The 230,686-nt window shown below is 62.2% G+C and carries 188 protein-coding genes, 16 tRNA genes, 3 pseudogenes and 3 riboswitches (2 of these 210 only partly in view); of the genes and pseudogenes, 79 read left to right on the top strand and 128 right to left on the bottom strand.

All coding sequences use genetic code 11. The annotated features are described in order from the left end of the window. Positions 1–415, bottom strand: partial view of an extracellular solute-binding protein gene (locus MJ205_RS06450; protein ID WP_239811700.1) — the start only. 1,424 nt of this gene lie to the left of the window's left edge; the window shows 415 of its 1,839 coding nt (coding positions 1–415); it begins with the start codon at positions 413–415; its stop codon lies beyond the left edge, outside the window. Positions 416–535: 120 nt separating this feature from the next. Here MJ205_RS06450 and fabI point away from each other — a divergent pair, with 120 nt between their 5' ends. Then, entirely contained in the window at positions 536–1,336 is an 801-nt protein-coding gene (gene fabI / locus MJ205_RS06445) for an enoyl-ACP reductase FabI (RefSeq protein WP_239811699.1), read from the top strand. Between the two features lie 70 nt (positions 1,337–1,406). Here fabI and MJ205_RS06440 read toward each other — a convergent pair whose 3' ends face one another. The 13 genes from MJ205_RS06440 to MJ205_RS06380 all read right to left on the bottom strand — a co-directional run bounded on the left by MJ205_RS06440 (position 1,407) and on the right by MJ205_RS06380 (position 15,913). Continuing rightward, complete coding sequence (locus MJ205_RS06440; protein WP_239811698.1) at positions 1,407–3,905, bottom strand: heavy metal translocating P-type ATPase; 2,499 nt, start codon at positions 3,903–3,905, stop codon at positions 1,407–1,409. A gap of 120 nt (positions 3,906–4,025) precedes the next feature. Continuing rightward, on the bottom strand, positions 4,026–4,832 hold the full coding sequence (locus MJ205_RS06435; RefSeq protein ID WP_239811697.1) for an ankyrin repeat domain-containing protein: 807 nt from the start codon (positions 4,830–4,832) through the stop codon (positions 4,026–4,028). Beyond that, positions 4,829–5,635, bottom strand: coding sequence for a TatD family hydrolase (locus MJ205_RS06430; protein WP_239811696.1), 807 nt, complete (start codon positions 5,633–5,635; stop codon positions 4,829–4,831). Before MJ205_RS06430 ends, MJ205_RS06435 begins: the two co-directional genes overlap by 4 nt. Before the next feature lie 156 nt (positions 5,636–5,791). Further along, entirely contained in the window at positions 5,792–6,166 is a 375-nt protein-coding gene (locus MJ205_RS06425; protein ID WP_239811695.1) for a PilZ domain-containing protein, read from the bottom strand. A 96-nt stretch (positions 6,167–6,262) separates the two neighbouring features. Next, complete coding sequence (locus tag MJ205_RS06420; RefSeq protein WP_239811694.1) at positions 6,263–7,306, bottom strand: DNA polymerase III subunit delta'; 1,044 nt, start codon at positions 7,304–7,306, stop codon at positions 6,263–6,265. A gap of 1 nt (position 7,307) precedes the next feature. Continuing rightward, entirely contained in the window at positions 7,308–8,003 is a 696-nt protein-coding gene (gene tmk, locus MJ205_RS06415) for a dTMP kinase (RefSeq protein WP_239811693.1), read from the bottom strand. A gap of 42 nt (positions 8,004–8,045) precedes the next feature. After that, the gene (locus MJ205_RS06410) at positions 8,046–8,396 is read right to left on the bottom strand and encodes a single-stranded DNA-binding protein (protein WP_312408835.1); all 351 of its coding nucleotides are present in this window, start codon (positions 8,394–8,396) and stop codon (positions 8,046–8,048) included. A 75-nt stretch (positions 8,397–8,471) separates the two neighbouring features. Next, complete coding sequence (locus tag MJ205_RS06405; RefSeq protein ID WP_239811691.1) at positions 8,472–9,734, bottom strand: MFS transporter; 1,263 nt, start codon at positions 9,732–9,734, stop codon at positions 8,472–8,474. 53 nt (positions 9,735–9,787) lie between these two features. After that, a complete protein-coding gene (gene rmuC, locus MJ205_RS06400) occupies positions 9,788–11,293 on the bottom strand; it encodes a DNA recombination protein RmuC (protein ID WP_446715076.1) in 1,506 nt (501 codons plus the stop codon). A 158-nt stretch (positions 11,294–11,451) separates the two neighbouring features. Further along, positions 11,452–12,447, bottom strand: a complete 996-nt coding sequence (locus MJ205_RS06395) for a 2-hydroxyacid dehydrogenase (protein ID WP_239811689.1) — start codon at positions 12,445–12,447, stop codon at positions 11,452–11,454. Between the two features lie 18 nt (positions 12,448–12,465). Further along, the gene (locus MJ205_RS06390; protein WP_239811688.1) at positions 12,466–13,896 is read right to left on the bottom strand and encodes a sodium:proton antiporter; all 1,431 of its coding nucleotides are present in this window, start codon (positions 13,894–13,896) and stop codon (positions 12,466–12,468) included. Positions 13,897–14,023: 127 nt separating this feature from the next. Next, positions 14,024–15,277: a nicotinate phosphoribosyltransferase gene (gene pncB, locus MJ205_RS06385; RefSeq protein WP_239811687.1), complete on the bottom strand. Its 1,254-nt coding sequence runs from the start codon at positions 15,275–15,277 to the stop codon at positions 14,024–14,026. A 177-nt stretch (positions 15,278–15,454) separates the two neighbouring features. Then, positions 15,455–15,913, bottom strand: a complete 459-nt coding sequence (locus MJ205_RS06380) for an acyl-CoA thioesterase (protein WP_239811686.1) — start codon at positions 15,911–15,913, stop codon at positions 15,455–15,457. Positions 15,914–16,657: 744 nt separating this feature from the next. Here MJ205_RS06380 and MJ205_RS06375 point away from each other — a divergent pair. From MJ205_RS06375 to MJ205_RS06365, 3 genes are all read left to right on the top strand, one after another. After that, positions 16,658–17,215: a phasin family protein gene (locus MJ205_RS06375; protein WP_239811685.1), complete on the top strand. Its 558-nt coding sequence runs from the start codon at positions 16,658–16,660 to the stop codon at positions 17,213–17,215. A gap of 343 nt (positions 17,216–17,558) precedes the next feature. Beyond that, complete coding sequence (locus tag MJ205_RS06370; RefSeq protein ID WP_239811684.1) at positions 17,559–18,602, top strand: extracellular solute-binding protein; 1,044 nt, start codon at positions 17,559–17,561, stop codon at positions 18,600–18,602. Positions 18,603–18,708: 106 nt separating this feature from the next. Then, positions 18,709–19,467 carry a 3-hydroxyacyl-CoA dehydrogenase gene (locus MJ205_RS06365; protein WP_239811683.1) on the top strand — a complete coding sequence of 253 codons (759 nt, stop codon included), beginning with the start codon at positions 18,709–18,711 and terminating at the stop codon, positions 19,465–19,467. Between the two features lie 142 nt (positions 19,468–19,609). On the opposite strand, the gene MJ205_RS06360 is transcribed toward MJ205_RS06365, so the two are convergent. The 17 genes from MJ205_RS06360 to folC all read right to left on the bottom strand — a co-directional run bounded on the left by MJ205_RS06360 (position 19,610) and on the right by folC (position 28,308). Then, positions 19,610–19,686, bottom strand: a tRNA-Asp gene (locus MJ205_RS06360). Positions 19,687–19,732: 46 nt separating this feature from the next. Further along, positions 19,733–19,808 (bottom strand) — tRNA-Glu (locus tag MJ205_RS06355). Positions 19,809–19,865: 57 nt separating this feature from the next. Beyond that, positions 19,866–19,941, bottom strand: a tRNA-Ala gene (locus tag MJ205_RS06350). 108 nt (positions 19,942–20,049) lie between these two features. Further along, positions 20,050–20,126: transfer RNA gene (locus MJ205_RS06345), tRNA-Asp, on the bottom strand. Positions 20,127–20,174: 48 nt separating this feature from the next. Then, positions 20,175–20,250, bottom strand: a tRNA-Glu gene (locus MJ205_RS06340). A 57-nt stretch (positions 20,251–20,307) separates the two neighbouring features. Further along, positions 20,308–20,383: transfer RNA gene (locus tag MJ205_RS06335), tRNA-Ala, on the bottom strand. A 108-nt stretch (positions 20,384–20,491) separates the two neighbouring features. After that, positions 20,492–20,568 (bottom strand) — tRNA-Asp (locus tag MJ205_RS06330). Positions 20,569–20,616: 48 nt separating this feature from the next. Beyond that, a tRNA-Glu gene (locus MJ205_RS06325) sits at positions 20,617–20,692 on the bottom strand. Positions 20,693–20,775: 83 nt separating this feature from the next. Then, positions 20,776–20,852, bottom strand: a tRNA-Asp gene (locus MJ205_RS06320). Between the two features lie 48 nt (positions 20,853–20,900). Then, a tRNA-Glu gene (locus MJ205_RS06315) sits at positions 20,901–20,976 on the bottom strand. Between the two features lie 37 nt (positions 20,977–21,013). After that, a tRNA-Ala gene (locus MJ205_RS06310) sits at positions 21,014–21,089 on the bottom strand. A 63-nt stretch (positions 21,090–21,152) separates the two neighbouring features. Beyond that, positions 21,153–22,553 carry a glutamate--tRNA ligase gene (gene gltX / locus MJ205_RS06305; protein ID WP_239811682.1) on the bottom strand — a complete coding sequence of 467 codons (1,401 nt, stop codon included), beginning with the start codon at positions 22,551–22,553 and terminating at the stop codon, positions 21,153–21,155. Beyond that, a complete protein-coding gene (locus MJ205_RS06300; RefSeq protein ID WP_239811681.1) occupies positions 22,550–23,764 on the bottom strand; it encodes an O-succinylhomoserine sulfhydrylase in 1,215 nt (404 codons plus the stop codon). Before MJ205_RS06300 ends, gltX begins: the two co-directional genes overlap by 4 nt. Positions 23,765–23,794: 30 nt before the next feature. Continuing rightward, positions 23,795–25,306: an amidophosphoribosyltransferase gene (purF, locus tag MJ205_RS06295; RefSeq protein ID WP_239811680.1), complete on the bottom strand. Its 1,512-nt coding sequence runs from the start codon at positions 25,304–25,306 to the stop codon at positions 23,795–23,797. A gap of 19 nt (positions 25,307–25,325) precedes the next feature. Continuing rightward, positions 25,326–25,865, bottom strand: a complete 540-nt coding sequence (locus MJ205_RS06290; protein WP_239811679.1) for a CvpA family protein — start codon at positions 25,863–25,865, stop codon at positions 25,326–25,328. A 127-nt stretch (positions 25,866–25,992) separates the two neighbouring features. After that, the gene (locus MJ205_RS06285) at positions 25,993–26,928 is read right to left on the bottom strand and encodes an SPOR domain-containing protein (RefSeq protein WP_239811678.1); all 936 of its coding nucleotides are present in this window, start codon (positions 26,926–26,928) and stop codon (positions 25,993–25,995) included. Positions 26,929–26,988: 60 nt separating this feature from the next. Next, positions 26,989–28,308, bottom strand: coding sequence for a bifunctional tetrahydrofolate synthase/dihydrofolate synthase (gene folC / locus MJ205_RS06280; RefSeq protein ID WP_239811677.1), 1,320 nt, complete (start codon positions 28,306–28,308; stop codon positions 26,989–26,991). A gap of 46 nt (positions 28,309–28,354) precedes the next feature. Here folC and MJ205_RS06275 point away from each other — a divergent pair, with 46 nt between their 5' ends. From MJ205_RS06275 to argG, 4 genes are all read left to right on the top strand, one after another. Further along, the gene (locus MJ205_RS06275; protein WP_239811676.1) at positions 28,355–28,717 is read left to right on the top strand and encodes an ArsC family reductase; all 363 of its coding nucleotides are present in this window, start codon (positions 28,355–28,357) and stop codon (positions 28,715–28,717) included. A 209-nt stretch (positions 28,718–28,926) separates the two neighbouring features. After that, positions 28,927–29,712, top strand: a complete 786-nt coding sequence (locus MJ205_RS06270; RefSeq protein WP_239811675.1) for a glycine zipper 2TM domain-containing protein — start codon at positions 28,927–28,929, stop codon at positions 29,710–29,712. A gap of 177 nt (positions 29,713–29,889) precedes the next feature. Next, positions 29,890–30,207, top strand: coding sequence for a pyrimidine/purine nucleoside phosphorylase (gene ppnP, locus MJ205_RS06265; protein WP_239811674.1), 318 nt, complete (start codon positions 29,890–29,892; stop codon positions 30,205–30,207). A 130-nt stretch (positions 30,208–30,337) separates the two neighbouring features. Next, entirely contained in the window at positions 30,338–31,675 is a 1,338-nt protein-coding gene (gene argG / locus MJ205_RS06260; protein ID WP_239811673.1) for an argininosuccinate synthase, read from the top strand. Positions 31,676–31,773: 98 nt separating this feature from the next. On the opposite strand, the gene MJ205_RS06255 is transcribed toward argG, so the two are convergent. Then, positions 31,774–32,151, bottom strand: a complete 378-nt coding sequence (locus tag MJ205_RS06255) for a cupin domain-containing protein (protein ID WP_239811672.1) — start codon at positions 32,149–32,151, stop codon at positions 31,774–31,776. 176 nt (positions 32,152–32,327) lie between these two features. After that, the gene (gene aceA / locus MJ205_RS06250; RefSeq protein ID WP_116924135.1) at positions 32,328–33,659 is read right to left on the bottom strand and encodes an isocitrate lyase; all 1,332 of its coding nucleotides are present in this window, start codon (positions 33,657–33,659) and stop codon (positions 32,328–32,330) included. A 406-nt stretch (positions 33,660–34,065) separates the two neighbouring features. Between aceA and MJ205_RS06245 the strand changes: the two genes are divergently transcribed. From MJ205_RS06245 to hemP, 8 genes are all read left to right on the top strand, one after another. Beyond that, positions 34,066–35,022 (top strand): DMT family transporter, encoded by a 957-nt coding sequence (locus MJ205_RS06245; RefSeq protein ID WP_239811671.1) that lies wholly within the window; start codon positions 34,066–34,068, stop codon positions 35,020–35,022. Between the two features lie 249 nt (positions 35,023–35,271). Next, positions 35,272–35,559 carry an SWIB/MDM2 domain-containing protein gene (locus MJ205_RS06240; protein ID WP_133855525.1) on the top strand — a complete coding sequence of 96 codons (288 nt, stop codon included), beginning with the start codon at positions 35,272–35,274 and terminating at the stop codon, positions 35,557–35,559. A gap of 503 nt (positions 35,560–36,062) precedes the next feature. Next, positions 36,063–36,335, top strand: a complete 273-nt coding sequence (locus tag MJ205_RS06235) for a (2Fe-2S)-binding protein (protein ID WP_239811670.1) — start codon at positions 36,063–36,065, stop codon at positions 36,333–36,335. Between the two features lie 102 nt (positions 36,336–36,437). Then, a complete protein-coding gene (locus tag MJ205_RS06230) occupies positions 36,438–37,166 on the top strand; it encodes an energy transducer TonB (protein ID WP_239811669.1) in 729 nt (242 codons plus the stop codon). 23 nt (positions 37,167–37,189) lie between these two features. Continuing rightward, on the top strand, positions 37,190–37,915 hold the full coding sequence (locus MJ205_RS06225) for a MotA/TolQ/ExbB proton channel family protein (protein WP_239811668.1): 726 nt from the start codon (positions 37,190–37,192) through the stop codon (positions 37,913–37,915). Between the two features lie 2 nt (positions 37,916–37,917). Continuing rightward, on the top strand, positions 37,918–38,331 hold the full coding sequence (locus tag MJ205_RS06220) for an ExbD/TolR family protein (protein WP_239811667.1): 414 nt from the start codon (positions 37,918–37,920) through the stop codon (positions 38,329–38,331). 244 nt (positions 38,332–38,575) lie between these two features. Beyond that, entirely contained in the window at positions 38,576–39,616 is a 1,041-nt protein-coding gene (locus MJ205_RS06215; protein ID WP_239811666.1) for a Bug family tripartite tricarboxylate transporter substrate binding protein, read from the top strand. Positions 39,617–39,783: 167 nt separating this feature from the next. Then, on the top strand, positions 39,784–39,984 hold the full coding sequence (gene hemP / locus MJ205_RS06210; RefSeq protein WP_239811665.1) for a hemin uptake protein HemP: 201 nt from the start codon (positions 39,784–39,786) through the stop codon (positions 39,982–39,984). 131 nt (positions 39,985–40,115) lie between these two features. On the opposite strand, the gene MJ205_RS06205 is transcribed toward hemP, so the two are convergent. Next, a complete protein-coding gene (locus tag MJ205_RS06205; RefSeq protein WP_043341700.1) occupies positions 40,116–40,577 on the bottom strand; it encodes an Lrp/AsnC family transcriptional regulator in 462 nt (153 codons plus the stop codon). Between the two features lie 383 nt (positions 40,578–40,960). Between MJ205_RS06205 and MJ205_RS06200 the strand changes: the two genes are divergently transcribed. From MJ205_RS06200 to MJ205_RS06155, 10 genes are all read left to right on the top strand, one after another. Continuing rightward, on the top strand, positions 40,961–42,085 hold the full coding sequence (locus MJ205_RS06200; protein ID WP_239811664.1) for a sterol desaturase family protein: 1,125 nt from the start codon (positions 40,961–40,963) through the stop codon (positions 42,083–42,085). Between the two features lie 48 nt (positions 42,086–42,133). Beyond that, positions 42,134–42,889: a nucleotidyltransferase family protein gene (locus tag MJ205_RS06195; protein ID WP_239811663.1), complete on the top strand. Its 756-nt coding sequence runs from the start codon at positions 42,134–42,136 to the stop codon at positions 42,887–42,889. Between the two features lie 311 nt (positions 42,890–43,200). Further along, complete coding sequence (locus MJ205_RS06190) at positions 43,201–44,178, top strand: TRAP transporter substrate-binding protein (RefSeq protein ID WP_239811662.1); 978 nt, start codon at positions 43,201–43,203, stop codon at positions 44,176–44,178. Between the two features lie 160 nt (positions 44,179–44,338). Continuing rightward, complete coding sequence (locus MJ205_RS06185; protein ID WP_239811661.1) at positions 44,339–44,833, top strand: TRAP transporter small permease; 495 nt, start codon at positions 44,339–44,341, stop codon at positions 44,831–44,833. Further along, positions 44,830–46,104: a TRAP transporter large permease gene (locus MJ205_RS06180; RefSeq protein ID WP_239811660.1), complete on the top strand. Its 1,275-nt coding sequence runs from the start codon at positions 44,830–44,832 to the stop codon at positions 46,102–46,104. The genes MJ205_RS06185 and MJ205_RS06180 overlap by 4 nt, the downstream gene beginning before the upstream one ends. A 102-nt stretch (positions 46,105–46,206) precedes the next feature. Beyond that, a riboswitch (glycine riboswitch) is annotated at positions 46,207–46,326 on the top strand. Positions 46,327–46,343: 17 nt separating this feature from the next. Then, positions 46,344–46,455: riboswitch (glycine riboswitch) on the top strand. A gap of 51 nt (positions 46,456–46,506) precedes the next feature. Continuing rightward, complete coding sequence (gene gcvT / locus MJ205_RS06175; protein ID WP_239811659.1) at positions 46,507–47,640, top strand: glycine cleavage system aminomethyltransferase GcvT; 1,134 nt, start codon at positions 46,507–46,509, stop codon at positions 47,638–47,640. Between the two features lie 70 nt (positions 47,641–47,710). After that, positions 47,711–48,085 carry a glycine cleavage system protein GcvH gene (gene gcvH / locus MJ205_RS06170; RefSeq protein WP_239811658.1) on the top strand — a complete coding sequence of 125 codons (375 nt, stop codon included), beginning with the start codon at positions 47,711–47,713 and terminating at the stop codon, positions 48,083–48,085. 165 nt (positions 48,086–48,250) lie between these two features. Further along, positions 48,251–51,151 carry an aminomethyl-transferring glycine dehydrogenase gene (gene gcvP, locus MJ205_RS06165; RefSeq protein ID WP_239811657.1) on the top strand — a complete coding sequence of 967 codons (2,901 nt, stop codon included), beginning with the start codon at positions 48,251–48,253 and terminating at the stop codon, positions 51,149–51,151. 118 nt (positions 51,152–51,269) lie between these two features. Continuing rightward, the gene (locus tag MJ205_RS06160) at positions 51,270–52,040 is read left to right on the top strand and encodes a sulfite exporter TauE/SafE family protein (RefSeq protein WP_239811656.1); all 771 of its coding nucleotides are present in this window, start codon (positions 51,270–51,272) and stop codon (positions 52,038–52,040) included. 184 nt (positions 52,041–52,224) lie between these two features. Next, positions 52,225–54,243 (top strand): diguanylate cyclase domain-containing protein, encoded by a 2,019-nt coding sequence (locus MJ205_RS06155; RefSeq protein WP_239811655.1) that lies wholly within the window; start codon positions 52,225–52,227, stop codon positions 54,241–54,243. Positions 54,244–54,315: 72 nt separating this feature from the next. On the opposite strand, the gene mltG is transcribed toward MJ205_RS06155, so the two are convergent. Then, complete coding sequence (mltG, locus tag MJ205_RS06150; RefSeq protein ID WP_239811654.1) at positions 54,316–55,341, bottom strand: endolytic transglycosylase MltG; 1,026 nt, start codon at positions 55,339–55,341, stop codon at positions 54,316–54,318. Positions 55,342–55,351: 10 nt separating this feature from the next. Here mltG and ygfZ point away from each other — a divergent pair, with 10 nt between their 5' ends. Continuing rightward, positions 55,352–56,272: a CAF17-like 4Fe-4S cluster assembly/insertion protein YgfZ gene (gene ygfZ / locus MJ205_RS06145; RefSeq protein WP_239811653.1), complete on the top strand. Its 921-nt coding sequence runs from the start codon at positions 55,352–55,354 to the stop codon at positions 56,270–56,272. Between the two features lie 3 nt (positions 56,273–56,275). Further along, positions 56,276–56,545, top strand: a complete 270-nt coding sequence (locus MJ205_RS06140; protein ID WP_239811652.1) for a hypothetical protein — start codon at positions 56,276–56,278, stop codon at positions 56,543–56,545. Positions 56,546–56,575: 30 nt separating this feature from the next. On the opposite strand, the gene MJ205_RS06135 is transcribed toward MJ205_RS06140, so the two are convergent. The 3 genes from MJ205_RS06135 to MJ205_RS06125 form a co-directional block, all read right to left on the bottom strand. Beyond that, complete coding sequence (locus MJ205_RS06135) at positions 56,576–57,487, bottom strand: YbgC/FadM family acyl-CoA thioesterase (protein WP_239811651.1); 912 nt, start codon at positions 57,485–57,487, stop codon at positions 56,576–56,578. 57 nt (positions 57,488–57,544) lie between these two features. Continuing rightward, positions 57,545–58,495, bottom strand: coding sequence for an alpha/beta hydrolase (locus tag MJ205_RS06130; RefSeq protein WP_446715075.1), 951 nt, complete (start codon positions 58,493–58,495; stop codon positions 57,545–57,547). A 211-nt stretch (positions 58,496–58,706) separates the two neighbouring features. Then, a complete protein-coding gene (locus MJ205_RS06125) occupies positions 58,707–59,591 on the bottom strand; it encodes a 2-keto-4-pentenoate hydratase (RefSeq protein ID WP_239811650.1) in 885 nt (294 codons plus the stop codon). Between the two features lie 226 nt (positions 59,592–59,817). On the opposite strand from MJ205_RS06125, the gene MJ205_RS06120 reads away from it, so the two are divergent. Both MJ205_RS06120 and MJ205_RS06115 read left to right on the top strand, forming a co-directional pair. Further along, complete coding sequence (locus MJ205_RS06120) at positions 59,818–60,387, top strand: putative signal transducing protein (protein ID WP_239811649.1); 570 nt, start codon at positions 59,818–59,820, stop codon at positions 60,385–60,387. 246 nt (positions 60,388–60,633) lie between these two features. Then, positions 60,634–62,490: an AMP-dependent synthetase/ligase gene (locus MJ205_RS06115; RefSeq protein WP_239811648.1), complete on the top strand. Its 1,857-nt coding sequence runs from the start codon at positions 60,634–60,636 to the stop codon at positions 62,488–62,490. Positions 62,491–62,600: 110 nt separating this feature from the next. Here MJ205_RS06115 and MJ205_RS06110 read toward each other — a convergent pair whose 3' ends face one another. After that, positions 62,601–63,638 carry a TRAP transporter substrate-binding protein gene (locus tag MJ205_RS06110; RefSeq protein WP_239811647.1) on the bottom strand — a complete coding sequence of 346 codons (1,038 nt, stop codon included), beginning with the start codon at positions 63,636–63,638 and terminating at the stop codon, positions 62,601–62,603. 500 nt (positions 63,639–64,138) lie between these two features. Beyond that, on the bottom strand, positions 64,139–65,290 hold the full coding sequence (locus tag MJ205_RS06105; RefSeq protein WP_239811646.1) for a saccharopine dehydrogenase family protein: 1,152 nt from the start codon (positions 65,288–65,290) through the stop codon (positions 64,139–64,141). A gap of 245 nt (positions 65,291–65,535) precedes the next feature. Here MJ205_RS06105 and MJ205_RS06100 point away from each other — a divergent pair, with 245 nt between their 5' ends. Beyond that, a complete protein-coding gene (locus MJ205_RS06100; RefSeq protein ID WP_239811645.1) occupies positions 65,536–65,895 on the top strand; it encodes a hypothetical protein in 360 nt (119 codons plus the stop codon). 307 nt (positions 65,896–66,202) lie between these two features. Further along, on the top strand, positions 66,203–68,644 hold the full coding sequence (locus MJ205_RS06095) for a membrane-bound PQQ-dependent dehydrogenase, glucose/quinate/shikimate family (protein WP_239811644.1): 2,442 nt from the start codon (positions 66,203–66,205) through the stop codon (positions 68,642–68,644). A 212-nt stretch (positions 68,645–68,856) separates the two neighbouring features. On the opposite strand, the gene MJ205_RS06090 is transcribed toward MJ205_RS06095, so the two are convergent. After that, complete coding sequence (locus tag MJ205_RS06090; protein WP_342395178.1) at positions 68,857–69,210, bottom strand: acyl-CoA thioesterase; 354 nt, start codon at positions 69,208–69,210, stop codon at positions 68,857–68,859. A gap of 312 nt (positions 69,211–69,522) precedes the next feature. Here MJ205_RS06090 and MJ205_RS06085 point away from each other — a divergent pair, with 312 nt between their 5' ends. The 5 genes from MJ205_RS06085 (at position 69,523) to MJ205_RS06065 (ending at position 75,201) form a co-directional block, all read left to right on the top strand. After that, positions 69,523–71,229, top strand: coding sequence for an electron transfer flavoprotein-ubiquinone oxidoreductase (locus tag MJ205_RS06085; protein ID WP_239811643.1), 1,707 nt, complete (start codon positions 69,523–69,525; stop codon positions 71,227–71,229). Between the two features lie 354 nt (positions 71,230–71,583). After that, positions 71,584–72,081, top strand: coding sequence for a lipocalin family protein (locus MJ205_RS06080; RefSeq protein ID WP_239811642.1), 498 nt, complete (start codon positions 71,584–71,586; stop codon positions 72,079–72,081). Between the two features lie 342 nt (positions 72,082–72,423). Continuing rightward, the gene (locus MJ205_RS06075; RefSeq protein ID WP_239811641.1) at positions 72,424–73,392 is read left to right on the top strand and encodes an ABC transporter substrate-binding protein; all 969 of its coding nucleotides are present in this window, start codon (positions 72,424–72,426) and stop codon (positions 73,390–73,392) included. A gap of 116 nt (positions 73,393–73,508) precedes the next feature. Continuing rightward, positions 73,509–74,393, top strand: a complete 885-nt coding sequence (locus MJ205_RS06070; protein WP_239811640.1) for an ABC transporter permease — start codon at positions 73,509–73,511, stop codon at positions 74,391–74,393. 13 nt (positions 74,394–74,406) lie between these two features. After that, positions 74,407–75,201, top strand: a complete 795-nt coding sequence (locus MJ205_RS06065; protein ID WP_239811639.1) for an ABC transporter ATP-binding protein — start codon at positions 74,407–74,409, stop codon at positions 75,199–75,201. A 74-nt stretch (positions 75,202–75,275) separates the two neighbouring features. Here the strand turns inward: MJ205_RS06065 and MJ205_RS06060 are convergent, their stop codons facing one another. After that, the gene (locus MJ205_RS06060) at positions 75,276–76,718 is read right to left on the bottom strand and encodes an MFS transporter (RefSeq protein WP_239811638.1); all 1,443 of its coding nucleotides are present in this window, start codon (positions 76,716–76,718) and stop codon (positions 75,276–75,278) included. An 88-nt stretch (positions 76,719–76,806) separates the two neighbouring features. On the opposite strand from MJ205_RS06060, the gene MJ205_RS06055 reads away from it, so the two are divergent. Continuing rightward, on the top strand, positions 76,807–77,445 hold the full coding sequence (locus tag MJ205_RS06055) for a helix-turn-helix transcriptional regulator (protein WP_239811637.1): 639 nt from the start codon (positions 76,807–76,809) through the stop codon (positions 77,443–77,445). A gap of 15 nt (positions 77,446–77,460) precedes the next feature. Here MJ205_RS06055 and MJ205_RS06050 read toward each other — a convergent pair whose 3' ends face one another. Beyond that, positions 77,461–78,939 (bottom strand): MFS transporter, encoded by a 1,479-nt coding sequence (locus tag MJ205_RS06050; RefSeq protein WP_239811636.1) that lies wholly within the window; start codon positions 78,937–78,939, stop codon positions 77,461–77,463. A 163-nt stretch (positions 78,940–79,102) separates the two neighbouring features. Here MJ205_RS06050 and MJ205_RS06045 point away from each other — a divergent pair, with 163 nt between their 5' ends. Both MJ205_RS06045 and wrbA read left to right on the top strand, forming a co-directional pair. Beyond that, positions 79,103–79,993 (top strand): LysR family transcriptional regulator, encoded by an 891-nt coding sequence (locus MJ205_RS06045; RefSeq protein ID WP_239811635.1) that lies wholly within the window; start codon positions 79,103–79,105, stop codon positions 79,991–79,993. Between the two features lie 209 nt (positions 79,994–80,202). Beyond that, positions 80,203–80,802 (top strand): NAD(P)H:quinone oxidoreductase, encoded by a 600-nt coding sequence (wrbA, locus tag MJ205_RS06040; RefSeq protein WP_116924166.1) that lies wholly within the window; start codon positions 80,203–80,205, stop codon positions 80,800–80,802. Positions 80,803–80,938: 136 nt separating this feature from the next. Here wrbA and ppsA read toward each other — a convergent pair whose 3' ends face one another. Next, positions 80,939–83,332 carry a phosphoenolpyruvate synthase gene (gene ppsA, locus MJ205_RS06035; RefSeq protein ID WP_239811634.1) on the bottom strand — a complete coding sequence of 798 codons (2,394 nt, stop codon included), beginning with the start codon at positions 83,330–83,332 and terminating at the stop codon, positions 80,939–80,941. A 290-nt stretch (positions 83,333–83,622) separates the two neighbouring features. Here ppsA and ppsR point away from each other — a divergent pair, with 290 nt between their 5' ends. Both ppsR and MJ205_RS06025 read left to right on the top strand, forming a co-directional pair. Then, a complete protein-coding gene (gene ppsR, locus MJ205_RS06030) occupies positions 83,623–84,435 on the top strand; it encodes a posphoenolpyruvate synthetase regulatory kinase/phosphorylase PpsR (RefSeq protein ID WP_239811633.1) in 813 nt (270 codons plus the stop codon). A gap of 150 nt (positions 84,436–84,585) precedes the next feature. After that, on the top strand, positions 84,586–85,041 hold the full coding sequence (locus MJ205_RS06025; RefSeq protein ID WP_239811632.1) for a hypothetical protein: 456 nt from the start codon (positions 84,586–84,588) through the stop codon (positions 85,039–85,041). 116 nt (positions 85,042–85,157) lie between these two features. Here the strand turns inward: MJ205_RS06025 and MJ205_RS06020 are convergent, their stop codons facing one another. From MJ205_RS06020 to MJ205_RS06005, 4 genes are all read right to left on the bottom strand, one after another. Beyond that, complete coding sequence (locus MJ205_RS06020) at positions 85,158–85,946, bottom strand: transporter substrate-binding domain-containing protein (RefSeq protein ID WP_239811631.1); 789 nt, start codon at positions 85,944–85,946, stop codon at positions 85,158–85,160. Positions 85,947–86,106: 160 nt separating this feature from the next. After that, entirely contained in the window at positions 86,107–86,655 is a 549-nt protein-coding gene (locus MJ205_RS06015; protein ID WP_239811630.1) for a glycine zipper 2TM domain-containing protein, read from the bottom strand. A gap of 80 nt (positions 86,656–86,735) precedes the next feature. Further along, complete coding sequence (gene dut, locus MJ205_RS06010) at positions 86,736–87,185, bottom strand: dUTP diphosphatase (protein ID WP_239811629.1); 450 nt, start codon at positions 87,183–87,185, stop codon at positions 86,736–86,738. 183 nt (positions 87,186–87,368) lie between these two features. Then, the gene (locus tag MJ205_RS06005) at positions 87,369–87,866 is read right to left on the bottom strand and encodes a hypothetical protein (RefSeq protein ID WP_239811628.1); all 498 of its coding nucleotides are present in this window, start codon (positions 87,864–87,866) and stop codon (positions 87,369–87,371) included. Between the two features lie 257 nt (positions 87,867–88,123). Between MJ205_RS06005 and trxA the strand changes: the two genes are divergently transcribed. Both trxA and rho read left to right on the top strand, forming a co-directional pair. Beyond that, entirely contained in the window at positions 88,124–88,456 is a 333-nt protein-coding gene (gene trxA / locus MJ205_RS06000) for a thioredoxin TrxA (protein ID WP_027010832.1), read from the top strand. Positions 88,457–88,810: 354 nt separating this feature from the next. Then, complete coding sequence (gene rho / locus MJ205_RS05995) at positions 88,811–90,073, top strand: transcription termination factor Rho (RefSeq protein ID WP_239811627.1); 1,263 nt, start codon at positions 88,811–88,813, stop codon at positions 90,071–90,073. A 53-nt stretch (positions 90,074–90,126) separates the two neighbouring features. Here the strand turns inward: rho and MJ205_RS05990 are convergent, their stop codons facing one another. The 3 genes from MJ205_RS05990 to MJ205_RS05980 are packed head-to-tail and all read right to left on the bottom strand — an operon-like array spanning position 90,127 to position 94,558. Further along, positions 90,127–91,530, bottom strand: coding sequence for an efflux transporter outer membrane subunit (locus tag MJ205_RS05990; RefSeq protein WP_239811626.1), 1,404 nt, complete (start codon positions 91,528–91,530; stop codon positions 90,127–90,129). Positions 91,531–91,533: 3 nt separating this feature from the next. Further along, positions 91,534–93,483 carry a MacB family efflux pump subunit gene (locus MJ205_RS05985; protein ID WP_239811625.1) on the bottom strand — a complete coding sequence of 650 codons (1,950 nt, stop codon included), beginning with the start codon at positions 93,481–93,483 and terminating at the stop codon, positions 91,534–91,536. Between the two features lies 1 nt (position 93,484). Continuing rightward, positions 93,485–94,558 carry an efflux RND transporter periplasmic adaptor subunit gene (locus MJ205_RS05980; protein WP_239811624.1) on the bottom strand — a complete coding sequence of 358 codons (1,074 nt, stop codon included), beginning with the start codon at positions 94,556–94,558 and terminating at the stop codon, positions 93,485–93,487. An 841-nt stretch (positions 94,559–95,399) separates the two neighbouring features. On the opposite strand from MJ205_RS05980, the gene MJ205_RS05975 reads away from it, so the two are divergent. From MJ205_RS05975 to MJ205_RS05965, 3 genes are all read left to right on the top strand, one after another. Next, positions 95,400–95,645, top strand: a complete 246-nt coding sequence (locus MJ205_RS05975; protein ID WP_021026595.1) for a type B 50S ribosomal protein L31 — start codon at positions 95,400–95,402, stop codon at positions 95,643–95,645. A gap of 191 nt (positions 95,646–95,836) precedes the next feature. Then, on the top strand, positions 95,837–97,549 hold the full coding sequence (locus MJ205_RS05970) for a hypothetical protein (RefSeq protein ID WP_239811623.1): 1,713 nt from the start codon (positions 95,837–95,839) through the stop codon (positions 97,547–97,549). An 8-nt stretch (positions 97,550–97,557) separates the two neighbouring features. Continuing rightward, positions 97,558–98,937 (top strand): MATE family efflux transporter, encoded by a 1,380-nt coding sequence (locus MJ205_RS05965; RefSeq protein WP_239811622.1) that lies wholly within the window; start codon positions 97,558–97,560, stop codon positions 98,935–98,937. On the opposite strand, the gene phoR is transcribed toward MJ205_RS05965, so the two are convergent. The 7 genes from phoR to pstS form a co-directional block, all read right to left on the bottom strand. After that, a complete protein-coding gene (phoR, locus tag MJ205_RS05960) occupies positions 98,934–100,283 on the bottom strand; it encodes a phosphate regulon sensor histidine kinase PhoR (RefSeq protein WP_239811621.1) in 1,350 nt (449 codons plus the stop codon). The genes MJ205_RS05965 and phoR overlap by 4 nt on opposite strands. A 105-nt stretch (positions 100,284–100,388) precedes the next feature. Beyond that, positions 100,389–101,096, bottom strand: coding sequence for a phosphate regulon transcriptional regulator PhoB (gene phoB, locus MJ205_RS05955; RefSeq protein ID WP_021026591.1), 708 nt, complete (start codon positions 101,094–101,096; stop codon positions 100,389–100,391). Between the two features lie 10 nt (positions 101,097–101,106). Then, a complete protein-coding gene (gene phoU / locus MJ205_RS05950) occupies positions 101,107–101,808 on the bottom strand; it encodes a phosphate signaling complex protein PhoU (RefSeq protein ID WP_239811620.1) in 702 nt (233 codons plus the stop codon). 43 nt (positions 101,809–101,851) lie between these two features. Further along, a complete protein-coding gene (gene pstB, locus MJ205_RS05945) occupies positions 101,852–102,643 on the bottom strand; it encodes a phosphate ABC transporter ATP-binding protein PstB (protein WP_239811619.1) in 792 nt (263 codons plus the stop codon). A 19-nt stretch (positions 102,644–102,662) separates the two neighbouring features. Further along, the gene (gene pstA, locus MJ205_RS05940) at positions 102,663–103,544 is read right to left on the bottom strand and encodes a phosphate ABC transporter permease PstA (RefSeq protein ID WP_239811618.1); all 882 of its coding nucleotides are present in this window, start codon (positions 103,542–103,544) and stop codon (positions 102,663–102,665) included. Continuing rightward, the gene (pstC, locus tag MJ205_RS05935; protein WP_239811617.1) at positions 103,541–104,512 is read right to left on the bottom strand and encodes a phosphate ABC transporter permease PstC; all 972 of its coding nucleotides are present in this window, start codon (positions 104,510–104,512) and stop codon (positions 103,541–103,543) included. Before pstC ends, pstA begins: the two co-directional genes overlap by 4 nt. 114 nt (positions 104,513–104,626) lie before the next feature. After that, entirely contained in the window at positions 104,627–105,664 is a 1,038-nt protein-coding gene (gene pstS / locus MJ205_RS05930) for a phosphate ABC transporter substrate-binding protein PstS (RefSeq protein WP_239811616.1), read from the bottom strand. Between the two features lie 416 nt (positions 105,665–106,080). Here pstS and MJ205_RS05925 point away from each other — a divergent pair, with 416 nt between their 5' ends. Continuing rightward, a complete protein-coding gene (locus MJ205_RS05925) occupies positions 106,081–107,589 on the top strand; it encodes a Ppx/GppA phosphatase family protein (RefSeq protein ID WP_239812675.1) in 1,509 nt (502 codons plus the stop codon). A 47-nt stretch (positions 107,590–107,636) separates the two neighbouring features. Here MJ205_RS05925 and MJ205_RS05920 read toward each other — a convergent pair whose 3' ends face one another. The 6 genes from MJ205_RS05920 to MJ205_RS05895 all read right to left on the bottom strand — a co-directional run bounded on the left by MJ205_RS05920 (position 107,637) and on the right by MJ205_RS05895 (position 114,971). Next, positions 107,637–108,611, bottom strand: coding sequence for a 2-hydroxyacid dehydrogenase (locus tag MJ205_RS05920; protein ID WP_256460966.1), 975 nt, complete (start codon positions 108,609–108,611; stop codon positions 107,637–107,639). 195 nt (positions 108,612–108,806) lie between these two features. After that, the gene (locus MJ205_RS05915; protein ID WP_239812674.1) at positions 108,807–109,559 is read right to left on the bottom strand and encodes a GNAT family N-acetyltransferase; all 753 of its coding nucleotides are present in this window, start codon (positions 109,557–109,559) and stop codon (positions 108,807–108,809) included. A gap of 265 nt (positions 109,560–109,824) precedes the next feature. Further along, entirely contained in the window at positions 109,825–111,159 is a 1,335-nt protein-coding gene (gene glmM, locus MJ205_RS05910) for a phosphoglucosamine mutase (protein ID WP_239811614.1), read from the bottom strand. A gap of 107 nt (positions 111,160–111,266) precedes the next feature. Continuing rightward, positions 111,267–112,124: a dihydropteroate synthase gene (gene folP, locus MJ205_RS05905; protein WP_446715061.1), complete on the bottom strand. Its 858-nt coding sequence runs from the start codon at positions 112,122–112,124 to the stop codon at positions 111,267–111,269. Between the two features lie 66 nt (positions 112,125–112,190). Continuing rightward, positions 112,191–114,113 (bottom strand): ATP-dependent zinc metalloprotease FtsH, encoded by a 1,923-nt coding sequence (gene ftsH, locus MJ205_RS05900; RefSeq protein WP_239811613.1) that lies wholly within the window; start codon positions 114,111–114,113, stop codon positions 112,191–112,193. A gap of 189 nt (positions 114,114–114,302) precedes the next feature. Continuing rightward, positions 114,303–114,971 carry an RlmE family RNA methyltransferase gene (locus tag MJ205_RS05895; RefSeq protein ID WP_239811612.1) on the bottom strand — a complete coding sequence of 223 codons (669 nt, stop codon included), beginning with the start codon at positions 114,969–114,971 and terminating at the stop codon, positions 114,303–114,305. 32 nt (positions 114,972–115,003) lie between these two features. Here MJ205_RS05895 and MJ205_RS05890 point away from each other — a divergent pair, with 32 nt between their 5' ends. Both MJ205_RS05890 and MJ205_RS05885 read left to right on the top strand, forming a co-directional pair. Further along, on the top strand, positions 115,004–115,477 hold the full coding sequence (locus MJ205_RS05890; protein ID WP_021026578.1) for a YhbY family RNA-binding protein: 474 nt from the start codon (positions 115,004–115,006) through the stop codon (positions 115,475–115,477). A gap of 25 nt (positions 115,478–115,502) precedes the next feature. Next, entirely contained in the window at positions 115,503–116,222 is a 720-nt protein-coding gene (locus tag MJ205_RS05885) for a glycosyltransferase (RefSeq protein ID WP_239811611.1), read from the top strand. Between the two features lie 87 nt (positions 116,223–116,309). Here the strand turns inward: MJ205_RS05885 and MJ205_RS05880 are convergent, their stop codons facing one another. From MJ205_RS05880 to rpsB, 22 genes are all read right to left on the bottom strand, one after another. Then, the gene (locus MJ205_RS05880; protein ID WP_239811610.1) at positions 116,310–117,194 is read right to left on the bottom strand and encodes a Kdo hydroxylase family protein; all 885 of its coding nucleotides are present in this window, start codon (positions 117,192–117,194) and stop codon (positions 116,310–116,312) included. Between the two features lie 46 nt (positions 117,195–117,240). Continuing rightward, positions 117,241–117,660: a DUF4149 domain-containing protein gene (locus MJ205_RS05875; protein WP_239811609.1), complete on the bottom strand. Its 420-nt coding sequence runs from the start codon at positions 117,658–117,660 to the stop codon at positions 117,241–117,243. A gap of 30 nt (positions 117,661–117,690) precedes the next feature. After that, positions 117,691–118,167: a transcription elongation factor GreA gene (greA, locus tag MJ205_RS05870; protein WP_027010824.1), complete on the bottom strand. Its 477-nt coding sequence runs from the start codon at positions 118,165–118,167 to the stop codon at positions 117,691–117,693. A gap of 180 nt (positions 118,168–118,347) precedes the next feature. Further along, positions 118,348–121,596, bottom strand: a complete 3,249-nt coding sequence (carB, locus tag MJ205_RS05865) for a carbamoyl-phosphate synthase large subunit (RefSeq protein ID WP_239811608.1) — start codon at positions 121,594–121,596, stop codon at positions 118,348–118,350. A 64-nt stretch (positions 121,597–121,660) separates the two neighbouring features. Next, on the bottom strand, positions 121,661–122,020 hold the full coding sequence (locus tag MJ205_RS05860) for a hypothetical protein (RefSeq protein WP_239811607.1): 360 nt from the start codon (positions 122,018–122,020) through the stop codon (positions 121,661–121,663). Between the two features lie 61 nt (positions 122,021–122,081). After that, complete coding sequence (gene carA, locus MJ205_RS05855) at positions 122,082–123,269, bottom strand: glutamine-hydrolyzing carbamoyl-phosphate synthase small subunit (RefSeq protein ID WP_239811606.1); 1,188 nt, start codon at positions 123,267–123,269, stop codon at positions 122,082–122,084. 308 nt (positions 123,270–123,577) lie between these two features. Continuing rightward, positions 123,578–124,366 (bottom strand): TrmH family RNA methyltransferase, encoded by a 789-nt coding sequence (locus MJ205_RS05850; RefSeq protein WP_239811605.1) that lies wholly within the window; start codon positions 124,364–124,366, stop codon positions 123,578–123,580. A 45-nt stretch (positions 124,367–124,411) separates the two neighbouring features. Then, positions 124,412–125,047, bottom strand: a complete 636-nt coding sequence (gene rnhB / locus MJ205_RS05845) for a ribonuclease HII (protein WP_239811604.1) — start codon at positions 125,045–125,047, stop codon at positions 124,412–124,414. Beyond that, positions 125,019–126,200, bottom strand: a complete 1,182-nt coding sequence (lpxB, locus tag MJ205_RS05840; RefSeq protein ID WP_239811603.1) for a lipid-A-disaccharide synthase — start codon at positions 126,198–126,200, stop codon at positions 125,019–125,021. The genes rnhB and lpxB overlap by 29 nt, the downstream gene beginning before the upstream one ends. After that, positions 126,200–127,000, bottom strand: coding sequence for an acyl-ACP--UDP-N-acetylglucosamine O-acyltransferase (gene lpxA / locus MJ205_RS05835; RefSeq protein ID WP_239811602.1), 801 nt, complete (start codon positions 126,998–127,000; stop codon positions 126,200–126,202). The genes lpxB and lpxA overlap by 1 nt, the downstream gene beginning before the upstream one ends. A gap of 6 nt (positions 127,001–127,006) precedes the next feature. Continuing rightward, complete coding sequence (fabZ, locus tag MJ205_RS05830; protein ID WP_021026566.1) at positions 127,007–127,447, bottom strand: 3-hydroxyacyl-ACP dehydratase FabZ; 441 nt, start codon at positions 127,445–127,447, stop codon at positions 127,007–127,009. Positions 127,448–127,459: 12 nt separating this feature from the next. Then, complete coding sequence (gene lpxD / locus MJ205_RS05825) at positions 127,460–128,446, bottom strand: UDP-3-O-(3-hydroxymyristoyl)glucosamine N-acyltransferase (RefSeq protein WP_239811601.1); 987 nt, start codon at positions 128,444–128,446, stop codon at positions 127,460–127,462. Positions 128,447–128,459: 13 nt separating this feature from the next. Next, positions 128,460–128,981 carry an OmpH family outer membrane protein gene (locus MJ205_RS05820; RefSeq protein ID WP_021026564.1) on the bottom strand — a complete coding sequence of 174 codons (522 nt, stop codon included), beginning with the start codon at positions 128,979–128,981 and terminating at the stop codon, positions 128,460–128,462. After that, entirely contained in the window at positions 128,981–131,221 is a 2,241-nt protein-coding gene (gene bamA / locus MJ205_RS05815) for an outer membrane protein assembly factor BamA (RefSeq protein WP_373450593.1), read from the bottom strand. The genes MJ205_RS05820 and bamA overlap by 1 nt, the downstream gene beginning before the upstream one ends. Before the next feature lie 104 nt (positions 131,222–131,325). After that, positions 131,326–132,687 (bottom strand): RIP metalloprotease RseP, encoded by a 1,362-nt coding sequence (gene rseP / locus MJ205_RS05810; RefSeq protein ID WP_239811599.1) that lies wholly within the window; start codon positions 132,685–132,687, stop codon positions 131,326–131,328. 55 nt (positions 132,688–132,742) lie between these two features. Then, positions 132,743–133,921, bottom strand: coding sequence for a 1-deoxy-D-xylulose-5-phosphate reductoisomerase (ispC, locus tag MJ205_RS05805; RefSeq protein ID WP_239811598.1), 1,179 nt, complete (start codon positions 133,919–133,921; stop codon positions 132,743–132,745). 8 nt (positions 133,922–133,929) lie between these two features. Then, the gene (locus MJ205_RS05800) at positions 133,930–134,784 is read right to left on the bottom strand and encodes a phosphatidate cytidylyltransferase (RefSeq protein WP_239811597.1); all 855 of its coding nucleotides are present in this window, start codon (positions 134,782–134,784) and stop codon (positions 133,930–133,932) included. A gap of 61 nt (positions 134,785–134,845) precedes the next feature. Beyond that, the gene (uppS, locus tag MJ205_RS05795; RefSeq protein WP_239811596.1) at positions 134,846–135,559 is read right to left on the bottom strand and encodes a polyprenyl diphosphate synthase; all 714 of its coding nucleotides are present in this window, start codon (positions 135,557–135,559) and stop codon (positions 134,846–134,848) included. Positions 135,560–135,586: 27 nt separating this feature from the next. Next, positions 135,587–136,147 (bottom strand): ribosome recycling factor, encoded by a 561-nt coding sequence (gene frr, locus MJ205_RS05790; RefSeq protein ID WP_021026558.1) that lies wholly within the window; start codon positions 136,145–136,147, stop codon positions 135,587–135,589. Between the two features lie 49 nt (positions 136,148–136,196). After that, the gene (gene pyrH, locus MJ205_RS05785; protein WP_239811595.1) at positions 136,197–136,916 is read right to left on the bottom strand and encodes a UMP kinase; all 720 of its coding nucleotides are present in this window, start codon (positions 136,914–136,916) and stop codon (positions 136,197–136,199) included. A gap of 78 nt (positions 136,917–136,994) precedes the next feature. Then, the gene (gene tsf / locus MJ205_RS05780; RefSeq protein ID WP_239811594.1) at positions 136,995–137,885 is read right to left on the bottom strand and encodes a translation elongation factor Ts; all 891 of its coding nucleotides are present in this window, start codon (positions 137,883–137,885) and stop codon (positions 136,995–136,997) included. A 113-nt stretch (positions 137,886–137,998) separates the two neighbouring features. Then, entirely contained in the window at positions 137,999–138,751 is a 753-nt protein-coding gene (rpsB, locus tag MJ205_RS05775) for a 30S ribosomal protein S2 (protein ID WP_239811593.1), read from the bottom strand. A 414-nt stretch (positions 138,752–139,165) separates the two neighbouring features. On the opposite strand from rpsB, the gene MJ205_RS05770 reads away from it, so the two are divergent. Continuing rightward, entirely contained in the window at positions 139,166–140,422 is a 1,257-nt protein-coding gene (locus tag MJ205_RS05770) for an NAD(P)/FAD-dependent oxidoreductase (RefSeq protein WP_239811592.1), read from the top strand. 59 nt (positions 140,423–140,481) lie between these two features. Next, the gene (locus MJ205_RS05765) at positions 140,482–142,068 is read left to right on the top strand and encodes an NAD(P)H-hydrate dehydratase (protein WP_239811591.1); all 1,587 of its coding nucleotides are present in this window, start codon (positions 140,482–140,484) and stop codon (positions 142,066–142,068) included. 16 nt (positions 142,069–142,084) lie between these two features. Here MJ205_RS05765 and MJ205_RS05760 read toward each other — a convergent pair whose 3' ends face one another. Continuing rightward, positions 142,085–142,843, bottom strand: coding sequence for an SDR family oxidoreductase (locus MJ205_RS05760; RefSeq protein WP_239811590.1), 759 nt, complete (start codon positions 142,841–142,843; stop codon positions 142,085–142,087). Between the two features lie 93 nt (positions 142,844–142,936). Then, positions 142,937–145,246: a ribonuclease R gene (gene rnr / locus MJ205_RS05755; protein WP_239811589.1), complete on the bottom strand. Its 2,310-nt coding sequence runs from the start codon at positions 145,244–145,246 to the stop codon at positions 142,937–142,939. A 19-nt stretch (positions 145,247–145,265) separates the two neighbouring features. Here rnr and MJ205_RS05750 point away from each other — a divergent pair. From MJ205_RS05750 to MJ205_RS05730, 5 genes are all read left to right on the top strand, one after another. Next, a tRNA-Leu gene (locus tag MJ205_RS05750) sits at positions 145,266–145,350 on the top strand. Positions 145,351–145,465: 115 nt separating this feature from the next. After that, positions 145,466–145,550 (top strand) — tRNA-Leu (locus MJ205_RS05745). A 115-nt stretch (positions 145,551–145,665) separates the two neighbouring features. After that, positions 145,666–145,750 (top strand) — tRNA-Leu (locus tag MJ205_RS05740). A 375-nt stretch (positions 145,751–146,125) separates the two neighbouring features. Beyond that, a tRNA-Leu gene (locus tag MJ205_RS05735) sits at positions 146,126–146,210 on the top strand. 172 nt (positions 146,211–146,382) lie between these two features. Next, positions 146,383–146,467, top strand: a tRNA-Leu gene (locus MJ205_RS05730). 188 nt (positions 146,468–146,655) lie between these two features. Here MJ205_RS05730 and MJ205_RS05725 read toward each other — a convergent pair. Both MJ205_RS05725 and MJ205_RS05720 read right to left on the bottom strand, forming a co-directional pair. Then, a complete protein-coding gene (locus MJ205_RS05725; protein ID WP_239811588.1) occupies positions 146,656–149,409 on the bottom strand; it encodes a DUF349 domain-containing protein in 2,754 nt (917 codons plus the stop codon). Between the two features lie 389 nt (positions 149,410–149,798). Beyond that, complete coding sequence (locus MJ205_RS05720; protein WP_239811587.1) at positions 149,799–153,767, bottom strand: DUF748 domain-containing protein; 3,969 nt, start codon at positions 153,765–153,767, stop codon at positions 149,799–149,801. 1,191 nt (positions 153,768–154,958) lie between these two features. Between MJ205_RS05720 and MJ205_RS05715 the strand changes: the two genes are divergently transcribed. The 3 genes from MJ205_RS05715 (at position 154,959) to nrdR (ending at position 158,036) form a co-directional block, all read left to right on the top strand. Then, positions 154,959–155,930, top strand: a complete 972-nt coding sequence (locus MJ205_RS05715; RefSeq protein ID WP_239811586.1) for a lytic transglycosylase domain-containing protein — start codon at positions 154,959–154,961, stop codon at positions 155,928–155,930. A gap of 126 nt (positions 155,931–156,056) precedes the next feature. Further along, a riboswitch (ZMP/ZTP riboswitch) is annotated at positions 156,057–156,219 on the top strand. A 57-nt stretch (positions 156,220–156,276) separates the two neighbouring features. Beyond that, positions 156,277–157,521: a serine hydroxymethyltransferase gene (gene glyA / locus MJ205_RS05710; RefSeq protein WP_239811585.1), complete on the top strand. Its 1,245-nt coding sequence runs from the start codon at positions 156,277–156,279 to the stop codon at positions 157,519–157,521. A gap of 20 nt (positions 157,522–157,541) precedes the next feature. Further along, positions 157,542–158,036, top strand: a complete 495-nt coding sequence (gene nrdR, locus MJ205_RS05705; protein ID WP_239811584.1) for a transcriptional regulator NrdR — start codon at positions 157,542–157,544, stop codon at positions 158,034–158,036. A gap of 77 nt (positions 158,037–158,113) precedes the next feature. Here the strand turns inward: nrdR and aroC are convergent, their stop codons facing one another. Both aroC and MJ205_RS05695 read right to left on the bottom strand, forming a co-directional pair. Then, a complete protein-coding gene (gene aroC, locus MJ205_RS05700; RefSeq protein WP_239811583.1) occupies positions 158,114–159,217 on the bottom strand; it encodes a chorismate synthase in 1,104 nt (367 codons plus the stop codon). A 48-nt stretch (positions 159,218–159,265) separates the two neighbouring features. Beyond that, complete coding sequence (locus tag MJ205_RS05695; RefSeq protein ID WP_239811582.1) at positions 159,266–160,741, bottom strand: CoA transferase; 1,476 nt, start codon at positions 160,739–160,741, stop codon at positions 159,266–159,268. Between the two features lie 204 nt (positions 160,742–160,945). On the opposite strand from MJ205_RS05695, the gene MJ205_RS05690 reads away from it, so the two are divergent. Then, positions 160,946–162,280 (top strand): citrate synthase family protein, encoded by a 1,335-nt coding sequence (locus MJ205_RS05690; RefSeq protein ID WP_239811581.1) that lies wholly within the window; start codon positions 160,946–160,948, stop codon positions 162,278–162,280. Between the two features lie 99 nt (positions 162,281–162,379). Here MJ205_RS05690 and MJ205_RS05685 read toward each other — a convergent pair whose 3' ends face one another. Then, positions 162,380–162,832, bottom strand: coding sequence for a CBS domain-containing protein (locus tag MJ205_RS05685; protein ID WP_230771119.1), 453 nt, complete (start codon positions 162,830–162,832; stop codon positions 162,380–162,382). Between the two features lie 139 nt (positions 162,833–162,971). On the opposite strand from MJ205_RS05685, the gene MJ205_RS05680 reads away from it, so the two are divergent. The 4 genes from MJ205_RS05680 (at position 162,972) to MJ205_RS05665 (ending at position 166,638) form a co-directional block, all read left to right on the top strand. Next, positions 162,972–164,270: an O-acetylhomoserine aminocarboxypropyltransferase gene (locus MJ205_RS05680; protein WP_239811580.1), complete on the top strand. Its 1,299-nt coding sequence runs from the start codon at positions 162,972–162,974 to the stop codon at positions 164,268–164,270. Next, positions 164,270–164,692: a GNAT family acetyltransferase gene (locus tag MJ205_RS05675; RefSeq protein ID WP_239812672.1), complete on the top strand. Its 423-nt coding sequence runs from the start codon at positions 164,270–164,272 to the stop codon at positions 164,690–164,692. Before MJ205_RS05680 ends, MJ205_RS05675 begins: the two co-directional genes overlap by 1 nt. A gap of 17 nt (positions 164,693–164,709) precedes the next feature. Further along, positions 164,710–165,543: an alpha/beta fold hydrolase gene (locus tag MJ205_RS05670; RefSeq protein WP_239811579.1), complete on the top strand. Its 834-nt coding sequence runs from the start codon at positions 164,710–164,712 to the stop codon at positions 165,541–165,543. A 231-nt stretch (positions 165,544–165,774) separates the two neighbouring features. After that, the gene (locus MJ205_RS05665) at positions 165,775–166,638 is read left to right on the top strand and encodes a PoNe immunity protein domain-containing protein (RefSeq protein ID WP_239811578.1); all 864 of its coding nucleotides are present in this window, start codon (positions 165,775–165,777) and stop codon (positions 166,636–166,638) included. Positions 166,639–166,744: 106 nt separating this feature from the next. Here MJ205_RS05665 and MJ205_RS05660 read toward each other — a convergent pair whose 3' ends face one another. Then, positions 166,745–168,142 (bottom strand): YihY family inner membrane protein, encoded by a 1,398-nt coding sequence (locus tag MJ205_RS05660; RefSeq protein WP_239811577.1) that lies wholly within the window; start codon positions 168,140–168,142, stop codon positions 166,745–166,747. Positions 168,143–168,162: 20 nt separating this feature from the next. Between MJ205_RS05660 and MJ205_RS05655 the strand changes: the two genes are divergently transcribed. Both MJ205_RS05655 and MJ205_RS05650 read left to right on the top strand, forming a co-directional pair. Next, the gene (locus MJ205_RS05655; RefSeq protein ID WP_239811576.1) at positions 168,163–168,606 is read left to right on the top strand and encodes a DUF2069 domain-containing protein; all 444 of its coding nucleotides are present in this window, start codon (positions 168,163–168,165) and stop codon (positions 168,604–168,606) included. Between the two features lie 32 nt (positions 168,607–168,638). Then, complete coding sequence (locus tag MJ205_RS05650) at positions 168,639–170,060, top strand: FAD-binding oxidoreductase (protein ID WP_239811575.1); 1,422 nt, start codon at positions 168,639–168,641, stop codon at positions 170,058–170,060. Positions 170,061–170,129: 69 nt separating this feature from the next. On the opposite strand, the gene MJ205_RS05645 is transcribed toward MJ205_RS05650, so the two are convergent. Then, a complete protein-coding gene (locus MJ205_RS05645; RefSeq protein WP_239811574.1) occupies positions 170,130–170,603 on the bottom strand; it encodes a hypothetical protein in 474 nt (157 codons plus the stop codon). A gap of 342 nt (positions 170,604–170,945) precedes the next feature. On the opposite strand from MJ205_RS05645, the pseudogene MJ205_RS05640 reads away from it, so the two are divergent. The 6 genes and pseudogenes from MJ205_RS05640 to MJ205_RS05615 all read left to right on the top strand — a co-directional run. Beyond that, a pseudogene (locus MJ205_RS05640) lies at positions 170,946–171,626 on the top strand (thymidylate synthase); the annotation flags it as partial. A gap of 147 nt (positions 171,627–171,773) precedes the next feature. Next, positions 171,774–172,610 (top strand): thymidylate synthase, encoded by an 837-nt coding sequence (locus MJ205_RS05635; RefSeq protein ID WP_239811573.1) that lies wholly within the window; start codon positions 171,774–171,776, stop codon positions 172,608–172,610. A 188-nt stretch (positions 172,611–172,798) separates the two neighbouring features. Further along, a complete protein-coding gene (locus tag MJ205_RS05630) occupies positions 172,799–175,186 on the top strand; it encodes a hypothetical protein (RefSeq protein ID WP_239811572.1) in 2,388 nt (795 codons plus the stop codon). 3 nt (positions 175,187–175,189) lie between these two features. Continuing rightward, positions 175,190–177,424 carry a hypothetical protein gene (locus MJ205_RS05625; RefSeq protein ID WP_239811571.1) on the top strand — a complete coding sequence of 745 codons (2,235 nt, stop codon included), beginning with the start codon at positions 175,190–175,192 and terminating at the stop codon, positions 177,422–177,424. Further along, entirely contained in the window at positions 177,421–177,939 is a 519-nt protein-coding gene (locus tag MJ205_RS05620; protein ID WP_239811570.1) for a hypothetical protein, read from the top strand. The genes MJ205_RS05625 and MJ205_RS05620 overlap by 4 nt, the downstream gene beginning before the upstream one ends. Positions 177,940–178,021: 82 nt before the next feature. Next, positions 178,022–179,317: a tyrosine-type recombinase/integrase gene (locus MJ205_RS05615; RefSeq protein ID WP_239811569.1), complete on the top strand. Its 1,296-nt coding sequence runs from the start codon at positions 178,022–178,024 to the stop codon at positions 179,315–179,317. Between the two features lie 39 nt (positions 179,318–179,356). On the opposite strand, the gene MJ205_RS05610 is transcribed toward MJ205_RS05615, so the two are convergent. The 21 genes and pseudogenes from MJ205_RS05610 to MJ205_RS05510 form a co-directional block, all read right to left on the bottom strand. Next, a complete protein-coding gene (locus tag MJ205_RS05610) occupies positions 179,357–179,599 on the bottom strand; it encodes a hypothetical protein (protein WP_239811568.1) in 243 nt (80 codons plus the stop codon). A 229-nt stretch (positions 179,600–179,828) separates the two neighbouring features. Then, complete coding sequence (locus tag MJ205_RS05605; RefSeq protein ID WP_239811567.1) at positions 179,829–180,134, bottom strand: helix-turn-helix transcriptional regulator; 306 nt, start codon at positions 180,132–180,134, stop codon at positions 179,829–179,831. Between the two features lie 3 nt (positions 180,135–180,137). After that, positions 180,138–181,217 carry a hypothetical protein gene (locus MJ205_RS05600; protein ID WP_239811566.1) on the bottom strand — a complete coding sequence of 360 codons (1,080 nt, stop codon included), beginning with the start codon at positions 181,215–181,217 and terminating at the stop codon, positions 180,138–180,140. Positions 181,218–181,383: 166 nt separating this feature from the next. Continuing rightward, the gene (locus MJ205_RS05595; protein WP_239811565.1) at positions 181,384–181,980 is read right to left on the bottom strand and encodes a hypothetical protein; all 597 of its coding nucleotides are present in this window, start codon (positions 181,978–181,980) and stop codon (positions 181,384–181,386) included. Positions 181,981–182,380: 400 nt separating this feature from the next. Beyond that, the gene (locus MJ205_RS05590) at positions 182,381–186,142 is read right to left on the bottom strand and encodes an SNF2-related protein (RefSeq protein WP_239811564.1); all 3,762 of its coding nucleotides are present in this window, start codon (positions 186,140–186,142) and stop codon (positions 182,381–182,383) included. A 9-nt stretch (positions 186,143–186,151) separates the two neighbouring features. Beyond that, the gene (locus MJ205_RS05585) at positions 186,152–187,843 is read right to left on the bottom strand and encodes an EH signature domain-containing protein (protein WP_239811563.1); all 1,692 of its coding nucleotides are present in this window, start codon (positions 187,841–187,843) and stop codon (positions 186,152–186,154) included. Further along, the gene (locus MJ205_RS05580; RefSeq protein ID WP_239811562.1) at positions 187,840–188,550 is read right to left on the bottom strand and encodes an OmpA/MotB family protein; all 711 of its coding nucleotides are present in this window, start codon (positions 188,548–188,550) and stop codon (positions 187,840–187,842) included. The genes MJ205_RS05585 and MJ205_RS05580 overlap by 4 nt, the downstream gene beginning before the upstream one ends. Positions 188,551–188,553: 3 nt before the next feature. Beyond that, complete coding sequence (zorA, locus tag MJ205_RS05575) at positions 188,554–190,611, bottom strand: anti-phage ZorAB system protein ZorA (RefSeq protein WP_239811561.1); 2,058 nt, start codon at positions 190,609–190,611, stop codon at positions 188,554–188,556. 200 nt (positions 190,612–190,811) lie between these two features. Further along, a pseudogene (locus MJ205_RS05570) lies at positions 190,812–191,743 on the bottom strand (IS5 family transposase). Positions 191,744–191,789: 46 nt separating this feature from the next. After that, entirely contained in the window at positions 191,790–193,880 is a 2,091-nt protein-coding gene (locus MJ205_RS05565; protein WP_239811560.1) for a UvrD-helicase domain-containing protein, read from the bottom strand. Then, positions 193,877–199,162, bottom strand: coding sequence for a Zn-binding domain-containing protein (locus MJ205_RS05560; RefSeq protein ID WP_239811559.1), 5,286 nt, complete (start codon positions 199,160–199,162; stop codon positions 193,877–193,879). Before MJ205_RS05560 ends, MJ205_RS05565 begins: the two co-directional genes overlap by 4 nt. Then, positions 199,159–200,289 (bottom strand): DEAD/DEAH box helicase, encoded by a 1,131-nt coding sequence (locus MJ205_RS05555; protein WP_239811558.1) that lies wholly within the window; start codon positions 200,287–200,289, stop codon positions 199,159–199,161. The genes MJ205_RS05560 and MJ205_RS05555 overlap by 4 nt, the downstream gene beginning before the upstream one ends. A gap of 137 nt (positions 200,290–200,426) precedes the next feature. Then, positions 200,427–201,572 (bottom strand): HNH endonuclease family protein, encoded by a 1,146-nt coding sequence (locus MJ205_RS05550; RefSeq protein WP_239811557.1) that lies wholly within the window; start codon positions 201,570–201,572, stop codon positions 200,427–200,429. Positions 201,573–201,775: 203 nt separating this feature from the next. Continuing rightward, positions 201,776–202,189 (bottom strand): DUF262 domain-containing protein, encoded by a 414-nt coding sequence (locus MJ205_RS05545; protein ID WP_239811556.1) that lies wholly within the window; start codon positions 202,187–202,189, stop codon positions 201,776–201,778. 67 nt (positions 202,190–202,256) lie between these two features. Beyond that, a complete protein-coding gene (locus tag MJ205_RS05540; RefSeq protein ID WP_239811555.1) occupies positions 202,257–207,431 on the bottom strand; it encodes an Eco57I restriction-modification methylase domain-containing protein in 5,175 nt (1,724 codons plus the stop codon). Between the two features lie 6 nt (positions 207,432–207,437). After that, positions 207,438–210,398: a DEAD/DEAH box helicase gene (locus MJ205_RS05535; protein ID WP_239811554.1), complete on the bottom strand. Its 2,961-nt coding sequence runs from the start codon at positions 210,396–210,398 to the stop codon at positions 207,438–207,440. 88 nt (positions 210,399–210,486) lie between these two features. Beyond that, entirely contained in the window at positions 210,487–210,813 is a 327-nt protein-coding gene (locus MJ205_RS05530) for a helix-turn-helix domain-containing protein (RefSeq protein ID WP_239811553.1), read from the bottom strand. 134 nt (positions 210,814–210,947) lie between these two features. Continuing rightward, positions 210,948–211,439 (bottom strand): HAD domain-containing protein, encoded by a 492-nt coding sequence (locus tag MJ205_RS05525; RefSeq protein ID WP_239811552.1) that lies wholly within the window; start codon positions 211,437–211,439, stop codon positions 210,948–210,950. A 25-nt stretch (positions 211,440–211,464) separates the two neighbouring features. Further along, positions 211,465–212,037, bottom strand: a complete 573-nt coding sequence (locus tag MJ205_RS05520; protein ID WP_239811551.1) for an HAD domain-containing protein — start codon at positions 212,035–212,037, stop codon at positions 211,465–211,467. Between the two features lie 12 nt (positions 212,038–212,049). Beyond that, positions 212,050–212,565, bottom strand: a complete 516-nt coding sequence (locus MJ205_RS05515) for an HAD domain-containing protein (RefSeq protein WP_239811550.1) — start codon at positions 212,563–212,565, stop codon at positions 212,050–212,052. After that, positions 212,558–212,935, bottom strand: a complete 378-nt coding sequence (locus tag MJ205_RS05510) for a hypothetical protein (RefSeq protein ID WP_239811549.1) — start codon at positions 212,933–212,935, stop codon at positions 212,558–212,560. Before MJ205_RS05510 ends, MJ205_RS05515 begins: the two co-directional genes overlap by 8 nt. Before the next feature lie 480 nt (positions 212,936–213,415). On the opposite strand from MJ205_RS05510, the gene MJ205_RS05505 reads away from it, so the two are divergent. The 3 genes and pseudogenes from MJ205_RS05505 to MJ205_RS05495 all read left to right on the top strand — a co-directional run. After that, positions 213,416–213,670 (top strand): helix-turn-helix domain-containing protein, encoded by a 255-nt coding sequence (locus MJ205_RS05505; RefSeq protein ID WP_239811548.1) that lies wholly within the window; start codon positions 213,416–213,418, stop codon positions 213,668–213,670. 281 nt (positions 213,671–213,951) lie between these two features. Continuing rightward, the gene (locus MJ205_RS05500; RefSeq protein WP_342395183.1) at positions 213,952–214,359 is read left to right on the top strand and encodes a DNA/RNA non-specific endonuclease; all 408 of its coding nucleotides are present in this window, start codon (positions 213,952–213,954) and stop codon (positions 214,357–214,359) included. 545 nt (positions 214,360–214,904) lie between these two features. Next, a pseudogene (locus tag MJ205_RS05495) lies at positions 214,905–215,210 on the top strand (thymidylate synthase); the annotation flags it as partial. 52 nt (positions 215,211–215,262) lie between these two features. Here MJ205_RS05495 and MJ205_RS05490 read toward each other — a convergent pair. The 11 genes from MJ205_RS05490 to MJ205_RS05440 form a co-directional block, all read right to left on the bottom strand. After that, the gene (locus tag MJ205_RS05490) at positions 215,263–215,679 is read right to left on the bottom strand and encodes a DUF4124 domain-containing protein (protein ID WP_239811547.1); all 417 of its coding nucleotides are present in this window, start codon (positions 215,677–215,679) and stop codon (positions 215,263–215,265) included. Positions 215,680–215,741: 62 nt separating this feature from the next. After that, entirely contained in the window at positions 215,742–216,728 is a 987-nt protein-coding gene (locus MJ205_RS05485; protein ID WP_239811546.1) for a Bug family tripartite tricarboxylate transporter substrate binding protein, read from the bottom strand. A gap of 133 nt (positions 216,729–216,861) precedes the next feature. Continuing rightward, a complete protein-coding gene (locus MJ205_RS05480) occupies positions 216,862–217,851 on the bottom strand; it encodes a Bug family tripartite tricarboxylate transporter substrate binding protein (protein WP_239811545.1) in 990 nt (329 codons plus the stop codon). A gap of 119 nt (positions 217,852–217,970) precedes the next feature. Then, positions 217,971–218,963 (bottom strand): Bug family tripartite tricarboxylate transporter substrate binding protein, encoded by a 993-nt coding sequence (locus tag MJ205_RS05475; RefSeq protein WP_239811544.1) that lies wholly within the window; start codon positions 218,961–218,963, stop codon positions 217,971–217,973. A 23-nt stretch (positions 218,964–218,986) separates the two neighbouring features. Beyond that, positions 218,987–219,685, bottom strand: coding sequence for a carboxymuconolactone decarboxylase family protein (locus tag MJ205_RS05470; RefSeq protein WP_239811543.1), 699 nt, complete (start codon positions 219,683–219,685; stop codon positions 218,987–218,989). Further along, entirely contained in the window at positions 219,678–220,958 is a 1,281-nt protein-coding gene (locus MJ205_RS05465; protein ID WP_239811542.1) for an SDR family oxidoreductase, read from the bottom strand. The genes MJ205_RS05470 and MJ205_RS05465 overlap by 8 nt, the downstream gene beginning before the upstream one ends. A 12-nt stretch (positions 220,959–220,970) precedes the next feature. Beyond that, positions 220,971–221,741 (bottom strand): SDR family NAD(P)-dependent oxidoreductase, encoded by a 771-nt coding sequence (locus MJ205_RS05460; protein ID WP_239811541.1) that lies wholly within the window; start codon positions 221,739–221,741, stop codon positions 220,971–220,973. Further along, complete coding sequence (locus tag MJ205_RS05455) at positions 221,738–222,709, bottom strand: acyl-CoA dehydrogenase family protein (RefSeq protein ID WP_239811540.1); 972 nt, start codon at positions 222,707–222,709, stop codon at positions 221,738–221,740. Before MJ205_RS05455 ends, MJ205_RS05460 begins: the two co-directional genes overlap by 4 nt. Positions 222,710–222,713: 4 nt before the next feature. Then, positions 222,714–223,913, bottom strand: a complete 1,200-nt coding sequence (locus tag MJ205_RS05450) for an acyl-CoA dehydrogenase family protein (protein ID WP_239811539.1) — start codon at positions 223,911–223,913, stop codon at positions 222,714–222,716. 37 nt (positions 223,914–223,950) lie between these two features. Then, positions 223,951–226,086 carry an acetate--CoA ligase family protein gene (locus MJ205_RS05445; protein ID WP_239811538.1) on the bottom strand — a complete coding sequence of 712 codons (2,136 nt, stop codon included), beginning with the start codon at positions 226,084–226,086 and terminating at the stop codon, positions 223,951–223,953. A 2-nt stretch (positions 226,087–226,088) separates the two neighbouring features. Further along, positions 226,089–226,859, bottom strand: a complete 771-nt coding sequence (locus MJ205_RS05440; protein ID WP_239811537.1) for an enoyl-CoA hydratase/isomerase family protein — start codon at positions 226,857–226,859, stop codon at positions 226,089–226,091. Between the two features lie 305 nt (positions 226,860–227,164). Between MJ205_RS05440 and MJ205_RS05435 the strand changes: the two genes are divergently transcribed. After that, complete coding sequence (locus MJ205_RS05435) at positions 227,165–228,043, top strand: SMP-30/gluconolactonase/LRE family protein (protein ID WP_239811536.1); 879 nt, start codon at positions 227,165–227,167, stop codon at positions 228,041–228,043. Between the two features lie 9 nt (positions 228,044–228,052). Here MJ205_RS05435 and MJ205_RS05430 read toward each other — a convergent pair whose 3' ends face one another. Next, positions 228,053–228,976 carry a LysR family transcriptional regulator gene (locus MJ205_RS05430; protein ID WP_239811535.1) on the bottom strand — a complete coding sequence of 308 codons (924 nt, stop codon included), beginning with the start codon at positions 228,974–228,976 and terminating at the stop codon, positions 228,053–228,055. A gap of 104 nt (positions 228,977–229,080) precedes the next feature. Here MJ205_RS05430 and MJ205_RS05425 point away from each other — a divergent pair, with 104 nt between their 5' ends. Together MJ205_RS05425 and MJ205_RS05420 are read left to right on the top strand one after the other, a co-directional pair. Continuing rightward, a complete protein-coding gene (locus tag MJ205_RS05425) occupies positions 229,081–230,145 on the top strand; it encodes an LLM class flavin-dependent oxidoreductase (RefSeq protein ID WP_239811534.1) in 1,065 nt (354 codons plus the stop codon). 12 nt (positions 230,146–230,157) lie between these two features. After that, positions 230,158–230,686, top strand: the 5' portion of a protein-coding gene (locus tag MJ205_RS05420) for a flavin reductase family protein (RefSeq protein ID WP_239811533.1). It continues 266 nt past the right edge of the window; 529 of the gene's 795 nt are visible here — the first part of the coding sequence; the start codon lies at positions 230,158–230,160; the stop codon falls past the right edge of the window.

Here is a 230,686-nt window from a genome sequence, read left to right as displayed (position 1 = left end):
AGCTGTGCTTCACGTCCTGCGCCAGCACCGGTTTGCCATCGTGAAAGCGCGCCGCCTTGCGCATCTTGAACGTGGCGGACAGGCCATCGGCTGCCACATCGATGTCCTCGGCCAGCAGCCCGTAGCCGGTCGTCGTCTCGTCCAGGCTGGCGATCAGCAGGCTGTCAAACAGCATCTCGGTCAGATAGGCCGGGGGCGAACCTTTGATCGTGAAGGGGTTGTACTTGTCAAACGTGGAGTAGCGCAACGCGCTGACCAGCCGCAACTCTCCGCCCTTGGGCGCATCAGGATTGGCATAGGCAAAATGCTTGAAATCCGCCCCGTAGCGCGGCTCGCCCCAGAGGGCGTAGGCATGGTTGGCCCAGGCAGGTGCTGCCGCAGCAGCCCACAAAATCAGCGGAAGGCAGAATCGCATGCGACAATTCTGCCCTAGCTGGCCACCTGTGCAAGCGTTTACCCCCGAGAAACGCTCTGCCCCGGTGCCAGGTCTTTTTTGGCCATGCCTCATGGCCTGGAACTCATCAGGAGAAGAACAATGGGATTTCTGACCGGCAAGAAACTGCTGATCACGGGCGTGCTGTCCAACCGCTCCATCGCTTACGGCATCGCCAAGGCCTGCCACCAGCAAGGCGCCGAGCTGGCTTTCAGCTACGTGGGTGAACGCTTCAAGGACCGTATCAGCGAATTCGCTGCCGAGTTCGACTCCACGCTGGTGTTCGACTGCGATGTGGCCGATGACGCCCAGATCGAGAAGATGTTTGCCGACCTGGCGGGCACCTGGGGCAAGTTCGACGGCTTTGTGCACTCGATCGGCTTTGCACCGCGCGAAGCGATTGCCGGCAACTTCCTGGAGGGCCTGTCGCGCGAAGGCTTCCGCATTGCGCATGACATCAGCGCCTACAGCTTCCCGGCGCTGGCCAAGGCCGCCCTGCCCTACCTGAACGACAAGTCGTCGCTGCTGACCCTGTCCTACCTGGGTGCCCTGCGCTCCATCCCGAACTACAACACCATGGGCCTGGCCAAGGCGTCGCTCGAAGCCTCCGTGCGCTACCTGGCCGAGGCCGTGGGCCGCACCGAAGACGGCCGCGCGATCCGCGCCAACGGCATCTCCGCCGGCCCGATCAAGACCTTGGCCGCTTCGGGCATCAAGGACTTCGGCAAGCTGCTGGGCCGTGTGGCTGATGCCTCCCCGCTGCGCCGCAACGTGACCATCGAAGATGTGGGCAATGTCGCCGCCTTCCTGCTGAGCGATCTGGCCTCGGGCGTGACTGCCGAGATCACCTATGTGGACGGAGGCTTCAGCCAGACGGCAGGCCTGTCGGCCGACCAGGTCTAAGCCCTTCCGCTTGAACAAAAGCCCTGCAGGCTGGGAGCCTGCAGGGCTTTTTCATGTCCAGCCGCATTGTCTAGACGCTAAAACGGCGCAGCCGCAACGCATTGGCCAGCACAAACACACTCGACAGCGCCATCGCCCCCGCCGCAAACACCGGCGACAGCAAGGTGCCATTGATCGGGTACAGCAGGCCCGCGGCCACCGGGATCAGCGCTACGTTGTAGGCAAAGGCCCAGAACAGATTCTGGTGGATATTGCGCATGGCGGCGCGCGAGAGCCCGATGGCGGTCACGACGCCGCGCAGGTCGCCGCCCATCAGCACCACATCGGCCGACTCGATCGCGATATCGGTGCCCGAGCCCACAGCAATACCCACATCGGCCTCGGCCAGTGCGGGTGCATCGTTGATGCCATCGCCCACATAGGCCAGCGCACCATGTGCGGTCCGCAGGCGTTTGACGGCCTCGACCTTGCCATCGGGCAGCACCTCGGCCACCACCTCGTCAATGCCCAGCTGCTGGGCAATCGCCTCGCCGGTGCGGCGGTTGTCGCCGGTGATCATCGCCACCTTCAGCCCCATCGCATGCAGGCCCTCAATGGCGGCCCGTGTCGTCGGCTTGATCGGGTCGGCCACGGCAATCATGGCCGCCAACTGGCCATCGATGGCCGCATACAACGGCGTCTTGCCTTCGGCGCCCAGGCGGGCCGCCTCGTCGGCAAACACCGCCACACCGGCGCCCAGCTGCTGCATCATGCGGTCTGCACCGACTTCCACCCGCGCGCTACCCACTTGGGCACGCACGCCAAAACCGGTCACCGATTCAAAGCCGGACAGCGGTGGCAGTTGCAGGCCTTCAGCCTGCGCGGCCTGCACAATGGCCTGCGCAATCGGGTGCTCGGACTGGCTCTCGACGGCTGCCACCGCCGCCAGCACGGCGGCGCGCTCAAAACCGGGGGCCAGCACCAGGTCGGTCAGCGCGGGCCGGCCTTCGGTCAAGGTGCCGGTCTTGTCGACAGCCACCACCCGGGCATCTTTCAGCAGCTGCAAGGCTTCGCCCTTGCGGAACAGCACGCCCAGCTGGGCGGCGCGGCCGGTGGCCACCATGATCGAGGTCGGCGTGGCCAGGCCCATTGCACAGGGGCAGGCAATGATCAGCACGGCCACCGCATTGACGAGGGCCAGGCTCAGCGCCGGCGACGGGCCCAGCAGCAGCCAGAGCACAAAGGTCAGCAAGGCGGCGGCCATCACGGCGGGCACAAACCACATGGTCACCTTGTCCACCACCGCCTGGATCGGCAGCTTGCCGCCCTGGGCCTGCTCGACCATGCGGATGATCTGCGCCAGCACGGTATTGCCCCCCACCTCGGTAGCCTCCAGCGTCAACGCGCCCTTTTGGTTGATGGTGCCGCCCACCACCTGGGCGCCATGGGTCTTGTGCACCGGCACGGGCTCGCCGCTGATCATCGATTCATCGACATAGCTCTCGCCCCCGGTCACCCGGCCATCGACCGGAATGCGCTCGCCAGGGCGCACCTGCACCGTGTCCCCGGGCTGCACCGCGTCAATGGCCAGCGACTGCCAATCGCCATCACGCAGCACCCACGCGGTCTTGGCTTGCAGTTGCACCAGGCGCTTGATCGCCGCCGAGGTGTTGCCTTTGGCGCGCGCCTCCATCCAGCGGCCCAGCAGAATCAGCACCACGATCACCGCGGCCGCCTCGAAATAGACATGCACAGTGCCCGCAGGCAAAACGCCGGGCGCAAAGGTGGCCACCAGCGAGTAGAGGTAGGCCGACAAGGTGCCCACTGCCACCAGCGAATTCATATCCGGCGCTGCACGCCAGAGCGCAGGCAGCCCCAGGCGGTAAAAGCGGCGGCCCGGCCCTGCCAGCACCAGGCTGGTCAGCACCCATTGCAGCAGCCAGTTGCTCTGCTGCGGCAGCCATTGGCTCACCCAGTGGTGGAAGCCCGGCAGCACATGGCCGCCCATTTCCAACACAAATACCGGCGCAGCCAGCAGGGCTGCGATCCACAGATCACGCCACAGGCCTTGCTGTGCCTGCTGCTGGCGCTGGGTTTGCGCATCATGGGCATCGGCTGCCCCACCAGCGTCTGCCACCTGCGGCAGGCTGCGGGCGGTATAGCCGGCCGTGGCCACGGCGGCCAGCAGTTGCTCGGCCTGCACGCCCGCCGTCAGCTGCACCATCGCGCGCTCGGTGGCCAGGTTCACGGCTGCGGTCTGCACGCCAGGCACAGCCTTCAACGCCCGCTCGACCCGGCCCACGCACGAAGCACAGGTCATGCCCTCGATCTCCAGCTCCAGCGCATGCGCAGGCACCTTGTAGCCCGCTTTGTGCACCGCTGCCACGGCCTGTTCCAGCAGCTGGGCGGCGGGGGCCTGGTCGCCCAGTTGCAGGCTGGCCTGCTCGGTGGCCAGGTTGACATGGGCGCTCAGCACGCCAGGTACGGCCTGGAGCGCACGCTCGACACGGCCGACGCAGGAGGCGCAGGTCATGCCCTCGATCGGCAGTTGCAGCAGTGGGGTAGCAGAGGAGATGGTGGGGGCAGTCATGGCGGTTGTCTTTCTATCCATGGCAGCCACTTTAAAGATTGCCATGGTGTGAATGTCAAGCCCCTGCCAACAGCGGGTGCAAACGCAGCGGGGGCAGCGCGGGCAGCGCCGCCCGCCCCCTTACCAGTTGCTCTGGATCTTGCGCCGGCCTTCCTGCGGGAACGCGGGCTTTTGCGGCACATAGCCGCCAGGCTGCGGCTGGGGCGCGGCCTGGCTGCCCGCCGCTGCTGCGCCTGCGCGCGCACCCGAGCCTGGTGCAGCGGCGCCGGCCTGGGTCAGCCAGGTCACCACTTCCGAGCGGTCGGCACGGGTGGCAAAGTCGCTGGCGGTCAGACCTTGCTGGTTTTTCAGCTTGGGGTCGGCCCCCTCCTTGATCAGCAGTTGCACGGCGCTGCGCGTGCCATACTGCGCCGCCATCATCAACGGCGTGGTGCCATTGGGTGATGCGGCATCGATATAGGCATGGTGCTCCAGCAGCAGCGCCACCATCTGCAGGTCGGAGCCGTCTTCACTGGGAGCCGATACGGCATAGTGCAGCGGCGTCCAGCCCTCGCGGTTCACATCGGCACCCCGGGCAATCAAGGCCTTGGCCAGATCGACCTGGCCCTTGATGGCGGCCATCATCAGCGGTGTTTCGCCCTTGGCATTGGCCAGATTCACGTTGGTTGCCGGCAGCGCAATCATGCCCTTGGCTGCGCGGTAGGAATCGAGCTTGAACGCCTGGGTCAGCCCCGTCTCGCCCTTCTCGCTCACGGTGTTGGGGTCAAAGCCGCGCTGCACCAGCGCCTCGATGCCCTTGGCATCGTCGCGGATGATGCGGGTGAAGAAATCGTCGTAGGAGCCCGCTTGCGCGACCGCGCAGGCGAGCGACAAGGCTGCGGCACAGGCCGCATGCAGCGCAGACAGGGAACGAGACTTGGGCTTCATGACAGCACTCCGCTGAACAATCGGTCGAAATTGCGGTTGGTGGCCTCGGCCACCGCTTCCACGCTGATGCCGCGCACCTCGGCAATCTGCGCGGCCACATGGGGCACGTAGGCAGGGATATTGGTCTTGCCGCGAAACGGAACCGGGGCCAGATAAGGGCTGTCGGTCTCGATCAGCAGGCGGTCCTCCGGCACAAAGGCCGCGACATCGCGCAGATCCTGGGCCTTCTTGAAGGTGATGATGCCGGAGAACGAGATATAGAAGCCCAGATCCAGCGCTGCGCGCGCCACCTCCATGCTCTCGGTGAAGCAGTGGAACACGCCCCCTGCAGCATCAGCGCCGCCGGTTTCGCCCTCTTCACGCAGCAGGCGCAAGGTGTCGTCCGAAGCGCTGCGGGTGTGGATCACCAAAGGCTTGCGCACCTGCTGGGCCGCACGGATATGGGTGCGAAAGCGCTCACGCTGCCACTCCAGATCGGCAATCGTGCGGCCACCCTTGCGGTCTTCCATGCCGTAGTAATCCAGGCCGGTCTCGCCAATCGCCACCACCCGGGGCAGCGCGGCGCGCTCGACCAGGTCCTGCACGCTGGGCTCGGTCAGCCCTTCGGTATCCGGGTGCACGCCCACGCTGCACCAGAAGTTGTCATAGCGCATCGCCAGCGCATGCACGTCGGGAAACTCTTCCATCGTGCAGCTGATGCACAGCGCGCGGGTCACCCGGGCCTCGTCCATCTTGGCACGGATGGCCGGCAGGTCCTGGGCGAGCTCGGGAAAATTGAGGTGGCAGTGGGAGTCGGTGAACATCAATCGTCAACGCTGCAGACGAACGGAGCGCCGCAGTCCAAATACAAACAATTGCTGCCATTGTCCGCGCTCCGGCCCCGTGGCCGGTGGCTGCCACCGTAAAACCCTGTCAGCCCGGCTAAGAAATGCGGGTGGGACCGGGTCGAAGCTGCGTGCTTAGATCGTCTGCGTCGCGCGGTCGGCCTGCAAGGCGGTGCCCAAGATCTGTTCAATCTTGTAACGCAATTCGTCGGTTTTGGGGTCCTTGGGAAAGCGTACCCCGATGCCCTGGGTGCGGTTGCCGCTGGCGCCTGCCGGGGTCACCCAGCCGACCTTGCCGGCAATGGGGTAGCGCTGCGGGTCCTGCGGCAAGGTCAGCAACAGGTAGACATCATCGCCCAGCGCATAGTCCTTGGGCGTCGGTACGAAGATGCCGCCTTCCTTGAACAAGGGGATGTAGGCGGCGTACAGCGCGGCTTTTTCCTTGATGGCCAGTTGCAGCACACTGGGGCGCGCGCTGGCTGTGCCTGTTGCGGGAGTGGGACTGTTCATAGATTGCAAGGATAACCAAATTTTGCAAGCTCATCCCCTATGCCAGCGCAAAGAGCGGACAGAAAGCGGCGCTGTTACACCGCTGGCGGGCCCCGCTCAGCGGCGGGACTGCAGCACGCTGGCCGCCTGCGCCACCAGTGCCTCCAGCATCAGCCCCTGGTTGAAAGGGTGTGACGCCGTGCGCATCGACTGCGTCAACGCCTTGCTCCAGCGCGCCAATACGGCCAATGTCGGGGGGGGCGGAAGATCAGCCGCCTCAAAAAACCGTGGCGTAGCCCCCACACGCAGCATCAGCAAATCATGGCAGAGCTTTTGCAAGGCATCGACCACCTCGGGCGCGGACAGGCTGGACAGCGCGCCGGGCTGGCCATTGGCCAGGTCCTTGGGCAGCTTCTTCCAGACCTGGGGCGAGCGGCCGGCCTCCATCTGCGCCAGTGCATCATCAGGGCGGCCACCCGCAGCCTGCAGCAGCGCATCGACCTGGTCGGCCGGCACATCCTGCGCGACCAGCCAATTGCGCGCCGACGCCGTATCAGGCCACTGCATGGTGTGCGCCAGACAGCGGCTGCGTATCGTCGGCAGCAGCTGGTGCGCAGCCTCGGTCGCCAGCACAAAGCGGGCATCGCCTGGCGGCTCTTCCAAGGTTTTGAGCAGCGCGTTGGCGGTGACGGCATTCATCTTTTCTGCCGGGTACACCAGGACCGCCTTGCCCTTGCCCCGGCCGGAGGTGCGCTGGGTGAATTCCACCGCATCGCGCATGGCATCCACCCGGATTTCCTGACTCGGCTTGCGCTTCTTGTCGTCAATGTCCGCCTGGGCCTTTTCCGGCAACGGCCAGCCCAGCGCCAGCATCTCGGTCTCGGGCATCAGCACACACAGGTCGGTATGGGCATGCACATCAATGGCATGGCAGCTGGCGCAGTGGCCGCAGGCCCCTTGCGGCGTCGGCGCATCGCAGAGCCAGGCACGTACCATGGCCATTGCAAGCGAAAACTGGCCCAGACCCGAGGGGCCTTGCAGCAACCAGGCATGGCCGCGCTGGGCCAGCAGCAGGTCGCGCTGCTGGGCGATCCAAGGTGCCAGAGGAGTGGGGGCGGCGGAGACAGCCTCAGCCGCAGCGGTGTTCTTGGCGGTGGCCATCTCAGCCCTCCTCCCGGCTGGCGCTCAGCCAGCCCCGGGCCTCGACGGCCTGGCGCACCGCCTGCCACACCGCCGGCTTGGGCTGGTGCGAATCGATGCGTGCAAACCTGCCGGGTTGCGCCAGCGCGCGCTCGGCATAACCGGCGGCCACGCGGGCAAAAAACTGCTGGGGTTCGGCCTCAAAACGGTCCGGGGCACGCGCGCCTGCCAGGCGCTCGGCGGCCACCTCGGTGGGCAGGTCAAACCATATCGTCAGGTCGGGCTGGCGCAGTGCGCCCTCGCCCAGCTCGGGCCGGGCCTGCACCATGTGCTCCAGCACCGACAGCACCTGCAGGTCAAAGCCACGCCCTGCGCCCTGGTAGGCAAAGGTGGCATCGGTAAAGCGGTCGCACAACACCACGTCGCCACGGGCCAGCGCGGGCTCGATCACCTGCTGCAGGTGGTCGCGCCGGCCGGCAAATACCAGCAAGGCCTCGGTCAGGGCATCCATGGGCTCCTGCAGGAACAGCGCGCGCAGCTTCTCGGCCAGCGGCGTGCCCCCGGGCTCCCGCGTGCTCACCACCCGGCGACCGGCGGCCAAAAAGGCGTCGTGCAGGCCCTGGATATGCGAGGATTTGCCAGCGCCGTCAATGCCTTCAAAGCTGATGAACAGACCGCGCGAGGCAGCTGGGGAAGATACGGGAGAAGATGGAGTCATGCTGCGGCAGATTGTACGTGCCAGCCAGCCATCCGGACGGGATCAGCCCGCAGGATCCAGGTCCGTGTCGCCCGCTACACCGCGCTTGCGCGCCACCGCGTAGGCGGTCAGCACCTGGTGGGCCACCATATCGACACTGGGGCGGGCGACGCCATCGCGGTCCACCCAGACCTTGGGCGTCAGGCTGCCCGACAGGCAGATGCTGTCGCCATCGCCCAGGCCCAGCAATGCGGCGACCGGGGCATCGTCGAAAGCGATGACGTTGACAATCAGCATCTCGCCATCGCCTGCACCGGCATTGGCACGCACCTTGGCCAGCGCGTAGGGCTTGCCGGTTTTACTGGTGCGCTCGACCGGCTGGCCCAGTATGCGCCCGGAAACCAATCCATCCATCATGCTTGCATCCCCCATTCAAGCCCTGCAGTTTAGCCGCTCGGGCCAGAGCCAAATGCAAGTCGGGCCCGCCGATCAGGGCTCGCGTGGCGGCATAGCCACCGGCTTCTCGCCCAGCGCATGGGCGGCGGGCCCCGCCGCAGGACTGCTGTCGATGACCTTGAAAGTCGGCAGCGGCGTTTTCCCCAGCACCCAGGCCATGCGCGAGCCCGCACCTACCAGCGCGCCCATCACCCAGAAGACCCCGCCGACACCGATGGCCGCCCCCGCCGCACCGAACATCAGCGGCATGCAGACGCTGGAGCCGTTGATCAGCATCAGCCGCAAGCCCACCGCCTCGCCATGGCGCTCTTCCGGAGTGATCTGGTGCAGCATGCTCATGGCCATCGGCTGCACGCTGCCCAGGCCGATGCCCAGCAACGCCGAACAAAAGGCCATCGCCCAGGCATTGGGCATCAGCGGATAGACCGCGAAGATGGCGGCGGTCAGCACCATCGCGGCCATCACCACCGTCATCTCACGCAGATGGCGCGAGATGGCAGGCAGCAGCACCCGGATCACAAAGGCCGCCAGCGCGAACACGCCGAGCACGGCGCCGATCTCGGAGGCCGACAGACCCCGGTCATGGCCCAGCAACGGCACGACAAAGGTGTGTACATCCCAGCAGGAGGCGACCAGCCAGTTGACGATCAGCAGGCGCCGGAAGGACTGCTCGCGCAGCAGATCCCAGGCATGGTGCGGCTGGCCATCGCTCTTGGGCGGCGCCGGCTCCATCTCTTGCGCGCTGCGCACGCACCACCAGGCGACCACCGAGAACAGCGCCAGCACCACAAACGCGATGCGGTAGGAAAGGTTGTTGCCCGCCTGGCCGGTGGAGTGGTCGATGATCAGGCCCGTCACCATCGGGCCCAGAAAATTGGCAATCGCCGGGCCCAATGACAGCCAGCTGAAGATCTGGCGCAACTCGCTGGCCTCATGCGCGACGCGGCCGGCGTGGCGCTGCAGCGCAATGATGGAGATGCCGCAACCCGCGCCGGTCAGCAGTGCCGACAGGCATAGCACTTCAAAGCGGGGAAAGGCCACACCGATGGCAGTACCGACAAAGGCCAGCGCAATCGCCGCGAGCATCGGCTTCATGAAGCCATGCCGGTCGGCGTAGCGGCCTGCCGGCAGCGCCAGAAACACCTGGGTGAGCGCAAACAGACTGAGCAAGAACCCCACGGCGCCGGGGGTGTGGCCATCGCGCAGGGCCAGCAGCGGGGCTGCCAAACGCGTGCCTGTCATACAGGTATGGACGAAAAACTGGCCGATGATCAGCCGTATCAACTCGCGATTCACGCGTTCCCTTCAGCACCTTGGGCACTTGGCGCTTGCTTGGCCTGCATTGTCGGCTAAGAAAGGGTGGCGGCGCTGTCGCCTTCGTCCGTATCCGAGGTCAGAGGGCCCAACTCGCCGGCTGCAGGCGTCTCATGCACATGCGAGAGGCGCTTTTTGATCGCCCGGGTGCGCACATCGACCTGCTCGAACTTCTTGGCTGCCTGGTCCAGCGACTTGCGCGTGGCCTCGACCACCTCGCCAAACTTGTTGAACTCGGTCTTGACCTGGCCCAGCACCGCCCAGACCTCGGAGCTGCGCTTTTCGATGGCCAGCGTCTTGAAGCCCATTTGCAGGCTGTTGAGCATCGCTGCCAGGTTGGCGGGCCCCGAGACCATGACCCGGCAGTCGTTTTGCACCGCCTCGACCAGGCCGGGCCGGCGCATCACCTCGGCAAACAGGCCCTCGGTGGGCAGGTAGAGCACCGCAAAATCGGTGGTGTTGGGCGGCGAGACGTACTTGCTGTAGATCTTCTTGGCCTCCAGGCGGATCGAGTTCTCAAAACCGATGCTGGCCGACTGGATCGCCGCCTTGTCCATGCTCTCCTGCGCATCCATCAGGCGCTGGTAGTGCTCCACCGGGTACTTGGAATCGATGGGCAGCCACACCGGCCTGTCGTCGCTGTGGCCCGGCAGGCGGATGGCGAACTCCACCATCTCGTCGCTGCCCGGCACGGTCTTGACGTTCCTGGCGTACTGCTGGGCGGTCAGCACGTTGTCGATGATCATGCCCAGCTGCAACTCGCCCCAGGTGCCGCGCGATTTCACATTGGTCATCACGCGCTTGAGGTCGCCCACGCTGCCGGCCAGGGTCTGCATTTCGCCCAGGCCCTTGTGCACCTGCTCCAGCCGGTCGCTGACCAGCTTGAAGGATTCGCCCAGGCGCTGCTCCAAGGTGGCATGCAGTTTTTCGTCCACCGTTTTGCGCATCTCTTCGAGCTTGCTGGCGTTGTCGCTCTGGATGCTGGCCAGCCGCTCATTGAGCGTGCCGCGCAGCTGCTCGGCCTGCTGCTGGTTGGCCTGCAGCAGCTGCGCCAGCTGGCGCCCCACCCCATCCTGCATGCCGCTCAGGTGCGACTGCACATCGGTCTTGAGCGTGGTCAGGCTGTGGTGGTTGGCCCGGGTGAGTGCATCGACGCGCTGGGTCAGCGAGGTATCGAGCACTGACAGGCGCTGGTTGACGGCGGCATCGAGGTGGGCCAGGCGCTGCGCCAGCTGGGCCTCGAACCCGGCCAGTGCCTGGGCCAGTTCCTGGCGCCCCAGGCGGGATTCGGCCAGGCTTTGCGCCATGCGCGCCTCCAGCGATTCGCGGAACTCGCCCATGACATCCTGGCTGCCCTGGTTCAGCTCGCGCAGCTGCAAAGTCAGGTGCTGCGACAGGTGGCTGAGCGCCCCTTCGCTGCGTGCCAGCGCCTGCACCGTCTGCTGCTGGTCCCGGGCCTGGCGCTCCTGCTGCTGCAGCCAGACCTCACCCAGACCGGCCTTGGGCCGGCGCAGCAGCAGGACCAGCAGATTGGCCAGCACCGCCAACAACACCAAGGTCAGCAGCACCAGGCTGAGCAGCGACCGATCCAGATCCAGATTCACAAGCGTTCCCCGTGTTTGAGAAGACTTCAAAAATAATAGCTGCTTGCACCCGCCTGGTGGGCACAAACAGCCATGTTTATTGAAATATTTTGCGTTCAGGCAGCGCTGCGGCGGCTGTGCTCCAGGTGGTTGACGGGCGTGACCGGCGCCTGGCCGCCCAGGTAGGCGATCAGGTTGTCGGCCGCCAGCTGGGCCATGGCCCGGCGCGTGCCCATCGTGGCGCTGGCGATATGCGGTGTCAGTACCACATTGGACAGTGCCAGCAAATCCGGGTGCACCGCAGGCTCGCCCTCGAACACATCCAGCCCGGCGGCCGCAATGGTCTTGTTGGCCAGGGCCTTGGCCAGCGCCGCGTCGTCCACAATGCCGCCGCGCGCAATATTGGTCAGCGTCGCCGTGGGCTTCATGCTGGCGATCTCGGCCGCACCGATCGTGTGGTGGGCCTCAGGGGTGTAGGGCAGCACCAGCACCAGGTGGTCGGCGGTGCTGAGCAGCTCCTGCTTGCTCACATAGCGGGCCTTGCAATCGGCCTCCAGCTCGGGGCTCAGGCGCGAGCGGTTGTGGTAGACCACCTGCATGCCAAAGCCATGGGCACCACGCCGCGCAATGGCCTGGCCGATGCGGCCCATGCCCAGAATGCCCAGGGTGCTGCCATGTACCTCGGCACCGGCCAACAGGTCATAGCGCCAGTCCTTCCACTGTCCGGCGCGCAGAAAATGCTCGCTCTCGGTGATGCGGCGGGCAGCCGCCATCATCAGCGCAAAGCCGAAATCGGCCGTGGTCTCGGTCAGCACATCGGGCGCATTTGTGCCCTGCACGCCGGCTGCCGTCATCGCGGCCACATCGAAGTTGTTGTAGCCCACGGCCATGTTGGCGCAGATCTGCAACTGCGGGCAGGCGGCCAGCAAAGCCGCATCGATGCGCTGCGAGCCGGTGGTCAGCACGCCATCGATGCCCTGCAGGCGCTCGGCCAGCTCGGTGGGCGACCAGGCGACATCGTCCTGGTTGGACTGGACCTCGAAGTGCTGCTCCAGCACAGTGACCACTTCAGGCGAAATGGCGCGGGCAATCAGAATTTTCGGGCGGGACATCGGCAATTTCCTCGGGGTTCAGCGGAACCAGATAAAAGTCATCACGATAAACAACGGCACCAGGATGGCGCAGGACCAGGCCATGTAGCCAAAAAAGCTGGGCATGCGCACGCCGCGGCTTTCGGCAATGGCCTTGACCATCATATTGGGTGCGTTGCCGATATAGGTGTTCGCACCCATGAAAACAGCACCGGCCGAGATGGCGGCCAACGTGGTTGCCATCGAGGTCATCAGCACCTGGGGATCGCCCCCGGCGGTATTGAAGAACACCAAATAGGTGGGCGCATTGTCCAAAAAGCTGCTGAGCAGGCCGGCGGCCCAGAAGTACATCGCCGGGTCCGGCGAGCCATCGGGCCGGGTCACCGCACGCACCACCGCACCAAAGGGCCCGTTGGCACCAGCCTGCAGCATTGCAATGACGGGGATGATGGTCAGAAAAATGCCGGCGAACAGCTTGGCCACTTCCTGCATCGGGCCCCAGTCGAACTGGTTGGCGGCATGCGCAGACGCAGGGGTGAGCTTGAAGGACAGCACGGCCACCGCAATCAGGCCCAGGTCACGCACGATGGATGGCAGACCAACGGCTACACCGGCAATGTCCCACTGCAGATCGGACTTCCAGAATCCGCTGAGCAGCACCAGGGCCACCACGGCGCCCAGCAGCACAAAATTGATCTTGCCCTCAAAGCCCAGGCTGTGGGTGTCGGGCGTCGGATCGGTGCGGGGCTTTTGCGCGTCAAAGCGCAGCATGTAGCGGTCCAGCAGGTAGAAGATCACCAGCAGCGCACCGACCAGAAACAGGGTCTCGGCAAAGATGTGGCGCACCGTCCAGAAGAAATCGACGCCCTTCAAAAACCCCAGGAACAGCGGCGGATCGCCCAGTGGGGTGAGCGAGCCGCCAGCGTTGGAGACGATGAAGATGAAGAACACGACCACATGCGCGCAACTGCGGCGGGCATCGTTGGCGCGGATCAGCGGCCGGATCAGCAGCATCGACGCCCCGGTGGTGCCCATGAAGCTGGCCAGCACCGCCCCAATCGCCAGGATGGCAGTGTTCAAGCCCGGTGAGCCATGCAGGTTGCCACGGATGTAGATCCCTCCCGAGACCGTGAACAAGGCGGTGAGCAAAATGACAAAGGGAATGTATTCAGCCACCAGTGCATGGGCCAGGCTGCCAGCGGCCAACCCCGGTCCGAAGACGGCAGCAAACGGCAGCAAAAAGGCCAGCGCCCAGAAAGCGGCGACCTTGCCAAAATGGTGGTGCCAGAAGTGGGGCAAAAACAGCGGCATCAGCGCAATCGACAGCAGAATGCCGGCAAAAGGGATGCCCCATAAAACAGAAAGATCAGCCCCATTGATCGTGGCCGCACTGGCCCAGCCCGGTACCAGCACCGCAGCCCCCACGGCCGCCCTGCCCCACGCCCCATACCGCTGCCCCACCTGCGCCATAAGCTGCTCCTTGTGTTTGTGCTTATTCCCCCATGCAGCCGTGCGCGCTTGGCAGACGGGTGCAGCCGGTGATTTTAGTCAGCGGCCATGCGCCAGGACCGGCTGCGGGTGACAGCCGCCCTCCCGATTAACCCGCACGTGCGGGGGCTGGTGCCACCCCTTGCGGCGGCATGTGCTGGCTGGGGGGCAGGTTGAACACCTGGCGCAGATAGGCCAGGTATTTTTCGTCGTCGCACATGCTCTTGCCGGGCGTGTCCGATATCTTGGCGACCGGCTGGCCATTGCAGCGGGTCATCTTGATGACGATCTGCAGCGGCTCGTAGCCGAGGTCATTGGTCAGGTTGGTGCCCACACCGAAGGCCAGCTGGCAGCGCCCCTGGAAGCGTTCGAACAGTGCAATGGTGCGCGGTATCGTCAGCGCATCGCTGAAGATCAGGATCTTGCTCAGCGGATCGACCTTGTGCAGCTTGTAATGGGCAATCAGCCGCTCACCCCAGCTGAACGGGTCGCCGCTGTCATGCCGCGCGCCGTCAAAGAGCTTGCAGAAGTACAGGTCGAAATCGCGCAGGAAGGCATCCATGCCATAGACATCGGACAGCGCAATGCCCAGATCGCCCCGGTATTCCTTGGCCCACATGTCAAAGCCATAGATCTGGCTTTCGCGCAGGCGCGGGCCCAGCGCCTGGCAGGCCTGCAGGTATTCATGGGCCATCGTGCCCAACGGGGTCAGGCCCAGTTGTTTGGCAAACAAGGTGTTGCTGGTGCCGGCCAGCTGGCCCCGGCGCTCGCCCGGCATCGCTGGATGTGTGGCCACGCCCAGGCCACCCACCAGGCTGCCCAGCACCTCGCGCTGCCAGCGATGGCTGAAACGCCGGCGCGTGCCATAGTCGGCGATCTTGAGCGCCTCCAGGCCCTGCCCACGCATGGCCTCGATCTTGCCCGCCAGGCGCCTGCGCCCCTCCGCCCAATCGGGCTCAGGCTGGGTGTTGCGAAAGTAGACCTCATTGACGATGGCCAGCACCGGGATCTCGAACAGCACGGTGTGCAGCCAGGGGCCGGTGATCGTGATATCGATCTCACCGCTGGGCAGCGGCATCACGCTGATGTATTTTTCCTTGAGCTGGTAGAGCCGCAGAAAATCGATGAAATCGCTTTTGATGAAGCGCAGCGACTGCAGATAGGCCAATTCGTCATCGGCAAAGCGCAGGCTGCACAGATGCTGGATTTCGGCGCGAATCTCGTCCACATACGGCGCCAGTTGCACGCCGGGGTTGCGGCAGCGGAACTTGTATTCCACCTGGGCTCCCGGAAACTGGTGCAGCACCACCTGCATCATCGTGAACTTGTACAGGTCGGTGTCCAGCAGACTTTGGATAATCATGGTTGGCAGCACAGGGTTGCGCGCCAACACGTGCAGCGGCCAATGTGGCTGCTACAGGCAGACGCCGTGTCTCGTATCCACAACCCAGCGCCTATTTCATAAGGTCGCAACAGCGGCAAGTGTAGGCGATTGACCGCCGCCCTGCTGTGAGGCAGGGCAAGGCATCCCCGCGGAGGCTTATCGCAGGCGCAGTCTGTCGAGCGCCAAGCGCGTGGCGTCTGGCAGCGCAACCGGGCGCCGGCTGCTGCGGTCCACATAGACATGGACAAAATGCCCGCAAGCGGCGCTTTGCGATGCACCGGCCACAAAAATCGCCAGCTCATAACGCACACTGCTTTTACCCAGATGCGCGACACGCACGCCAACATCGACATCCTGCGGATAGGACACCGGCGCAAAATAGTGGCATTGGGTCTCCACCACCAGGCCGATGCTGGTGCTCTTTTCCAGATCGAGCAGCCCATTGTCAATCAGCAAGCGGTTCACGGCCGTGTCGAACCAGCTGTAATAAACGACGTTGTTGACATGCCCATAGGCATCGTTATCCGCCCAGCGGGTGGTTATGCGCACAAACTCGGCATAGGCCGACCGGGGCTGCGGCTGGGGACGCTCGGCGTGCTGCTGCGAAGAAGACATCTGGCCATCCTGGTCACGAAGTTCGCAGGCATTGTAGAACGTGTTTGCGATCTCTACGCAGCCGCGTTGGAGTGCAATCGGGATGAGTTCGAAGGGCAGGTCCGCAGCTTGCACCGGGGTGCAAGCAAGGGCCAGCGCGCAGAAATCGGCCCATTTCACTCCAACCCATAGGGACAAGGGTTTTGCGGGTGCCCGACTAGGGGCGCCCGGCTAGGGCCGCCCGGGCAGGGGTGCCCGACTAGGGGTGCCCGACTAAGGGCAGTCTGCGTCGTTGCAAATCCTCGCAATAGTGCGACTATGGCTGCGGTGTTGCGCGGCTGGGCGCCCCCCTCGCCTCCCATCCCGCAAAACCGCTGTCGCGGCGCGAGGAGATCGTAAACACGTTCTTCGAGTGCCCGAACCCGCCGTCACCGCAGCGCGGCACTGTCGGAGACAGACCAGCACAGACGCTGCCATCGTGCTGTCACATGCGGCGGCTACAACGTCAGAACAAGCAGGTTTGAGCCAATTGCCAGGCGATTAATTCGTTACCCCATCAACTAATTAAACAAAAGGTAAATGATTGAAATCAAAACAAAAGATTTTTTGCTGCACTGCACAAAAAAAGGCTTGCAAAACACCCGCAGATGCCCAACAATAGAGTCATTGTGCAGTGCAGCAATTCAAAGCAATGCACAAGCCTCCGGTACACAATGGGTGTCCGGACCGGTATTTTCACCACTTCTAACGAGACGGAGTATGAACATGGCATTGACCCCTGACCAAATCCTGGCTGCACACAAGGCGAATCTGGAAACCCTGCTGGGCCTGACCAACAAGGCCTTTGAAGGCGTGGAAAAGCTGGTGGAACTGAATGTGGCCGCTACCCGCGCTGCGCTGTCCGATGTCTCGGCCAACACCTCGGCCGTGCTCGATGCCAAGAGCGCCCAGGATCTGCTGAGCGTGCAAAGCGGTCTGCTGCAACCGATGGCCGAAAAGACCGCTGCCTACAGCCGCCATCTGTATGAAATCGCCGCCGCCACCAGCCTGGAATTCAGCAAGGCGTTCGAGAACAAGGCCGTGGAAGCCCAGTCGAAGTTCAATGACTTTGTCGACACTGCTGCCAAGAACGCACCAGCCGGTTCTGAAAGCGCCGTTGCCGTGATGAAGACCGCTGTTGCCGCTGCCAACAACGCCTACGACTCCGTGCAAAAGGCCGTGAAGCAAGCCGGTGAAGTGGCCGAGACCAACTTCAACACGATCACCAACAACGCCGTCAAGGCTGCTGGTACCGTCAGCGCAGCGACCGCCAAGCGCCGCTGAACGGACGCTGGTTGTGGCCCAATACCCACAACTGAGCCCGGCAAAGGGCCAGCCCCTGGACAAATCCAAGGGTAAACCCTAGAATACATAGATCGCACTGACATGGTCGGTGCACCCAGTTGTCTCCTTGGATCTTTTCGAAACCTGGTTTCTTGGATCCTTTTAAAGCCCGGCCTTGCCGGGCTTTTTTTTGTCTGTCCAGCGGCCAGCACGGCTCGCGTGCCATGAACAATGCGTCACTTAATGGCGGCTGAATAAGCACAGACCCTGCACTGGATTAAATAGAAACAATTCTTGTTTCAATTAAGATCGCGTCTCCAACTTTACAGAGACGTTTTGCCCTATGCATTCTTTCAAAATCCTTGCACTGGCTTGCGCCATCACGGCAGGTGCTGCTGCACAAGCCCAGGAAGTGGTCAACTTGTACTCTGCCCGCCACTACGCGACGGATGAGGCGCTCTATAACAACTTCACAAAAGCGACCGGCATCAAGATCAACCGTGTGGACTCGGACGACGCAGGCATTGTGGCCCGCCTCAAGGCAGAAGGTGCCGCCTCCCCTGCCGATGTGGTGTTGATGGTGGACGCCGCCCGCCTCTACCGCGGCGAGAAGGACAACCTGTTCCTGCCGATCCGCTCGGCCAAGCTGGAGGACGTGATCCCCGCCAACCTGCGCGCCCAGCCCGAAGCCGATGGCGGCATCACCTGGTTCGGTCTGTCGACCCGTGCCCGTGTGATCGCCTACAACAAGGACAAGGTCAAGCTCGAGGATGTCGACAGCTATGAAAAGCTGGCCGACCCCAAGAACAAGGGCAAGATCTGCATCCGCTCGGCCTCGCACCCCTACAACCTGAGCCTGTTTGGCGCCGTCACCGAACACATCGGTGAAGCCAAGGCCCAGCAATGGCTGCAAGGCGTCAAGGACAATCTGGCACGCCCACCCAAAGGCGGTGACACCGACCAGATCAAGGCCGTTGCCGCTGGTGAATGCGATATCGCCGTCACCAACAGCTACTACTTCGCTCGCCTGATGCGTTCGAGCAATCCCGACGATGTCGCGATCACCAACAAGGTGAGCGTCGTGTTCCCGAACCAGAGCAGCTGGGGCACCCATCTGAACATCGCTGGTGGCGCAGTCGCCAAGTACAGCAAGAACAAGGACAACGCGGTCAAGTTCCTGGAGTACCTGGCCAGCCCGGAAGCCCAGACCTACTTCGCCAACGGCAACAACGAGTGGCCTGCAGCCAAGAACGTGCAGACCGACAACCCGGCGCTGAAGGCGATGACGCAGGACAAGCCGTTCAAGAGCGAGACCATCCCGATCAGCGCTGTGGGCAGCAACATGGCCAAGGTGCAGCAGATGCTGGACCGCGCCGGCTTCCAGTAAGCCGCGCACGCTGTCACGAAAAGCCCGCTCGCGGGCTTTTTTTGTGACTGCTCACCGCACTGGGCTCGGCTAAGATGCACCGATCCAACAACCGGGAGACATAGCGATGCAAATCGCCAAGAAGGTATTTATCGTCACAGGCGGCGCGTCCGGCCTGGGAGAAGGCACGGCCCGCATGCTCACCAATGAAGGCGCCACCGTCGTCATCGCCGACATGCAGGCAGACAAAGGCCAGGCGCTGGCCCAGCAGCTGGGCGGCGCATTTGTGCAATGCGATGTGTCGAATGCCGAACAGGCCCAGGCCGTCGTGGACAAGGCGGTATCGCTGGGCAAGCTGTTTGGCCTGGTCAACTGCGCAGGCATTGCCCCGGCTGAAAAGACCGTCGGCAAAAAAGGCGCGCATTCGTTGGAGTTATTCAGCAAAACCATCACGGTCAACCTGATTGGCAGCTTCAACATGATCCGCCTCTGCGCCGAAGCGATGGCCCAGAATGCGCCCGAGCTCACTGGCGAGCGCGGTGTGCTGATCTCGACGGCCAGCGTGGCCGCCTATGACGGCCAGATCGGCCAGGCGGCCTATGCGGCCTCCAAAGGCGGCGTGGTTGGCATGACCTTGCCCATCGCCCGCGATCTGGCGCGCAGCGGCATCCGCAACATGACCATTGCCCCCGGCATCTTTGGCACCCCCATGCTCTTTGGCATGCCCCAGGAGGTGCAGGATGCGCTCGCCGCTGGCGTGCCCTTCCCCAGCCGCCTGGGTACCCCTGAGGACTACGCCAAGCTGGTCAAGCACATCATCGAGAACGATATGCTCAATGGCGAAGTGATCCGCCTTGATGGCGCCATCCGCCTGGCACCCAAGTAATACCAAGGCCTGCGGGCCTTGCGATGCAAAAAGCCGATCTGCGGGGCAACCCGGCGATCGGCTTTTTCTTGCACGCTGCACACGGGCAGCAGCAGCGATGAAAAAAGCCTTCTTGCCACAGGACAAGAAGGCTTTTGGAATCTGGCGGAGTGGACGGGACTCGAACCCGCGACCCCCGGCGTGACAGGCCGGTATTCTAACCAACTGAACTACCACTCCTGGCAGAAAGCTTTGCTAGCCATGATGGCTACAAGTGCTTCAAACTTGGCGACCCTACGGGGATTCGAACCCCGGTACTCACCGTGAAAGGGTGATGTCCTAGGCCTCTAGACGATAGGGTCAATCCTAGAACTTTGCCTGCGCTGCACCGCTACTGCGGTGCCTCAGACAAGTTTAATTGGTGGAGGTAAACGGGATCGAACCGATGACCTCTTGCATGCCATGCAAGCGCTCTCCCAGCTGAGCTATACCCCCCAATTTGCTGATGTCGCTCCATGACTTTGTCGCCATCACTTGCTGTACCTGAGTACAGCTTCGCGATGCCTTCGCGTCCTGAAACGATCTCAACAAATTTCAAAACTGTGGCGGAGTGGACGGGACTCGAACCCGCGACCCCCGGCGTGACAGGCCGGTATTCTAACCAACTGAACTACCACTCCTGGCAGGAAGCTTTGCTAGCTATTATATAGCATCAAGTGCTTCAAACTTGGCGACCCTACGGGGATTCGAACCCCGGTACTCACCGTGAAAGGGTGATGTCCTAGGCCTCTAGACGATAGGGTCAATCCTAGAACTTTGCCTGCGCTGCACCGCTACTGCGGTGCCTCAGACAAGTTTAATTGGTGGAGGTAAACGGGATCGAACCGATGACCTCTTGCATGCCATGCAAGCGCTCTCCCAGCTGAGCTATACCCCCCAATTTGCTGATATCAAGCCATGACTTTGTCGGTCTCGCTCGCTGTACCTGAGTACAGCTTCGCGAGCCCTTCGCGTCATGACATGATCTCAACAAATTTTAAAACTGTGGCGGAGTGGACGGGACTCGAACCCGCGACCCCCGGCGTGACAGGCCGGTATTCTAACCAACTGAACTACCACTCCTGGCAGGAAGCTTTGCTAGCTATTATATAGCATCAAGTGCTTCAAACTTGGCGACCCTACGGGGATTCGAACCCCGGTACTCACCGTGAAAGGGTGATGTCCTAGGCCTCTAGACGATAGGGTCAAAACCTGGACTTGCCTTGCGGCTGTCGATTAAAAAAGCGCCCTCTTGAACAAAGGCGCTTCTACTCGAGCGACTGGCGAAACTGGCGGAGTGGACGGGACTCGAACCCGCGACCCCCGGCGTGACAGGCCGGTATTCTAACCAACTGAACTACCACTCCTGGCAGGAAGCTTTGCTAGCTATTATATAGCATCAAGCGCTTCAAACTTGGCGACCCTACGGGGATTCGAACCCCGGTACTCACCGTGAAAGGGTGATGTCCTAGGCCTCTAGACGATAGGGTCAAAACCTAAGAACCGATTTCTCGTTTCCGATAATCTTTGGTGGAGGTAAACGGGATCGAACCGATGACCTCTTGCATGCCATGCAAGCGCTCTCCCAGCTGAGCTATACCCCCGTATCGGCAAGTTTTACAATTACTTGTTGCTGCTCACCGAAGACTCGAATTATAGGGCGTATTTCAGCGCTTTTGCAGTCTTTCGATAATTTTTTCACGACCGAGTAATGCAAGCACTGCGTCCACCGACGGCGTATGGGCGGTACCCACCGCCAAAACACGCACCGGCATCGCCAGTTGGGGCATCTTCATGCCGTGTGTCTTGAGCACCTGCTTGAAGCCAGCGCTGATCGCTTCCTTGCTCCAATCACCTGCCTGCAGCACCTGCAGCAGCTCGTCGATCACCGGAATGATCTCGGGCGTCACATGGGCAGCCAGGTCTTCCGCGCTGGGCTGCACGTCCTTGTAGAACACTTGGGCCCATTGCGCCAGATCCACCAGGGTGTCGCAGCGGTCTTTGAACAATGCACAGATGCGTGGCAGGCGGCCATCACCGACGGTGATGCTGTCCAGGCCCAGGTTCTTCAGGAACGGGGTCAGCATGGCTGCCAGCTCGTCATCGGGCGTCAGCTTCATGTGCTGGGCATTGACCCAGCGCAGCTTGGCCTCGTCGAACTGGCCCGCGCTGCGGCCCAGGTGGTCGAGGTTGAACCACTCCAGGAACTGCTGGCGCGAGAAGATTTCGTCATCGCCGTGGCTCCAGCCCAGGCGTGCCAGGTAGTTCACCATGGCATCGGCCAGGTAGCCTTCGTCGCGGTACTGGGTGACGGCCTTGGCGCCATTGCGCTTGCTCATCTTCTCGCCTTGCTCATTGAGCACGGTGGGCAGGTGGGCAAACACCGGCACATCGGCGCCCAGCGCTTCGAAGATGTGGATCTGGCGGGGCGTGTTGTTGACATGGTCGTCACCCCGGATCACGTGGGTGATGGCCATATCCATGTCATCGACGCAGACGCAGAAGTTATAGGTCGGCGTGCCATCGGGACGGGCGATCACCAGGTCATCCAGCTCCGAGTTCTGGAACTCGATGCGGCCCTTGCACTTGTCTTCCCAGGCGACCAGGCCAGTCAGCGGCGTCTTGAAGCGCAGCACCGGCTTGACGCCTTCGGGTACCGGCGGCAGCACCTTGCCCTCTTCGGGGCGCCAGGTGCCGTCATAGCGGGGCTTTTCCTTGTTGGCCATCTGCTTTTCACGCAGCGCGTCCAGCTCTTCCATGCTCATGTAGCAAGGGTAGACGGCGCCCTTCTCTTGCAGGGTGGCCAGCACTTCCTTGTAGCGGTCCATGCGCTGCATCTGGTAGAACGGGCCCTCGTTGGGGTCCAGCTGCAGCCAGGCCATGCCTTCCAGAATCACATCGACGGACGCCTGGTTGGAACGCTCCAGGTCGGTGTCTTCGATGCGCAGGATGAAATCACCCTGGTTGGCGCGTGCGAAGGCCCAGGGGTAGAGGGCCGAGCGGATGTTGCCCAGGTGGATAAAGCCGGTCGGCGATGGGGCAAAACGGGTACGTACTTTGGTGCTCATGTCAGGGTATCCAGGCCGCGCAACAGGTCGGCTTTCAAATCATCCAGGTGTTCCAGGCCAACGGAAATGCGGATCAGGCCCTGGCCCACGCCAGCGGCCTGGCGCTGCTCTTCGGTCAGGCGGCCATGCGAGGTGCTGGCCGGATGGGTGATCGTGGTCTTCACATCACCCAGGTTGGCCGTGATCGAGCACAGCAAGGTGCTGTCGATCACATGGAAGGCTTGGGCGCGCAGCTGCTCCGCACCCTCACCCACCACGTCAAAGGCCAGTACCGCCCCGCCCATGCCGTTTTGCTGGCGCATCGCCAGCGCATGCTGCGGGTGGCTTTCCAAGCCAGGGTAGTACACCCGGGCAACCTTGGGATGCGACTCCAGCCAGCGTGCCAGCTCCAGCGCTGCGGCGCTTTCCGCCCTCACCCGCAGGGCCAGGGTCTCCAGCCCCTTCATTACCACCCAGGCGTTGAACGGAGAAAGGTTCAGTCCACCGCTGCGCAGGAAGGTGCCCATGACCTTGTCGACCAGCGCGACAGTGCCGCAGACGGCGCCTGCCATCACGCGGCCCTGGCCATCGAGGAACTTGGTGCCCGAATGCACCACCAGATCAGCGCCGAGCTTGGCCGGTTGCTGCAGCACGGGCGTGGCAAAGCTGTTGTCCACCGCGAGCAATGCGCCATGCGCATGGGCGATCTCAGCCAGCGCGGCGATGTCGCACAGGTCGGTCAGCGGATTGGTCGGCGTCTCGGCAAACAGCATGCGCGTATTGGGCCGGATCGCCGCCTTCCAGGCCTGCACATCGGTTTGCGGCACAAAGCTGGTCTCCACGCCAAAGCGGGCCATCTCGGTACCCAGCAGCTTGATCGTCGATCCGAACATGGACTGCGAGCAGATCACATGGTCGCCCGTCTTCAGCACGGTCAGGGCCACCAGCAAGATGGCGGACATGCCGGTCGAGGTGGCGATCGCACACTCGGTACCTTCCATCGCCGCCAGGCGGCGCTCAAAGCTGGTCACCGTCGGGTTGCCGGTGCGGGTGTAGGTGTAGCCTTCTTCGAGCGCGGCAAAGCGGCGCGCGGCCGTCTCGGCATTGGGTTGCACAAAGCTGCTGGCCAGGTACAGGGCTTCACTGTGTTCGCCCCACTGGCTGCGCTCGATCGCCTCACGGACCGCCAAGGTATCAGGGTGCAGGCCTGGCGGCAATTTCTTTTCAGTCATTCTTCTTCCCTAGCAGTGCGCAGACCGCCATCAAGCCGCATCGGTCACATCGGCATTGCGCAGCGACAGACGCGAGGTATCGAGATCGTCCTCTTCGGTGGTGACACGGCCTTCATTGACCTGCGAGATGCCTTCAGGCGTGATGCCGGTCACATAGATGCCATCGAAACACGAAGCCTCGAAGCCATGCACGCCGGTATTGAGCTTGCCCACGGCGTTCTTCATGCCATCGACGTCCTGGTAGATCAGCGCATCGCAGCCGATGTACTGGCGGATCTCTTCGAGGCTGCGGTCATGGGCCACCAGCTCCTTGGCGGTAGGCATGTCGATGCCGTAGACGTTCGGGAAGCGCACCGGTGGCGCAGCGCTGGCCAGATAAACCTTGTTGGCACCAGCGTCGCGCGCCATCTGCACGATTTCCTTGGAGGTCGTACCACGCACGATGGAGTCATCGACCAGCAGCACATTGCGGCCCTGGAACTCGCTGCCGATGGCATTGAGCTTCTGGCGCACCGATTTCTTGCGCGCACCCTGGCCCGGCATGATGAAGGTACGGCCCACATAGCGGTTCTTGACGAAGCCTTCGCGGTAGGGCTTGCCCAGCAGCTGGGCCAGCTGCATGGCGCTGGGGCGGCTCGATTCAGGAATCGGGATCACCGCATCGATTTCGTTGGGCGGCACCATCGAGATCACGCGCTTGGCCAGCGTCTCACCCAGGTTCAGACGTGCCTGGTAGACCGACATGCCATCGAGCACCGAATCCGGGCGGGCCAGGTAAACAAACTCGAAGATGCAGGGGTGCAGGCTGGGGTTTTCGGCGCACTGCTCAAAAGTCAGCGAGCCGTCGTCGCCGATGAACACGGCTTCGCCCGGCGCAATATCACGGTCCAGCTGCTGCATCGTGCCTTCCAGCGCCACCGATTCGCTGGCCACCATGACCGTGCCATCGGCGCCACGGCCAATGCACAGCGGGCGGATGCCATTCGGATCGCGGAAAGCCACCACGCCGTGACCGGCAATCAGTGCGATCACGGCATAGGAGCCCTGCACACGCTTGTGCACCGCACGGATGGCGTTGAACACATCCTGCTTTTGCAGCGGGATGCCATGGGTGGCGCGCTCGAGCTCATGGGCGAACACGTTGAGCAACACTTCCGAATCGCTCTCGGTATTGGTGTGGCGGTGGTCGGTGGAGAACAGCTCCTTGCGCAGCTGCACCGCATTGGTCAGATTGCCGTTGTGCACCAGCACGATGCCAAACGGTGCATTGACGTAGAAAGGCTGGGCTTCCTCTTCGCTGTAGGCATTGCCTGCGGTGGGGTAGCGCACCTGGCCCAGGCCGACATTGCCCGGCAATGCCCGCATATTGCGGGTACGGAACACATCCTTGACCATGCCTTTGGCCTTGTGCATGAAGAACTTGCGTCCCTGCTGGGTTGCAATGCCTGCTGCATCCTGTCCACGGTGTTGCAGCAGCAACAGCGCGTCATAGATCAATTGATTGACCGGCGTGCTACTGACGACTCCGACGATTCCACACATATTGAGCGTTCCAAAAACGTTAACGCGGCTCAGCCGCGATGCGTGCACCAGCCTCGGTGAGCTGGTCCACCAGTGAAGACCAATGTCTTCCCATTTCCTGCGGCATCCATGGCCGCAACACTGACACCGCCGACACCAGATGCGGTGCGAAGACTGAAGTGTTCCAGATTTGCGATTCCCGCATTGATGTCAGCATGAAAACCAGAGCGATCAACACAAGTAGTAACACCCCACGCAAGGCACCGAAAAGCGCGCCCAGCGTGCGGTCAAAGGGCCGCAAACCCACTATCTGAACCAGCTTGCCGATGATGCGGATCACCAGACCCAAGCTGAAGATGGCGGCAACAAAGACGATCACAAGACCTGCGGCTATGCGCACGCCCTCGTCCATCTCCTGCATCGGCAACCACATGCCAACCTGTGCGCCCCACAGCCGTGCGGCAAAAAACGCCAGCACCCAGCTGATCAGCGACAGCACCTCGAACACCAGCCCACGCAAGGCGCCGATCAGCACCGATCCCACCAGAATCAAGACAAACACCCAGTCCAGTGCCGACATGTCAATGCTCCGTCCACAAGGACCCGGGCGCGGCGGCCAAGGCCGGCACCCGGCAAAGGGTGCTGGGCGATGGCCAGGCGCGGTAGAAAAGTGTCACAACGGAACGCAGAGGCCAGCAGCGCCAGCCTTACAGCGGCAGCAGCGCAGCTGGCAGGCCCTGGGCACGCACCTTGGCTGCGGCACTGTCGGCCTCTTCCTTGCTGTTGAAAGGACCCACGCGCACACGGATGCGGGTGCCCGATGCCGTCTTCACCGACTGGGTAAACGCGGGCACGCCGGCCATCTGCAGCTTGGCACGCACCTCGGCGGCCTTGCTCTCTTCGGCAAACGCGCCCACCTGGATCGCGTAGCGGCTGGTGGCTGCTGCCGGCTTGGCTGCGGGCGCAGCCGCTGGTGCTGCTGCAGGCGCGCTGGCGGTTCGGCCCTCCATCATCGCACGCACCCGGTCGGCCTCATCATCACGCTTGGGCTTGGCGGGTTCTGCCGGCTTGGGCTTGGGCTCTTCCTTGGGCTTGGCCTCAGGTTTGGGCTCAGGCTTGGGTTCGGGTTTGGGAGCCGGCTTGGGCTCTGGCTTGGGCTCTGGCTTGGCTGCAGGCTCGGGTTTGGCAGCCGCCGCCGGCTTGTCGGCGGGTTTGTCGGCGGGCTTGCTGGCAGCAGCGGTGGCCGCTGCTGCTGCCGGAGCCGTGGCGGCCTGGCTGGCCGCATTGCTTCTCGCACCAACGATTTCCTCGCCCGCATCCAGGCCATTGTCATTGCCCGAATGGCTGCCATGCGGCGCTGCAGCGTTCGACGCGGGCGGCACAGCCAGCGCAGCGACACGCTCGCGGTCCGGAATCTCAATCGAGGCATTGACCGGCACAGGGCGTGGCTGCGTGTCAAACAGCATCGGAAAACCGATGATGGCCGCCAGCACCAGCACCGTGGCACCGATCAGGCGATGGCGCGCGCGGCGGCGCATGGCCTCCACGCTTTCGGCAGGATTGCTGCGCGGCGCACGAATGACGCGCGGGCTCTCCGCTTCCTGTTGCTTTTTACCGGGCCATCGAAGATTGAAAATTGCCATGGACGATTGGAGGTCGAGCTTGAAAAATGCGGCTGCGGAGCGCCCCACCTGGGGCCGCCATCAGTTCAGGTGCTTGGCATCGAGCCGTGGCACCCCATCCTTCAACACCCCGCCTACCGTGTAGAACGAGCCGAAAACGACGATTCTATCAGCGGGCCCCGCCGCTTCGACAGCCGCCTGGAATGCGGCCATCGGGTCAGGGTAACAAGCTGTAGCCACTTCGCGGCGCTGATCCGACAGCAGGTGCACCGCATTCCATTTGGACTGCAGATCCACCGCCTTCTCGGCGCGGTCGGTGGGCAGGTCGCAGAAATACCAGCGGTCCACCAGGGGGCCAACCTTGCGCAGCATCGGCGTCAGGTCCTTGTCATGCATCGCGCCAAAGACGGCATGGGTGGTGGGGAAGTAGCCCATGGCATCGAGGTTGGCGGTCAGCGCAGCGATCGCATGCGGATTGTGCGCCACATCCAGCACCAGGGCCGGCTGGCCGGGCACGATCTGGAAGCGGCCGGGCAGCTCGACCATCGCCAGGCCATTGCGCACCGCCTGTGCGGTGACCGGCAGCACCTGGCGCAGCGCCTCATAGGCGGCCAACACGCCGGAGGCATTGACCAGCTGGTTGGCCCCGCGCAGCGCCGGGTAGGCCATGCCGGCATAGCGGCGGCCCCGTCCTGCCCAGCTCCACTGCTGCTTGTCGCCTTCATAGTTGAAATCGCGGCCAAAGCGCCACAGGTCTGCGCCAATGCTTTGCGCATAGTCGATCACGCTTTGCGGCGGCACCGGGTCGCTGACGATGGCCGGTTTGCCCGGGCGCATGATGCCGGCTTTTTCGCGGCCAATCGATTCGCGGTCAGGGCCCAGCAGGTCCATATGGTCCAGATCGATGCTGGTGATGATCGCGCAGTCCGTGTCGATCATATTGGTGGCGTCGAGCCGGCCGCCCAGGCCGACCTCCAGAATCGCCACATCCAGCCTGGCCTGGCTCAGCAGGCGCAGGATCGCCAAGGTGGTGAACTCGAAATAGCTCAGCGAGATCTCGGGCGCCTGCAGGCGGGCCGCTTCGACCGCCTCGAAATGCGGCAGCAGATCGGCCGCCGAGACAATCTCGCCATGCACACGGCAGCGCTCTTCGAAATGCACCAGGTGCGGCGAGGTGAACACGCCAGGGCGGTAGCCGGCCTCCAGCGCCACCGCTTCCAGCATGGCGCAGGTCGACCCCTTGCCGTTGGTGCCCGCCACCGTGATCACCGGGCAGGCAAAGCGCAGCGCCAGGCGCTCGGCCACCGCCTTGACGCGGGTCAGCCCCATGTCAATGGTTTTAGGATGAATCTGCTCGCAGTGGCTCAGCCACTGGTCCAAGGTATCGAAACGGGTTTGCATGGGACCAGATTGTCGCGTAATTGCGGCTGTGTCATCATTGTTGCCCATGAGTAACCACACCATCGCCGTCTACGGCATTCCCAACTGCAGCACCGTCAAAAAAGCCCGCACCTGGCTCGATGCGCACGGCGTTGCGTACCAGTTCCACGATTTCAAGAAAGCCGGCGTACCGGCCAGCCATTTGCCCGACTGGATCGCGAAGGCCAGCTGGGAAAAATTGGTCAACCGCCAAGGCACCACCTGGCGCAAGCTGGATCCTGCGGTGCAGCAGGCCGTGGCGGATGCCGAAAGTGCCAGTGCGCTGATGATTGCCAATCCCAGCGTCATCAAGCGCCCCGTGGTGGAATGGGGTGATGGCTCCGTCACCGTGGGCTTTGATGAGGCGGTCTGGAGCGGCAAGATCGCGTAGCGGATGCAGATGGGGACTGTGGCCGCGTTGACGGGCGCTTTACGCTGCGACATGGCTCAGATACACGGCAGGGGCAGCATCTGCGCATGCTGAACTAAATGCCTGCGGCGCAGTCTTAGATATTTGTGCATGTGGTGTAAAGCGTGTCGCCGAGTCCTGGCACTCGCGCGTTGAGCACCCAGCTACTTATTGCTTTTTTGGAGGCATTCATGCCACATCTGCTCTCGGCCCGCCTGCTTGTGCTGGCTGCCCTGTCCACCATGGCGGCAGCCAGCCCCTCGGTCTGGGCCCAAAATTACGCGCCTTCGCCTGATCCCTTCTTGCCCCAGCAAGCGCCTGGCGCACAGCCACCGCTGCCTGCGGGCGAGCAGCCTTATGGCCGCGTGCTGTCGGTCACGCCAGCCTACCGCCAGGTCAATACGCCGCAAACCGTCTGCAATGACCAGCAGGTGTATGCGGGCCAACGCACCTCCGGCGTTGGCGCCATCACCGGCGCCGTCGTTGGCGGCCTGCTGGGCAATGGCATTGGCCATGGTTTTGGCCGCGCTGCGGCCACCGGCGCGGGCGTGATCGCCGGCTCGGCCATTGGCAACCAGCTCGAAGGCGGCACGCCCAGCTACCAAACGGTACGGCAATGCGCCAACCAGTACACCACGCAGAACCAGCCCGATGGCTACAACGTGGAGTATGAATATGCAGGCCGCCGCTACAGCACCCGCACGGCCACCGCCCCCGGGGAATGGCTGCCGCTGAGCGTGCAGCCGGCCGCTGCAGCCCACGACAACCCACCCCAGGACTATGCCAACACGGTGCCCGAGCGCGGCGTCGTCGTCAGCAGCCAGCCGGTCTACCAGCAGCCGGTGTATGTGGCGCCGCCTCCTGTCTATGTCGCGCCGGCGCCTGTGTACTATGCGCCGCCGCCCGTCATGCTGCAGCCGTCGGTGCAGATTGGCGTGGGCGGCTACTGGGGCGGCCATCGCGGCCACTGGCGTTAAATCGGAGCGCCAGCGCCTCCCCATGCCACGCATCCTGGCATGACAACCAGCAGCAGCGCAGACGCCCTGCTGCTTTTTTTATGCCTGCCATGCCGCTCAACTGCCCCACCATGTTCCAGAGACGGGCAAAGGCCTCGCCTACAATGGCGGTTTTCCTCCATTTACCTGTTGTCTTCCATGATCACTGAGAGCATCGACGGCGTACGCCTCTCCACCAAGGCCAATGTTTATTTTGATGGCAAGTGCGTCAGCCACAGCTACCAGCTGGCCGATGGCACCAAGCAATCGGTCGGTGTGGTGCTTGCAGCCACCTTGACCTTTGGCACGGCCGCCGCCGAGATCATGGAGTGTGTGGCCGGCGCCTGCGAGTACAAGCTCGACGGCAGCGACGCATGGCAAAAGTCCGGCCCTGGCGAGAAGTTCAGCGTTCCGGCCAACAGCAAGTTCGACATCCGCGTGGCCGAGGCCTACCACTACATCTGCCACTACGCCTGATTTTTGGGGGCCGGCGCAGTGCTACCGAGCGCATGCCTCCCACTGCACGGCGCTGGCCGGGCTGACCGCTGAACCAGCCCACACCCGGACAGCACCGCAGCAGCGCCTGTTTTTAGAGAAAAGCCACACCATGGAAACCATCCTGCAACATGTTCCCGTCGGCCAGAAGGTCGGCATCGCCTTCTCCGGCGGCCTCGACACCAGCGCAGCGCTGCGTTGGATGAAGAACAAGGGCGCCCTGCCCTATGCCTACACGGCCAACCTGGGCCAGCCCGATGAGTCCGATTACGACGAAATCCCGCGCAAGGCCATGGAATACGGTGCCGAGAAGGCCCGCCTGATCGACTGCCGCAGTCAGCTGGCCAACGAAGGTATCGCCGCCATCCAGGCCGGCGCCTTCCACATCTCCACCGGTGGCATCACCTACTTCAACACCACGCCGCTGGGCCGTGCCGTGACCGGCACCATGCTGGTGGCCGCGATGAAGGAAGACGACGTCAACATCTGGGGCGATGGCTCGACCTTCAAGGGCAATGACATCGAGCGTTTCTACCGCTACGGCCTGCTCACCAACCCCGCGCTGAAGATCTACAAGCCCTGGCTGGACCAGACCTTCATTGACGAGCTGGGCGGTCGCGCCGAGATGTCGGCCTTCATGACCAAGGAAGGTTTTGGCTACAAGATGAGCGCGGAGAAGGCCTACTCGACCGACTCCAACATGCTGGGCGCCACCCATGAAGCCAAGGACCTGGAGTTCTTGAACAGCGGCATCCGCATCGTCAACCCCATCATGGGCGTGGCGTTCTGGAAGCCCGAAGTTGAAGTCAAGGCCGAGGAAGTCTCCGTCACCTTCGAAGAAGGCCGCCCTGTGGCCCTGAACGGCCAGCGCATCGAAGACCCTGTGGCTTTCTTCCTGGAGGCCAACCGCATCGGCGGCCGCCACGGCCTGGGCATGAGCGACCAGATCGAGAACCGCATCATCGAAGCCAAGAGCCGCGGCATCTACGAAGCCCCCGGCATGGCACTGCTGCACATCGCCTATGAGCGCCTGGTGACCGGCATCCACAACGAAGACACCATCGAGCAGTACCGCATCAACGGTCTGCGCCTGGGCCGTCTGCTGTACCAGGGCCGCTGGTTCGATCCACAGGCCATCATGCTGCGCGAAACCGCCCAGCGCTGGGTAGCCCGCGCCATCACCGGCACGGTGACCCTGGAGCTGCGCCGTGGCAATGACTACTCGCTGCTGAACACCGAATCCGCCAACCTGACCTACAAGCCCGAGCGCCTGTCGATGGAAAAGGTCGAGGATGCGCCATTCAGCCCTGCCGACCGCATTGGCCAGCTGACCATGCGCAATCTGGACCTGATGGACACCCGCGACAAGCTGGCCATCTACACCCAGACCGGCCTGCTGACCGCCAGCGGCAGCCACGCGCTGCCGCAGCTGGGCAACGACAAGAAGTAATTCCACCGGCGGAGTACTTCCCATCAGCAAAACCGCTGTGCGCCTGCCAAGGCCACAGCGGTTTTTTACCGTCTGAATGCTCGGGGGAAGAACGGCGCTCAGGCCTCGGCCACCAGGTAGACCTTCTTCACAAAGTGATCCACCTCCCAGTGGCCGGTCCAGCCCTCGGGCATGATGAAATGGTCGCCCACGCCAAAGCGGTGCACGGTGCCATCAGGGTCGACCAGGCGGCAGTCGCCTTCGACAATGAAGCAAAACTCGATGTAGCCCTGCACATTGGAGCTGAAGTGGCCGGCGCTGGACTGCCAGGTGCCCGAGCTCACCTTGCCGCCCAGGCCCTCAAATACGTTCATCGTCTGGTATTCGGTAGTGCCGCTGATCGGGCGGCTGGGCTTGCCGATGACGGGATTGACCAGGGTCTTGGCGGGCCAATGGATGATGGAGATCTTGGAGTCGGCAGAGGTGGGGTGGGACATGGCGGAAATCGGGGAGCTGGGCAAATGCGCAGGCAGGCATTATCTGGCAGCGCGGCGGCGCAGCGCCTTGCGCCTGATGAAAAGCCTAGGAAAAGGCGGCTCCGTTGGAGCCGCCTCGTTGCATCTGCCGCCGCCCCTGCAGGCCGTTGCGCCTGCAGGGGCGGCCAGGTCGAAGCTCAGTGGAACTGCTCTTCTTCGGTCGAGCCGGTCAGCGCCTTGACGCTGGACGAGCCGCCCTGGATCACCGTGGTCACATCGTCGAAGTAGCCTGCGCCCACTTCCTGCTGGTGCGACACAAAGGTATAGCCTTGCTCACGGGCAGCGAATTCGGGCTCCTGGATCATCTCCACATAGTGCTTCATGCCTTCGCCACGGGCATAGGCGTGGGCAAACTTGAAGGTGTTGTACCAGTTGCTGTGGATGCCGGCCAAGGTGATGAACTGGTACTTGTAGCCCAGCGCTGCCAGCTCGTCCTGGAACTTGGCAATCGTGGCATCGTCAAGGTTCTTCTTCCAGTTGAAGGACGGCGAGCAGTTGTAGCTCAGCAGCTTGCCAGGGCTGGCGGCATGCACCGCCTGGGCGAACTCACGGGCAAAGCCCAGGTCCGGCGTGCCGGTCTCGCACCACACCAGGTCGGCATAGGGGGCATAGGCCACGCCACGGCTGATCGCCTGCTCCAGACCGTTCTTGACGCGGTAGAAGCCTTCCTGCGTGCGCTCGCCCACCAGGAAGGGCTTGTCATTGGCATCGTGGTCGCTGGTGATCAGGTTGGCCGCTTCGGCGTCGGTGCGGGCCAGCACGATGGTGGGCACGCCCATCACGTCAGCTGCAAAGCGCGCGGCAATCAGCTTCTCGCAGGCTTCATGGGTGGGCACCAGCACCTTGCCGCCCATGTGTCCGCACTTCTTGACGGCTGCCAGCTGGTCCTCGAAGTGCACGCCGGCGGCGCCCGAGGCAATCATGTTCTTCATCAGCTCGAAGGCATTGAGCACGCCGCCAAAGCCCGCTTCTGCATCGGCCACGATCGGCAGGAAGTAGTCGATGAATTCCTTGTCGCCGGGATTCACACCCTTGGCCCACTGGATTTCGTCAGCGCGCTTGAAGGTGTTGTTGATGCGGCGCACCATGGTCGGCACCGAGTCGTAGGCGTAGAGCGATTGGTCGGGATACATGGTCTCGGACGTGTTGCCGTCGGCAGCCACCTGCCAGCCCGACAGGTAGACCGCTTCCAGACCTGCCTTGGCCTGCTGCATGGCCTGGCCGGCGGTGATCGCGCCGAAGGCATTCACATAGCCCTTCTTGGCCCCCCCATTGATCTTGTCCCACAGCACCTGGGCACCGCGCTGTGCCAGGGTGTACTCCGGCTGCACGCTGCCACGCAGACGCACCACATCAGCGGCCGAGTAACCGCGCTTGACGCCCTTCCAGCGGGGGTTTTGCGCCCAATCCAGTTCAAGGGCGGCAATTTGCTGTTCGCGGCTGAGTTGCTGGTTCAGTTTCTGGGACATGGGGAACTCCTCTGGTCAAGTTGGATGAACTAACGGATCGAAAACCGGTGGACAGATACCGTCTGTCCATGGCTTTAACTGTACGCCCGTGCCAGCGAATTTTTTTGTCTTATGTCTTATATAAGACTAATTTTTTATTATTTAGAATCAATGTTCTTTCTTATACATTCCGCATTAAGAAAAGACATTTCTCATATTGAGAAATATTGATGCACTGCAATAATCGCATATTTCACAATATGAGAATTCATTTTCACAGAGAGCATGGACACCGTGTCGGCCCGCTCTTCGCCAACCAGGGGCCAATTGCGGCATGATGCAGCAGGCCCATTGTGCAAAGCGGATGTGACAGCTTTCTTGCGCGGGGGGCCGAGTGACCGGCTCACCGTTTCATCGCCTTGCTCCCATGCGCATCCATAGCAAACCCCTCGCTTTTTTCTATTTGGCACTCAGCATGTCGCTGGTGGGTGCCTACGTGGCGTTGTCCAAGCCCCTGGCAGCCACCTTTCCTGTCTTGCTGCTGGCCTGGCTGCGTTTTGGCATCGGCGGGGTGGCGATGCTCGGGTGGATCAGGCGGCCAGCGGCAGAGCCTCCGTTGCCCGCGAGAGCCAAGGGCCTGCTGTTTCTGGAGTCCTTTTTTGGCAACTTTCTCTTCACGCTGTGCATGATCACGGGTGTGTCGTTGACCAGCGCCGTCACCGCCAGCGTGACGATGGCCACGATCCCCGCAGCCATTGCGCTGCTGAGTTGGCTGGTGCTCAAGGAGCGCATCAGCCTGCGGGTGATGATCGCGATCAGCCTGGCGGTGCTGGGCATTGTGCTGCTGGCTTTTGCCAAACCGGAGGCCAGCGCGCACCCTGGCGCGGCGGCATCGGCAGATCCCGTCAGGCATGGGCTGGGCCAGTTGCTGCTCGTGGGCGCGGTGCTGTGCGAAGCGATCTATGCCGTCATCGGTAAAAAACTGACCAGCAGCCTGAGTCCCAAGCGGATTGCGGCACTGATCAACCTGTGGGGCTTTGTGCTCACCCTGCCTTTCGGGCTGTACCTGGCCTGGCATTTCGACTTTGCGCAGGTACCGGTGGCCACGTGGCTGCTGCTGGTGGGCTACGCGCTGGCGGCCTGCATGGTCACCGTCTGGTTGTGGATGACGGGCCTTCAGGTGGTCCCCGCATCGCAAAGTGCCGTGTTCACCGTGATGCTGCCGCTGTCCACCGCACTGGTGGGCGTGGTCTTCCTGGGCGAAACCCTCAACGGCCTGCAGATGCTGGCCTTTGCGATTGCCGTCTCCAGTCTGGCCCTGGCGACCTTGCCCCTGCCCCAGCGTGGCAGAGGGCAGACAGTTTTGCAACGCGACCCGGATTGACACCGCCCCGCGAGCCAGTACCATGCGTCGAGGGGCGCAAGCTCCAAACTGACAAGAATCAACGCGCTACGCTGCTTGCTGATAGCTTTGATCCATCAACAAAGGTTAGCAAAGCTAAAACAAGCAACATTTCGAGGCAAAAAAATGCGCCTCTCCCTTGGAAAGCCGATTTTTTGCCGTTAGCATGGCTGTAACCAGCGGAGCACAGCTCTGGCTGGCATAGAGATATTGACACAAGGAAACCAAAACATGGCAACCGCATCCAAGACCGCAGCGCCTGCAAAGAAGCGCACCCCGAACGCAGCTTTCATGAAGCCTCTGACCCCTAGCGCCGAACTGGGCGCTGTGGTGGGCACCGCTCCGCTGCCACGCACCGAGATCATCAGCAAGCTGTGGGTCTACATCAAGGCCCACAACCTGCAAGACGCTGCCAACAAGCGCATGATCAACGCCGATGACAAGCTCAAGAAAGTGTTCGGCAAGCCCCAGGTGTCGATGTTCGAGATGGCGGGTCTGATCGGCAAGCACGTCAAGTAAGCCAGCCCGGTATTTTGCAGCGCCGCTCTTGGCGCCGCACGAAGAACCAGCATCTCCCATGCTGGTTTTTTTACGTCTGTCCGCAGGCATCGCACAGGAGTCCATCGCAGCGTCCCTGGCGTTCAGGTATCGGCCCGAGCGGCACTGGCCCGTCCGCGCAGACCACGGCGCGGCAAACACCGCCCCGCCCATCGCATTCGCGGCTCCGTCACGCGTCTGGAGCTCACCATCTGGCGGCGCCATGCCCCAAGACCCAGGTTAAAGAACGGCGCTGCTGCCGATTTGTCACCAGACCTTTCTGACTGAACAGTTTTCACCCGGCCCTCAGAACATTGATCTATAACAATAAATTCGTTCAATGGAGCAAAAAACCATAGGCTATCAGCGGGCTGCCGCACACAGCACCCCTATTGCGGTCAGGAGATTATTGCGAATGCGACAAATTCTTATTTATAATTCCCTTCAATTATTCACTAGCCAGCCACCACGCTGTTCATCTGACCATGATCGTTTGTGTATGCCGCAGAGTCTCGGACAAAGAGATCGCTCGCCACGCGCATGCGGGGATGTCTTTCGATGAGATCCAGTTCGAACTGGGTGTTGGACTGCAATGCGGCTGCTGCGAAGGTTGTGCCCGCGATGTGGTCGAACAGTGCAGCGCGTCGCGTCCGGTTGCAGCTCTGCGCAATGAAGCTGCAGTGCACCCGGTCCAGCTTGCCACCCCCATCCTGGAAAGCAAAGCATGGAACTCTTCGCCGCTGTCTTCGGTAGCCTGATTCTGGTTGCCGCCTCTCTCTGGTGGGTCTTTCGGAAATAAGCCACCAACGCATTGATATGCCGTGCTGCGGCTCCAGGCTGCAGCATTTTTTATTGCCCTTATGCTTTCACCAGACCCTTACAGCCCCGCCAACAAACTGGGGCGCAATATCGTGGTTACGGGTTCGGTGCTGGCAGCGCACGTCGCAGGTCTTTGGGCCTTGCAGGCGGGCCTGCTCAAGAGTGCGGCCATCGAGATGCCCAAGCCCGAGCCGGTCATGGTGCAGCTGATTGCGCCCGAGCCCATGCCCGTGGTTGCGCCGCCGCCTCCTCCGACACCCAAGCCGCCGCCCCCGGCGCCGGCACCACCGCCAAAACCCACGCCCAAGCCCGTGCCCAAACCTGCACCCAAGCCACAGGCGATCAAGGATCCGACGCCTGCGCCCAATGCAGTGACCGGCACGACGGAGGCCCAGCCACCGGCACCGCCCATCGAGGCGCCGCCACCCGCTCCGCCCTCGCCTCCCCCGGCTCCGCCCGCACCGCCAGCGCCCCCACCTCCACCGGTGATACAGCTGCCGTCGAGCAACGCCGCCTACCTGAACAATCCCGCCCCGCAGTACCCGGCCATCAGCCGCCGCATGGGCGAGACGGGGACCACGATCGTTCGCGCCTACATTGATGAAGAAGGCAAGCCCCAGGAGCTGCAGCTCAAGCAGTCCAGCGGGTATGACCGTCTTGACCAGGCCGCGCTCGATACGGTGCGCAAATGGCGCTTCAAGGCAGGCACCTCCAACGGAACTCCCCGGCCCATGTGGGTCAACGTGCCCATCAAGTGGGAACTCAATTAAATCGTACGGAAATAGGATCAGTTATGGACTCGCAATTCGGCATCGCCCACGTCTGGGCTCAGGGAGATTTCGTGACCAAGACGGTCGCAGTCATTCTGGTGGCCATGTCTCTCGCCTCCTGGATCGTGATCGTCATCAAGGCGCTCGATATCATGCGTTTCAAGAAGTACGCCCGCAATGCCCAGGATTTCTGGCACAGCGCGGACTTCGCTGCCGGCCTGAGCAAGCTTGGCGAGCAAGGTGACAACCCCTTCCGCCAGCTGGCTATCGAAGGCCGCGAAGCCACCGCCCACCACCGCAAAACTGCCGAGCACCTGCATGACTCGCTGGATGTCAGCGACTGGATCACACGCTGCCTGCGCAATGGCATCGATGAGTTCACGGCCCGCGCCCAGTCGGGTCTGGCCGTGCTCGCATCGGTGGGCTCCACCGCTCCGTTCATCGGTCTGTTCGGCACCGTCTGGGGCATCTACCATGCACTGGTCGCCATCGGCATGTCGGGCCAGTCTTCGATCGACAAGGTCGCCGGCCCCATCGGCGAGGCACTGATCATGACCGCACTGGGCCTGGCCGTTGCGATTCCCGCCGTGCTGGGTTACAACGCGCTGGTGCGTGGCAACAAGTCGGTGCTCAACCGCCTCAACAGCTTCGCCCATGACCTGCATGCCTTCTTCGTCACCGGCACGCGCCTGAACGTCGATGCCAGCAAGCCCGGTGCCGTCGTCACGCCGCTGAAGAAAGGTGCCTGATCATGGCTTTTGGAACGCAAGACGATGCCGATGAGGTCATGAATGAGATCAACATGACGCCGCTGGTCGACGTCATGCTGGTGCTGCTCATCATCTTCATCATCACCGTGCCGGTGATGAAGCACTCGGTCAACATCGACCTGCCGCGCGCCGTCAACACGCCCGAAGATGCCAAGCCGGACACCATCCAGCTGGCCATCCTGCCCGACGGCAGCTACAACTGGAATGGCAAGGCCGTGACCGACGCCGAGCTGGAAGCCAACATGCAGACCGAGGCCAGCAAGGAGCCCCAGCCTGAACTGCACATCCGCGGCGCGCGCGATGTGAAGTACGAGAAGGTGGCCCAGGCCATGGCTGCGGCCCAGCGCAGCAACCTCAAGAAGATCGGTTTCATCACCGACCAGGTGGGCGAATAAACAGCGCCCTTCCCCTCCCCCCAAGGGCTCCGGCAGGAGCCCTTTTTGCTGCCCGAACGCCGGCCCGGCGCCGCTCCCGGTTTACCCGCAGTGACACCTCAGCGACGCGACAACGCTGCCGGCCCTGCCTAAACTGGACCGCAGGACAAGCGCCGTGGCGACCTGTACTGGCCGAAGCAGCGGCGGGCAAACCGACCATCACCAGCGCCTCCCCCAACTATCCATAGTGAGGAGACACCGATTGATGCAGACGTCCCGCAACCCGACATTTCCCGCGTCTTTGCGCCGGCGCCACATGCTGCGCCTGGCCGTCGCCAGCGCCGCTGCCAGCGGACTGCCGCTGGCCTCCGTCGCCCATGCGGCCAGCGACAAGGCGGCCTTCCCGACCAAGGCCCTGCGCGTGGTCGTTCCCTTTGCGCCGGGGGGTGCCACCGATGTGCTGGCGCGCAGCGTCAGCGACCGGCTCGGCCAGCAGCTGGGACAGCCGGCCATCGTGGACAACCGCCCAGGCGCCGCGGGTTTGCTCGCCTGCGATGCGGTCGCCAAGGCAGCGGCCGATGGCCATACGCTCACACTGGGCACGACCAGCACCATGCTGTCGAACCAGTTCATGTTCAAAAAGCTCTCCTATGATCCGCAAAAGGACCTGGTGCCCGTCATGCGCATCTGCTGGGCACCCATTGTGCTGGTGACCAATGCCCAGATTCCGGTGCGCAATCTGCAGGAGCTGATGGCCTATATCAGCGCCAACAAAGGCAAGCTCTCATATGGCAGTTATGGCATTGGCTCGCAAGGCCATCTGGTGCTGGCCAGTCTGAGCAACCTGACCCAGGCCGACATGAGCCACATCGCCTACAAGGGCGAGGCGCCGATGGTGCAGGACCTCGTCGGTGGCCAGTTGATGATGGGTATTGGCAGCATCCTCTCACTCAAGCAGCATATCGACAGCGGCAAGTTGCGCGCGATCAGCTTTACCGGGCCCAACCGCGTGCCCGCGCTGCCCGACGTGCCCACCTTCGCCGAGCAGGGCCACCGGGAAGATGCATTCACGATCTCTGGCTGGCTCGGCATAGCGGCCACGGGTGGCACCCCTGCCGCTGTCGTCGAGCAGCTGGGTGCCGAGGTACGCAAGGCGCTGCTGACCCGCGAGGTGAATGCCCGGGTGTTGGTGGCGGGCTTTGTGCCCTTCACCGACGACAGCCCCGCACGCTTTCAGGCCGATTGGAAGCGGGAGCTGCCGATCTGGAAAAAGCTGCTCGCCGATGCCGGCGTACAGCCCACCTGAGCCCCGCTGCGGCTCCGGCTCCGCACACACCAGGGCGCGCAACCACGGCACAGTGCATCTGTGCCGTGGTTTTTTGCCTTTTACCACGGCAAATTTCAAATTAACACTGGACTTCACGAATACGAATCGTTATCATTTGCTTCAGTTTTATCCCTGTGAGCACCGCCATGCAAACCATCGCCCGACCCGCCACCCCGCTCGCCGCCGCCAGCAAGAGTGCCAGTGCGTCCCAAGGCCATGCCACGCCATCGGCCGCGCTGGAAAGCAGTACGCTGCTGCAAGGCGCCAAAGCGGTGTCCATCGTTCACAACGGCGCCATCTACCGTCTGCAGACCACCAAGCTCGGCAAGCTGATCCTGACGAAATAAGCCCCAGGCTCTGGCAGCCGCTTGCCGCGCTGCCCGCTTGCGCGCCAGCGCAAGGCTCCGCGCCCGGTAAAAAGCCAACTTCTTGAAGTTGGCTTTTTTATGCCTGTGGGGATGGGCGTGCCGGGGGCTTGCTACACACCCAGCGGCAAATCCGCATGCTTGAGGGTGCGCAGCACAAAGCTCGACTGGCTGTGGCGTATGCCTTTGATCTTGTAGAGCTTCTCGCGCAGCAGGCGCTCATAGTCGCGGGTGTCCTTGACGACAACGCGCAGCAGGTAATCGTACTCGCCGGAGACCAGATGCGCCTCCACCACCTCCGGGATGGTGGCCAGCAACTCCCCAAATTTCTCCAGCGTGTTGTCACTGTGGCTGTCGAGCGTGACCATCACCAGCACCGTATCGCCCAGCCCCAGCGCCTGCGGCGACAGCCGCACCGAATAGCCCTGGATGACCCCGGCCTCTTCCATCTTCTTGATGCGGCCCCAGCACGGTGACGCGCTCAGTCCCACCGCCTGGCCAATCTCCTGCAGGCTGGCGCGGCTGTTGTGTTGCAGCTGGCGCAGAATTTTGCGGTCGAGCGTGTCAAGAAGCATGATTTTCTGCCAGAGTGTTAAATATGGAATATTTTTCTATATTAATGGGTTAATAACAGAAAAACAAAATATTTTTTGCGATGCAAACCCGCATACTTTCTGCATCGAAACACTTTTACCGAAGCCTCTTTCTGGCAGAGCCTGCTTACCGGCAGCCCCTCTCTCCACCAGCCCCCAGGCGGTTACCGCTGCCATGGGGGCTGTTGCATTGCGCCGCCGGCTCGCCCTTTATGTAACAAAACTATTGCATTTGTGCCTCCGCTCCTGTGCATGCCCTGGACCTGCGCCATGGCATAGTGGCGCCCTGGAACAACGACAACAGACCGCCCGCCATGCGTTGAAGAGTTGGGAAATCAGCGCGTGCGAATGGTCAATAAGCAGCTATGTTTAAGCGACTCAACGAACTGTCTGAAAGCCATGGCGCCCTGCGTGCTGGTAAAGGCATGGTGGCCGGCGTCATTGCACTGATCCTGGCCGCCCTGTGCTTTTTGGGCGTGCTGGCTTTTCATTTTCCGCAGTACCTGACCACGCCCGAGCTGCGCCGCAGCTACAACGTCGATGTCATGCGCCAGCTGCTGTTTTGGAGCATGGTGATCGCAGGCGGCCTGTCCGTGGCCCTGATGGTGCTCGGCCGGGTGCGCTGGCTGGCGGCATCCGCCTTTGGCCTGGTGCTGCTGTCGGCGCTGCTCGGTGGCCACAAGGTGCCCGTCGGCAGCTTCGCCACCGATACGCCCTATATCGGTCTGGATTGGTTCATCCTCGATCTGCTGGGCAGCGCGCTGATTTTCATCTTTATCGAGAAGCTGTTTGCGTTGCGCAAGGACCAGCCCGTCTTCCGCCCCGAGTGGCAAACCGATTTCCACCACTTTCTGGTCAACCACATGGTGGTGGGCTTTGTGCTGCTGGCCACCAACCTGATGGTGCACCAGTTCTTTGGCTGGGCGGCTAATGACGGCATCCGGGGCTGGGTGGCCAACCTGAACTTCTGGGTCGCGCTGTTCCTGATCATCCTGGTGGCCGATCTGGTGCAGTACTGGACGCACCGCGCCTACCATGAAGTGCCGTTGCTGTGGCGCATCCACGCGGTGCACCACAGCGTCAAGAGCATGGACTGGCTGGCCGGCTCGCGCCAGCACATTCTGGAGCTGCTGATCACCCGCACCCTGGTGCTCGCTCCGATCTACGTGCTGGGATTTAGCAAGGAAGTGATCGATGCCTATATCATCATCGTCGGCTTCCAGGCGGTCTTCAACCACGCCAACGTCAGCGTGCGCCTGGGCCCGCTGCGCTATGTCATCGTCACGCCCAATTTCCACCATTGGCACCACAGCCAGGATGCCGAGGCACTCGACAAGAACTACGCCGCGCATTTTGCATTTCTGGACTACCTGTTTGGCACCGCCGTCAAAAGCGACAAGCTCTGGCCCACCAACTATGGCGTGCTCGGTGACTATGTGCCCAATGGCTTTTTCAAGCAGCTGAAGTTTCCCTTCACCTGGAAAGGCTGAGCACCACTTGTGCCGGCGGGATGCCCTGCTCTATCGCTTTGATCAACCATGTCACTTCCTTCTGATTTTCGCGCCCGGGCGATGGTGCTGGCCGCTGGCCGTGGCGAGCGCATGCGGCCCCTGACGGACCACACCCCCAAGCCACTGCTTCCCGTGCAAGGCAAGCCGCTGATGCAGCACAGCATGGAGCAACTGGCCCGCGCCGGCGTCCAGCGCCTGCTCATCAATACCGGCTGGCTGGGCCAGCAGGTAGCCGACGCCTGGCCGGCTGCGCCTGCGCTGGCCCAGCTGGGCGGCGAGCAGTTGCAGATTGTCTATTCCCGCGAGGACCTGGATTTCGGCGGCGGCATCGAGACCAGCGGCGCCATCAGCCGCGCACTGCCGGCGCTCGACGATGCGTTCTGGCTGGTCTCGGGCGATGTCTTCATTCCCGGCTTTCCCTTTGATGAGGCCCTGCGCCAGCGCTTTGCCGACAGCGGCGACCTGGCCCATCTGTGGCTCGTGCCCAATGCACCGCACCACCCCCGGGGAGACTTTGTACTGACGGCCGAAGGCCGGGCCGAGAACCCGGCTGCGGACGACCCGCGCCCGCGCCTGACCTACTGCTCGGTCGCGCTGCTTAAAAAGGACTTGTTCCGCGCGCCCTACTGCGATATTCCAGCCGGCAATCCGCAGGGCACGAAGATGCCGCTGGTGCAGCAACTGCGTGCGGCGATGCAGGCGGGCCGCTGCAGCGCCAGCCGCTATGACGGCCACTGGGTCGATGTAGGCACGGTGGAGCGCCTGCAAATGCTCAACCCCTGAGCCGCAGGAGCAGCACCAGGGCCCAGGCCGGCCCTGACGCCACGCCCTGGCAGGGTGGCGGGGATTGCAGCCAGCCCCACTACTCTGTCGACACGGTGACAGAGGCGGCGACATTGGCGAATGATCTTACTTGCCAACATGATTTATTTATCAAACACTTAGATATAAATCCACCAAGAAGGGCAAGGCCTGAACGTCCGACATCATAAAAACCCCAATACCGAATCACCCCGGCTTGCCCACAATGCAAGGCGCAAGCGGGCATCCGCAGGCGCCTATAAAACCATTCGGCACAGCCGGGGAGACAAGTCATGCAGATGAAAAAATTGGCCTGGGGTATGGGGTTGGCAATGGGCCTGGTGGCCGCAGGCCCCGTGTTGGCGCAGACGACGATGCGCATCAGCATCTCCGTGGCCCAGAACTCGCACCAGGGCGTGGCCATTGACACCTTTGCTAAAGAAGTTGAGCAGCGCACCGGCGGCCGCTACAAGATCCAGACTTTCTACAACGGCGCGCTGGGCGGCGAGCGCGAATCGATCGAAGCAGTGCAATTGGGCACGCAGGAGCTGGCCTTCAGCTCCAGCGGCCCGGTGCCCAATTTTGTGCCCGAGACCAAGATCCTCGATGTGCCCTTTCTGTTCCGCGACAAGGCGCATGCGCGTGCGGTGCTCGATGGGCCCATCGGCAACGAACTGCTGGCCAAGTTCGACAGCAAGGGCTTCAAGGCACTGGCCTGGGCGGAAAACGGCTTCCGCCATATGACGAACTCCAAGCGCGCGATCAACAGCCCCGACGACACCAAGGGCCTGAAGATGCGCACGATGGAGAACCCGGTGCACATTCAGGCCTACAAGGCGCTGGGCATCATCACCACGCCGATGGCCTTCCCCGAGGTGTTCACCGCACTGCAGCAGGGCACGGTCGATGGCCAGGAGAACCCACTGCCCGTCATCACCTCGGCCAAGTTTGACCAAGTGCAAAAACACCTGAGCCTCACCGGCCACGTCTACTCGCCCTGCATTCTGGTGATGAACAAGGCCGCCTACGACAAGCTCAGCGCTGACGACAAGACCGCGTTTGTGCAGGCCGCCCAGGCCGCCACCAAGGCCAACCGCGCCCGTGTGGACCAGGACGACACCAATGGCGTGGCCGAGCTGCGCGCCAAGGGCATGCAGGTGGTGGAGAACGTCGACAAGGCCAAGTTCGTGGCCACGTTGGCCAAGACCAATGCCGACTTCGAAAAGCAGTTCGGCAAGGCCAACCTCGACCGCATCCGCAACTTCCAATAAGCGCTGCACCCGGAAAGCTGCCTGCAGCTTTCCATCGCAGCCCCCCCCTCGCCTCCCGCCTCACTGCTGACGCCCACCCAGCGCCAGCAGTTGCTGTGTCAACCCGCGCAAGGACGGTGGCGCCAGGCGGCTTTGCATGCGCCTGCCCACCCCGGTCACCATGAAAAACGCTTTTCTTGCTTTTGAGCGCTGGACATCAGGCATCGCCATGGCCGGCGCCTGCCTGATGCTGGCCATCGCATCCACACTGGGCATGTTCCAGATCATCACCCGTTTTGTGCTCGAAGAGCCCGCCGAATGGACGGAGGTGCTGATCCGCTTCAGCCTGATCTGGATGGTGTTCCTCGCGATTCCGATGGCTTTCCGCCAAGGCGCGATGGTCAGCGTCGATGTACTCAAGCGCTGGGCACCGCCGGCGATGCGCCGCCTGCTCAGCGGCTTTGTCTGCATCGCCACGCTGGCGCTGCTGGCCGTGCTGATCTGGTGGGGCTGGGACTATGCCCGCCGTGGCGGCGTGCAGACGATGGCCGGGCTGGAATCGCTGTCCATGTTCTGGGCCTACCTGGCCGTCCCCGTGGGTGCACTGTTTGCCGTGTTTGGCGTCATCGGCAACCTGCTCGAACCCCAAAATACCGAACTGGAGAACGCGCAATGACCGCCGTGATGCTTTCCACGATGGTGCTGTGCTTTGCGCTCACCGTCTCTGTCGCCGTTTCCATCGGCCTGGCGTCGGTCCTGGGCATCCAGGCCAGCAATGCCAACATGCTCATCTCGGTCAAGGAGATGTTTGGTGCGATCAACAAATTCCCGCTCGCGGCCATTCCGTTTTTCATTCTGGCCGGCAACCTGATGGAGACCGGTGGTATCTCGCGCCGCTTGGTCGAGTTTGCCAAGAGCATTGTGGGCGGCGTCCAGGGCGGCTTGCCGATGACCTGCGTGCTGACCTGCATGATCTTTGCCGCCGTCTCCGGCTCCTCGGTGGCCACCACCTTTGCGATTGGCGCCATCTTGATTCCGGCGCTGATCAAGCATGGCTACCCCAAGAGCTATGCGGCCGCGCTGCAAGCGACCAGCGCCGAGCTGGGGGTCATCATTCCGCCGTCGATTCCGATGATTCTCTATGGCGTCAGCGCCGAGGTGTCGATTGGTGAGCTGTTCATTGCCGGCTTTGGCCCCGGGCTGCTGATCAGTGCGGCGCTGATGGTCTTTGTCTGGGCCTACTGCAAGTACAAGGGCTGGGGCAAGAACGATGGCGAAGGCCGGCTGGGCTTTGGCAAAGCCTTTCTGCAGGCAGGCTGGGCACTGTTGATGCCGGTGATCATCCTGGGCGGCATTTACGGCGGTGTGTTCACCCCGACCGAGGCCTCGGCCGTGGCCGTGTTCTATGCACTCATCGTGGGCATGCTGATCTACCGCGAGATCCGGATCCGGGACCTGTATGCGATTCTCCGCAAATCGGCGATCTCCTCGTCGATCATCATGTTCATCATTGCCAATGCGGGTCTGTTCGCGTTCCTGATCACCCGCGCCGGTGTGCCCGATGCCATCGGCCACTGGCTGGAACAGGTGCTGCAGAGCCCGGCCATGTTCCTGCTGGGCGTGAACGCGGCGCTGTTCATCATCGGCATGTTCATCGAGACCAGCGCGGCGATCATCGTGCTGGCCCCGATCCTGGCGCCGGTGGCGATGCACTTTGGCATCGACCCGGTGCATTTCGGGCTGATCATGGTGGTGAACCTGGCGCTGGGCATGATCACACCGCCGTTTGGCGTCAACCTGTTTGCCGCCTGCACGGTGGCCCGCATATCGCTGGACCAGATCATCAAACACCTGCTGCCCTTTGTCGGGGTGATCTTGCTGTGCCTGATGGTGATCACCTATGTGCCGGGCATCTCGCTGGGGCTGCGGGATCTGGTCTACCGCTGACCCGGTTTTCCCCGTTTGCATCGCTGAGCCACCGCCCGCCGGTGGCTTTTTTGCGTGTTGGCCAACCCTTTTGCGGGCGCAAGCGGCCAGTTACCGCTAAAATCGCCGCAGTCAGGAGAGAGTCGCCCCCGTTGTACCCCAACGCGCAGCGCGGCCGCCGAAGGCGCAGGCTACTGCAGATGCAGCTGCTGAACGCTCAGGCAAAAGGACTGGCCCCGCCGCGCAGCTTAGGCCTGCCGGCGTTCCCAGCTGGAGAGAGGTGGCGCCTGGACGCCATCCACCGAAGGAGCAAGCCCCCAGGCCTCACAGCGGCGGGTGAATCTCTCAGGTAAAGCGGACAGCAGGGCAAACAGCATGCAACCGGCAACGGCTGCATGCCTTGATATTTGCCCTGGAGAGTCCATGTCCGCCAACGCATCCGCCCTGCTGTCCACCCCTTTGAACGCGCTGCACATCGCGCTCGGCGCCCGCATGGTGCCCTTTGCCGGCTATTCCATGCCCGTGCAGTACCCGCAGGGCCTGATGGCCGAACACAAGCACACCCGCACGGCAGCGGGCCTCTTTGATGTCTCCCACATGGGCCAGCTGCGCCTGGTCGGCCCCGACGCCGCAGCCGCCTTTGAAACCCTGGTGCCCGTCGATGTGGTCGACCTGGCCATTGGCAAGCAGCGCTACGGCCTGCTGCTCAATGACGACGGCGGCATTGTCGATGACCTGATGTTCTTCCGCGTCTCGGAGCAGGAGCTGTTCGTCATCGTCAATGGCGCCTGCAAGGTGGCCGATATTGCGCTGATCCGCGAACGCATCGGCCAGCGCTGCCAGGTGCTGCCGCTGCCCGACCAGGGCCTGCTGGCATTGCAAGGCCCCCAGGCCGCTACCGCGCTGGCCCGCCTGGCGCCCGGTGTCGACAAGCTGGTGTTCATGACCGGCGGCGATTTTGATGTTGACGGCATCGCCTGCTTCATCACCCGCAGCGGCTATACCGGCGAAGACGGCTTCGAGATTTCGGTGGCCGGCCACGAGGCCGAGGCGCTGGCACGCAAGCTGCTGGCCCAGCCCGAAGTGCAGCCCATTGGCCTGGGCGCGCGCAACTCGCTGCGCCTGGAAGCCGGTCTGTGCCTCTACGGCAGCGATCTCGATGCCACCACCACCCCACCCGAAGCCGGCCTGAACTGGGCCATTCAGAAGGTGCGCCGCACCGGGGGCGCGCGCGCAGGCGGTTTTCCCGGTGCTGACAAGGTGCTCGCGCAGATCGACAACCCCGCCACTCTGACCCGCAAGCGGGTTGGCCTGGTGGCGCAAGAGCGCATTCCGGTGCGCGAGCAGGTCGAGATCCGCAACCTCGATGGCCAGGTCGTCGGCGTGACCACCAGCGGCCTGCTGGCCCCAACCATCGACAAGCCCATTGCGATGGCCTATGTCGAGCCTGCGCTGGCGGCCATCGGCACGCAGCTGCATGCGATGGTGCGCGGCAAAGCAGTGCCCGTCGAGGTGGTGGCCATGCCTTTTGTCCCTCCCCGCTATTTCCGCGGCTAAAGTAGCTGCTGGGTGCGGCTGTCCGCACCCGCCTGAGCACAATTCACGCCTACAAAACTGGAGTATTCCTATGACGATCAAGTTCTCCCGCGACCACGAATGGATCAACAGCGCCGACACCAATGCCGCCATCGTCGGCATCACCGTCCACGCGCAAGACGCGCTGGGCGATGTGGTGTTTGTCGATCTGCCTGAAGTGGGCGCCACGTTCAACCAGGGCGATGTCGCCGGTGTGGTGGAGTCCGTCAAGGCGGCCGCTGATGTCTTCATGCCTGTGACCGGCGAGATCGTCGAAGTCAACGAAGCATTGCGCAACGACCCGTCGCTGGCCAACTCCGACCCGCTCAACGCCGGCTGGTTCTTCAAGGTCAAGCTCAGCGATGTGGCCCAGCTTGACGCACTGCTGGACGAAACCGCCTACAACGACTTCGCCGCCAACGCCTGATGGCCCGACCCTGCTGCTGGCCTGCCACGGAAGAGTTTGCAGGCCACCAGCAGGATTTTCAGGCCCAGGAGGCTCCGGCCTCCTCCCCTTTTTAGCTTTTCCCCGCTGCCAGCGCTCTTTGATACCGCGCCAGCCCCAACCCCTCCATTTACACCGATCCGGACCATGCTGATGCCCTCCAAAGAGCCCCTTGCCGCACTGGAAAACGCCAGTGAATTCATCGCCCGCCACATTGGACCGGACCCCGCCGATGAGGCCCGGATGCTGGCAGCCCTGGACCTGCCCTCGCTCGATGCGCTGATCGACAAGGTGCTGCCCGCCTCCATCGTGCGCAGCAAGCCGATGGACCTGCCCGAGCCGGTGACCGAGGCGGCTGCGCTGGCCGAGCTCAAGGCCCTGGCCAGCAAGAACCAGGTGCTCAAGAGCTTTATCGGCCAGGGCTACTACGGCACCCTCACGCCCGGCGTGATTCTGCGCAACATCCTCGAGAACCCCGCCTGGTACACCGCCTACACGCCTTACCAGGCTGAAATCTCGCAAGGCCGCATGGAGGCGCTGGTCAACTTCCAGACCATGGTCTGCGACCTGACCGGCATGCCCATCGCCAACGCCTCGATGCTGGACGAAGCCACGGCCGCTGCCGAGGCCATGACCCTGGCCAAGCGCTCGGTCAAGTCCAAGAGCAACCGCATTGTGCTGGCAGGCGATCTGCATCCCCAGACCATTGAAGTCATCCAGACCCGCGCGCAGCCGTTGGGCCTGGAGGTGCTGGTGGCCAACAGCAAGGACGCATGGGAATCTGCGCTGGCAGGTGAACTGTTTGCCGCCGTCATCCAGTACCCGGCTTCGAGTGGCTGGATCGTGGACTGGAAGGCCGACGTTGATGCCATCCATGCCAAGCAGGCTGCGGCCATCGTGGCGACCGACCTGCTGGCGCTGACCCTGCTCACGCCCCCCGGCGAATGGGGTGCCGACATCGTCGTCGGCAACAGCCAGCGCTTTGGCATGCCGATGGGCGCCGGCGGCCCGCACGCCGCCTTCATGGCCTGCCGCGATGACTACAAGCGCTCCCTGCCAGGCCGCCTGGTCGGCGTCAGCGTCGATGTGCATGGCAACCCGGCCTACCGCCTGGCGCTGCAGACGCGCGAGCAGCACATCCGCCGCGAAAAAGCCACCTCCAACATCTGCACCGCACAGGTGCTGCCGGCTGTCATCGCCAGCATGTACGCGGTCTACCATGGCCCGGCCGGCCTCAAGCGCATTGCCCAGCGCGTGGCGCGCCTCACCGCCATTCTCAGCCGTGGCCTGACGCAGCTGGGCTTTGCGGCCCGCCACCATGACAGCGCTTTCGATACCTTGTCGCTGCACACCAAGGATGCCACCGACGCCATCCTGGCCCGTGCGCTGGACCAGGGCGTCAACCTGCGCAAGGCCTGGGACGAATACCTGTGCATCAGCCTGGACGAAACCTCCAGCCGCGCCGATGTGGAGCTGCTGTGGCGCATCTTCGCCCAACCCGGCCAGGCACTGCCCAACATCGAGGCAATGGACGAAGGCAGCACCTCGCTGATTCCCGAAGGCCTGCAGCGCAGCAGCGCCTACCTGACCCACCCGGTCTTCAACACCCACCATTCCGAAACCGCGATGCTGCGCTACATCCGCAGCCTGTCGGACAAGGACCTGGCGCTGGACCGCAGCATGATCCCGCTGGGCAGCTGCACGATGAAGCTCAACGCGACCAGCGAGATGATCCCCATCACCTGGCCCGAGTTTGCCAACATGCACCCCTTTGCACCGGCCGACCAGTTGCAAGGCTATGCGCTGCTCGATGCCCAGCTGCGCGAATGGCTGTGCCAGGCCACCGGTTATGCCGGCATCAGCCTGCAGCCCAATGCCGGCTCGCAAGGCGAGTACGCCGGCCTGCTGGCCATCAAGGCCTACCACGCCTCCAAGGGCGAGTCGCACCGCAATATCTGCCTGATCCCCAGCAGCGCCCACGGCACCAACCCGGCCAGCGCGCAGATGGTGGGCCTGCAGGTGGTCGTCACCAAGTGCGATGAGAACGGCAACGTGGACATGGCAGACCTGAAGCTGGCCTGCGAAAAGCACAGCGCCAACCTGGCCTGCATCATGATCACCTACCCCAGCACGCACGGCGTCTTCGAGACCCAGGTGAAGGAGCTGTGCCAGCTGGTACACAGCCATGGCGGCCGCGTCTATGTGGACGGCGCCAACATGAATGCCCAGGTCGGCCTGGCCGCACCGGGCGAGTTCGGCGGCGATGTCAGCCACCTGAACCTGCACAAGACCTTCTGCATCCCCCACGGCGGTGGCGGCCCTGGTGTCGGCCCCGTCTGCGTGGTCGAGGACCTGGTGCCCTTCCTGCCCGGCCATGCCACCGCTGGCGTGCCCGGCAAGGTGGGCGCGGTCAGCGCCGCGCCGCTGGGCAATGCCGCCGTGCTGCCGATCAGCTGGATGTACATCCGCATGATGGGCGAGCCCGGTCTCAAGCGCGCCACCGAGACGGCGATCCTGAACGCCAACTACATCAGCAAGCGCCTGGAACCTCACTTCCCGACCCTGTACGCCGGTGAGCACGGCCATGTCGCACACGAGTGCATTCTGGACCTGCGCCACTTCAAGGACAGCTGCGGCGTGATGGCCGAAGACGTCGCCAAGCGCCTGATCGACTATGGCTTCCATGCGCCGACCTTGTCGTTCCCGGTGCCCAACACCTTGATGGTGGAGCCCACCGAGAGCGAGAGCCTGTACGAGCTGGACCGCTTCGTCGATGCGATGATCGCCATCCGTGGCGAGATCGCCGAGATCGAAGCGGGCCGTGCGGCGCAGGATGACAACCTGCTCAAGAACGCCCCCCACACGGCCGAAACCCTGCTGGCCAGCGAGTGGAGCCATGGCTACAGCCGCGAGGCTGCCGCCTACCCCGTGCCTGCGCTGCGCCGCGCCAAGTACTGGAGCCCCGTGGGCCGTGTCGACAACGTCTATGGCGACCGCAACCTGTTTTGCAGCTGCGTGCCGCTGGAAAGCTACGGCACCTCGGCTTAGGTCTTAAGATAGCCTTCGGGCTTCTTCCGAAGCGACCCACCGGGTCGCTTTTTTACGCCTTGGCAACTATCAGCAAAAATCAGCCCGGGACTGCACCCGAGCCCGGAGACTTCTCGGCATGGACACCCTTCTCATCATCGCCATCGGCGCGGCCCTTGCCGGCTTTGTGCAGGGCCTCTCGGGCTTTGGCTACAGCATGACCGCCATGGCCTTGTGGGCCTGGACTCTGGAGCCGACACTGGCGGCGGTGCTCGCCGTGTTTGGCGGTCTGTGCGGGCAGCTCATCCAGGCGTTCAAGGTGCGGCGTGGCTTTGACTGGCGCATGCTCTGGCCCTTCCTGCTGGGGGGGCTGTGCGGCCTGCCGCTGGGCTTGCGGCTGCTGCCGATGCTCGATGCCCAGCTGTTCAAGACGGTGCTGGGCGCGATGCTGGTCATCTTCTGCCCGCTGATGGCCTTCTCCCACCGGCTGGGCGGCATCGCGTCCGGGCCGCTGAGCCAGGGCTCTGGGCGCTCGCTGGCCAATGGCCTGGCGGGCCTGGCCGGTGGCGCCATGGCAGCGCTGGGCGGCTTCTCGGGCGTGGTTCCCACGTTGTGGTGCCAGATCACCGGCATGGCCCGGGACACCCAGCGCCAGGTGATCCAGAACTTCAACCTCACGATGCTGGCCGTCACCTTTGCCAGCTATGTGGGCACGGGCCTGGTGAGCCAGCACATGCTGCCGCAGCTGGCGGTCGCACTGCCCGCCATGGTGCTGCCCTCGCTGTGGGGCGCACGGCTCTATGAGCGCATCAGCGATGTGGCCTTCAAACGCGTCGTGCTGGGCCTGCTGACCCTGGCCGGCCTGGCCATGCTGGCCTCCAGCTGGGCTGGAGCTGTTGCATCGAGGTGACAGTCGCACCCGGCTGCTCGGGAGACGAACAGACCCACTCCTATAACAATTGTCAGAGTGTCTCCGTTGCGCTGAGAATCCCCCCCCGCCAGCCCCCGATAATCCAGTCGGCCCCTTTCCCGCCCAGGCAGCCCCAATCCCTGCGCACCCGGCCGTGCGCCTGGAACCGGGCACACCTCTGCCCATGCCCGCACCGCACACCCAGACCCTTTTGCCCGCTGAAGGACTGGACTCCAATGGCCCTGCCCTGGAGTCCATGGCTGCGGGTGCGCGCGGGCTCAGTACCTACCTGGTGATGCTGATGCTGGCAGCAGCCCTGCCGATTCTGGCCGCTGGCATCTACACGGTGCAGCATGTCGCGCAGTCCTACCGGGACAGCAGCCTCAACCGCATGCTCGACATCACCAGCAACCTGGGCCAGGCAGCCGAGTCGGACCTGTTGGGCCGGGCAGCGATGCTGCAGTCGTTCGCAGCGGACGGCAACTTCTCCTCTGCGCAGAGCCTGGACCGGTGGTTGCACCTGACAGGCATGGGCACGGCCAGCAGCCTGGCGCTGCTGCGCGAAGGCCAGGCCCAGCCGGTCTTGGCGTCCTCCGGAGCGCCAGCGCCCCTGCCGGCCCAGCAAGCGCTGGCCGAGCGGGCCCTGCACAGCAGTGCGCCAGTGTTCTCGCAACTCTTCTTTCAGAACGGCATGCCCGCCGTATCGATGGCCGTGCGCGCCGGACCCGCCTCTGCCCAGGTGCTGGTGCTGACCATGCCACCGGCCGAGGCGGTGAGCATCGCCCCCAGCCAGACCAGCGACGGTGTGCTGATCGCCATCACCGATGGTGAAGGCCGGATTCTGGCGCGCTCGGCGCAGGCAGAGCGGTTTATCGGCACCACCGTTCCAGACTGGGCGCGGCTGCAGGCCGTCCATGCCCGCCGCGGCAGCTTCGAAGCCCAGCGTGCCGACGGCGGCGAAGTGATCTTCAGCTTTTACCAATTGCCCAGGACGCCGGGCTGGGTGGTCGTTGCCGGTGAGCCGCTGGAGGACTTCAATGCCCGCTGGCAAACGCCAGTCACCCACATCGTGCTGGCCAGTCTGATGGCGCTGGCCATTGCCGGCCTGCTATGCGCCTGGGTCTCGCGCCAGCTGCTGCGCCCCATCCGGCAGCTGACGGTCAGCACGCGCACCGGCGCCTCCTACGCTGCCGCGACCGGCGGTGGCCAGGTACTGGTGGTGCAGGAGTACGAAATCCTGCGCCAGAGTCTCAGCCGTGCGCGTGCGCGTCTGGAATCGGCACTGGCCGCACAAAAGCAGGTGGCAGCCGCGCTGGCCGCCAGCGAGCAGCGGGCCCGCACCTTGGCCCATGCCGGCGCTTCAGTGCAGTGGAGCCTGGATGCCAAGGGCCGTGCGCTGTCGATCGTCGGCTGGGAGGCGCTGGGTGGCGCGCCCGATGCACAAGCGCTGCAACTGGGCTGGCTGCGACAGGTCCACCCTGAGGATGCCGAGCAGCTGCAGCGCCAGGCAGCGCAGTTGCTGACGGACCATGGCCACACCTTGGATGTGGAGCTGCGTTTGCGCACCCGCGATGGCACCTGGCGCTGGATGCGCGCACGGGGAGCGGCGATCCTGGATCCGCAGCAGCGCATCAGCGAATGGCTGGGCGTGCTGGAAGACGTCGACGACCGCAAGCGTGCGCAGGCCGAAGTGGCCTATCTGGCGCTGCACGACCCGCTCACCGGTCTGCCCAACCGCAGCCTGCTGCAAAAGCCGATCCGCACCCAAGGTGGCACGGCAGGGGCCTTGCTCTACCTGGACCTGGACCGCTTCAAGCAGGTCAACGACACGCTCGGCCACGCCACCGGAGACGCACTGCTCTGCGCAGTGGCAGAGCGCCTGCGCGAGCTGCTGCGTGATACCGATCTGGTGGTGCGCATGGGTGGTGATGAATTCTGCATCGTGCAAAACGCCTCATCGGCGCAGGCGGCCGCAGGCCTGGCGCAGCGTGTCATTGACCGGCTCAGCGCCGACTATGAGATCGAGGGACAGCGGGTGAGCATCGGCGTGTCCGTGGGCATTGCCTTGTTGACCCAGCCTTCTGACACCCAGGATCCCGACAGCCTGCTGCGCAAGGCGGACATGGCGCTCTACCAGGCCAAGCAGCAGGGCCGGGGCCGCTATGCGTTCTACACCGACGCGCTGGGCAGCGGCAGTCGATAACACGCCCGCCCCCTGCGCGCTGAAACGAAAAAGCCAGCACTGCGGCTGGCTTCTCAGTGCAATGCGCGCTGATTACCGGCCTCGGATATAGGTGTTCACCGCGCGGTTGTGTTCATCCAGGCTCTCGCTGAAGTGGCTGCTGCCATCGCCCCGGGCCACAAAGTACAGCGCCTTGGTGTTTTCCGGCTGGATGGCGGCCATCAGCGAGGCCTTGCCGGGCATCGCGATGGGGGTGGGCGGCAGGCCCACGCGGGTGTAGGTGTTCCAGGGCGTATCGGTCTGCAGATCGCGCTTGCGCAGATTGCCGTCGAATTTCTCACCCAGGCCATAGATGACGGTGGGATCGGTCTGCAGCAGCATGCCGATGCGCAGCCGGTTGATGAACACCCCTGCCACCATCGCCCGGTCTTCAGCCTTGCCCGTTTCCTTCTCGACAATGCTCGCCAGGGTCAGCAGGTCCTGCGGCGTTTTGAGAGGGCTGTCGGGCGGGTTCAGCGACCAGACCGCTTCGAGCCGCTTGTCCATCGCCAGCATCGCGCGGCGCATCAGCGCCAGATCGCTGCTGCCTTTCGAAAATGCATAGGTGTCCGGGAAAAACCGGCCTTCGGCGGGCAGATCAGGGCGGCCCAGCGCAGCCATGATCTCCTCGGGCGTCATCGCTGCACTGTCGTGGCGCAGATGCTCTTCCCTGGCGATGGCTGCGCGCATCTGGCGCAGGTTCCAGCCCTCGACAATGGTCAGCACGCGCTGGCTGTCTTCGCCGCGCACCAAGCGTGCGAGCAGGCTGCGCGGTGAGGTGCCGGCAGGTATCTCATAGTTGCCGGCGCGGATCTTGCGGTCCTGGCCCGAAAGGCGGAACCACCAGTACAGCAGATCGGGGTTGACCTCGATGCCCACCGCTTGCACCGCCTGGGCCACCGCACGCGGCGAGGTGCCGGGCTCAATCTCCAGCTCTACCGTCTGGCCGCCCTTGCCCAGCACCAGCGGCTGGTTCAACCAGAAATAGGCAGCGCCCGCTGTCGCCAGCACCACCACCACGATCAATGTCAATAAACGCTTCACAACCCTACCGCCTCCGTGCCATGGATCGAGCATCATAATTCACCCCATGACTCAAGCATTACAGGGACACCTTTCGCTGCAGCATTTGGGCGTGATCCGCGCCGAGGGCGCCGATGCTGCCAGCTTTTTGCAGGGCCAGCTCAGCCATGATGTGCAGTTGCTGCCCGTGGGCCAGGCCCGGCTGGCGGCCTTTCTGTCGGCCAAGGGCCGCATGCAGGCCAGCTTCATCGTCATCAAGCGCAGCGCCGAAGAGTTCTGGCTCATCACCAGCGGCGATGTGCTGCCCGCCACGCTCAAGCGCCTGTCGATGTTTGTGCTGCGCGCCAAGTGCAAGCTCAGCGATGCCACCGAGGCCGTGCAACTGCTGGGCCTGGCCGGCGATGCCGTTCCCGCCGAGGCACGCAAGCTGGCGCCCTGGCAAGTGCTGGCGCTGGACGATGCCTCCATCGTGCGGCTTTACGCCGCCGAAGGCGAAAGCCGCGCTTTGCTCGCGGCGCCCGCAGCCAGCGCCCTGCCCGCACAGATCACCGGCAGCCCCACGATCACCGCTGCGGCCTGGCAACTGTCCATCGTGCAAGCCGGCGTGCCGCTGATCACAGCGCCCGTGGTCGATGCCTTTGTGCCGCAGATGCTGAACTTTGAATCGGTCGATGGCGTGAGTTTCAAGAAGGGCTGCTACCCCGGCCAGGAAGTGGTGGCACGCAGCCAGTTCAGAGGTACGCTCAAGCGCCGCATGTACCGCCTGGCCTCGGCTGCGCAGCCCGAGCCCGGCCAGGAGGTCTTTGCCGCCAACGACGACAGCCAGCCGGTGGGCACCGTGGTGCAATCGGCCGCCAGCGCATCGGGCTTTGAGGCGCTGGTGTCGATGCAGATTGCGGCGGCCAGCGCGCCTCTGCACCTGGGAAGCAGCACCGGCGCGGCTTTGCAGCTGCTCAGCCTGCCTTATGCGCTCAAGGAAGACATCTGATTTGTGATCGCCTATGACAGCGGTAACCGTCTGCTTCATCACAAATACGACAATTTCTCAGGCAAAAACGCCGCCACTGCAGCCGTTACAGAATTTTTATGGCGTTTGCGCCGTAATTTGCTAAAATTGCGTGACTTTGCGAGCAGGAGCCTTCCAAAAAGCCCTGTGAGCCTGACGGAACAACTACTCAAGCGCATCTTGACCATCACACTTGCCGGGTCTGGGAAACCAGACCCGGCTTTTTATTGGCCAAGTTATCAGGCCTCTGCATAGGGCCATTGGCGCTATGCAGGGATCAGTCCGTCAGCGCAGGGTTTTCTGCATCGAGATGTGGGCAATGCCCGCTTCCTCATAGGGCTCGCCCACCACGCTGAATCCCGCACGCAGGTAGAAGCTCTCGGCCGTGCGCTGCGCATGCAGCTCGACCTGCCGCTTGCCCTGGCGAGCGGCGGCATCCACCAAGGCATCGAGCACCTGGCGGCCCAGGCGGCCACCGCGCAGCGGCTTGGCCACGGCCATGCGGCCAATGCGCATCACATCGGCACGGTGTTCGTCCTGCGCGCTGGGCAACATGCGGCCGGTGGCCACGCACATGTCCAGGCCATTGAGCGCCACCGCATGCAACGCGCTGACATCAAAGGCATCGGCCTCGATCTCGGCGGGAATGCCCTGCTCTCGCACAAAGACCTGCATGCGCAGGCGCATCGCCTCCTGGCCCAGCACATTCCAGCTGCCGGTTTTCAGCGTCACCATGTCCTCGCCCGCTTCAAAGCGCTGCACCATGCTGCGGTAAGCCTGGGGCAGTGGCTGGGGCTGCTGCGCAGCATCGGCAAACACATAGACCATGGTCGCCGTGGCCAGCAGCTTGTCGGCGCAATAGATCGCCGCCTCGTACTGCACCGAGGTGTGGCCCAGCTTGGCCACGCGCAAGCCGATGTCGATCACATCATCCAGGCGGGCCGAGGCATGGAATTCGAGCTGCGTGGCACGCAGGAACAGCTCGCCACCGAGGCGCTGCATCCCTTCCTCGTAGGGCACGGCCAGCTGGCGCCAGTACTCGGACATCGCAATGTCTACATAGCTCAGGTAGTGGGCGTTGAAGACCACCTTCTGCAGATCGACCTCGGACCAGCGCACGCGCTGGCGGCTGCGGCAGCGAAAATCGGAAAGGCTTCGGGCGGGGGTCTCGAACAGGATCTGGGAAGAGGAACTCATGGTCTTTTCTGGATTAGAAATAAGGGCAATCTGGCGGCGGTCTGGCAGCGGTCCTGCTCAGTCAAACGCAGCCCGCAGCGCCCGGGCCATCTGCGCATGGCAGGCCCGCGCTTCCTTGAGCGCGCGGCCCATTTTCACAAACTCATGGGCCACGCCGGCATAGGTGTGCAGGTCCACCTCGATGCCGGCGGCGCGCAAGCGGTCGGCATACATGACGCCCTCGTCCACCAGCGAATCGCATTGCGCCAGGTGGATGCTGGCAGGCGCCAGGCCGCGCAGATCCGGCGCCAGCAACGGCGCAAAGCGCCAATCTTCGCGGTCGGCGAGCGAGCGCAGGTAGTTGCTGAACATCCAGCTGATCATCGGCTTGGTCAGGATCGGGCCCTCGCTGTAGCGGGCGTGCGAAGGCGTATCTTGGTGGGCTGCGCAACCGGGATAGATCAGCAGCTGCAAGGCCAGGTCGATACCGGCATCGCGTGCCAGGATCGCGTTGACCGCCGCCAGGGTGCCACCTGCACTGTCGCCCCCCACCGCCACACGGCCGGTATCGGCCCCCAGCGCCATGCCTTCGGCCACCAGCCACTGCAAGGCATCCCAGGCATCGTTGCTGGCGGTGGGAAAGCGGTGCTCGGGCGCCAGGCGGTAGTCCACCGAGACGACCATGCAGCCCGCTTGGTGCGCCAACTCGCGGCACAGCGTGTCATGCGTGTCCACGCTGCCGATCGTGAAGCCGCCACCATGGGTGAACAGCAGCACCGGTTGCAGCGGATCCCAACTGGCGGCATAGAGCCGCGCCGGTATCTGAAAACCATCGCGCGCAGGGATGTGCAGATCCTCGACGCGGGCCAGCGCGGGCTTGGCAATCTCCAGCACCCCGGCGCCGACGCCGTAGGCCTGGCGCGCCTGCTCCACCGTCATCTCCCACAGGGGGGTGTGCTGGGCGCGGGCCATGCGCTCGACCACGCTGCGCATCGTGGGGGTCAGCTCTGCGACCACATCGGCAGGCATCGGCAGTTCGGCGGGGAGATGGGCTTTGGAGCGAGGTGAAGCGTCAGACATACAACGTTGCCCGGCCAGCAGGCAAGGGCGCAATTCAGGGACAAGGCCGGCTGATTATCGGCCATTGCCCATTCACGACGGGGCATCTCGGTCACCCATGTTTTAAGGCCCTGCCAATGCGGCAGAGCCCTGCTTCACCGCTGCCCAAGGCTGCCCGGATTTACTCGAAACGCAGCTCCACCGGCTGCGCACCCTCCAAGCCCTTGTACTCCACCCGGATCTGCTGGCCGGGCTGCGGCGGCAGCAGCGCCGAATAGGACCCCAGGCTGATCCAGTCGCCCACCTTGAGCCGCTGGCCTTCGGCCTGAAGGGCCTGCGCCAGCCAGACCACGGCGTTGAGCGGCTGGCCCATCAGATCGCCGCCACGCCCGCCGCCCAGCCGCGCGCCGCTCTGGTCGGTGATGTCGACCTGCATGCTCTGCAGCGCATTCAACAGCGCGTAACGCTCGGCCCGGAATTGCGGCACCGCCAGTGCCTGGCCCATCACGCCCATGCGCGCACCCACGTTGATGGCCTCAACGGCCGCGCCATCGAGCTGGGCGGGGTTCTCCACCACCAGGTCAGGCAGCTCCACAAACGGGACGATGCGGTCAATGTGGTTGAGCACCTGCAGCGGCGTTGTCGCGCGGTTGATGGCGCTGCTGGAGACGCGTACCAGCATGTCCGCCTCAAACATCGGCCGCGCGCCAAAGGCGGCGGGCACCGCACTGCGGTTGGGCAGCAAGGCCCCCTCGTACAGCACACCCCATACCGGCTTGTCGGTCTGAAAGCGTTTTTGCATGGCCGCGCTGGTCAGCCCCGCCTTGTAGCCAATGGGCTTCTTGCCCTGGGCTGCCCAGGCGGCATGGAGCTTGTTGCGGCTGCATTTGCCATCGGCCTCGGTCATCGCACCCGCCGACGGCACGGGCTGCTTGGCCTCATAGGCCTGCAGCCACTGCGCGACCTGTGCGTCATCCAGGCAAGCGGCCTGGGCCAGGCTGCTGCAGGCAGCCAGGCAGGCGGCCAGCCAAAGTGGGGAGCGGCGAATACGCAAAGCTGGGTGCATCATCCAAAGTCTCCTGTTCCAAGAACCTGTTCCGAATGCGGTTTTGTAGACCGCCCCGGGCACCAACATACCACCCGCATCGACCGGACTGACTAGGGAAAGCGCGCAGCCTGCGCGGCCTAGCGACCATCCGCCTGCTTTTGCTTGATGCAGGTCATGCCGCCATAGCCACAAAGCAACAGACGCTATAGTATTTGCGTAACCACCCGGCGACAGGAGACCCAAGATGCGCAGCGTGTATGAGCCCGCCAATGCCGTGCAAGCCCATGTTCTGCAGGACGTGCTGCGCCAGCACGGCATAGCCAGTTTTGTCAGCGGTGAGCATCTGCAAGGCGCAATCGGCGAGCTGCCAGCGGGCAGCCTGCTGCGTTTGTGGGTCGATGAGGCCGACTGGTCCGCTGCTCGCCGCGCGCTGGAGGAGTGGGAGCGTGCCCCGCTGATCGATGACGCCGAGCTGGCCCGGGCCGACCCCAGCCTGGGTGAGCAGCCGCCGTCTGCGCCCGCGCACGATGGTCGCTTTGATTCGCGCTTTGACCTGGCCTGCGACCCAGGTGTGCGTGCCGCTTCGCAGCGGGACGGCGAACAAGAAGCCTACAGCGACGCCCGGCGCTGGTATCCCTGCTGGTGGGCCGGCGGCGCGGCGCTGTTGGCGCTGTGTCTGCACTACCTGCTCGGCGGCGTGCCTCAGGCGGATACCACGGGCGATGCGGGTGCTACGGAGCAGACCCGGCAAGCCCCCGATACCGCGTCCGCCCACAGTGAACGCGGGCAAGCAGCACCCACAGGCAGCCGATGAACGGCAGCGGTTGCGATGCGCCTCAAGCGGGCTGTCCCGGCCTCCGCTGACGTTGCAAAGTATCAAATACCGATACCAATCCGGCGTAAAAACCTAGCAAGCAACCAAATATTGGCATCTGCTGCAGCGCGATGCCGACAATCGCGCCATCGCAAATCGCAGCAAGCCCGCATGCATTCTGGTCACCAATGGCCAAAACGGCAGCGCGCCAATGCGATGATGGCGACCGAGGAGAACGAGAGAGATATGACCGCCCCCATTCCAGCGCCCCTGGCCCCTGAGTTCAGCGCCCTGTCCACACTGCCGGACTTGTTTGCCTACCGTTGCAACAACACCCCCGAGCGCGAAGCCTACCGCTGGTTCGATACCGCGACGAATGCCTGGCAATCCTTCAGCTGGGCCGATATGCAAACCAAGGTGGCTCTGTGGAGCCAGGCGCTGCACGGCCTGCAGCTGGCGCGTGGCGCACGCATCGCCACCTTGCTGACCCACAGCGTGCATGCCATCTGCATCGACCAGGCCGGCATGGCCCAGGCCTGCGCCACCGTGCCGCTGCATGCCAATGACAACCCCGGCAATATCGCCTTTATCCTGGCCGATGCCGGCGCCTCGCTGCTGCTCATCAACCGCCTGGAGACCTGGGAGCAGATCGTGGCCACCGGCACGCCGCTGCCGGCGCTGCGCTGCGTGGTGATCGACGACCCCGAGCAAGCAGCCATCCCCGTCCAGGCCGGCAGCGATGGCTTGGCGCGCGTGGTGCGCTTGCAGGACTGGCTGGCCGAGGCCCATGGCAGCAGCCCTCGCGCGCAGGCCCAACAGGCACCCCAGGCTGAGGACATGGCCGCCATCGTCTACACCAGCGGCACCACCGGCAAGCCCAAAGGGGTGATGCTCAGCCACCGCAATGTGCTGAGCGACGTCAAAGCCGTGCTGGGCCGTGTGGTGCCCACGCAGGACGATGTCTTTCTGTCCTTTCTGCCGGTGTCGCACACCTTCGAGCGCAGCTGCGGCTACTACCTGCCGATGGCAGTCGCGAGCACGGTGGTCTATGCCCGCTCGGTTGCGCTGCTGGCCGAGGACATGCTCAGCATCCGCCCGACCATCCTTGTGTCGGTGCCCCGCATCTACGAACGCATCTACGCGAAGATCCAGGAAAAGCTGACCAAGTCGGCGTTCAAGCGCGCGCTGTTTGCGGCCGCCGTGTCCAAAGGCTGGGCCCGCCACTGCGCGGCCCATGGTCTGGTGAACACCGATCCCCCGCAAGGCGGTTGGGCGCGCTGGCTCCCCTGGCCGCTGCTGCAGAAAAAAGTGGCCCAACCCATCCTCGATTTGTTTGGCGGCCGGCTGCGCATCGCGGTGACGGGAGGCGCGGCCATTCCCTCGGTGGTATCGCACAGCTTTTTGGGCCTGGGGCTGAATGTGCTGCAAGGCTTTGGCATGACCGAAACCTCGCCGGTGCTGACCGCCAACTCGTTGCAGCACAACGACCCCTCCACCGTGGGCAAGCCGCTCGACGGTATGGAAGTGCGCATTGGCGAGAACAAGGAGCTGCAGGCACGCGGCCCCAACATCATGATGGGCTACTGGGGCCGTCCGGAAGACACACGCCAGGCCTTCACCGAAGATGGCTGGCTGCGCACCGGTGACCAGGCCGAGCTGGTCGGTGGCGAGGTGCGCATTGTGGGCCGCATCAAGGAGATCATCGTCACCGCCACTGGCGAGAAGGTGCCGCCCTCGGACATCGAGCAGGCGCTTTGCGCCGACCCGCTGTTCGAACAGAGCTTTGTCGTCGGTGAGCACCAGCCCTTTATCGCCTGTGTGGCCGTGGTCAACCGCGAAGAATGGAAGCAACTGGCCGTCAGCCTCGGCCTGGACCCGGACAACAGCGTCAGCCTGCAGGCCAGCGCCGTGCGCAAGATCGCGCTCGAGCGCATTGCTGCGCAATGCCAGGGCCTGGCCAAATATGCGGTGCCGCGTGCGGTCTACCTGGTCACCGAGCCCTGGACCATCGACAACGGCCTGATGACCCCGACCCTGAAGCTGCGCCGCCCCCAGCTGATGCAGAAGTTCGCCGCCGAGATCGCGAACCTCTACGCGAAGTAAATCGCAGCGCCGAAATGCAAAACCGCCGATGCCCTCTGCAGGCATTGGCGGTTTTTGTATCTCTGCTGCAGAGGGGTCTGGGTTGCGGAGCTGCTGGTACGGTCCGGCGCTTACTTCTTGGGGAAATAGTAGTTCAGCAACGCGCCGGCACCATCGACACCTGCCTTGGACGACCATTCACGGGCGAACTTCTCGCCCATCAGATCCAGCGCGCGGCGCAGTTCGTAGGAAGGCTGGCTGATCTTGGTGCCATGCTCGACCAGCACCTTCTGCGCCGCATCGTCGGCATCCTTGGCCAACTGCCAGCCGCGCGCTTCGGCCTGTTTGGCGGCAGTGTCCAGCGCTGTCTTGGCGCTGTCGGACAAGCCCGTCCAGCTCTTCTCGCTCATCAGGATCAGGTTCTTCGGAATCCAGGCGCGCATGTCGATGAAAATGCCCATCGCGTTCCAGGACTGGCTGTCCACGCCGGTGGTACTGGATGTCAACATCACATCGACCTTGCCTGCCTGGATGGCCTTGGCCAGATCGTTGGCAGGGGTGTCCACCGGGGTTGCGCCCGCCACCTCCGCGATGTACTTGGAGGCAACATTGTTGACGCGGAATTTCTGGCCCTTGACGTCTTCGAGCTTGTTCACCGGCGCGCGCGAGAACAGGCCCTGGCCCGGCCATGGCGCGGTGTAGAGCAGGCGAATGCCTTGCTTTTTCAGCAGCGCCTCGATCGGTTCACGCGTGGCTGCCCACAGGCGCTTGGCATCGTCAAAGCTGCGCACGATAAACGGCAGCGAATCGATCGCGAAAGCCGGGTACTGGTCGCTGAAGTTCGACATGAAGATCTCACCGATCGCCAGATCGCCCTTGCTGAGCGCAGGCATCACCTGGTTCATCGGCATCAGCTTGGCGTTGGTGACCACCTCGATCTGCAGCCCACCCTGGCTCAGGCCATTGGCTTCACGGGCGAACTGTGTCAGGTTGCGGGTGTGGAACAACGCGTCGGTGTAGGCGCCAGCGCATTTGAGCGGCGTGGCAGCCGCTCTGGCCATATGGGGAAGCGACCCGACCAGCCCGGAGCCTGCCGCCAGGCCCATGCGGGCGAGCACTTTGCGCCGGGACGGACTGGCAAGCGTTTCGTTGGTGTTGTGATCTGCCATATGACGATTCCTTGGTATCTGAGCCAGGCATCCCCCATTCCGGTGGATGCTGCAGGCCGCATGTGTACTGAAAAGCCCCACAAAGAGCAAACGCTGCCCGCAGCCCCATGGCGAGCCATGCGACGCATTCAGCAACCGTGCCATTCGATTTATTTGGTCACTAACGTCACAAATTTTGTGAGGAGGCGACGCAATCTATCTTGGCCTGCGCAACAAAGCAATCGCTATCGATCACCGGTGAGACATTGCTTGATGCAAGTCAGTTGTTGCCGCGCCAGAAGTTGGCGATGACTAGCATTTAGTCACAGCACACACTTTCTGAAACTACAAAAATAATAGCTGCTTTCCTCCCCTCCGAGGGACGAAAGCAGCCATTTTTTAGCGGATAGATGTATGCGCCCCACAGCGGGACTTCAACGGCAGCGGCCGCTCTGTGCATCGCCACCCCGGCAGGTTGGCAGCTGCTCGCCTGCCGCGCCGCGAGGCATGCGGCTCAGACTTCAGGCTGCCAGCGCGGCATTCAGATCCTGCGCGCGGTAGTACTGGCCAAAGCGGTTGGCGATGAAGTCGGACAGTGCGATCGATTCTTGCGCAATGAAGCCCTTCTGTGGCAGCACCCCGCTCGCGACCAGATCGAGCGCGCAGCAGATACCGGCAGCGGTAGTCAGCTGGATGGCAGTGAGTGCATGGCCGGCCACCGTGGTGCCCACAATACGGGCCGAGTAGGACTCCTGCATCAGCCGCTCACCCTTGTAGCCCGTGGCGCTGGCAAAGATCACGATCACATCCTGGCGCGTGGCAGCAATTGCGTTGTCAAAAATCTCGTTGAGCAGTTCGCGCTTGTCGCGCAGCTTGAGCTCGTTGAGCAGGATCTTCAGGATCGCGCAGTGGCCGGGGTAGCGGATGGACTTGTAGTCCACATTGCGCGCCTTGCCGGCCCAGGTTTCCGTCAAGGTGCCCAGGCCGCCGCTGGTGTTGAAGGCTTCATACTCGATGCCATCCAGCGCAAAGGTCTCCAGCCCTTCGAGGGCATGCACCGTCAAAGGCTGGCCATCGACCAGCGCCTCGCAGGGGTTGATGTACTCGTTGATCAGGCCCTCGGTGCTCCAGGTCAGGTTGTAGCGCAGGCTGCCTTGCGGGTAACGGGGCAGCGCACCGACGCGCATCTTCAGGTCATGCAAGGTGTCGAAATGCTTGGCCACGTCGTTGCCCACAATGCCGATAAAGCCAGGAGCCAGGCCGCACTGGGGCATCAGCACGCTGCCGGCCTTGGCGGCAATCTTGCGGATCGCATGGGTGGACTGCACATCTTCGGTCAGGTCAAAGTAATGCACGCCATGTGCAGCGGCAACGCCGGCGACTTCGATCGCCATGTGGAAGGGCAGCGCATTGAGCACCGCGAACTGGCCTTGCACGGCCGGCAACAGATCACCGCCCTTGCCAATCTGCACCGTCTCCAGACCCAACGCGGCAGCGGCCTTGAGCTGTGCCTTGGACTGGTCGGCAATGCGCAGCTGGTAGCCGCCCGCCGCCTGCAGCAGCACGGCCATCGCAAAGCCGATTTTGCCGGCGCCCAGGATGGTCACTTTCTTGTCGGCGGGGGCCTTGGTGGAATTGGCTTGGACGGACTTTTTGCTGGTTTTGTCGTTCATGGTTGGCTCTCTGATCAGGGTGAATGATGGAGAAATGTTACAACCGGCAGTTGTCAAAATGAACATATTAAAGCGTCATATTATTTGTTTTATCTAGCCATTTCAGCAATATTTCACGACACATCAACCAAAATAATGGTTAACCCGTAGGTTAATGTGTCGCAAATCAGGGGTTTCGTTGCCCCAGGCACAATGGGCGGCTCGCACTCACTCCATCCTCTTTTTCCGCTATCCGTATCCAAACCATGGCCGATTCCGCATCCAACAAAGTTCTTCGTTTTCTGCTGGCACGCGACATCCTCAAGGACAAGTCGCGCGAAGATCTGTTGGCCAAGCTGGAGGCCGCCGGTTTCAATGGCGAACATGCCGAGCTGTTCATCGCCCAGGCAGAAAAGCGTGTGCTGGCACGCAACCGGCGTTGCGCGGTCATTTCAGCGGTGGTCGTAGCCGTGTTGCTGGGCCGCGTGGTCTGGGGACCTTATGCAAACAACCCAGACATGCAGCTGCTGCTGGGCGTGATGGCCGCCATCTTTGCCGCGGCCGGCTTTTACTTCTGGTTTGTCGCGCGCTGGCAGGCGCCGCTGCCCAAGGCCAGCGCTTCATAGCATCTACATGCATTCAGTTACAGCATAGGCGCACCTGAACGCTAGCTCCCGCTGGTATGTCAGGCCGATAAAGCAGCGCATCGGGTGGTGTACGTTGGTGTTGGCGTGCGCTCGCTTGCTGCCCAAAATTGCACCCACCACCCTCCCCGGCTTTGTTCTGCGCCGATAATGCGCTGTCGCGGACATGACATAGATCAAGCCGCGCCTCTCTCCAGCCCATGCGATGGGTCTGCCGGGCTCTGCGGCCCCAGACCCGCCATCCGCCCGCCCACGGCGATGCAGCGATTCGCATAACTCAATAGTGACAATGGATAAACACAACACGCGACCCGGCTTGGTTTCCAAGGCCTGGCTGCTTCTTCTGGGCCTGTGCCTGCTGGCCTCGGGCCTGTTCTTTGCTGTCTATGGCTACCAGTTGGTGGCGCTGCAAGGCAGTTGGTATTTTCTGATCAGCGGCATGGCGCTGGTCCTCTCGGGCCTGCTGATTGCCGCCGCGCGCCCCGGTGGCGCCTGGCTGTATGCACTGACCTTGCTGGCAACGGCGGTCTGGGCCGTAGCCGATGTGGGCCTGGATTTCTGGCCGCTGGTCTCGCGCCTGCTGCTGCTTGCGGGCATCGGTATTGTGGTGGCGCTGTCCTTCCCGGTGCTGCGCCGTGCACGCGGCCAAGCGGCTGTCAAGTCGGGCTCCACCGTGGTGGCCGGCCTGCTGCTGCTGGGTTGCCTGGCGACCGTGGGCGGCATGTTCCTGCCCCACGCGTCGGTGTCGGCCAAGTCGGATGCGACCGTGCTGCAACCGGTGGCCAAGGGCCAGGCGCCTGCTGACTGGGCGCACTATGGCAGCACGCCAGGCGGTACCCGCTTTGCGGCGCTGGACCAGATCACGCGCAGCAATGTCAAGGATCTGCAGGTGGCCTGGAGCTACCAGACCGGTGATGTGCCGGTGAGCCCTGGCGGCGGCGGTGCCGAAGACCAGCTGACCCCGCTGCAGATTGGCAACCAGGTCTTTGTCTGCACCCCACACAACAATGTGATCGCGCTGGACGCGACCACCGGCAAGGAACTCTGGAAGACCGAGATCAATGCCAAGCAGAAAAAGTGGATGCGCTGCCGTGGCCTGGCCTATTTTGATGCCGCCCAGCCGCTGAGCCAGCCCACGGTGGCCGGCGCAACGCCGGTGCAGGCCGTGAGCGTGGCGCCTGGCGCCGCCTGCCAACGCCGCATTCTGATGAACAGCGTGGCGCCTGAGCTGATCGCCCTGGACGCCGACACCGGCGCCTTCTGCGAAGACTTTGGTACCCACGGCCGCGTGGACCTGCGCAATGGCATGGGCAAGGGCGCTGACAAGGGCGAGTACTACCCCACCTCCGCCCCCACCCTGGCCGGCACCACCATCGTGATTGGTGGCCGCGTGGCCGACAATGTCAGCACTGACATGCCTGGCGGCGTGGTGCGTGGCTTTGATGTGGTGAGCGGCGCGCTGCGCTGGGCCTTTGACCCGGGCAACCCTGACGACCAGACCGCCCCCGCTGAAGGCAAGACCTATGTGCGCTCGACCCCCAACGTCTGGGCACCGATGTCCTACGACCCGCAATCCAACACTGTGTTCATGCCTGTGGGCAGCGCGGCGGTGGACCTCTGGGGTGTGAAGCACACCGCGCTGGACCGCAAGTACGGTGCCTCGATGCTGGCCGTGGATGCCAGCACCGGCAAGGAAAAATGGGTCTACCAGACCGTGCATGATGACCTCTGGGACTTCGACGTGCCGATGCAGCCTTCGTTGGTGGACTTCCCCGGCGCTGGTGGCAAGACCACGCCTGCGTTGGTGTTCGGCACCAAGGCCAGCCAGATCTTTGTGCTGGACCGCGCAACCGGCCAGCCCCTGACCCAGGTGGAAGAGCGCCGCGTGCCCGCTGGCAAGATCGAGGGCGAAACCTACTCGCCCACCCAGCCCTTCTCGGTCGGCATGCCCAACATCGGCGCCGACGACATGCGCGAATCCGACATGTGGGGTGCGACGCCGTTTGACCAGTTGCTCTGCCGCCTGAAGTTCAAGTCCAAGCGCTACACCGGCCTGTTCACGCCGCCGGGCACCGATGCATCGCTGAACCTGCCCGGCTCGCTGGGTGGCATGAACTGGGGTGGCATCTCGGTCGACCCGACCAACAACTACCTGTTCATCAACGACATGCGCGTGGGCCTGGAAGTGCAGCTGATCAAGGCCGACCCTGCCGATGCCGGCGCCAAGTCCGATGGCAACGAAGCCGCTGCGATCACCAAACCCGTGCCGCTGGATGGCACGCCTTATGCGATCAACGCCAAGGTGCGCTTCATGTCGCCACTGGAGATCCCTTGCCAGAAGCCGCCTTTTGGCACGCTGACCGCCGTGGACCTGAAGACCCGGCAGATCGCCTGGCAAGTGCCGGTCGGCACCGTCAAGGACACGGGCCCCTTCGGCATCAAAATGGGCCTACCCATCCCCATTGGCATGCCCACCATTGGTGGCACCATGGCCACGCAAGGCGGCCTGGTCTTTATCGCCGCCACGCAGGATTACTACCTGCGCGCCTATGAAACCGGCACAGGCCAGGAAGTGTGGAAAGCACGTCTGCCCGTGGGCAGCCAGGGCACGCCCATCAGCTACCAGTCGCCAGTGACAGGCCAGCAGTTTGTACTGGTCTCGGCAGGCGGTGCACGCAACTCGCCTGACCGTGGCGACTATGTGATCGCCTACGCGCTGCCACGCCGCTGATCCGCCTCGGCCTCAGCCGCCCGGTGCAAGACTTCCCGCCAAGGAAGGCCTTCACCGGGCTTTTTCATGCCTGCGCGCAATGCAGGGCATGGAGGCCGTGCGCCGACCCACCCCAAAACTGCCACAGGCTTTGATTTGCTATACATTGCATAGCAACACTGCATCGCGGCAATGCATCACAAATCAGCCAACCTCAGCAAAATCTGGTGTTCTCAGCCTTCCACCATGCCACGCATCCAGGCGGGCAGATCCACCGCCTTCTGGCGCGCAAAATCCACCCACAGCACGGTGGCGCCGCCGCTGGCGTAGACCTCGCCGGGCGCGTCCTGCTTTTCGATCTGGTACCAGGTCTCGAACGCGGTGCGCGCCGCGTCGCTGACATACATCTTCACCACCAGCCGGGCCGGGTACTCGATCTGCCGCAGGTAGTTGCAAAAGCAGTTCACCACCACCGGGCCCTGCCCCGCGCCATGGGGGGTGTCGCGTGTCGAGCGCAGCCACTCCACCCGCGCGCTTTCCATGTAGCGAAAATACACCGTGTTATTGACATGGCCCAGACTGTCCATATCCCCCAGCGAACATCCATCGGCGAGTCATGAACCCAGCGTTTGTGGTCAGGCAGCAAGATTTTCATAGACTGGCATATTACGGCCAAGCAGCGGGCGGCAGCGGCCAGGCCTTGTCGCCGACTTTCACTGGCACAAAGCCCCTGTCTCAGAAATCAGAGCGAAGAACCCCGCAAATCTAGGGCTAACCCTAGGATCAAGGCGGTTACCGCACTGCAACATCGCCCTAAAATCCATGGCACTGCATGCAACCCAGACACAGATCTGCCACATGCCTGCCCATCGCTTGAAAAGAATTTGTACGGAGCCCCGATGACCAACGAAGAAATACTGGCCCAATATGGCCCCCGCGAGTCAATGGAATACGACGTTGTCATCGTTGGCGGCGGCCCAGGCGGGCTGGCCACGGCCATCCGTTTGAAGCAGCTGGCAGCGGAAAAAGGCAGCGATGTCTCCGTCGTCGTGCTGGAAAAAGGCTCCGAGCCGGGCGCGCACACCTTGTCGGGCGCCATCATGGATCCCCGCGCGCTGACCGAGCTGATCCCCGACTGGAAAGCCAAGGGCGCACCTTTGACCCAGCCGGTGACCGAGGACGCGATGGTCTTCCTGAGCGAAAAATCCGGTCTGCGCACCCCCAACTGGCTGCTGCCGCCCTGCTTCCACAACGAAGGCAACTACATCGTGCAGCTGGGCTTTGTCGTCAAATGGCTGGCCGAGCAGGCCGAGGCCCTGGGCGTCGAGATTTTCCCCGGCTTTGCCGCCGCGGAAGTGGTCTACCACGAAGACGGCTCGGTCAAGGGCGTGGCCACCGGCAACATGGGCGTTGGCAAGAACGGCGAACCCACCGGCGAGTTCCAGCTCGGCATGGAACTGCACGGCAAGTACACGATCTTTGCCGAAGGCTCGCGTGGCAACCTGGGCAAGCAGCTGATCGCCAAGTTCAAGCTCGACGAAGGCAAGGATCCGCAGACCTATGGCCTGGGTGTGAAGGAGCTGTGGGAGATCGATCCGCAGCGCCACCAACCCGGCTTTGTGATGCATACCGCCGGCTGGCCGATGAACAACGACACCTACGGTGGCGCCTTCCTCTACCACCTGGACGACAACAAGGTCACCCTGGGCTTCATCACCGGTCTGGATTACTCCAACCCCTACCTGTCTCCGTTCGAGGAGATGCAGCGCTGGAAGACCCACCCCAACATCCGCTACTACCTGGAAGGCGACGAGTCCAAGGGCATCAAGCCGGCCAAGCGCATCGGTTATGGCGCCCGCGCGATCACTGCCGGCGGCCTGATGAGCCTGCCCAAGACCGTGTTCCCCGGTGGCGCGCTGGTGGGCTGCGATGCCGGTTTCCTGAACGTCAGCCGCATCAAGGGCAGCCACGCGGCCATCAAGACCGGCATGCTGGCCGCAGAAGCCGCCTTTGAAGCGATTGCCGCTGGCCGCCAGGGTGATGAGCTCAGCGCCTACCCCGCCGCGTTTGAGAAGAGCTGGCTCTACGAAGAGCTCAACAAGAGCCGCAACTTCAAGAGCTGGTTCAAGAAGGGCCTGGTGACCGCCTCGATCATGAACGGTCTGGAGCAGTTCGTGCTGCGTGGCAACATGCCCTGGACCCTGCACCGCGACAAGCCGGACCACGCCTACCTCAAGCCCGCGTCGGAATGCAAACCCATCCAGTACCCCAAGCCCGATGGCAAGCTGACGTTTGACCGCCTCTCCAGCGTCTTCATCAGCGGCACCAACCATGCCGAAGACCAGCCTGCCCACCTGACCTTGAAAGATGCCAGCGTGCCGGTGCAGATCAACCTGGCCAAGTACGCCGGCCCCGAGCAGCGCTACTGTCCCGCGGGAGTCTACGAGTTCGTGGCGGACGAAAGCCAGGGCGGGGATGCCCAGCGCCTGCAGATCAATGCGCAAAACTGCGTGCACTGCAAAACCTGTGACATCAAGGATCCGACCCAGAACATTGTCTGGGTGACGCCGGAAGGCGGTGGCGGACCGAACTACACCGGCATGTAAGCAAGCGGCGCCGGTTCGGGAATCGATGCCAGGGCAAACACCGGTTGCCCGGCCATGGATTGCCGAATTTGGCCGACAAGCGCACGCCTGCAGGCGTGCAGACAATGGCCCATGTTTGTCTGGTTTTGCCTCCCACGCCATTCCGCCCGAGCCCTGGCTGGCAACGCCTGTGCTCCGGTCCGGAGTGCCCGTGCCCACCTGTACCGCCAGTGGCTGTGTGCGCTACTGGGCATGCTGCTGGGTGCAAGCGCGGCTTTGGCAACCCCTGCCACGCTGCCCAAACGCGGCAAGCGCGCAGCCGCGCCCGTGGCTGCCAAGCCAGCAGATGCAGTTCCTGCTGCGGCCCCTGCGCCGTTGAGCTCAGCCACCTCTCTCGATCTCGAGCGCTTCATGGGCCTGTGGTACAAGGTCGCCAAGGTCGATGAGCCGCAGGATGCGCTACGCACCCGTGAGCGCTATGAGTTCCTGCAACGCTACGATGGCGGCGTGCGCGTGATTGCCACGTCCTACGACCCGCTCTCCAACCGCTGGGACCGGCGGCAGGACTACATGGCCCCGGTGGACGCGAAAGGCGCGGCATTGGCGAGCCATTACCAGCTCACGATGCCCGTGCATTTCAGCATCAGCCGCTTCGGGCCTTTCGGGGTCAGCTACTACGTCGTGGCACTCGACCCCTACTACCAATGGGCCATGGTGGCCGGGCCCGGGCCGAAATCGCTTTTCATCCTGAGCCGCCGCAGCGATCTGGAGCCGGAGTTGCGCGCATCGCTGGAGCAGTTGGCCAGCAGCACCAGCCGCCTGAAGGCACCGCTGCATTGGGCCGCACCGGACCAGGATCCGCCACCTCGGTAGATACCCGGGGTAGGCGCGATCGGACTTCCCATGCAGGGCATCGGGAGCGGGCAGCGCGCACAGTTTTATTGTCACAGCGCTGCAAAATTATCGACTGCGCACAGCTTTTTTGACCAAAAATACTATTAAAAGAAATATTATTGTGAGAGTGCACCCACTTGCGCAACCCAACACAGGTTTCGCCCTGGCAGGGCAACTAGGGCAATCCCATAGATCACAAATGTGTCATCCCGTGGGTAGTGGGGTGTAGACTGCTGCTACCTGTTTGCCACCTGTTGTTACAGGGCATACAACGCAGCAGTTCTGCTGACGCTATTCAACAAACCTGGCGGAGATATACGCATGAAGAAATTGGCTTGGGCCCCTCTGGGCGCTGTGGCACTGGCAATCGCGGCGATTGCGCCCGCGCAGGCTGCAGACCAGAAGTCTGTGGCAGTGACGGCCATCGTGGAACACCCTGCGCTGGATGCAGTGCGCGACGGCGTCAAGGCGGCACTGAAGGCCGAAGGCTTTGAAGACGGCAAGAACCTGAAGTGGCAGTACCAGAGTGCCCAGGGCAACCCTGGCACCGCCGCGCAGATCGCCCGCAAGTTTGTCGGTGACAAGCCCGATGCCATCGTCGCCATTGCTACGCCATCGGCGCAGGCCGTGGTCGCCGCCACCAAGACCGTGCCGGTGGTCTTCTCTGCCGTGACCGATCCGGTGGCCGCCAAGCTGGTACCCAGCTGGGAGCCATCCAAGAACAATGTGACCGGCGTGTCCGACCTGCTGGCGCTGGACAAGCAGATGGAACTGCTGAAGAAAGTCGTGCCCAACGCCAAGCGCGTGGGCATGGTCTACAACCCCGGCGAGGCCAACTCCGCCGTGGTCGTCAAGGAACTCAAGGAACTGCTGCCCAAGCTGGGCATGACCCTGGTGGAAGCCGCGGCGCCTCGCTCGGTGGACGTCTCCAGCGCAGCGCGCTCGCTGGTGGGCAAGGCCGATGTGATCTACACCAACACCGACAACAACGTCGTGTCGTCCTATGAAGCGCTCGTCAAGGTCGGCCAGGACTCCAAGCTGCCGCTGGTCGCATCGGACACCGACTCGGTGGCCCGTGGTGCCGTGGCTGCGCTGGGCATCAACTACCGCGACCTGGGCGAGCAGACCGGCCGCATGGTGGCACGCATCCTCAAGGGTGAAAAGCCAGGCGACATCAAGACCGAAGTTTCGACCAAGATGGAGCTGTACGTGAACCCCGGTGCCGCCGAGAAGCAAGGCATCAAGCTGTCCGACGAGCTGGTCAAGTCGGCTGCCAAAGTCATTCAGTGATGGATGCCGCCTCGCCTGCTGCTGTGCAACCCGCGCAGCGCAGGGGGTGACAAGACGCAGCCCCGCCAGAAGCGGGGCTTGTTTGTTATCCGGACTACCTCTGACAAGAAAACTCCATGACCTTATTTTCCTTTTTGGGAGCCATCGAGATCGGCCTGATCTTTGCGCTGGTAGCGCTCGGTGTGTTCATCTCCTTTCGCTTGCTGCGCTTTCCTGACCTCACGGTCGACGGCAGCTTTCCGTTGGGCGCTGCCGTCTGCGCGGTGCTGATCACCCATGGCTACAGCCCCTTTGTCGCCACCATTGGCGCCACGCTCGCAGGTGCCGTTGCTGGCCTGATCACCGGCTGGCTCAATGTCAAGCTCAAGATCATGGACCTGCTTGCCTCGATCCTGATGATGATCGCGCTGTACTCGATCAATCTGCGCATCATGGGTGGCCCCAACATTCCGCTGATCAACGACCCCACGCTTTTCAACCAGTTGCAGCCCGCAGGCATGGAAGACTATGTGTTCCGTCCGTTGCTGATGTGCGCCATCGTGGTGCTCGCCAAGCTGGCGATGGACTGGTTCTTCCTGACCGAGCGTGGCCTGGCCATCCGTGCCACCGGCACCAACGCCCGCATGGCCCGCGCCCAGGGCGTCAACACCGGCGGCATGATCCTGCTGGGCATGGCCGTATCGAACGCGCTGGTGGGTCTGGCCGGTGCGCTGTTTGCACAAACCCAGGGCGGCGCCGACAGCTCGATGGGCATCGGCACCATCGTGATCGGCCTGGCTGCGGTGATTGTTGGTGAGTCCATCCTGCCGTCGCGCAGGCTGATTCTGGCGACCTTGGCCGTGGTCATCGGCGCCATCGTCTACCGCTTCTTCATTGCGCTGGCGCTGAATGTGGATTTCATCGGCCTCAAAGCCCAGGATCTGAACCTGGTCACCGCGTTGCTGGTCACGATCGCGCTGGTCATCCCCCAGCTCAAACGTCGTTTTGCGAAAAAGCACTGACAAGGAGAGAGACATGCTGAGCGCAAAAGACCTCAAGATCACCTTCAACCCCGGCACCCCGATCGAAACCCGCGCGCTGCGCGGCATGGCGCTGGATATTCCCGCTGGCCAGTTCGTCACCGTGATCGGCTCCAACGGCGCGGGCAAATCAACCTTTTTGAACGCGATCTCCGGCGACCTGATGGTCGACTCGGGCAGCATCGTTATCGATGGGGAAGACATGACCCGCAAGCCTGTGTGGGACCGTGCGCACAAGGTGGCCCGCGTGTTCCAGGACCCGATGGCTGGCACCTGCGAAGACCTGTCCATCGAGGAGAACATGGCCCTGGCGCATGAGCGCGGCAATTTTCGCGGCCTGTCCAAGGCTGTCAAAAACGCCAACCGCGCGCTGTACCGCGAGAAACTCGCCACCCTGGGCCTGGGCCTGGAAAACCGCCTCAGCGACCGTATCGGCCTGCTGTCGGGCGGGCAGCGCCAGGCCGTCAGCCTGCTGATGGCAGCGCTGCAGCCTTCGCGCATCCTGCTGCTCGATGAGCATACCGCCGCGCTCGATCCCCGCACCGCCGATTTCGTGCTCAAGCTCACCGCCCGCATCGTTGACGAAGGCAAGCTCACGACGATGATGGTCACCCACAGCATGCGCCAGGCGCTGGATGTGGGCGACCGTACGGTGATGCTGCACCAGGGCCAGGTGGTGCTCGACGTCAGCGGGGAGGAGCGCGCCCGGATGGACGTGCCCGATCTGCTGCAGATGTTCGAGAAGGTGCGTGGTGAAAAGCTCGCCGACGATGCGCTGCTGCTGAGCTGAGCCGCACCGGTCTCAACCCCAAAGACAGCGGAGCCACCGAGGTGGCATCCGCTGTTTTTTTAGGCCTGCTGCTATCAGCCGCGCAAAAAGCGCCGCAGCGACCAGGCCGCCAGTGCGGGGAACAGCGCAAACACCGCAAACAGCCAGAGCGCCGAGCGGCCCAGCGTTGCTGGGTCGGCCAGCGCGGTCAGCCCCAGTGCATTGGCTACCAGGCCGACCAGCGCGGCACCGACGGCCATGCCGTAGAGCTGCACAGTCGTGATGCCCGAGGCAGCACTGTCGGCCTCCTGCGCACTGGCGCTGTGCATGATCGCGTTGAGCACATGGGGCCAGGCCATGCCCGCGCCCAGGCCCAGCAGCGCCAGCGCCAGGCCACAGACCACCAGGGCGGCCCTCCCCTGCCAGGGCATCGCCAGCGCCAACGCCAGCAAGCCCAAGGTGCACAGCAGCGGGCCGATCAGCATCAGCGCCCGGCCCGCCCGGCCGCTTTTGCCAGAGAACAGTACCGAGGCCACCGACCAGCCACCCGCGAGCAAGGCCGTCACATAGCCCGCCGTCAAAGGCTGCAGGCCATGCAGGTGTTGCAGCAGATAGGGCACAAACACCTCCGTCATCGTCCCCATCAGCAGCAAGGCCACAGCGGCATACAGCATCCCCAGTGGCTGGCCCAAGGCCGTGCCGCCCTGGGGCAGCAAGCGGCGGCTGGCGCGGCGTTCATGGCGAACCGCCGCCGCACCGGCCAGCAAACCTGCCGCGCCCAGCCCCCATTGCCAAAGCGGCTCCGTCACCACGCTGGCGGCTGCCACCAACAGCACCGACAGCGCCAGCATCGCGATCTGCGGGCCGGCAATGCCGCTGTCCTGCGCCGGCGTGCTGCGCAGCAGACGCTGCGGCGCCAGCTGGCGGTGCACCAGCAGCATTTGCAGCATCAGCAAGGGCAGCAGCGCCCCAAAGGCCAGCCGCCAATGGCCGGCCTGGGCGAACAGGCCGCCTACCGCCGGGCCGCTCAGCGTAGCCACGCCCCACATCGCCGAGATCAGCCCAATCGCACGCGGCCACAGCGCGGGCGGAAACACCAGCCGGATCAACGTGTAGCTCAGCGCACCCACTGCCCCGCCCCCCAGGCCCTGAACTGCCCGGCCCAGCAGCAGCATCGGCATGGACGGCGCCATCGCGCACAGCAGGCTGCCCAGGCTGAACACCAGCAGGCCTGCGAGCATGGCACCCCGCGCGCCCCAACCGGCCAGCATGCGCACCGCCAGTGCAGCACCGATGATGGAGGCCACGACGAACAAGGTGGTGCTCCAGGCATACCAGGCCAGGCCCCCGATCTCCTGCACCACCGAAGGCAGGATCGTGGTGACGATGTGCACATTGATCGCATGCATGGCGACTGCGCCCGTCAGTGCCAGCGCCTTGAGGCCATGGGGCCGGCCCAGCAGCTGGACCCAGCCTGCAGGGGGCTCTGCCAGAGGCACTGCGGCCGTAGTCGCGGGGGATGAAGAGGACGATGCCATGCCATTCCTTGTTGTGAAATAATGCAAGCATTGTCTTTGATAATTCCCCCACCCAAGGAATAAAACAAGCTATTGCTTGTATAAATAAATGCCATCGCCCTCCCTCGATCCCTCGGCCACCATGCGCATGCTGGAGGCACTCAAGCGCCAGGCACCCGCCAGCACCGCCGATCTGGCGCGCGCGCTGCAGATGACGGCCGAGGCCGCCCGCCAGCAGATCAACAAGCTGGCCGACCAGGGCCTCGTGCAGGCCGATCTGCAAAAGCCGGCGGGCGCGGGCCGGCCGCGCCAGTTGTGGACCTTGACCCCAGCGGGCCAGCGTTACTTTCCCGATGCCCATGCCCAGCTCACGGTGCAGCTGATTGGCGCGATCGAAAAGCTGTTTGGCCAGCAAGGCATGGAGGGTTTGATCAGCGAGCGCGAAGCACAATCACGCAGCCGCTACCGCCAGGCCTGCACCGCCCCCGGCCTGCCTGAGCGCCTGGCCCAGCTGGCCCAGGTCCGCACCCAGGAGGGCTATATGGCCCATGTCGAGCCCCACCCGCAAGGCTGGCTGCTGGTGGAGCACCACTGCCCGATCTGCGCGGCTGCGCAAAGCTGCCGGGGCTTTTGCCGTTCCGAGCAAGCACTATTCCAGGAGGTGGTCCGGGATCTGGCCACGTTGGAGCGCAGCGAGTACCTGCTTGACGGCGGCCAGCGCTGCGTCTACCTGGTACAGCCGCTATAGCAGCTCAGGGCCCGCTCAGACGGAGACGCCACGGCCTTCGCCCACCGGCGGGGTATCCGTACGCGACAGGGCCTGCGGCCTGGCCATGCGCAGGCAGACCAGCCAGGCCAGCAAGGCCAGGCCCGCCGCGCCCCATTGCGCATGCTGCAGGCCGCGGGCATTGGCCTGGCGCAGGGTCTCGGCGCTGGCTCCCTCCAGGCCGGCCAGCGGCGCGGCCGCCAGCATCACCAGCAAGGCCAGGCCCAGCGCGGCACCCACCTGCTGCGCGGTAGCCGCCACCCCTGATGCCACACCTTGGCGCGCCGGCGCAATGCCCTGGCCCACGAGGACCCACATGCCGGTCCAGCTCGCGCCCTGGCCCAGGCTCATCACCACAAAGCCGGGTACCAGCCAGGCATAGTTGCCGGCCAGCGGCAGCACCGCAGCTATCCAGACCATGCCCAGCACACCGGCGGCCCAGCCCCGCAGCAGCACCGTACGCACACCGTGCTGCGCCAGGCCGCGCTCGGCCAGCCGGATGCCCCAGGTGCAGACGGCCGTCGGCAGCACAAAGGCCATGCCGGCCTGCAGCGGGCTCCAGCCCAGCACCTGCTGAAAATACAGGCCCAGAAAGTAGTACTGCACGCCGTAGCTGCTCATGAACAGCATGGCCAGCAGCATGCTGGTCTGCAAGCTGCCCACCCGCAGCATGGCCAGCGGCATCAAGGGCGCTGCCACCCGCGCCTCGGTGCGCCAGAACAGGCCCAGCGCCGCCAGCGCCAGCAGCAACAGGCTGGCAGTGCGCAGATCGCCCCACCCCCATTGCGGGCCCTGCACCAGCACGGCCACCAAGGCACTCGCACCCACGGTCACGCTGATGCAGCCCAGCAGGTCAAAACGGCGCTGCGCAGCGGGCACGGCAGGCATCGCCGGCAGGTAGCGGCCTGCGGCCAGCGCGCAGGGCCAGGCAATCGGCACCAGCACCCAGAGCACCCAGTTCCAGCCCAGGGTCTGGGTCAGCAGGCCACCCAGCAAGGCGCCAGCCGCCAGCCCGCCGGCGCTGGCCATGCTCCAGACGGCCAGCGCGCGGTTGCGCTCGGCGCCGGCGGCGTACAAGGTATTGATCATCGACAAGGTGGCCGGGAACAGCAGCGCCGCTCCCACGCCCTGCCCGGCGCGCGCCGCCACCAACTGCCAGGGCAGATGCGCAAAGCCGCCAGCCAAGGAGGCCAGGCCAAACAGCGCCATCGCCGCCACATACATGCGGCGCTGGCCCAGCAGATCAGCGCAGCGCCCGCCCAGCAGCAGGCAGCCGCCAAAGGCCACGCTGTAGCCGCTGATGACCCATTGCAGGTGGCGGGCATCGAGCTGCAGCTGCTGGCCCATGGCATCCAGCGCGACAAAGACAATCGTGGCATCAAGCGCAATCAGCAGTTGCGCCAACGACAGCAGCGCCAGCGCGGCGCGCGGATGGCGCAGCACCCCAGCGGGGTGCACAGGTTTCTCAAGGGTCACTTCATCACTCCAAAACATACGAACCTGCAAGTGCTGGGGCAGCGCCTGCAGGCGGGTGATGACCGGTCATGGCGACATAGTATTCAAACCAATAACGAAGATAAACAGAAAAAATATCTTTTACTTATGCAAAAATGAATCAATAGTGGGGCAGGAGCAGCCGATGGATTTGAACGCGGTCAACATGCTGATCAAGGTGGCCGAACACAAGAGCTTTACCCAGGCTGCCCACAGCCTGGGCACGACGCAGTCGCGCATCTCCCGCGCCATTGCGCAGTTGGAGGCTGACCTGGGCACCCGCCTGCTCCACCGCAATACCCGCAATGTGTCGCTGACCCCCGATGGCTGCCTGCTGGTGGACCGCAGTGCCGACTTGATTGCCGGGCTGGACGATGCCAGGCAGCAGCTGCTGGACCGGCGCTGCGAGCCTACCGGCGTGCTGCGCATGACGGCGCCATCAGTGCTGGGCCGGGTGGTGCTGACGCCCTTGCTGGGCCAGCTGCTGCAGCAGCACCCGGGCCTGCAGATCGAGGCCAGCTTCACCGACCGGCTGGTGGACATGGTGGACGAGGGTTTTGACGCTGCAGTGCGCATCGGCCCCTTGCTCGACAGCCGCATGATCGGCCGGCCGCTGCCGCCGCTGCACTGGGTGACGGTCGCCTCGCCCGCCTATACGGCCCGCCACGGCCGGCCGCAAAACCTGCAAGAGCTGGCCACGCACCGCTGCCTGTCGGTCTACAACCACTACCGGGGATTTGCCGTGCCCTGGCAGTTTCGCCACCCCGACGGCAGCACCATCGACTGGCCCGCGCCCCACGCAATCCGGTTCGACAGTGGTGACCCGTTGATCGAAGGCGCGATCGCCGGCCTGGGCGTGGCCCAGGTGATGGGGTTTGCGGTGCGCGATGCGCTGGCCGACGGCCGGCTGGAGCGGCTGCTGCCCGCGCTGGAAGGCCGCAGCCGTGCGCTCTCCCTGGTCTACCCGCGCACGCGCCATGCCTCACCCAAGGTGCAGGCGCTGTGCCAGCTGCTCTTGGCGCGCAGCGCCTGGTGATCGCGCCAGCCCAGGAAGGCTCTGGCGCGCCATGCTGGCTGGCGGCGATTGTTCAAATCCATGCAACGCTGCGTTCAAACCCGGGGCACCCCAAACAGGCGCAGACGCCCTACAGTAGATCCAGGCGCCAAGAACGGATCGCATACCGGTTCTGGAGACGCTCCCACCGCTGTAGCGGTCCCTCTTCATCGACAAAGGAAATATTCACCATGGCTAAAGTTCTGGTTCTCTACCATTCCATGTACGGTCACATCGAGACCATGGCCGGCAAGATCGCCGAAGGCGCACGCAGTGTCGCCGGCACCGAGGTGGTCATCAAGCGCGTACCCGAGACCATGCCGCAAGAGGCCTTCCAGGCCGCTGGCGGCAAGGTGGACCAGGCAGCCGCCGTCGCCACGCCTGCCGAGCTGGCAGAGTACGACGCCATCATCTTTGGCACCCCCACCCGTTTTGGCAATATGAGCGGCCAGATGCGCAGCTTCCTCGACCAGACCGGCGGCCTCTGGGCCAAGGGTGCACTGTCGGGCAAGGTGGGCAGCGTGTTCACGTCGACCGGCACCTTGGGCGGCCAGGAAACCACCGTGACCTCGTTCTGGAACACCCTGGCCCACCACGGCATGGTGATCGTGCCCGCTGGCTTTGGTCTGCCTTCGCAGTTCGACCTGTCGCAGGCCAAGGGCGGCTCGCCCTACGGCGCTGCCACCCTGGCCGGCGCCGATGGCTCGCGCCAGCCTTCCGCCCCCGAGCTGGAACTGGCCTTTGCCCAGGGCGCCAAGGTTGCGGCCCTGGCCGCCAAGCTGAGCGCCTGAGTCTGCGCCTCGAGCCGGCCTGGCCGGCTGCAGCAGCCTTAAGACGCAAAAAAGCCAGTCAGAGTGTCTGACTGGCTTTTTGGTTTTGGCGCCTTGTCCGGTACCTGCCACCGTCGCGGTGGCAGGGCAGTGGCGCTTACTTGGCGGCCAGGCGCTGCCAGGTGTCGATGACACTGTCAGGATTCAGCGAGATCGAGGCAATGCCCTTGTCCGCCAGCCACTGCGCAAAGTCCGGATGGTCCGAAGGGCCCTGGCCGCAGATACCGACGTACTTGTTCTGTGCCAGGCAGGCCGTGATGGCGCGCTCGAGCATCTTCTTGACGGCAGGGTCGCGCTCGTCAAAGTCGGCAGCCAGCAGCTCCAGACCAGAGTCACGGTCCAGGCCCAGGGTCAGCTGGGTCAGGTCGTTCGAGCCGATCGAGAAGCCGTCGAAGTACTCCAGGAACTCATCGGCCAGGATGGCGTTCGACGGCACTTCGCACATCATGATGACTTCCAGACCGTTCTCGCCGCGCTTCAAGCCATTGGCCGCCAGCAGCTCGGTCACGCGCTTGGCCTGGTCCAGGGTGCGCACGAAGGGGATCATGATCTTGACATTGGTCAGGCCCATGTCGTTGCGCACGCGCTTGAGCGCCTCGCACTCCATCTTGAAGGCTTCGCCGAAATCCTTGGAGATGTAGCGCGCTGCACCACGGAAGCCCAGCATCGGGTTTTCTTCATCGGGCTCGTAGCGGCTGCCGCCGATCAGCTTGCGGTATTCGTTGGACTTGAAGTCCGACATGCGCACGATAACCGGCTTGGGGTAGAACGCCGCAGCGATCGTTGCCACACCTTCGGTGATCTTGTCCACGTAGAAAGCGCGTGGCGAGGCATGGCCACGGGCCACCGATTCGACGGCCTTCTTCAGGTCGGCATCGACAGCGGGGTAGTCCAGGATGGCCTTGGGGTGCACGCCGATGTTGTTGTTGATGATGAATTCCAGACGCGCCAGACCCACGCCCTCATTGGGCAGCTGGGCAAAGTCAAACGCCAGTTGGGGGTTGCCCACGTTCATCATGATCTTGGTCTTGATCGGCGGCATCTCGCCACGCTTGACCTCGGTCACTTCGGTTTCGAGCAGGCCGTCATAGATGCGGCCGGTATCGCCTTCGGCGCAGCTGACCGTCACCAGGGTGCCGTCCTTCAGCAAGTCGGTAGCATTGCCGCAGCCCACGACCGCAGGGATGCCCAGCTCACGCGCAATGATGGCGGCGTGGCAGGTACGGCCACCCCGGTTGGTGACGATGGCAGCTGCCTTCTTCATCACCGGCTCCCAGTTCGGGTCGGTCATGTCGGTCACCAGCACATCGCCGGCTTCGACCTGGTCCATCTGCGAGATGTCGGACACCAGGCGCACACGGCCGGTGCCGATCTTCTGGCCGATCGCGCGGCCTTCGGCCAGCACGGTGCCGCTGCCCTTGAGCTTGTAGCGCTGCTCGGCCTGGCCCTTGGACTGGCTCTTCACCGTCTCAGGGCGTGCCTGCAGGATGTAGAGCTTGCCGTCGGTGCCGTCCTTGCCCCATTCGATATCCATCGGGCGGCCATAGTGCTTCTCGATCACCAGCGCGTACTGCGCCAGCTCCTGCACTTCGGCGTCGGTCAGCGAATAGCGGTTGCGCAGCTCGGGGCTCACATCGGTGGTGGCCACCAGCTTGCCCGATGCGGCTTTTTCTTCGGGCGTTGCAAACACCATCTGCACCAGCTTGGAGCCCAGATTGCGGCGGATCAGTGCCTGCTTGCCCGCTTCGAGCATGGGCTTGTGCACATAGAACTCGTCCGGGTTCACGGCGCCCTGCACCACGGTCTCGCCCAGGCCGTAGCTGGAGGTGATGAAGACCACCTGGTCAAAGCCCGACTCGGTGTCGATCGTGAACATCACGCCTGCGGCGCCCTTGTCCGAGCGCACCATGCGCTGCACACCGGCGGACAGGGCCACCACGTCGTGGGCAAAGCCCTTGTGCACGCGGTAGGAGATGGCGCGATCGTTGTAGAGCGAGGCGAACACTTCCTTCATCTTGTGCAGCACATCGTCGATGCCCACCACGTTCAGGAAGGTTTCTTGCTGGCCGGCGAACGAGGCGTCCGGCAGGTCTTCTGCGGTGGCCGACGAGCGCACCGCAAACGAGGCCTCGGTGTTGCCCGCTTGCAAGGTCACAAAGGCCTCGGCAATCGCTTTTTGCAGATCAAGTGGAAAAGGCTGGGCCTCGACCATCGCACGGATCTCGGCGCCGACCTGGGCCAGCGCGCGCACATCGTCCACATCCAGCGCCGCGAGCTTGGCGCTGATCTTGCCAGCCAGGCCTTCGTGCGCCAGGAACTCACGGAATGCGTGGGCCGTCGTGGCAAAGCCGGTCGGCACGCGCACGCCTTGCGGCAGCTGCGAGATCATTTCGCCGAGCGAGGCGTTCTTGCCGCCTACGACCTCGACATCGGTCATTCTCAGGTTCTCAAACGGTACGACCAGGGCGGTCGCGCTGTAGAGGTTGGACATGGTGAAGCTCCGGAAGTTAAAAACTGGCTCGGGCGCCCATGGCCGCAGTGGGGGCAATGGCACGCAGGCATAGACTCCTGTCCGGCCGCTGCGGGCTCGGACATCTGGCTTTGTATTTGTACTGGTAGGCCGGAGTACATGCGGGAAATGTGAATAATGGGCGTCATTGTAGGCGTGCTGCCGCCGTTTTGCTTGCGACTTGCTGAACACCGTGGTCAACAATGACAAAGCCCGCACGCAGCGGTGCACCGCCTGCGACAGAATTCGCCCGTTACCGCCGATGTACCCCCATGCACCAACGCACCATTTTCTTTATCTCTGATGGCACCGGCGTGACAGCCGAGACCTTCGGCCGCGCCATCATGAAGCAGTTCGACATCACCACCCGTGCGGTGCGCCTGCCGTTTGTGGACACGGTCGACAAGGCTCACCAGGCCGTGCACCAGATCAACCACACAGCCGAAAAGGAAGGCAAAAAGCCCATTGTCTTCACGACCCTGGTCGAGCCCGAGACGGTCAAGGTAGTGCATGCGCACTGCAAGGGCCTGGTGATGGACATGTTTGCCACGTTTGTGCAGCCGCTGGAAGACGAGCTGGGCGCCAAGTCGCACCACCGCATCGGCCGCTTCACCGATATCAGCGAGAGCAAGGAATACTTTGACCGCATGGAGGCGATCAACTTCAGCCTGGCGCACGATGATGGCCAGACCCACCATGACCTGGCCGGCGCCGACGTGATTCTGGTGGGGGTCAGCCGCAGCGGCAAGACGCCAACCAGCCTGTACCTGGCGATGCAGTTCGGCCTGAAGGTGGCCAATTACCCGCTGATCCCCGAGGATTTCGAGCGCCAGCAATTGCCCCCGGCGCTGCTGCCTTATAAAAAGAAGATCTTTGGCCTGACCATTGCGCCCGAGCGCCTGTCCCAGATCCGCAACGAGCGCCGCCCGGACTCGCGCTATGCGAGCCTGCAGAATTGCCGCATGGAGGTGGCCGAGGCCGAATCGATGATGCGCCGCGCCGGCATCCAGTGGCTGTCGACCACGCACAAGTCCATCGAAGAGATTGCGGCCGTGGTGCTGCAGGACCTCAAGCAGGACGAGTGAGCGCCAGGCTGCCGTGACCTGCACGCTGCGCAATATGGATGCGCAGCGTTACCGTTGCTTCGCACAGCTTTACAGCAAGCCGCATGCCGGCCTGCTATAACCAAATGATAGCGGCCCCGTGTGGATGGGCCGCCGCTCAGGAGTTCTCCGATGAACGCAACATTGACCTGGATCGCCAGCGCCGGCCTGTGTGCCATGCTGCTGGCTGCCCTGCCCGCCCATGCTGCCCAACCGGGCGCTTTTTCCGTCACCGAGACCAAATCGGCCATCGGCAACAAGGCGGCCAAGCCCCCCCGCACCAAGGACCGCTGCATCGGCCCCGAGCTGGTGGACAAGGAAGGCTTTCTCTACCCCGACCTGATCCTGTCCAAGCACTTCAGCCAATGCCGTATCAAGGACAGCAAGCTGCTGGACAAGAACAACAAGAGCTGGACGGTGACCTGCGGCAAGATGCTGACCGCCCAGGCCAAGCAGACCAATACCGGTGACAACTTTCATCTGCATATCGATGCAGCCCTGCTTGGCGGCGCGATGAAGCAGACATTGGACTACGAGGCGCAGAGCCTCAAGCGCCAGTGCACACCTGAAGACGAGCCGCTGGAATAAGCCCACCCGCACCGCCAAAGAACCAGCGGGCTTGGGCCCGCTCAGTGTTGCGCCAACAGCGGCCGGGCCCTGCCATGCGCTGCCTTGTCGGCGGGTGTCGAAGGTGACCTAGCGGATCACTTCAGCCATTTCTGCGCCTCTTGCTGCAGCACACCGCGCAGCGCGAGCACGTCCCAGGTGTACTGCATCACGCGCTGGTAGTCGGCATCGTCCACCGGCAGCATGAAGCCCAGCTGGTTGACGGGGGTCAGCGGCTTGTCCAGGTAGGCGGCGTAGAGGCGTGGATCGGCCTTGCTGTAGTGCAGCGCCTCATAGGTCTCGGTGATCATCGCATCGCCCTTGCCTTCGGCGATCAGGCCCGGAATCTCGGCGTTCTTGTCATGCGTGCTCACCTGAGCGTTTTTCAGGTTCTGCAGTACATAGGCTTCGTTGGTGCCGCCGGGATTCTTGATCACGCGCACGCTGGCCTGGTTCAGACTCTCGGGTGTGGTGAACTTGTCCTTGTCGGCTGCCCGCACCAGGGCCACCTTGCCGAACGGCGCATAGCCGGGCAGCATCTGCACCTTGCTCAGGCGCGCCACATTGCGGGTGATGCCGCCCACGGCCACATCGAACCTGTTGTCCTGCAGGTCCTGCATCAGCTTCGGCCAGGTGGTATCCACATACTCGACCTTGACACCCAGCTCCTTGGCCATGGCTTCCACCACCTCGATGTCATGGCCGGCATATTTGCCATCGGCCTTCATCGCAAACGGACGGTAGTCGCCCGGCGTGCCTACGCGCAGCACCTTGGCCTGCAGGATGGCATCGAGCCGGGGGCCCGCCTGGGCAGGCAGAGACAGCGCAGCAAGCGCGGTCGCGCTGACAGCCATCGCGGCGAGAACATGGGTTTTCTTCTGGAACATGGGGCACCTTGGTGTTTCGACAATCGGGAGGGAATATCTCGCAAAAAAGCGTGCACACCGTTGCGGTGTACACGCTTTTTGAGACACGCGGCGCCATTGTCTCCCGGCGCCCGCCGCCTGCCCATCGGGGTTCACCCAAGCGCAGCAGGCACTGCGGCGATCAATAACGCGAGATCTGGCCCTGGTTGATCTGCACGCGGTCACCCGGGCGCAGGTCGCCGGGGTTGGGCACATCAAAAATGCGCTGGCCGCCGTTTTGCAGGTTGATATGGATGCGGTAGCCGCTGACGGTGCTGCGGCCGCCATTGGACGACTGCTCCAGCGCATTGCCTGCTGCTGCACCACCGGCCACACCGGCGGCGGTAGCGGCCATACGGCCAAAGCCGCCACCGACCTGGTTGCCCAGCACGCCGCCCACCACCGCGCCCAGGATGGCGCCGACGCCCGAGGTGCTGCGCGACTGCGAGCGCAGCTCTTCAATATTGGCCACGGTGCCATATTCCATGCCGTAAGGCGCTTGCTGCTGCGGGTAGCCGCCCTGCTGCGGGTAGCTGCCCTGTTGCTGGGGCGCGGGGCCTTGCGGGTAGCGGTTGTCATAACGCGGAGGTGCCTGCACACAGGCCGCCAGCACCGAGGTGGCCGCCAGGGCCAGGCCCAGCTTGCCTGCGCGTTGCAGCATGCTGCGCGAGCTTGGATTGGTTTGAGACATTGCGCTCTCCTTTCAGATCACAAAAATGGCTTGGGGGTCAGGGTATCCGCGCCCTGCCAGGTTCAATACGGTGCGGCGGCTTATCGCGTGCCGGTGGAGCCATAGCCCCCGGCACCGCGTTCGGACACATCGCCAAAATCTTCCACCACCTGAAAGCTCGCCTGCACGACGGGCACGATCACCATCTGCGCCAGGCGCTCCATCGGCTGCAGCACAAAGGGCTGGGTGCTGCGGTTCCAGGCGCTGACCATCAGCTGGCCCTGGTAGTCGCTGTCGATCAGGCCGACGAGGTTGCCCAGCACGATGCCATGCTTGTGGCCCAGGCCCGAGCGCGGCAGGATCATGGCGGCATAACCGGGGTCGCGCAGATGGATGGCCAGCCCGGTGGGCACCAGTTGCCAGGCATTGGGCTCCAGGGTCAGCGGTGCATCCAGGCAGGCACGCAAATCCAGGCCAGCGCTACCGGGGGTGGCGTACTGGGGCAACTGGTCTTGCATGCGGGGGTCGAGAATCTTCAGGTCAACAATCATGGTGGTGGTTCAACTAGCAATGCAGCGAAGGCTAGCATATACACAACGCCCGGCGCCCCAGTTGGTGCACAGGCCTACAAGCATTTACCGTATGCATACAAATGCGCCGGCCCGCGCCTGCGCTGTCTGCCGCCCCGGCCCGGCGCTGCCGCAGCCGCCCCACCGCAGGGACTTTGCCCAGCGCTAACCCTTCTGGGACCAGCCTTTTCTGAACGCCGCAATCAGCATCACGATGCCCAGCGGCGGGAACATGATGCCCAGGATCGCGGCAATCAGCAGCCCGATGAGCTTGAAGCCGCTGAAAGACTTTTGAGGGGCCGCGCCATCGCCAGCGGGAGAAAAGATGGATGTGCTGGGTGCGCCCGAGTTGCTGCGCGCAGTGGCGGTCACTGTCTGCGCCGCGCCTGGGCGCTTGTCCTTGCGCGTCTGGTCCATCTGGCGGATGCGGTCAAGCAGCTCCTGGGCCTGGTCGGCAATCGGGTTGTGGCTTGCCTTTTGGCCGGATGCCCCCGATAGCGCCTGTCCCTGTCCCTGGCGCGGCCGCACCGGGCGCTGCGTGCTGCCGGCCGCATGGGCGGCGCCCGTGTTCTGCCGGGCGATGAGCTGCTCCACATAGCGCACAAAGTCGCCGTGGGGCGGCGTGTCGTAGACAGAGGCTGTGTCCCTGTTCAGCAGTGCCAATTGCATCTCCTCCTGGCGCGGCCACCTGCAAGTGGAGGCAGCGATTGATAGTTTCAAACTCCGGCATAGCAGCCTTGCATGCCCGGGACGCTTTCCCTCTGAGAGCGCATTGTGCTTGACATCCAGCGCCCCTACAACGCGTCAGATGCGGCGTCCGTTGCCTGCGCCCGGCCTTGCTTTCTGTCACAATGGCCTCAACTTTTGTCCATGGCGCATCCCCGCTGCCTAGAAACCCGATATTTAACAAGGAACCTGCCATGTCGGAATCCCTGATCAAGCACACCAACGAAGCCAGCTTTGAAGGCGATGTACTGCAACCCAACACCAATGTTCTGGTGGACTTCTGGGCTGAATGGTGCGGCCCTTGCAAGCAGATCGCTCCGGTGCTGGAAGAAGTGTCGGTCAGCTACAAGGACAAGCTGCAGATCGCCAAGGTCAATGTGGACGAGAACCGTGCCATTTCGGCCAAGTTCGGCATCCGCGGCATCCCCACGCTGATGCTGTTCAAGAATGGCGAACTGGCCGCGACCAAGGTCGGCGCGTTGAACAAGGCCCAACTGACGGCCTTCCTGGACGAGCAACTCGCCTAAATTCAGCCCCGGGATGCCAGCGCAACATCCGCATCAGCATCCCGCCAGAGCGGCTATGGCCACCAAAAGCACGGTTTGCGCCGTGCTTTTTGCTTTTTCAAGCTTTTGATTTATCTATAATTTTTATAAGAAAATCAAAAACCCTAGCCGCTCTCTGTCCCGCTTGATACATATAGTTGATAATTCAAGCGGGATGTTCGTACAGCAACCTGTCTATAATCTTCATTCAGATCACCGATCGTATTCCGACCAAGAATAGATCACGCATGGTCTCCGGCTTCGCGGTCTCCCGCTTATTGCACCGGCTCTGCATTCCCCCTACCTCTAACAGTTACTCCGTTCTGGAGTCCATCCATGCACTTAAATGAGCTCAAGGCACTGCACGTGTCTGAAGTCCTCAAGCTGGCAGAAGAGCTTGAAATTGAAAATACTGGCCGCATGCGCAAACAGGAGTTGATGTTTGCGATCATCAAGAAGCGGGCCAAAGCCGGTGAACAGGTTTTTGCCGATGGCGTTCTGGAAATCCTCCCTGATGGATTTGGCTTTCTGCGAAGCCTCGATACCAGCTTCACCGCCAGCACCGACGACATCTACATCTCCCCCAGCCAGGTGCGCCGCTTCAATCTGCACACCGGCGACATGATTGAAGGCGAAGTGCGCACCCCCAAGGATGGCGAGCGCTACTTTGCCCTGACCAAGCTCGACAAGGTCAATGGTCTGCCCCCTGAGCAGAACAAGCACAAGATGATGTTCGAGAACCTGACCCCGCTGTTCCCCAAGGAACAGCTGCGTCTGGAGCGTGACATCAAGGCCGAGGAAAACATCACCGGCCGCCTGATCGACATCATTGCGCCTGTGGGCCGTGGCCAGCGCGCACTGATCGTCGCGCCCCCCAAGAGCGGCAAGACCATGATGATGCAAAGCATTGCACACGCCATCACCGCCAACTACCCCGATGTGCACATGATGGTGCTGCTCATTGACGAGCGCCCTGAAGAAGTGACGGAAATGCAGCGCTCGGTCAAGGGCGAGATCATTGCATCGACCTTTGACGAACCCGCCGCCCGCCACGTGCACGTGGCCGAGATGGTCATCGAGCGCGCCAAGCGCCTGGTGGAAATGGGCCAGGACGTCGTCATCATGCTCGACTCCATCACCCGCCTGGCCCGCGCCTACAACAACGTCGTGCCCTCGTCGGGCAAGGTGCTCTCCGGTGGTGTGGACGCCAATGCACTGCAGCGCCCCAAGCGCTTCTTTGGCGCGGCCCGCAATGTCGAAGAAGGTGGCTCGCTCACCATCATCGCCACCGCCCTGGTCGACACCGGCAGCCGCATGGACGAAGTGATCTTTGAAGAATTCAAGGGCACCGGCAACAGCGAACTGCACCTGAGCCGCCGCCTGTACGAAAAGCGCGTCTTCCCCGCCATCGAGCTCAACAAGAGCGGCACCCGACGCGAAGAGATGCTGCTGGCCCCCGAGATCCTGCAAAAGACCCGCATCCTGCGCCAGTTCATGTACAACATGGACGAGATCGAGTCGATGGAGCTGATGATCAAGAACATGAAGCAGACCAAGAGCAATGTCGAGTTCTTCGACATGATGCGCCGAGGCGGCTAACCCCCTTCAGCGCCCTCGCGCCTGCCAACCCTCCGCCCACACGGAGGGTTTTTTCATGGCGCAGCGCTCAGGACCCCGGCCACGCCGTCCACGCCACCGCCCAAGGCCTGCTGCAAAGCCAGATGGCTTTGCAGCAGCGCCAGGCGTGCCGACCCATGGGCCAATTCACTGCTGCGCAGGCGCTCCTGGGCATCGAGCCATTCACGCAGCGGCGCCTGCCCGGCCCGGTAGCGCATGGCGTAGAGGCGCTCTATCTGCTGGCTCTCTTCAAGCGCCAGGCGCAACCAGTCCAATTGCTGCATCTGCTGCGCGCGCGCCGACAGCGCCTTGTCGACTTCGGCCAGCGCACCATAGAGGGTCTTGCCAAAATTCAGTACCGCCTCCTCATGGCGCGTGCGGGCGATGTCGGCAGCCAGGCCAAGCTCCCGTGCGTTGAGGAAGGGCAAGCTCAGGTTGGCGCCCAAGCTGGCCACAGGGTTGGCCAGCACCTGCAACAGTGCCTGGCTGGATGTGCCCAGCGACCCCGTCAACGACAGCGTCGGATACAGGCGCGCTGCAGCGGCATCGCTGGACGCCAGTGCGGCCCGCAGCCGCAGCTCGGCCGCGCGCAGGTCCGGCCGGCGGCCCAGCAGTTCGGCTGGCAGCCCTGCACTGACAGGCGGCAGGGCGTTGGCCGGCAAGCGCGGTGGCTCCGCCTCAAGACCGGGCGGCGCGCCGTTGAAGAGCACCATCAGTGTCTGGCGCAGCTCTGCCCTGCTCTGCACCAACTGGCTGAGCGCCACCTGCTGCTGCGCCACCGCCTGCTCCGCCTCGCGCAAGGCCAGACGAGAATCTGCGCCACTGCGGTAACGCAAAGCCACCAAGGCCTGTATCCGCTGGGCATAGGCCAGGCTGTGCTGCGCATGGCCGATGCGTTCGTTCGCCCATCCGATCTGCCAGTAAAGATTGGCCACCGAGCCGACCATGGACAGGGCCACCGCATCCAGATCCTCACAGCTGGCCTGCGCCTCCCATGCAGCAGCATCGCGCTGCGCGCCAAGACGGTCAAAAAGATCGAGCTCCCAGCTCAGCCCCAGCTGGGCATTGGCGTTTGTCGTGAGGCCCCGGGCATCACCCGACAAAGGCTGCGTGGCAGTGCCAGCCAGCGATAGTGACGGCGTCGGCACAAGCGCACGCGCTGCCAGCTGCGCCTCCAGCACAGCCCGCCGCACGCGAATCGCGGCTGCAGCCAAGTCGCTGTTGCGCGCCAGCGCGAGATCGATCCAGGCATCGAGCTGAGGGTCAGCGAATGCGCGCCACCAGCTCGGCTCCTGCGGAACGGCCGCCTCTTGTTCGGCATGCACAAACTGCGCGGGCAAGGCCACTGCTGGCGGCACATAGGGCGTGCGGACAGGCGCTGCACAGCCTGCCAGCGCACTGCCTGCCAACACGGTGATCCATAACGTAGTACGCCGCATAGGTCAGTCCCTTGCCAGTGCCTGGACAGGATCGAGCCGCGCTGCCGCACGCGCGGGCAAAAAGCCGAAGCCGATGCCGATCAGCGACGCACTGGCCACTGCCCCCGCGATGGAGGTGGCGCTGAACGACAGCTGCCACGGCGCATGCAGCAAGCTGACCAGCGCACCCACACCCAGCGCCAGCCCGATGCCCAGCAGACCGCCCACCAGGCATACGAGCACGGCCTCGATCAGAAACTGCTGCAGGATGTCCGACTGGCGGGCACCGATGGCCATGCGCACGCCGATCTCGCGTGTGCGCTCCGTCACCGACACCAGCATGATGTTCATCACCCCCACGCCGCCGACCAGCAGCGCAATCGCCGCGATGGATGAAATCAGCAAGGTCAGCACCCGGCCGGTGCGGCTCACCGCTTCGCGGATCTGGTCGGCGTTGAAAATAGAGAAATCCTGGCTGCCATGGCGCGCGGTCAGCAAGGCCGTCACTGCCTGCTGGGCCGCCTCGAGGGGCACCGTATCGGCAATGCGCAGCCGGATGCTGTCAAGGTGGTGCTTTCCGCCCAGGCGTGCGTACACGGCGGTGTAGGGCACCAGAAAGTTCGGCGTGGGGCCTGCGAAGCTGTGGGTCTCCGGTGCCAGTACGCCAATGACCTCGGCCGGCATGCGGCCCAGCAGCACAGTCTCCCCCAACGGCGACGGCTGATGCGGAAACAGCGCACGCGCAGCCCGCTGGTCGATGACCGTGACCTGCGCATTGCGCTCGACCTCACTCTCGTTGAAGAAACGTCCGGCGGCCAGCCGAAGCCCTAGCACGCGCCAGTGGTCCGCGCCCACGCCGTTGATCTGGGCCGACGCGGCACGCTCTCTGTAAAGGGCAGTGACTGGCACCGACAGGCTGGGAGAGGCACTGTCCACATAGGTTTGTGCAGCCAGCGCCTGCACATCGCCAGCGACCAAGGTGTTCACTGATCCGGCGTTGGGGTCGCCAAAATCCCGGCCGGGGTAGATCTCCAAGGTGCTGGTGCCCAGGCTATCGATTTGGGCCAGCACCTGGTCCTGCGCGCCGCGCCCCAGCGCCACGACAAAGACCACCGCCGCAATACCGATGATGATGCCCAGCATCGTCAGAAAGCTGCGCAGGCGATGGGCAGCCAGCGCACGCATCGCCATATGCATTGCCTCAAACAGGCGATGACTCCAGGCTGGCAGCGCTGAGTTGCCACGTTGGGCAGCGATAGCCTTGGCCTGCTGCTTTGGCTGCGCCTGGCGCAGTTGCCGGTCGGCTAACACTTCACCGTCACTGAGCTCGATGATGCGCTCGGCGTGGGCGGCCACGCCCATGTCATGGGTCACCAGAATCACGGTGTGGCCGTCGGCATGGAGCTCCTGCAGAATACGCATGACCTCCTGGCCGCTGGCCTTGTCCAACGCACCGGTGGGCTCGTCCGCCAAAATCACGGTGCCGCCGTTCATCAGCGCCCGGGCAATCGACACACGCTGCTGCTGGCCACCTGAGAGCTGCGCTGGCCGATGCTGCATGCAGTCTGCCAGACCCAGGCGCTCGAGCAGCGCCTGGGCCCGCGCCTGGCGGTCCGCCGTGGCCAGGCCCGCATAGACCGCTGGCAGTACGACATTGCCCTGGGCCGATAGATCGGCCAGCAGGTGGTAGCGCTGAAAGATGAAGCCAAAGCTCTCGCGGCGCAGCGCTGCCAGCGCATCGGGCGCCAGTGCCGATACATCGCGCCCGGCAATGCAGTAACTGCCACTCGTGGCACGGTCCAGACAGCCCAGGATATTCATCAGGCTCGACTTGCCCGAACCCGAGGCGCCGACGATGGCCACCATCTCTCCAGCATCAATGCGCAGGTTGATGTCCTTGAGCACCGCCACCGCGCCATCGCCGGCCGGGAACTCGCGCCGCAGGCAGCGCATTTCCAGAAGTGCAGTGCGCATCTCAGAACCCCAGCAGCCCGCCGGCCGGCCCCTCACTGGGCAAGGCCTCGCCCAGCACCACCTCTTCGCCTGGCGCCAGGCCCTCCAGCACCTGCGTCTGCGAATGGGTCTGCAAGCCGATGCGGACCTGCCGGCTGGCCACACCGCCTGCCGCATCGCGCACCCGCACGCTGTACAAACCCTCCGCATCTCGTGCCCCCAATGCGGCATTGGGCACCTGCAGCGCCTGTAGCGCCTCCTCCACCAGAATGCTCACCTGTACCGTCATCGACGGTCGCAATTGCCCATCCGGGTTGGCCACATCGAACAGCGCGTTGTAGTAAACCGCCCGTGTCGCGGCACCCTCGTTGCCGCCGGGGCTGGCGCCTGCACCCACATCGTTGACGATGGATTCCGGCGCGGGCTCGACCCGTTCAACCGTCGCCTGGTGGGCCACTCCGGGCTGGCCCAGGGTGGTAAATGTCACCGCCTGGCCGGGCGCAATCTTGTGCACGTCGGCCTCCGATATTTCCGCCCTCACGGTCATCACATCGAGCTTGGCCAGCATCACGATATTGGGCGTGGTCTGGAAGGCGTTGAGGGTCTGGCCCTGCTTGGTGACCACCGCCACCACCATGCCGTCCATCGGCGCAACGATGCGCGTGTAGCCCAGGTTGATGCGTGCCGTCTCCACCTGCAAGCGTGCCTGCTCGATCTGCGCGCCGAGCGAACGCACCTCCGCCTGGGCAGTCACCAACGCGGCCTTGGCAGCCTCGTAGGTGGCCTGGGCGGTCGCCTCGCCTTGCAGCAGCATTTGCTCGCGCTGGTAACCCAGTTGCGCCTGCAGCCTGGCAGCCTCGCGGGCCGCCAACTGCGCCTGCAGCGATGCCAGCGCCGCCCGGGCATTGCTCAGCGCCACCTGCTGGGGCTGTGCATCGACCTCGGCAATCAAGTCGCCGGTCTTGACCTGCTGGCCCAGCGCCACATGCAAATGCTGCACCTGGCCGGAAACCTGCGCACCGACGGCCACCAGCTCCTTCGCACGCAGACGGCCCACGGCCAACACGGTCTGGCGCAGGTCTGTGGTGGTCACCATTGCCGTAGCGTACAACGGCGCAGTCGCCGACCTGGCCGACAACCAGAAGCAGCCCGCCACCAGCACACCTGCGGCAACCAGCGCTGCCACTAACACCCCTTTGCGTTTGGACACCCTGCTCCCTCCCTGCCTAGGTCCCCCGCTAGCGCAGCCATCGCCGCGCAAGCAGGAGTCTTGAAACAAAGCCTGCAGTCTGGTAGCAAATATTGGGATTAGTTTGTAATTTCTATGGACATTCGATGACCAGATCAAAACACCTACTTATAAAACGATAAGCGCAAGTTACTGGTCGCAAATCTGCACTGACCCGCTGTGCCCCACCCAGTGGCCGCCAGACCCTGTTATCGGCGTCCGGCCAAAGGGGCCCTCAGAATCTGCGGGAGATGCGGCTAGTCGGCGGCTACGGTACGCGCAGTCCGTTGTCCGCTGGATCCTTTCCTCGACGCCCGGTGCCCCGCCGATGGCTGCCTGCGTTGTGCCCTTTTGGGCCGGCTGGGTGCTGCGCCGCCACCACCTGCCCCGCCCGGGCGACAGAGCCCGCCAAAGCGCGATCGCCGGTTCTGAACAGATTCGTGTGCCCGGCTGCTGTTCTTTCCAGTGGCGCCGGGCAGCCATCGTGTGGGGCGCCAGCAGGCCTCAAGCCCTGTCAATCCGAGCGCTGCAATACTTCAGCCTCAGGCCGGCCACCCATCAGCCGACTGAAACCAGAGGTTTTGCAGCAGACAAAGCCACCATATGCAATAATGGAGGGCTTTTATTGCGGAAAGTACGCCCAGTTTACTGGGATGCAGAGGTTGCATCCGGCTTGGCACGGCTCCCGCACTTGACCTAAGGAAGAATCATGAAAGAAGGCATTCACCCAGACTACCGCGAAGTGTTGTTCGTGGACCTGTCCAACGGCTTCAAGTTTGTGACCCGCTCCTGCGTGAACACCAAGGAAACCGAAACCTTCGAAGGCAAGGAATACCCGCTGTTCAAGCTGGATACCTCGTCTGAGTCGCACCCTTTCTACACCGGCACCCAAAAGTCGGTGGACAACATGGGCGGCCGTGTGGAGCGTTTCCGCAACCGTTTCGGCAAGAAGTAATTTGCAGGCTCCAAAGGGTGCGGCTGCAAAGCCCAGCGCCCTTTTGTCTTGCAAAGCAAAAGGCAGTGCGAAAACGTGCTGCCTTTTTTTATTTGCCCCGTTGATTGACCCGCAGGCGATGCGCGGTTCTCCTACATTTCTGGCGCAGGGCCTGATAAGCTGCTGAGCCTTGCCACCTCTGGTACCCCGGTGTGAATTTTCCGACCCCTGCCATCGTCTCCCAAGCTGCTGTCCGTCCGCTGCCGCGTGCACTCCTGCTGCTGCTGTGCCTGGCCTATGTGGTGCCCGGCTTTGTGGCCCGCGCGCCCTGGAAGACCTTGGACATCACCAGCTATGGCTACGCGCTGGCCTTGGCGGAGGGGCGGACACCGTGGCTGGCACCAGAGATTCTGGGCTTGAGCCCGGACACCGAGGGCCTGATTCCCTACTGGCTGGGCGCCTGGGCGATCCAGGCTTTTGGCGACGTCATGTCGCCCGAGCTGGCCAGCCGCCTGCCGTTTGCCGCGCTGCTCTGGCTGGCGCTGATGGCCACCTGGTATGCGGTGTACTACCTGGCGCGCAGCCCGGGCGCTGGCCCGGTGGCCTTTGCCTTTGGTGGCGAAGCCAACGAGATTGACTATGCGCGCGCCATGGCCGATGGCGGCCTGCTCGCACTGATTGCCTGCCTGGGTCTGGCACAGCCTTCGCATGAAGCCAGCAGCTATGTGGTGCAACTGTCGGGCGTCTGTTTCGTGTTCTACGCCGCCGCTTGCATTCCGATCCGCTTTGCCACGCCGCTGTGCGTCGGTGCGATAGGCCTGGTGATGCTGGCGCTGAGTGGCGCGCCCACCTACGCGGTCTGTCTGGGTCTGGGTGTGGCCCTGATTCTGGCCTTGACCCCGGTGGATGCCAAGCTGCGCGCGCGCAGCCTGCAGGCTGCGGGCGTGTTCGCCATCCTGGGCGTGGCTGCGTTGCTGCTCGCGGTCTATCTGCACCAGTGGCAGTGGCGCATTCTGCCGGCCGAGAACTTCCGCCAGCTGCGCCCGCTGTTCGAACTGGTGGTCTGGTATGTCTGGCCGGCCTGGCCACTGGCGCTGTGGTCCCTGTGGATCTGGCGCCGCCAGGTGGCTGACTGGCGCTTTGTGCACCGCCATCTGTGGCTGCCGATCCTGCTGGGCGCCCTGGCGCTGGTCAATACCGTCATCACCACGCCATCGGACCGCGCGCTGCTGCTGGGCCTGCCCGCGTTTGCCGCGCTGGCCGCCTTTGCGCTGCCTACCTTCCGCCGCGCAATGGCAGCGCTGATCGACTGGTTCACCCTGCTCTTTTTCAGCGCAGCGGCCATCACTATCTGGGTGATCTGGTTGGCGGTCTACACCGGTACGCCGGCCAAGCCAGCGGCCAACGTGGCGCGCATTGCCCCCGATTTCGTCGCCCAGTTCTCGCTGCCCCAGTTTGTCATGGCCGTGCTGGCCACGCTGGCCTGGTGCGCGCTGGCCTTTTGGCGTGCCCGCCGCAACCGGCCCGAGATCTGGCGCAGCCTGGTGCTGCCGGCCGGCGGCACCGTGCTCAGCTGGATCTTGCTGATGAGCATCTGGATGCCGATGCTGGACTATGGCCGCAGCTACACCGCCCAGGTGCAGGCCTTGGCCAAGGTGCTGCCGCCGCCCGCATCGGCGGGCTGTGTGGCCGCCTGGGGCCTGAGCCGTTCGCAGATTGTGGCCCTGCAGGCCCAGGGCGGCTGGCAGCTCAAGACCTTGACCGACCCGGCCAGCGCATCCTGCAACTGGCTGGCGATGCCGCTGGAGTCACAGCGCACCCCGAGCAACGAGGTGCTGGGCCCTGAGTGGCAGCGCCTGGCTGCGGTGGCCCGTCCGACCGACAAGAACGCGGAGATCGTCATCTACCGTCGTCAAGCGAATTGACGGTGTCTATGCGGGAGAGATTGACGCGCCTGCTGGCAGGCCGCGATATGCGGGTGCTGGCCAAGCATGCGGGGACGGTGTTTGTCGGCCAGATTGCCGTGATGGGCTTTGGCGTCGTCGACACCATCGTCGCCGGCCGCCATGCCGAAGCCTCGCTGGCGGCGCTGTCGGTGGGCTCGGCCATCTTTGTGACGGTCTACGTCTCGCTGATGGGCCTGCTGCAGGCGCTGATGCCGATCTGGTCGGAGATGCACGGCGCGCGCCGCCATGCCGAGATTGGCGCCTCGCTGCGCCAGTCGCTCTACATCTGCCTGGCCGCCACCTTGCTGGGTTGGGCCGTGCTGTTCAACCCCGCACCGATCCTGCGCTGGACCGAGGTGCCGCAAGAGCTGCAATCGCTGGTCCGGAGCTACCTGGCCATCATCGGCTGGAGCCTGCCGGCAGCGCTGCTGTTCCGCATCTTCAGCACGCTGAGCCAGTCGCTGGGCAAGCCCAAGATGGTCACCTGGCTGCAGGCCATGTCCTTGCTCGTCAAGCTGCCGCTGTCCGTCTGGTTCACCTTTGGTGGCCTGGGCCTGGCGCCAATGGGCGTGCTGGGCTGCGCCTGGGCCACCTTTGTGGTCAATTTTCTGCTCTGCGCGCTGGGCTGGTGGTTGCTGCGCAGCCAGTCCGTCTATGCACCGGCCGATATCTGGCGCCGCCTGGAGCGGCCGCACTGGCCCACCTTGGCGCAGTTTGCGCAATTGGGGGTGCCGGCCAGCCTGTCGATCCTGGTCGAGATCACCTCGTTCACCCTGATGGCGCTCTACGTGGCGCGCATGGGCACGGCCTCATCGGCCGCGCACCAGATTGCCGCCAATGTCACCGCGCTGATGTACATGGTGCCGCTGTCGCTGGCCATTGCGACCAGCGCGCGCGCCAGCTACTGGCGCGGCGCCGGCGATGAGGCGCGGGCGCGCCAGGTGGTGTTTCTGGGCCTGTTCAGCGCCATGGGCTTGGCGGCTACGCTGGCATTGCTGGTCTGGCTGACCAAGGGCTGGATCGTGCCGATCTACACCGCAACGCCAGAGGTGGCCGCCATTGCGCTGGGCCTGCTGGGCTGGGTCAGCCTCTACCACCTGGCCGATGCCAGCCAGACGGTGTCGATCTTTGTGCTGCGCAGCTACCGCATCACCGTCACCCCTTTGCTGGTGTACTGCAGCCTGCTCTGGGGTGTGGGCCTGTGGGGCGGCTTTCAGCTCGCCTACCACGGCATCGCCGGCCACGCAGCGATGGGTTCGCCGATCGCCTTCTGGATGTGCGCTGCCAGTGCGCTGATGCTGGCTGCGGCCTGCTTCCTGGTCCTGCTGCACCGGGTGACCGCTCGCGCGGTGCGCCAGGGCCGTTAAACCAGCTCTTCTGCGAGCTGCTTGCGCACGCGCGACGGCGGAAACACTACGCTGAATTCCGAACCCTTGCCGATCGTGCTGCGGATCTGCAGCTGCGCGCCATGGCGCTGCAGCACATGCTTGACAATCGCCAGGCCCAGGCCGGTACCCCCGGTGTCGCGCGAGCGGCTGCGGTCCAGGCGGTAGAAACGCTCGGTCAGGCGCGGGATATGCTCGGGCGCGATGCCAGGGCCGGTGTCGGTGACGCTGACCCGGCCCGAGCCATCGGGCTGGCGGCTGAACTGCACCCGGATCTCGCCACCCGCCGGCGTGTAGCGCACGGCATTGTTGACCAGGTTGGACAGCGCGCTTTGCAGCTCGTTGCCCGCGCCTGCCAACTCATAGTCGCCCGCCTCCGCGTTCGCATCTGGAAAGAACAGTTGCAAAGGCTTGTCGCCCTCTTTGGCAATCATGCGTGCCAGACCATGGGCGTCTTCCTCACAGCGCTTGAGCAGGCTGCCGACGCTGACCCATTCGTTGAGGCTGGGGGGCGGATTGCCTTCCAGGCGTGACAGGGTCAGCAGATCGACCACAAGCCCCTGCATGCGGTGGGCCTGGTTGGACATCAAGCCCAGATACTGGGTGCGCTCTTCGGCGCTCAGCGGCAGGGTCTGCAGGGTCTCGATGAAGCCGGTCAGCACGGTCAGCGGCGTGCGTATTTCATGGGAGACATTGGCCACGAAGTCACGCCGCATCGCATCGGCCAGCTCCAGGGAGGTGACATCGCGCGACAGCAGCAGCTTGCGGTTGCCGCCGTAGGGAAACATCTGCACCGAAATGCGCATCGGGCTGGCAGCACGCACGACCGGGCTGACCATCACCACATCCTTGCTGAAATTGTTGGCGTTGAAATAGCCGATGAATTCCGGCGCGCGCACCAGGTTGGTAATCACCTGCATGTGGTCACGCTCCAGGTTGAAGCCAAAGTGGTCGCATGCAGTCTGGTTGCACCATTCGATATGGCTGTGCTCATCGAGCAGCACCACGCCGTTGGGTGACGCCTGGATGGCCGTCAGCACCTGGTGCAGCCGGTCATCGGCCTGCGCCTCGTTCTTCTGCAGCTGGCGCACCAGCCGGCGCGCCCGGTCGGCCGCCTCGCCCCACTGGCCCAGCAACTGGGGCGCCGCATCGACATCCCCATGCCGCAGCCAGCCCACCACCTTGCTGGCCCGCCACATATCGATCAGGAACCAGCACCATGCGCCAATGATGGCCAGCAACAACGCGCCGGGCAGCTGGCCCAGCCACCACCCCAGCGCTGCGCCCAGGGCCTGAAACACCAAAAAACTGACAATGCGAAACAGCATGCAAGCCTAACGCTCAAAAACAAAAAAAGCTGCGACCAGCGCAGCCTACGAAACCCCAGGTGCCCGGATGCGGCAGTATCTCCGCATCCCCGGCACGGTGCAAGGCTATGCGCGCTGCAGCGCCTGGGGCTGGCCGGTGATACGGTAGCCGGCACCGCGCACGGTCTCCACCATCACATTGGCAGCCCCCAGGGCCTCACGCAGCCGCTTGACGTGGACGTCCACGGTGCGCTCCTCGATGAACACATGGTCGCCCCAGACCTTGTCCAGCAACTGCGAACGCGAGTGGACACGCTCGGCATGCTTCATCAGAAAGTGCAGCAGCTTGAACTCGGTGGGACCGAGCTTCAGCAGCTCACCCTGGAAGGTCACGCGGTGCGTGGCCGCATCCAGCACCAACTCGCCAATCGTCACACTGTCGTTGACCTGCTCGGGAATGCGCCGGCGCAGCACCGCACGGATGCGGGCCAACAACTCCTGCGTGGAGAACGGCTTGGTGATGTAGTCATCGGCACCGGCATCGAGACCGGCGATCTTGTCGGGCTCATCGCCGCGCGCTGTCAGCATGATGATCGGAATGCCCTTGACACGCGCATCGGCACGCCATTTGCGCGCCAGCGACAGGCCGCTTTGGCCCGGCAGCATCCAGTCCAGCAAGATCACATCGGGCAGCACCGCGTCCAGTTCGCGCTGTGCAGCATCACCATCCTCTGCCCAGATGGGCAGGCAGCCGTTGTGCCGCAGGTTCACCGCGATCAGCTCGGCAATCGCGGGCTCGTCTTCGACAATGAGTACGCGTGGCAGTTTTTTCATAACTCAGGCTTTACAAAACACTCGATTCAATTTCGTCCATCGTGGTGTGGCGCACATCAATGCCCTTGACCAGGTAGATGATGAGCTCGGCCACATTCTTGGAGTGGTCACCGATGCGCTCGATGGCCTTGGCCAGGAACAGGAGGTCCAGGCTCGGGGAGATCTTGCGCGGATCTTCCATCATGTAGGTGATTAGCTTGCGCACAAAGCCATCGAACTCGGCATCGATCAGGTCGTCCTCCTTGAGGATCGATACGGCCGCTGCCGTGTCCAGGCGGGCAAAGGCGTCCAAGGTCTTGCGCAGCAGGCCCGAAGCCAGCTCGGCGGCCACGCGCAGGTCCGACGTCGGCAGCGAGCGGGCCGCACCGCTGTCGATGATGGAGCCGACCATGCGCGCCATCTTGTGGGCTTCGTCGCCCATGCGCTCGAGGTTGGCCGTGGCCTTGGAAAACGCGATCAGCAGGCGCAGGTCGCGGGCCGTGGGCTGGCGGCGCGCAATGATCGTCGACAGCTCGTAGTCGATGTCCACTTCCAGCTGGTTGACGCGCTTTTCCTGCTCTTCCACCCGTGCGACGGCCTCGGTGCTGAACTGCGACAGCGCATAGATGGCCTGCTGGATCTGGGATTCGACCAGACCGCCCAGTTCCATCACGCGTGAGGAGATGCTGTTGAGCTCGCTGTCGAACTGCGATGAGAGGTGCTTTTCTGTCATATCAGGCCCTTTTCGTTGTTGGGGTTGGCATCGCCGCGCCGGCTCAGCCGAAGCGACCGGTGATGTAGTCTTCGGTCTCCTTGCGCTGAGGCTTGAAGAACATCTGTTCGGTCGCACCGAACTCCATCAGGCTGCCCAGGTACATGTAGGCCGTGAAGTCGCTGCAACGCGCGGCTTGCTGCATGTTGTGGGTCACGATCACCACGGTGTAGTCGTCCTTGAGCTCGGCAATCAGCTCCTCGACCTTCGCGGTCGAGATCGGATCGAGCGCCGAGCAGGGCTCGTCAAGCAGCAGCACCTCGGGCTTGATCGCAATGCCGCGGGCAATGCACAGACGCTGCTGCTGGCCACCGGACAGGCCCGATCCGCTTTGACCCAGCTTGTCCTTGACCTCAGTCCACAGTGCGGCCTTGCGCAGCGCCCACTCCACGCGCTCTTCCATGTCGCTCTTGCCCAGGTCTTCGAACAGCTTCACGCCAAAGGCGATGTTGTCGTAGATGGACATCGGGAACGGCGTGGGCTTTTGGAAGACCATGCCGACCTTGGCGCGGATCAGCGCCACGTCCTGCTTGCTGGTCAGCAGGTTCTCGCCATCCAGCACGATCTGGCCTTCGGCGCGCTGCTCGGGGTAGAGCTCGAACATGCGGTTGAAGGTGCGCAGCAAGGTCGACTTGCCGCAGCCCGATGGGCCGATGAAGGCCGTCACCTTGTTTTCCGGGATTTCCAGGTTGATGTTCTTGAGCGCGTGGAATTTGCCGTAGTAGAAGTTCAGGTCCCGCACCGAGATCTTGGAGTTCAGTGCACTGGCATTTGCCGCATTGGTTTTCGTCAACATAGGGTTCACCTGTGAATGCTTATTTTTGGCGCGCCATGCTGCGCGCAAGAATGTTCAGACCCAGCACGGCCAGCGTGATCAGGAAGACGCCTGCCCAGGCCAGTTGCTGCCAGTTTTCATAAGGGCTCATCGCAAACTTGAAGATGGTGACCGGCAGGCTCGCCATCGGCTTGGACAGGTCGGTGTTCCAGAACTGGTTGTTCAGGGCGGTGAACAGCAGCGGAGCGGTTTCACCGGCGATGCGGGCCACGGCCAGCAGCACACCGGTGATCACCCCTGCGCGGGCTGCACGCAGGGTCACCATGCTGATGACCTTCCACTTCGGCGTACCGAGCGCGTAGGCGGCTTCGCGCAAGCTCGATGGCACGAGGATCAGCATGTTCTCGGTGGTGCGAATGACCACCGGAATCACGATCAGCGCCAGCGCCACCACGCCGGCATAACCGGAGAAGCTCTTGAAGCGGATGACGATCATCGTGTAGACAAACAGACCGATCACGATGGACGGCGCCGACAGCAGAATGTCGTTGACAAAGCGCGTCACCGACGCGAGCCAGCCGGTCTTGTTGTACTCGGCCAGGTAGATACCGGCCATCACGCCGATCGGCGTGCCGACGAAGGTGGCCAAGGTCACCATCACCAGCGAGCCCCAGATGGCGTTGGCGATACCGCCGATTTCATTGGGGGCAGGCGTCATCTGGGTGAGCAGTGCCACACTCAGCCCGCCCACGCCCAGGCGCAGGGTTTCCCACAAAATCCAGACCAGCCAGAACACACCGAACGCCATGGCTGCCAGCGACAGCGCGATGGCGATCTTGTTGACGCGGTTGCGCACGCGGTACTTGGCGGCGCGCTGGGCGGCCAGGTCCGAGGCCTGGATCAAGCTTTCTCCGGTGGTCATGCGCGGGCTCCTTCGTTCTTTTGCAGGCGGCTCAGCAGCAGTTTGGAGCATGCCAGCACGATGAATGTAATGAAGAACAGCGCCAGGCCCAGGTAGATCAGCGATGCCTGGTGCAGGCCTTCACCGGCCTCGGCGAACTCGTTGGCCAGGGCCGAGGTGATGCTGTTGGCCGCTTCGAAGACCGACAGCGAGTTGAGCTGGTTCATGTTGCCGATCACGAACGTGACGGCCATGGTCTCGCCCAGCGCGCGGCCCAGGCCCAGCATCACGCCACCGAACACACCGGTCTTGGTGTAGGGCAGCACGACCTTCCACATCACTTCCCAGGTGGTCGAGCCCAGGCCATAGGCCGACTCCTTGAGCAGCGCAGGGGTGACCTCGAACACATCGCGCATCACCGATGCAATGAAGGGGATGACCATGATGGCCAGGATGACACCGGCCGAGAAAATACCGATACCGACCGGCGGGCCGGAGAAAAAGGCTTCCAGATAAGGAACGCCTTGAAACAGGTTTTGCAGCGGCTGCTGCACATAGGTGGCCAGCAAGGGGCCAAATACCATCAGGCCCCACATGCCGTAGACGATCGATGGCACGGCAGCGAGCAGTTCAATGGCGGTACCCAGCGGGCGCTTGAGCCAGACGGGCGACAGCTCGGTCAGGAACAGCGCAATGCCAAAGCTGACAGGCACTGCAATCAGCAGCGCGATAAACGAGGTGGCCAAGGTGCCGTAGATCATCACCAGACCGCCATAGCGGTTCTGGACAGGATCCCATTCACTGCTGAAGAAAAATCCGATGCCGTATTCGCGGATGGCTGGCCAGGCGCCAACGATCAGCGAGACCATGATGGCCAGCAGCAGACCCAGGGTCAGCACCGCTGCACCGCGTGCCAGGAACGCAAAAAAGCCGTCAGCGACGGAGTTGGAAAGCCATGGCTTGCGCGATGGAGGTTGGCTCGATTGCATCTGCGCTTTGCCGGCGGCAACCGTTTTGTTTTGAACAGGAAAGGATGTCGACACTTGTGATTCCATTCAGTGTGGGAAAGGGCCGCTACTCGAGCGGCCCCTCCTATTTTCGACTTACTTCGCGAACACAGCCTTGCCGCTGGCGTCCTTGATCTCGCCCCAGGACTTGTAGATGATGTCCTTGACGCTGGCAGGCATTGGCACGTAGTCCAGGCCGTCCGCCGTGCCGTCACCGGAGGTATAGGCCCACTCGAAGAACTTCAGCGAAGTGGTGCCCTGGGCTGGCTTTTCCTGCAGCTTGCGCATCAGGATGAAGGTCGCCGAGGTGATGGGCCATGCATCCTTGCCAGGCTGGTTGTTCAAAATCTGGTAGAAGCTCTTGTTCCAGTCCGCACCGGCAGCAGCGGCCTTGAAGTTGGCGCTCTCCGGGCTGACAAAGTGGCCGTCGGCGTTTTGCAGCTGGGCGAACACCATCTTGTTTTGCTTGACGTAGGCGTACTCGACATAGCCGATGGAGTTGGGCAGGCGGCCCACATACGCGGCCACGCCTTCGTTGCCCTTGCCACCGGCACCGGTAGGCCAGTTCACGGCAGCGCCCTCACCCACTTTTTCCTTCCACTCGGTGTTGACCTTGGACAGGTAGTTGGTGAAGCCAAAGGTCGTGCCCGAGCCGTCAGCACGGCGCACGGGAGCGATGGTGGCGTCTGGCAGAGCCACGCCTGGGTTCAGCGCGGTGATCGCTGGGTCATTCCACTTGGTGATCTTGCCCAGGTAGATGTCGCCCAGCACCTGACCGTTGAGCTTGAGCTGACCGGGCGCAATGCCCTTGATGTTGACCACGGGCACAATGCCGCCGATCACGGTGGGGAACTGCACCAGACCCTTTTGTGCCAGCTCTTCGTCCTTCAAAGGCATGTCGGAGGCACCAAAGTCCACCGTCTTGGCATCGATCTGCTTGATGCCTGCGCTCGAACCCACCGATTGGTAGTTGATCTTGACGCCCGTCGCCTTGTTGTAGTCAGCGGCCCACTTGGAATACAGGGGCGCTGGGAAGCTTGCGCCGGCACCGGTAGCCTCCTGGGCGTGAACCTGGGCAAATGCACCGGCGGCAACCAGACCGGCAACCAGCACTCGAATCGCGGACACTTTCATGAAAACTCCTGTTGGTGATGAAACGCAATGGAGTGAACTGTAAAAAAGGTATGTGACATTGATATGACATTTTTCGTCATCTTTGCCTCGTACGGAGGTCGATGTCACACAACAACGCCGCACAGGATTGTCATATTAGAGTCACGCGAAAGACTTACTTTTAAGTTTTGTCAGCATGCCGCTGTACAACGCAGGTACAGGAGCCGAGGGATCCCGTACACAGCCATCGCCTAGCGGGATGGACGCGGATCGGGATGAGAGGCAAGCCGCCTTTTGCAGTCCATCGTGAACTATGGGCAAGAAAGACAATGCAGCGAATCGCCCGAGGCCTCGTTCGGACCATGGCAGCCCTTGCAGACGGTCCCCTGGTGCTATGCTGCCTGCCTGGACTGCAGAACCGATAGATGACGACACTTATGCTTGATGGCACCTTGCTTGCCGCCGTGGATCTGGGATCCAATAGTTTCCGCCTCGAAGTGGGCCGCTATGCAGCGGGCCATATTGAACGCGTGCAATATTTCAAGGAAATGGTACGCCAGGGCGCCGGGCTGGATGAGCAAGGCATGTTGACCGCCGAGGCAATGCAGCGCGGCTGGGACTGCCTGGCGCGCTTTGCCGAGCGGCTGGCCGGCTTTCCCGCCGCACATGTGCGCGCCGTAGCCACGCAGACCTTGCGCGAGGCGCGCAACAGCGACGTCTTCATCCAGCGTGCCAACCAGATTCTGGGTTACCCGATCAGCATCATCTCCGGGCCCGAGGAAGCGCGCCTGATCTACCAGGGCGCGGCCCATTCCCTGCCCCCGTCCGACGAGCGGCGTCTGGTCGTCGACATTGGTGGCCGCTCCACCGAGCTGATTCTGGGCCAGCGCTATACCTCGCAGCGTGTCGCCTCGTTTCCGGTCGGCAGCGTTGCCTGGTCGCTGCGCTATTTTCCGCAAGGCGAGTTCAGCAAATCAGCGCTGAAGACCGCGCAGATTGCGGCCCAGGCCGTCATGGAAGAAGCAGCCCACCATTTTGTGCCCGGCAGTTGGGACAGCGCCTATGGCACCTCGGGCACCGCCAACGCCATTGCCGATGTGCTTGCACTGTACGGCGGCCACCCCGATGTGGTGACGCGCGAGCAGTTGCACTGGCTGTGCGAGCAATTGTTGGCAGCGGGCAACGCCAGCCAGCTGCGGCTGGAAGGCCTCAAGGAAGAGCGCCGTGCAGTCATTGGCGGCGGCGTGACCGTGCTTTGCGCAGTGTTTGACCTGCTGCAGATCCAGGAGCTGCGCATTGCCAGCGGCGCGCTGCGCCAGGGCCTGCTGCGCGACATGGTGCAGCACGAGGAGTTCAGCGATATCCGCCACCGCACGATTGCCGCGCTCAAGGAACGCTACCAGGTGGACCGCACGCAGGCAGGCCGCGTGCAGCGCACTGCGGCAGCCTTGTACGAACAGGCGCGCCGCTACGCCGGTGCGACCGAGCCGGCAGAGCTGCAATCGCCGATGCTGGACTGGGCCAGCCAGCTCCATGAGATCGGTTGCCTGATCTCCCATACCGACTACCACCACCACGGCGCCTATGTGCTGGGCCACAGCGATGTGCCCGGCTTTACGCAGACCGAGCTGTCCCATCTGGCAGCGCTGGTGCTGGCCCAACATGGCAAGCTGCGCAAGGTCGAGGCCTTTCTGCAAGACCGCGATTTTGCGTTGGAGCTGCTGTGCCTGCGCCTGGCCACCCTGCTGTGCCATGCGCGCCGCGACCCGGCGCTCGACCAGGTTTGTCTGCGCGACAAGACCGAAAAATGGTCGCTCAAGGTGGCCGCAGGCTGGGCCGAGCAGTTCCCCCAATCGGCCTATCTGCTGGAAGAGGAAGTGCTGGCCTGGCAGAAGACGCCGTACGCCTTCCAGTTCAAGCAGGCGCTGGGCATCGCCGCCAAATAAATGCGCTGTACACCCAGGCCGGCAACGGCCCGGGTGTTTTTTGCCGCTCAAGCGCCCAGGTCGACAGGCGCTACGGCGCCTTTGCCGGAGAACACCCCGGTCAGGTTGCCGATGAACTGCTCCAGGCTCGCCTGCGTGGCCTCGGGTGACCAGCCGGCCACATGGGGCGTGATGAGGATATTGGGCAGATCGACCAGCGGCTCAGGGCGGTGCGGCTCGCTTTCGTACACATCGATGCCGGCGCCTGCGATGGTGCCGTCCTTCAAGGCGGCAGCCAGTGCCAGCGTGTCGACCACCGAGCCGCGCGCAATATTGATCAGGTAACCGTTGGGGCCCAGCGCCTGCAGAATCTGGGCATTGACCAGATGCTTGGTGCCGGGGCCGCCCGGAGTGGCGCAGACCAGGATATCCGCCCAGCTGGCCAGCGCATGGAGCGAGTCGAAATAGCGGTGGGCCACGCCCGCCTTGGGCTGGCGGTTGTGGTAGCCCACCGGCATGTCAAAACCTTCGGCCCGCCTGGCGATCTTCAGACCAATATGGCCCAGACCCAGAATCCCCAGCTTCTTGCCCGACACGCTGGGCGGATGGGCCAGGCTGTAGCGGTCCACACCGGCACGGGCTTGCTGGTCCAATGTGCGGAAATTGCGCACCGATGCCAGGATCAGACCAAAGCTGTGGTCGGCCACACTGGTGTCATTGGTGCCCGCCCCGGTCGCCAGCACAATGCCGCGTGCGCGCAATGCGTCCAGCGCCAACCCCTCATAGCCTGCACCCAAGGTGCAGGCCAGGCGGAGCTGCGGCATCTGGGCGATCTCTTCGGCCGTGAGCCCAATCGAGCCAATGGTCAGCACCGCCTGTGCCTGGCTGCCGTGCGAAGCCACCGCGCTGGCACGCAGTTCGGGCGTTGGCGCATACACCACCTGGGCATGCGCACGGATCTGCTCGAGCAGTGGCTCAGCCATGGGATTGAATACCAGCAAGGTAATCGGCGATTGTGGGGATTGCGAGAGAGAGCTCACCATAAGTCCTTTGGATAGCAAAAAACACTGCCTGTACCACCAGCAGTGTTTTGATTATGAGGACTTTCCACTAGGCTTATTTACATCGCGTCAGTAGGCCTACGTTGCCACCGTGGTATGGCCCCACAACGTGAACCGTCACTTGCACCAGGCGTCCGGTGCTACAGGCTTGGGAGCGCCCGCAAGCGGCTACCGCCATCAACCCAGGAAGTGCTTGCGGTAGCGTGGAGGCAGGCGGTCCAGCTGCATCAGCATCGGCAGATCGGCGGTGTTGAAGTCCGGATCCCAGGCAGGGGCGCCAATCACCTCGGTGCCCACCCGCAGGTAGCCTTTGATCAACGCTGGCGGCTCGACATCCACCCGGTCGTTGAGCTGCTCCAGCGGCAGCGGCAGGTGCGGCACCACACGGTACTCGCTCGAAATCTGGCCCTTGGCCAGCAGCTGGCGCCAGATGCTGGCGGCGGCGTCACCGCTGACAATGCCGTTGTGCCACATCGGAATGCTGGCGCAGCCCATCATCACATCGAGCTTGTTGCGCAGCATGAAGCTGGCCAGCGCACCCCACAGCGCCATGATCACGCCGCCCTGGCGGTAGTCCGGATGCACGCAGCTGCGGCCCAGCTCGACCATGCGCGTGCGCAATGCATCAATGGCGCTGAGGTCAAACTCGCCGTCTGAATAGGTGCGGCCGGCCCGCAGCGCCTGGGCGGGCGTCAGCAGGCGGTAGGTGCCGATCACCTGCCTGCTCTGGCATTGGCGCACCAGCAGGTGTTCGCAGTAGTCGTCAAAGGCGTCTACATCATGGCCTTCCAGGCTGGTTTGCAACTGCGCCCCCATCTCGCCGGCAAAGATCTGGTGGCGCAGGCGCTGGGCTTCGCGCACCTCGTCGAGGTGGCAGGCCCAGGAAACCTCGATCTCCAGTGGCTGGGGCGCTGCTGCGGGCGCCGGCATGGGCGCCTGCTGCGGGGGCGCCGGGGTCGTGACAAGGGCGGTCTCGGATGCGCTGAAAAAGCTGTGTTTGTTGTGCATGGCAGAGCTCCTGTAGCGCCCTGCCACCCGGCGATGCTGACCGGCCTCCTTGCGGGGCCTGTGCTTACGGGCTGATACAGAGCGACTTCAGTGTCATATCCACACATGACAGCAAGATGTTCAGCGCATTACACATTTATTAAAAATGTCACAACTGCACACCACTGGGCCCTTCGCCCAACGGGGCTCAGGACTGCCGCGCCACTTCTGCCAGCTGCTCGGCGCAGCGGCTGGCCCGGGCCGCATCAAAAGCCTCCACCATCACCCGCAGCAGCGGCTCGGTGCCACTGGGGCGGATCAGCACCCGGCCCTGACCGGCAAAATCGGCGGTGATGCTGCGTTCCAGCTCGGCCAGCTGGGTGTTGCCGCGCCAGTCCTGCCCCGGCTGCAAGCGCACATTGAGCAGCACCTGGGGGCACAGGCTCACACCGTCGAGCTGCTCGGCCACGCTCTGGTTGCGGCTCACACAGGCCTGCAGCACCTGCAATGCACTGACAAGGCCGTCGCCGGTGGTGTGCTTGTCCAGCGCCAGCAGGTGGCCCGAACTCTCACCGCCCAGCACCCAGTTGCGGCGCTGCAGCTCTTCGAGCACATAGCGGTCACCCACCTTGGCACGCACCAGCTCCACGCCTTGCTTTTGCAACGCTGCCTCGACCGCCAGGTTGGTCATCAAGGTGCCTACTACGCCTGGTACCTTCTTGCCACGGCGCAGACGGTCCATCGCCATCAGATACAGCAGCTCGTCGCCGTTGTACAGCCGCCCCTTGGCATCGACCAGTTGCAACCGGTCGGCATCGCCATCCAGTGCCACCCCCAGATCGGCGCCATTGGAGCGCACCGAGCGCACCAGTGCATCGGGGTGGGTTGCCCCGACATCGTGGTTGATGTTGAGGCCATCGGGATGGCAGCCGATGGTGATGACCTCCGCCCCCAGCTCGTGGAACACCTTGGGGGCAATGTGGTAGGCGGCGCCGTGCGCGGCATCGACGACGATCTTCAGCCCGCGCAAGGTCAGGCGGTGGTCAAAGGTGCTCTTGCAGAACTCGATGTAGCGGCCAGGCGCATCGTCCAGACGGCGGGCCTTGCCCAGCGCTGCCGAAGGCACCCAGTCAAAACCCTCCATCAGCGCAGCTTCCACCGACTCTTCCCAGCTGTCGGGCAGCTTGGCACCTTCGGCGCTGAAGAACTTGATGCCGTTGTCGTCAAAGGGGTTGTGGCTGGCGCTGATGACGACACCCAAGCTGGCGCGCTGGGCGCGTGTCAGGTAGGCCACGCCGGGGGTCGGTAAAGGCCCCAGCAGCACCACATCGACGCCGGCCGAATTGAGACCCGACTCCAGCGCGCTTTCGAGCATATAGCCCGAGATGCGGGTGTCCTTGCCAATCAGCACGGTGGGCCGCTCTTGCTCGCGGCGCAGCACCCGGCCCACCGCATGGCCCAGGCGCAATACAAAATCAGGGGTGATCGGCGGCTTGCCTACCGTACCACGGATGCCATCGGTTCCAAAATACTGTCGTGCCATAGTGTTCTTTGTTGTGGAGGGCGAGGGAGAAAGTCAAACGGTGCCATCGGCGGTGCATGGCGCTTAGCAGTGTAGCGGCTGGCCCACTGTGTCATCTGCAAACCGGGTCAGCCCTGTGCATCGAGCGCATGCGGTGCGCGCATGGCCTGCAGCACGGCCAGCGCATCGCAGGTCTCGCGCACGTCATGGACGCGCACAATGGCGGCGCCATGCTCCACGGACAACAGCGCGGCCGCAATGCTGGCGGGCATGCGCTCGCCCACCACACGCCCCGTCACCTTGCCCAGCGACCCCTTGCGCGACCAGCCTGCCAGCAGCGGGTAGCCCGCCGCAGCCAGGCGCGGCTGCTGCTGCAGCAACGCAAAGTTCTGGCCCGGGCTTTTGCCAAATCCGGTGCCGGCATCCCAGACGATGCGCTCGGCCTGCACGCCCAGTGCCTCCAGGCTGCGGGTATGGCTTTGCAAAAAGTCCAGCACCTCGGCTGTCACATCACCCTCCTGCGCCATGTGCTGCTGGTGCATGGTCTGGGGGTTGGCATGCATGTGCATCAGGCAGACGCCGCACTGCGCATGGCGGGCCACCACGGCCTGCGCGCCTGGCTGGCGCAGCGCCCAGATGTCGTTGATGATGTCGGCGCCCAGGTCCAGCACCGCCTGCATCACCTCGGGCTTGTAGGTATCGACGGAGACCGGCACCTGCAGGGCCACGGCCGCCTTCACCACCGGCAGCACCCGGCGCAACTCTTCCTCCAGCGGCACCGCAGGGCTGCCAGGGCGGGTCGATTCACCGCCGATATCCAGAATATGTGCGCCTTCGGCCAGCAGCTTTTCCGCATGGATCATTGCGGCAGAGACGCCCTCGTGGCTGCCGCCATCCGAGAACGAATCCGGCGTGACATTGACGATGCCCATCACCTGCGGCTGGGTCAGATCGATACGAAAGCGGGTGGTTTGCCAGTGGCGCATCAGAAGGTCCTTGTGTCAATAAAAAAAGCGCTCGGTGAGAGCGCTTTTCGGTGCTGTCTATCGCGATCAGACGGCGTTGTGTGCAGGCTCGGTCACCACCGTGGGGCTGCCGCCTGCGCCGCCGTCATTGCTGCTCGACGGAGGGTTGCGTGGCGTCCAATCCTTCGGAGGACGGGGCGCCTTGCCGGCCATGATGTCGTCCAGCTGCTCGGCGTCGATGGTTTCCCACTCCAGCATGGCCTTGGCCATCGCATGCATCTTGTCGCTGTGCTCTTCGATCAGTTTACGCGCCAGGCTGTACTGCTCGTCGATGATGCGGCGCACTTCGGCATCCACCTTCTGCATCGTCTCTTCGCTGATGTTGCTCGGCTTGCTCATCGAACGGCCCAGGAAAGGCTCGCCTTCCTGCTCCGCATAGACCATCGGGCCCAGCGCATCGGTCATGCCGTAGCGGGTGACCATGTCACGTGCCAGCTGGGTGGCCTTGTTGAAGTCATCCGATGCACCCGTGGTCATCTGGTTCATGAACACTTCTTCGGCAATCCGGCCGCCAAACAGCATGGCGATACGGCTCAGCGCCCATTCCTTGTCGTAACCGTAGCGGTCCTTCTCAGGCAGGGTGAACGTCACGCCCAGCGCACGGCCACGCGGCACGATGGTGACCTTGTGCACCGGATCGCACTTGGGCAGCAACTTGCCGATCAGCGCATGGCCGGCTTCGTGGTAGGCCGTGTTCTTCAGCTCTTCGGGGTCCATCACCGCAGACTTGCGCTCCGGGCCCATGAAAATCTTGTCCTTGGCCTTTTCGAAATCCTGCATCTCCACCGTGCGTGCATTGCGGCGGGCCGCCATCAGCGCAGCTTCGTTGCACAGGTTGGCCAGATCGGCACCGGACATGCCGGGCGTGCCACGGGCGATGATGTTGGGGTTCACATCCTGGCCCACGGGGATCTTGCGCATGTGCACGTTCAGGATCTGTTCGCGGCCACGCACATCAGGCAGGGTCACATAGACCTGGCGGTCGAAACGGCCGGGACGCAGCAAGGCGGCATCGAGGATGTCGGGACGGTTGGTGGCAGCCACCACGATCACGCCCATGTTGGTCTCGAAACCATCCATCTCGACCAGCATCTGGTTCAAGGTCTGCTCGCGCTCGTCATTGCCACCGCCCATGCCGGCGCCACGCTGGCGGCCGACGGCATCGATTTCATCGATGAAGATGATGCAAGGCGCATTCTTCTTCGCGTTCTCGAACATGTCACGCACACGGGCAGCACCGACTCCGACGAACATTTCCACGAAGTCGGAGCCGGAGATCGAGAAGAACGGCACCTTCGCTTCGCCGGCAATGGACTTGGCCAGCAAGGTCTTGCCGGTACCGGGAGGGCCGACCAGCAGCAGACCACGGGGAATGCGGCCGCCCAGCTTCTGGAACTTGTTGGGGTCCTTCAGGAAATCGACGACTTCCTTGACTTCTTCCTTGGCCTCGTCGCAACCGGCCACATCGGCAAAGGTGACGCTGTTGTTGTTTTCGTCGAGCATGCGCGCCTTGGACTTGCCAAAACTGAACGCCCCGCCCTTGCCACCGCCTTGCATCTGGCGCATGAAGTAGACCCAGACCCCGATCAGCAGCAGCATCGGGCCCCAGCTGATCAGCAGGCTCATCAGCAGCGAGCCCTCTTCGCGCTCCTTCACGTCGAACTTGACGTTGTTGTTGATCAGGTCGCCAACCAGGCCACGGTCCATGTAGGTCGCCGTGGTCTGGAGCTTGCGATCGTCACCGGTCGTCGCCGTGATCACCGTGCCGGCAGGGCTCTCCTGCAGGGTCGCGGTCTTGATGCGGCCATTGCGGACGTCTTGCAAAAACTCGGAATACGGGATCTTGTTCGCGCTGGCGCCTGCACGGTTGTCCAATTGCTTGAACACGGTGAACAGCACCATGGCAATGACAAGCCATACGGCGATCTTAGAAAACCACTGATTGTTCAAGGGGGCTCCAGTAGTAGGAAATCAGAAAAGACACAGAATCTGCTGTGTCAGATATGCACTATTTTAGGACTTTCAAGGGTAAATGCTTGCGCTATCCCCTTGGTGGCACGCAGGATTGCTCAGTAAGCCTATTGTCTCAGTGTTTAAGCAACCTCAAAACATCCCGTCTCGGGCGCTGCCGCTTCTGGCTCAACGCTGCGCCTCGGGTTTGAGACGGATGCCGATCAAATAGGTTTCCGAGGATTTGTCACGCGAGGCCTTGGGTTTGTAAGGTTTGACGACCTGGAAGGTCTGCTTGAACAAATCCACCAGTTGCGAGTAGCCACTGCCATGGAACAGCTTGACCACCAAGGTGCCCTCGGGCTTCATATGCTGGCAGGTAAAGTCCACGGCCAGCTCGATCAGGTGGGCGATACGGGCGGCGTCCACGTTTTCCACGCCCGACAGATTGGGCGCCATGTCCGAGATCACCACATCGACGCGGCGCTTGGCCAGCGTCGCCTCCAGCTGGTCCAGCACTTCCTGCTCGCGAAAATCGCCCAGGATGAAATCCACACCTTCGATGGGCTCCATCGGCAGCATGTCCAGCCCGATGATGGCGCCGTTGAGCTCACCCACGGCAGCGCCCTCGGGCGAGAGGCGGCGGCGCACGTACTGGCTCCAGGCGCCCGGCGTGGAGCCCAGATCGACCACCACATCACCCGGCCGGATCAGCTTGAAGTGCTCGTCGATTTCCTTGAGCTTGTAGACCGCACGGGCGCGGTAGCCGTCTTTTTGCGCTGCCCGCACATAGGGGTCATTGATGTGCTGATTGAGCCAAGTCTTGTTGACCTTCTTGGTTTTAGTACTAACTTTCATGTTTTCTCCCGGGAGCCCCGATAATACGGGCTATGCCCCAAATACAACTTACTCCCGCCCAACGTCGCGAGCACCGCGCCGAAGCCCACCACCTTGACCCCGTGGTTCTGATTGGCGGTGACGGCTTGACCGAAGCCGTCGAAAAAGAGGTCGACCTGGCCCTGAATGCCCATGGCCTGATCAAGATCCGTGTTTTCTCCGATGACCGCGCCAACCGCGAGGCCATCTTCCTGAAGCTGACCGACTCGCTCAATGCAGCGCCTATCCAGCACATCGGCAAGCTGCTGGTGCTGTGGCGCCCAATGCCCGAGAAGGAAAAGCAACTCGATGAAGACCGCAAGGCCGGTCCACGCGAAGTCAAGGTGCTCAAGTTCAGCAAGAACGTCTGGCAAAAGCCCGAGGTCAAGCAGATCCGCATCCTCGGCAACCAGCGCCTGACGGCCGGCGGCCAGGTCAAGCGCGCCAAGCCCAAGCAAAAGTCGATCAAAAAGCAGCAGGGCAGCTAGTGTGACCGATCGCCACATCCTTTGCATGAAATGGGGTACCAAATATGGCCCCGACTATGTCAATCGGCTGTACGCCATGGTTCGCCGCCATCTGAGTGGCGATTTTCGCTTTGTCTGCCTGACCGACGACACGCAAGGGATTCGCAGCGAAGTGGAATGCCACCCGATTCCGGACCTGAACATCCAGCTGGCCCCCGGCCAGCGCGATGGGGCCTGGAAAAAGCTCACCACCTTCGAGCAGGATCTGTATGGCCTCCAAGGCCAGGCGCTGTTCCTGGACCTGGATGTGGTGATCGTCGGCAGCCTGGACGAGTTCTTTACCCTGCCAGGTGAATTTCGCATCATCCACGATTACCCGCGTTTTTGGCGCTTTGGCAAACGCATTGTCGGCAACTCCTCGGTCTACCGCTTTACCTTGGGCGCTCACGCCGATGTGCTGGCCAACTTCCGCGCCAACACCGAGCAGCTGCGCGCCCAGTACCGCAATGAGCAGGAGTACCTGTCGCATTTCCTGCACCAGCAGGGCAAGCTCGATTACTGGCCTGCCGCCTGGTGCCCGAGCTTCAAGTACTACTGCATCCCCACCTGGCCGAGCAACTACTGGAAAGAGCCGGTGCCGCCTGCCGATGCGCGCATCGTCATCTTCCACGGTGAGGTCAATCCGCCCGATGCCTTGCAAGGCCTGCGCAACAAGCGCTTCCACCATATCCAGCCAGCCCGCTGGATTGAAAAGGCCTGGGGTTGAACCAGCCTACCCATAAAAACCAAAGGCGTTGATCTCTGTGATCAACGCCTTTTTTTGTGGCCCGCCCTGGGCTTTGGTTCAGCAGGATCAGCGCTGGTCCGCCGCCACCAGCGCATGGCCTTGCATGCGCGTCAAGATCGCCAGCGGGCTCGCATCCGGGTTGTACTCCTTGCCCGGAGGCAGGAAGAAAGTCTGCTCCAGCATGTACTGGCCCGACATGACGGCATGCACCGCCTGGTCCGAGAAGCAGACCCAGCTGGAGCCGGCGGCAAAGGGCACGGTCTCCTGCGGCGCATTGCGCTGGTAGTCCATGTCGCCCTTCATGCCATCGTGCAGCTGCAGCATCAGGTGGTCGTACTCGCTGCGCAGCGACTTGGTCACATGCAGCAGGGCCAGCGCCTTGGCCTGCCATGCCACATAGGGCTTGGCACGGGGCAGAAACTTGCGCGCCACATCCTCGAAAGGCTCGCCCACGCGCCAGACGCGGGGCTGGCCATCGGGGTTCACATTGCTGAATACGCGCAGGATACGCTCGCCGTAGTTGGGCCGCGACGGAAAGGCGTCCACATGCATGCGCTTGTCGTCAGCACGCCAGGACTGGGCACGGGTCTCCACCTGCGAGGGACGGTAGCTCGTGGGGGCCATGCGCACCAGCGGCATGTAGTCGGGGAACAGGCCGGCAATCAGCGCGGTCGCCTGCGCACGAAAGCGCGTAACCATGGCCGCAACGGCCGCCTGTGTGGCCGCGTCTCCGGCAACACCCTTGATGCTGCCATCCACATTCAGGCTGATGTTGCGCGACTTGGGGTCGCGCACATCGGGGCGCAGCAGCGTCTTTTCCTGGTCGGAGAGTGCAAACGCGAGTTGAGGGAAATACAGCACCTTGCCGGATTCCACGGCGGCCGTCCATTCCGGACGGCCCGGTGTGTTGCGCCAGTCATTGGCGTCTATGGAAACGATGGGAGATTGCATGGCACACCCAGTGTAGCGCGGCGGCGGGCGATCGCCTTGGGCCAGATCAAGCCCGTGGTGCTGGTGCGGATGTCCGCCACAGCACCAGGGCGGCACACAGCCACTGCAGCGCATACAGCAAGGTGCCCAGGCCGTGCCAGAGCTTGAGGTTCTCGCGCTGCACGATCTTGGGCGATATGCCGTATTGCACGACCAGCGCCATCAGCATGCCCGCCAGCACAAAGCCCAAGGCCGCACGGGCCCAGGGCTGGATGGTGTTGCTGGCCTTGTCCTTGGCCAGCACCAGCAGCACCAGACCACAGGCCAGCGACACCCAGGTCTGCGCCGCAAACAGCTTGGCAGCCATGAAGCCCGCCATCGATGCCTGCGGCAGGTTGGCAAACAGCATCGGCACGGCCATGAAGCCAATGGCCGACAGACTGCCCCACCACAGCGCGGCAGCGAAAACAGGCAGGCGGTGTTTCATCGCGGGCTCGGTACGCAGTGGCCGATGGCTTTAGAGGTAGCGCACGGCCACGACTTCGTAGCGGCGCTCGCCACCGGGGGCTTGAACGACGGCGGTGTCGCCCTCTTCCTTGCCGATCAGTGCGCGTGCAATGGGGCTGGAGACGTTGATCAGACCTTGCTTGAGGTCGGCCTCGTCTTCACCCACGATCTGGTAGGTCACCGGATCGCCGCTGTCCTCATCGGCCAGGTCCACCGTGGCGCCAAACACCACCTTGCCGCCCGCATCGAGCTGCGAGGGGTCAATGATCTGGGCGGCCGACAGCTTGGCCTCCACTTCCTGGATGCGGCCTTCAATAAAGCCCTGGCGGTCTTTGGCCGCATCGTATTCGGCGTTTTCGCTCAGATCGCCATGCGAGCGGGCTTCCGCAATGGCCGCAATGACGCCTGGGCGGTCCACGGTCTTGAGGCGTTGCAGCTCTTCCTTGAGCTTTTCTGCACCGCGCTTGGTAATGGGGATAGTGGCCATCTCGGTCTCCACAAACAGTCAAGATGCCAGCACTGTGGCTGGCATCTGGTAGACATCCGCCTGCTAAGCGGCGGGGGTTCAAAAGCAAACCGCCGCGCTGGGGAGCGCGGCGGTTGCGAGGCAGTCTCTATTATGCCGATTTTTGAGCCTGGCAACAAAAATCGGCGAACGGCGCTGCGATCAGCGCTGCAGGCTGGCGTGCAGCTCCTGCACCGAGTACACCTCCAGATCATCCATGTTGCGCAGGCCTTCGACCGCCGCCTCGGCACCAAAGATGGTCGTGAACGTGGTCACCCGGGCCAGCAAGGCGCTGGTACGGATGGCCCGGGAGTCGGCAATCGCGTTGCGGCGCTCTTCCACGGTGTTGATGACCATCGCAATTTCATTGTTCTTGATCATGTCCACGATGTGCGGGCGGCCCTCGGTCACCTTGTTGACCGTCTGCACCTCGATACCGGCATCGGCAATCGCAGCGGCCGTGCCACGGGTGGCGCAGAGCTGGAAGCCCATGCTCGCCAGTTCCTTGGCAATCTGCACGGCGCGGGGCTTGTCGGCGTTCTTCACGGTCAGGAACACCTTGCCCGAACGCGGCAGCTTGGTGCCTGCACCCAGCTGGCTCTTCACATAGGCTTCGCCAAAGGTCTTGCCCACCCCCATCACTTCACCGGTGGACTTCATCTCGGGGCCGAGGATGGTGTCCACACCAGGGAACTTGACGAACGGGAACACGGCCTCCTTGACGCTGAAGTAAGGCGGGGTCACCTCTTCGGTGATGCCCTGCTCTTCGAGCGTATCGCCGACCATGCAACGTGCCGCGACCTTGGCCAGCTGGATGCCGGTGGCCTTGGAGACAAAAGGCACGGTACGCGAAGCACGCGGGTTCACTTCCAGCACATAGATGATGTCCTTGCCGTCGCGCTCCTGGATCGCGAACTGCACGTTCATCAGGCCCACCACGTTCAGGCCTTCGGCCATCGCTGCGGTCTGGCGCTTGATCTCGTCCACCGTCGCCTTGCTCAGGTAGTAAGGGGGCAGCGAGCAGGCCGAGTCACCGGAGTGCACGCCCGCTTGCTCGATGTGCTCCATCACGCCACCGATGAAGACCTTGCCGGTGCGGTCACGCACGCAGTCCACATCGCACTCGATCGCGTTGGACAGGAAGTGGTCCAGCAGCACCGGCGAATCGTTGGAGACCTTGACCGCCTCGCGCATGTAGCGCTCCAGGTCGCGCTCCTCGTGCACGATCTCCATCGCGCGGCCACCCAGCACATAGCTGGGGCGCACCACCAGCGGGTAGCCCAGCTCGCGGGCGTGTTCCATCGCCTGCGTCTCGGTACGCGCGGTGGCGTTCGGGGGTTGGCGCAGGTTCAAGGTCTGCAGCATCTGCTGGAAGCGCTCACGGTCTTCGGCCGCGTCGATCATGTCGGGGGTGGTGCCGACGATCGGCACACCGGCCTCTTCCAGCGCCAGCGCCAGCTTCAGCGGGGTCTGGCCACCGTACTGCACGATCACGCCGACGGGCTTTTCGACGGCGACGATTTCCAGCACGTCTTCCAGGGTCACGGGCTCGAAGTACAGGCGGTCCGAGGTGTCGTAGTCGGTCGATACGGTTTCGGGGTTGCAGTTGACCATGATGGTTTCATAACCATCCTCGCGCATCGCGAGCGCGGCATGCACGCAGCAGTAGTCGAACTCGATGCCCTGGCCGATGCGGTTGGGGCCGCCGCCGAGCACCATGATCTTCTTCTTGTCGCTGGGCTGGGCTTCGCACTCTTCGTCGTAGGTCGAGTACATGTAGGCCGTGTTGGTCGAGAACTCGGCCGCGCAGGTATCGACGCGCTTGAACACGGGACGCACATTCAGCGCATGGCGCGCTTCGCGCACGGCCTTGTCGGTCGTGTGCAGCAGCTTGGCCAGACGGCGGTCCGAGAAGCCCTTTTGCTTGAGGCTGCGCAGATCGTCGGCCGACAGCGCGGCCAGCGCCTTGTCATCGCCCTGGGCTTCGGTATGCTTGTCCAGTGCCAGTTCCAGCTTGACGATCTCTTCGATCTGCACCAGGAACCACTTGTCGATCTTGGTGATATTGTGCACTTCGTCCAGCGACCAGCCGGCCGCAAACGCATCACCCACATACCAGATGCGGTCGGGGCCGGGCTCGCCCAGTTCCTTTTCCAGGATCTCGCGGTCCTGGGTCTTTTCGTTCATGCCATCCACGCCCACTTCCAGACCGCGCAGCGCTTTCTGGAACGACTCCTGGAAGGTACGGCCCATGGCCATCACTTCGCCCACGGACTTCATCTGCGTGGTCAGGCGGTTGTCGGCGGTCGGGAACTTCTCGAACGCAAAACGCGGAATCTTCGTGACCACGTAGTCGATGGTCGGCTCGAACGACGCGGGGGTCTTGCCACCGGTGATGTCGTTCTTCAGCTCGTCGAGGGTGAAACCCACGGCCAGCTTGGCAGCGATCTTGGCAATCGGGAAGCCCGTGGCCTTGGAGGCCAGCGCCGACGAGCGCGAGACGCGCGGGTTCATCTCGATGACGACCATGCGGCCATCCTTGGGGTTGATCGAGAACTGCACGTTGGAGCCACCGGTGTCCACACCGATCTCGCGCAGCACGGCCAGCGAGGCATTGCGCAGGATCTGGTATTCCTTGTCGGTCAGGGTCTGCGCAGGGGCCACGGTGATCGAGTCACCGGTGTGCACGCCCATCGGGTCCAGGTTCTCGATCGAGCAGACGATGATGCAGTTGTCGGCGGTGTCGCGCACCACTTCCATCTCGTACTCTTTCCAGCCCAGCAGCGATTCCTCGATCAGCAGCTCGTTGGTCGGCGACGCCTCCAGACCGCGCTTGCAGATGACTTCGAATTCTTCGGGGTTGTAGGCAATACCGCCGCCGGTGCCGCCCAGGGTGAAGCTGGGGCGGATCACGGTGGGGAAGCCCACCTGGCGTTGTACATCCCAGGCCTCGTCCATGCTGTGTGCGATACCCGAGCGGGCCGAGCCCAGCCCGATCTTGGTCATCGCGTCCTTGAACTTGAGGCGGTCTTCGGCCTTGTCGATGGCTTCGGGCTTCGCGCCGATCAGCTCGACCTTGTACTTGTCGAGCACGCCGTTCTTCCACAGGTCCAGCGCGCAGTTCAGCGCTGTCTGGCCACCCATGGTGGGCAGGATCGCATCGGGACGCTCCTTGGCGATGATCTTCTCGACCGTCTGCCAGGTGATGGGCTCGATATAGGTGACATCGGCTGTCGCCGGATCGGTCATGATCGTCGCAGGGTTGCTGTTGATCAGGATGACCTTGTAGCCCTCCTCGCGCAGCGCCTTGCAGGCTTGCACGCCGGAGTAGTCGAATTCGCAGGCCTGGCCGATGATGATCGGGCCGGCGCCAATGATGAGAATGCTTTTGAGATCGGTGCGTTTAGACATGAGGCTCGCCTTGCAGTCGCGCGCGCTGGCTGGCTGCATCGTGGGCAGCCGCCGAGCGCTGGGTTTATACGCGGTCGGTATCTAATTTGTTTAAAATGGCCAGGACACGGGCCTCGGGCAGGTTCTTCTGCATCAGTTGCAGCAGACCATCCCCTTGCACCATGGGGCGCAGTACCTGCGCCTCGGCTTCGTAGAACTTGGCGTCCCACTCGGCCATCACCTGGTCGAAGTCCTCGTCCGACATGGACTTGCACTTGGACACGATGGTCACCAGCGGCAAGGCCTTGTTGTCGAGGAATGATTTTTTATAGGGCTTTTGCTGCCAGCGCGCCATGAACCACTCCTTGTGTTCGGGCGGCAAGGTCATGATGCGCTTGCTGATCGCTTTTTCTAGGGTGGCAACAGGAAAAGAAAAAAGTTTCACGGCAGCATATTCCTTGGGTTCATCGTGCGCAGGCGCGGGCGGCGGCAGAAGGCGCCTGGCATCAGGCCTTCTTGTGCTCGCGCATCAGGTTCACAAAACGGTCGAACAGGTACGACACATCATGCGGGCCTGGCGAGGCTTCGGGGTGACCCTGGAAGCAGAAGGCAGGCCGGTCGGTACGCTCCATGCCTTGCAAGGTGCCATCGAACAGGCTCACATGCGTGGCGCGGGTGTTGGCCGGCAAGGTGTCCAGGTCCACCGCAAAGCCATGGTTCTGGCTGGTGATGCAGACGCGGCCCGAGTCCAAGTCCTTCACAGGGTGGTTGGCACCGTGGTGGCTGTTTTGCATCTTGAAGGTCTTGGCACCGCAGGCCAGCGCCATGATCTGGTGGCCCAGGCAGATACCGAAGGTCGGCACGCCGCTGTCCATGATGGTGCGCGCAGCGTCGATCGCATAGTCGCAAGGCTCTGGATCGCCGGGGCCGTTCGACAGGAACACGCCATCGGGTTGGTACTTCAGCACTTCAGCGGCAGGCGTCTGGGCCGGCACCACCGTCACACGGCAGCCGCGCTCGGCCAGCATGCGCAGGATGTTCTTCTTGACGCCGTAGTCATAGGCGACCACGTGGAAGCTATGGTCCTGCAGCTTGCCGTAGCCGGGCGTGCCATCGGCGCGCGCCAGTTGCCATTCGGTCTGCACCCATTCGTAGGACTGCGACACGCTGACCACCTTGGCCAGATCCAGACCCTTCATGCTGGGCGCGGCCTGGGCGGCGGCAATGGCTTCATCGATGCGTGCTTGCGAGACCTGCTCGCCCGCGGCCAGGCCCACGATGGCGCCGTTTTGCGCACCCTTGTCGCGCAGCAGGCGGGTGAGCTTGCGGGTATCGATGTTGGCGATGGAGACCGTCTTGCTGCGAATCAGGTATTCCGACAGGGTTTCCGTGCTTCGGAAATTGCTGGCCAGCAGTGGCAGATTCTTGATGATCAGGCCAGCAGCAAAGACTTTGTCGGACTCAATATCTTCCGCATTGATCCCGTAGTTGCCGATATGCGGATACGTGAGTGTCACGATCTGCTGGCAGTAGCTGGGGTCGGTGAGGATTTCCTGGTAACCGGTCATCGCGGTGTTGAACACCACTTCGCCGGTCGTGGTGCCTTGCGCACCGATTGAGTTGCCAATAAAGACCGTGCCGTCTGCGAGCGCCAGGATGGCGGGAGGAAACGCGCTCTGTTGAGACAAAAACACTGGGTTCTCCGGATGGTTACGGGTCGCCCGGAGTCTGTGGTGTCCCGGAGGATCACCGCGAAGACTGTGCTTATGAGAGATTGCTTTGAGTGCAGCCGGGCGACGTGATTACTTGAAAGCCACCCATTGTAGCGTGCAAGCTGCAATCTGAGTGGGTGCAAGGGATGATTTGCGGGCTAAATCGCCAAAAATTACACACTCTGCGCAGCAACACACCAACGCAGAGCGTAGAAATACCAGATAAAACACGCAAAGCGCATACTCGTTAGCCCTGAATCATCCGGCCTGCCCGGGACCGGGGTGGCGCGTCAATCCGCGCGTGCAGCGGCGCTGGCATGCAGGCAAATCGCCGCTGCAGCACCTACATTGAGCGACTCCTCACCACCGGGCTGGGTGATGCGGATATGGTGCTGTGCCGCCGCCTGCAGCGGCTCGGACACGCCCTGCCCCTCGTGCCCCATGACCCAGGTGCAGGGCCAGGGCAGCGCGGCGCGGTGCAGCCAGTCACCCTGGTGCGAGCTGGTGACCAACAGCGGTTGCTGCAAGGCCAGCACGTCCTCCTGGGAGGCATTCTCGACCAGGTGCAACGCGAAATGCGCGCCCATGCCGGCGCGCAGCACCTTGCCGCTCCACAGTGCTGCCGATCCCTTGAGTGCAATCACCTGGCCAAAACCAAAGGCCGAGGCGCTGCGCAGGATGGAGCCCACATTGCCCGCATCCTGGACCCGGTCAAGCACCACGGCCGCGACGCCGGGCTGGATGCCCGCCTGCTGAGCCGGCAGGTCCATCAGAAAGCCAAAGGGCGCAGGCGATGGCAGTGGGCTGAGGCTGGCGAGCAAGGCCGTGTCGATGACGATGTTGCGCGCAGCCGCATGGGCATAGACGTTCTCGGGCGACTGCCAGAATTTCTCGGAGAACACGGCCACGGCCGGCTTGACGCCGCGCGTCAGCGCTGCGCGGCAGAGGTGGTCGCCCTCGATCCAGTAGCGCCCCTGCTTGCGGTAGGCCGCGCCTTCTTCCATCAGACGGCGCAGATCCTTGACCAGCGCATTGTCACGCGACTGGATAAAAACGGGTGGGTGCTCAGCAGGGGACACAGAGAATTCCTTTGTGCAGGCAGGCGCCCGCAACAGCTAGGGCGGTCAGGCGCCGGTCTTGACGACGGCCAGGGCCTGGGCCACCGGCGAGAACGAACGGCGGTGCTCCGGGCAGGCGCCAAAGCTCTGCAACGCGGCCAGGTGTACCGCAGTGCCATACCCCTTGTGAGCGGCAAAGCCGTATTGCGGGTACAGCCGGTCAATGTCCTGGCACCAGCGATCGCGATGCACCTTGGCCAGAATCGATGCCGCCGAGATGGCCTGCACCAATGCATCGCCTTTGACAATCGCCTCGGCGGGCATCTCCAGACGCGGAATGCGGTTGCCATCGACCAGCACACGCACGGGCTTGAGGCGCAGGCCGTTGACCGCGCGCTGCATCGCCAGCATCGTGGCCTGCAGGATATTGAGACCATCGACCTCTTCAACGGTCGCCATCGCAATCGAGCAGCACAGCGCCTTGCCACAGATCTCGTCATACAGGCGCTCGCGGGTGCGCGCGGTGAGCTTCTTCGAATCCGCCAGCCCGGCAATGGGTGAGCGCTCATCGAGGATGACGGCCGCAGCCACTACCGGCCCTGCCAGCGGGCCGCGCCCTGCCTCATCGACGCCCGCCACCAGGCCCGGCGGATGCCAGGGCAAGGTGGCCTGGTCAGGCAGAGAGAATTTTTTGGATGGCATCGGCAGCAAGCTTTGGGGTATCCCTGCGCAGTTCCAGGTGCAGGTCATGAAAACGCTGCTCCAGCTGGGCCAGGCGTGCGGGATCGAGTCGCGGCGCGTCCAACCATTGCGCCACCGCCTCGGCCAAGGCTTCAGGCGTCGCCGCCTCTTGCAAAAGCTCGGGCACGACAAAGTCTTGGCACAGGATATTGGGCAAGCCAACCCAGGGCTGCAACTGCTTTCTGCGCATCAGGCGCCAGCTGATGGCGTGCATGTGGTAGCTGATGACCATCGGCCGCTTGAACAGCGCCGCCTCCAAGGTGGCGGTACCGCTGGCGATCAACGTACAGTCACAGGCCTCCAGCGCCAGATGCGACTGGCCATCGAGCACACGGATGCGCTCCAATATCCCGCATTCAGCAGCCAGCGCATCAATGCGTGCGCGCAAAGCCGGAACGGCAGGGACGACGATTGTAAGCGAAGGTCGCGCCTGCAAAAGCCGTGCGGCAGCCAGAAAGAACGGCTTGGCGATATAGCTGACTTCCGAGGCCCGGCTGCCCGGCAGCACGGCCAGCACGTCGCCGTCCTGCGGCAAGCCAAGCTGCTGGCGCGCCGCTGCACGGTTGGGCTGCAGCGGGATCACATTGGCCAGCGGATGGCCGACATAGGTGCCCGCAATGCCGTGCCGGGCCAGCAAGGCCGGCTCAAACGGAAAGATGCACAGCACATGGTCGGCCGAGCGGCGGATCTTCTCGACCCGCTCGGGACGCCAGGCCCAGATCGAGGGGCAGACAAAATGCACGGTCCTGATGCCCTGGGCACGCAAGCGCTCTTCAACGCCGAGGTTGAAATCCGGCGCATCCACGCCGACAAACAACCGGGGCGGCTCGCCGGTCAGACGCTGCACCAACTGCTTGCGGATGCGCAAAATGCCCCAGATGCGGCGCAGCAGTTCGGCACTGTAGCCATGCACGGCCAGGCGCTCGCTGGGCCACCAGGCATCAAACCCGGCCTGGGCCATGCGCGGGCCGCCAATACCGGCCGAGCGCATACCGGGAAAATCGGCAGCCAGGCCCTGCAGCACCAGGCCTGCAAGCAGGTCACCAGAGGTCTCGCCGGCTACCATCGCCAAAAAAAGGTCCTGGGGCTTGTCCATTGCGGCAGGAGCAGCCATCAGCGCACAATGCCGCGCTTGGATTGCTGCAGAAAGTCGAGCATCAACTGAACATCGGCCTGGGCTTCAGCCTCGCAGCTGCCCTGCAGGTTGTCCAGCGCTTCAACCGCCGCCTGCAAGGTCAGGCCGCTGCGGTACAGCAGCCGGTAGGCCTGCTTGATGACCGCCAGCCGCTCGGCGCTGAAACCGCGCCGGCGCAGGCCTTCGAGGTTCAGGCCGCGCACGGCCAGCGGGTGGCCATCGACCATGCAGAATGGGGGCACATCCTGGCTGATATGGCTGGCAAAGCCGGCCATCACATGGGCACCGACCTTGGTGAACTGGTGCACGCCCGACAGGCCTCCAATGATGGCCCAGTCAGCCACATGCACGTGACCGGCCAGGGTGGCATTGTTGGCCAGAATGGTCTGGTTGCCGACCTGGCAGTCATGCGCAATGTGCACATAGGCCATGATCCAGTTGTCGTCACCGACACGGGTCACGCCGCCGTCCTGGGCGGTGCCGGTATTGAAGGTGCAGAACTCGCGGATGGTGTTGCGGTCACCGATCACCAGCCGGGTCGGTTCGCCTGCGTATTTCTTGTCCTGCGGCATGCCGCCCAGCGCGGCATGCGAATGGATCACGTTGGACTCACCGATCGTGGTGATGCCCTCGATCACCGTGTGCGCACCCACCTTCGTATGGGCGCCAATGCAAACCTGGGGGCCAATAACTGCGTACGGCCCAACTGACACCGTAGGGTGCAACTGGGCCGCAGGGTCAACGATCGCTGTGGGGTGGATGGAACTGACCGCCGTCATCTACCGTTATTCCACGTGGCGCATCGTGCACATCAGCTGTGCTTCAGCAGCAACTTCGCCTTCGACACTGGCCACCGCATTGAACTTCCAGATACCGCCGCGCACGCGGTCAATGGTGATCTCCAGTACCAGCTGGTCTCCCGGTACCACCGGGCGCTTGAAGCGGGCAGAGTCGATACCGACGAAATAGTAGATGTTGTTTTCATCGGGCACCTGGCCCATCGCGTCAAACGCCAGCAAGCCCGCTGCCTGGGCCAGGGCTTCGAGGATCAGCACGCCAGGCATCACAGGGCGGCCCGGGAAGTGGCCGGTGAAGAACGGCTCGTTGAACGTGACGTTCTTGATCGCCTTGATGCGGGTGTTGCGCTCAAGCTCTTGCACACGATCCACCAGCAAAAAGGGGTAGCGGTGAGGCAGCTGCTTGAGAATTGCTTGAATATCCATCATTGTGAACTCGGCTTAGCCGTTTTTCTGAGTTTGCTCCAAGGCCTTGATTCGGTCCCTCAACGCATGGAGATGTTTTAGGGTAGCGGCGTTCTTTTCCCAGCTGCCATTGTCGTCGATAGGGAAGAAGCCGGTGTACTGACCCGGCTGCCTGATCGAACGACTGACCACGGTGGCCGCCGAGATGTGTACATTGTCGGCGATTTCCAGGTGGCCCAGAATCATTCCAGCGCCTCCAATCGTGCATTGGCGCCCGATTTTGGCACTTCCGGCGATGCCGACACAGCCAGCCATCGCCGAATGCTCGCCAATCTCGACGTTATGGCCGATCTGGACCTGGTTGTCGATCTTCACGCCATTGGCAATGATGGTGTCCCGCAGTGCGCCGCGATCGATGCAGGTATTGGATCCGATCTCGACATCGTCACCGATCTGCACCCCACCGAGCTGCTCGATCTTGATCCAGCGCCCACGCTCGTTGGCAAAGCCAAAGCCGTCGCCACCGATGACCGCGCCTGGCTGCACCAGCACCCGCTCGCCCAGCACACAGTCCGCCCCTACGGTCACGCGCGAGGTCAGCACCGAATCGGCACCGATGACGGCACCACTGGCCACATGGCACAGCGGCCCAATGGACGCAGAAGGGTGCACGATGGCACCCTCTTCCACCACCGCAGACGGGTGGATACCGGCGGGCACCGGGCGTATTGCATGGTGCTTGCGCCACAGCTGCGTCAGCCGCGCAAAGTACAGATAGGGGTTGTCAACCACCAGGTAGGCACCACCACGCTGGCTGGCCTGCTCCTGCATCTGCGCACTGACCGCAATGCAACCGGCCTTGGAGGCCAGCATCTGGGCTTGCAGCTTGGGGTTGCTGAGGAAACTGAAATCCTGGGGACCGGCATCTTCCAGCGAGGCAATGGCCTGGATCTCCATCGCTGGATCTCCTTGCTCAAGCGTCCCTCCCAGGACCTCCATGATCTGAACAAGCTGCAGGCTCACGCGTAACCCCGTCTTACTTGGCGGGGGCAGAGGCGTTCAGGGCCTTGAGAACCTTTTCGGTGATGTCGAACTTGGGGTTGATGTAGACCGCTTCTTGCAGCACCACATCGTACTTTTCCTGCTCGGCCACTTGCTTGACGACCTTGTTGGCGCGCTCGAGCACCTGCGACAGCTCTTCGCTCTTGCGGGCGCTGAGGTCTTCCTGGAACTCGCGGCGCTTGCGCTGGAACTCACGGTCCTGGTCCACCAGCTGACGCTGGCGCGTCACGCGCTGGCTTTCGGACAGCGTAGGCGCGTCGCGCTCAAACTTTTCGCCGGCGGTCTTCAGGGCGTTGCCCTGGTCCAGCAGATCCTTTTCACGCTTGGAGAACTCGGCCTCCAGCTTGGTTTGCGCAGCCTTGGCAGCATTGGCTTCGCGGAAGATGCGATCCGTATTGACGAAACCTGCCTTGAACTCTTGGGCCTGCGCTGCAGCGCCAAAAGACAGCGCTGCTGCCAACACCAGCAATGGGAAAGAACGAGATACGGTTTTCATTAGAAAGATGTTCCGATTTGGAATTGCAATTTCTGGATTTTATCGCCTGCGAATTTGCGAATTGGCTGAGCATAAGCCAAACGCAGCGGTCCCAGTGGGGAAATCCAGCTCAACCCGATACCTGCAGACGCACGCATTTCATTCAGTTTCAAATCCTGCTCATCACCCCAGACATTGCCCGCATCCACAAAGGCAAACCAGCGGAAGGTGCGGTCGTTTCCGGTGCCCGGCATGGGCCCGATGAACTCGGCGTTCAGCGTCACCTTCTTCGCGCCGCCCAGGGTGGCGCCCGTCACGTCACGGGGGCCGAGCGTATTTTGCTCGAAGCCGCGCACCGATCCCAGGCCACCCGAGAAGTAGTTCTTGAACACGGGGAAGGCCTTGCCGCCCATGCCCTTGCCCCAACCGGCTTCACCGTTGAGCGCAATCGTGTAGCGCTTGTTCAGCGGCAGGTACTGCTGGATCTGGTAGTTGCCCTTCAGGTAGCGGGCATCACCGAACAGCGACCATTCGGAGTTCAGCTTCTGGAACCGGCCCGAGTTGGGCGCCAACGCGCTGTCGCGGCTGTCGCGCGACCAGCCCAGGGTCAGCGGGAAGTTCAGGCTGGTATCGCCATAGCGCGTTGCATAGTCCAGGTAGGCCGCCGGCATGTTGGTACCCAGCTTGATGCGGGTGTTCTCCAGACCGCCGCCGACATAGATGGTATCGAGTTCGCTGAACGGAATGCCGAAGCGCACGCTGGCACCGGTGGTCACGATCTGGTAGTTGCCGCCCTGCTCGTCGTAAGGACGGTCGGTGCGGTAGTACATGTCATAGGTACGCGAGATACCATCGGGCGTGAAATACGGGTCGGTCGTGCTCACCACCAGGGTGCGGTGGTACTTGCTGGTGTTGACATCGATGCCCAGGTAGTTGCCCGAGCCGAACACGTTTTCCTGCTTGATGCCGAAGGTCAGCGAGACCTTTTCAGCGCTGGAGTAACCGGCACCCAGCTGAAGCGAACCGGTGGGCTTTTCCTGCACGGTCACATTGACATCGACCTGGTCCGGCGCGCCAGGCACTTCTTGCGTGTCGATCGCGACATCGTTGAAGAAACCCAGGCGGTCCACACGGTCACGCGAGAGCTTGATCTTGTCCGAGTCGTACCAGGACGCTTCGTACTGGCGCACCTCGCGGCGCACGACTTCATCCCGTGTGCGGTTGTTGCCGGCCACGTTCACGCGGCGCACATAGGCGCGGCGCGAAGGCTCGGCCTTCAGCACCAGCTCGACACGGTTGTTTTCACGGTCGATCTCGGGCACGGCTTCGACGCGCGAGAACGCATAGCCAAAGCTGCCGAAGTGGTCGGTGAAGCGCTTGGTGGTTTCGGTCACGCGGTCGGCGTTGTAGGGCTCACCGGGCTTGATCGAGATCAGCGACTTGAACTCGTCCTCACGCTCCAGGTAATTGCCTTCGAGTTTGACACCCGAGACCACGTACTTGGGGCCTTCGTAGATCTGCAGATTGATCGAGATACGTTCCTTGTCCGGCGAGATCGACACTTCGGTCGAGTCGATGCGGAACTCCAGGTAGCCGCGCGACAGGTAATAGGATTTGAGCGTCTCCAGGTCGGCATTGAACTTGGTGCTGGAGTAGCGGTCGCTCTTGGTATACCAGCTCAGCCAGCCACCGGTGTCCTGGTCGAACAGGTCGGTCAAGGTCGATTCCTTGAAATCCTTGTTGCCGGAGATATGGATTTCCTTGATCTTGGCTGCATCGCCTTCGGTCACGGTGAACGTCAGGTTCACGCGGTTGCGCTCGATAGGCGTCACCGTGGTCACCACCTCGGCCGCATACAGGCTCTTGTTGATGTACTGGCGCTTGAGCTCCTGCTCGGCGCGATCGGTCAGCGCCTTGTCGTAAGGGCGGCCTTCGGTCAGACCCACATCACGCATGGCCTTTTTCATCGCGTCCTTGTCGAACTCCTTGGTGCCCAGGAAGTCGACATTGGCGATGGTGGGACGCTCTTCAACGACGACGACCAGCACATTGCCATTGGCCTCCAGCCGCACGTCCTTGAACAGACCCAGCGCAAACAAGGAGCGAATGGCTGCCGATCCCTTTTCGTCGTTGTAGTCGTCGCCGACATGCAGCGGCATGGAGGCGAAGATGGTGCCGGGCTCCACACGCTGCAGGCCTTCCACACGAATGTCCTGGATGGTGAACGGGTCCAAAGCCCACGACAGCTTGGCAAGCAGCATCAAGGCAGCTGCAGCCGTGGTCTTGCGAAGAAGCGAAGAAGGGATGGAATATGTCATTTGTGATAGCAACCAGAGCCGCTCATTATGCAGCAGGGCCAAGAAAGTCAGCCCAAGAGCCGAGACAAATCGTTAAAGAACGCAATGCACATCATGAGCAGCAAAACGGCGACACCGCCTTTTTGCAAGCGCTCCATCCATTGCAGGGTGGGTGGCTTGCCAGTGACAGCCTCCCAAAGATAATACATCAGGTGACCGCCATCGAGCACCGGCAGCGGCAGCAGATTGAGCACGCCCAGACTGACGCTGATCAGCGCCAAAAAGGCCAGGTATTGGGTGATGCCGACCTCGGCGGACTTGCCTGCGTATTCGGCGATCGTCAGCGGTCCGCTGATGTTCTGCAGCGAGGCCTGGCCAATGACCATCTTGGCCATCATCTTGACCGTCAGCGCCGAGACCTCCCAGGTCTTTTGCACACCCCGGGCAAAACCTTCCCAGAGGCCGTAGCGCACATCGACCATCGCTGGCGGCGAACCGATAAAGGCGCCCAGACGGCCAATCTTGCTGCCCTTGTCCTCGCTTTGCGTCAGTTGCACCGGTACATGCAGCTGCGCGCCGTTGCGCGACACCAGCCAGTCCTGCAAGGCAGGCACGCCCTGCTCGCCCGATGCACGGATCATGCGGCGCAGCTCGCCGCCATCGCCCACGCGCACGCCGTCGATGGACAGCACCTTGTCCCCCTTGCGCAGCGCCGATTGTGCGGCGGCACTGCCGGCTTCAAAATCGCCGAGCACCGCATCGGACCAGGGGTGGGTCAGACCAATCTTTTCGACCAGCTTGGCGTCGGCCTCGCGGGCATCGATGCTGGACAGCGGCAAGCGGTAGCTGCGCTCAGCTGCACCAGCACCGGGGCGCGCGCTGAGCACCACATCCTTGCCGCCCAGCGCGGCCTGTGCCACAAACCAGCGCAGGTCGTCCAGCGAGCGCACGGCTTCAGGCTCCGCATCCGGGTAACCCATGGACACGATTTCTTCGCCGCCTTGCATGCCAGCCTGAGCCAGCAGGCTGGCAGCCGGCGGCGTGCCAACAATGGCGGCCGGCTCGCGCACGCCCACCCAGTTCACGCAGGCATACAGCAGCACAGCCAGCAGCAGATTGGCCAGCGGCCCGGCGGCAACGATGGCCGCACGCGCGCGCAGCGGCTGCACATTGAAGGCCAGGTGGCGCTCGTGCGCAGCAACCGGTGCCTCACGCTCGTCGAGCATGCGCACATAGCCGCCCAGCGGAATCGCGCTGATGACAAATTCGGTGTCCGCGCCCTTCTTCTTCCAGCGCAGCAGCGGGCGGCCAAACCCCAGCGAAAAACGCAGCACCTTCACCCCGCAGGCGACCGCCACACGGTAGTGACCATATTCGTGCACGGCGATCAAAATGGCCAGCGCAACGACAAATGCAACAACGGTCAACATTGCTCAAGCCCTTGCTTTGAAAAACGCGATTCTACTGAGCCGGGCAATAGCCCTGTCAAACGGCCAGCTCTGCAATGCGCGCTTCGGCGTAGCAACGCACCTCGGCATCCAGCGCAAGCAGTGCGTCGATGCTGCCGGGCGCCTGCGGCAGCACGCCGTCGAGTGCCTGTGCGTTGACCTGGTAGATCTGGTCAAAGCGCATGCGGCCATCCAGAAACGCGGCCACCGCGACCTCGTTGGCCGCATTGAGCACCGTCGTGGTGCCTTCGGCCGCGCGCAGCGCCTGCCATGACAGGTGCAAGCCGGGAAAGCGCCGTGCATCGGCCTCTTCAAAGGTCAGCGCCGAGAGCTTGGCGAAATCCAGTGGCGCGGCCCCGCTGGCCACACGCTCGGGCCAGGCTAGGCCACAGGCGATCGGTACGCGCATATCGGGCGTCCCGAGTTGGGCCAGCACCGAGGCATCGCGGAACTGCACCATCGAATGCACGATCTGCTGCGGATGGATGACCACCTGGATCTGCTCGGGCTGCAGGTTGAACAGCCAGCGCGCCTCGATCACCTCCAGCGCCTTGTTCATCATCGTGGCCGAGTCGATCGAGATCTTGCGGCCCATCGCAAAGTTGGGGTGGTTGCCGGCTTGCTGCGGCGTCACATCGCGCAAGCTCGATGGCTCGCGGGTGCGGAACGGACCGCCCGAGGCCGTCAGGATGATGTGGTCCACCCGCTGGGGCCAGACCGCAGGGTCTTCCGGCAGGCACTGGAAGATGGCCGAGTGCTCGCTGTCGATGGGCAGCAAGGTTGCGCCACCATCGGCGACGGCATCCATGAAGAGCTGGCCGCCAACGACCAGCGCTTCCTTGTTGGCCAGCATCAGGCGCTTGCCGGCCTTGGCTGCGGCCATTGCAGGGCGCAGGCCTGCGGCGCCGACGATGGCGGCCATCACCGCATGCACATCGCTGTGGGAGGCCACCATTTCCAGTGCTGCCTCACCTTCCAGCACGTCGACCCGGCTGCCCGCGGCCCGCAGGCCTTCGCGCAATGCCGAGGCGGCCGCGGCACTGGTCATCACCGCATAGCGTGGCTGGAACTGCAGGCACTGCGCGAGCATCAGGTCTACGCGCGAATGCGCGCTCAGCGCAAAGACGCGGTACAGATCGGGGTGGCGCGCCACCACATCCAACGTATTGGTTCCAATCGAGCCCGTCGATCCGAGCACGGTAACTTGCATGGTCATCGCGAGGTTCACTTATCCAAAAATTGCAGCAGCATCAGCGCCAACGGCACGGTGGGCAGGATCGCATCGATGCGGTCGAGCACACCGCCATGGCCCGGCAGCAACTGGCTGCTGTCCTTCATGCCCGCGCTGCGCTTGACCAGCGACTCCACCAGGTCACCTGCAACGCTCATGCCGGCCAGAAACGCGCAGGACAGCACCATCAGCCATGGCGAAAAATCCCACAGCCTGCTGTAGAGGCTGGGCACCTGCGCGCCAAAATGGCGGTCCGCCCAGCTCCACACCAGTGCCATCAGCAGCACACCCAGTGCGCCACCCCAAACCCCTTCCCAGCTTTTGCCCGGGCTGATGGCCGGCGCCAGCTTGTTCCTGGTGAAACGCAGCCCGAACTGGCGGCCTGCAAAATAGGCACCGATGTCGGCCATCCACACCAGTGCAAACAGCGACAGCAGGAAGTTGACGCCGATCCACTTGGCCTGCGCGATGGCCAGCCAGGCCACCCACAGCGCCAGCACACCGACCACCAGGCGCAGCGCGCGCGGAATGGGCGCCCAGCCCGGCACCCCGGCCTTGAGCAGATAGGCGGCCAGCAGCACCCAGGCTGCCCCGGCCACCAGCCACACGCCAGGCAACGGAGCCTGCGTCCACCCAAGGGTCCAGGCGGCGCCACACAGCACCAGCGCAACGGCGCCCAGGCCGTAGGCAGCCATGCCCTGCAGACCATTGAGACGCCCCCACTCCCAGGCAGCGGCGACCACGGCCAACAGCATCAGCGCCGCAAACGGAACGGGATTGCCCGCAGCAATCGCGGGCACCAGGATCAGCAGGAGAACAATGGCCGTAATGATGCGTTGTTTGAGCAAATTGATCTCCTGGAAAAAAGAAAACTGATGCCCGGGGTGCCAAGCATCAGCAGTAGGCGTACTACGAGGGGGACTGGACCAGCTGCTCGGAGATCTTGCCAAAGCGGCGCTCACGCCGCTGGAATTCACCAATCGCCTCGTCCAAGGCCTGCTCGTCAAAATCAGGCCACCACTTGTCACTGAAATACAGCTCCGAATAGGCCGATTGCCACAGCAGAAAATTGCTGATGCGCATCTCGCCACCCGTTCGGATCAGCAGATCGGGGTCAGGCACATGGGCCAGCGCCATCGCATCGTTGAGCGCCCCTTCGGTGATCGGCTGGCCCGTTGCAGCCAGCTTGGCTGCCGCCTGGGCAATGTCCCAGCGGCCGCCATAGTTGAAGCAGACATTGAGCACCATGCGGTCATTGTGGGCCGTCGCCTGCTCGGCCTGCGCCAGGCCCGCCTGCACCTTGGCAGACAGGGAGGCCCGGTCGCCGACAAAGAACAGGCGGATGCCGTCCCGGGCCAGCGATGGCACTTCCTTGGCCAGCGCGCCGGCCAGCAGGTTCATCAGGCCATCGACCTCGTCGGTGGGCCGGTTCCAGTTCTCGGAAGAAAAGGCAAACACGGTCAGCACCTTGACGCCGCGCTCGGCACAGGCCTTGGCGCAGCGGCGCAACGAGTCCACCCCTTGCTTGTGGCCCGCCAGGCGAGGCAGAAAACGGCGTTTGGCCCACCGGCCATTGCCATCCATCACGATGGCAATGTGGTGCGGTAATACAGCAGCAGTCATGCGCGGAAAAGCAGATCCAGATCTGGATCAGACCGCCATGATGTCTTTTTCTTTTTCGACCACCAGCTGGTCGATCAGCTGGATGTGCTTGTCGGTGATCTTCTGCACCTCGGCTTCGGAGCGCTTTTGGTCGTCTTCCGATGCTTCCTTGTCCTTGACCAGCTTCTTGACGCCTTCGTTGGCATCGCGGCGCAGGTTGCGGATGGCGATCTTGGCGTTTTCGCCTTCGGCCTTGACCAGCTTGGTCATCTCCTTGCGGCGCTCCTCGCTCATCGGAGGCATCGGCACGCGGATCAGGTCGCCCATCGAGGCGGGGTTCAGGCCCAGGTCGCTTTCGCGGATAGCCTTTTCCACCTTGGCCGCCATCGCCTTCTCCCAAGGCGTCACGCTGATGGTGCGGCTGTCGATCAAGGCCACATTGGCCACCTGCGACAGCGGCATCATCGAGCCGTAGTAGTCAACCTGGATGGTGTCCAGCAGCGCGGGATTGGCGCGGCCGGTGCGGATCTTGGTCAGGTTGTTCTTGAACGCGGCAATCGATTGGTCCATCTTGCCTTCGAGATTCTTCTTGATTTCTGCGACTGTCATTGTCAACTCCTAACTACCACATTCTGCACTTGCACACGCCAGCCGCCGGTCAGGCGTACACCAGCGTGCCCTCTTCTTCGCCCATCACCACGCGCTTGAGCGCGCCGCTCTTGATGATCGAGAATACACGGATAGGCAGTTTCTGATCGCGGCACAGGGCAAAGGCCGTGGCATCCATGATGCCCAGGTTGCGGTTCATGGCTTCATCGAAACTCAGCTTGGTGTAGAGCGTGGCATTGGGATCCTTCATCGGATCGGCCGTGTAGACGCCATCGACCTTGGTGGCCTTGAGCACCAATTCTGCGCCAATTTCAGCGCCGCGCAGCGCCGCTGCGGTATCGGTGGTGAAGAAGGGGTTGCCGGTACCAGCGGCAAACACCACGACCTTGCCCTCTTCGAGGTACTGCAGCGCCTTGGGGCGCACATAGGGCTCCACCACCTGCTCGATACCGATGGCCGACATCACGCGGGCGGTCAGGCCCTGCTTGTCCATCGCATCGGCCAGCGCCAGCGCATTCATCACCGTCGCGAGCATACCCATGTAATCGGCAGTGGCACGGTCCATGCCGACCGAGCCGCCAGCCACACCACGGAAAATATTGCCGCCGCCGATCACGACAGCGACTTCCACGCCCAGCCGCGTCACCTCGGCAATCTCCTCGACCATGCGCACGATGGTGGCGCGGTTGATGCCGAAAGCATCATCCCCCATCAGAGCTTCACCGGAGAGTTTGAGAAGAATGCGCTTGTGGGAAGGGCTTTGGGACATGGTGGAGAGCTCCAGGTGTGGGGATGGGGAAAAAACGATAGGTGAAACAAAGGGGCCGTAGCCCCTTTGTCAGGATGATTACTGGCCCTTGGCGGCCGCAACCTGCGCGGCGACCTCGGCAGCGAAGTCATCCACCTTCTTCTCAATGCCCTCACCCACCACGTAGAGCGTGAAGCCCTTGATCGAGGTGTTGGCGGCCTTGAGCATTTGCTCAACGGTCTGCTTGCCGTCAGCGGCCTTCACGAAGACCTGGTTGAACAGCGAGACTTCCTTGAGGTACTTCTGCACAGCGCCGTCCACCATCTTGGCAGCGATGTCAGCAGGCTTGCCCGACTCTTCAGCCTTGGCGGCAGCGACGGTGCGTTCCTTTTCGATCAGCTCGGCAGGCACATCAGCGCTGGTCAGCGCCACGGGCTTCATCGCCGCCACGTGCATTGCCACGTCCTTGGCCGCTTGTGCGTCGCCTTCGAACTCCACCACCACACCGATGCGGGTGCCGTGCAGGTACAGCGCCAGGTTGCTGCCTTCGAAGCGCTTGAAGCGGCGGAACGACATGTTCTCGCCGATCTTGCCGACCAGGCCCTTGCGCACATCTTCCAGGGTGGGGCCAAAGCCATCTTGCTCGTAAGCCAGTGCGCTCAGCGCTGCCACGTCGGCAGGGTTCTTTTCGGACACCAGCTTGGCCGCTGCATTGGCCAGAGCGATGAAGCTGTCGTTCTTGGAGACGAAGTCGGTTTCGCTGTTGACTTCGATGATCGCGCCGGTGTTGCCTTCCACCACTGCGGCGATCACGCCTTCAGCGGCAATACGCGATGCTGCCTTGCCGGCCTTGGTGCCCAGCTTGACGCGCAGCAGCTCTTCAGCCTTGGCCATGTCGCCATCAGCCTCGGTCAGTGCCTTCTTGCATTCCATCATGGGCGCGTCGGTCTTAGCGCGCAGTTCTGCCACCATGCTTGCGGTAATTGCCATTTTCTCTCTCCGTATTCAGTTCAGTTGGGGTGATTGTGGAAACGTAGGTAAAAAAAACGGGGCTGATGTGGAGCCCCGCTTTTCATTCGCGGCCCAATGGGCAGCCCTGTGGATTAAGCAGCGGTGTTTTCCACTTCCACAAACTCGTCGCCTTCTTCGCCGGAAGCAGCCTTGACCACGTCGTTCACGGCGTTGGCACGGCCTTCCAGGATGGCGTCGGCGATGCCGCGAGCATACAGCTCCACAGCCTTGGCCGAGTCATCGTTACCAGGGATCACGTAGTCGATACCTTCTGGGTTGTGGTTGGTGTCAACCACGCCGATCAGAGGAATGCCCAGCTTCTTGGCTTCAGCGATGGCAATCTTGTGGTAGCCCACGTCGATCACGAAAATGGCGTCAGGCAGCGCGTTCATGTCTTGAATGCCGCCGATGTCCTTTTCCAGCTTTTCCAGCTCACGAGCAAACATCAGCTGCTCTTTCTTGCTCATCGATTCCAGACCGGCTTCTTGCTGCGCCTTCATGTCCTTCAGACGCTTGATCGAGGTCTTGACGGTCTTGAAGTTGGTCAGCATGCCGCCCAACCAGCGCTGGTCGACGTAAGGCACGCCAGCACGTTGTGCTTCGGTGGCCAGGATTTCGCGCGCTTGGCGCTTGGTGCCCACCATCAGGATCGTGCCGCGGTTGGCCGACAGCTGCTTGATGAACTTTTGTGCGTCCTGGAACAGAGGCAGGGTCTTTTCCAGGTTGATGATGTGAATCTTGTTGCGGCTACCGAAAATGTACTGGCCCATCTTGGGGTTCCAGAAACGGGTTTGGTGGCCAAAGTGGACGCCGGCTTCCAGCATCTCGCGCATCGTAACGGACATATATCTTCTCCGAAGGTTAGGTCTAAAATTCTGCCCAACTATCACGGCCACCGTGCCTGTGCACCGCATGCCGCAACACCTTAGGTAGGCAGGTTTGCGATTTCGTTTTGAACCGATGCAGCAAGCTACACTCGGCAAAACCCTAGGATTCTAACATAGTCTGAAGTGGGCCGCGAAGAAGTCGCACCCGCCTTCCACGGCAGCTGGCGATCTGCCCGCGCCGCCCACATCCCATGAAACACCAGCCAGGCGCACTCAGCTTGACGATTGCTTGCGTTTTTTGAGCCACAGTGGCTACCCTTACAACGGGCATTGCAAAAAACTGGGCACAATCTGGCACTCGAACGCACGGCTTTTGCAAATGCTTGCAAGCGCCGTGCCCCACTCTATGAACGGCCCCCTGTTTTTGTTGTTATGAAGATTGCGATCGTTGGAGCAGGCATTGCAGGTATAGCAACTGCGTTCGAGCTGATGGAAGCCGGCAACGAGGTCAGTGTTTTCGAACAGCACCGGGCAGCCGGCGAGGAAGCCAGCTTTGCCCCTTCAGGGCTGATGTGGCCCTGCGCGATCAATCCATGGGGCGCAACGGCGTTTCAGCAGGCGCTGCAACTGGGCCTGGCGCGCCCGGCATTTTCGGAATTGCAGATCCACGGCGGCGTGCTGTCTTCACCGCGCCGCTGGGCGCGCCGGCAGCAGGCGGTGGCCAAGAAGCTGCGCGACAGTGAAGTCCTTCCTGCATTGCAGTCGCTGGAACTGCTGGCCATGCAGCGCATGCAACACCTGCAGGAAATGCTGGACATCAACGGCCAGTTCAGCCAAGGGCTGCTGCTGCCGCTGCGCAAGGAGCCCAGCGCAGCAGCACTGTACGAGCTGACCCGCCGCCTGTCGGCCGCGCACATTGACTACCAGCGCTGCAACGAGGCAGAGACCCGCGCGATCGAGCCGGGCCTGGCCACCGAGATACAGATCGCCGGCGCCCTGTACCTGCCTGAAGCCTGGTCGGGCAACGGGCGCCTGTTTTCACAAGGGCTGCTGCAAGCGCTGCAAACGCATGGGCTGCAGCTGCACACCCAGCACGCCATCAGCGGCGTCCAGAGCACGGGCAGTGGCGTGCGCCTGCAATGGGCGAGCGGCTCGCAGGATTTTGATGCCATGGTGCTCTGCGCCGGCACCCACACCAACCAGTTGCTGCGCCCGCACCATGTGCAGCTGCCCAGCGCCCCTATCTATAGCTACAGTGCCAGCATCCAGATCAGCGAGGAGTCCCTGGCTCCCCGCCGCGCGGTCATCGATCTGGAAAACAACATGATCCTGACCCGCCAGGGTTCACGCCTGCGCATCAGCGGCGGTGCCGAACTGGGCTACCCCGACAGTCCGGAGCGCAGCGATGACGCACGCCACGCGCTCATCAGCGTGCTGCTGGAGTGGTTCCCGGGCTGCATCCAGCCCAGCCAATCCATCTTGCAGATGTGGCGCGGCGCACGTTTGACCGTTCCCGACGGCCTGCCGGTGGTGGGCGCGTCCGGCATTCCGGGCATCTGGCTCAATACCGCCCATGGCGGCTTTGGCTGGGGCTTGTCGATGGGCTGCGCCCACCATGTGCGCCAGTTGATGACCGGGCAGAGCACCAGCACCGACCCCGCTGCGCTGGACCTGCAACGCCTGCGCTGACGCGCCGCGCCGGCCATCGGCGGCCCGTGCCTGCGCTACACCTGCGCTACGATAGCGCCATGCCTGCTACTGCCGCACTGCCCTACCCCGCCCTGCTATCCAGCGACCAGGTGCGCGAGCGCGAGCAATCGCTGGCCCGTACGCTGCCCCACTACAGCCTGATGGCCCGCGCCGGCGCAGCCACGGCACGCCTGGCACTGGCGATCGCGCCACATGCCCGGCATGTCTGGGTGGTGTGCGGTGCCGGCAACAACGGCGGCGACGGCTTGGAGGCCGCCATCCATCTGCAGGCCGCCGGTAAGACCGTGCATATCAGCCTGCAGCCCAGCGCAGGCAAGGCCCTGCCCGCCGATGCCGCCCATGCGCTGCAACGCGCCCAGGCAGCAGGCGTGCCCATCAGCGAACAGGCACCCGCGCATTTCGACCTGGCGATCGATGCGCTATGGGGGATGGGCCTGCGCGCCGACCGCAGCACCCCCGCCGAAGGCCCCGTGCGGGCCTGGCTGCAACGCCTGCTGGACACCGATCGCGATGTGCTGTGCATCGACACCCCCTCGGGCCTGCTGGCCGATACCGGCGCCTGGCTGCCCTGGCTGGCGCCGCTGGCGCCGCTGGCACCGCAAGCACCCCGAGGGCGCCGCTTCACGCTCAGCATGCTGGCACTCAAGCCCGGGCTCTTTACTTTGCAGGGGCGCGACTGGGCGGGCGAGGTCTGGCTGGCACCGCTGCTGGCGCAGAACCCGGTGTGGCGCTGTGACCAGATACCTGCCGCTGGCATCGATGCCCCCTCAGGCACCGGTCATTTGGTCACCCAAGCTCAAACGCCATTACCCACCCACAACAGCCACAAAGGCCTGTTTGGCGATGTGGCGGTGATCGGCGGCCAAAGCGCCAGCCACGATGGCCAGGGCATGGAAGGCGCCGCCATGCTGGCCGCCAGCGCGGCGCTGCATGCGGGCGCTGGCAGGGTCATGCTGCACCTGCTGGGCAGCAACCCCGCATCACCCAGACCTGCGGGCATTGCAGCGGACATCATGCTCCGGTCGCTGGAGGCCACGCGCGCCTTGCGCGGCAGCCTGGTGTGCGGCTGCGGTGGCGGCAGCCTGGTGGCCGGGGTGCTCCCCCAGATCTTGCAGCATGCGGGCAGCCTGGTGCTGGATGCCGATGCGCTCAACGCCATGGCCTCCCAACCGGCACTGCAGCAAGCGCTGCTGCAACGGGCGGCCCAGGCCGATACAGCCGGCCCGGCAGTGCTCACACCCCATCCGCTGGAGCTGGCGCGCCTGCTGGGCAGCAGCACCGAACAGGTTCAGCGTGACCGCATTGGCGCCGCCCGCCAGGCGGCGCGGCAATGGCAGTGCCTGGTGGTGCTCAAGGGCAGCGGCTCGGTCATCGCCGCGCCGGATGGGCGCTATGCGATCAACCACAGCGGCAATGCCCGCCTGTCGGTAGGCGGCACCGGCGATGTGCTGGCCGGCTGCATTGGCGCGCACCTGGCAGCCCTTCCGCCCGGCTGCAGCTGGGCAGAGGCGTGGCAGCCGCTGCTCAATGCCGTCTGGCTGCACGGCCATGCCGCCGACACCTGGCCGCCAGCGCGGATGCTGACGGCATCGCGCCTGGCGCGCAGCCTGCAACGGCCAGGCTGACCAACCACTGACCGGCTCAGCCACGCCCCACAAAGGGCATCTTGGTGGCCATCACCGTGTGGAACAGCACATTGCATTCCAGCGGCAGATTGGCCATGTAGAGCACCGACTGGCCCACCACGTCCACATCCATCAACGGCTCGGGCGCTATCTCGCCATGCGCCTGCATGACGCCCTGGGTCATGCGCATCGCCAGCTCGGTGCCGGCATTGCCCACGTCGATCTGGCCCACGGCGATGTCGTACTTGCGGCCATCGAGCGCGGCGGTCTTGGTCAGGCCCATCACGGCATGCTTGGTGGCCGTATAGGCAATCGACATGGGCCGGGGCGCATGGGCCGAGATGGAGCCGTTGTTGATGATGCGGCCGCCCATCGGCGACTGCTGGCGCATCACGCGGAAGGCCTGCTGCAGACAATAGAACATGCCATTGAGGTTCACATTGACGACATCCTGCCAGGTCTCGACCGGCAGCTCATCGATCGGCACCGCAGGCGCGCCGCGCCCGGCGTTGTTGAACAGCATGTCCACCCGGCCAAACCGGGCCACCGCTGCATCGAACAAGGCCTTGACGGCAACCGGGTCGGCCACGTTAGTGGGCACCACCAAGGCCTGGCCTGCATCTGCCGCATGGCTGGCCACCTCCTGCAAAGGCTGCTCGCGGCGGCCCGCCAGCACGACGGACCAGCCATCCTTCATCAGTGCCAGCGCCGCTGCGCGGCCAATCCCGGTGCCCGCACCGGTCACCACTGCAATCTTGCGCGTCTTCTCGGTCATCCGTACTCCTTGGAAAGTTCTCAGCTCAGTGAACAAAAAAGCCAGGCCATCGCTGGGATGGCCTGGCTTCGATCATAGTGAATTCACAGCAGATCAGCGGCGTTTGCGCGGGGTCTTCTGTCCCGGTTGTTTGCTGGCGCCGGCGCCGCGGTCGTTGCCACGCGGCTTACCGGCACCGTGCGCGGCACCCTTGGCCTTGCGCTTGAGGCTGGCGCGCTGGGCATCATAGGCTTCATCGCGGCCCTCGCGCTGGCGGCTCGAAGGCGACGATGCCACCTTGTTCGCCGCACGGGCGTTGGAGGCCGGGGCACGGGCCGCATCCTCGCCCTCGCGCACCAGGCGGAAGTCGATCTTGCGCGCATCCAGATCCACACGGCTGACCTGGATCTGCAGGCGCGTACCGATCGTGTAGCGGATGCCCGTACGCTCGCCGCGCAGCTCCTGGCGCATCTCGTCAAAGCGGAAGTAATCGCCACCCAGCTCGGTGATATGGATCAGGCCTTCGACATAGAGCTGGTCCAAGGTCACGAACAGGCCGAACGAGGTGACCGCAGACACCATGCCGCTGTATTCCTCGCCCAGGTGCTCGCGCATGTACTTGCACTTGAGCCAGGCCTCGACATCGCGGCTGGCCTCATCGGCACGGCGCTCATTGGCACTGCAATGCAGGCCGGCCGCTTCCCAGGCCTGTACCTCGCGTGACACGCGTTGCACGCGCTCGGCCTGCAGCTTCTGCTTGGGTGCCGCCACGCGGCTGGCCAGGCGCTTGGCGAGCTTGGCCTCCGCCTCGCCCGGCGTGGGCAGCAGCGGCAACTGGTAGCGCTTGCCCAGCAGCGCGGCCTTGATGACGCGGTGCACCAGCAAATCGGGGTAACGGCGGATCGGGCTGGTGAAGTGGGTATAGGCCTCGTAGCCTAAGCCAAAGTGGCCACTGTTGATCGGCGTGTAGATCGCCTGCTGCATTGAGCGCAGCAGCATGGTGTGGATCTGCTGGGCGTCGGGCCGGTCCTTGGTGGCCTGGGCAATGGCCTGGAACTCGGCCGGGCTCGGGTCGTCACTGATCGACAGGCCCACCCCCATGGCCTTGAGGTAGCCACGCAGAATGTCCTGCTTCTCGGGCGTGGGGCCTTCGTGCACCCGGAAGAGCCCGGGCTGGCCGCTTTGCTGGATGAAATCTGCCGCGCAGACATTGGCTGCCAGCATGGCCTCCTCAATCAGGCGGTGGGCCTCGGTGCGCGTGCGCGGCACGATTTTCTCGATGCGGCCGTTCTCGTCGCAGATGATCTGGGTTTCGGTGGTCTCGAAATCCACCGCGCCGCGGCGGCCCCGCGCCGACAGCAGCGCCTTGTACACGTCATGCAGGTTCAGCAGGTCGGCCACGCGCTCCTTGCGCTTGATCGCGTCCTGGCCCCGGGTGTTGGCCAGGATGGCTGCCACCTCGGTGTAGGTAAAACGGGCATGGCTGTGCATCACGGCGGGGTAGAACTGGTAGGCCTGCAGCTCGCCATCGGCGGTGACCAGCATATCGGCCACCATGCACAGGCGGTCCACATTCGGGTTCAGCGAGCACAGGCCATTGGAGAGCTTCTCCGGCAGCATGGGGATCACGCGGCGCGGAAAGTAGACGCTGGTCGCACGGTCGTAGGCATCGACGTCGATGGCATTGCCGTTTTGCACATAGTGGCTCACATCGGCAATTGCCACCAACAGGCGCCAGCCCTTGGTGCGGCCGATTTTGGCGGGTTCGCAGTACACGGCATCGTCAAAGTCGCGAGCATCCTCGCCGTCGATGGTGACCAGCGGGATATCGGTCAGGTCGATGCGGGCCTTGCGGTCGGCCAGGCGTACCTTGTCGGGAAGCTTCTTGGCCAAGGCCAGGCACTCGCCCGAGAACTCATGGGGCACGCCATATTTGCGCACCGCAATCTCGATTTCCATGCCGGGGTCGTCGATCTCGCCCAGCACCTCGACCACGCGGCCCACAGGCTGGCCGAACAATGCCGGCGGCTCGGTCAATTCGACCACGACGACCTGGCCGGTCTTGGCGGCGCCGATCGCGCCATTGGGGATCAGCACATCCTGGCCGTAGCGCTTGTCTTCCGGAGCCACGAGCCAGACGCCGCTTTCCTGCAGCAGGCGGCCAATGATGGGCTGCGCAGAGCGCTCGATGATTTCAACAATGCGACCTTCGGGACGTCCCCGGCGGTCGGTGCGCACGATGCGGGCACGGACCCGATCGCGGTGCAGTACGGCGCGCATTTCATTGGCCGGGATGTAGATGTCGCTCTCGTTGTCATCCCGGATCACAAAGCCGTGGCCTTCACGGTGGCCTTGGACTACACCTTCAATTTCTTCTGACAAATTATCTGCTCCTGTTTTGGAAGCCGTTTTTTTGATATACAATCTGATCCTTTCCTGAAATGCCCAGGTGGCGGAATTGGTAGACGCACTAGTTTCAGGTACTAGCGGGTAACTCCGTGGAGGTTCGAGTCCTCTCCTGGGCACCAAGTTTAACGACAAGTACAACTTGTTTTGTGAAAACGGTGAAAAATCAGTCTTAACGGGCTGGTCCTACAGTGGTATTTTAGGAAAGCCGTTAAGGGGCATCGCCCTGCATCATCAGCCCAGGTGGCGGAATTGGTAGACGCACTAGTTTCAGGTACTAGCGGGTAACTCCGTGGAGGTTCGAGTCCTCTCCTGGGCACCAAGTTTAACGACAAGTACAACTTGTTTTGTGAAAACGGTGAAAAATCAGTCTTAACGGGCTGGTCCTACAGTGGTATTTTAGGAAAGCCGTTAAGGGGCATCGCCCTGCATCATCAGCCCAGGTGGCGGAATTGGTAGACGCACTAGTTTCAGGTACTAGCGGGTAACTCCGTGGAGGTTCGAGTCCTCTCCTGGGCACCAGACATAAGCCGCTGCACTTTTTGTGCAGCGGCTTTTTCTTTGCCTGCACGGCGCTCCAACGCCCTGCGCACAGCGCCCAATGCCTCCTGGTCCACCGGCAAAGGTGGCTATGGAGCGCCAGCGCTCCATCCACCTGCCCACACCGTCGGCGCATAGCACCTTCCAACCACACGCGCTGCGACGGCATCTCTCCCGGCCATCGGAGCCAAGCGCTGCGTGCGCAGCACTGGCAAAGGCCACGGGCTTGCTCATACAGCACTCCGGCTTCCCGCTCCTTGTCAGCACCGCACACCCCCAACCAGAGCTTCTGAAAAATTTTTCGCATTTGCCCGAAAGCTGCGAAAAATCACCCCTATAATTGCGGCTTCCCTGAAAGCCCAGGTGGCGGAATTGGTAGACGCACTAGTTTCAGGTACTAGCGGGTAACTCCGTGGAGGTTCGAGTCCTCTCCTGGGCACCAAACAGCAAAAGCTGCTGCACACACAATGTGCAGCAGCTTTTTTGCTTTGAGCCCGGCATGCATCGCGGCAGCGCCTAACCACTCACACTCTCTCGCTATCTTTTTTGAAAAATTTTTAGCACTTTCGCCAAAACCGCCTCCAACACCGCCCTATAATTACACCATCCTGAAAGCCCAGGTGGCGGAATTGGTAGACGCACTAGTTTCAGGTACTAGCGGGTAACTCCGTGGAGGTTCGAGTCCTCTCCTGGGCACCAAACATCAAGCCATTGCACACCGTGCAATGGCTTTTTTGTTGCCCGCGCGCCAGCATGCAGGCGGGCGCGCTGCACAGCCCCGCCCCTCCCAGCCACTCCTGCCTCTGCGCCGATAAGTCCAACGCCAGGCCCATAAAAAAACGCCCTGGCGTTTCAGCACAGGGCGTTGTGGGATCGCTGCGGGAGCTTTACTTCTTCAGCAAGGCCTTCAAGGCGTTTTGCAGGCGGCGCGCCGAGGCTTCGTCGCTGCTGGTGGCCAGCACCTTGGCCACATCCTGCTGCCAGGTCTCTTGCGGCGAAGGGTCATTGCGGCGCGTCAGCAACTGCAATTGCAGCGCACGGCGGGCATTGATGTGCTCAGCCGGGGTGGGCACCTCGGCGGCCATCTCCAGGCGCAGCATCGCTTCGCTGCCATCACCGGCGGCAGGCGCCGCAATGGCCTGGCTCCAGCTGTTGCGCGAGCCGCCGGCCAAGCGTCCCAGATCCTGCGCCTGGGGGAGCAGCGCAGCATCGCGCTTGCTCCAGGCCTCCATCATCTGCGTCAGTGCCTGGCCGTGGGCCTGGGTGGCCAGCTTGCGCAGCGCTGCCTGGGCGTGCTCCACCGCATCGCGCTGGGCGCGGAAGGCGGCATCGCCCAGACGCGGGCCACGGTCTTCACGCGGCGCGCGGTCCATGCGGTCACCACGGCCAAAACGGTCGTCACTACCACGGCGCTCCTGGCCCCGGTCGCTGCGCGGGCCACGGCTGTCGCGTCCATCCCGGCCGTCACGGCGGTCGCCGCCGGGCTTGCCCGTGCGGCCAGCAGCTGCGGGTGCATCACGGCGCATGCCAGGGCGGTCATCGCCGCTGCGCTGGGCAATCACAGGCTTGGGCGGTACAGGTGCGGGGGCCGGAGCCGCCACTTCTGCGCCGCCCGCACCGCCACCGTCTTCAGCGGCCGCTTCCTCTGCCGGAGCCGCCTCAGCAGCAGCGTCCTTGTCCGTTGCAGGTACGGCTGCTGAAGCGGGCGCAGCGGCTGCCGGCTCCGCCGACACCGGCGCTTGCTGGGCCTGCAGCGCTTGCTGCAAACCGTCCAGCGCAGCCTGGATCCGCGCGGCATCGCCGCTGTGGTTGGCCGCTTCCAGCGCCTTGGAGGCATCGAGTACGGCCTGATCGCGGGCGCTCAGCTGGTGCTGCACGCGCTCGCGCTGCTGCGTCTTGCGGGCAAAGGCTTCATCGAGCGGCTTGCGGAAGGCATCCCAGAGCTTTTGCTCATGGCGGCGGTCCATCGGCACGGACTGGGCCTCGGTCTGCCATTGGCGCTGCAGCTCTCGCACGGCGTCAATGTTCAGGTTGGGCGCAGCCGCCAGTTCCACCGCCTGGGCCACCATGGCTTCGCGGCGGGCAATGCTCTGCTTCTGGGCCGCATGCAAAGGCGCAGAGGCCTCGTGCAGCGCAGACTTCCAGGCCTCTTGCAGTTCCGCATAGGCCTTTTCGCCCACATGGCCGCTGGCGCGCCAGCGGTCACCAAACTGGAACAGGTCCCGCTGAATGCGCTTCCAGTCGGTCGAAGGCTTGTGCGCTTCCACCCAGGCCTTGAGTTCGGCGATCAGCGCTTCGCGCTCGGCGCGGTGCTTGGCGCCCTCTTCGCGCACCTTGGCCAACCAGACCTCGACATGCTTGTAGGCGGCGTTGCAGGCCTCATCAAACTTTTTCCACAGCGCATGGTTGGTGGGGCCGCTTTGGTCGGCCTTCTTCCAATCCTCGCGCAGCTGGCGCAGCGCTTCTTGCAGCTTGCGGCCACCGAGCTCCTGGCCTTCGGGGCGGGCGAGCAGGCCCTGGGCCTTGGCCAGCAGCTCTTCGCGCACCTTGTCGGCGCTCCAGCGTTGCCAGCCTTCCAGTTCACCGGCAGCAATCAGCGCGGTATTGACCTGGGATTCCAGATCCTGGTCGATCAGCTTGCCATGCTGCTTGAGGGCAGCGCGCAGCTGCTGCGCCGCGCTGGACGCACCCTTGCCATGGCCTTCGGCCGTGTGGGCCTGCAAGGCTTTCAGTGCTTCCTGCACCACTTGCTTGGCGCGCTTGGATTCCTGCGGGTCGGCAGCGGGCTTGGCAGCGGCCGCACGGGCGGCGGCCTGCTCCACTTCGGTCGGCAGACCGCGGCCGGCGCGGATCTCGTCCGCCCAGACGGGCACCGTGGGCAGCGGAGCCTGCGCATCGTCAGCGGCGGCCAGCGTTTGCTTGAGGGCCGACTGGAAAGCATCCCAGACCAGCAGCAGCTGCGACTTGGAGGCCTCCAGCATGCTGGGGTAGCGCGCTTCCACACTGCCCCAGCTGGCATCGCCTTCCAGCACCGCAGCCTGGTCCTGCCAGTGCTGCACATCGGTGGCCAGTGCCGCCTCGGCAGACTGCGCATCCTTGTAGGATTTGGTGGAGAGCACTTCGACGCGCTGGGCCAGCAGCACCGCCGCCTCACGCTGCACCTGCACGCGGTGCTGCAGGTCTTCAATCGTCTTGACACGGTCGGCCAGCTGGGTCTTGAGCGCAGACAGCGGCTCGCGCGACAGCGGCGCACCGGCCTTGGCGGCGTCGCGCTGCCAAGCCAGGGCGTCGGCAATGTTCAGCTTGGAGGCGCCCAGCAGTTTGTCGGCCTTTTCAGCCCATTCCGCAGCAATCGCTTCCTGGCCCTTGGCGCGGCGCATCTCGTCCATGCGCTCACGGATGGCCTTGGCGGCACCCTTGTCGCGGGCAGACAGCTCCTTGAACACTTCCTGCAGTTGCTCGGCACCGGGATTGGTGGCCAGCCATTCGCGCACCTTGGCTGCACGCTCGCCCGAGGTGGCAGCCGAAAAAGCACCACCGGTGACACCATCGAGGGGATGGGGGGCAGCGGCCGCCTTGGCGGGTGCGGGTGCGGGCTCAGGGGTTTCGGGCGTCTTGTTGCGCGAGATAAAGGGGAACATGGAGTCGGTTCAGTCGTAAATACGGCCTGCATCGCGGGGCAATGCAGCCATTGGCACATAAAAAAGAGGGCAGCAGGCATGGGCCCACCGCCAGAAATCCTCTGCATCCCCCTTACCCAGCGGCATGGACGGGGATCGGCATGCGACTAAGCGCCATTTGCAATCCATAGCCAGACGTTGACAACAAAGCCAACGCAGCGGATCGCCCGAGTCCGGCTTCAGGCCGAGGCAGGGAGTGGTACAGAGGGTCCCTAGGTGCTATTTTGACCCGGTTTGGCGAGGACTCCAAGCACACGGGGCATCGCTATAAGGTAATTCAACCGCAGTATGGCCAAAAACAAAGGGCTGGCACCCTGCGGCCCAGCCCTTGATCGGTGGCGTATCAGCGCTCAGCGCGGTGCCAGACTCAGCTCGGCATGCGGCGTCCAGTCCTTGTCATCGCCAAAGCCCTCGGTTTTGGCATTGCCCAGGAACAAGCGTTCCAGCTTCACGCCCTTGCCGGCCAGGTAGTCGCGCACGGTCACGCCGCGAGCCAGCGCCAGCTCGCGCATCGCGTTGTCGGGCACGCTGATGCTGGTCAGCAGCAAGGTTTCCATCTCGGCCACGGGGATGTCGCTGGCCATGCCGACCAGGTTGCGCGGCTTCTGGATATCGGCACGTTTGTACACATCCTTGAGCAAGGCGGGGTACTCGGCAGCGCTCACTGCCTGCACGTCTTCGAGCTTGCCGCCGGCGCGTACCGTGGCACGGCGCTTTTGCGCCAGCACCAGGTCATCGATGCGGGCCTTGCGCCAGCCGTCCTTCTCGCGCTCCAGGTCGGCCTGGCCGGAGACGGTCAGCTGCAGCGCCGGGCGCTCTTCCAACGCCTTGGCCACCTTGTCCAGGCTTTGCTTGCTGTCTGCATCCAGCACCGCGCTGCCGGGGGCAAAAGGCACATGGCTGGCCTCGCTGCTGCCACCGAAGGCGCCCGACAGCAGCGCGAACGGCGAAGTCACCGCCTTCATGATCAGGTTGCCAATGACCTTGAAGATGATCGGCGCGAGACGGAACTGCGGATCGTTGAGCGAGCCACTGATTGGCAGGTCCAGGTCGATCACCCCATTGCGGTCGGCCAGCAAGGCCACGGCCAGCTTGACCGGCAGGCTCGCCGGCGCACCTTGCACGGCATCACCAAAGGTCAGCTGGTTCAGCACCAGCTTGTTGCTCGCCGTCAGCATGCCTTCGGGCGTCACGTCATACTGCACATCGACGCTCATCTTGCCGCGCTCGATGCCGTGGCCGGCGTACTTGATGCTGTAGGGCGTCAGCGGCGACAGCTCCAGATCGCGCACCTTGCCATGGATATTGAGCGCCAGCGGCTTGACCAGCGGATTGAGCTTGCCGGTGATCTCCAGCGACGCGGTGCCCTCGGCCTTGCCGCGCAGCTCCAGCTCCGCCAATTGCAACTGGCCAGCGGTGGGCTCGGACGAGAAGGCGCCCATGCGGCCGGCCAGCTCGGACAGGTCGGCCGAGTAGTTGGGCCGCACAAACTGGTCGCTGAACTTGACGGTACCACCTGCCAAGGTGATCGGCCCCATATCGATGATCGGCCCCGTGGCCGGTTCCGGGCTGGCTGGCGAGGCCGGGGCGCTGACCGCTGCACCGCCCGACGCTTCGACCACCACGCCTTCAGGCGCTGCCGCCTCACCCGCTGCAGCCGCAGCACGGCTTGCGCCCAGATCCTGGAGGTTGAGCTTGCCGTTCTCCTGCACCACCAGACGGGCGTAGAAATCGGTCAAGGCCGTCTCGCCGACCTGCACCTTCATGCGCTGGCCGGGCACCATGTCCAGCGCCAGCGCGCGCAGACTCAGCAGCTTCCAGTTCAGCAGGTCATCGCCTGCGCCCATCAGCCCCATGCGCAGCGTCCCGGCACCCCGGCTGGCGGCCGGGGCAGCCGCTTTACGCCCTGCGTCGCCTGCGCCATTGCCATCGTCGTCGCCCGCATCGTCTGCAAGCGCCGGGGATGCGGCGGCCACCAAGGGACGCACACGCACATCATCGAGCCCGGCATCACCTTTGACATGCACCACCGGCCCCTTGTCCGTTTGCGCGTAATCCACCGTGCCCCGGAAATTGGCATCCGCCCGCATCAGCCGCACCGGCAGCAAGGCCGCCGCATAGGGCTCAAACGCATGGACGGGCAGCTGGCTCACATTCAGGCGCCCCACGGCCGACAGCGGCGCCAGACCCAGGCTGCCTTCATAGGCGAGCCGGCCCGGCTCGGCGCGGCCGCTGCCAATGCGGCCCGAGAGCTTCAGTGGCGAGGGCTTGGCCTTGGCCGCCAAAGGCGCATAGTCGCGCAGCTCCAGATCCCAGCCGGTCAGGCGAAAGGCCACCTTGCGGGCCGTGGACTCATCCTGGAAAGCCAATTGGGCACCCTTGATGCTGACCAGGCCCAGCTGCACATCCCAGGGTTTGCCGGTGGCCACCTGGGCGGCCGGCTTGCGGTCATCGGCTTTGCGGGCCTGCGAGGCCACCAGCCAATCCTCAAACATCATGCGGCCGTCCTTGGCCCGCGAGACGCCCAGCACCGGCTCCACCAGCTGCACCGAGCCCAGCTTGACCTGCTGGGCCTCCGTGTCCAGCACGGCATCCTGGACCAGCAACTGGCGCAGCTCCAGCAGGCTGTTCTTGCCCTTGAGGCCGATGGCCGCACCATGGGGCGGCGCACAGTTGGCCTTGCTATTGCACTGCAGCGCCACATCGGACACGCGCATCTGCGCGAGCGTCACCTTGAGGGCGGTGCCCTGGCGGCTCAGCTGCATCTCGCTGTCTATCGTGCCCAGCAGGCCGGGCTCGATCACGCCGGTCAGATAAGAAGCGCCCAGCTGCAGCGGCAGGCCCGTGGTGCGCACATCCACCTCCGCCATCTGGTCTGTCGCCTTGCCCGAGAACACCAGACGGCCGGTAGACGGCACGCCCTGGGCACCCGAGAGCCCTGATGAACCCTCAAACTGGAAGGGCTCCTTGAAGGGCCAGGCGATGTGCTGCGCCTCCATGCTGAAGTCATCGAGCTGCACGCGCGCTGGCAGCGGCACGCTTTCATCCACCCACACGCCTTTGAGGCGGCTGAGCTTGAGCGCATCGATCTGCACCGACCAGCTGGGCTGGCCAGTACTGGCTTTGCCTGCGGATGCGCCAGAGTCGGCCATTGGCACCTGCGGCTCTGCCTGGTCTTCCTTGGCGTCGCTGCTTGCAGCGTCTGCACGGGCGACGGAAGGACCAGGCTCCGCCTTTTCCGTGGCAGCGGCTGCTTCAGTCCGCCCCGGCAGCGCCTGGCCCTGGGCATCGAGCAGGCTCAGTTGCCCATTCTTGCCCCGTTTGAGCGACAGCTGCGCGCCATCCAGCGCCAGTTGGGCGACATGCACCTGCCCCAACAAAGGCTGCACATCGGCCAGTTGCACATCCAGCCGCTCCCAGCCCAGCAATTCACCGTTGGCCGCATCACGCACCTGCACGCCGCTGGCATGCACTTCGCCGCTCAGGCGCACCTGGGTCTTTTCTTGCTGCTCAAAGGCGAGCGCCAGATCGGCATTGAGCACACCGGCAGCCAGCTTGACCGGCAAGGACGCGGGGAGATAGGCCAGATAAGGCTGGAGGTCGAGGTCCTTGATCGCAAACTGGGCTTCTGCCTTTCGGTCGTCGGCAAACGGCGTGGCCTCGGCATGGCTCGCAAACTGGCTGCCATTGAGCACAAAGGCCAGTTGGGGCAGCACCTTGATCTCGCGCTTGGACTCCAGATTGCTCAGAAACGGAATGCCCAGTTGCAGATCCTTCAGTTCATGGGTCTGGCCCACGGTGTCGTCGCGAAAGGCCACCTGCCCGTCCTTGAGCTCGATGTTGTAGAGCGCAAAATGCGCCGTCTTGCCGTCATCGGGCTGGGGTTGCGGGCTGCGCAGCTTTTGCAGCACCTCGTCAACATCAAACTCGCCGGGTGCGGTTTGCGCCAGGTGCAGCACCGGCTTGTCGACCTGGATCGCGTCGAGCACCGGCGCCAGCCGGAAAACGGACTGGATATCGGCATCCACATAGAGGCGCTCGACCGCGAGCATGGCCGGGCTGTCGGGCTGGGGGCCCGCGATCTGCAGGTCGCGCACCGTCAGCTCCAGCGACCAGGGCTTGAACTCCACCGCGCCGATATGCACCGCCCGCCCCAGCTTTTCGGTGCCCAGCTTCTCACCCTGGGTGCGCAGCAGCCAAGGCAGCAGCAGCCACGACAGCGCCCACAGCAGCAGCAGTGCCAGCAGACACCATCCCAGCCGGCGCAACCAGCGCACCGCTGCGGTCTTTTTCTTGTTTGTTTCTTGCGTTTCGCTCACGGCGACGTTCCTCAATCAGCGCCCATACGGCCACAACAAGGCCGGTTGGCAGTACCAAGAGCCATTGTGCCCAAATAAGCTGCCGCAGCGGCATTGGCTTAGCACACAAAAGCGCGATCTGTGGCGGGTTCACAATCGTTCAAAACTGGCCGGCCTGTCCCAGAAGAATGCAAGCCTGCATATATATAGAGGAAAGGCCTGGTTTCCATGGAGACCTGCAAGGGCTGCAGTGCGCCGGAGCGGGCGGCGCCCTGCCCTGCCGAACGCGAAGAAGCCCGGCGGTGTGAGCTGGCCGGTCCGGGCGCGACCGACCGGCCTTCCCGCCCGAGCTGGCTGCGTGCTGCCGCACGCGGCGCGGCCCAAATGGGTCGGCAAAAACACCACGCCGATGAGGAATTTAGGCGTTTGCACTATTTTTACCCAGGCACAAATACCAAAAACCTGATGGGGTTCTAGGTTATTACGGCTTTTAACCTGGTTTTTATACAGTTTTTTGGCAATTTACTGTGAAACGGGTGGACGCTGCGATGACCGTTTGATGACGCGAGGCCCCTGACCCAAATCAAGTCAGCAGTCGCCTTGTCGGCGCGGGTCCGACAAACCTGTCAGTCCCCCGCTTCGGCTGGGCGGCTGTCACCGCTGATACGCGAATGGAACCGCAGCTTTGCATAAAAACAGAGCAGAAAAGCTGCGCGGCATTTGATAAAGATTGACTTTTCATCGAATCCTTTATACCAATCACGTTATTAAAAACATTAAATATAGACTATCAAGACCTATGCCTTACGCCGCGATGGACCCCAAGCGGCGGTGCTTTTTCTGCCGGACATCCGGCGCGCTGCGGCCCGGTCGCCACCGACCGGATCCGCGCCGGCGACGCACCGCTATACACGTTTTTTTATTACTTTTTTTTCTAATTTCGCCATTCAATAGTGTTGACTGGGTATTAAGCAAGCTTCTAGAATTCAGCCCATTGCATTGATTGCTGATTTTTTAGTCAACACCCTCCCGGTGTTTTGATCGTAGCCCCTGACACGCAAGAGCGTGCATGAAACGACAAGGGCCGTCTGCTGCGCAGATGGCCTGCCGGTGGCCGCACAGGACAGTGCGGCCCCTCCCTGCCAGACCCCCGCCCGATGTAAAACCTACCGGGCGCTTGGAGGTGGTGGGACTTTGAAAGGAAAAATCCCTATGACGGCTCCCGCGCAAGTGGATGCCGGTGTGCGCTCGTTGAGCGCCACCATCAGCCGTGGTCTGATGACCATGGCACACAACAGTTTTGCTTTGATCGGTCTGGTGGTGGCGTTCTGCGCCCTCACCCTGGTGTCGCGTGACGACCTTCGCCATGCGGGCGAAGCGCAGTTGCGCAGCTGGTTGCAGGCACGCACGCAGGCGCCGGCGGCTGATGCCGCTATTGCCGATGCGGACGTCAGCGCCGCCGATGATGCGGCAATGATGGCCGCCGTGGACCGCGCCACTGCCAGCAATCCCCAGCAGCTGCCCCGCAATCAGGCCAATGTCGCGTACTGGCTGGCCAAGAAATACCGGGTCGCGCCCGAGCCGCTGGCCGTGCTCGTCTCCGAGGCCTACCAGGTCGGCAAGGACACCAAGCTCGACCCCACCTTGATCCTGGCGATCATGGCTGTCGAATCGAGCTTCAACCCCTTCGCCCAGAGCTCGGTGGGTGCGCAAGGCCTGATGCAGGTCATGACCAAGATCCACACCGACAAGTACGAGCACTTCGGCGGCCACTTTGCGGCCTTTGACCCGGTGACCAATCTGCGGGTGGGTGTCAAGGTGCTGCAAGAGTGCATTGAACGCGCTGGCTCGCTCGAAGGTGGTCTCAAGTACTATGTGGGCGCTGCCAACCTGCCCACCGATGGCGGTTACGCCGCCAAGGTGATGGCCGAGCATTTCCGCATCAAGCAAGTCGCCGAAGGCCGCAGCAACACCCCCAAGGCACCGGTGGCTCCCGCCGCCAAGCCATCGCTGTCTGCCCAGGCAGATATGCCGGCAGCGGCCGCTACCGTGGCCGACAAGGCCAAGGCGGCCAGTAACAGCGCTGCTGCCGCGGCCGCCGAGACGGTGGCACTGGCTGACAAGCCCGCTGCGCTGCCTGCAGCTGCCAAGGCCGAGGCCACCGCCGTGGCCATGGGCTCCTGAGCGCAGGCTTTCCTCTCACCCCCTGGCAAAGCACCCCTTGAGGGTGCTTTTTGCTTGGGGGCCTGGTCTTTACTGGCGAACGCGATAAACCCATTGCCTCCAGCGCGCTGTGGCCTCGGCTACACTAGCCGGGTACGCGACTGGCGATAGACATCTGTATGACCGGATTGTTGACGTGGAATGCAGGCCCGGCCTGCAGCAACCACCGGGGAGCGTACCGTGCAGTGCCAGGGCGGGCCCATCGCCCCCCGCACCCGCCACGTGTTAGCCGTGCGCCTGGGCAGCCCCTGTTTTTGCCACCCTCAACGTTGGCAGGCAGGGCTCACTTCTGACTCCAACGACCGCCATGTACCAACGCAACATCCTTGTCGAACAGACCGACGCAGAACTCTTTGCAGCCATCCAGGCCGAAAACCAGCGTCAAGAGCAGCACATCGAGCTGATCGCCAGCGAGAACTATGCCTCCCCTGCCGTGATGTGGGCCCAGGGCACCCAACTGACCAACAAGTACGCCGAAGGCTACCCCGGCAAGCGCTACTACGGCGGCTGCGAATTTGTCGATATCGCCGAGCAACTGGCGATCGACCGCGTCAAGCAGCTGTTTGGCGCTGAAGCGGCCAACGTGCAGCCCCATTGCGGCGCCTCCGCCAACGAGGCAGTCTTCCTGGCCTTCCTCAAGCCCGGCGACACCATCATGGGCATGAGCCTGGCCGAAGGCGGTCACCTGACCCACGGCATGCCGCTGAACATCTCCGGCAAATGGTTCAACGTCGTCTCCTACGGCCTGAACGCGAAGGAAGAGCTGGACTACGACGCCATGGAAAAGAAGGCGCACGAGACCAAGCCCAAGCTGATCATCGCCGGTGCATCGGCCTACTCGCTGGAAATCGACTTCGCCCGCTTTGCCAAGGTGGCCAAGGATGTCGGCGCGATCTTCATGGTGGACATGGCCCACTATGCCGGTCTGATCGCCGCAGGCGAGTACCCCAACCCCGTGCCCCACGCTGATGTGGTGACGACGACGACCCACAAGAGCCTGCGCGGCCCACGTGGCGGCGTCATCCTGATGAAGGCCGAGCACGAAAAGGCCATCAACTCGGCCGTGTTCCCCGGCCTGCAAGGCGGCCCGCTGATGCACGTGATCGCTGCCAAGGCCGTGGCTTTCAAGGAAGCGCTGTCGCCCGAGTTCAAGACCTATGCCCAGCAGGTCAAGACCAACGCCCGCATCGTGGCTGAGACCCTGACCGAGCGCGGCCTGCGCATCATCTCCGGTGGCACGCAAAGCCACGTGATGCTGGTGGACCTGCGCGCCAAGGGCATCACCGGCAAGGAAGCCGAAGCCGTGCTGGGCGCTGCCCACATGACGATCAACAAGAACTCCATCCCCAACGACCCGGAAAAGCCGATGGTCACCAGCGGCATCCGTATCGGTACGCCTGCGATGACCACCCGTGGCTTCAAGGACGAAGAAGCGCGCCTGACCGCCAACCTGATCGCCGACGTGCTGGACAACCCCCGTGATGAGGCCAACATCGCTGCCGTGCGCGCAAAGGTCAACGCCCTGACCGCACGTTTCCCCGTCTACCGTTGATCTGAGCAGCGCCCGCGCCTATGAAATGCCCCTTCTGCAGCCATCCCGATACCCAGGTGGTGGAGACCCGTGTTGCAGAAGACGGCGGCTTTGTACGGCGCAGGCGCCAATGCGGCCATTGCGAAAAGCGCTTCACCACCTACGAGCGGCCCGAAGTCAGCCTGCCGGTGATCGTCAAGAAGGACGGCCGGCGCATCGACTATGACCGCAGCAAGCTGCGCGGCTCCTTCAGCCTGGCGCTGCGCAAGCGCCCGGTGAGCATCGACAAGGTGGACATGGCACTCGAGCATGTCGAAGACAAGCTGCGCACCCTGGGTGCGCGCGAGGTGCAGACCCATCTGATCGGCGAGCTGGTGATGGCCGAGCTGCAAAAGCTCGATAAGGTGGCTTACATCCGCTACGCCAGCGTGTATCGCAGCTTTGAGGACATTGACCAGTTCAAGTCCATCGTCGACGAGGTGACCACCCCGCCGCCGCCGCCGGCCAAGAAGGACAGCGCCCGTAAAAAGGACTGAGCGATAAAAAAAGCGAACCCCAGGGTTCGCTTTTTTTCGTGGGTGCGCCAGACCGGTGCCGGTCCGGCCCCTGCGCGTCAGGACTGCGGCGCCTCCGCAGCGATCGGGCCCACATCCAGCTGCACATCGCTGTTCTGCGCGCGGTGGCGCAGCGCATGGTCCATCAGCACCATCGCCAGCAAGGCCTCGGCAATCGGTGCGGCGCGGATGCCCACGCAGGGGTCGTGCCGGCCCTTGGTGATGACTTCGGTGCTGTTGCCCTCGGTATCGATGGACTCGCGGGGGCTGATGATCGAGCTGGTCGGCTTGATGGCGATGCGGATCTCGATGTCCTGGCCGGTGCTGATGCCGCCCAGAATGCCGCCGGCATTGTTGCTGCGAAAGCCCTGGGGGCTGAGCGAATCACCGTGCGTGGTGCCACGCTGGGCCACACTGTCAAAACCAGCGCCGATCTCCACCGCCTTGACGGCATTGAGGCCCATCATCGCGTAGGCGATGTCGGCATCGAGCTTGTCATACAGCGGCTCGCCCAGGCCCACCGGCACACCGCTGGCCTGCACGCGGATCAGCGCGCCGCAGGAGTCGCCCGCCTTGCGCAGCGCATCCATATAGTCTTCATAGCGGCTGACATCGGCCACCGGTGCAAAAAACGGGTTGTTGGGCACATGCGCCCAGTCCTCGAACGGCAGGGCCACCTCGCCCACCTGCAGCATGCAGGCGCGGAACGCGGTGCCGAACTTCTCTTTCAGCCACTTCTTGGCCACGGCGCCGGCCGCCACGGTAGGCGCCGTCAGCCGGGCCGACGAGCGGCCGCCACCACGCGGGTCGCGGATGCCGTACTTGTGCCAGTAGGCATAGTCGGCATGGCCGGGGCGAAAGCTCTGCGCAATATTGGAGTAGTCCTTGCTGCGCTGGTCGGTATTGCGGATCAGCAGCGCAATCGGCGTGCCCGTGGTCTTGCCCTCGTAAACGCCCGAGAGAATCTCCACGCTGTCGGGCTCATTGCGCTGGGTGACAAATTTGCTGGTGCCGGGGCGGCGGCGGTCCAGATCCTGCTGGATGTCTGCCTCGCTCAACGCCATGCCCGGTGGGCAGCCGTCAATCACGCAGCCAATCGCCGGGCCATGGGATTCGCCAAAGTTGGTAACAGTAAATAAGGTGCCGAAGGTATTGCCGCTCATAGCCCGCCATTATCACTGATGCCAGTGCCCCACACAGCCCCGCAGGGCTCACCAGCAGGGCTGGTCACCCCCGGGCGGCTGGCCGGCATGGGGCCAGCCACTGGGCAGGCCCTGCAGCACCGCGCTGTGGCGCACCGCGCGCAGCCGGCCAAAGCCGGTGTCCATGGTTTCCAGATAGGCCGCTGGCGGCACGCTGGCGGGTGCCGGCGCAGCCGATACCGGCCGCTGCCCCATGGATTGCAGCCACTGCGCCACGCGCGCCAGCGATACCTGCACATGCCAGCTGCCGCCTTGCGTCGCCTGGCGGTACAAGGCCGCCTGGATGCCAAAGGCCAGCAAAAATCCCGCGCTGTAATCCAGAATCTGCAGCGGCAGCGCCCGCAGCCCCGCGCTGCCAAAAGCCTGGCCCTCGGCCCAGTTGATGCCGCAAACCGTCTGCACCAGCGAATCGAAGCCACGCCGGTCGGCCCAGGGGCCGCTGCGCCCGTAGGCCGACAAGCTGGCATACACGATACCGGGCCGCAGCCGGGCGACAGACTGCGGCTCCAGCCCCAGCGCATCCAGCGCGCCAGGCCGGTAACCCTGCAGCAGCACATGGGCCTGGCCCAGCAACGCGGCCATGTTGCGCTGGCCTGTCTGCGTTTTCAGGTCCAGCAACGCCGAGCGCTTGCCCCGGCTCATATCGACAATGGCGTCGATATTGGGCAGGCCCGGGCCATTGACCATCAGCACATCGGCCCCTTGCGCGGCCAGGCTGCGGGCGGCCACGGGTCCGGCCAGAATGCGGGTCAGGTCCAGCACGCGCAGGCCATCCAGCGGCCGGTGCCGGGCAGGCGCAGGCCAGCCACGGGCTGCGGCGGGCTGGCCGCTGTCCAGCGGCGTGATGGACACCAGGGGCTGCGCTGCCACCGCCGCACTTTGGGGGTGGGCCTGCCAGGCCTGCGGGCTGCGGGCGGCTGCGACCACCAGACCGAGCGCTGCGGCCCGCTCTTCCACCGCCTGCGCCGTCCAGCCTTTGAGCGCATCGGCCACCGCCTGGCGCGGAGTGGCTGCGCCGGTGGGCAGGCCCATCAGCCGCAGCAAGCCATCGCGGTGGTGCTCGAAATTGGCATGGATGCGCAGCCAGCCCGGCTCGCCCAGATCGGCGCCGCAGGCATACAGGCCCGAAATGGGGGCCCACAGGTTGGGCTGCTCACCGTCTATCGTGAAATAACCGCTGCATTCGGCCAGCACATGGCCCACATCCACATTGACCGGGGGCATGGGCAGCTGCTGGCGGTGCTGGTCGATCCAGGCGCTGGCCAGGCCGCTGGCAGCCACTGCAGCCGGGGCCGCCACATCGATGCAAAAGCTCGACGGGTAGGCTGTGCCGTCGCCGCTGAGCGCCAAAGCGCCTGGCTGCAAAGCCTGCGCTGGCAGACCCGCTTGCTGCCACAGCGTGTGCACGCTGGCCTGGATGGCGGCATGCAGCGGCAGCTGCGCCAGGGTTTGGGTGGCGGCGGTGTTGTGGTCAGTGGTTGGCAAGGCGTTCTCCTGGTGGGCACATGGCCGCCATTGCATACCTCGCGCCCACTCGGGTCAATCTTGATTGGGCCGGTACATATAAGGGATCCTCTGCAGAACTCCCTGCCGTGGTCTGAACGCGGACTCGGGCGATCCACGTCCATCCCATTCGGCGAGGGTTGTGCAAAGGCTCCCTAGTGACCCGGCACTGCAGTAGCATGGCCCATGGTCCCCGCATACCCCGCCCCCACCCCGCCTGCCTGCAACGACAGCCCCTGGCTCACCAGCCAGCAGGCCGCCGCGATGCTGGGCGTGCAGCGCGCCAGCCTCTATGCCTATGTGAGCCGGGGGCTGCTGCGGGCGCACAGCCAACCGGGCACGCGCGGCCATGTCTACGCCCGTATCGATGTGCAGCGCCTGGCGCGCCAGCGGCAAGCGGTACGCAACCCCGCGCAGCTGGCCCGCTCCACCTTGGATTGGGGCACACCGGTGCTGCGCTCGGCCATCACCCAGGTCAGCCAGGGCCAGCTGTATTACCGGGGCCGCGATGCGCTGCAATGGGCGCAGCATGCCAGCCTGGAGGACACGGCTGCGCTGCTGCTGGACCAGCCCCTTGCGGCAGCACCTCCCAGCGCACCCATGCCAGCCACTGCAGGCACCGAAGGCACAGCAGCCGCCACACAGCCCGTGCCACAACCCCGCCCGCCCGAGCAGGCATTGCGCGCCTGGCACAGTCTGCCTGCTGGCGAGCCCACGCTGGCCCATCCCGGCTGGCCTGGGCCGCTGCTGCAGCAGATGCTGGAGGTGCTGGCCGGATTGCCGTCCTCTGACGACGCGCCGTCCTGGACCGGACCGCCCATCCACCAGCAGCTCGCAGCCCTTTGGCAAGTGGATGCAGCGGGCGAAGACACCCTGCGCCAGGCCTTGGTGCTTTGCGCCGACCATGAGCTCAATGCCTCCAGCTTTGCGGCCCGCGTGGTGGCCTCCACAGGCGCCAGCCTGCATGCCAGCCTCGGCGCCGGCCTGGCGGCACTCAGCGGCCCGCTGCACGGCGGGATGACGGCGGTGATCGACCGGCACTGGGACGACTGGCATGCGGCGCCGCAGGCCGACGGCACGCTGCCGCCCTCGCTCGCCCAATTGCTGGCCGACACCCGCATCAACGGCAGCCCCCACTACTGCGCAGGCTTTGGCCACCCGCTCTACCCGGCCGGCGACCCGCGCAGCGAGCGGCTGCTGCGCCTGCTGCCTGCCGATGCGGCCCGCAGCGCCTTGCTGGCCAGCGTCCACCGCCACACCGGCCTGCACCCCAGTCTGGACTATGCGCTGGTGGCCATCCAGCGCGGCCTGGGCCTGCCAGCGGGCGCCGCCTTTGTGCTGTTTGCACTGGGCCGCACGGCAGGCTGGCTGGCCCATGCGCTCGAGCAGCGCGCCAGCGGCCAGCTGATTCGCCCCCGCGCGCAGTATGTGGGTCTGCCGGCTGACACCGCACCCCAGCGGGCGGACGCTGGCTCCACCGGAAACCCCGCCAGCATCCCGGGGCGGATCATCCGTTTCTGACCGGCACCCAAGCCCAGGCGCAAAAAAGCGGCCTCGCAGGCCGCCCGTGTTGCAGGTGTTGAGCAGAACCGGCGCACCGCAAGCTGCGCCGGCGGTGCATCAGGAATCGGTCTCGCCTTCCACCGGCCAGTCGCGGATATAGGCCTTGAGCATCTTGTTCTCGAAGTTCTGGCTGTCGACGACGGCCTTGGCCACGTCGTAGAAGCTGATCACCCCCATCAGCATCTTCTTGTCCATCACCGGCATGTAGCGCGCATGGCGGTCCAGCATCATGCGGCGCACCTCGTCCATGTCGGTCTCCATCGTGCAGGTCAAAGGTGCGTCATCCATCACGCTGCGCACCAGGATGCTGCCAGCGGTACCGCCGTTGTTGACAATGGCGACGATCACCTCGCGGAACGTCAACATGCCCACGACGTCGCCGTGCTCCATCACCACCAGCGAGCCAATGTCCTTCTCTGCCATGGTCTGGATCGCGTCGCCCAGAGGGTCATTGACGCTGGCCGTGTAGAGGGTGTTGCCTTTGAGGCGGAGGATATCGCTGACTTTCATGGGTGTCTCCTTGTACCGTTCTCCGATGCGGGTGGGACCCGCCTGCATGCAAACGCATCGGCGACAGGCCTGCCAATCCGGGTCTGCTAAATATAGCCGACAATGCCCGTCCAGAACGACAACATCGCGGAGATACGCCATGCCCGGTTATACCGATCCCGGCTTTGACACCCTGAGTCTGCACGCCGGCGCCCAGCCGGACCCTGCCACCGGCGCCCGTGCCGTCCCCATCCACCTGACCACGTCCTTCGTCTTCGAGTCGAGCGACCATGCGGCCAGCCTCTTCAATCTGGAGCGGCCCGGCCATGTCTACAGCCGCATCAGCAACCCCACCAATGCGGTGCTCGAGCAGCGCGTTTCCGCACTCGAAGGGGGCGTCGGTGCGATCGCGGTGGCCAGCGGCCAGGCCGCGTTGCACCTGTCGATTGCGACCTTGATGGGTGCGGGCAGCCATATCGTCGCCAGTACCGCGCTCTACGGTGGCAGCCAGAACCTGCTGCACTACACGCTGGCCCGCTTTGGCATCGAGACGACTTTCGTCAAACCCGGCGATATCGACGGCTGGCGCGCTGCGGTGCGGCCCAACACCAAGCTGTTCTTTGGCGAGACCGTCGGCAACCCCGGCCTCGATGTGCTGGACATCCCCACGGTCTCGGCGATCGCCCATGAGGCCGGCGTACCCTTGCTGGTCGACTCCACCCTGACCTCGCCGTGGCTGATCAAGCCCTTTGCGCATGGCGCCGACATCGTCTACCACTCGGCCACCAAGTTCCTCTCCGGCCACGGCACCGTCATCGGCGGCATCGTCGTCGATGGGGGCAGTTTTGACTGGGAGAAGTCTGGCCGCTTCCCCGAGCTGACCGCGCCCTATGACGGCTTTCACAACATGGTGTTCAGCGAGGAATCGACGACCGGCGCCTTCTTGCTGCGCGCCCGGCGTGAAGGCCTGCGCGACTTTGGTGCCTGCATGAGCCCGCACAGCGCCTGGCTGATTCTGCAAGGCATCGAAACCCTGCCGCTGCGCATGGAGCGCCATATGCGCAACACCGAAAAGGTGGTGCAGTTCCTGGCCAGCCACCCGCTGGTCAGCCGCGTGGGCCACCCCATGCTCGACAGCCACCCCTCCCACGCGCTGGCGCAGAAGCTGCTGCCGCGCGGCGCGGGCTCGGTGTTCAGCTTTGACATTGCCGGCAACCGCAACCAGGGCAAGAAGTTCATCGAGACGCTCAAGGTCTTCAGCCACCTGGCCAATGTCGGTGACTGCCGCTCGCTGGTCATCCACCCGGCCAGCACCACGCACTTTCGCATGCACGACGACGCGCTGGCGCAAGCGGGCATCAGCCAGGGCACGATCCGCCTGTCCATCGGCCTCGAAGATGCCGACGACCTGATCGACGACCTCAAGCGCGCGCTCAAGGCCGCAGAGAAGGCGGCATGATGCAAATCCGTGTCTATGCATCGCAGGATGCGCCAGCGGTGGTGCAGCTGTGGAACGACTGTGGCCTGACCCGCCCCTGGAATGATCCGCACAAGGACATCGCGCGCAAGCTCAGCGTCTCGCCCGAGCTGTTCTGGGTCGGTGTCGATGACCAGGGCGAGGTGATGGCCAGCATCATGGTCGGCTACGACGGCCACCGGGGCTGGATCAACTACCTGGCCGTGCACCCCAGGCACCAGCGCCAGGGCCATGCGCGCCAGTTGATGCAGCGCGCCGAGGCCGAGCTGACGGCGCTGGGCTGCCCCAAGCTCAACCTGCAGGTGCGTGCCGGCAACGAGGCCGTCATCGCCTTCTACGAAAGCCTGGGTTACAGCGACGACCACACCGTGAGCCTGGGCAAGCGGCTGATTGCAGACATCTAGACCATCGGAGCACAGACATGCGAATCCAAGTTCAAGGTGCCGACCTGTATGCCTACACCGGCGGCAAGGCGCTCAATGCCAACCAGCCCACTGCCCTCTTCATCCACGGCGTGCTGTGCGACCACAGCGTCTGGGCGCTGCAAAGCCGCTACCTGGCCAACCATGGCTGGAATGTGCTGGCCATCGACCTGCCAGGGCACTGCAAGAGCGGTGGCGCCGCGCCACAGACTGTGGAGCAGGCCGCCGGCACCATCGCCCAGCTGCTCGATGCCGCCGGGCTGGAGCGCGCCGCCCTCATCGGCCACAGCTGGGGCAGCCTGATTGCGATGGAAGCGGCCGCACGCCTGGGCGAACGCATCAGCCACCTGGTGCTGGTCGGCACTGCCGATCCGATGAAGGTCGCGCCCGCCTTGCTGGAGCAAGCGTTGAACGCCACCGACCAGGCCATTGGCATGGTGCAGACCTTCTCGCGCGCGACCTTGGCCCCCCCTTCGGGTGCCGGCAGCTGGGTGTTTGGCGCAGGCATGGCGCTGGCCCGCCGCGTGCAGGCGAGCAACAGCGATACCAACCTGCTGCACACCGGTTTTGTCGCCTGCGACAGCTACCGCAACGGCCAGGCCGCCATGGCCGCGCTGGCCTGCCCGGTGCTGTTCGTGCTGGGCGAGCAAGACCAGATGACCCCGGCCCGCGCCGCGCGCAGCCTGGTGGATGCAGCCCAGGCGGCCGGCAAGCAGGTGCAGGTCCGCATGGTGCCCTGCGGTCACAACCAGATGACCGAGTCGCCCGATGAGACCTTGTTCGCCATCCATGATTTTCTCAAGGCCCCGCCCGCCTCCCAGCGCGCCGCCTGAGGAACTGCTGCAGCGCAACAAGAGCCGCTCCCGATGGCGCCACCAGTTTTGCTATGGTGTGATTGCTTTTGTTTTTATAGCAGTCTATCCCGTATGTATCTGGCGTAAGAAGGCGTAAGCCTCCGCAGAAAATGCCGCATTCTAGGCAGCAAATGCGTTAGCCTATCCACTAGGCCGATGGAGGCCCAGACAGCTGCATCTGAAAAGCTGCAGACCGGATACATACGACTTATGCAATACAAGGCCCTTCCCTGTTTGCTGCAGCACTGCCAGGCGCAACCCTGGCACCTGTTGCGGCCACGCGTGGACATGGACCTGGAGCGTTGGGCGGAGACCTGGGCGGACCAGTTGTCAAGCCTGCATGAATTCTCCAGCCATGGCTACTATGGTCTGGACGTGCAGGATCTGGACGCCGACAGCCAGCGCGCAGCGCGCGCCGGCTGGTGCCGGGCTGCGCTGCAGTCGCTCGCGCTGCTGGACCTGGCCTACAGCCGTGGCCTGCCCCCGCGTGCGATGGAAGGTCTGTTCGAGCACGTGTTGCACTGGTGCAATGAATATGCGGATTTCATGCGCAGCGCTGCGGCCACGCCTGCGCAGGCGGTGCAGCCGTTCAACCCCGCCTCCAACAACTACCCGGCTGCTGTGCAGCTGCTCGCTTTGCCGATACTGCTGGAGCGCCAGGAACTGATCCCGGGCATCGTCAAACGGCTGCTGGGCAACCGCTGTGACTGCCTGCTCGACTACCTCAGCGCCGTCGCCTGCGACAAGGACGAGGCCTCCGCCCAGGTGTTCTGCCCCAAACCTTATGCCGATCTGGCCGCCTTCTTCGAGCAGACCGAGCTGGGCACCGCGCCACTGCAGCACTATCTGGAAGAACACTACAGCAGCCAGCCCCACCCCGCGCTGGCTGCCATTGGCCGGCTGATCGGCATGGGCGAACACCATCCACGTTGGGCCTGGGAGGTCGCCGCGCTGGTGGTGCTGTACGAACTCGACGACAGCGCACTGACCGCCTTCAGCTGCTACCCCGCCGACATGGTGGCGCTGGCGCGCCAGCGGCTGGCATTCAACGAGGCCAGCTTCGCCGTCCACTGAAGGGCGTGTAGCGCCCCTCCGCGCAAGCGGGCGCAGGTGGCGGCCGGCGCAGCCAAGCCAGCAAGCGGCCTGTAGGACGCAGCACCTCCGGCCCCTGAAACAACGCTCAGGCCCTGGCTGGCACGTCCTGGTCCCCCTCATCACCCGGCACCGTCGCCAGCGCCTGCGCTGGCGCTTGCTCCTCGGGCTCCGGTGCCGCATCAGGCAGCCACTGGCGGCGCTCCAGCAGCGCAATCAGCACCATCTGGTCCAGGCCGCTGTGCCACCACAGCGGCTCGGTGGCTTCATTGCGATCGAGCATCAGCGCAGCCACCAGCGGCGCGGCCAGGGTCTGCGCAGGCTCGATCAGCAGCACATAGCGCATGTCATGCTGGCTCTCGGGCGCACCGGTGCCGGTTCGGCGTTCATCGACGTCCACCACAGCGCCCACCCAGTCGAGCTGGCACAGCACATCGAGTGCGCGATGCAGCTGCACATCCTCCACCTGCAGGCGGGTCGCAAGCTGGTGCAGGTACAGGCCCTTCTCGGGCTGGTAGCGCATCAGGTTGAGCGCGCGCAGGCATTCAAGCGCCAGCTGAAAATCCCAGCTCTGCGCCAGCGGCAGCCGCGCCACGCCGGCCAGCAGGCTGGGCAGGTAGGCAGCGACCACCGCGCCCAACAGCACGATCACCCAGGCCACATAGATCCAGATCAGCAAGATTGGCAAGGTGGCAAAGGTGCCATAGATCGTCGAATAGGTCGGCACATGCACGAGGTACAAGGTCAGCACCTTCTTGGCCACCTCAATGCCCACGGCCACGAAAAGGCCGCCGGCCAGCGCATCGCGCCAGCGCACATGGGTGTTGGGCACATAGCGGTACATCGCAGTCACGCCCGATGCCAGCAGCACAAACTCCAGCGAATCAAAGGCCAGCCGGATCAGGTACGGCAGCTCGCCAAAGGCACTGCGCGAGGCCGCCACCACCGACGACGTCAGCACCAGGCTGGAGGCCAGCACCAGCGGGCCCAGCGACATGGCCGCCCAGTAGATCAGCACGCGCTGGCCCAGCGGCCGCAGCTGGCGCACGCGCCAGATGTTGTTCAGCGTACGGTCCATCGTCAGGATCAGCGCCAGCGCTGTCACCAGCAAAAAGCTCAGGCCGGCCAGACCCAGGCGGCTGGCCTTGGACGCAAACTGCGTGATGTAGCCCAGCACCTGGCTCGCAATGGTGCTGGGGATCAGGCTCTCGATCAGCCAGCGCTGCAACTGCGCCTCGACCGTCGCAAACATCGGAAAGGCGGTGAGCAAGGCCAGCGCCACCGTGAAAAAGGGCACCAGCGCCAGCATCGTGGTAAAGGTCAGGCTGCTGGCCGTCAGGCCCAGGCGGTCCTCACCGAAGCGCGTGCGCAAGGTGTTGACGGTATTGCGCCACGGAAACGCCGCAAACTGCTGCCACCACAGCGCCCATCCCTGGCGCCGATGCACCTGCAAAGATGCCGCGTTTTTCTCATCACTTACGTACATACCGATATGATGCCATTTCCATGCCTGTATCCACCCCTGATCCTGCGGCAAATCTGCCTGAATTGGTAACGCCTGCGCCGGCCGGCGCCGCTGCGCAATACTCGCGCTGGCTGGCGGTGGCGGCGCTGCTGGGCCTCGTGGTGCTGTGCCTGGCCTGGGAGCTGTGGCTCGCTCCGCTGCGGCCGGGCGGCTCCTGGCTGGTGCTCAAGGCCTTGCCGCTGTGCCTTCCGCTGGCCGGCCTGCTCAAGCACCGCATGTATACCTACCGCTGGCTGAGCCTGCTGGTGTGGCTGTATTTTGTCGAAGGCGTGGTGCGCGCCTGGGGCGATGCCGCGCCCAGCCGCTGGTGCGCGCTGGCCGAGATCGCACTGTGCCTGCTGCTGTTTGCCGCCTGCGTGGTGCATATCCGGGGCCGCCAACGCGCCGTGGCCCCGGCGCCCAAGCCGGCCGCTGCCGCCTCTTAGATTCTTTTTCTTTTCATTTGCTGAGACCTCCAATGACCGACCTGATAGCGAGCTTGCGCCAGATAGTGGGCGATGCCCATGTGCTTACCGAGGGCGACCTGAGCGCCTACGAACAGGACTGGCGCCGCCGCGTCCACGGCAAGGCGCTGGCGGTGGTACGCCCTGCCACGACCGAGCAAGTGGCGGCCGTCGTCAAGGCCTGTGCGGCCAACGGCACCTCCATCGTGCCCCAGGGCGGCAACACCGGCCTGGTCGTGGGCTCCACGCCCGACACCTCGGGCCAGCAGGTGGTGCTGAACCTGGGCCGCATGCAGGCCATCCGTGCGATCGACAAGGACAACCTCACCGTCACGGTCGAGGCCGGCTGCATTCTGCAAACCCTGCAGGAGCGCTGCGAAAGCCAGGGCTACCTGTTCCCGCTGTCGCTGGCGGCCGAAGGCAGCTGCACCATCGGCGGCAACCTGGGCACCAATGCCGGCGGCACCCAGGTCGTGCGCTATGGCAATACCCGCGAGCTCTGCCTGGGCCTCGAAGTCGTCAATGCGCAGGGCGAGATCTGGAACGGCCTCAAGGGCCTGCGCAAGGACAACACCGGCTACGACCTGCGCAACCTCTTCATCGGCAGCGAAGGCACCTTGGGCGTGATCACCGCCGCAACGATGAAGATCTACCCGATGCCGGCGAGCCAGCTCACCGCCTGGGCGGCTCTGCCGTCGTTCGATGCCGCCGTGCGCCTGCTGGCGCTGGCCCACCAGTACCTGGGCGCGGGCCTGACCGGCTTCGAGGTGATGAACCGCTTTGCGCTGACCTTGGTGGACAAGCACATGCCCCAGCTGCGCGTGCCCTTTATCGACAACCCCGCCTTCCCCTACGCCGTCGTGCTGGAAAACTCCGACAGCGAATCGGAAGAACATGCCCGCAGCCGCTTTGAGGCGCTGATGGAAGCCGCATTCGAGCAGGAAATCGTCTTGGACGCCGTCGTGGCCGAGAACCTGGGCCAGGCCCACAACCTCTGGCATATCCGCGAAAGCATTCCGCTCGCACAGGTCGAGGAAGGCCTCAACATCAAGCACGACATCTCGGTGCCCATCTCGCGCATCCCCGAGTTTGTCGAGCATGCCACGCAGGTGCTCAACGACAAGGTGCCGGGCATGCGCCTGGTCAATTTCGGCCACCTGGGCGACGGCAATCTGCACTTCAATGTGCAGGCGCCCGAGGGCGGGGACGCCAAGCAGTTCCTCGATGAGCGTGAGCACGAGGTCAACCACATCGTTTATGACGCAGTCGCCGCGTTTGGCGGCTCCATCTCGGCCGAGCACGGCATCGGCACGCTCAAGGTCGACACCCTGCCGCAGTACCAGTCGCCGGTGGCCTTGTCGATGATGCGTGCGGTCAAGGCCGCGCTGGACCCGCAGAACATCATGAACCCGCATGCGATGGTCACACGCGGCTAAATAAGCTGCACACCACCAAACAGGGCGGCCCTCGATGAGGTGCCGCCCTGTTTTTTGCGCGCCGAAGGCTCAGGACGCCGGCGTGCCCACCGCGTTGCTGATCATCTGGTTCACATCCTTGGGCCAGGAGAAGGCCGCGCCCGGGTCCTGCACCACGCGGGGCTGGCCGTCCTGCAGCCACCAGATGCGCATGGTGTTGCTCTTGGCATCCAGGGCCACGGCGGCGGCATTCTGGCCACCCTCGTGCTGGCGGTTGCCGGTGATGTAGTAGACGGAGCCCTGCTTGCTCAGCGGCCCGGTCACTTGCAGGTTCTGCATGAAGGCCGCACGGTGCTCACCCAGCAGGTGCTGCATGCGCGCAGCCATCACGCCCTGCTGCAGGAAAGCGGCATCGTGCGGATACTGGCCCACCTGGGCCTGCAGCTGGTTCCAGGCCTGCTGGCCGTTGGGGTCCATGCCAGCGGGCGCCGTCTGGCAGCCGGCCAGCGCCAGCGCCGCAGCAGCGCCCAGGGCCAGGCCCCATTTCTTCGTCATCGTCCACATATCGGTGTCCTTGTCAGCGTTTGCAGCGCCCTCTCCTGCGCCCGGCAAACTGTCGATGTCCCGGCGCCCACCGGCTTGGGGCACGGCGGTGTGCCGCCGGCTCCGGTGGGTCCGGGCGCCAAAGCCGACACCCTACACCAATTTTTGCGCGGCGATGGCCATCGCAGGTATCTCCCACAGGCGCTTATCCTTACGGCCTACGCAAGCAACGCGGCCGTCGTACAGTACATCCTTTGGGCCTTGCCACCTGCCCCGCCGCCTTGGCACGCATGCCCGCGCCGGGCCAGGCGCCCGCCCCCGGGCGGCGATGCGGCCAGGCCCCCCGAACAGCCCCAGAAGAACATGAAGCAATACCTCCAACTCGTCCAGAACATCCTGGACCAAGGCTCCTGGCAGACCAACCGCACAGGCATCCGTACGCTCAGCATGCCCGGCGCCATGCTCAAGTTTGATCTGCAGCAAGGCTTTCCGGCCGTCACCACCAAGAAGCTGGCTTTCAAATCCGCCATCGGCGAGATGGTCGGTTTTCTGCGCGCCGCGCGCAGCGCCGCGGATTTCCGCGCGCTGGGCTGCAAGGTCTGGGACCAGAACGCCAATGAAAACCAGGCCTGGCTGGCCAACCCCTACCGCCTCGAGGCCGACGACCTGGGCCCCGTCTACGGCGTGCAATGGCGCCAGTGGCCGGCCTACAAGCTGATCGACCTGGCCCGGCCCCACAGCCAGGCCCAGGTGGCCGACGCGCTCGCCAAGGGCTACACCCAGATCGGCGAAGTGGCCGAAGGCGGCAAACGCCAGATCGTGCTCTACAAAGCCATCGACCAGCTGCGCCAGTGCCTGGACACCATCATGACCGACCCGGGCAGCCGCCGCATCCTCTTCCACGGCTGGAACTGGGCCCAGCTCGAAGAAATGGCCCTGCCCCCCTGCCATCTGCTCTACCAGTTCCTCGTCGACCAGAGCAAGCGCGAGATCTCGCTGTGCCTGTATATCCGCAGCAATGATGTGGGCCTGGGCACCCCATTTTTTGGGCACATTCACCAGGCGTCCTCATACATTCACTAGCCCTACTACTCAGGCTAAACACTCCATTCAACATTACCACCAACTAAAAAAACTGTCCATGCAAGGCACTTCCGCGTGTGCTAATCTTGCAGGAAGCGAAGGAACACTATGGACCATCAATATTTAGGCCTTCTGCGCGATGTCCTTGACAATGGCGTGCAGCGTGGAGACCGCACCGGCACCGGCACCCTCTCGGTGTTTGGCCGCATGTATCGGCACGACCTCAGCGAGGGCTTCCCCTTGCTGACGACCAAAAAGCTCCACATCAAGTCCATCTTGCATGAACTACTCTGGTTCCTGCAGGGCGGCGATAACACCCGGTATCTAAAAGAGAACGGCGTCTCCATCTGGGATGAGTGGGCTACCGAAACGGGCGACCTCGGTCCGCTTTACGGTGCCCAGTGGCGCGCTTGGCCAGGTCGGGACGGCAAACCAATCGACCAAGTGACTGCCTTAGTCGAAGGCATCCGGCGAAACCCTAACAGCCGCAGGCACATCATCAACGCGTGGAACGTCGCCTATATTCCCGACGAGCGCCAAAGCCCTCAGGACAACGCGCGCGCCGGTCGTATGGCACTTGCTCCATGCCATGTGATGTACCAGTTCTATGTGTCGAATGGCCGGCTCAGCTGCATGTTGACCCAGCGTTCAGGAGACATCTTGCTCGGGTGCCCCTACAACGGCAGTTCGGTCGCTTTCTTAACTCACATGGTCGCGCAACAATGCGACCTAGAGCCAGGTGAAATCGTACACTCGTTTGGGGACCTTCACCTGTACCTGAACCACATCGAACAGGCCAAGCTTCAGTTAACCCGGGAGCCTCGCCCGCTTCCACGCCTGAACATCAAGCGCAAACCAGCGTCCATCCTGGACTATCGGTTTGAGGACTTCGAGGTCCTCGATTACGACCCGCATCCGCATATCCCTGCACCCATCGCGGTGTGAAATAAATGCCTCGTCCATCGAAGTCCCGCACAAGCGAAGCTTTTTCCTCGGATTTCGCGAACGAGGCGTTCTTTTTGTACCAGGGTAAGGCGCTCCAGTACGAGTACTCTGCAGAAGCAACCGTCCTAGGCCCTAGGTTCGTCTCTGCTGGCTGCGCGGTCGTCCGGTCTCAACGTCTCGAAGCTGGCGTGAATCTCCGAACCTGGGTCGACAACTATGTCGTTCGGCTCGGAAACATTCTGACTACCCTTGTTTCATTCGGTGCCACTAAGTCCACCTGTGGCGCGGACCCTAGCCGTGTCGCTGCCAGCGATTGGCAAGCATATGTCGCCCACCTACAAGAATGGGTTCATGAACAGAATTGGACTCTCAGGACTCGCTCCAAGGCTATCCAGACGCTGAACAAGCTGCTCCTCATCTTACATCGAGAAGATGTCATCGATACTCGCATCGAGTTGAATCCTCCTCAACAAAGCAAGAGAGCCAAAATGGGGCAGTCGCAGTTCACGCAGCGCGGCTGGAACCAAAAGCCCCCACTTCCCAAAATCGACACGCCGTATTCATTTCACGTCGAGAAGCACGAAAGAGAGTACGACTACTCTTCTTATCGGGACGTTGGTCGCCTATTCGTCTTACATACCACAGCTTTTCTTAAAGAGTACTACCCCACCCGCTCGGCGACAACAGCTAAGAAGACTCATGAATGCTGGATGGGTGTGCTTCGCTATCTACAAGATAGCCGCTCGAATGAGTATTTACGGGAGTTTCATCAACAACTCGATTCCGACGACTTCCGTTGCATTACGGCAGAAACTTGGGAAACCGTTTTTTACGGCTGGCGCGAAAGCCTGACCACAGACATAGAGGCGAGTGAATGCCGTCCCATCACTCAGCACCAACGGATTAACCGCATGAATGCCCTTTGGGCAGAGTTTGCGGGTTCCGGCCTGGTGCCGAGCATTAGGCTCCGCGGCTTCAAGAACGCCAAGAGCCGCTACCTGAGTACGCCTCGGGGAACGCTGGCTCAGTTAACCCTATTGGACCATGCGACGGAATCATCCATCGAGGCGGCATCTGAGCGACTCGTCGATTTCTTCGATGACAATGACAAGAGCGAGGCTCGCGAGTATTTAAGGTCGCTGTCCCAGGCTCTGTCACCGGATGCCGTCAGAGACCTGCCGGTGGAAGCAGTGATTGAGGAAATTCACGCCCTGAATGCATCGCGCTTGGCCATGCTGAGGCAGTGTGCTGCTGCCGATTTCAAGCATTGGTACGAGCATTGGCAAAAAGGTGAAGCTGCCTACAAGGAATCATCACTGGACGGTAGCGCGTTGGTCGCAGCATTGGACAGCCCGACCTTGTCAGCATCCGAAATCCGACAAAACAGCACACGGTTGCTGGTTGACGCCCCGGAGAGGGAGCGACTAGGGAATGCGCTGCGGTACATCGAGGCACGGTATGAGGGTTCCATCGCAGGCATCAATGGACGGATACATCATCTCGCACGCAGTTTTGGAGGTCGGCGCAATCTCATGGCTTACCTGCATCCCCACGAGCACGCGACACTTGCGCTTTGGGTTCTAACGATGGTCGACACCAGCGCCAATTGCGAGGTTGCTCGGACTACTCCCTGGGACTGCCTGCGCAAATCAAAGCATCCAGGAGTAATGCAAGTCATTCTGGGTCCCAAGAACCGAGCGGGAGGACTCATCATCACTGACGAGCTCGACATAGAGCGCCCGGATGGCTCCCTCTCTCTGGTTCAGGCCATCCAGATGTATCAAGAGATGGCAACCCAATTCCATACCCGGGCGGACGATAAGACTGCCAAGTTGCTGCTTTTACACGACACTAGAGGTTCTCCAAAAGGCCTTACCGAATGGAATGCGCGGAGTTGGTTCACCGCATTCCTGTCACGTCATGACGAACTGAGAGGTCTCAGCGCTCTTCCATCGATGATTCGACCGTCTGTGCTGATGGATGTTCAGCACCGAAGCGGCGGCCTGGTTAGTGCGGCTCAAGCGATTGCTGACCACGCCACGCCCACAACTACGCTCCAACACTACACGGGGCGGAGCCCTACAAAACTGCGCTACGCACTTAATATTCGGGCATTCCAAGACCGGTTTCAGAGCATCATCATCGTCACCATCGATGGTGCAGCTGCCAAGCTCGGGATTAGCCAAGCGGAATTCAACACCCTGCTGTCCGAAGCTGCGCGAACGGGTCTGGGGGTTGCTTGTCTTGACCCCTTGGCGGGTGTACAGCCTGGCACACGCTCTGGCGACCAGTGCACGCGGATGGATAAATGCTGGGACTGTCAAATGCGCTGGGTCGTAGCGACAGTAGACAACGTCGCCGACCTGATTTTATTCAACGAATACCTGAATACAACCGCAGAGGGAGGTACGGCATTACTCCCGGAAGACTGGGAAGAACGTTGGCTGCCCTGGCTGGCGTTCACCAACGTCGCGTTACAAAAGCTCAAGGAGGGCGAGTGCGCTGCTGTGTACGCACAAGCTGCGTCCCTTGCAAATGAGCGAAGGGCCGAATACGCCCAGATTCCACTGGATTGAACCATGGCCCTCACTCGTCGTTCTTCCTCGTCTACAGCCATCACCAACCAGATTGTCGACGACACCATTCCGCGCTGCCTGCTGACAGGGAGTGGCTACCGCCCGCAATGGTTGCTGACCCCCTATGCATCCAACACCTGGGTCGTTACAGACACGGGGGACAAAGCGAACAAGACCCTTCGATTCGACATTGGTCTTCGAAGCGGTCGTCGACTGTCCGAACTCCCGCATCTTCTGGAAACAGTTAAGCGCATACTCTTCGGAACTCGGCATGGACCCTTGATGCGAGTGGAGAGTGGGTCAGTTCTCGAGCAACGCGCTCACAGCCTGCTGACCCTCATTCGCTGGATGGACATCAACCACATCGCACGATTTTCTGACCTGACTGCAGCTGACCAGTGGGAGTACGCGAACCTGAGTGTCGGTGGAATACACGAGATTCTGAACACTGAGGGCATTCTCGCAAGTTACTTGCAAGCCATCAAAGTGCAAGCGGCATTCAACGAGGAAGACTCTCTGGATGTCCGTCGTAATAAATCCCTCATGGCGCTTCCGTGCAGCTCGCATAGTGGCGGTGTAATTAGCCTAGACAGAGTCAAGCTGATGTGTGATGCGGGACTAGATGGCATCAGTCTGCAAAACTCAGGTTCATTGCTGCAGATGCTCGATGACTTCGAGCTCGAAACTGGCCTCAATGTAAGCACCGTCATCCGTAGACGTGCAGCTCAGCGAGTTGACATCGATGCGGCCGAGGAACGTTCGCTGACGACCGAAGCAGTACGCAGGCTTCTGATTCCTTTCAAGCTGCTCTATGAGCATCGTCGCAATCTTGATGACGCTCTGACAGCGCCACCCTTTCAGGGCCAAGCCTTACAAGATATCGCCAAACGATTAGGTTCAGATATCGGTCGGACGAAGACTATCCCGGTCAAGCAAGGCGCCACGCTCATTGAGCGGTCCATCCGATGGGTCATCGACTACGCTCCGCATATCCTCGACGCAAAAGAGGCTCTCGACGAAGGTAGGCCAGTGGAGGAGACACTCGGGAGTGAGCTTGCCCATTTACCTGCGTCTCCGTTTCCACTCCGGCAAGGCCTACGCAGCGAGCGTCTTTCGGATAGTGCTCTTGGCACCATTTGCCCAGTGCTTCCAGGGACTGAGATGTCACTGCAAATCGCACTTCAATATCTAACCGCCGCATGCGGTACCGTCATCGCAGCGTTCTCAGCCAGAAGGGCAGCTGAAATCGTTGGCCTGCAACTCGACTGCATTGAGCGTGATGACACCGGAAGACCGTGGCTGACGTCGTTCATCCACAAAACCCTTCAATCCTACGGTAAGGTTCCGGTCCCTGAAGCTGTGGCGGCGGCAGTCGCAGTTCTTTCGCGGTTGAGCGCGCGGGCACGAGCCATCACGGGCACCAACTATCTATTCCAATTTAACGTTCCCGGGACAAACGTCGTAGTTGGCATGGGTCGTGACGGTGTACCGGTGCCCAAGCTTAACCGGCTTATTCGAGAATTTGGATACTTCGTTGATGTCCCGCCACTTCCGGATGGGTCGAGATGGTCATTCCACCCGCATCAGTTCCGCCGGTTCTTCGCAGTCCTCTATGTTTGGTGCTATGAGCTCGCCGACTGGGGCGCATTGGCCTATCACTTGCGACACTTCGACCTCGAGATGACACGCCGGTACGTCACGGATGCCGAACTCGGAGGTATCCTGCACCAGGCAAATCGTGAGCGCACTGCGGAAATTCTTGCGAGTGTGGCAGCTGGCAACGTCCACTTGGCTGGGGCCAGCGGTGCCCGGCTGGATGAGTCGCTTCGGAAGCTCTATGCCCGACTAGCCCACAGCGTCCAAATCGTGCCCGAGCGAAAGCTTCAGCAGCGCGTTTTGAGACTCGTCGAGCGAACCGGCCTCGAGCTAAAGGCGCTTCCCTGGGGATATTGCGCATCGCCACAAGCAAAAGGCCCTACCGCACGTTGCACAAATGGCGCCGGTCCGGCCGCTCCGGAAACAGCGACTCTTTCGACCTGCGTAGAGTGCAGCCGCAACGTACGAAGCGTCGAATTCAAGCCCTACCTGGAACGGACGCTAACCCGACACCGCAGGTTGGCGACGTCCGCCAGTGCGGCACCAATGCTGAAACGAGCGAGCGAAACCTTGTGCAGCGACATCGTGAAGTATCTTGAATCCTTGCCTGCACAATCGGTCGCCTCGGAGCAATCAAGATGAAACCCAAGGCTCCTGCCATTGCCATTCGGCGGCGCGAAGCCACATTGGCGGCCTTTCGAACCAAGCTCGAAATCTTGGAGCGGCTCTTGACCGATGGCGAGCTGCACAAGGCTCCTGCCCGACTTTCCGTCGCTGCATTCACTGCCTGGGAGGATGCCGAGCTTGGAGTCGTAGCGCTGTCCCGCTCAGTCGTATATTTGGACGACTCCGAATACATTGAGCTGCGGCGAAACATGGAACACCTGCTGGAGCGGGCCGCCCAGCGAAAAGCCCGAAGCAATCGCCGCCAAAACGCTGAAGAATCGCTGAAGCGACGATTAGCGGAGTTCGAGGAACGCGCCCAGTGCTTTGCAAACCAGTATTCTGCCACCCGTGCTGAATTACTGGCAGTGAAGGAGGAGAACGTAAGGCTAAGAGAGAAACTGCGAAGACTGTCGGAGTTTTCTCCGAACGTTGTCGCGCTGGTTCCGCGCCCCCGGAAATTGGGTGTTTCGGACTCCAACGGTAATGAGTAGGCCAACGCGTCAGTGCCGCCTCGTATACACCGACGAGCGGTTCGTTTTTGCCAAGCGTAGCTATCCCGGAGTCCCTCTGCTGGTGAACGAAGACGGCCAGTTCGTGGACCCCGTGTGTGATTACCTCCGCTGGCAGGTGGTCTATGGCCGGCTAAAAATCTCGTCGGCCAAAACGTACGCCGAGCACATCCTCCACTTCTGGAATCACTTGGCATCACGCGGGCTGCCCTTCGACGAGGTGAACGATGCAGCCCTGCTGGAATGGCTGAACGCGCAAACCAAAGCGGCTGATTCGACGCGTGGAGCCCGATGCGACGCAGTGTTCGACCTGTATGTATGGCTGGAAAGCGAGGGTTATGTTAACCAGATGGTCCGTATCCCGGGCTTGAACGACCATGACCCATTCCGTCCCCAGCTCTCCTCCCGGTCGGCTAAGGGAGGCCCCTTCCGGCGCAGCAACTCCAAGTTTGGCATCGTGTCTGCACTTCGTCCACGCCAACCAGCAACGCCTATCCTGCCAACACCGGAAACCGACGACATTGGTCAACTGCACGCGGCGATAGATACCGCAGCCAATTCAGAGGTCGCCGAACGCAATCACCTGCTACTCGACTGGTACATTCAGGTAGGCCTTAGACGGATGGAATGGCAGGCCCTCACGCTCGGACAGATTCCCTCGTGGGACTCCATCGACGCGGCTGCCGGGCGCATGCATGCCGTCGAGGTTCTGCTGACGGCCACCAAGGGAAGTCGTCCACGGCATGCGGGCGCTTTACCCGAATTGCTCGAACGTACCCGGGAGTACATTGAGGGTCCACGAAAGCAAATCGTCGACCGTTTTCGCACCAAGTACGGCACAGCATACAAGGAGCCAGAGGAAGTTTTCCTATCAAACAAGACTGGTGCCCCATTGAAGCCCAAGGCTATCAGTAATCTGCTGACTCGCCTCTTTGAACTGGCTCAAGTCAAAGGGCATGGCCACCGCCTTCGCGCCACCTATTTGACTAGGTTATTCGAAGCCGAACTGATGTTAGAGCAAGCTCGTGTCGCGTCATACCCAGGGGAAAAGCTCCAAATCGACCTCGAGCTTGTGCTGCGCAGAGTGGCCGAGCGCGCGGGACACCGGCACATCGACTCGCTACGGCCCTACCTGACGTTGGCGCGAAAACGACTCGCAAGACAAGGCGGCACTGAGCAGCTGCTGACAATCCAGCAACTGCTCGAAGCAAAATCCGCTGAACTTGCGCACACTGAGGCTTTACTCAGCCAACGAAGAGCCGAATACGACTCTAAGACTCCTGCGACAGCACAAGAAACACTCAAAAAAAGCTCCGACCCGACCACGGCCATCACGAAGCATGAAGGGCGCCAACGATGAGCTCGGCATCATCCAGGCCCCCTGACTAGGGCGACCAGCCTAGAAAGGAATGTCTTTAGGGTCGCATTCCGCCATGAAGTCCCTGGGAGGCAGCGGTACGCCACCATTTGGGCGCCTCGTGGGCTCAATCAATGCTGGCTCCCGCACGCGTTCGAGCAGTGTCCCCGGCAGCCGAATAGCTTCCGGATGCTCGGCTTTGACTTCCTCTTCGGTACAGTGTGGTTTAGTAGTCCATGTCCATGCGCGCTGGATATGCCACTTGTAGGTAGATTCGGTGTTCATGCTCATGGTCCTAGTTACTGTCATGGTCATCCCCCATGAATACTGTTTATTTATACAGCATTCACCGGTGAATTTCCAGCATCATGGGCGCCATAACCACAAAGTCATTCCAAAACTCGGAGCACCAGTTCGCGGGAGCGATGCGTGCCTATGAGCACAGGTCCTAGGGCGATATTGTTCCGTGCAACATAAGTTGTCCGCCCCAGACAGCTCATACTGTATTTTCTGGTCAGCTCTCTAGAGCTAGTTGGACCGCAGACTTTGGGGCTCCAGCGCCTTCCGGCTGACCCACCATTCGCCCGCCAGACTTGATAAACGCCTCCAGTTGAGGCTTCAACTCCCGAGGTACGACCAGTAGTTCAGCGTTCAAACCTCGGACATAGGCTTGAACAGTGGAATCCATGGGGTCAACCGTCCCGTTCTCAATCCGATTGACGGTGACGCGAGACAAGCCAGTACGTCGAGCGACTTCTAGCTGAGTCAGCCCTCGTACTTTGCGATAGTCCTTGAGAGTGGTTCCAATTTTGTTAATCATGCTTTACTTTTTCGAAGAAAAGTTAAGGATGTGATACATCATATCGGTTGCACCGTTCGGATGTTCGGCCTGAGCACTGCTCAAGGATTCGCTCCTGAACGGTTTTCCGGTGGCGTTGGCCTGGACGTCCGGCCGAGTTTGGCCAAGGCGGGCTTCTAGTCGTATGTCACTGAGATGGAGGGTGGTTCCGGGGACCTCGCAATCGCGCTGAGTCACACCCTTCCTCCCATAGCTCGTGAGGTACGGAATTCTAAGAGGCGGAACTGCGATGCGCGGAATCTCCTTGAGCAGCTCCTTGGCCGTCCAGTGCAGGAGCGTCTCTGGCTCGGGCGAACGTCCAATCTCCGCTACTGCCTCCTCCGGGGTGAAGTCCAAGGCCTCGATGGCTTCCTGTTCCAGCTGCTTTCTTCGCGCGTCTGTGAAACTCTGGTCGAACAATGGCCCTTCCCAAGTGCCGGCACCAATGAGGACGGTGATGCGCTTACGCAGCTCTTCGAGGGACATGCGCGCGATGGCTGGGTCATCGGTGCGGACCACAATGGTGGGGGTGCCGCGCTCTTGGGAATTGAAGTTCCCATCCAGTGTCACCAATAGCTGCCGACCGTCTTCCAGGGTGACTAGAGCCTGCGCGTCAGTCGTGAGCTGAACCACCGAAACCCTGACCTGCTCAGAAGGGAAGACCTCTTTGGACAAATACTCCTTTCCAGACAAACCTCTAACGCTAACCTTGACTGGACGGGCCGGAAGCTCAAGCTCGATGCCGGCGAGACCCGCCAGTTGCCCAGCAATGAGTTCTTCAGCCAGCGCAAGGCTGCAAGTCAGGCCCGGTACTCTTTCGCGGTGCCGGAAGTGCGGCGTTCGGACGAACGTTTTGGCCCCCGCATTGACGGCGACAACCTGCTGGCCACAGCCGTAGCAGATACAGTCACATTTGAGCCCTGTGAATTCAGTCGGAATCTGGCCAATGAACACCAGCGCCGACTGCTCGTCCTTAGCCCAAGCCATCATCTCGTTGGGTTTGAAGGATGCTCCGGCGTCTAAAGCAGCATCGGAAGAAAGAGCAATATCCAGATTGTTGGTCACGGCGACGCAGTTGCTGATGACGAGGTTGACGCTTTACCCGCACTAGCCTACCCCATTTCTCGCTAGTTCAGGGCCGCAGCTCTAGCCTTGCGGTCTCGATGTCGCTGAACAACCCAGAGCAGTCATTTACATACCTTCGCTCAATGGCATGAATATAGGTGAATGGCTATTTCCCGAGCAGTTGCATGAGTAGGTCGTGAGGGTCTACCGAGTTCACCAATGCAAGGTATTGACTGCCTACAAGCATTGGCTCGTAGTACAGCCCCATATGTTTCGCCATGCCCGTCGCATCAGCGCAAAAGCCTTCGTTCATTAGGTCTGTGGGGGCACCATGATTTCTAGCTAGTTTGGATGGCAATGCGAAGTCGATAACAGAATCCCCTCCAAGCGTTATCCATGCATGCAAGTCGATAGGAGCAGTTTCATCAACCGGTTGTGTTGCTATGCTACGCAGGTACGGCACATCGCAATGGAAAAATTGGCCTTGCTCGGTGCCGACAGAACCAATGACGATGTCAGCTTTAATACCTCGAGAGTTGAGTAAGCCGTACAACCGTGTCGTGACCGCCATGCATTGGTTGCCTAAGTATTCAGGCATAGAGGTGCGCCATATGTGGTATTGGTCGTGCACAAAGGCATAAGCCTGTTGCACCAGTTTCGGCGAAGGTTGTTCAGCACTCACCACTGGTGCACGAGTCATCCCCATTGATGGCCAAAGAGTTAGGGCAGTGGAAAAGGAATCGAAGTAACTATAGGTCGGCATGATGAGGCTGGCTTGGTGTGCATCGTCTCAATTTAAGAGGGATTGCTTCTGCACAATGGAGTGTGACAGATGCAATGTCATCGCTTCAGAAAGGACTCCAAATCGATGACCGCTCTTGACCGGGTGCAGTCTAAACAGGGTGGCGGCTTCCCGCTGGAATTGTTGGCTGACTTTGGACAGGAAAGAGTGGCAGGTTTGAGTGGAATATGCAACACCGTGAAGCCTGGAGCTGCTGCACTGGTGCATGCCTGCCAATGTAGAAGCCGTTGACCTGTCACCGCTCCGCGCCATCCTCAACAACGAGCTTGACGAGCTAGAGGAGTACAACTGCGCGCGCTACCGACTCCGTCGTACGGATACAGCGCGCTGGATTGCATTCGGTCGAAAGCGATAGCCCAGGTTAGTCCTTTACTGGAAGCGTGTCGCGCCAACCGGAATACAGAATCCGCTCAACCTCCAGCATGGTCACCGAATAGCGCTCTAGAAGCTCCGCAAGGCGCGTTTGGTCAATCAGCTGAACAGAATTAAGAGCGGCATTTTCATGCGCTTGCCGATTGAAGAACTGGTTGGTGATGCAGATTTTTTCAAACTCCACCGCTGGATGCCGCTGCCTGTAGAACGCCTCTCCTGCGACAACTTCTTTCACTGCTTCCCAACCCAGACTTGCTCCCTGCGTGCCACTGCTTTTTGCTTGAAGTAGCACTCCCTTGGGTTCAGCCATGGCCACTACATCCACGCCGTTGTCTCCCGTGTCAGGAGTACGGTAGCAGTCGTACCCTTGTTTCGTCCAAAGAACACATGCAAGACATTCAAAATGCTGCCAGCTCATGCGCAGCGCCATATCTAAAGTAACGCGCTCATCAATATCTGAGCTGTCTGCACCAGGGATAACATCCGCGATACTGAAATCACTAGGGCTCACGTCACCCGAGCCATTGAGCATGTCCTCGGCAAGACCACGCTTGTACGTGAGCAGCCGGTCCAGCTTTACATCGAATGTCATGAAGTCTTCCGCCCCGACCACGGGGTAGTAGACGAAGACATCCTTCTTCTGCCCGATGCGATATGCACGGTCTGTGGCTTGGTCCTCTTTCGCAGGGTTCCAAGTACGGGTGTAGTGAACCACGTGATTTGCCGCCTGGATGTTTACGCCAAAGCCTACCGCAACCGGAGAGAGGACGAGAACACCAAACCCAGGGGCCTCTTGAAACGCTTTGATACGCTTTTGTCGGCTGGCGGTATGAATGGCTGAAGCGCTCGTGTCGCCGTTAATGATGTCTGGCTTGAGCTTGAACTCAGCCTCGATGTAATGTTGCAGGAGTCGTTGTATCTCCCGGAACTCACAGAATACGATGACCTTTTCTTGCTTCTTCTGCACCAGGTTCAGTTGGCTCAGTAGCCAATCCAGTTTTGGCGCCTTTTCCCGATACTGCTTGGTCGGCTCTCCCTTGAAGACATTTAGACCGTGCGGCCGAGGGTCGGTGCAAACCAAACGCAGGTAGTGAAGCAACCCGAGATGATTTTTAAACGGAGTGAGATGGTCCTTGTCATTGCGCTTCTTGAAGCTCTCGATTGCTTTCGCATACAGATTACGCTGCGTGCTGGACAGCATCAGCTTGCGGCACTCCTCGACAACAATCTTCTTTTTAAGCTCCGTAGCCACGTCCGCCTTCATTCGCCGCAGAATCTGCGGAGCAATGCGAGCGCGGAGTTCTTCTACGCGGGCCATTTCCTCGTCCGTCTTGGCCTCAATTGGCTTACGGTAGCGTTGTCCAAAATCGTTCAGGGCACCGAGAAGACCGGGCTGCACGAAGTCGAATAGGCACCACATGTCGGCAAGGGTGTTCTCCACGGGAGTTCCCGTGCAGGCAATCTTGAAGGCCACGTTCTGCTTCTTCGCCGCGCGGGTCACCATCGCCGCAGGGTTCTTGATGCGCTGCGCTTCATCGCAAACCATCAGCGACCATTTCTGCGCTGCAAACGAAAATTCGAGGTCTCGCAACGTCTCATAGGTGGTCAGAACCACTTTGGCGTCACCCACCCAATTGGGCCGCAGAAACTTCACGAGCCCGTCATCGGTCTGCAGTCGCTGGTCCACCTGGTCCCGTGGTACACGTAGAGATGCAAGCGCGTCACCATAGGCCGTCAGCAGTGGCAGTGAACCTTCCTTGAAGAACTTGCGGGACTCCTCGGCCCAGTTTTCCAAAAGTGACACCGGCGCAACCACGAGCATAGGGTCAATGGCCGGGTCTCTTTCAATGAGATACGCCATCAAGGCAAGCAATTGGAAAGTCTTGCCCAAGCCCATGTCATCAGCAAGAACAGCACCGCGGACCTGGTACTCGGCCTGCAGATTGAACAGATGCTGCATCCATGCCAAGCCCTCTCTCTGGTGCTTCATCAGAGGATATTCAGGACGAATTGCCTTTGGCACTTCGGGCTCAGGAGGAACCGACGCCAGAGCATCGCGGCGGAGCTCGTCGTAGTCCAGAGCTTGAATATTTGCCCGCAGTACGAGCTGCTTTTTCGGAGCTTTTGGTGTTGTTGTGGTGGTGGTTGATGGGGGCTTGATTGGCTGGCCTTCATCAATATCTATGAAGACTTGCTTGAATGTCTCGACGATGGTGGTCGCATCATCCAAAGAAATGTCCTGAGGTAGCCAAGAAGTCTTTACGGTCGACAAGCCAGATTTTTTAGCCGCATCCAGCGATTTCTCGAGCTGCTCAATGGCTGCTTTGCTTGTCGGGACAGCTACTGGCTCTCCGCCGTCTGCCGGTGTGTAAACCACCACAGGTAGAACGTTCTCAGGGAACCAGCCTTCCCCTTCGTCCTTCTTGGCGATGTAGGGGGAGTAGTAAGGCTTCTCGACGCCAATGCCTTCGACACGTGAGCTGTAGCCACTGAGGTCATGAACCTGAGCGTACGTGACCAATGTCGGCGGAGTATTCCGAAGAGCAAGAGCCTCCTTGAGTTCATCAAGATGGCGCGGCGTATCGCCCTGCACCTCGAGGTCATATCCTTGCCAGGCAATAAGTTGGTAGTTGCGGGCAAGTGCGGCCTGAAGAGTTCGAACAAACTCTCCGAGCTTAGCGTCGTCCAGCCACTCGGTCTGGGATGTCGCAGGGCCGTGCGAGCTAGCCGTTTCGATGAGCAATCCCACCCGCTGGGGGTATCCCGAAGCATCTCGCTCAAATACAGGAATGAATCGTTCGTATGCGAGCCCTGCATCCTCGCGGGCTTTCTCGAACTGAGACTCAACGATGACATCAACTGCGTCATCGCCCAAAGTGGCATAAGGGTTGACCAAGAAAGCCTGGGCTCGGCTACCTGCGACTCGCCGGCCTGGCAGGCGTTTGATTTCTTGCAGAACCGTACGGACCTTAGGCGTCACAAGAACCTGGATGATTCCTTCCGGTGTGACGATGTCATAGCGGTCTCGAACGTCTTTGCTTCGGTCAAACGCCTCCAACCAGTCGTGAGGAGCCCCATCAAATCCGGGCTCTATCTCCACCACATGGTCATCGTTGATTTCTTCAGAACGTCGGAGTCCTATCTCCAGTTTCTCGGGGGTCAGAACTACTGACCGATACAGAAAATCATCGAGTTGGGCATCCGCCTGCAATGCAAGCTTTCGGATACTGCCCCATGCTTGTCGATGTGCAATATCCGTTCGTTCCTCTGCAGGTCTCCGGGCAAAGGCAACAACTGCTTTAAAGAGCGACCACTGCTTTGGCTGCATCAGCTCCGTGGAGTCTTCACGGGTCATCAATGGACCCGTGAGTTCCCAATCCTGGGGGGTCCCATCACTATCTCTCCAGCCTGCGAGGGCGATGGAGAAATTTCCGTCGGTCAACGAGTTGCTGCTGTGAAGCACAGGTCGAGCCTTGGTGAATGGAGGCATCGACAACACATCAGGAAGCGAAGCGTAAGCGGCATCGCCTACGGCCGTGTAAAGCGCATCCCATCCCAGAAGAAACCCATCTTCGTTTTCCACCGCGAGGCCGTCGTCTACCAGCTGCGTTAGAAATCCTCCAACCATTGGGTCGCGCAGATGCACGCCACCGCCATGGCCTGGGCCACGTGCAATAGCCAGACCCGTCGGTGACCAGCGGCGCACCCATTCAGACGGAGATGCAGTTTTCTTCTTGAATAGCTGAAACATGTTCTTTTGTTATTTCCACCAGCCCTTGCCAGCCTTGTATTGAAAGCCCCAGGAGGACAGCGTTTCGGAGACTTGCTGGTTGGAGTTATCTGCGAGTACCCAGAGGCTTCCTCCTTTGGGCGTTCTATCTTCAATGCGTAAGCCCAGTCGGTGAGCTAGCTTGTTCAATGCAAACCGGTTGTAGTGCTGAGGAAAATCCACTGCTGCACCGCTGCCGCCAGGCTGGCCTCGAGTCGGTGTGCCCCCTGGTCGTACAGGAGGAGGCACAGCAACGGGACGAGTAACTGGTGTCATGCCGGCCAAGGGCTGAATACCAAATTCCTCGTGCAATTTCGCCTCGAACATATGCTCCCACCGAGCCCAGCCGTTGATGCCATCCCTGTGAGGGAACCAAAGAATGCTGCGGTCTTTTTGCTTAAGCGAGTTGCTGTAATACCTATCAAGGCGTAGTGGTTTAGAAGTATCAAAGGGAACTGACATGCGTGCGTCATAGCCATATAGGGCGCCCATGTCACTGAATTCGACTGCGACCAAATTTCCCATCCGCATAATGAATGCGTTGTTGCTGGTTGATGCCTCAAGATTACAAATAAGCCCATTCATCTTCTTGCGCAGAGCAACGAAATCTTGGTTCTGAGCACTTCGTGCCGTCGACCCAAGAGCAAATTCGATATGGTCAATGGCCTTAACGTAGCGCGTCCAGAACTCCAGGCGCCGGCGGTCACCTAATCCGTCCTCCGCCAGTTTGGTGAAGAAAGTCTCAATGAACTCCAGCTTGAGCCAATCGGAAACCATCGACCGTGCCTCCGGCACGACACCACCCCAACGGGTTTCATTGGAAGGGAGCCATGGATTGCCCCACCAAAGCACCGACCAGTCCCGCAGGTTTTGCTGCAGATGCATACCGGAAATTTTCACGTACCTGTCCAGCAGCATGACAAGGCCACGGTCTCGCAGCACATCGTTGTTGGCGAGAAGCTCCAGCATCCTGGGTAGCAACCCTTTGAACTGGCTATCACTCAGCTGCGTTGCTCCACGGATTTGGCCTAGAACAAGTTCACGGAGAAACCAAGAGGCTTTGTCGATACCCAGCTCTTTGCAGAGATGGTCAATAGCACTGGTATCACCCTGCAATAGCTGACTGATATAAGGGGCACAGGGGTCCTCTCCAAACAGCTGCCTGTTGCCAATGGCAGTAGCTACCCAGTCTGGATTTATCTGCTTGTCCTTGATGTCACCATTCTTGTCATGCAAGTAGTCACGCAGCAGTTTCCAATTATTGCGGGCGGTTGCGGGTGCTTTGCCATCGAAAACGTCGTAGGTGAAGTAGCTCTTAGCTAACCCCCAATAGCAGCGACGGAATGCACTTGGACGCTTGGACGTCCAGCTATCGACCCCATCTAGCACAGCCTCCAGCCGATGACGGTCCTCCAAAACACAGGGACCATCCTGCTTGTGTGGCAGGCACAGCCCCCCAGATAGCAAGTAGGCATCTCGGAAAGATGCGACTTCCTGGCTCTGCCAGAACCTGCGCACAGCGTCGAGTTGCTGCTCTTCGGACGGAGGCTGCCGGGCAGACCCCTTGGCGCTGTCTCGTATTTGTACCAATACGGCATCGATTGCAGAGGAAACTGCCAGTTCGCGCGAGCCTTCGTCAGTTCCCACTCTTAGCAGCGAAGCCAGATGCTCGAGAGGGCTCATCGCAGTGCACACTCCCCAAAGTCTCCAGAAGCCTCCGGTGCTGGTGCTCGTTGTTCTTTCACCCCCAAGAACTCCATCCGCATTTCAACCCGGCGGCTTTCTTCGTCGGTCTCTTTGGCGGCGTTGAACGAGTAGCCACCAACAAGAAAGAGGTTTCGAACATCTTCTTTCTGCGCGGTGGTCAGAATGTTTGTACCGGTGGTCGCAAACATACTGCAAAGAACCCGCTGGCTGCGCTGCAAACTAAGGTTCAAGTTTTTGAGGTAGGAGCCCGTCTTATCCGTGTAGCCTTCGACGACAACACGCTTCAGCACGCGCTTTCCCAAATCGTCATTCGCCAAAGTGAGGATTTCCGGCACAAACTGCCGCAAAACACTTTCCTGGTCAGACGTAAGCGTGGATTTACCAAAAGCGAATCGGGCTCGGTCACCGAAGTCGATAGCTTGTCGCTTCTTGTCAACCTTGATTCCGTCATAGCGTTTTGCCACTTCCGTGAATCGCTCGAGAATGCGCTCAATGTCTTTGCGATGTTGCTCTTCCAATTTCTCGCGCTCGGTAACGTTCTTCGTTACAGCGAGGAGCGCCACGCCCATCACCACCAGGAATAAAACCATCAGCGCAGTCATCAGGTCTGCGAAGGAAATCCAGAACGGTTTCTCCGCCTCATCTCGTCCACCGCGCTTTATGAAAATTTTGGTCCCCACCATGGCTTACACACGCGCTGGCTTCATGTTACCTATGGAGGCAAGCGTCACCTCTAGCTCTTGTACGCTAGCAGACAGCAAACCAACAGATGCACTCAGCTTGTTATGAAACTCTGTGTTGGCTTTTTCCAAGGTGCGCCGCACTTCAGTTGCAAAGGTCGTATGCGCCTCCCCGAGTACCCGGCTAACGCCTTCCAAGTACTCGTCAGCCTGCTGCTGCGCCGTTCCCAGACGAGTCGCCGAGCTTTCGATGCGCGCGAGGATGTCAGTCGTGAGTGAGGCTTCTTTCCTGGCTGATTCAACGGTCTTCCGCAGTTCAGTGACCAACTCGCCAACAGCGTCTCGCTGAACGCGATAGTCACGCAAGAGGTCTTGCAACGAGGAGGCACCAATCGTAAGAGCTCCAGAGGTTTCGGCAAGCTTGCCAGTGACGCTTGCGGCTTTTTCAAGCACGCCGTTGACACTCTCCCCCGCTGCGGCGAACTTCTGGGAAGCAGTGCTCAGCTGTTCCGCACCAGCACTCATCTTATTGACCGAGGTGCTGGTGGTTTGGGAGAGAACATCGACGCTCTTCGCCATCTGTGCAGAGGCTGCACCGATTTCCTTAATGGCAGCTTCTACCGACGTAGACATGTTGCTAACTGCATTGGTCGTGCGGTCGACCATGGTTTTTTCACGGTCGACACTGTTTTGGAAAGTATCAGCTTGAGCCTTATTCAAGGCAGCCAACATGCTCGCCATTTGAGTCCCTATGGTTTCCAGCATGGCTTGGAGTTTGGTATTGGTCTCTGAGTGAGAAGACGCAACGAGTTGCCGAATTTGCTCGATGAACTCAGCAGACTGAGCGTTCATTGCCTCTTGCCGCGCTTCCATTTTTTCAATGGCTTGTGCCATCCGTTCAGCCATCGTATTGGTAGAGCGGCGACTTGACTCTTCAATGTTTGCGACTAGCTTCTGCAAAGTCCCAACAGCCTCCTGAATGCTCTTGGCCGTCTGCTGATTGAGGTCGCTTAGGCCGCTAATCTGTCCTCCGAACAAGTCATTCAAGCGCTGGCTGAAACTCGCCATGACATCTTGAAGCATACGTGCAGCAGTTGCACTTTGGTCGCCACTTGCAGCCTTGACGGTGTTAGCGATGTCTTGCAGAGGTCCCTGCAGGCTTTGTTGAATGCTCTCTGCGATGGTGGAGCCCAGTGCTTTATTGTCTTCCCTGGATGCATCAACTTGCTCTTTTGAGGTCTGGGTCAACCGGTCGACCAGCTGCATCTGAGCATCCTTGGATGCCGTGATTTGAGCTGATGTCAGTTCCCTAAGTAGTTCGCCCAGTTCCTTGACCAAGGCATCTTTGAGAATCTTGGATTGGCTGGCCGAGTCCTCGGACGCGCGCACGAGACGCGAGAGATACTCTTCTCCTGCACCAGAGTCGAATCGTGCGTCAATTTCGTGGGCGATTTCCTCGGTACGGCGATAGAGGGAGGCCAGAAGCAGCTTCTCAAGGAACGTGACAAGCATTGCAGCGCCAATGGCTGTTGCCGAGATAAGGAACGCCTCACCCACGAGGTGCATGAGCGACTGCAGGCTGTCCCGAACCGTTGCAGCGTTTTCGCTAACTTGGAACTGGCGCAGGCCTTCAATAAGGCCACTGAAAGTACCAATGATGCCGATGCCCGTGAAAAGACCAGGAAGGTGTTTAAAGAACTCTGAGCGAAGCCGGCTATCGACCACAAACTGGCTGTTGAAATATATCTCAGCCGGAACAGTTGCACGTACCGCAGCAATGGCCATCTGACCACCGCGCTCTTCCCGTTGAATGTGTAAAGAGTCCTGATATTCCTTCCAGAGATGCGCCAAGCGCAGGTCTCGTGAAAATACCTTTTTGAACTCTGACGCGAAGTTCTTGGATTCAAACTGCCGTATGCCCTTCTGGATAGTCCTCAGTCGATTCCAGTGTAGGAGACCCGGTACCAGAAAGACAGTCACGAAGACCAGGACGAGGAATAGCAGCACGGTAGCTGTAACGAGGACCGGTATCGGCGTTGTAGCGAGAATCGATTGCAAGTTCACTTAGGCGGCCCTTCCACCGACGTTCCATTGATAATTTGAGTTCGGGGGCGTCTATGCAACATGCAGCGCAACATTGAAGCAAGGACATTGCCAAGTGCTGTTTTGAAAGCCTTGCCCCTGAGCTTTAGAACCTCCAGCAAAGCTCAACTGTGGCACTTCCGCCCGCGCATAGAGCGCATATTCCGATTGTAGAACCGTCACTATATATGTATCAATTTACTACTTGCATTTAGTGCGTTGCTCAACGGCAGTAGTTTCAATTTTGGTTGCAACGATTCGGTCACCTGGCGCTCAAACGTCCTAGCCATCACCCGCTCGCCCAGGCGCTTGAAGCAATTCATCTTGGTCACTACCAGAGACCGTCGGTGGTAGCCGCTCCAGCGTTTCCAGATAGCCCGCCCCAACTGCCTACACGCCTTGACCGCTTCATTGCGGTGAGCAAATGCTACCCCTTTGCGCAGCTTCGCTCCTTTGCGTGGCGGGATGATTGGAATGGCTTCCTGCAGGTAGCACGCCTTATGTACATCCTGCGTGTTGTACGCTCCATCACCGGTAAAGCTAGCTATCTCTTCATTGCTTGGGATTTGGCCTAGCAGGTCAGCTGCCATGGGCGAGTCGCCAACTTCATTGGTTGTAACTGCGATGGCCCGAATCTGCAGCCTCTGGGCATCAACACCCAGATGCACCTTGCGCCACTGGCGGCGGCGCTCGGCGCCGTGCTTTTTGGTTTTCCACTCACCTTCGCCCAAGAACTTGATGCCCGTGGACTCGGCCAGCAGGTGTAAGCCTTTCTCGCTTGCTCGGTAGTGCACCTGCACATTCAAGCTGTTTTGCCTGCGACACACCGTGCTGTAGTCGGGCACTGGCCAAGGCCTGCCATACGTAATAGCGACTGCACCAGGCCCAGTGTCTGGCGCAAGGGCTGGCCAAACAGGCTCTTGATGGTCAGGCAAAACTGGATGGCCGCATCTGAGAACTTCTGGCAACGACCTCGCCTACCAGTGGGCAGGGCTAGCCACTGCATGTCTCTATCCAGCCAGATGCTCAGGTCCCCTCGCGCCTTCAACGCTGCGTTGTACGCCTTCCAGTTTGTGGTGCGGTATTTGCGCCGCCCCCAGTTCTTCTCACTCATCTCCTCAGCCTACGCTAGCTGAGGGCGACATTTGTGCAACAACGCCCTACGAAATACGAATCAACGCAGCAGTTCGCTTTGCACGAGTCAGAGCTACGTACATTAATTTGCGCTGATTACCCGTTTGCTCGGGGTCTCCGAAATAAGCCTCAGGCGCGACCACCACAACGGAGTCAAACTCCAAACCCTTAGCGCGGTGCATCGTCGCGAAATGCACAACACCTCGGCTATCTGCATGATTCGACTGAGCAGTAATGGTCACACATGAAAACCCTGCTGCGGTGACCTGCTGAGCCAGCGTCTCACGAATTTTTTCCGAAGGAGCAATCACGCACACCGTCCAGGCATCTTGCTCACTCAGTGCCTGCTGGCCACTTTTGAGGAGAACAATGACCTGGGCGGCGGCGGCCTCTAAACCTTCAGCTTCATAAACGCTCGGTACAGGCCCATGGGACAACGATTTATATCGCAGGGCCTCATCTTGCCCCCCATCCAAGTCATCGACGTCACAGCCCTCAAGTAAAGCGACGGCCTGTCTGCGAATTTCATCGGTCGTGCGGTAGTTCAGGTACAGCTTTCGTGCGCGGCCGCGAATGTCAATTCCACATTTGCTCATTGCAGCTTTATTACGACTGTAAATGCGTTGATGACCATCACCCACGAAGAACAAGTCATTGGCTCTAGGCTCAATCATGACTCGCAGGAGCTTCAGTGCCTGCTCGCCAAAATCCTGTGTCTCATCTATCAGAATGGAAACGTACGCAGGACGCTGTGCTTCACCTGAAGCAAGCATTGCAGCAACTTCGCGGTATGCGTCATCTACCTCCTTGAGTTTGCGTGAGCTGAGCTGACCTCTGTATTCCTCAAATACTGGCCAGATAGCGTCTCGCTTGCCTCTACTCAAGATGCCTTCGCGGCCTGTCCGACGGGCAATTCGGTATTCGTCGCGCGTGGTTATGCCTTGGGCAAGAATAACTTGCTCCAGTTCTTTTTCGTAGAAGTCTTTGGGCAAATCTAGGGTCGTATCCCGTACAGCCATCGCCGATTCCCAGGCCTGCAGCGCACCATCTTGCTTACGGTCATAAACAATGCGGTGCTCCAGCTTGTGGCTGCGCATGAATCCATGCACCCAAGCATCAAAGTTACGGACCTCAATTTTTTCGAGCGTGGATTTGTTGCACAGGGTGCGCAGGTTCTGCTCAATATCACTGGCAAGGTTTTTGGTGAATGTGGTGAACAACACCTTTTGTCCTTCGGGTGTGCGGTTCTCAGCCAACCACTTGGCACGATGCATGGCCAGCACCGTTTTACCTGTGCCAGCGCCACCCAATACACGCACCGCCCCAGTGCGGTCACCATCAGCAAGCTTCTTTTGGGTCGGATGCAAAAAGACGCGCCACTGTGCCAAAGGTGCATTCATGATGGCGAGCATGGCTTCGTCGTCATCCACAATCACAAAACGAGACTGAGACTCGGCAGTCTCCAAAGCTGCAGCAAAGTTCTGGGTATCGATGTCTCGGTCCACCCGCGTTTCACGGGCGCTGAGCACTTGGCTCACCGTGTCACCGGCAGCAACCAGAAACAATCCTTCGTAGGCTTCTACTGGTAATTGAGCCTGCAATGCATCCAGTTGGCGGTCGGAAGCGATGGCACGGACGACATCCAACATTTCCTGCGGCACTCCCAAACTGAGCAACTCGCGGTCTTGCAGCGTCTTAAACAAGGGGAATGAATTTGCAGGCCCCGATTCGACCGGTCCAGCAGCTTCGTCCGCAGGCGCGGCTTCCTCGACACTTTGTATCAGCACCATCTGCATCGCGCCGGTCACGGGATTCACCGCGAGCTTGCGATTCTCCGCCCATCGATATGCATCATCGTGATGGGCTACATAGAGTAGAACATACACGTCACCACTGCTAGGTTTGAAGACGATGCCGCGCCAGTCGCTATCCAGCCGTACTGATTTCAGATTAGCATCGCGTGCACCAAGAATGTTTTCGTAATTTATCCCTGGACTTTTCGGGTCTACCTGGAACTTGATAGTCCATTGCATGACCTTGGATTGCACGTTTTTTGGCAGCTTGGAAAGCTGGAGCAGAAAATCTTGTGAAAGGGCAACTTTGGGTTTGAGGCTCATGCAGCCACTCCTTCATCCATATTTAATTCAACACCTAAAATTTCAGCAGTGACCACAGCCCATGGCTTGCCTTGGGTTGTGGCCACTCCTTCATCGAGCACCAAGCATTTCCAACCCTCAGCCACCCAGTGCTCTTTCAGGTCTTCTTGGTCTGCTCGCAAAACGGCAAGTTTGGTGTCACTCCAAGCCAACTCACAGTCTGCCAATGCACGGCCCTTAGTGTCCGCCAGCTCCAACCCCACCTCGGGTGGTGGCACACCCGCATGTGCCAAGACTCTAATTCCAGACGTCATGGGCTCCAACACTTGCTCAACCACTGCCTGCCAAATGCCATTTAATGCGGCTTGGGTTTCACTTTGGGCTGGCTTCACCGACTCATAGCTAGCGCTCAGAACATCGTAATCGTGTGCATACAAGCCTTCTCGCTCCACCAGCCATGTGCCCGGCATAAACTGCAGCGCGTTAAACGCATGCAGCCACATACGCCATGCGTGGTGCAGAGCCTCTTCGCCATCTGCGGCGGTGGCGTCGAACAGCACTGCACAAGGTGCAGTCCAGGTCGCATCCTCAGGCCACCCCCTAACAATGAGCATGGGCCACCACCCGACAACATTCACAGTGCCTGACTTCTTCGACACAACGGGCGCGAGCCCAGAGTCTGGTTCCTTCAAATGCAAAGGTAGATACTCTTGCCACTGTGCGCGCTGATTCGTTGCTGCATCTTTATCTGCAGGTGTGGATGGAACCATCAAAAATTGCAGCCAAGACGCATTACGTTGCAGGGCATTCACTGCCGCATCTTGCCCTGCTGTACCTTCAGGGCTGGCCAGCCACTGCAACAGCTTAGCGACCGCGTGCTGTGTAAACGCCTTGGCTTGTGCTCTTGGCACTGGTACTGGGGCTTTGCTGCCATCATGGCGGCTCAACGCGACCGTCAACGCCTCCAAATCAGTGTCAATTGTCTTATCTAATGCAGCTGCTACATCTTGGTGAGTGACTGACCATACCCAAAACTTCCCACTGGCCACCAAAGCACTGCGTTTGAGGGCATCTTCTCGGATGCTGTCTTTGTGATAACTCCAACCATCACAAAACACCGCTATAGGTCGGCGCTTAGAGTTTGTGGACCATGGCCAAATGACGAAGTCCGGCTGACTGGGTACAGCTACCCCATCATCGTTATGACATTGACGTTGAGGTTCAATGCGATAACGCTGCCCACTAAGCTCCAGCACATACCCGGACTTTCCATTAACGACGTCTTGCACTAGCTTGACGGTGGGTATGCCTGCCACCCCACCCATTTTTTTCAGGCTCTCGATAAATCGAGCCTCTAGGACGGAGTCAAAATTAGGGTTGATATAGATATCAGAGATGGTCTCTACCCGCTGCAAATCAGGCAGCGAGCCCACCAAGTCAGCAAGTACCGCCTTGGCACTGTCGCGGGAAACCTGCTCCATATTGCGCCCCAGCCGGTATTGGTAGAGACAGCGATAGCAACCATCTTTTTCTGGGTCTTGGTTGCAGGTGCAGTTTTGCAGCGCATCTAACGCGAGGTGCAATACCTCCGCCAATGTCTTAGCGTCTTTGGCAAGCAGCTGGTGCAAATAGCCCGTTCCGCCAGGCACTGAGTCATAGAGCATGACGTAGTGCTTACGGGTGCCTCCATCCTTGCCTGGCTCATCTTGCAGCACCATCCGTAAATGGTCGACCTTTCCGCCAAAACGACGCTTTAAGCCCAACTGCACCGCCGCCATAAACGACTGCACCACGGTGTCATCCACACCATTCTTCGTATAGGGCACCAAGATACGCAGTGCCTCTGACTCAAACTCGCGGTAAAGGTACAGACAATCCAGCAAGTTGGTTGGGTCATTGTTACCGTGTTTTATGCAGTCGAAACTGTGGTCTTGTTCCGCAGCAATGGTTCCTTTTCGAGTGAGTTTTTGCACCTTTCCACAGTGCTTGCACAGCTTGAATCCAGGGCGCTGTGTCTCTTTATCAGCGACCTTGAAAGCCTCTCCTGGTTTAGCCAGCTCGCCGAAGTTCACATCCCTGAATGTCACTCGGCCAATAAACTCAAAACCAAAAGGCGTGCCACCGACTGGTATCTGCCATGCTTCTTTGATATCTATCGGCTTAAAGTCAGCCAACAGTTGACGCACGTAGTACTTAGGCTCCCGGTCTTCTGCGCTGTCATCAATACGAACTTCGGTGTCATTACTGTTGGCAATCGCTTGCCTAAAGCGCAGTAGGGTTCGCTTCTGCCCGCCATCCGACCACATCGGGTCACCACAGTGAGGGCATACCGCATGTACATCGGGCTCGATACTCAGGTTTTGCATGTGGTGGCAACTTGGGCAAAAACGCCAGTCGTCCGTATCGGCCAGGCTCATGTTGATTTGGTCGATTTCCACTCTCCGCTGGTTCGCATAAAAGCGGTTTTCTGGCGCGAACTCAGACAAAGCTGACTGCGCGGGGCGCTCATACTTTTGCGTGGCTAGGGCCACATAGCCTCCTTGACCAGGCTCGTCCTCACCGCGCTTGCGCCACAGCACGGACTTCAGCTGAACGCCTGACTCAGGAAACGCGTAATTGGGAATCAAGCCCGCATCGGTCAAGGTATTGAGCAGGTCACGCCCGTTGATTTCCTTGATGAGCTCCAGCATCTTGTCACGCTCGCGCAAAAGGGCATCTATTTCCTCCTTGGTGGTGTCGTCTTGTGGCTTTTGGAGTAAATTTTTCTTGCTTGCGTCTAATTCTTTCTGGCGCTTCTTGTAAGTCTTACGCTCCTCCACTAGCTCTTCCAATGTCTTAGTCAAACGGGTGCGTAGTCCATCGCTCTCGCCTTGGCCTTGCATGAAATCCCACAGCCGCCCACGAACTGTTTCGTCTGCATCCTGACCAAGCAAAGCCATAAAGCTGTCAAACAGACGTTGCTCGTGTTCAACCACATGCGTACAAAAGATGTACGGGAAACGCTCATGCTTAGCCTGCTCCATCGCATCCAACGCTTGCGAGGTCTTGTCCGGGAGTGCGCTGTCATTTTTGAGGGTCGACACCCAGTCATCCATGCAGAAGGCAAACAGCTGCCTGCGCAAGACCTCTGCCGCTTTCAGAAATACACCAGGCGGAGCGACTTCACCAGCAATCATTTCTTCGGTTTCTGCAAAGAAATACAGGTCATGCGGGCTATTGCCATCCGCCAAGGTGGTTGTCATGGCATTGCCATCGCGGCGGCCAGCACGGCCAATGCGCTGCAAAAAACCTGCTTGGTTTGGCGGCACCGAACACAGCAGCACTGAAGACAGGTCACCAATATCCACCCCCATCTCCAAGGTAGGCGTGGCCGATAGCAAGTTCTCGTACCATGGTTGGGGATTCTTGTCCTTAAACCGCAGCTCCAAAGCCTCGCGTGCCGTTCGCTCAAGCAAACCTGTGTGCTCGGCGGCAATGACACGGCGCAAGTCTCCCTGACTAAACCGCTTGACCCACCAATCGGCTGCCTCAGGTATCAACTGCTCATAGTGATACTCCACAGCATTCAGGCACGGCATGCCCAACAGCTGCTCGGCATCAGCACGCGCTACGGCCATCTTGCGCTTATTTGCGGAGGTGGAGAGAAAGACCACGTCAGTGCTCACCTCCAAAGCCTCAGGGTTTAACGCCAACGTATCGCCTTGCTGGCTCATAGTGCGTAATAACACCCCATGTTCTACCAACGTCTTGAAAGCCGCTTGGCACAAGTCAGCAGCCATTCCTTTAGACAGCAGCATCTGCTGACTCAATACCGCCTCAGTCCAGCGCTCATACCAAGTGGGCTTAGAACTTCCCACGAGCTTGTCGAAATGCTTGTGCTGACCCAAAGTCAGTAATACAGGCTTGGAGGTGTACTCCCCGATTTTTGGCATCCACTCAGCACGGCCGGCACCTTTACCCAGTCGCCATACATTGCCTGTCTCAGCATATTCCTGCATCTCTGCATGCATGACACCGCCGCGGCGGCGCATATGGGTCAATGCCCCCCACAGCCATTGGCACACCAAGCCTTTTTCAACATCCTTCATGCCGAAGCTCTCTCGCAGCACAGGCAGAAGGTCATCGACCACCTCGCTCAGCCGTGACAACGGCACCGCCATGGTGACTTTGCCAATGCGCTCTAGGGTGCGACCACGCTGGCTTTGGTAGGTGAGGTCACTGAACAGCTGCCACAGCATGCGCATGCGCACCTTCTGTGGCAGGCGCGAATTCGCTGGCAAGCTACCTTTTTCCAGCAACTCTACCGACCAGTCATGTTGCCACGCCATATTGGGTGCCAAAAACTCGGCGACAAATTCTGCTGGAGCTCGGTTCAGCACAGAGCCCTCTTGTGTAAAGCGCCGCTCAGCCCGCTCTAGCAACTGGGACCAAGGCATGCTCACGGCACCCAACTCATCCAGCACATGGGCCCATGCAGTGCGCACATTGTTCTGCCAAGTCCGCGCTCCAAAAAAACCAGCACGGTGGGCTGCATCTTGTACGGAGTCTGAGAATGCAATCAGCTTTTTGTCATCGTTAAAGCGACTAGCCCAACTCGCATCGACCACTTGAGAGCCCAAGGTGGCATTACGTGCACCCAACAAAAGTAATTCACCGCGCTCGCCGCAGCAGGGGCAAGTATCGTCATGTCGCGTGTAATGCACATTGCCTGATACTTGCGAGCGCTGAGCCGTCACCTGGAATGTTTGCAACAACTCTTGGTGACCACAGGCCAGACACTCCTTATCACCTGCTTGCATATTGCCACAAGCTACACAGGCAAATTGATGGATGCCTTGGACCTCTGGCCTAGTGCCTACGCTTGCAGCCGCATACAACCTTGCAGCTTCAGGTCTACTTGCAAACCAGGTGTTGTAAATCTCATCGAGCTTCGTGGACAGCTTGCTGCTACCGGGCACGATGCGCGATATCCACCCAGTTGTGCGGCATTGGCGGCACTGCACCATGGGCAGGTACACACCTTCGCGCTCCGCAGGCAAATCGCGCTCGCTGCGCAAGCAAACATCTTCAGGGTTGAGTGCTAGCTTGCCCACCATACGGCGCAGCTCTCGCACCCACAGCTGAACACGCAGCGTCACCAAGGGTTGCTTACCGTCACGCAAGGCCCACGCCACCAGCACCAACAAAGCATCCAATACACGCGCCACTTGAACACGACTTGCGGCCGGCATATTGCGTGCAAATGCATCTTCCAGCGCGTCATAGTGCGCCACACCGCTTTTCATCAAACGCAGCAAATTCACAAACAACTGATGTTGTTTAAGGTGCCCCCCAATGCGTGGCGCCACTGTGTGCTGTTAACCACCTCAACCCCAGCGGGTTGCTGCACTCCCGGAAAGAAGACCTCAAACCAAGCCTGCACTGCATGCTCAGGCGATGCGGAGAGCTCTGGGTCTAGGGCCGCATCTAAGGCTGGCGTCCACATGAACATATAGCTCACCATGGCATCGCCTAAGAAATCATCTACGGATAGACGGTTTTCCGTCACCACTGCGTCTTCCGCAAACGGCACGCCAAACACTTGGCGTGCATAGTCGCGCAGCGGTTCCGTACCCGATGAGCCGCCCAACGTCGCCGATGTACCAGCACAAATCAGATGTCCTTCTGGCGTCTTTAAACGTGCCCGCAAGCGGCGCAGCAGCAGCGCCAAGTCAGTACCTTGGGCGCCGTCAAAGGTGTGTAACTCATCCACCACCACATAGCGCAAAGTAGTCGGCCCGTTGTTCGCCCAAAGCTTGCGGTCTTTAGGGCGCAACATCAGGTAGTCCAGCATCTTGTAGTTGGTCAGCAAGATGTCTGGCGGGTTCTTGCGCAAGGTGTCACGGTCGGTAATCACCGATGTAGGCGTCATCACCATGCCCGTGCCAGGTGCACCAGCCGCACCGCCCACATACAACCCCACGCGCAGGCCTGCAAACGCAGGCACCTTGGCTACTAGCTCTGCAATGCGGCGCGCTTGGTCGGTCGCCAACGCATTCATGGGGTAGATAACCAAGGCTTTGATGCCGGCCTCTCCCGCTTTTTTACTTCGCACGCAATGGTCTAAGACCGGAAATAAAAAACACTCCGTCTTACCCGAACCCGTACCCGTGGCCACCAAGGTACTTGCCGCCAAATGCTGGCTCGATAGGCGCTGCCAAGCCATCTCTTGGTGCAGATAGCCTGGAAACTCTGTTTCAAAGGAGGAGAAAAACGAACGCCCCGCATTGCCCACCGCAAACGGTAGGCCCATCTGCACATAAGGGCCCTTGAGCCACGCCGCCTCTTCATCTGTAAAGCGGCGCATCAGCCCATGCATAAAAGAATCGGCTGGCTCATAACTCGACACCAAGAATTGTTTGAGTCCGGTTTGGATATCGCGGGCAAGCAAGGAAGGGAGCATAGTACAGACTATCGTTTTTTGGTTATTGTGGAGTTCTTCGGTTGTGTGGGGCTAAGTCGCTACCTGCCTATTTCTGCGGCTTTAACACAGCAAATCTTCTTGGATGAACTGGCACACGACTTGCATTACGCCGTAATTGGCCAACGCTTCAGCATGAGCTGCGCCAAAGACTGGCTACGTGCCTCAATGTTTTCCAGCTTATAGCCCAGCGGTTTGCCCACTCGGCTGGCGGCAAGCGCCTTGACCGAGAGCAATCCCGAGGCAGCATACAGCGTGGGGGCGGTGACCTTGGACTCCACCGTAGCGTTCTGGCAGGCACTGTTCAGGCCCTTTTCCAGTAGCAACAAATTGCCCAGACGGTGCTTGTGCTCCTCGAACTCCTCGGCGTCCTTGAAGCCGTAGCTGGCAATGTCAAACGCTGGGTTTTGCGGCAGCACATGCTCTACCGACAGGCCGGCGGCATTCAAACGGGACAGTTCTAGGATGTCTGCCGGAGACTGTTGCAGAAAAAGCGAGGTTTGGTCTTCCTCCTCCCACAGTATGCGCTGCAGGCCCATATTGCGATACAAGTCTTCGCTGACGAGACGCGATGTCAACAGCGCATCGGGCATGAACTTGTTGCAAAAGCTCTGCAGCCCCTGCACCACCTGCTCAACCGTTGTGTGGCCCAGACTCCGGGTGATGGCAAACACATCAGCCTGCGGATTGGTGCCGCGCAGCTTGAAGACCCGCAGGTCCACCAACTCCATCAAAGACTGCAGGGTTCGGCTGTCGATGGAGGACGTCTGCTGAAGCCAGCCCATCAAGTGCAGGCGAATCAGCATGGGATACAGGGTGGCAGACAGGTCTTGCACCACAAGCAGCATGTAGCTGGCGCGGTCTGTCCGCGTGGATTGAACCAAGGCCTCCAAGGCACCGAAAAAGCCCGTCAGGTCAGCGGTGTATGCCTCAATAAAAGCGCGCAGCCTCGATGGGTCAGAGCGCAGCTTTTGCAGCGCTGGCTTCAAAAAGCTCTCCAGCACGGATTCCGTGGTCGCGTTGTAGTCCCCGCCAGCATCCACACCAAAAGGCCCCGCATTGAAGGCGAAGTAGTGGTAGCGCAGCACATCGTCTTCGCGAAACGAATCGCGGTCAATATGCCGTATCTGGTAGCCAGCTTCGTTGGCCAGGGCCTTGACGTTGTTGAAAGAGCGAAAGGCTTTGCCAAACTGCATGGCAATGCTCTGGTCCAAAACACCGCCCAGGTAGCGGTTGGAGTAATAGACCAGCAAGCTCTTGACAATGTCCATCTTGGCCAGAGGCACCCCTCGGTCATTCACGGTCTGGAACATGCGAATGGCCTTGCCCTCGTCGCGCTCAATGAACTCCAGCACTTCCATACGGGTCAAGGTAGTCAGCCACTGCAGCACCAGCGGCTGACCACCTTGCTTAACCAAGTCCTGCACCCGCAAGCGAATGTGCTGGTAAGCCTGCTTCAACCGAGTTTGACCCGCCGAGGTGGATTCGGGTTTTGCTTGGCCAGCATGGCCTCGAAGAAGTTTTTATTCTCCCCCAGCACCTGAAATTTGTAGCCCGTCAGCGGGTGCTGGATGTAGGTGCTGCGCATCACCGTCCTAATGTCGGCGTTCTCCAAGCTGCCAATCAGGGCATCGAGCAGCATGGTCAAGGTAGTGAGACGCTGCTGCCCATCCACCACAAAAACTGGGGCAGACGGTGATTGTTGCGACAGGATGAAGGTACCCAGGTAATGACCACCCACCTCCAGCGCTTCCTCTATATCTGCAAACAGCTCGTCAATGTTGCGCTCCTTCCAGGCGTAGTCGCGCTGGTAGCTGGGCACCACCAGATTCTTGCCAGCAAAAAAGGTTTCAATGGTTTGCTTGCTCATCGCTCGGCTTTCTTGAATATTTGGTCAAAAGTGCCTCTAGCGCTTGCTAGATAAGCGCAGGCAGCTATTAATTTTGAGTCTCTGAAAAGAATGCCCACGCCATGCGGTAGTCGTCCTCACGATTGGCGCGCACAAAGGGCGCCACGTACTTGCGCTCTATCTCTCGGGGGCCGCCGGGCAGGGTGTCGTCCAGCACCCATTGGGTAATCACCGTGCCGTCGGGCACCTTGGGCTTGCCGCCGGCGTGCAGCACTTCGGGGCTGTCGTCGGCTTCGGCGTTGGCGTAGGCCCACAGGTCGTCCCAGCCCAAGGGGCGGATGTCCACCTTGCCATCAGGCGTGGTCATGCGGGTGCGCGGGGTTTTTGGGCCGCCTTTGCGGGGCAAGCCCACTCCGACCAAGCCCTTGCTGTTGGTAAAGACGATGCGGCCTTTGATGTCGTACCAGGTATCGCGCTCATAGCCTTGCATGACGGGGAATTGCACACGATAAATCAGCAGTAGTTCTTCCAGCGTCAGACCCAGCGCCTGTGCCGCCAGCACATCGATTTCGACCTGAGCCATGCGGCGGGCATAGTCGCTACGCAAAGCGCAGTCGCGCGTCCACGTGCTGGTCAGCGATGACCAAAAATCTTGTGGTAGCCGTGGATTGCTAGGCTGGCTCCAGCTTTGGTCGGCAAAGTCCAAGTCATAGACTTCTTCCCACAGTGGAGCGTAGTGGGTGGTTAGGCAGTTGAGAGTGAGGTAGCGGCTGGCCAACGCGGGCGACAAGGCAAAACGCGGCAGTTGCAACCAGGTGCCCATCAAATTGCTGCGCCCCATGGATTTCATGTACCAGTCGGCCACCAATGCACTGCTGATACAGCCTGCCGATAGCAAGTCGGCGGTATCTTGAAAGGCAGTGGACTGCACGCCATGTATATGGGCGGTTTGCGGTGGAATCAGCGTGCCCGTCAGGGTGCGCTCGCCTGAATTCGACAACATTCCACGAAATGCCAGCCGGAAAAACTCCGTCACCGGCCTCCCCTGCGTTTCACCCGGCTCCAGCCAACTGACGCGGGGCGTGCGGCGCAGGTATTCGACGCGGTCGTCCATTGGCCGGTAATTGGTGCGCGGCAGGTAGTCGTCGGGCAGGGTTACTAAATCCGGTTTCTCGTAAGCCCGGTGGGTGTTACACACTCGCATCGGGGTTTGGTGAAACGGGTTGGCGACAAAAAAATGCGGGCCGGACAGCACCCAGTCGTGCGGCGTGGCGGCAAAACCAGGGTCGGTGCTGGGGCGGCGGCTGATGGTTCCATCCCGCTGTGCATAGGTTTCGTCAAACATGACCGTGGAAAAGTAGCCATCACCTACATCAGCCAAGCGACGCGAGTAAGCGGCCAGCTTGGCCAGAACGCTGCTTAAAGCACCTGCGTGTAGCGCGGGCAGGCGGGCGCGGCGCGCCGGGGTGCCGGGTTCGTCGTAGAGCTGGGCAAAAGTGACCAGCGCGGCCTCGTCCACACGCACGATGCGGTCGCGGTGGCCGGCGGTGTTCCACTGGTCTTCTGCGTTTTTAATGCCGTCCGGCAGGCCCATGCCGTCGTGCCGGTAGCAGGCCTCGATAGTGTTGGGGCTGTAGAGATTGGCAATCAGGTCAAAGCCAGGAGCAGGCTTCACCGGGCCATAAATGTTGATGCCGAATTTGTTGCGATTGCCAATTGGGAACAGCTTGAACTCGTTTTGAAACTGGAAATGGGCGGCAAGCCGCTGGTACAGCGCCTCGCGCAAGCCACTGCCGTTAGGGTCGTCATAAGGCCCTTCTGGCGTGAGCAAACCGGCCACTCCGTGCGCGCTGCCTAGCCCCCAAGCCAACGGGATAAAGCATTTGTAGAGGTTGGTTTGCACGCCTTTGAGCAGCGGGTAGTTCTGCGCGGCGTTGAGAAAGTTTTGCGTACCTTCGGCCTCTTGTAGCTCGTCGGTCCAGTCGGTTTGCAGGCCGGGGAACTGGGTAAAGGCTTCGGCGCGAAGCTTGGCCAAATCGCTGGCGCTGATTTTGCGCACGGCAAACATGGGGTTGCGCTCACCCAAAATACCTGACTCGTTCCACTCCACTTTGAGCCACGGAGGGTTCCCCAGAATCAAATCAAAGCCACCGCGCTGCCGCAAAACATCAGCAAAGCAGAGCTCCCAGTGCATAAAGCGCCGCTGGTCAGCAATACCTTCCACCAGCTTGATATTGGGAAAATGCTCACGCAGCTTACTGATGCGCAATTGGCCAAGCTTGTCGTGCAATTGGTGCTTGTCGTCTTGCTGCTGAGCTGACAAGGCCAGTTGTACACCACCAAAAATATCAGACTGCACATCAGGCACCACGGTTTCAGCTTCTACGGTAGGCACAGTGCTGGCGGCAAAGTTCAGCCCAAACTGCTGGCTGACTGTGGGAACCAAGTCCACCACATTACCTTCCAAGATGGCTCCGACCTCCATCCACCACTGCTCGCGGGTGGGTAGCTCTTCGCTGCGTGTAATGGGCCAGAACCACAAGGCGCACCAGTAGTCCATCACTAGCTTGAGGCGGCGGAACGGTGTGGCCAAGTCGCCATCTTCATTGAGCAGGCCTTGCTGGCGAATATGCTCTTTCTCAGCACGGCTGATACGCTTTTGAGAGCTGTTTGCGCCAGCCGTATCTGCGCTAGAGGCCGATTTGGCTTGTAATGCTTGCACCGTTTCAGGCCAGACGGCCACAGCATCTTCAGTCAGGGCGCGGTCACGCGCCAAGGCTTTAGTGTGCTCTTCCCAGAGCTTTTGCACACACTGGCTGAGCTGCTGCAGGCGAGCCACTTCGTGCGCAGCCAAGGGGGCGCAGAAGGCTTTGCGCCAAGTCTTCAGGCGGCCGAAGTCTGCGGAGTAGAGTTTTTTGGCGTCTTTGTCGCCGTAGTTGGCCATACCAGGGTCTGGCAGCAAGAAGTGCCAAATTTCATCCGCACGGCGCGGCGCACTGGCGGTAACGCGGCGCGGGGACTCTTCATGCCAGGCGGGTTTGGCGCCTTTTTTCAGGGCCGCGGCGTTGTAGACCTGATGGCGGGCACCAATGAGGCTGTTTCCTGCAAACAATTGGTAGCCAAACCATGGCACGCGGGCTGGCAAGGGTTGGCCGTTTTCTTCTTCCCCATAAATGGCGTTGAGCCACAGTGACACTTCGGCCAACTCAACGGCCACGGGGTTTAAGTCCACACCGAACACGTTACGGTCGGCCAGGTACATGCGCACTTTTTGCAGCTCTTGCGCGTACTTGTCGTGGGGAATGCGTTGCTTGAGTTCGGCTTGTTTGCGCTCCAGATAGGCCTCGGCCAACTGGTTCACGGCTTCGTTCAAGAAGGCTGCGCTGCCCATTGCAGGCTCACACACGGTGAGTGCCAAGATGTCATCGGCCTTTTGCACGCGGCCGTTTTCTGGAGACAGCAGCTCTTTGAGCGCGTATTTGACCAAGCACTGGGTGAGCACTTGCGGGGTGTAGTAGCTGGCGCTTTTTTGGCGGTCGCGGCCAGCCAAGCGGTAGATGAACGTGCCCTTGGGGTACATGCGCAAGCGGCGGCGGCCGTCTTCAACGTCGTACACCTTTTCATCATCACGGTATTCGTCAATGCGGCTGCGGGGCACAAACCATGCGTTTTCCAGCATGTCGGCGCTGTTGTCGGTGTCGCGCGCTTTGCGGGTATTGGAGGCTTCGGCTTCATCGCCATCGTCACCCTCATCATCGCTGGCAGCGGCGCTGGCTTTTTTGGGGGCGGGTTTGACCTCGTACAGGTCTTCTTGCGCAAAGAATCCGCGGTAGCTGAGCAAGGCCTCATACACCGCCCCCAATTGGTTAATGGACAGTAGCTGGTAGCTGACGCGGCCTGAGCGGCGGCCCTTGCCGCTGCGTTTGCTCAGCGACAGCAGCTTAATCACGCGTTGCCACACCAGGTTGGGAAAACGCACCTTGGCCAGCAGCGGTACGCCGCTGTCGTCAAACAAGCGGCTGTCCAGCGGGGCCAGCGCAAAAGTGTCTTTGGCACCTTGCAGCCTGGGCAGGTTGGTATCGCGCACATCGCGCAGTTCGGCCTGCTCACCCGCCAGACCGCAACCCTGGGCCACCAAACTAAACAGGCGACGCAGGGTTTGGTCAAAGTAGTTACCTTCTTGCGCCTGCGGGGTGGGCAAGGGTTGAAGCTCCAAGTCACGCAGGCTTTCAAGGCTGTAGCCTTTGAGGTAAACCTCGCTCTTGGTGATGGGCACATAGCCCAGCTCTGGCCGCGCCTCGATATAGAACATGAACAGCAGGCGGTAGACCATGCGAAGGCACTCCAGGCTGAGCTGGTCGGCGTCGAGCTTGTATTGACCGGAGTACACGCTTTTCTTGTGGCCCACGGCTTGTGCTTCAAGCTGGCTGGCGGCTTCGTTGCCCAGCAACTCAATAGCTTCACGCAGCGCGTACTTGAGGTCTTCGCTCACGCCAAAGGCGTGTTTGTGGGCGTTTTCGTCAAGGCTTTCCAGCAGGCTATTGCCTTCGCCGGGGGCCAGGCTGTCGTTGTGCAGCAGGGCCGCGCAGGCTTTGAGGGTGTCAGCGTCTTTACGGTCCAGAATGTCAGTCCACGCAAAGCGCAAGGCGCGGTTGTTGGGCCATTTGTAGCGGTCCAGCAACAGCCATTCATCCAAACCCAACAACAGCACATAGCGCGGTGGTTGCTCACCACCGAAAACCGCCTCCGACAGCAGCTCGGCCCACGACTCACCCTTAATTTGCAGTGGCAAAGGTTCTGCTCCATAGTGGAAGGCGGTGAGTTGGTGGTCCAGCAGGTCATCGTCTTCACGGCTGGGCTGGTAGGCTGGAATGATGGCCAGCTGCTGCCCTTGCAAGAGCCACAGCGGCACAGGCAGGCCAGAGCTGAACTCATGCAGCGTGCAGCTAAGCGGCGGCTGTGCATAGCCCAGTGCTTGCAGCAGGCCGGTTTGCATTTGCACAAAACTGTGCCAACGCTCATTTTCATCTTTGCCGCGCTGCACTTGGTTGCGCAAAGAGAACCAGCGTTGCGCCCAGCCTTGCAAGCGTTTGGCTGGGGCGCGGTGGGCTTCATCGCCGGGGTGCTGAGCTTCCTCAGCATCCCATCCTGAAAGGCGGTCTTTGATGTCGCCTTTGAAGACTTCTGACAGGTAGTGGTGGCTGTAAAACTCATTTTCGTTGGCAATGCCAGCGAAGGTTTGAACGGCTTCTAAAACTCGCATGGGGAATTACGCTCCGGCTCTTTCGGGGTGGCAGACTGCGGCGATGACCTGAATCCATGGCTGGGGCTCAGTGGTCAGGGTGTCTTGCACCCACAGGCGGTAGTCATCAAAAACGCGGTTGATTTGCTGGGTGCGCTGCTCTAAACGGCCACGTTTGATGGTTTCAATCTGGCCTTCCAGGTCGAGAGCAAGCTGCTCTACTTGTTTTCCTTGCAGGCGTTCCAACTCAGCCAAAGTATCTGTAAGTCGGGTGGACAGTTGCTGGGCAAAGCTGCTTTGCGCTTGCACCATGTGCTGGTGCATGGTTGCTACGGCGTCAGGCAAGGCGGTCTGCAAGGTCTGCAAGGCGGGATGAGCGTCTTGGAGTTGAACTCGGTTAGGTAGTTTTCCGGCCTTGAGGCCTGCACGCGCGGCAAAGTCGTCAAACGATTGCAGGGTAAAAGCACCTTGCCCCTGAGCATTGGGCACACGGTGAGCCACCTGCCACTGCACCAGCAGTGGTTGGCCTTTGCGGTTGGGTACCAAGCCCATCAAGATGAAAGCTTGCTCTTTAGCTTGCAGCTTCAAACACTCCAGCACCGGCGCGCAGTGTCGACCGAATTGGGTAAGGACACGGTCGCCAATCCATTCCATGATGGGGTGTTGGGGCCACAGGTAATGCAGTTGGGGCCAGCTCTCCTCCTCTGCACGAGCTTGACGCGCAGTTTCAATGGCTAGGACCACGCGCTGAGTATCGGTAGTGAGGGTGTAGTAGTCGTTATCAGCCTGTACTTCTTTAGGCAGCTGCTTGAGGCGTTCTTGCAGGTCACGCGGGGCCGTCAACGAAATCATCTTTGTTTCATCGGCAGGGGTCCACTGGCACAAGGTGTCTTCTTTATTGAGCTGCGTGAGCGCAGCCTTGGCATAGTGGTAGTCGCTATCAAACAGCGAGGCGGGCTCATCAATTTGGTCGATGCTGGAGCCTGTGTGTTCGGCTGTAGCAGTGGTTGTGTCTGGAGCCGAATCAGCACCACCACCGAACAGCTCCATCAAGAAGTCTGCGTCGTTATCGCCTGTGGTGGTAGCAGCATGGTCTAGCTCGGCCTCCACCTGTTCTGGCGTGACGCCTTGTGCCATGTAGTCACTGACTTTTTCAACCTCCTTTTCCGGGTCGTACACATTTAAGAAGGCGGATGGGTCACCTAAGTTAAAGTTGGCCTGCTCGTCCTTACGCTCCAGAATTTCCAGAATGCGCAGGTCACCCCGAATTTTCTCATTCACGGTTTCGGTGAACAGGTAGACGATGTGCGGCTGGTGCTGCTGGCCGTAACGGTCCACACGACCATTGCGCTGCTGGAAGGTCATCAAAGACCACGGCAAATCAAAGTGCACCAAACGGTGGCAGAAGTAGTGCAGGTTCAAACCTTCACTAGCCACGTCTGAGCAGACAAGTACACGGATGGGGTCGTCTTTTCGGCCAAATCGCTCCACCAGCTCTTGTTGGTCAATGTCACTCATGCTGCCGTGCAAAATTTCCAATTGCTTGGGTTTGAGCTTCAAGTCCCGAGTAAGCTGCTCTTGGAGCCAGTGCAGGGTTTCAATGCGCTCCGAAAAAATCACCAAGCGGTCGCCTGCGTCGTCTTTGCTCCAGCCGAAGTCACTGGATTGCAGCAGCTGCAACAGCTTTTGGTATCGGCTAAAGCTGTGCGCACGGCTGTCGTTGACGAGTGCCTGCAGCGATTCCTGAAACTCTTGCAGGCCAGTAACCTCTATTTGCTCGTCATCTGAGATAGCTGGGCGACCTTCCAACAGTGCAATGCGCCGCTTTGTGGATTGCAAAGCTGCCTTTGGGCTGGAGAACAGAGCCTTTTGCATGCCGATGCGCTGCAGCTCTTGCTGGCGACCAGCTTTATGGTTGCCTCCCTGGGTGAAACGAATGTCTAACAATGCACGATAGGCCGCTTCTTCATGTGCGGAGGCGCTTTGGCGCAGGCACGTAGTAATGCGGTCCTGGAAATCTGCAGAGACCTGGTCGCGAATGTCCTTTTTGAAACGCCGAATTACCAAGCCTTTGTTGCGAAAGTCTTGCGGCGTGTAGTGGTCGGGGTCAGAAATGGCCGTGGCGTCCAACAAGCTCATTAAAGACGCAAAGCTACGCGCAGAGCCATCGTGGGGTGTGGCCGACAGCAGCATCAAGGTGTCGGAACGGTTAGAGAGCAAACGAGCCAGACGAGCGCGGCGGGATAGCCCAGATTCCCCGGCACGAGCAGCAACGTTATGACATTCATCAATGACGATGATGTCCCACCAAGCATTCTCCAAATAGTTACGGTACTCAAGATTGCTCTTGAGCGTATCCATCGAGATGATGCTGCGGTCGAAGTAGTTGAACGGGTTGTGATTAGCTGGAATGCGGTTACGTACACGCGCCAAGCCCAGCGAGTCCAAACGTACCAAAGGAATGGAAAAACGGCTCCACCACTCCTTTTGAAACTGCGTGAGCATGGCTTTTTGGGTTACCACCAAAATGCGCTTGCCCCGACCGCGCTGAATGAGTTCGGTGGCCAAAATGCCAGCTTCCAGCGTCTTACCCAAGCCCACCGCATCGGCAATCAAGATGCGTGCACGCGGTTGGTGCAAAGCTTGTAAGGCAGGGTCCAGTTGGTAGGGAACGAGGTTCATCACCCCCCTGTGCCCCAGATGGATGCGCTCATCATTGGCAATGCTGCGCCTGCGCATGCTCTCCAAATACAACATGGTGGCGTTGTAAGTGGGGCTTGTGTCGGCAACCAGCTTGGTCTGCGCGGGGTCCAGCACCTCAATAGGTCCTTCTAGCGCTGTCAAAAAAAGTGCTTCGCGCCCTCGAACCAGCTCAGAAATACCGTCACAAGTCAGTAACCATCCACCGTCCTTTGACGGGTCAACCCGTCTCACTAACCACTCTTCATCACGGATAAGAACACGGGCACCTGGAGCAAAGGAAAGCATGTATGTACGAAGTTCTAGATTTTTGTTACATACGAATGATAATTGCAAGCCTTGGCGAGGTCCAAAAAAGGTGCATTGAGCTAGACCGTCAGAAGGCTTTGGGCATGTGACGACGCTTTGTATGAATCCGGATTGGTAGTTCTGAGTCCATCAGCGCCAGTCCCGTGGCATCAAACTGCGTGTCCATCATGAGGCTCAGCTTCTCCAACTCACCAAACACCAGCAGCGCGCTGGCCAGGTACGTGAGCGCTGTGCCTGGATGGCCATCCTCCAGCCGACGCAAGGTGCTCACCGAAGCGCCCATGCGCGACGCGAAATCCGCTTGAGAGACCCCGCGCCTGCGCCGCGCAAGCTCGATATTCTTTCCCAAAGATTTCAGGGCCCTGTCGATAGGTACGCTTTTTCTTGTGACCACTTAAACGTCCTGATATGAATGATTCCAGCGGGCAAGCGTTCTAATCAGAGTGCTTACGCTTGAACAGCTCAAAGGAGCCGCCCCCCAGAAACTCGCTGTCTGTGAAGTGCGGAATTGGCGTGACATGCTCATGTTCAATTAAATTTCTTCAGCTTGGCGACCAGTTCTGTCACTGACTCTGGGTTAGCAAGCCCCAGATTCTCGTCAGTCAGCACCAGGTGCGATTCGGCAGCGCTCAGCCAGCCGTCATTGTCATCATCGATGGCCAACCACTGAGTTACACCCCGGCGGCGGGCATCAGCCAGCACCTGCGCCCCGCGGGTCATTGCGTCAAACTCCATTTTGTTCAGCCGGCTGTGGAACGTTGCACCAATCACGCGCTGACGCAGTTCCTCGGGCAGATAGGCTTTGGCCCTTGAATAGCCTAATACGCGCACCCAAGACGTTGACAACACAATAGCTAACTGCGGATAAGGAGCTAGTGCATCTTGAAGGACTTGTGCGTTCTCAAACAAAGTATGGTGCTGGTGCGAAACACCGAAGTACATGCCCCGCCTGGGATGGCGATATACGGGGCTCGGGTGAAGAACTCCATCAAAGTCCAGATATAGAACCTGTCGAGTCATGTGGGCTATTTCTTAAGAGCTACAACTACCTCGAACGGTCCTGTGAACCGATGCGCAGAGCGAATGCCTCCCTCAGGCACTGATACTCTGGGTCTTGCAGTCCCACGCCCTCTTGGCACAGAACCACGAAATTTTGCTTGTCCCACGGCCAAGTGGAAAAGCCGGTTCCAGACAGCTCATCGTCCAGTGCGACCCATGCGTTTGCAGACTCTGGATGGTTTGATAGCCAGCGTCTGATTTCTACGGCTCGTTGGGCATCACGTGAAATCTGAGGTGTAGTCCAGTCCTGGTGCAGGTTTTGCGCAACAAAGCTCAATCCTGCTAGCTCAAGCGTTTGCGCCAATTGGTCTCGCTCGAAAAACCAACGCCAACTGGTCGACAGCACGTAGTTCGGAGCGAACTCCTCATTCACTTGCTGCAAGTACTGAGTAGCGCGCTTATTGAACAAACGGGGCCACAGTGCATCTTTGGCATTGATAGGTGTTCCATCCCGAGAGGCTTGAGAAAACGCATTTAGTACATCGTATCCACCATAGGGCTGGTTGAGGCAAATGACATCGTCGAAATCCAGAAAAAGAATAGGTCTCGTGGTACGCATAGAGTGATGGGCTCAAGTGGGACAGCCATGGTCAATCCATTGGCGAATTCGGTGTTGCATCTGCTCGTCAGAAATGCCCGAAGCGCTGTCACAAAGAATGAGCGTGGGCCAGGCTTTCGCCAATCCAGGAAAGTAGTCAGCTTGGTCGTCTAGGATGAGGTAGTCGTCCACGCGATTAACCTCAAGCCAAGCTTGGATGGCAATGGCTCGCCCTTGGTACGGAAGACCTACGGAGCCTTCGTACCATGGACCTATGGGCGCAAGCAGTTCACCCAATTGCTCGTCGTTCAAAAACATGCGCCAGGAGCTGGAGACGACCACTGCAATCTCATGATGACCATGCAACAGGGAGGCGAGGATTCCCAGGTGTTCCAACGCTTGAGGCCAACGTTCTCTGATGGTGGCCGGCTCAAGTGGCGGCCGTGCATCAGCAAGCGTCCCCAGTGGATGCAACACACCGTCAAAATCCAGAAAAATCACGCGCCGACCGCGCTCCTGAAGGCTCGAATCAAGAATATGACTACTCACAGACGGACAGCTCCGAAACGGTGAACAACGGCACCCAGTCCACACCAGTCTTCTTTTCGACAATGCGAAAGGTGTACGCGTCGTAAAACGCATCTGGCTCATCACGAAATTTCAGATACACGTCCGTCGTCTCTCGGCCAGGCTCCACCCAGACCTGCTCTACCGGCCTTGAACACCAAGCTGACGCTGCACTCTGCCAAATCATGCAGTCCACTCCAAGAATGCGTGCCCCAGCGAAAGTGTCATGCAAACACCATAGCGAAGCGGCATCAGAGGCAGTGCCAACTAATTTGGGTGCGGCATCATCACCTAAAGCACTACCTGTGACGGTGAACGTTGGACGCATATCCTGCTTCAGGACCGCGTACATGTGACTCCACCCATGTGCGGTGGGCAGACTTTTTTCTAGTAAGGGGTTATGGCATTTGTGCTCTAGCGCGCTCACAAACATTTTCTGTCGACTCCGACGCTGCATGGTGCCCATTGGTCTTCGGTACTAACGTGCGCGGATAGCCCGTGAGCGTCTTGAAAGGACTCTTCAGCATCGCCGCAATGGAGTGAAGCCCAAACTAGACTGGACCTCATTGAACTCCTTGAGTTGCTGTATTGACCAGTCACCTGTTGGAACAGGGAAGAGCCGCTTGCTTCACATGACATAGGTTCTAAATTGAGCGGACAGAGAAAAGTGCTCTCCAGAGCAAAATCTGATAGCTCTGCGATTGGAGCTTTGAGAAGTCGAGAACAAGGTTGAATCATTTGCATGAATACATCAATTTGATGTACACAATTTTGGTGTAATTCTAATTTACCTGCACTCTACCGCCTCTTTAGCAATACGTATCAGTCGGGCATGCCTCTACACACGCCGGAGTATCGGCAGTTTCTGGTGCTTCTCAAGGAGCTCCGCACCAAACAAAACATCTCGCAGGTAGAGCTAGCAGGACGACTTAAGACTACGCAGCAATACGTCAGTCGGTGCGAAAGCGGACAGCGTCGCCTGGATGCAATTGAACTTGACCACTGGTGCGAGGCACTTGATGTCAGCGGTGCTGAATTCTTTGGACGTATCCGCGAGATTCGCCAAACCCCATCGCTCGAGAAGTGAGCGCCTGGTTCAACGTGCTTGATGCTCGCCCCTTCCTGGTGGGTGATTGCATCTGACAGCTAGTCCCTATCTGAGGCGCACCCAGCTCAGTGAAGCTCTTGAAGCAACTCATCTCCACCAGAGTCTTTCAAGGTAGCTGGCCGTTACGACTAACCTATCTCCATGAAGAAAATTTGGGACCTCGCCTGCGCGGCGCATTGGATGGCCCCGGCCTTGCCCGCCGGTTTTGCTGACTATCCTCAGTTCTTCTCAGCCAAGCCTCCGACGTCCAGCTACGTGAGCTGTGCTTCAACGAATTTGCGGTCCTGTATTCAGGAGAGACCAAAGCACCGATTTACGTGTTCCAGCGGCTCAATGCAGCCGTGCTTTCGGACGCCCAGAACCTTCCCTGCGCAAACTGGTTCTATCCTAAAGCCCATATTACATTCGCTGAGCGGTCGCAACTGAACGACGTCAAATACTCGGGGTGGTCAAGAGGACACATGGCCCCAGCAGGAGATATGAGCACCCTGGAAGGGAACGCTCAGTCGTTCTCGTTGGCCAACGTAGTTCCGAAGGACTCCTGCCACAACAGCGGAGCCTGGTCAAAAAATAGAACAGGACACCCAGAGGTACGTACGCCGAGCTTAGGGGGTTGTCTTTGTGATTACCGGCCCGCCGTTCGGCAAGGCTCCCCAAACCATTGGTGAAGACAAGGTGCGCCTGCCAGAGTCAATCTACAAAGTGGTCTTGGACAATAGCACTGGCAAGAGCTGGGCTCACTGGCATACCAACAGCGCAGACAAACAGGCCTTTACTCCTTATTCCTATGCTGACTTCAGGCAGCAAACAGGATTAGAACTTTTGAAGAAGTAGCCTCGGCCAGCTTAAGTCATGTACCTTCAATCCCGCAAACGACACAACACGGCAATCAAGGCATGCACGCGGCAAGTGGCCGAGCTGAACACCCCTGCATCCCCTCAGTCTGTTTACTGAACTAACCGCACCCATACTTGGCTTTGGAAGAGCTGGGCCTGGAATCGGGAAAGCTCTGCGACTGAACGACGAATACAATAAGGGAACCAACTGAGCCAGCAATAGCCAAGTCTACTGTTGAGGTGAACTCACTACCTCCTTCCAGTTCAAGCCCTCAAAGTAACTTTCACCAAGCAGTTCAAATCTAAGTCAGTGAACCCATAAGATGGTGAAATACTCTATGAAGACAAAAGACCCCTTAGCATGGAATGTGACCAAACCCTTCAACCTGACCGAAGGCGCCGCGCTGCTGCACCTGATGGGGCGCCTGAGTGGCTACACGCCGCGCTGGTTCACCTACTTCATCGGTGATGCCCACATCTACGAAAACCACCTGGACATGCTGCAGGAGCAGCTCAAGCGCGAGCCCTTTGAATCCCCCAAGCTGGTGCTGTCGGACCGCATCCCCGACTACGCGGTGACCGGCCAGTACCAGCCCGAATGGCTGGAAAAGGTCGAACCGTCGGACTTCTGGCTGGAAGGCTACCAGCACCATGCGCCGTTGACGGCGCCGATGGCGGTATAAACAGAAACGCCCGCTATCGCGGGCGTTTGCTCAGGTGGAAGCCATAGGGCCTTCAGCCCCCGCAGCGCGCCTTCAGCGCCTCGAACGACGCCCGCTTTTGCTTGCGGATCGGCAGCGGCAGCGCAATCGATTCGGCTTCGATCTGCATGCTCTTCATGCGCTCCGGATCGGGGCAATCGGCCGGACGCGGCTCGGGGGCATCCGCGGGTACTGCTGCCGGTGGTGCGGACGCCGGTGGGTTATCCGCCGGGCGGCTGGTGACCGGGCGGTCATGCTCGCGCGGGTTGATGCCCTGGCTGGACGGTGTCACGGTGATGGTCTCGGCCTTCTGCCCGGCCGCGCAGGGCTCATCCTGAAAGCTGGTGCGGCCCTGGGCATCAACGCATTTGTTGATGGCCCATGCCGGTGCGCTCAGCAAAGACGCAGTGGCGAGCAATCCGGCAGCGAGGGTATGGCGGTCAAGGGGCATGGCGCGGTCCAGAAAGATGGCGAAAAGCCGATTATGCGGCAGCCCGCCCCCGTGCCCCTGGCTCAGTTCAACTCGATGCGCACGCCGCTCCTGACCAGCGCCTGCAGCTTGCGGGTTTCGGTCTGCAGGTACTGGCCAAAGGCCTCGGGGGTGGACAGCGCTACCAGCAAACCGGTCTTGGCAATCTGCGCGCGCACTGCAGGGTCTTCCACGGCGCGGTGCAGATCGGCATTGATCTGCTGCACCACCGCATCGGGTGTGGCGGCCGGTGCCAGCATGCCAAACCAGCTGCCGCTGACAAAGTCCATGCCCAGCTCCTTGAAGGTCGGAATCTCGGGCGCGTCCGGGTGGCGCTGCTCGGAGGCGATGGCCACCGCCGCCACCTTGCCGGATTTGACCAGTGCATACGACGACATGCCGTCAAACATGCCATCGACCACACCGGCCATCAGATCGGTCATCGCCGGGCCTTGCCCCTTGTAAGGCACATGGGTAAAGCCGATACCCGCCTTCGTCGCAAACAGCTCGGCGCCCAGATGCGGGCTCGACCCGGGGCCGGATGAGGCCAGCTTCAGCGAACCGGGCTCGGCCTTGGCGCGGTCGATCAAGTGCTGCAGCGACTGCCCGCGCAAGCGGTTGGTGACCAGCAGCACATTGTGGCTGGAGCCCAGCAGGCCCACGGGCCGGAAGGCATCGGGCCCATAGGGCAGCTGGCGGCGCAGCACCGGGTTGGAGGTGTAGGCATAGCTGGTGAACAGCAACGTATAGCCATCGGCCGGGGTGCGTGCCACTGCGCTGGTCCCTATGATGGTGCCCGCGCCGTCGCGGTTCTCCACCACCACCGGCTGGCCCCAAAGCGTAGCGAGCTTGGCCGCCAGCGACCGGGCCAGCGTATCGGTCAGGCCGCCGGCCGAATACGGCACCACGATCGTCACGCGTTTGTGGGGGAAAGCGGCCTGCACCTCAGTTGCCGGCGCGGCTGCCGTGCACAAAGCCAAGCCCAGCCCCAGGGCTGTAGCGCGCCAAGAAATCCGTATGGGTATGGACATAAGACCTTCCTTGCCCAGCCTGTCTGCCGGGCAATTGCCAGACCATTGCAAAAGTGGGCTGTGCCGTTGCGGCACAGAGGGTCCCTGGGCAGGCTGCAGCGCCTTCAGCCCCGCAGCCTGCCCCGGGTGGCGCTCAATCGACCTTGAGCTTGGCCACCTTGGCCAGTTGCTGCCACAGCGCCATGTCGCGCTTGACGACCTGGCTGAACTCGGCGGCCGACTTGTGCGCAGGGATCAGCATGTTCTGCTCGGCAAACTTGGCCTTCATCTCGGGGCTGCCCAGCGCCTGGCCCAGATCGGCATTGAGGCGGTCGATGATCTTGGGGTCCGTCTTGGCGGGCGCGAACACGCCATACCAGCCGTCGGCATCGAAGGTGTAGCCCTGCTCGGTCAGGGTCGGCACATCCTGCAGCGCCGGGCCGCGTGCCGATCCGGTGGCGCCCAGCGCACGCAGCTTGCCGCTGCGCACATGGGGAATCGGCGAGGCAATGTCCATAAAGCCCACGCCAATGGTGTTGGCCAGCAGATCGCCCAGCTCCACAGCGGTGCCCTTGTAGGGCACATGGGGCATGTCCAGGCCGTAATGGGCCTTGATGCCTTCCATCACCAGGTGGCCGGTCGAGCCGCTGCCCCAGGAGCCATAGGCCAGGCGGCCCGGGTGGGCCTTCGCGTACTGCACCATGTCGGCCAGGTTCTTGAAGCCGGTCGCCGGGTTGGCCACCAGCAGCACGCCCGCTGCACCCACCTGCGCCACGGGCGCCAGGTCGCGCATGGCGTCATAGGGCATCTTGGGCTGGATGATGGGGTTGATCGCAATCGACGACGACGGCGAGAACAGCAAGGTATAGCCATCGGCCTGGGCCTTGGCCACATGGTCATTGCCGATGATGCCGTTGGCGCCGGCCTTGTTCTCGACGTAGAGGCTTTCCTTCAGCGAGGTCTGCAGCGGCGGCAGCAGCATGCGCGCAAAGATGTCGCCGCCCGATCCGGCCGGCCCCGGCACAATCATCCGGATCGCCTTGTTGGGCCAGGCGGTGTTGGCCCACGTTGTGCCGGCGCCTGCTGCGGCGAGCAGGCCCAGCAGCATCTGCCGGCGGTTGAAGCTTGCGTATGAATCGGTCATTTTTGTCTCCTGTTGACTGCGGATAGCCGGCCCTTGCCGCAGCTACCCCCTGGTTCTATCGCTGGCCATGTCAGCGCTGCCCGGGCTTGTCGCGCCCGGTGCAGCCGCCAGCGCGCTCGTTACGGCATCTTCAGATCGGCCAGTTTGGCCAGACCACCCCAGATCTTCATATCGGACTGGATGGAGCGGGCAAACTCTGCCGCCGGTTTGACGGCAGGCAGCGCCATGTTCTGGTCTTCAAACTTTTTGCGGATATCGGCGCTCTGCGCCACCTGCGCCAGCGCCTGGTTCAGCCGCTCCACCATCTCGGGGTTGGAGCTGCCGGCCGGCAGAAACACGCCATACCAGCCGTCCGCATCGAACTTGAAGCCCTGCTCGGTAAAGGTCGGCACCTGCGGCGTGGCCGGTGCGCGCTGTGTGCCGGTCACACCCACGGCCAGCAGCTTGCCATTGCGGATATGCGGCACGGGCGACGCGATGTCCATGAAGCCCATCGGAATGTTGTTGCCGATGATGTCGGACAGCTCGGTGGACAGTGCCTTGTAGGGCACATGGTGGATGTCGATGCCGTAATGGGCCTTGAGGCCCTCCAGCGCCAGATGGCCCGACGAGCCATTGCCCCAGGAGCCGCAGGACAGCTTGCCCGGGTTGGCCTTGGCATAGCGCACCAGGTCGGCCAAGGATGCAATGCCGGTCTCCGGATTGGCCACCAGAAAAATGCCCGACAGCCCAATCTGGCCCACCGGCAGCAGATCGCGCTGCGTGTCATAGGGCAGCTTGGGCTGGATAAAGGGGTTGATGACGATGGCCGACGACGGCGCAAACAGCACCGTGTGCGCATCGCTGCTTTTGGCGACAAAGTCATTGGCGATGATGCCGTTGGCGCCCACCTTGTTTTCCACATAGAAGGGCTGGCCCAGCGCTGCCTGCAGGCCGGGCGCCAGCAAGCGGGCAAACACATCGCCGCCCGATCCGGGCGAGCTGGTCACCACCAGGCGCACCGGCTTGCTCGGCCACGGCGCGGCCGCCCGCGCCAGGGGAAGTGCGGCAGGCAGAGCGGCAGCCATGGCCGCCATCAGCAGGGTGCGGCGTTCGCTACGCAGCTGGTTCATGGTTGTCTCCTTGTCGTTCGATGTCATGCCGCCTCCAGCTCAGCCAGTACCGTGATGCCCAGCGCCGTGCCATGCACCGCCAGGTGCGCGCCCATCTGGATGACCTGCACCACCGCATCGCGCGCCACGCCCAGGCCATGGGCCTGCTGCAAGGCTGCGCGCAAGGCCTCGGGCTGGTGGGCAGTAAAGCAGGCATGCAGCGCAATCGTGACCAGGCAGCGCTCGCCAGCGCTCAGGCCCTTGCCGCTTTCAGCCGTGCTGGCCAGCGCCTGCAGATGGCCAAAATAGGCAGGGTCCAGCGCCTGCAGCCGCGCCCACAGGTCTGGCGGCAGGTCTTCCGCCGTGGACTCTGCGCCGGGTAGCAGACCATACACCTGGGCCACCTCGTTCAGCGCCGCCGCAGTCGCGCCTGCGCCTTGCAGGCAGACGAGGGTCAGCACATCGAGCAAGTCGTCATCGCTGGCGCCGCAGGCCAGCGCCTTTTGCATGTGCAGCTTCAAGCCGCTGGCAAACAAATGGCTGGCGGAGGCATCAAGCGCCACATAGACCAATTCCACCATGCGCTCGCTCAGGCCGCCGCTGCGCGCCGGGTAGCCGGCATAGTGCGCATAGGCCTGCAAAAATGCCGGGCGGCGGGCGAGCAACTGCGCGTTCCAGGGCCGCCAGTAGCCACGCTCCTGGCGGTACAAGGCTTCAACGGCGGCGGTGTCCCATTCAGCCATGGTAGCGCTCCTTGGTGCCTGAGATATCCAGGCTCTGCCCGGTCACAAACTGCGCCTGCGCCCCGCTCAGAAAACGGACCAGCGGCAGCAGTTGCGCCACAGCCGCCCCCGTGGCCTGTTCAGGCGACAGCAGCAGCGCATTGATGCGCAGGCCCTGCGTGGCCCATTCGCAGGCCAGGGTGGCGACCAGCATGCGCGCGGCAGCCAACGCCGTCTGGTGCTGCCAGGCGGGCACATTGGCTGGCGCGCTAGCTGGCAGCAAGAGCAGCAAGCTGGCATCGCGCGCATGGGCGGCTGCAAATTGCTGGCCGGCGCTCAGCACGGCCTCCAGCAGATCGCTGACAGCAGGCGCCAGCGCCTGGGTGCTGACCACCCCTTGGCTTAGCGCGCCTGTTGCAGCCGCATGCGCAGGCGCATCCGCCTGCAGCGCTTGCAACCAGGCGCCATCACAAGCAGCATCGCTGCCCGCTTGCAGCTGCAGATGCAGCGGCGTCTGCAAAGGCGCAGGCACAGCCGTGCTCAGCGCGCAGCGGCTGCTGCCGCCGTAAATGCCCGATCCGCCATCGACCGACAGGACCTGGCCCGACAGCACATGCGCCTGCGGCTGCGCCAAAAACACCAGCGCTGCGGCCATTTCTTCGGGCTCGGCCAGGCGGCCCAGCGGAATCTTCGCAACGGCATCGGCCAGCGCCAGGCGGCCTGCATCCATCAGCCCTTGCACCAGCTCGGTGCGTACAAAACCGGGGCACAAGGTGGTCACCCCCAGCTGCGGGTAGCGCTGCGCCAGCCTGTGCGACCAGGCAATCAGCCCGGCCTTGCTGGGGCTGTAGAGGCCGCGCCAGGGAATGGCCTTCTGCCCTGCGCCGGAGGACACATTGACAATGCGCGCATCCGGCTTCAGTCGCGGCAGGCAGGTGTCGAACAAGGCCTGCGGTGCCTGCAGGTTCAGCCGCAGCAGGCGCTGCCATTGCGCGGGCGCCTGCTCGGCCAGCGGCCGGCCGCTGCTGTCCGAGATACCGGCGTTGTTGACCAGCGCATCGAGCGCTGGCAACTCAGCCAGCTGGCGGCCCAGCTGGGCCAGCGCCTGCGCATCGGTCAGGTCCAGCGCAAAGGCCTGCGCACTGGCGGCGCCCTGCGCCAGGCAGTGCGCAGGCAGCGCGGCAATCGCCGGGCTGATGTCGACCAGCAGGCAATCCCAGCCCTGCTGCGCAAACTGCAGCGCGGCAGCGCGGCCAATGCCAGAGGCAGCACCGGTGATCAAGACAGCGGGCATGGAGCGGGCGCCTCAGATGTTGGTGAAGGTAATGCCGCCGTCCACCACCAGCGCCTGCGCGGTGGTGAACTGCGCAGCATCGCTGGCGAGAAAGCAGATGGTGCCGGCGATGTCGTCCACCGTGCCCAGGCGTCCCATCGGCGTCTTGGCCACGCGGCCCGCATCGCGCTCGGCATTGCGGTTGCGCTGCGTGCCCTCGGTCGGCACGGCCGAGGGGCAGACCGCATTGACGCGGATGTTGCGCTCACCCAGCTCTGCCGCCGCAGCGCGGGTAATGCCCAGCACGCCGGCCTTGATGCCCGAATACACCATCGAGCTGCCGGCAGAGCGCAGCGCCGCCACCGAGGCCACATTGATGATGGCGCCTCCGCGCTCCGCATCCATGCGGGCCGCAGCGGCCTGGATGCCCCAGAGCACCGCCTTGAAGCCGATGTCCAGCATGCGGTCCACCGTCTCGGGCATGATCTCGCTCACCGACTGGTAGCGCACCCAGGCGGCGTTGTTGACCAGGATGTCCAGCCGCTGGTAGCGCGCATGGGCCTCGTCTACGGCGGCGGTCATCTCTTCGCGCGTGGCCACGTTCTTCACCACACCAAAGGCCTGGCCGCCCTGCGCGGTGATCGCGGCCACGGTTTCTTCCACCAGCGCATCCTTCAAATCATTCACCGCCACCACCGCACCGCGCGCGGCCAGTTGCAGCGCGGTGGCCCGGCCAATACCGGCACCGGCGCCGGTGATCAGGGCCACACGGCCCTCCATGTCTCTCGCGATGGCCCTTGTCATGGCGTCACCTCACAACGGTCGATAAAGTCAGCGCCCACGGCGCGCATCAGCGCACCGGCACCCAGGCTGGCGTCCAGCTTTTTGTGCTCACGCAGGCTGCGGTGCAGCCCCAGCTCCCAGGTAAAGCCCATACCACCATGCAGGTGGATGGCTTTTTCCAGCACCCAGGCGCCCTGGTTCAACGCAGCGGCCAAGGCGCTGTCCGCCTCGCGCGGGGCATCGCATGCGTCCGCACGCAGCGCACGCCAGGCCTGGGCGCTGGATGCCTCCAGCAGCAGGCGCATGCGCGCCAGGTGGTGGCGCACCGCCTGCTTGGCCGACAGCGGCCGGCCAAACTGCACGCGCGCCTGCAGGTAATCGGCAGTGCGCTCCAGCGCGCCGGCACACAGCCCGTTCACATACTCGGCCCAAAGCAGCTGGATATCGGTGCAAAAAGCCTGCGACTGCTGCGCGTCCAGGGTCAGCAGCGGCGTGGCACCGGTGGTGGATACCCACAGCTGGGGCACTTCCGGGTCCAGCATCTCCTCGGCCTGGCAGCGCAGCGCCGCCTTGTCGTAGAGCGCAAAACCGGCATCGCTCTGCACCAGCGCATAGTCGGCCTGCTGGCCATTGCGCGCCACCCCGCTCCAGTCGCCAGCGGCCTGCGCGGCCATCACCACGCACAGCGATTTCTCACCGCGCAGCAGCTGGCCACCGGCCTCCGTGCCTTGCAGTGCCTTGCTGGCGGCCATCTGCTCGGGCAAGGGGTAGGACAGTTGCATCTGCCCGGCCACCCGCACCACCGGCATCGCAAATGCCAGCGGCAGGCCCAGGCCGCCCTGCGCTTCATCGGCGCAGATACCAAACAGGCCGGCATCGGCCATGGCGGTAGCCGCCTCGGCCGGGCCTTGCCCTTGCAGCGCTGCGATGACCGCCTGCGCCGCCTGCCCAAACTCCTCGGGCTGCAGCTCTTCACTTTGCATCGTCATCCCCTCAGTCCTTGGTCAGCTGTTGAATGCGCTGGGCAATGACGTCCAGCTGCACTTCGGTGGTCCCGGCATAGATGCTCTCGGCGCGCGAGAACAGGTAGGCCTGCGTGAAATGGGCCTTGGCGCGTTGCGCCAGTGCGCTGTGGCCAGGGTTGATATCGGCCACCAGCGCCAGCGCCAGCGAGGCAAAGGCCTGGTGGCATTCGGACCAGTACAGCTTGGTCAGCGATCCGCGCGCACCAATCGGCTCGCCGGCCTGCAGCTGCTCCACACTGCGCTCGACCAGGCCCTTGAGGCCATCGATCTGGCTGACCACCTGGCCAATCGCTTGGCGCAAACCCGGCTCTTGCAGGCGAGCGCGCAGCGCGGGCTCGGACTGGTAGGCCCGCACCAGCTGGCGCAGCTCGCACTCAAAGCGCCAGGCGCGGTACATGCGGTTGGTGGCACGCTCGATCGACAGCACGCGAATCGCCGCGCTCCAGCCTTCATCGGCAGCGCCCAGGCGGGCCGAATCGGGCACGCGCACCTGGTCAAAAAACACCTCGGCGAACGACTGCTTGTTGTCGATGGAGCGGATCGGCACCACGCGAATGCCGGGCGTGTCCATCGGCACCGCAAACATCAGCAGGCCCCGGTGCTTGTCGGCCACCGTGCCGGTGCGGGTCAGCAGCAGGCAGTAATGGGCCTTGGCAGCGCCGCTGGTCCAGATCTTCTGGCCCTGGATCAGCCAGCCATCGCCATCGGGCGTGGCCTTGGTGCGCAGCCGCGCCAGGTCCGATCCGGCCTCGGGCTCGGAAAAGCCCTGGCACCAGTACTCGCGCATCTCCAGAATCGCGGGCAGAAAGGCCTGTTTTTGCGCCTCGGTGCCCACGGCCATGATGATGGGGCCGGCCAGCTCCTTGCCGATCGAGCTGACGCTCTCGGGCATGGCCAGCGCACCCACTTCCTTGTTCACCGCCAGGTGCTCGCGCAGGCTCAGGCCATGGCCGCCATAGGCGGCCGGCCAGGTCATGCCGGCCAGGCCCGCCTGGTACATGCGCGCTTCCCAGTCGCGGCACTCGTCCAGGCTGGGCGTGCGGTAGTCCACGCTGTCGGCGCGCATATGGGCGGGCAAATGGCTGTGCAGCCATTCACGCGCATATTGCCGGTAGGCACCCGGGCCCGATGCGGCATCGGGGCGGGCGAAAGTCTCTTCCTGTTTCATCGCATAGTTCCGATCAAAGTCTCCGTGGCGCTGTGCATCAGGCCTGCGGCGGGGCGGCCACCATCAGCGCATCGACCGCAATCACGCCCTCGCCGGCGGGTTGGACCAGCACCGGGTTCAGGTCGATCTCGGCAATCTCGCCGGCATAGGCCAGCGCCAGCTCCGACAGGCGCGCCACCGTGGCGGCCATGGCCTGCACATCGGCAGCGGGCTGGCCGCGCACCCCTTGCAGCAGCGGGTAGAGCTTGAGCGAAGCGATCATCTGCAGCGCCTCGGCCTGCGTCACCGGTGCCACCTGCACCGCCACATCCTTCAGCACCTCGGCATAGATGCCGCCCATGCCCACCATCACCACCGGGCCAAAGGCCGCGTCATGCGATATGCCAGTGATCATCTCGACACCGCCAGCCACCATCGGTGCCACCAGCACGCCATCGATCTGCGCCTGCGGCGCGCGCTCTGCCACCCGCGCCAGCAGCTGTGCATGGGCCGTGCGGGCTTGCGCGGCGCTGCGGATGTAGAGCTCAACGCCACCGACTTCGGTCTTGTGGGCAATGTCGGGCGAGACGATCTTGAACACGACCGGGAAGCCGATCTGCTCGGCAGCGGCCACCGCTGCATCGGCGGACTGCACCACCTGCTCCTGCGTCACCGGCACACCGGCACGCGCCAAAAAGGCCTTGGCATGGAACTCGTTGCGGAAGACCTGCGCATCCAGCGCCTCCCAGTTCTGCGCGGCAGCGGGCGCGGCTGGCGGCTGGCCCAGCGTCTGGCCCAGGCGCACCATACCGGCCAGCCCACGCGCTGCCGCATCAATGGTCGGAAAGATCGCAATGCCTGCGTTGGCAATGCGCTCGGTCACCTCGGCAGGGCCCTGTCCAATCAGCACGATCAGGCGGTCCGGGTAGTCGCGCCGGATCTGGGCCAGCGCCTCCTGGTACACACCGCTCAAACGTGGGTTGTGCAAGGACAGCGACAGCAGCAGCACCAGGGTGCTGCGCGATGCGTCTTCCAGCAAAGCGGTGAGCAGCTTGTACAAGATATCGGGACGGCTGGACATCTGCGCCGTCGCATCCACCGGGTTGCGGGTGCCGGCCACCGGCACGGCTTCCTGGATACGGGCACGGGTGGCGTCCGACAGCTCGGGCAGGTCCAGGCCTGCCTGCACCATCGCATCGGCCATCATCACGCCAAAGCCGCCCGATGCCGCCACCAGGGTCACGCCCCGGTTGCGCGGCAGCAGTGCCTGCGGCACCACCGACAGCGCCGCCGTCAGCTCCACCATGTCTTCGATGGACTGCACCGTCAGCGCACCGGCGCGGGTCAGCGCCGCTTCGATCACCGCGTTCGATCCGGTCAGCGCGCCGGTGTGCGAGGCGGCAGCCGCCTGGCCTTGCTCGGTCGCACCAATCTTGAGCACCACCACCACCTTGCCGGCAGCGCGGGCCGCTTCCAATGCCTGCAGCAGCTGGCTGCCATCGCGGCAGGTTTCCATGCAGCACAGGATGATGCGGGTCTGGCTGTCGCGGGCCAGCGCGGCAATGCCGTCGGCAATGTCCACATCCACCTCGTTGCCCGTTGCCATAAAGCGGCTGATGCCCAGGCCACGGCGCACCACCGACTGCATCGTGAAGCTGCCCAGGTTGCCCGACTGCGAGACGATGCCCACATGGCCTGCGGCGGGCAGCTTCTCTTCCAGCGCGACCGAGAACGAGCCAATCACCCGCTCCTCGATGCCCACCGCGCCCAGGCAGTTGGGGCCCAGCACGCGGATCTGGCGCTCCCGCGCAATCTGGCTCAGCTGCCGCTGCAGCGCAGCGCCCTCCTCCCCTGCTTCTATGAATCCGGACGACAACACAATCGCTGCCTGCACGCCTTTGTCAGCACATTCGCTCAGCGCTGCGGGCGCCATGGCCGCCGGCACCGCGATGATGGCCAGCTCCGGCACCTGCGGCACATCGCGCACGCTGGTATAGGCGGGCAGCGACTGGATGCTGCCGCCCTTGGGGTTGATGGGAAACACCGCGCCGGCAAAGCCATGCTTTTGGAGCAGGTGGACCGGCCGCCCACCAATCTTGGTGGGGTCGTCGGAGGCACCAATGATGGCAATCGCGCTTGCACTAAAAAACGGGTCAAGGCCTGCACCGGGCCGCAGGCGGGTGGTCTGCAGCATGCTCAGCGTCCTTTGAAAACAGGGGCGCGCTTTTCCAGGAAGGCCATGCGCGCTTCCTTGGCGTCGTCGGTCTTGGCCAGCGCCATCGTGAACTCCTGCTCAAAGCGGTAGGCATCGCGCTGGGGCATCAGGTCCACCATGTTGGCGGCGCGCTTGGCATAGATCACCGCCAGCGGTGCCTTCGACGCAATCTCGCGCGCCATCTCCATGGCCTTGGGCAGCAGCGCTTCGGGCGCCAGCACCTCTTCAACCACATTGCGCTGCAGCATCTCCTGGGCCGTCAGGCGCTGGCCGGTAAAGAACATGCGGCGCATCGTCGAGCGCCCCAGCAAGGTCTTGAGCATCGATGCCCCGCCTGCCAGGCCCACATTGATCTCGGGCATGCCAAAGGTGGCGTTCGACGAGGCATACAGGATGTCGCAGGCCGCAGCCAGGCCCATGCCTGCGCCCAGGGCCGTGCCATTCACCGCTGCAATCACCGGCTTGGCGCATTCCTTGATCGCATTGCCGGTTTCGCGGGTGATGCGGTTGTGCTCCAGAAAGTCGCCCGGCACATCAGCGCTGGGGCGGTCCTTCAGATCGGCGCCGGCGCAGAACACCGAGCCGGCGCCGGTCAGCACCGCGCAGCGCACATCGTCACGCTCGGAGATGGCATCGAAGATCGCCACCAGCTCGCGCCGCATCGCCCGGTTGAGGGCATTGACGGGTGGGCGGTTCAAGGTCACCAGGGCCACGCCATCGGCGACTTCCAGCAAAACGGAGGGCTCAGACATGGCGGCCTCCCCAGGTGTGGGCCGCTACCGCAGTAGCCAGGGGGCGGACGGCGGCGCAGCGCGCAGCCTGCGCAATAGGCGCTATCACTTGCATGTTGTCTCCTTGGATCTTGGCCGCTCATGGCGAGCGCCTGTTTCGAATCTGTGTTTGATTCTAGGAAGGAACCCTGCAAATGATTTCCCCCCGATTGGTTGAATCTGTTCTGCGTTCCCCGGGGTAGTGGCGCCCTGGGGCAACCCTATGATGGACAGCAACCTACGTGCAGCGCGGCTCCATCCCCGGAGCCCCAACCTGAAGCCACCCCATGCATATCCAGCCCCTGATCCCGCAACGCCTGGCCCTGGGTGAATGCCCCAACTGGGATACCGCCACCGGCCAGCTCTGGGCCATGGACTGCCGGCGCGGCCATCTGCTGCGCATTGGTCCGGCCAGCGGCCAGACCGAGCAGCACCTGCTGCCAGCGCCCACCGGCTCGTTCGCGCTGAATGCCGATGGCAGGATCGTCATCGCGATGAAGGAGGCGCTGGGCCTGTACGACCCTGCCAGCCGCCAGCTGCACACCCTCGCCGAGCTGGACGAGCACCTGCCCCATTTGCGCCTGAACGATGGCTGCGCGCTGCCCGATGGCCGCTTTCTGGTCGGCAGCATGCATCTGCATCTGGAAGCAGGCGAAGCGCCCAAGGGCGGCATCTATGTGTTGGAGCGGGATGGCCAGCTGGCGCGCATAGGCCCCGCCCTCAAAACTGCCAATGGACCGCTGATCCACCCCCACAACGGCCGCCTCTTCATTGCCGACAGCGCCGCGCAAAGCATTTATTCGTTTGATATCAGCAGCGGGCAAGCACAAGACCAGCAGCTGTTCGTCAGCACCCAGCCCCAGCAATCCGCCCCCGATGGCTGCTGCTGGGACAGCGATGGCGGCCTCTGGACGGCTATGGTGCGTACCGGCCAGCTCGCCCGCTACGATGCCCAAGGGGCGCTGAGCGAGCTGATCAGCCTGCCGGTGGCCCACCCCAGCGCGCTCTGCTTTGGCGGGCCGGATCTGGCGGAACTGTATGTCACCAGCATCTCGGACAGCGGCCGCCTGCGCGCCAGCGGCCCACTGGACGGCGCCATCCTGCGCATCACCGGCCTGGGCTACCGGGGGCTGGCCAAGCCCCAGGCGCGCATCCTGAGCGATTAAAGCGACCAGTCACTGGGGCAGCGCAAAGCGCTGCGCCTCCCCCGCCACCTGGCTGGCAACAAAATCCAAAAACAGCTTGACCTTGGCCGGGATAATCGCTGAATCCACAATCGTGGCAAACATGCCCTCTTCAAAGGTGGTATTGCTCACCACATAATCCGGCAAAAGCCGCACAAGATGGCCGGCAGCCAAATCGGGATAGACGGTGTAATCATCGAGCAGTGCAATCCCCTCACCCAATTTGGCCAATTCCAGCAACGCAATGCCATTATTGGTCAAATGCCGGGGCGAGAATTGGATATCTTCCATGCCCGCATCATTCTTGAAATGCCAGATATGGTCCCGGCCCGGCAAATAATAGGCCAGGCATTGCGCCTGCAATAAATCAGCCGGCTTCTGGATGGCAGGTATCTTATCGACATAGGCAGGCGATGCCACCAAATAGCGCTGGCTGTGAAACAGCATGCGCCGTTTGACCCCCGCCTCGACCGGCGGCGATATTCTGAAATCAATATCGATATTGTTCTTGACCAGGTCCACCTTGGTCTCGGACAGCAGCAGCTCCACCAGAATTTCCGGGTGGGCCTGGCGGAAGCGGGCGATCAGGCCGGGCAGCACGCGCTGGCCGAACATCGTGCGGGCGTGCACGCGCAGGCGCCCCTGCGGGGCCGAGCTGATGGCGGTGATGCGGGTGTGCGCCTGGTTGATGGTCCAGAGAATGCCTTCCAGCTGGGCGGCATACTCCTGTCCCGATTCGGTCAGCGACACCTGGCGCGTGGAGCGCAGCAGGAGCTTGACCTGCAGCCCGTCTTCAAACTCGGTAATCATTCTCGACACGGCGGTGGCCGAGATGCCAAACAGCCGCGCCGTCTCAGAAAAACTGCGGGTCTGCGACACCGACAGGAACAGCTCCATCGCTCTCAGACGGTCCATGATTCCTCCAGTTTGCGCAGTACTGAATCTCGAATTTCACGCATACAGATCTCCTGACCCCACCCCTAGAATGATTCCATATTGCCCATCATCAAGGAGACATCATGGAATTTGGCGTATTCATTCTGGCGCAGCAGCGCGGCTACCACCAGCGCTCCCAGGACGTTATCAACAACTCCATCGAACAAACCGTGGTGGCAGAACAAGCGGGTTTCAATACCGCCTGGTATGCCGAACACCATTTCAATAATTATTCGCTGTCGCCATCGCCATTAATGACCGTGGCCCATGCAGCTGCGAAAACCAAAACCATTCGTCTGGGCACAGCGGTGTGTATTTTGCCACTCTACCACCCGGCCCGCTTCCTGGCCGAGGTCGGCTTTGTCGACACCGTGTCCAATGGGCGACTCGAACTGGGCGTGGGCTCGGGCTACCAGCAATTTGAATTTGAACGCTTTGGCGTCGAGATCGCCAATTCCGGCGCGATCTTCAACGAGTTTCTCGACATTATTCCCAAGGCCCTCACGCAAAAAATATTCGAATACCAGGGCGAGTTCCTGAATATCCCCCCCAGCTCCATCGCGGTGCGCTGCGTGCAAGACCCGATGCCCCCGCTGTGGGTCACCTCGGGCAACCCGGTCACCCTGGGCCGGGGCGTGCGCGAAGGCCACAATCTGTTTGTCACCGCGCTGCTCAACGGCAACGACGCCATTGCCGGCCTGCGCACCAAGCTGGAGAACATTGCCACGGCCGAAGGCAAGGACCTGGACAACGATGTGAAGTTCGGCTTTCTGCGCTGCGGCTATGCCTCGGACAATGCATCGGAAATCAACGCCTACCTCGACTGCGCCCGCTTTCAGCGCCGCATCTCGGAGAGCCTCAAGTTCCGCCGCGCCCAGTCCGAAGACGGCTACATGGTCAAGGAAGTGCCGACCGACACCGACCCGACCTTCGAGCAGCTGCGCAAGAACCTGCCCGTCGGCTCGGTCAACGAAGTGATCGACAAGCTGCTCGAAGAGATCAGCATCCTCAAGCCCAAGCACATTGCACTGCAGACCCAGCTGGGCGACTTCGACCAGAAGACCATGCTCAAGCAGATCGAGCTGTGGGGCGACAAGATCATTCCCGCCGTGAAAAAAGAAGTGGGCCAGGCCGTAGCGCTGGCTTGAGGAGACAGGGCCATGCGCGTTCACCTCAGCAACTGCGGCTCCATCAGCCTGATGGATGCCCACAATTTTCGGGCACTCGATGTGCTGATCGACCCCCAGCCCGAGCCCCAGCTCGCGCAGGCCCTGACCCGCATTGGCACGCGCGACGGCGACAGCCATGTCTGGCTCTTCCCCCAGGTGCTGCGCTTTCTGGCCTGCCAGGCTGCAGACAGCGCATGGGACACGGGCTTTGCCGCCATGCTGGCCTATGCGCAGCAGCACGGCTGGGTCAACGGCCAGGGCCAGGTGCGCGCGCATATCACGTTGGCTGCGGAAGACCAGGTCGTCTCGGTCGCCGACTTCAAGGCCGCAATGCGCGCCTTGCCCGCGGGCATCAGCGCCGTGACCACCGGCCAGGGCAAGGATGTCGCCGGCATGATCGTCTCCAGCCTCACCTCCATCTCGGCCGAGCCGCCGATGGTTGGCTTTTTTGCGCACAGCGCCTCGTCAATGGGCGATACCTTGCTGCAAACCGGCAAGTTTGTGGCCAATGTGCTGGGTG

The sequence above is a fragment of the Comamonas sp. B21-038 genome, from assembly GCF_022387135.1.
Lineage (GTDB): Bacteria > Pseudomonadota > Gammaproteobacteria > Burkholderiales > Burkholderiaceae_C > Comamonas > Comamonas sediminis.
This window is presented reverse-complemented; position numbering and strand designations above follow the sequence as displayed.

Coding starts and splice junctions, on each gene's coding strand:
- lpxA (WP_239811602.1), bottom strand. CDS start 127,000: ATGACGGCGGTCAGTTCCATCCACCCCACAGCGATCGTTGACCCTGCG.
- MJ205_RS06380 (WP_239811686.1), bottom strand. CDS start 15,913: ATGTCTTCTTCGCAGCAGCACGCCGAGCGTCCCCAGCCGCAGCCCCGG.
- greA (WP_027010824.1), bottom strand. CDS start 118,167: ATGGCCACTATCCCCATTACCAAGCGCGGTGCAGAAAAGCTCAAGGAA.
- rnhB (WP_239811604.1), bottom strand. CDS start 125,047: ATGCCATCCAAAAAATTCTCTCTGCCTGACCAGGCCACCTTGCCCTGG.
- MJ205_RS05690 (WP_239811581.1), top strand. CDS start 160,946: ATGGTCCCCGCATACCCCGCCCCCACCCCGCCTGCCTGCAACGACAGC.
- MJ205_RS05765 (WP_239811591.1), top strand. CDS start 140,482: ATGCCTGCTACTGCCGCACTGCCCTACCCCGCCCTGCTATCCAGCGAC.
- MJ205_RS05445 (WP_239811538.1), bottom strand. CDS start 226,086: ATGCTGCAGACCACCCGCCTGCGGCCCGGTGCAGGCCTTGACCCGTTT.
- lpxB (WP_239811603.1), bottom strand. CDS start 126,200: ATGGCTGCTCCTGCCGCAATGGACAAGCCCCAGGACCTTTTTTTGGCG.
- MJ205_RS06095 (WP_239811644.1), top strand. CDS start 66,203: ATGGATAAACACAACACGCGACCCGGCTTGGTTTCCAAGGCCTGGCTG.
- MJ205_RS06075 (WP_239811641.1), top strand. CDS start 72,424: ATGAAGAAATTGGCTTGGGCCCCTCTGGGCGCTGTGGCACTGGCAATC.
- MJ205_RS06180 (WP_239811660.1), top strand. CDS start 44,830: ATGACCGCCGTGATGCTTTCCACGATGGTGCTGTGCTTTGCGCTCACC.
- MJ205_RS05545 (WP_239811556.1), bottom strand. CDS start 202,189: ATGAGCAAGCAAACCATTGAAACCTTTTTTGCTGGCAAGAATCTGGTG.
- MJ205_RS06090 (WP_342395178.1), bottom strand. CDS start 69,210: ATGGACAGTCTGGGCCATGTCAATAACACGGTGTATTTTCGCTACATG.
- MJ205_RS05510 (WP_239811549.1), bottom strand. CDS start 212,935: ATGTACGCGGTCCTGAAGCAGGATATGCGTCCAACGTTCACCGTCACA.
- MJ205_RS06375 (WP_239811685.1), top strand. CDS start 16,658: ATGGCATTGACCCCTGACCAAATCCTGGCTGCACACAAGGCGAATCTG.
- aroC (WP_239811583.1), bottom strand. CDS start 159,217: ATGAGCGGCAATACCTTCGGCACCTTATTTACTGTTACCAACTTTGGC.
- MJ205_RS05715 (WP_239811586.1), top strand. CDS start 154,959: ATGACGGCTCCCGCGCAAGTGGATGCCGGTGTGCGCTCGTTGAGCGCC.
- MJ205_RS06115 (WP_239811648.1), top strand. CDS start 60,634: ATGACCGCCCCCATTCCAGCGCCCCTGGCCCCTGAGTTCAGCGCCCTG.
- MJ205_RS06215 (WP_239811666.1), top strand. CDS start 38,576: ATGCAGACGTCCCGCAACCCGACATTTCCCGCGTCTTTGCGCCGGCGC.
- MJ205_RS06390 (WP_239811688.1), bottom strand. CDS start 13,896: ATGGCGCAGGTGGGGCAGCGGTATGGGGCGTGGGGCAGGGCGGCCGTG.
- MJ205_RS06160 (WP_239811656.1), top strand. CDS start 51,270: ATGGACACCCTTCTCATCATCGCCATCGGCGCGGCCCTTGCCGGCTTT.
- MJ205_RS05465 (WP_239811542.1), bottom strand. CDS start 220,958: ATGCCCGCTGTCTTGATCACCGGTGCTGCCTCTGGCATTGGCCGCGCT.
- MJ205_RS06100 (WP_239811645.1), top strand. CDS start 65,536: ATGGCCGATTCCGCATCCAACAAAGTTCTTCGTTTTCTGCTGGCACGC.
- MJ205_RS05680 (WP_239811580.1), top strand. CDS start 162,972: ATGCCCGGTTATACCGATCCCGGCTTTGACACCCTGAGTCTGCACGCC.
- MJ205_RS05620 (WP_239811570.1), top strand. CDS start 177,421: ATGAAACCCAAGGCTCCTGCCATTGCCATTCGGCGGCGCGAAGCCACA.
- fabI (WP_239811699.1), top strand. CDS start 536: ATGGGATTTCTGACCGGCAAGAAACTGCTGATCACGGGCGTGCTGTCC.
- MJ205_RS05485 (WP_239811546.1), bottom strand. CDS start 216,728: ATGTCCATACCCATACGGATTTCTTGGCGCGCTACAGCCCTGGGGCTG.
- MJ205_RS05990 (WP_239811626.1), bottom strand. CDS start 91,530: ATGCGGCGTACTACGTTATGGATCACCGTGTTGGCAGGCAGTGCGCTG.
- MJ205_RS05590 (WP_239811564.1), bottom strand. CDS start 186,142: ATGTTTCAGCTATTCAAGAAGAAAACTGCATCTCCGTCTGAATGGGTG.
- MJ205_RS05490 (WP_239811547.1), bottom strand. CDS start 215,679: ATGCCCCTTGACCGCCATACCCTCGCTGCCGGATTGCTCGCCACTGCG.
- MJ205_RS06425 (WP_239811695.1), bottom strand. CDS start 6,166: ATGAACAGTCCCACTCCCGCAACAGGCACAGCCAGCGCGCGCCCCAGT.
- carB (WP_239811608.1), bottom strand. CDS start 121,596: ATGTCTAAACGCACCGATCTCAAAAGCATTCTCATCATTGGCGCCGGC.
- pstS (WP_239811616.1), bottom strand. CDS start 105,664: ATGAAAGTGTCCGCGATTCGAGTGCTGGTTGCCGGTCTGGTTGCCGCC.
- MJ205_RS06275 (WP_239811676.1), top strand. CDS start 28,355: ATGAGTAACCACACCATCGCCGTCTACGGCATTCCCAACTGCAGCACC.
- MJ205_RS05525 (WP_239811552.1), bottom strand. CDS start 211,439: ATGACTCGACAGGTTCTATATCTGGACTTTGATGGAGTTCTTCACCCG.
- MJ205_RS06365 (WP_239811683.1), top strand. CDS start 18,709: ATGCAAATCGCCAAGAAGGTATTTATCGTCACAGGCGGCGCGTCCGGC.
- MJ205_RS05475 (WP_239811544.1), bottom strand. CDS start 218,963: ATGAACCAGCTGCGTAGCGAACGCCGCACCCTGCTGATGGCGGCCATG.
- MJ205_RS05580 (WP_239811562.1), bottom strand. CDS start 188,550: ATGGTGGGGACCAAAATTTTCATAAAGCGCGGTGGACGAGATGAGGCG.
- MJ205_RS05635 (WP_239811573.1), top strand. CDS start 171,774: ATGGACCATCAATATTTAGGCCTTCTGCGCGATGTCCTTGACAATGGC.
- MJ205_RS06055 (WP_239811637.1), top strand. CDS start 76,807: ATGCCATCGCCCTCCCTCGATCCCTCGGCCACCATGCGCATGCTGGAG.
- MJ205_RS06245 (WP_239811671.1), top strand. CDS start 34,066: ATGCGCATCCATAGCAAACCCCTCGCTTTTTTCTATTTGGCACTCAGC.
- purF (WP_239811680.1), bottom strand. CDS start 25,306: ATGTGTGGAATCGTCGGAGTCGTCAGTAGCACGCCGGTCAATCAATTG.
- uppS (WP_239811596.1), bottom strand. CDS start 135,559: ATGACTGCTGCTGTATTACCGCACCACATTGCCATCGTGATGGATGGC.
- MJ205_RS05470 (WP_239811543.1), bottom strand. CDS start 219,685: ATGGCTGAATGGGACACCGCCGCCGTTGAAGCCTTGTACCGCCAGGAG.
- folC (WP_239811677.1), bottom strand. CDS start 28,308: ATGCAAACCCGTTTCGATACCTTGGACCAGTGGCTGAGCCACTGCGAG.
- phoU (WP_239811620.1), bottom strand. CDS start 101,808: ATGACAGAAAAGCACCTCTCATCGCAGTTCGACAGCGAGCTCAACAGC.
- trxA (WP_027010832.1), top strand. CDS start 88,124: ATGTCGGAATCCCTGATCAAGCACACCAACGAAGCCAGCTTTGAAGGC.
- MJ205_RS05480 (WP_239811545.1), bottom strand. CDS start 217,851: ATGACCGATTCATACGCAAGCTTCAACCGCCGGCAGATGCTGCTGGGC.
- phoB (WP_021026591.1), bottom strand. CDS start 101,096: ATGAAAAAACTGCCACGCGTACTCATTGTCGAAGACGAGCCCGCGATT.
- rpsB (WP_239811593.1), bottom strand. CDS start 138,751: ATGTCCGTTACGATGCGCGAGATGCTGGAAGCCGGCGTCCACTTTGGC.
- MJ205_RS05880 (WP_239811610.1), bottom strand. CDS start 117,194: ATGCAATCTCCCATCGTTTCCATAGACGCCAATGACTGGCGCAACACA.
- MJ205_RS06105 (WP_239811646.1), bottom strand. CDS start 65,290: ATGAACGACAAAACCAGCAAAAAGTCCGTCCAAGCCAATTCCACCAAG.
- MJ205_RS06225 (WP_239811668.1), top strand. CDS start 37,190: ATGGACTCGCAATTCGGCATCGCCCACGTCTGGGCTCAGGGAGATTTC.
- glmM (WP_239811614.1), bottom strand. CDS start 111,159: ATGGCACGACAGTATTTTGGAACCGATGGCATCCGTGGTACGGTAGGC.
- MJ205_RS05925 (WP_239812675.1), top strand. CDS start 106,081: ATGCTTGATGGCACCTTGCTTGCCGCCGTGGATCTGGGATCCAATAGT.
- MJ205_RS06135 (WP_239811651.1), bottom strand. CDS start 57,487: ATGAGTTCCTCTTCCCAGATCCTGTTCGAGACCCCCGCCCGAAGCCTT.
- MJ205_RS05770 (WP_239811592.1), top strand. CDS start 139,166: ATGAAGATTGCGATCGTTGGAGCAGGCATTGCAGGTATAGCAACTGCG.
- MJ205_RS06395 (WP_239811689.1), bottom strand. CDS start 12,447: ATGTCCCGCCCGAAAATTCTGATTGCCCGCGCCATTTCGCCTGAAGTG.
- glyA (WP_239811585.1), top strand. CDS start 156,277: ATGTACCAACGCAACATCCTTGTCGAACAGACCGACGCAGAACTCTTT.
- MJ205_RS05655 (WP_239811576.1), top strand. CDS start 168,163: ATGCCTGTATCCACCCCTGATCCTGCGGCAAATCTGCCTGAATTGGTA.
- MJ205_RS05455 (WP_239811540.1), bottom strand. CDS start 222,709: ATGACGATGCAAAGTGAAGAGCTGCAGCCCGAGGAGTTTGGGCAGGCG.
- MJ205_RS06195 (WP_239811663.1), top strand. CDS start 42,134: ATGTCACTTCCTTCTGATTTTCGCGCCCGGGCGATGGTGCTGGCCGCT.
- MJ205_RS05645 (WP_239811574.1), bottom strand. CDS start 170,603: ATGTGGACGATGACGAAGAAATGGGGCCTGGCCCTGGGCGCTGCTGCG.
- MJ205_RS05980 (WP_239811624.1), bottom strand. CDS start 94,558: ATGGTGACCACCACAGACCTGCGCCAGACCGTGTTGGCCGTGGGCCGT.
- MJ205_RS06300 (WP_239811681.1), bottom strand. CDS start 23,764: ATGACTGAAAAGAAATTGCCGCCAGGCCTGCACCCTGATACCTTGGCG.
- MJ205_RS06185 (WP_239811661.1), top strand. CDS start 44,339: ATGAAAAACGCTTTTCTTGCTTTTGAGCGCTGGACATCAGGCATCGCC.
- MJ205_RS06290 (WP_239811679.1), bottom strand. CDS start 25,865: ATGTCGGCACTGGACTGGGTGTTTGTCTTGATTCTGGTGGGATCGGTG.
- MJ205_RS06420 (WP_239811694.1), bottom strand. CDS start 7,306: ATGGCCACCGCCAAGAACACCGCTGCGGCTGAGGCTGTCTCCGCCGCC.
- MJ205_RS06065 (WP_239811639.1), top strand. CDS start 74,407: ATGCTGAGCGCAAAAGACCTCAAGATCACCTTCAACCCCGGCACCCCG.
- MJ205_RS06020 (WP_239811631.1), bottom strand. CDS start 85,946: ATGTTCCAGAAGAAAACCCATGTTCTCGCCGCGATGGCTGTCAGCGCG.
- bamA (WP_373450593.1), bottom strand. CDS start 131,221: ATGCTGCTTGCCAAGCTGTCGTGGGCTTTGGACCCGTTCACCATCCAG.
- MJ205_RS05595 (WP_239811565.1), bottom strand. CDS start 181,980: ATGCCGACCTATAGTTACTTCGATTCCTTTTCCACTGCCCTAACTCTT.
- ygfZ (WP_239811653.1), top strand. CDS start 55,352: ATGACTCAAGCATTACAGGGACACCTTTCGCTGCAGCATTTGGGCGTG.
- MJ205_RS05920 (WP_256460966.1), bottom strand. CDS start 108,611: ATGGTGAGCTCTCTCTCGCAATCCCCACAATCGCCGATTACCTTGCTG.
- aceA (WP_116924135.1), bottom strand. CDS start 33,659: ATGTCCCAGAAACTGAACCAGCAACTCAGCCGCGAACAGCAAATTGCC.
- tsf (WP_239811594.1), bottom strand. CDS start 137,885: ATGGCAATTACCGCAAGCATGGTGGCAGAACTGCGCGCTAAGACCGAC.
- tmk (WP_239811693.1), bottom strand. CDS start 8,003: ATGACTCCATCTTCTCCCGTATCTTCCCCAGCTGCCTCGCGCGGTCTG.
- MJ205_RS05875 (WP_239811609.1), bottom strand. CDS start 117,660: ATGAAACACCGCCTGCCTGTTTTCGCTGCCGCGCTGTGGTGGGGCAGT.
- MJ205_RS06240 (WP_133855525.1), top strand. CDS start 35,272: ATGGCAACCGCATCCAAGACCGCAGCGCCTGCAAAGAAGCGCACCCCG.
- pstC (WP_239811617.1), bottom strand. CDS start 104,512: ATGCAATCGAGCCAACCTCCATCGCGCAAGCCATGGCTTTCCAACTCC.
- MJ205_RS05915 (WP_239812674.1), bottom strand. CDS start 109,559: ATGCCGGCGCCCGCAGCAGCGCCCCAGCCACTGGAGATCGAGGTTTCC.
- MJ205_RS06285 (WP_239811678.1), bottom strand. CDS start 26,928: ATGGCAATTTTCAATCTTCGATGGCCCGGTAAAAAGCAACAGGAAGCG.
- MJ205_RS06070 (WP_239811640.1), top strand. CDS start 73,509: ATGACCTTATTTTCCTTTTTGGGAGCCATCGAGATCGGCCTGATCTTT.
- MJ205_RS06125 (WP_239811650.1), bottom strand. CDS start 59,591: ATGCACCCAGCTTTGCGTATTCGCCGCTCCCCACTTTGGCTGGCCGCC.
- pncB (WP_239811687.1), bottom strand. CDS start 15,277: ATGATTATCCAAAGTCTGCTGGACACCGACCTGTACAAGTTCACGATG.
- gltX (WP_239811682.1), bottom strand. CDS start 22,553: ATGAGCACCAAAGTACGTACCCGTTTTGCCCCATCGCCGACCGGCTTT.
- MJ205_RS05625 (WP_239811571.1), top strand. CDS start 175,190: ATGGCCCTCACTCGTCGTTCTTCCTCGTCTACAGCCATCACCAACCAG.
- MJ205_RS06220 (WP_239811667.1), top strand. CDS start 37,918: ATGGCTTTTGGAACGCAAGACGATGCCGATGAGGTCATGAATGAGATC.
- MJ205_RS05665 (WP_239811578.1), top strand. CDS start 165,775: ATGCAATACAAGGCCCTTCCCTGTTTGCTGCAGCACTGCCAGGCGCAA.
- pyrH (WP_239811595.1), bottom strand. CDS start 136,916: ATGTCCCAAAGCCCTTCCCACAAGCGCATTCTTCTCAAACTCTCCGGT.
- frr (WP_021026558.1), bottom strand. CDS start 136,147: ATGACAGTCGCAGAAATCAAGAAGAATCTCGAAGGCAAGATGGACCAA.
- MJ205_RS05430 (WP_239811535.1), bottom strand. CDS start 228,976: ATGGACCGTCTGAGAGCGATGGAGCTGTTCCTGTCGGTGTCGCAGACC.
- MJ205_RS06120 (WP_239811649.1), top strand. CDS start 59,818: ATGCGCAGCGTGTATGAGCCCGCCAATGCCGTGCAAGCCCATGTTCTG.
- gcvH (WP_239811658.1), top strand. CDS start 47,711: ATGACGATCAAGTTCTCCCGCGACCACGAATGGATCAACAGCGCCGAC.
- MJ205_RS05890 (WP_021026578.1), top strand. CDS start 115,004: ATGCCCCAAATACAACTTACTCCCGCCCAACGTCGCGAGCACCGCGCC.
- MJ205_RS05435 (WP_239811536.1), top strand. CDS start 227,165: ATGCATATCCAGCCCCTGATCCCGCAACGCCTGGCCCTGGGTGAATGC.
- MJ205_RS06370 (WP_239811684.1), top strand. CDS start 17,559: ATGCATTCTTTCAAAATCCTTGCACTGGCTTGCGCCATCACGGCAGGT.
- folP (WP_446715061.1), bottom strand. CDS start 112,124: ATGCGCCACTGGCAAACCACCCGCTTTCGTATCGATCTGACCCAGCCG.
- MJ205_RS05540 (WP_239811555.1), bottom strand. CDS start 207,431: ATGCGAGTTTTAGAAGCCGTTCAAACCTTCGCTGGCATTGCCAACGAA.
- MJ205_RS05650 (WP_239811575.1), top strand. CDS start 168,639: ATGACCGACCTGATAGCGAGCTTGCGCCAGATAGTGGGCGATGCCCAT.
- MJ205_RS06155 (WP_239811655.1), top strand. CDS start 52,225: ATGCCCGCACCGCACACCCAGACCCTTTTGCCCGCTGAAGGACTGGAC.
- MJ205_RS05450 (WP_239811539.1), bottom strand. CDS start 223,913: ATGAAACAGGAAGAGACTTTCGCCCGCCCCGATGCCGCATCGGGCCCG.
- gcvP (WP_239811657.1), top strand. CDS start 48,251: ATGCTGATGCCCTCCAAAGAGCCCCTTGCCGCACTGGAAAACGCCAGT.
- ppsR (WP_239811633.1), top strand. CDS start 83,623: ATGCACCAACGCACCATTTTCTTTATCTCTGATGGCACCGGCGTGACA.
- MJ205_RS05425 (WP_239811534.1), top strand. CDS start 229,081: ATGGAATTTGGCGTATTCATTCTGGCGCAGCAGCGCGGCTACCACCAG.
- ispC (WP_239811598.1), bottom strand. CDS start 133,921: ATGACCATGCAAGTTACCGTGCTCGGATCGACGGGCTCGATTGGAACC.
- hemP (WP_239811665.1), top strand. CDS start 39,784: ATGCAAACCATCGCCCGACCCGCCACCCCGCTCGCCGCCGCCAGCAAG.
- MJ205_RS06270 (WP_239811675.1), top strand. CDS start 28,927: ATGCCACATCTGCTCTCGGCCCGCCTGCTTGTGCTGGCTGCCCTGTCC.
- MJ205_RS05675 (WP_239812672.1), top strand. CDS start 164,270: ATGCAAATCCGTGTCTATGCATCGCAGGATGCGCCAGCGGTGGTGCAG.
- MJ205_RS06085 (WP_239811643.1), top strand. CDS start 69,523: ATGACCAACGAAGAAATACTGGCCCAATATGGCCCCCGCGAGTCAATG.
- pstB (WP_239811619.1), bottom strand. CDS start 102,643: ATGTTGACGAAAACCAATGCGGCAAATGCCAGTGCACTGAACTCCAAG.
- MJ205_RS06440 (WP_239811698.1), bottom strand. CDS start 3,905: ATGACTGCCCCCACCATCTCCTCTGCTACCCCACTGCTGCAACTGCCG.
- MJ205_RS05610 (WP_239811568.1), bottom strand. CDS start 179,599: ATGAACACCGAATCTACCTACAAGTGGCATATCCAGCGCGCATGGACA.
- wrbA (WP_116924166.1), top strand. CDS start 80,203: ATGGCTAAAGTTCTGGTTCTCTACCATTCCATGTACGGTCACATCGAG.
- MJ205_RS06230 (WP_239811669.1), top strand. CDS start 36,438: ATGCTTTCACCAGACCCTTACAGCCCCGCCAACAAACTGGGGCGCAAT.
- ppnP (WP_239811674.1), top strand. CDS start 29,890: ATGATCACTGAGAGCATCGACGGCGTACGCCTCTCCACCAAGGCCAAT.
- nrdR (WP_239811584.1), top strand. CDS start 157,542: ATGAAATGCCCCTTCTGCAGCCATCCCGATACCCAGGTGGTGGAGACC.
- rho (WP_239811627.1), top strand. CDS start 88,811: ATGCACTTAAATGAGCTCAAGGCACTGCACGTGTCTGAAGTCCTCAAG.
- MJ205_RS05885 (WP_239811611.1), top strand. CDS start 115,503: ATGAAATGGGGTACCAAATATGGCCCCGACTATGTCAATCGGCTGTAC.
- MJ205_RS06435 (WP_239811697.1), bottom strand. CDS start 4,832: ATGAAGCCCAAGTCTCGTTCCCTGTCTGCGCTGCATGCGGCCTGTGCC.
- MJ205_RS06205 (WP_043341700.1), bottom strand. CDS start 40,577: ATGCTTCTTGACACGCTCGACCGCAAAATTCTGCGCCAGCTGCAACAC.
- MJ205_RS06045 (WP_239811635.1), top strand. CDS start 79,103: ATGGATTTGAACGCGGTCAACATGCTGATCAAGGTGGCCGAACACAAG.
- MJ205_RS06110 (WP_239811647.1), bottom strand. CDS start 63,638: ATGGCAGATCACAACACCAACGAAACGCTTGCCAGTCCGTCCCGGCGC.
- pstA (WP_239811618.1), bottom strand. CDS start 103,544: ATGACCACCGGAGAAAGCTTGATCCAGGCCTCGGACCTGGCCGCCCAG.
- MJ205_RS05685 (WP_230771119.1), bottom strand. CDS start 162,832: ATGAAAGTCAGCGATATCCTCCGCCTCAAAGGCAACACCCTCTACACG.
- MJ205_RS05460 (WP_239811541.1), bottom strand. CDS start 221,741: ATGACAAGGGCCATCGCGAGAGACATGGAGGGCCGTGTGGCCCTGATC.
- rseP (WP_239811599.1), bottom strand. CDS start 132,687: ATGTTGACCGTTGTTGCATTTGTCGTTGCGCTGGCCATTTTGATCGCC.
- dut (WP_239811629.1), bottom strand. CDS start 87,185: ATGATTGTTGACCTGAAGATTCTCGACCCCCGCATGCAAGACCAGTTG.
- fabZ (WP_021026566.1), bottom strand. CDS start 127,447: ATGATGGATATTCAAGCAATTCTCAAGCAGCTGCCTCACCGCTACCCC.
- MJ205_RS05505 (WP_239811548.1), top strand. CDS start 213,416: ATGCCTCTACACACGCCGGAGTATCGGCAGTTTCTGGTGCTTCTCAAG.
- MJ205_RS05670 (WP_239811579.1), top strand. CDS start 164,710: ATGCGAATCCAAGTTCAAGGTGCCGACCTGTATGCCTACACCGGCGGC.
- MJ205_RS05660 (WP_239811577.1), bottom strand. CDS start 168,142: ATGTACGTAAGTGATGAGAAAAACGCGGCATCTTTGCAGGTGCATCGG.
- MJ205_RS05440 (WP_239811537.1), bottom strand. CDS start 226,859: ATGTCTGAGCCCTCCGTTTTGCTGGAAGTCGCCGATGGCGTGGCCCTG.
- MJ205_RS05760 (WP_239811590.1), bottom strand. CDS start 142,843: ATGACCGAGAAGACGCGCAAGATTGCAGTGGTGACCGGTGCGGGCACC.
- MJ205_RS05985 (WP_239811625.1), bottom strand. CDS start 93,483: ATGCGCACTGCACTTCTGGAAATGCGCTGCCTGCGGCGCGAGTTCCCG.
- MJ205_RS05565 (WP_239811560.1), bottom strand. CDS start 193,880: ATGAGCCTCAAACCCAAAGTTGCCCTTTCACAAGATTTTCTGCTCCAG.
- MJ205_RS05535 (WP_239811554.1), bottom strand. CDS start 210,398: ATGCTTTCCTTTGCTCCAGGTGCCCGTGTTCTTATCCGTGATGAAGAG.
- MJ205_RS05520 (WP_239811551.1), bottom strand. CDS start 212,037: ATGCGTACCACGAGACCTATTCTTTTTCTGGATTTCGACGATGTCATT.
- MJ205_RS05585 (WP_239811563.1), bottom strand. CDS start 187,843: ATGAGCCCTCTCGAGCATCTGGCTTCGCTGCTAAGAGTGGGAACTGAC.
- MJ205_RS05895 (WP_239811612.1), bottom strand. CDS start 114,971: ATGAAAGTTAGTACTAAAACCAAGAAGGTCAACAAGACTTGGCTCAAT.
- MJ205_RS05605 (WP_239811567.1), bottom strand. CDS start 180,134: ATGATTAACAAAATTGGAACCACTCTCAAGGACTATCGCAAAGTACGA.
- argG (WP_239811673.1), top strand. CDS start 30,338: ATGGAAACCATCCTGCAACATGTTCCCGTCGGCCAGAAGGTCGGCATC.
- MJ205_RS06015 (WP_239811630.1), bottom strand. CDS start 86,655: ATGTCTCAAACCAATCCAAGCTCGCGCAGCATGCTGCAACGCGCAGGC.
- MJ205_RS06255 (WP_239811672.1), bottom strand. CDS start 32,151: ATGTCCCACCCCACCTCTGCCGACTCCAAGATCTCCATCATCCATTGG.
- MJ205_RS06235 (WP_239811670.1), top strand. CDS start 36,063: ATGATCGTTTGTGTATGCCGCAGAGTCTCGGACAAAGAGATCGCTCGC.
- MJ205_RS06130 (WP_446715075.1), bottom strand. CDS start 58,495: ATGCCTGCCGATGTGGTCGCAGAGCTGACCCCCACGATGCGCAGCGTG.
- MJ205_RS05820 (WP_021026564.1), bottom strand. CDS start 128,981: ATGAAAACCGTATCTCGTTCTTTCCCATTGCTGGTGTTGGCAGCAGCG.
- MJ205_RS06200 (WP_239811664.1), top strand. CDS start 40,961: ATGTTTAAGCGACTCAACGAACTGTCTGAAAGCCATGGCGCCCTGCGT.
- ppsA (WP_239811634.1), bottom strand. CDS start 83,332: ATGTCCAACCTCTACAGCGCGACCGCCCTGGTCGTACCGTTTGAGAAC.
- MJ205_RS06025 (WP_239811632.1), top strand. CDS start 84,586: ATGAACGCAACATTGACCTGGATCGCCAGCGCCGGCCTGTGTGCCATG.
- MJ205_RS06430 (WP_239811696.1), bottom strand. CDS start 5,635: ATGTTCACCGACTCCCACTGCCACCTCAATTTTCCCGAGCTCGCCCAG.
- MJ205_RS05975 (WP_021026595.1), top strand. CDS start 95,400: ATGAAAGAAGGCATTCACCCAGACTACCGCGAAGTGTTGTTCGTGGAC.
- gcvT (WP_239811659.1), top strand. CDS start 46,507: ATGTCCGCCAACGCATCCGCCCTGCTGTCCACCCCTTTGAACGCGCTG.
- MJ205_RS06410 (WP_312408835.1), bottom strand. CDS start 8,396: ATGGATGGATTGGTTTCCGGGCGCATACTGGGCCAGCCGGTCGAGCGC.
- MJ205_RS05725 (WP_239811588.1), bottom strand. CDS start 149,409: ATGTTCCCCTTTATCTCGCGCAACAAGACGCCCGAAACCCCTGAGCCC.
- mltG (WP_239811654.1), bottom strand. CDS start 55,341: ATGATGCTCGATCCATGGCACGGAGGCGGTAGGGTTGTGAAGCGTTTA.
- MJ205_RS06190 (WP_239811662.1), top strand. CDS start 43,201: ATGCAGATGAAAAAATTGGCCTGGGGTATGGGGTTGGCAATGGGCCTG.
- phoR (WP_239811621.1), bottom strand. CDS start 100,283: ATGCTGTTTCGCATTGTCAGTTTTTTGGTGTTTCAGGCCCTGGGCGCA.
- MJ205_RS05965 (WP_239811622.1), top strand. CDS start 97,558: ATGCGGGAGAGATTGACGCGCCTGCTGGCAGGCCGCGATATGCGGGTG.
- MJ205_RS06060 (WP_239811638.1), bottom strand. CDS start 76,718: ATGGCATCGTCCTCTTCATCCCCCGCGACTACGGCCGCAGTGCCTCTG.